Origin of the sequence: Serratia grimesii NBRC 13537 (genome assembly GCF_001590905.1) — a bacterium.
GTDB lineage: Bacteria > Pseudomonadota > Gammaproteobacteria > Enterobacterales > Enterobacteriaceae > Serratia > Serratia grimesii.
In genome coordinates this window covers 1-230686 of record NZ_BCTT01000012.1, presented here as the reverse complement: position 1 = coordinate 230686, position 230686 = coordinate 1, and the positions used below count along the sequence as shown (strand labels likewise).

Here is a 230686-nt window from a genome sequence, read left to right as displayed (position 1 = left end):
TGGAATTTACGACGGGGGCAGTCTATGCCTGTGGGGCGGGTGACTCAAGCGTATTTCGCTAACATTTAGTTAATTAAAAATCAACACAATGGCTGGGGTTTTTTGGTTTTTGTGATGTGGCGCTTGCTGCGACTGGTTTTCACTCATAAGGGCGATTTTTTAGTGTGAAACGCGCTGATTTGGCGGCTTTTTCAGCGCTTGACTGAGGAATTCAATTTAGCCGTTGACAGTGTTTCAGGGGTTTCATATTATGCGCCCCGTTCACAGGATTTTGTGATTGTGGATTGGGGCTATAGCTCAGCTGGGAGAGCGCTTGCATGGCATGCAAGAGGTCGACGGTTCGATCCCGTCTAGCTCCACCAACCTTTATCTCAGAAAGGTTGGGGTATACCGTAACGCCGGTTAAAGCGTACCACTTTTGTGGGGCTATAGCTCAGCTGGGAGAGCGCTTGCATGGCATGCAAGAGGTCGACGGTTCGATCCCGTCTAGCTCCACCACCATTTGAAAAGCCGACCTTAGGGTCGGCTTTTTGCTTTCTGTCCTTCCTGCCTTATGTTGAATTCCAGACAATAAAAAAGGCCGCCGAAGCGACCTTTGTGTCATAGGGGGTTTGGATTAGCCCAGAACCAGGCCTGCGATGGATGCAGACAGGATGCTGACCAGCGTAGAACCATAAACCAGCTTCAGACCGAAGCGAGACACCACGTTGCCCTGATGCTCATTCAGCCCTTTAATCGCACCGGCAACGATACCGATGGAAGAGAAGTTGGCGAAGGAAACCAGGAACACTGACAGAATCCCCATGCTGCGAGGAGAGAGTTCAGCAGAGACTTTCTGCAGTTCCATCATCGCTACGAATTCGTTGGAAACCAGCTTGGTCGCCATGATGCTGCCAACCTGCAACGCTTCGTGCTTAGGAATACCCATAATCCAAGCGAATGGATAGAAGAAGTAGCCCAGGATTTCCTGGAAGCTCAGGCCAAAAATGGCGCTGAACAGGCCGTTGAGCGCGGCGATCAGGGCGATAAAGCCGATCAACATCGCTGCAACGATAATAGCTACCTTGAAACCAGCCAGGATGTATTCACCCAGCATTTCGAAGAAGCTCTGGCCTTCGTGCAGATTGCCCAGATGCAGTTCTTCTTCTTTACTGGTGTCGTACGGGTTGACCAATGACAGCACAATAAAGGTGCTGAACATGTTCAGAACCAGTGCCGCGACCACAAACTTGGCATCCAGCATCGTCATGTAAGCACCAACGATGGACATGGAAACCGTAGACATCGCGGTTGCCGCCATGGTGTACATACGCTTTTCTGACATCTTGCCCAGAATATCTTTATAGGCAATGAAGTTCTCAGATTGGCCCAGGATCAGTGAGCTCACGGCGTTGAACGATTCCAGCTTGCCCATACCGTTTACTTTTGACAGTACGGTACCAATAATCCGGATGATAAACGGCAGTACTTTAATGTATTGCAGAATACCGATCAGCGCGGAGATGAAGACGATTGGGCACAGTACCTTCAGGAAGAAGAAGGCCAGACCTTTATCACCCATGCCGCCGAATACAAACTCAGTCCCTTGCCCAGCAAACCCGAGCAGCTTGTCAAACAGCGCTGCGAATCCTTTTACAAAGCCTAAACCCGCTTCCGAATGCAGGAAAAAATAGGCCAGCAGTACTTCAATAACCAACAGTTGAATAACGTAGCGAATGCGGATGCTTTTACGATCGCGGCACACCAAGAGTGCCAGGATCGCGACCACCACTAACGCTAACGCAAAGTGCGCAATATGGGACATGTTTGCTCCAAACTTGAGGCAGGCTGAATTTCGGATGTCATTTTATGTAACGCCACGTTTAAAAACGAGAGCTCTATTGCAAATATGGAAAATCATAGTGGGAAACGTCTTAAAATAGTACGGTAAAGTATAAAAAATCAATAGGTTAATGAATGCATATGAAATTCCTATTCATGCATAAATTCGATTATAAGCCCTTTTGTGCTCTGAATTCGGCTCGGCAGAGTGCGGAAAATGTTCATCTCTAACCGAAACCTTTCGTTAAACCCGTAGTTTTCCTCTATTACAGAGATAAGTATTACCGCCCTAAATGCACTTGATAATTATTATCATTTACATAAGATAACCACAGGCTTATTAGAAGTAAGGGTTCAGAGTATGCTGAACAGTCGTGTGGCTGAGAGTCCTCAAGGCTCATCCAGAAAAATCAAACTTTCTCTGATGGGGCCCGCATTTATAGCGGCTATCGGCTATATCGATCCTGGCAACTTCGCCACCAATATCCAGTCCGGTGCCTCTTTTGGGTATACCTTGCTCTGGGTGGTGGTGTGGGCCAATGTCATGGCGATGCTGATCCAGCTGTTGTCTGCCAAACTGGGTATTGCCACGGGTAAAAACCTCGCGGAGCATATTCGCGACCGTTTTCCTCGTCCGGCTGTCTGGGCCTATTGGGTACAGGCGGAAATCATTGCGATGGCAACCGATCTGGCCGAGTTTATCGGTGCGGCAATCGGTTTCAAACTGTTGTTGGGCGTTACCCTATTGGAGGGGGCGATCCTGACAGGTATTGCCACCTTTCTGATCCTGATGTTACAAAAACGCGGCGAGAAACCTTTGGAATGGGTGATCGGCAGCCTGCTGTTGTTTGTCGCTTTGGCTTATATGGTGGAACTGGTGTTTTCCCAGCCGCAGTTAGGGCCGCTATTAAAAGGCATGGCGATACCGGACTTGCCGAATGGCGATGCGGTATTTCTGGCTGCTGGTGTGCTGGGTGCGACCATCATGCCGCATGTCATTTATTTGCATTCATCGTTAACTCAAACCGCAGGGGAAAACTCAAAGGCCGATCGTTACGCTGCAACCAAGGTTGACGTTGCTATTGCCATGACTATTGCAGGTTTTGTTAATCTGGCAATGATGGCAACAGCCGCCGCAGCTTTCCACTTTAATGGTCACAGCGGGATTACCGATCTCGATCAGGCCTACGTGACGCTACAACCGTTGCTGGGCCAGGCGGCGGCGACTATCTTTGGGCTGAGCCTGGTGGCTGCCGGGCTGTCTTCCACTGTGGTGGGGACATTGGCGGGGCAGGTGGTGATGCAAGGCTTTGTTCGCTTTTACATCCCGCTGTGGGTGCGCCGTGTCGTCACCATGTTGCCGTCGTTTATTGTGATTATGTTGGGGATGGATGCAACGCGTATTCTGGTGTTGAGCCAGGTGCTGCTGAGTTTCGGTATTGCACTGGCGTTGGTGCCGTTGCTGTCGTTCACCGGTAATCGTGAGTTGATGGGCGAGATGGTGAACAGTCGCGCCATACAGACTGTGGGTAAGTTGATCGTGGTGGTAGTGGTGGGGCTGAACGGTTATCTGCTGATCACTGGCCTGCTGTGAGCACCGATTAAATGAAAGGCCGGCGCAATGCCGGCCTTTTACTGTCAGTCATCGTGGTCGCCATGATCATGGTGGCGATGATCACGATCATCGTGACGTCGATCCTTCCAATCGTGCTTATCATGATGCTTATAGTAGTGCTTATCGTATTTACGGTAGCGCCCTTCATGATAGTAATAATTTTTGCGCCAGTAATCGTTGTCACGCCAGCGATAACCGTCCCAGTAATACCCTCGGCGGCTACGGTCGCCCAGATATCGGCCTTGGTGGCCTTGCCACCAGTCGCGGTCGCGCCAGTCGTAGCCGTCCCAATAACGGCCGCGGTTGTCTTGTTCGCCTATGCGTAATGAAACGCCTGGCATCAAATCGATACTGATACCCTCAGCCTTTGCCTGCTGCATGGCGGGTACAGTTGATACCACCAAGAGGGCGGCCAATAACAGAGGTTTAAACATGAATACTCCTTTCCGCCGCAGCGGTTTGGCCGGTTTTATCGATAATGAAGCGCGTTCATCAGTTTATAAAACAGCCTTATAGTTTTACCTGCAATATTGCCATATTACCCGTTGCGGATAGGGTTGAATCTTAGAGGGATTCTGAAAAGCGGGGCGGGAGGAGTGATTTAAGATTTGTCTGTCGTCGTGGGGTTATCGCCGGTGTCTATTCCGGCGATAACTGTAAGCGATTACATTAATATCTGTTCAATTTGAGCGATTTCACCTTCGCTGAAGGTGCGGTTGCTTAGCATGCCAACGGCGTCTTCAATCTGGCTGGTTTTACTGGCACCAATCAGCACGGAAGTGACACGATCGCCACGCAATACCCAGGCCAATGCCATCTGCGACAGCTTCTGCCCACGCTGCTGCGCCAGCGCATTGAGCTGGCGAACTTTCTCCAGTTTTTCTTCCGTGAGTTGTCCAGGTTGAAGAAACTGGCTGCTGCTGGCGGCGCGTGAGTCTTGTGGGATGCCATGCAGGTAGCGATCGGTTAGCAGGCCACCGGCCAGCGGTGAAAAGGCAATGGAACCCACACCGTGCTCTTCCAACGTACCCAATAATTCGGGTTCAACCCAACGCTCGAATAGCGAGTATTTGGGCTGGTGGATGACACAGGGTGTGCCTAGCCTTTGCAGAATACTGAACGCCTGGCGCGCACGGTCGGCGGGGTAATTCGATAACCCTATGTAGAGCGCCTTGCCCTGTCGTACCAGCAGATCCAGTGCGGTCATGGTTTCTTCCAGTGGCGTATCCGGGTCTGGGCGATGGTGGTAGAAGATGTCGACGTACTCCAGCCCCATGCGCCGTAGGCTTTGATCCAGACTGGCAACCAGGTACTTTTTCGAGCCCCAGTCGCCATAAGGACCGGGCCACATGGTGTAACCGGCCTTTGAGGCGATAATCAGTTCATCACGCCAGGGCTTCAAGTCTGCGTTAAGAATACGACCGAAATTCTCCTCGGCAGAGCCGGGGGGCGGGCCATAATTGTTGGCCAAATCAAAATGTGTGATGCCGTGGTCGAACGCGCAGTGGATCAGTTTACGCGCATTGTCGTACAGCGTCGTGTCACCAAAGTTGTGCCATAGGCCCAGTGAGATTGCCGGGAGTTTTAGACCGCTGCGTCCGCAGCGGCGGTATTCCATACTTTGATACCGTGAAGAATCAGCCTGGTAGAGCATATGAACCCTTTTCAGCAGTGATGAAATGAATTTTAGTGTATGCGCTTTCACTGTTTTTGTCAGAGCTCTTGATCACGCTTGGCTGGCTACGACTAACACAGTTGATGGGGATTTATTATGAGTGTCAGGGATGGGATGTAACGCAGGGTTGCCAATTGCCTTTTAAGCGTAAAGCTCGAAATTCGTGCAACATCTTCGATACTTAATAATAACAATCACAACCATTGGCAGGTGATGATCATGAATAAAAACTATACGGTGGCTGATTACCTACTCGATCGTTTGGCTCAGATCGGCATCCGGCATTTCTTTGGCGTGCCTGGCGACTACAATCTGCAGTTTCTCGATCACGTAATCGCTCACCCGCAGATCACCTGGGTGGGATGCGCTAATGAACTCAATGCTGCTTATGCCGCAGATGGTTATGCGCGTTGTAAACCGGCGGCGGCTTTGCTGACAACTTTTGGTGTCGGTGAACTCAGTGCGGTCAACGGCATAGCGGGCAGCTATGCGGAATATCTGCCGGTGATCCATGTCGTTGGTGCGCCGGCGTTACGTGCGCAGCGGGCTGGGGATTTACTGCACCATTCGCTGGGTGACGGGGATTTTGGTCATTTTGCTCGGATGGCGAAAGAGGTGACTGTCGCGCAAGCCAGTCTCACCGCCGACAACGCAGAGTCGGAGATCGATCGCCTGTTGACCACCGCGTTGTTTGAGCGTCGTCCGGTCTACTTGCTTCTGCCGAGTGAGGTGGCAGAAGCGCCGTTGGCGTCCCGACCAACGCCGCTCATGTTGAGGCAGGCTAATCTTTCACAGGCATCACTGCAGGCATTTATCGCGGCCGCACGTGAAATATTGCTTCCTGCCCGCCGGGTTTCGCTGTTAGCAGATTTTTTGGCAGAACGTTTTGGTGCTGAAAGGGTGTTGGAACAATGGATGGCGGATGTCGACATGCCGCATTCGACGATGCTATTGGGAAAAAGTGTGTTGGATGAAACGCATGCCTGCTTTACCGGCACCTATGCTGGTGCGGCCAGCGATCCACAGGTGAAACAACTGATTGAGAATGCGGACGTTGTCATTACCGTCGGCGTGCGTTTCACAGATACCATTACTGCTGGTTTCACTCATCATTTGCCCGCGGAGAAATGTATTGATATTCAGCCATTTGAAGCACGAGTAGGGCATCAGGTATTCAGCCAGATCCCGATGCATGATGCGGTTATAGCACTACACCAGTTAACGTTGTCGCTGGTAAAACAATGGCAATTACCGACTATCCGGCGCCCAACCTTGCCGGAACCTAACGGTACGGGGTTGGAACAACACGGTTTTTGGCAGCAGATTCAGCATTTTTTACGACCAGACGATATCCTGATCGCCGAACAGGGCACCGCGTGTTTTGGCGCGGCGGCGCTTAACTTGCCTCACGGGTGCAGGTTTATTGTCCAGTCACTGTGGGGATCTATCGGTTATACCCTGCCAGCGGCGTTCGGTGCACAAACAGCGGTGCCGGATCGGCGAGTGGTGTTGTTGATCGGCGACGGTTCGGCGCAGCTCACGGCGCAAGAACTGGGATCGATGCTGCGCGATGGGCTAAAACCGGTGATCTTCCTGCTGAATAATGACGGGTATACCATTGAACGGGCAATCCATGGCCCACAGCAGCGTTATAACGATATCGCTCAGTGGAACTGGACGCAGCTGGCGCAGGCATTGGCGGGTGAACATCCGGTGAAAACGTTACGGGTCACCGAACCGGAACAGTTACGTCAGGCTTTAAAAGAGTTAGCGGACAATCAGCAACTGGCTTTTGTGGAAGTGGTGCTGCCGAAGATGGATATTCCCGAATTGCTGGATACCATCTCGCGCGCGATTCAGTCGCGTAATGCGGCGGCTTGATCTTGATCGCTTTCCAGTAGCCGTTCCAACATCCAATACCCCGCCGGTCCTGGCGGGGTCAGTTTTGACCAAACCGCATCCACCGATATCAGCTTGGGCCAGCCGCGCGGACGTAGCTCGGTAAGTTTGTTATGACCATATTGCTGAACCAGCCAGTGCGGCAGTACCGCCCAACCGAACCCTTGCTCTGCCATTTCCAACAACAGCAGATAGCTGGGCGCGGACCATACCAGACCGCCGGAGCGGGCGGTTTCAGCGCCGGTATAGGTGTTCAAGATAAGTTGACGCGTACTGGAGAGTTGTTCAGGTGTTGGTGTGACAGTCTGTGCCAATGGGTGCGTATGTGCGATGAACAATCCCATTTCTGTCTGTTCCGGCAGCCGTGCAAAACCGATATCCGGCGGATAACTGGCCTGCACTTCAACCATGCCAATATGCGCGCGACCACTTTGTAACAGATCTAGCACGTCGCCGTCTTCGGCGATCATCCACTCCAGTTCGATATCCTGATAGCGCTGTTCGAAACGTTGCATAAGTCGGTCATGATGCTTCGGCTGATAGGTATCTGAGAACACCAGGCTGAGACGTGGCTCGATATTGCCCGCCAACCTAATACTCAGTGCGTCCAACCGCTCGCTGGCGGCGAGGATTTCCTGCACATGGCTCAACACTTTATGACCGGCCGCGGTCAATACCGGTTGGCGCGCCTGGCGATCAAACAGGATTAGCCCAAGATCGGCTTCCAGATTGGCAATAGCAGTACTGATGGTGGACTGGCTTTTGCGTAGCTTGCGTGCGGCGGCAGAGAACGAGCCAAGGGCGGCGGCCTCGACAAATGCCAGCAAGGCTTCAGGGGAATAGCGCATGATGTATCTACTTTATCGATGGAACCTATCTTTAATCTAATCAAAAAGTCGATAATAATCACCTGGTTTTCGTAGGGGGCGAATAAATTCGCTCCTATTAATACGGGCGCGGCTTGCAGCGCCCCTACAAATTCATAAGGTAAAAAACAGGTGATGTATGCAACTGCAAAACAAGTCTTTCATTGAACGTATCGTCCACGCCGTCGGTTTCGAAGCCATCGCAGTGATGATCTGTGCCCCATTGGGCGCGTGGTTGCTAAACCGTTCGATGGTACAGGTCGGTGCGTTGGCGGTGATGTTGTCCACCGTCGCCATGGTATGGAACATGGTTTATAACACTGTTTTTGACCGCCTGTGGCCAGTGGGCCGCGTGGTGCGTAATCTTAAGGTGCGGGTGTTTCATGCCCTGGGCTTTGAGGCCGGGTTTGTGTTGATCGGCGTGCCGATTGCTGCCTGGATGCTGAGCATTTCTTTTGTGCAGGCGTTTATGCTGGAACTTGGTTTCTTCCTGTTCTTTTTGCCGTACACCATGTTCTATAACTGGGCGTACGATACCCTGCGTCAGCGCTGGTTCGACGCGCGTCAGCCGGTCAATTCCTCGGCCAAATAAGACGTCGTCATCACTGCGACTCTCAGGTAATGTTGAATAATTGCAGCAATGACGGAGGAGCAAGCGATGAAAATATTGGGCCTGCTGGGCGGCATGAGTTGGGAATCAACCATACCTTATTACCGCATGATCAATGAACAGGTGAAAGAACGCCTTGGTGGTCTGCATTCGGCCAAAATCGTGCTCTACAGCGTTGACTTTCACGAGGTTGAACGCCTGCAGCATCAGGGCGATTGGGATGGCGCGGGGCGTTTGTTGGCTGCGGCGGCAGCCTCGCTGCGTGCCGCCGGTGCGCAGGCCATCGTCATTTGTACCAACACCATGCACAAGGTGGCGGATGCGGTTGAGCAGGCCAGCGATTTGCCGTTGATTCATATCGCCGACGCCACGGCATTGCAGGTGCGCCAACAGGACATTCGCCGCGTTGGGCTACTCGGCACGCGTTTCACCATGGAGCAAGAGTTTTACCGTGGACGCTTGCAGGAAAAACACGGTATTGAGGTGGTAACTCCAGTCGCGGCGGATCGTGACATCGTACATCGCATTATTTATGAAGAATTATGCCTGGGGAAAATTCGCGAGAGCTCGCGTTCCGAGTATCGCCGTATTATCGGCAGCCTGGAACAGCAGGGCGCACAAGGCATTATTTTCGGTTGTACTGAGATTGGCTTATTGGTTGGCGCGCAGGATGCGTCAGTGCCGGTATTCGACACCACCGCAATCCATGCGCGCGCTGCTGCGGAATACGCGCTTGCCTAATCGTCGTGTGGCGTTTGGCGTCTGCCAACAAGCATCAGTGGTTTGCCCGCCAGCACCAGCCAGGCGGGCAACATCACCACACAGAGTATGGGCAGCAGGTGCAGCTCCGGTACAACGGCAACGGCCATAAACAGGCTGAGCCAGCCGTCACGCGTGACCACCAACACCAACCCCATAATGGCGCAGGAAACGGTAATCGCCGCCGGTACCGCCGGAACATGCTGATGCAGCATCAGGCCCAGCGCCACCCCGACAAACACCGCCGGGAAAATACGCCCACCACGAAAGCCGCTGGCGGCAGCAATCACTAGAGCTGCCAGCTTGGCCAGTGTAATCAGCAGCAGCTCCGTGACCGAGAAATTCTCACCCATCGCCAACTGCTTCATTTCATCAAGCCCTTTAAACAGGGTGATGTCGCCGCCGATTAACGCCAGCAGCCCGAGCACAAAACCGCCTAACCCCAGCATCAGCACCGGATTTTTTATCGAGTGGAACAGACGGTGGGCGTGCGGAAAGCTCCATAGCGCCACCATGCCCAGCGCGATGGCGATCAGGGCGACGATGGAACCACTGAAAATATCCGTCAGCCGGGTGATGGTGTACGGATCAAGCTGCAGGGCAAAGTTTGGCGTGAAAAACAGTTGAGTCGTGACCGCACCGGCCGCCGCCGCCATTAACGGGGCAAATAGCCGATCCCACAGCGGCACGTCATTATTGCCCGCAAGCGTTTGTGAAAAGATCAGCGCAGCGGCAACCGGGGTACCGAACAGTGCGCCGATGGTGCCGGCCGCGGCCAGAATAATCCAGTCCATGCGTGGGACTTTCGGTAGCAGGCGCGAACCGATTGCCACCACCAGCGCAATATTGATGGCGGTGATCGGGTTTTCCGGCCCCAGACTGACACCACCCACCAGGCCAACGATCAATGCCAGCGTAAGACCGGGCAGTGCCGAAAGCGGTAAGGGCATGCCGATCAGCGATTCAGTGGCCGGATCCGGTCCCGCATGGCCAGGCATATAACGGATTATCAGCCCAACGGCGACACCGGTCAGCGTCAGAATACCGATCAGCCACCAGGGCGAATGAGTATCGATATTCATAGCCGCAGGAATATTCACCCACAGCAGCCGCTGCAGCGCATCGGCGAATTTCATCACCAGAATGAGGACCAGGCTTGAGGCCGAACCGATAACAAGAGCGGGCAGAGCGAAAGCCAACATGGCATTGGCGCGCGGGTGCAGCATGCAGGGATCCCTTATCAATGGCCCTGGATGGCAGGCCGAACGGGTGATGGTTATGGCCACAGCGTGCCAGACAATCGGCACGCTGGCACGCAAAGATATTTCTGGCTGGGCGTGGAGGGCACAGCCGGTTAATAGTGCCTTTCTGTCATGTCGGTTAACAGTGATCGCGGCGCGTTTTTTGCCGCAATTTGTTTCAAATGGGTCAGGGAAGGGTTGGCTGAAACGTTTTTTGTGATCAAGATCGCTAATGGATGGCCGCGCAGAGGATGGTGATTGTTGTTTTTGCAACGGGATTTTACAGTGTGGGCAGCTTTCTATTATTCATTTTGCGGAGAAGATACTGATGACTTATGCCCTCGTAGGTGATGTAGGCGGCACGAATGCCCGTCTTGCGTTGTGCACTGTGGCGACGGGTGAAATTACCCAGGCGAAAACCTATTCCGGTCTGGAGTTCGACAGCCTGGAGGCCGTGATTCGCCAATATTTAAAAGAGCAGAATATCCAGGTACAGGACGCCTGTATCGCGATTGCCTGCCCGGTCACCGAAGACTGGGTGGCGATGACCAACCATACCTGGGCATTCTCAATCAAAGAGATGAAGGCCAATCTGGGACTGAGTCATCTGGAAGTGATCAATGACTTTACTGCCGTATCGATGGCGATCCCGATGCTGTCGCAAGACGACGTATTGCAGTTCGGTGGTGGCAGTGCGCAGAAAGACAAGCCGATTGCGGTGTATGGTGCCGGCACCGGTTTGGGGGTGGCACATCTGGTACACGTTAATCGTCGCTGGGTCAGCCTGCCGGGTGAGGGCGGTCACGTCGATTTCGCACCGAACAGCGAAGAGGAAGATATTATTCTGGAAGTGTTACGTGCTGAAGTCGGGCATGTATCTGCCGAACGCGTGCTATCCGGGCCGGGATTGGTCAATCTCTACCGCGCTATCGTCAAGTCAGATAACCGTCTGCCAGAAAAGCTGGAGCCGAAGGACATTACTGAGCGCGCACTGGCCGATAGCTGCATCGACTGTCGCCGTGCCCTGTCGTTGTTCTGCGTTATTTTGGGGCGTTTCGGCGGCAACCTGGCGCTGAACCTCGGCACTTTTGGCGGCGTTTACATTGCCGGTGGCATCGTGCCGCGCTTTATGGAGTTCTTCAAAGCCTCTGGTTTCCGTGCGGCGTTCGAGGATAAAGGGCGTTTCAAGGATTACGTGCACGATATCCCGGTATTTATGATCACCCATGGACAACCCGGTTTACTGGGGGCTGGCGCTCACCTGCGCCAGACGCTGGGTATGCATTTGTAAGCGAAAACAGTGATAAAAAAAGGGGCGCAACCGTTAAGTTGCGCCCCTTTTATCGCTCAAGGGATTAGGCTTTGGCTAGCTCCGCCTGCGAGAAGTGTTCTTCTTCCTGCGCGACGGCTTTCGGTGCCTTGATGAACAGGGTGATAGCCAGTGAAGCAACGGACAGTACACCAATCACCATAAAGGTCGCGTGGAAGCCGCCGAAGTATTTAGCGACAAACGAACCGGCCAGTGCGCCCAGACCGAAGCCCTGATAGATGATGCCGTAGTTTTTGCTGTGGTTTTTCAGGCCGAAGAAGTCTCCGACAATCGCTGGGAATACGGTGATGTTGCCACCGAAGCAGAAGGCGACGGCGCCGACGCAGATGAAGAACAGAGTGTGGTTGAGGGTGAGGAAGCTCAGCGCCACAATCGCCAGCACGGTAACCAGCATGGTGAAGCTGATGACGCGCATACGGCCCACTTTATCTGACAGCGTACCCAGAATGATACGTCCCGCGGTGTTGAAGATAGCAACAGCAGATACGGTATTGGCGGCAGTCGCTAAATCCATCCCCGCGAGTTGAACGCCCATGTCTTTCACGATACCAATCAGGTACAGACCGCTCATGCAGGCAGCGAAGAAGATGATGAACAGCAGGTAGGCTTCTTTGGTCGCCAACATCTGACGTACGCTGAAGTCATTGCCCAAGCCACCTGCGCTTTGCTGTGCAGACTGGCTTACCAGGACCGGCTCTTTCAACAGCAGGGAGCCCAGTACAATCAGCGCCATCACAATGGCACCCCAATAGAAGAAGGCGGACGAGACACCAACGTCGGCAATCAGTGCGGCGTTAACGTATTTGAACAACAGGCTACCGCTACCGAAAGCACCCACTGAGATGCCGGAGATCAGTCCCTTGTTGGCCGGGAACCATTTGATCAGGTTAGACAGGGTAGAGATGTAAGCAATACCGACCGCAAAACCGACCACCACGCCGGCCAGCAGATAAATCATATCCAGTGAGCTGACGTAGGCGCTGGCAATCAGACCCAGGCCAACCAGGATGCCTGAGCACAGTGTCAGGTTGCGGATACCGAAACGCTCTTGCAGTTTACCGGCAAACAGCGTGGCGAAAGCCAGGAAGAAGCTGGTGATGGAGAAAGTGGTCGCGACGTCGCCGAGGCCCCAGTGAAACTTGTCGACCAACGGCTGGTTGAACAGGCTCCAGGTATAGATAGTACCGAGGCCCATCTGACAGATGATGGTACCCAGAACGATTAAGCTGCGATTTGCCGGTTTGGTGTTCATGGCCGGGCTCCTTCCTGTGTGTGCATTGCCGGGCGTTAGCCGTTGGCTGAAATTTGCGGGCGATGTCGTGAACCCCGCGGTATGGGCATATTATATGGCTGGTAGTACCAGCCGGCGGCGGATCGGGAATGAGTTGCACGAAGCAAGGAATGAAATGCATCTGGTGGTGCATGAGTTGCCGTTTTAGGGGGTAAAAGGGGATGAAATGCACCTGATGACACGTGATCTATATCAAGAATGTTAGCGATTTATCGCTAATCTCCTCGTCACGATTGTGTTTGAATTGTGAAGGATGTGTGTGAAAGGCGTAAATGGGCATTGTTCCTATAGAGCGGCGGGTGGCGCAGATCTATGTTATCTGCGAACGGACGGGTTCCGCTCTGTAGGAGTCGTTGAAATGAAGAAAACAGTGTTGTTATTGGCCGCGTTGCTGTCACTGCCGTTGGTGAGTCATGCGGACGTATCTATCGGCGTGAATGTGCCAGGTCTGTCATTGCACATTGGCGATCGTGATAACCGTGGTCATTATTGGGACGGTTACCGCTGGCGCGACCCTCGCTGGTGGTCTGAGCATCGGGTTTATGAACGCCCGCGCGGTTATTATTATGGTCCGCCACCACGGGTGATTTATTACGGCCCGCCACGGCGTGAATGGCATGATCGCCCGCATTACCGCATGCCACCGCCACCCCCTCCGGGCTATTACTATGGTCCTGGACCGCGCTGGTAATCTCTGGCGATCATAACCGCATGAGTTTGCGAAACTCTTTGACTTTACTGCGGCTGACTGGCACTTCGAAATCCAGGTCACTCAGCCGCAGAATATAGGTATTGTTGAACCAAGGCACAATTTCGCGAATTTTCGACAGATTGACACAGTAAGAGCGGTGACAGCGGAAGAAATGCTCTTCAGGCAGGCGGCTGTAAAACTCGGTGAGGTTCATCGGCATCACAAATTCTTCGCGCCGGGTGTAGACCCGCGTCACTTTTTCATCGGCAGCGGCATAGTAGATGTCGTTAATGTCGGTAACGATAATCCGTTCGTCTTTGATCAAATTAATGCTGTTACTGTTGCGGCTTGGTGCACTGGTTTGTTCCGGTAGACTTGCGGGACGGTTATGCAGTGCCTCCAGCTTTTGCAACATGGTGACGATTCGCGCTTCGTGATAGGGCTTGAGGATGTAGTCAAACGCCTCGATTTCGAAGGCTTCTACCGCATGCTCTTTGTAGGCGGTGATAAATACAATCGAAGGGCGGTGGGCAAATTTACTGATGTTTTGCGCCAACAGAACCCCATCCAGCGATGGGATGTTGATGTCGAGGAAAATGGCATCGACCTGATGGTTTTGCAGGTACTTCAACACGTCCAATCCATCCTCGAAGGTGGCTTCGATGACGATATTGCTGTGTTTTTTGATCAGGTAGCTGAGTTCTTCCTGGGCGAGGAACTCGTCTTCAACAATGATGGCTTTCATGATGGCTCCCCGGCGGGCAGTGCGCTATTTTCCACCTGCAGTTTGCCGCCATTTTTGCTGATGTAAAAGGCAATTTCGGTACCGGGTTCGAGACGGCGAATACGCAGCCCTTCACCGTACAGTAACGATACCCGGTGATGCACGTTCAGCAGACCTATATTGTGCCCCGGCATTTCGTTGCGGGCGACGCGTTCGATGACGCTCTGATCGATACCGTGCCCTGTGTCTTTGACCGAAATTTTAACCCTGTCACCCTGGTCTTTCACTGCAATCACCACCACGCCCTTGCCTTTACAAGGTTGGATGCCGTGTACAATGGCATTCTCCACTAATGGCTGGATCAGCAGGCTGGGGATACGCACCGAAATGTCGTCATCGATGTCATAAATCACCGTCAGCTTGGCGCCAAAGCGTGCTTGTTCGATCGCGATATAGTCCTGGATCTGATGCAGTTCCTTACGGATATCGATCAGTTCGTCGTTCAGTTCCAGGTTATAACGCAAGTAGCGTGACAGATTGATAATCAGCTGCCGTGCGGTGTCCGGATTGATGCGGATCGAAGAGGAAATCGCGTTCAACGCATTAAACAGAAAGTGTGGGTTAATCTTGCTCTGCAAGGCGCGCATTTCCGCTTTATCCGCCATCTGGCGTAGATGCTCAATGCGTGACACCTCCATCTGGGTCGAGATAATTTGCGACAGGCCGACAGCCATCACTTTCAACGTATTGGTGATTTGGTGTGCATGGCAGTAGTAAATTTTCAGTGCGCCGGTCACCTCGCCTTTCTCCCACAGCGGGATCACCAATTGCGAGTGGATCTGCGGCGTGGCCGGATTTTCCAGGTTGTTTTTGATGATGATCTTACCGTGCCGGATGCTTTCCCGAGTCACCCGACTCAACCCTTCACGGCCCATCGGATAAGCTTCTTCGCCCACACCGACATAAGCCAACACCTGGTGAGTATCGGTGATTGCTACGGCGTCGGCCTGAATATCATGGCGAATGATGTCGCAGATAGTAGCCAGTGATTCGCTGTTAATATTGCGGAAATAGGGCAGCGTTTTGCGGGCGATGTCCAGTGCCAGCTTGGCCTGACGGGCGGCGATCACTTCTTTTTCGTCTTCAACGCTCTGCACCAGCAGCACGATAAGGCCGATACACACCGTACCAAGGATCATCGGTAGCGCAATCTGGGAAACAATATCCAGCCCCAGCTCGGTCGGCTTAGCCCACAACACAATCAACAACATGGTTAAGCATTCGCACAACATACCGCCGAGGATCCCGGCCCGCCAACGCTGCTCTTTTTTTACCTTCAGATTGATATACCCGGCGCTGATACCGGCAATGATGCTGGTAATCAGGCAAGGGATGGAGGTAATGCCGTCGATATCGATCAGGTAGCGGTGCACCCCGGCGATGATGCCGGTAACGATCCCCACCCAGGGGCCGAACAAAATGCCGCCAGCCATGATGGCGATCACCCTTACGTTGACCAGCGAGCCTTCAACATTGACACCGGAGTAAGTACTGAACAGCGCAAACAGCGAGAAAATAGCGGTGACCATACCCAGTTCAAGCGGCGTATGGTCCTCTTTCTGCAGCAATTGGCGGAACAACCGGGTACGGGTGAGGAAGAACAGGCAAATTAGCATCAACGCGGCGCGGTCAAACACCGCTAGCAGCATTTCAAAAAAAGGGTGCACGACAAGCTCTCGTTGCGGTGGAAATAGGAGAGAAGTATATCACAGCGTAGGGACCCGTGGCGGCCGGACGGCGCACCACGGGGGATGACGTTATTTAATGCCTAACTGTTCTTTGCCGAGCGGTGTCAGTAAGTCGATTGTGGCACGGCCAATGAAATCAACTTCGAAATCATCCGGGGCGAAATCCGGTGGTGTTTTGCCAGAAATAAAGCTGGGCAGTTGGCGTTGCAGGTAAGCATCGTTTTTCTCGCAACCCGGCGCGGCAGCGATGTACATCACGTTGCTGTCGAATTCACCGTGATGTTCGTTTTCTACGGCATGAATGACATCGCAATGCCAGAAAACAGTGTCGCCGGGCTCTAAATCAGGAATAGGGGAAATCCCACTGATCAAAAGGGGATGCCATTTCTCTGATATCGAGAGTGCACGACCGGGGGCGGCATCGCACAGATCGTCATCGGCAACGTCATCTTGTAGTGCACGCAGCAGCACATAGGCCATGGCGTTGGCGACAGGGACCAGGTTCAGTGTGCCCGCATGGGTTCGCTGCGGCGTCAGTGCCGTCCAGCCCTGAAAGGTACGGAACATCGAGCACACTGCCGGTGAAGCTATCTCACGCACTTCAGTACGGCCATCGGCGGCGAACGGGTCATAAGACTGCCAGTTGCCGGAGAACACATGACGATAGACATAGCGGAAGTTTTCATCCAGCCAACGCTCAATAGTGCCGCTGTCTACGTGCGGTGACAGGCCCAGCGATGAAGAGTTCGGTGGGCGGCGGCGAGTGCGATCGGCATAGGTCGTGACACGCGTTGGGTCAAAATGTTGTTTACCGTTACTTTCGGTTTCCCACAGGCTGTTGAGGAATACCTGTACCGCGTGCATGCGGGCGTCTTGACGTGCTTCTACCTGCGGTTTCGACCAGTAAATACCGTAAATTTGTGGCTTGCTGGCAGCCAGTTTGCCGAAATAGTTGTCTTCTGCCGCGCCTTTTAAGCGCTCGACGAAGTTGTTGCGGTCTAGGTAATTGCCGATTTCTCGGTTCCACTCAGTGGCTTTCTCGCGGGGAAATACACCACGGATGGCACAAGCGCCGCGCTGTTTGATCAGCGTTTTTTGCTGCTCGCTGACGCGTTGTTGCAGGATATCTTCGGCATCGATTTGCGGAACCGGGTTCTGACCGGCAGCCAATTCCCGGCGGATTTGTTCGACCTGCTGGCGGATATTGTCCTCCAGCGCCAAAAAGGTTTCACGGTAATTCGGTAATGCTTGTCGCAGTTGCTGTTTGACGCTTTTAATCGCGCTTGGAATATCGTCAATGCGTAAAGAAGCCATGGTGTTCTCCTCGTGCTGCGGGTGGGCAACGACGAACGGTTGTAGGGGACCGGGTAAGGCGTTATGGTTTTGTTGTTTTAACGTTAATTATTATCTGAATTTAATAGAGGAAAATAAAGGGATATCTTTCATTCGTAACTTCCTCATTTTCGTTTTTCGGAGATTTATGTTTTTAGGAGGCAAAAGCAATGAAGTTGGTCACTGAGCGCTTGACCCTGCAGTCGCTGACTGCCGACGACTGGCCGCTATTTTTACGTCTGTATCAGGATCCGCTGGTGATCCACTACATCGCCGATCCATGCAGTGAAGAGGATATCCGCAGTCGTTTCGAGGCCCGTTTACCGACCTGGGATAAGCACCTGGATCAATGGTTGTGTTTGGTGATCCGCGATAAGGCAAGCGGGCAGGCGCTGGGTATGACGGGCTTTCGTTCACAATGGTTACCCTATCAACAGGCCGAAGTCGGTTTTGGCTGTTTGCCTGAGGCACAGGGCAAAGGGTATGGCAAAGAATGGTTGCCGGCAGTGCTGGATTTTGGTTTTAACGCCTGCGGTTACCACAAGGTGACGGCCACTGTGACCGCAGGCAATATCGCTTCGCGTCGACTGCTGGAATCCTGTGGTTTTCTGTTGGAAGGCACGTTGCGTGATAACTACCAGTTGGCAGGTCAATGGCGCGATGACTGGCAGTTCGGGCTGTTGGAGCAGGAATTCAGGGGCGCTAAATAAAAATATTGTGCCGGGTATCGACAAGCCTGCCAAGGCTGAGATATGTTCAATATCCGGTCAATCTTTAGGTTGGCCAGCGTCGCTCGGATGGTCCGGGCGCTAACGTCTCTTCGAGGTATCTATGGCTGATAATAGTCCGCAACGCCGTTTTACGCGTATTGAACGTCTTCCCCCTTATGTATTTAACATCACCGCCGAACTGAAGATGGCTGCACGCCGTCGCGGCGAGGATATTATCGATTTCAGCATGGGTAACCCCGACGGGCCAACACCGCCGCACATTGTGGAAAAACTCTGTACCGTTGCACAACGTGACGATACCCACGGTTATTCCACCTCGCGCGGTATCCCGCGTTTACGCCGTGCTATTTCACGCTGGTACGCTGATCGCTACCAGGTGGAGATCGATCCCGAAAGCGAAGCCATTGTCACCATAGGGTCAAAAGAAGGGCTGGCACACCTGATGTTAGCGACGCTCGATCACGGTGACACCGTGCTGGTGCCGAATCCGAGCTATCCTATCCACATTTACGGTGCGGTGATTGCTGGTGCTCAGGTGCGTTCGGTGCCACTGGTGGACGGTGTGGATTTCTTTGGTGAGCTGGAGCGCGCCATACGTGAAACCATACCGCGCCCGAAAATGATGATCCTCGGCTTCCCGTCGAATCCGACGGCCCAGTGTGTTGAGCTGGACTTCTTTGAGCGCGTAGTCGCACTGGCTAAACAATATGATGTGTTGGTGATCCACGATCTGGCCTATGCCGACATCGTCTATGACGGATGGAAAGCACCCTCGATCATGCAGGTGCCTGGCGCCAAGGACATTGCAGTGGAGTTTTTCACGCTGTCGAAAAGCTACAATATGGCGGGCTGGCGAATTGGTTTCATGGTCGGCAATCCCGAGCTGGTCAACGCGCTGGCGCGCATCAAAAGCTACCACGACTATGGCACCTTCACCCCTCTGCAAGTCGCGGCTATCGCTGCACTGGAAGGCGATCAGCAATGCGTATTGGATATTGCAGAGCAATATCGTCAACGCCGTAATGTGCTGGTAAAAGGGCTGCATGAAGCAGGCTGGATGGTGGAAAACCCGAAAGCCTCTATGTACGTTTGGGCAAAAATTCCAGAGCCTTATGCGCACCTTGGCTCACTGGAGTTTGCCAAACGCCTGCTGGCGGAAGCCAAAGTTTGCGTCTCGCCAGGTATCGGCTTTGGTGACTACGGCGATACCCACGTGCGTTTCGCGCTGATCGAAAACCAGGACCGCATTCGTCAGGCGGTGCGCGGTATCAAAGCCATGTTCCGGGCTGACGGGCTGATCAAGCCAAGCAAAAGCAGTCCGACGGTGACCAAATAATCCTTTTGGGCCGGCGCATTCGCTCCGGCCTTTTTTCTTTCTGCTAAGGTTTTCTTCATCATTTACCCACTATCCTCTAATAAGATTTTCTTTATTTATCAGGAAGAGTGTATGGGTAATCGTTACGCGAAATCACAGATTGTTTTGCACTGGCTGACGTTACTGATGGTGATCCTGACTTACTCAGCAATGCTGCTGAAGGATTCGGTACCGGATGATATGGCGCCACTGGTAAAAAATCTGCATTTTAACTTTGGTTTGATGGTCTTCTTGCTGATGTTCATCCGGCTTGGGCTGCGGCGGCGTTATGCCACACCGCCAACCACGCCACCACTTGAGGAGTGGCAGGAATGGAGTGCCAAAATTTTCCATGTCCTGCTTTATGTGTTGTTCCTGACCTTACCGGTGCTTGGTGTTTTGGCGCTGGCTTATGGCGGGAAAGAGTGGGTATTGTTGGGATGGCAAGTTCCGCAATTTGTTACACCGAATCCGATACTGCGTAGCGTTATTAAAAGCACGCACGAAACGCTCGCCAATACAGGCTATTTTATTATTGGCGCGCATACGTTGGCAGCGCTATACCACCATTATCTGCGCAAGGATGACACCCTACGCCGCATGATGCCGGGAAAATAGCAGAAGTGCAGAAACAACAAAGGGGCGCTTATGCGCCCCTTTATCTATGTTCCTGGTCATGCCTTGGTTATGCAACCATCAGCATAAAGGTGCCAATCCATGTAACCAACATGAATGAAACGCCCATAACAAAATATTTCACTGAACAACTCCCTTTTGGAGTCCCTCGCAAGCCAATGATCCCGATTGTTGTGCTGAGTATTTTGTGGATAGATTGTGGTGATTAGGCGGATCCTTCAACATGAAGAACAACGTCCTTAACCACAGCTTATCCGGTTGTCGTGTTTCAAAGTCCGTGAGGTAAAACATGAACCACGACAGGATCGGGGCTAATGTACTCCCAATATGAGCCTGATTACAATACTGTGTTTTTGATCACATTTTTTGGCGGTTTATTAACCACTGGTTACTGTTTTTAAACGATTTTTATTTACCATTTTTATCAGGTAAAAGAAGGGAATAGCCCGTTGAAACGGGCTTTATAATTGTACTTGCTGTGATGTTATGAAAAGGGATCAGGCGACGGCGTTTGCGCCCGTCAACAAGATGACCCAGAAGACAAGGCACGACAGCAGAATAACGGTCCAAATATTACGGCGACTCCACTCCATTTTTAGCCTTCACTTTTGCTCTTGATGGTTCGGTAATGAACACATCGGCGAAAAATGAAGAATATTTAGCCCCCGAAAAAAATATTTATCTTATTGCTGACGAATCTCTGCTACCGAGGTTTGTACTTCATAGCCTAACAGGTAAAGGGCTTGCTCTAGTGCTTCCACTTTTGAGGCGTAGGCGACGTCCAGCAGGCGATCCATTTGCCCAGCGTTAAACCCGAGTTTACGTGCCAGGGACGCTTTAGAGGTGCAGTTGGTCAACATGATGTTATGCAGCTCGAGTTTGAGTTTGACCAGCACGGGTACGTGGATAGCTAATTCTTCCGGTAAGGCGCGAGAAGGCGAAGGTACCGGTCGGCCTTCTTCCATTTCCAGCTTGATGGCAATCAACAGGCTTTCCTGGGCTTCAAGCTCTATATCTTCACGCTTATAGCAGGCGGCCTGTTGTTCAGGAAAATCACGAAAGTGGATCTGCCAGGCATCGCTATCGTTATCAAAGGTGTAATGGGCGGGGTAGTGGCAAGACATGGTATTTCCTGTTTGGCGCGGAGTGATGCGGCATTGTGACTGCTTGGCTTGCAGATAGCCAGTGGCGATGGTTAGACCCTCATCGGCTTCCGCGTGCGTAATCCCGAGGGCAGTAATAGCGCACATAATATCCCAATCAGGCTAATAACGATTAGCCAGCGTGTCACCGGGCCGGGGTAATAATTATTCACGACGCTGAGCAGATACAGGACTAGCGCCAGAGGCCAGCCAGGTGTACCAATGTCATTAAGGCGAAATGCAGTGCGGGCTACCAGCCAAAAGGTTAAACCGATCCAGCACAGTGACCACAGCATAATGCACAGCAGGTAGACAAATACCGCAAAAAACTCGCCGATATCACTGTTTGCATAGGTGCGAAACAGGTTTTGATCGAGATAAGGTGACAGGTATGACAACAGTGCCAGACCCGCGGCGAACACAATGACGGAGAAAACATACTCCTTACGTGTCATGCGGCGTTTAAAGACATTTTTAGCGATCTGTCCGAGAGAGTCCAAAATAACATTCCGTTGTTTCCGTCATCGCTGACAGGGTTGTAACCAAAAGGAGGGGCAGTGTAGTGGTGTTCAGCGGTGTGTCAATATGATAACTGTTCTCATTGAATCAGGGTTTAGGTTTTTACGGGATAGTTGCTTACCCTAACTAATTCTTTGTTTCTGTGCTTATCGTCACGTTTTTGGTTATTTTGGCGCGCTGCCTTGTGATGAGTGACATAATCCAGTTTGTTCGCATCAGACAATGGATTAACATAATCACCACTTATCACTGGCCTGGCTTATATGGATATCCGATGCGTCATTTAGTTGTTCTTCTCCCTCTGCTTACCTTACTCACTGCCTGTAGCAGCGGGCCGAAGCCGACCTCAGCCACGCCGCAGGACAACACCGTGAAAGGCGGTTTTCTGCTGACACCAGCACATTCAGGTCAGCCGTTGGGGGGCGATTTTGCCAACAACCCGAACACCGCCCGTTTTATCGATAAAATGGTGCAGGAACACGGTTTCGATCGTCAGCAGTTGCATGACGTGCTGGCCCAGGCCAGGCGGTTAGACTCTGTACTGCGCTTGATGGATCGCCAGGCGCCAACGCCATCCACACAAGCACCTTCGGGACCGAACGGTTCCTGGTTGCGCTATCGCAATAAATTTATTACGCCGGATAACGTGCAAAATGGCGTGCAATTCTGGAATCAGTATCAGGATGCGCTACAGCGTGCTTACCAGGTCTACGGCGTGCCGCCGGAAATCATTGTCGGCATTATCGGCGTTGAAACCCGTTGGGGCCGCGTAATGGGTAAAACCCGCATTATCGATGCACTGTCTACCCTGGCGTTCGACTATCCACGCCGCGCCGATTATTTTGCTGGCGAGCTGGAAACTTTCCTGCTGATGTCACGTACTGAAGGGGATGATCCGCTGGAGCTGCGCGGTTCATTTGCTGGCGCTATGGGTTACGGTCAGTTTATGCCGTCCTCATTTAAAAGTTACGCTGTAGATTTCAACGGTGACGGTCACATTAACTTGTGGGATCCGGTGGATGCTATCGGCAGTGTTGCTAACTACTTTAAAGCACATGGCTGGACTAAGGGTGAACCTGTTGCGGTACAGGCTAACGGCCAGGCTCCAGGGTTGGAAAATGGGTTTAAAACGCGTTATTCCGTTGCTAGCCTGGCTGCGGCAGGCCTGAGTCCACAGGGCTCACTGGGTGATAACCAAGAAGCCAGCCTGCTGCGTCTGGATATTGGTACCGGCTATCAATACTGGTACGGTTTACCTAACTTCTATACGATCACCCGCTATAACCACAGCACGCACTATGCGATGGCAGTGTGGCAGTTGGGAGAGGCCGTGGGCCGTTCGGCGCGCGGCGGATTTTAATATTATGCATCGATAAAAAAGGCCGCTGAAGCGGCCTTTTTTACGTCGGTAGTGATTAGAAATCGTAACGCAGACGTACCAGGGTCATATCACCGAGATTATCGGTGCTTGACGTCAGCACGTGTTCCACATCGACGCGGAAACCATAATCAAACTGCACGGTAACGCCCAAGCCGTTATCAATACGCTGATAATCACGGCCGCTCACGTACTGTAGGCGGTCACCCATAAAGTATGGCATCACGGATTTCACCGCATATTGTCCTACAGGTACGGTGTAACCGGCCAGATACTCAATACCCCAGGCGTCACCGGCGAAGTAGTCGTTAACATTGGCTTTTTTATTGGTCAGGAAGTTGTTGTACCAACCGCCACCGAAGGTCAGTGTCCAGTTATCTGGTTTCCAGCTCAGCGCTGTACCCAGGATGTTCTGATCGTAATCTTTTGTGGTGTTGGTGGATGGGTCACGCATCTCCGCGCGGGTATAGTTCCACGCTGTGCCCCAGGTCAGATCCGGCGTCAGGTGGTAATCCACACCCAGTGAACCGCCACCCTCGCGCTTGTAGCGCAGACCGTTGCCCGGCAGATATTCGTTGTCGCTGAATAGATAGGAAGCGTAAACGTCTGCGTCACCGAAGGTGTTTTTGTATTTCAGCATCTTACGTGAACGATAAGAGCCGTCGTAATCGCCGTTGATGCCGTTCCCCGGTGCTTGGGCCAACATGTCGTAATCCCAAATATCGGTTTTGGCGCCGACCACGTCATAGTACACACTGTTTTGCTGACCAAAGGTCAATTGCCCCCAGGTTTTACTTTTCAGACCGGTGTACAACATGCGGCGACTGGTGTTGTTAGCACCATCGGCATAGTGATTATCCCAGTTGAAGAGCGCAGGAATGTTCACACCCAGTTCGTAGTAGCTGATCCAGCTAATATCGTCGAACAGGTAATAATCAGCGGCAAAGCGGAAACGGGTGCCTCCGTCGAAACCGTTACGCTTGTAAGAGCCTTTATCGCTGTCGCCAGTCATATTGTTGAACTGCGGACGGATACTGCCGCCGACCGTAAAGTTAAGACGGCTCAGCGGATCGCCAGCCTGAGGATCCTGCTTCAGCAGAGTAATTTCAGCCTGGGCAGCAAAAGAAGCACTGCCAACGACCAGCCCCAGAGCAACTGCCTGAGTTAATGCGCGCAATTTGTATGTCATTTTATATCCCTGTGTATGCTTGCCACTCTCACTGAACCTTCGTGCATCAGTGATTTGCTCAGGAAATTTCCTGAGCGTTTTCATCGCTTTTCTTGGTTTTGTAAAAGCGGGCGCATATTTAACACGATCTTGATCACAAAAAGTTACTTTTCTTGCTAATTATTTGATTTGTTTCTAACCACTCGCAGGAGGGGAGCACGAGAAACTGACGTTAGGGGGGCATCAACGCATTGACTGACAGGTGGTGACAGCACTCGGATGAATTCAGCTAACACAAAGCATTATATTTTTCACTTGTCAGTGAATGCCATATGCCGTGTAATTTAATTGTGGCCAGAGATATTTTAATGCGTATATTTTTCGTTTTTATTTTTCGGAAAGTTTTACAAGGTTTACTGAGTTAATAAGGGATTTTGAGGTCGCTATGAAATTTTATCTCACATTGTTTTTAGGTTTTTTTTCATTACCACTGATGGCGGCAGAGTCACATGTTTGTCATTCGCAAGCATATGATTATGCAGGCATTGGTGAGTTGAGATTGAGTGATGATACGATTTTTACTTGCCGTGAAATCGGTCAAGTGACTATTCCTGGTTTGGCGAAACGTGGCTGGAAGGTTATTCATGTGGCACAGCAGACTGAATACACCGGTGACGTAGATAGTGACAGTGAGGTGATTAAAATGTACCAAGAAATAGTGGTCTATAAAGAATAAATCTTAGGTTTTTATCAGGTATATATATCGCCATTTTTATTCGTGGTGAGGGCAGGTTGTATTCTGAGATACGTGGTTAGCAGGGGGGATGATGAGTTCCAGAAACAACATAGACGGCAGAGCTGCCGCCGCCATGATGATGATATGCGCTGTATGGGGTTTGCAGCAGGTGGCGATCAAAGCGGCAGAGCCCGACATATCTTCCGTGTTGCAAATCGCTATCAGGTCAGGCATCGCCGCTTTAGCGGTCTATCTCTTGACGCGTTACAGAGGTGAAAAATTTGTCCGTGACCGTTCCACGTTGTTAGCTGGTCTGTGCATTGGGTTGCTGTTTGCGTTGGAGTTCTTTTTTGTCTCTGAAGGCTTACGTTATACCAGCGCGTCACACATGGCGGTCTTTTTGTACACCGCACCTTTATTCTCCGCTATGGGCCTGCATTTTTTTATCAGGCATGAACGTTTATCGATCATACAGTGGGCAGGTATCGCCATCGCCTTTGGCGGTGTCGTACTTGCTATCACAGGTATCGACGGGAGTACCGGCGCAGAAAGTCAGCTGCGTGGGGATATATATGGTTTGTTGGCCGGGCTGGCTTGGGGGGGATCGACAATAGTCATCCGGACCACGAGTCTGGCAAATTGCTCGTCAAAACAAACGCTGCTGTTCCAACTCACAGGGGCCTGCATTCTATTATCTCTGTTGGCGATGACGGCGGAGAGCGTGCATTTTAATCTGAGCCATGTGGCCTGGATCAGCCTGTTATTCCAAACGATTGTTGTCTCTTTTATCAGCTATTTGATCTGGTTTTCTTTACTGCGCGTTTATCAGGCATCCTCGCTGGGGATTCTGACCTTTATGACACCCATTTTTGGCATTTTAGCCGGGGTGGTGATCTTGGGGGAACCGTTACAGATTGAATTTGTGCTGGGCTCTGTACTGATCGTTTTAGGTCTTATTGTCGTAAGTTGCTCTTACTTGTTTTATCTTGACAGAAGGATTGCACCAAAAATATAAATTATGGATGTTGATATACACAGCTACCAAATAATCTGCGAAAGCCAATTCACTATCACGGTGCAAATATCCAAGTACGCCTGGGGTTATCCTTTAATAACATTAAGTGATAACGGCGATTTTTTTGTGATGGAAAGCACCCGGCGAAGACGTTTATCTAATCAGAAGCCGGTGGAAATAATGAAGTTTACTAATAATGACTCTGTGGCATGGGATAACAACCGCAAGCATATTTATTATTCTAAGGCCGGACGTTTGTACAGCTGTGCACTGGGTTTTTCTTATATTCCAAAAAAATGGTAATAGAAACCTGCTAATGCCTCTGGCCATTAGGCCAGAGGTGCTATCTTCATCATCCACTGTTTGAAAGCGATGATCTTCGGCCACTGGCGTTCGGTTGTGGTTGAAATAAAATAACAGTGTTCGCAAGGTAGAGTCATATTGGTAAACGGAATAATCAGCTCACCGCTTTTAATCCAGTCTTGTACCAAATTAAGTCGGCCCATCGCAACGCCAAGATGCTGTGTTGCCGCCAGCACAGCCAGATCTGAGCGATCGAACTCCATGCTTTTGCTGTCGGTATCTAACCCTAAATTAAAATGTTCTGACCAGGTTAGCCATTCGTCTTCACCTGAGTTGTAGCGATCGTGCAGTAGAGTGCAATGTGCCAGGTTTTCAGGAGCGTTGTAGAGATTATGCTTTTGGGCGTATTGCGCAGTGCAGATTGGGACCATGCTCTCTTGCATAAAGGCTTCGTCCAGTTGCTTGCCCGACGGCAGGCGACCGAAATACAGTGCTAAATCGACGCCTCGATTGGCCAGGTTGATATTTTCCTGGCCCGTGAGAATGTTTAAATGAATGGTGGGGTACTGAGCAGTAAAATCGCTGATTCTGGGTATCAGCAAGCATTGTACAATCGAGGGGTGTGAATAAATGGTTAAGGTGCCCGTCAATTCACGGTTTTTAATATCAAGAATTTCTTGGGTCAGGGCATCAAAGGAGTGACTTAACGACCATTGCATACGTTCGCCATCAGGCGTCAGTGTAATTCTGCGATGAAAACGTTGAAATAAAAGAAACCCCAATTCTTTTTCTAACAAGTTAATTCTATGGCTTACCGCACTGGGAGTAATTGACAATTCTTCTGCCGCCAATGAAAAGGATAAATGACGGGCGACACATTCAAAAGTATGCAAGCGAGAAAATTGATAGCTAGTTAGCGGGCTTGCTCTTTGTGAATACTTTTTGTTGGGGAACATGCTATTACTCCATTCGCGTGATTTAACAATGGTAGCATTTTAATGAATGGAACTAAAATATGATTTAACATGTTTTTGGAAGGTGCTGAAGTGTGGGGGAGTAAGTTGTTTGTTGATAATGGGTTTAATCACGCGGTAAATTACAACGAGGCATTAATACTGTTATAACGTGTTCTTCTGTATTCGTTTTTGACTGTGCGGAAAGAATTGAGATAAGGGCAAGGGTTACAGTCCGTTGCCCGTAGGATCCGGTTTACCACATCAAATCATCAGGGACAACAAAGTCGGCATAAGGATCTTCTTCGTCTTTAGCTTCCTGACTGAGTTCAGCACTTAATACTATGTAACTCGCATCCCGTTGTGCAATTTTATTGGCCACGATCGCAGGTATAATCGCATATTCACCCTCACTGTTATTATCAGTAATCAGGCGAGCAATGGCGAGGCGACCACTTATTAACTGAGTCTGAGTAGCTTTATCCACAGAGATATTTTTAATTAAATTATTATCTGTGAAATTATAGCTAATGTCACCCTTTGAGATGACGATCCTGTTCATTTCAATGAGTTGTTTTATCTGCGCTTTATATTCTTTAGATAAGGCTGCTTGCTTTTGTTGATCACTCAGCTGCTTATCACGCTCGATTTGCGTCTTTTTGTTTAATTCTACGGCTTCTCTCGCCTCACGAGCCTGGACGCGTGATTTCTTAGCCGTTCTTTGCACTTTCTCTAGTTTCTTACTGCTGACTAATCCAGCTTTAAGCATCTGCTCTTGTAATGTTAGTTTTGTCATGTTCGTTTCTAAAATCGATTAAATCGTGTGTGGGATTATACCTTTAATATTCAGAGATGTGCCAGACTATGGGATCTTGACTCACATCCTACTGATAATATTAGATATCCCGCGAGGGAATATTTGGGCGATGAAAGTGGTTTAACGTCTTGTGGGGTACCGAGTTTATCGGGTTTTGATAGCGGTGAGTATATTGGCTTATGGTGTCCCCGACTGGAATCGAACCAGTAACTAGCCCTTAGGAGGGGCTTGTTATATCCGTTTAACTACGGGGACGCTGCGACCGGCAACCAAAGCTGCCGGGGCAGTATACCTTTTTTTACCCGCAGAATAAGCGCTTAGCGGTGCGTTTGCTCATTCCATCGCCAATATGCGCTGAATTTTGCCTGTCGCGCTGATCGCGATCACGGTTTTCTTGCCTTGGCCGTTTGTTTTTCTGCCTTTAGACGTTCCGCCTTGCTTTTGTCACTCATATCGTTGCGGATCTGCGCATGGCTGATTAACGCAAAGATAAAGGTGCCGCCGATAATGTTGCCGGCCAGCGTCGGAATGGCGAATGGGTAGATAAAATCTTGCCAGGGGATCACGCCGGTAAACACCAGATAAAGGATCTCTACCGATCCGACCACGATATGGGTGAGATCGCAAATCGCCACCAGATAGGTCATTAGTACGATCACCCAAATCTTGGCTGCGCCAGCAGAAGGAAACATCCACACCATGGTAGCGATGATCCAGCCGGCCAAAATACCGTTGGCAAACATTTCTGACGGTGAATTTTGCATCACCTCTTTCGAAAGGCTAACGAAGGCGTTGCGGGTGTTTTCATCAAAAATCGGCATATGGATAAATGCCAGCGACGCCAGCCCGGTGCCAATCAGGTTACCAAGCAGCACCACACCCCACAGGCGAAACAGGATAACGAAATTTCTCGGTGTAGGCTTATGCATGATCGGCAGCACGGCGGTGACGGTATTTTCGGTAAACAGCTGCTGGCGCGCCATAATCACGATGATAAAACCAAAGGTGTAACCAATATTCTCAATAAAGAAGCGGCTAGGGTCGTCCGGCAAGCGGGCGTGAAAAATGCCTTTCGCCATCAGCGAGGCTCCCATCGATAGCCCGGCTGCTACTGCTGACCACAGCAGCGCCAACCAGTCGCGTTCCAGCTCTTTCTCACCTTCCATACGGATTTGCTCATGCACTGCTGCTGCGCGTGAGGGTAAATTTTCTTCCTTTATCTCGATTTCACTCTTGCCCTGTTCATGCTCCTTGCTTTCGACTTGCACGTCATTATCCGTATCTACCTGTGGGTGAGGGTGTTGATCGTTCATTATTTGCTCTCTCCATTGATGCTGCCAAGGCCACGGATTAAGCGTAGTTGGCGCAGCGCTGCTGGGAAAGCCATGCTGCAAATTGCAGAAAAAAGTAACAAGAGTTTAACGCCGTCGGTTTTTTCTACGCATTCTTGATCTGGTACGCAATATTACCCCTATTGGAGTAGCTGAGCGGCCTGTGGCGGGGTTCGTGCCGCAGATGGCTTATGCTATGATCGCTATCCCAAAGAAAAATATGAGTTCTCCCGATGCTGGAAGCTAAAAATCTGAGTTGCGTCCGTGATGAACGCACCCTGTTTAGCGCGTTAAGCTTTACGGTAAAGCCGGGCGAGATTATTCAGGTTGAAGGGCCTAACGGTGCGGGTAAGACCAGCCTGTTACGCATTTTGGCTGGTTTGGCACGGCCAGATAGCGGAGACGTTTGCTGGCACGGACAAAATACGTTACGCCATCGCGACCGCTACCATCAGGATTTACTGTTTCTCGGCCATCAGCCGGGGATTAAAACCATGTTGACCCCTTTTGAGAACCTGCAGTTTTACCAGGCAGTGCGCATGGCTCCTGATCGTCAGGCGATTTGGCAGGCGTTGGAGCAGGTGGGGTTGGTAGGTTATGAGGATTTACCCGTGGCGCAGCTTTCCGCTGGGCAGCAGCGCCGGGTTGCATTGGCACGTCTGTGGCTCAGCGACAGCCCACTTTGGATCCTGGATGAACCGCTAACGGCAATCGATAAGCAAGGCGTGGCTGAATTGATTAGCCTTTTTGAGCAACATACACGGCAGGGCGGCATGGTATTGTTGACCACGCATCAGGATTTGACTGGCGCGACACAGGCTGTAGGGAAAATCAGCCTGACGGAAAACCGCGTGGAGAATTTTTGATGTTTTTGACTATATTGCGCCGTGAGCTGAAGATTGCCTTTCGCAAAGGGTCGGAAATCGTAAATCCTCTGTGGTTTTTCCTGATTGTTATCACGCTGTTTCCGCTAGGAATTGGCCCGGAACCACAGTTGCTGGCGCGTATTTCGCCGGGGATAATTTGGGTCGCTGCACTGCTGGCGGCGTTGTTGTCGCTGGAGCGTTTGTTCCGCGATGACTTTCTTGATGGCTCGTTAGAGCAACTACTGCTGTTGCCGACACCACTCCCAATGACGGTGCTAGGCAAAGTGTGTGCTCACTGGGTAGTAACAGGCTTACCCTTATTAATCCTGTCGCCGCTGGTGGCATTGTTGCTGTCGTTGGATATGAATACCTGGCAGGCCGTCGCGTTGACGCTGTTGCTGGGGACGCCGACGCTAAGCTTGATTGGTTCTATCGGTGTGGCGTTGACCGTCGGGTTACGCAAAGGCGGCGTGCTGCTGAGTCTGCTGGTATTGCCACTGTATATACCGGTACTGATATTTTCCACTGCTGCCATCGACGCCGCCTCTATGGGCATGCCGATAGACGGTTACCTGGCGATTCTGGGTGCGATGTTGGCGGGGAGTATAACGTTGGTACCTTTCGCCACCGCAGCAGCGCTGCGAGTGAGCGTGCACTAGCTAACGTATTGAATTGCGGGTTAACGCCACAAAGAGCGTGTTCCACCGCACAAGTAATTTTCGTCGCCTCGGTAAACGGGGCGGCCACCGTATAAATTTACCGTGAGCAATGACGACAATGTGGAAATGGTTACATCAATTCGCCCAGCCTGAACGGCTGTATCATGTCTGTGGACGTTTTATCCCCTGGCTGGGGCTGGCCGGTGCAGCCTGTTTGCTGCTGGGTTGGGTATGGGGGTTTGGTTTCGCCCCCAAAGACTATCAGCAGGGTGATAGCTTCCGCATCATGTATATCCATGTGCCGGCCGCCATGTGGTCGATGGGGATCTACGGTTCGATGGCGGTTGCCGCCTTTATCGGCCTGGTGTGGCAGATGAAAATGTCGGATACCGTTGTCGCTGCGATGGCACCCGTCGGCGCGGTATTTACCTTTATTGCCCTGGTCACCGGCTCCGCTTGGGGTAAGCCGATGTGGGGCACCTGGTGGGTATGGGACGCGCGCCTGACCTCTGAATTGGTACTGCTGTTTCTTTATATCGGCATTATTGCGCTGTACAACGCCTTCGAAGACCGGCGTCTCGCGGGCCGCGCCGCGGGTATTTTGGTGCTGGTAGGGGTGGTGAACATCCCAATTATTCATTTCTCAGTCGAATGGTGGAATACGCTGCACCAGGGTTCCACCAATATGCAACAGAGCATAGCGCCAAGTATGCGTACCCCGCTGCGTTGGGCAATCCTCGGTTATCTGCTTTTCTTTATCACCCTCACGTTGATGCGTTTGCGTAATCTGATCCTGTCTCAGGAACGTCAGCGTCCGTGGGTTGCCGGGCTGGTCAATAAGGAGCGCCAATCATGAATGCCGCATTTACTAGCTGGCAGGCGTTTTTCGCTATGGGTGGGTATGCTTTCTACGTCTGGCTGGCGGTGTCTATCACGCTGCTCTCGTTGTTGGGCTTGGTCGTCCATACTTTCTGGCAGCGCCGGCAATTGCTGAGTGAGATCGGTCGTCGTCAGGCGCGCGAACGACGGATTCGTCAGTCGCAGCAGTCGAAACAAAAATCCGCTAACTCGCGGGAGAAATCATTGTGAATCCACGTCGTAAAAGTCGCCTGTATCTGGCGATTGTAGTGCTTATCGGCGTCGCGCTTACTGCAACCCTGATGCTGTATGCGCTGCGTTCCAACATCGATCTGTTTTATACCCCGAGTGAAATTCTGCTGGGCAAGGGCGAAAACCATGAAAAACCGGAAGTGGGGCAACGCCTGCGTATCGGTGGCATGGTGATGCCAGGGTCGGTGAAGCGCGATCAGAAAACGTTGCAGGTCAGCTTCAAAGTCTATGATGCACGTGGCGCGATCGATGTTACTTACACCGGCATTCTGCCGGATCTGTTCCGTGAAGGGCAGGGTGTGGTAGCACAAGGCGTGCTGGGTGAGGGCAACGTGGTCAATGCGCGTGAAGTGCTGGCGAAACACGATGAAAAATACACACCGCCGGAAGTGGCTGACGCAATGAAAGAAAACCATAAGGGACCGGCGTCGACCTATGCGGCTCCGCAGAATGAGGGCGCTAAATCATGATGCCGGAAGCGGGAAGTTTTCTGCTGTGCTTAGCGTTGGCGATCTCATTGCTGCTGAGTATTTACCCACAGTGGGGCGCTGCGCGTCAGGATCGTCGCATGATGGCGGTTGCACGTCCGTTGACCTACGGTATGTTTGCCGCCATTGCACTGGCCTTTATCTGTCTGGTGCATGCTTTTGTCGTCAATGATTTTACCGTGGCCTATGTGGCCGCCAACTCCAACACGCAACTGCCAGTGTATTACCGCATCGCCGCTACCTGGGGCGCCCATGAAGGGTCACTGCTGCTGTGGGTGTTGCTGCTCAGCTGTTGGTCACTGGCGGTGGCGTTGTGCAGCCGTGCGATGCCGCAAGATGCCGTGGCGCGTGTGCTGTCGGTAATGGGCATGATTACCGCAGGTTTCCTGCTGTTCATTATCATGACTTCCAACCCGTTCACCCGCACATTACCTAACTTCCCGATCGACGGCAGTGACCTCAACCCTCTGCTGCAGGATATCGGCCTGATTTTCCATCCGCCGTTGTTGTACATGGGGTATGTCGGTTTCTCGGTGGCTTTCGCGTTTGCCATCGCCTCACTGATGGCCGGTCGACTCGATACCGCGTGGGCACGCTGGTCACGTCCCTGGACCACTGCGGCGTGGGTGTTCCTTACTATGGGCATCGTGCTGGGTTCTGCCTGGGCTTATTACGAACTGGGTTGGGGCGGTTGGTGGTTCTGGGATCCGGTCGAGAACGCTTCATTTATGCCGTGGCTGGCCGGTACGGCGTTAATGCACTCACTTGCGGTGACTGAAAAACGCGGCACCTTCAAGGCCTGGACAGTATTACTGGCTATTACCGCTTTCTCTTTGTGCTTGTTAGGCACCTTCCTGGTGCGCTCCGGCGTGCTGGTGTCGGTGCATTCCTTTGCATCCGATCCGGCGCGCGGCATGTTTATCCTCGCCTATCTGGTGATCGTGATCGGTGGCTCTTTACTGCTCTATGCGGTCAAGGGCGGCCAGGTGCGCAGCAGGGTACAGCATGAAACCTTCTCGCGTGAAACTTTCCTGTTGGGCAACAATGTGTTGTTGATCGCCGCCATGCTGGTGGTGCTGCTGGGTACGCTGTTGCCGCTGGTGCATAAACAGCTTGGCCTGGGTAGTATTTCTATTGGCGAACCGTTCTTTAATACCATGTTCACCTGGCTGATGGCGCCGATGGCGCTGTTGATGGGTATTGGCCCTCTGGTGCGCTGGCGCCGTGATGAGCCGACCAAGCTGTGGCGCCGCCTGAGCGTGGCGCTGGTGATTACGCTGGTGCTGTCGATACTGTTGCCGTGGCTGCTGCAAGACAGCGTCGCCGGGATGACGGTAGTAGGGCTGATCATGGCTGTGTGGGTGATTATCCTGACGCTGATGGAGTTGCACGAACGTGCGACGCATCGTCACGGTTTCTGGCGCGGCCTGAGCCATCTTTCCCGCAGTCACTGGGGTATGGTGCTGGGTCACCTTGGCGTCGCGGTGACGGTCATCGGTATTGCCTTTAGCCAGAACTACAGCGTGGAACGCGACGTCCGCATGAAGGCCGGTGACAGCGTGGATATCCATAACTATCACTTTGTGTTCCGCGATGTGCACGATATCCGTGGGCCAAACTACACTGGCGGTGTCGGCATCATTGATGTCACGCGCAACGGCAAGCCCGAAGCGACGTTGCACGCGGAAAAACGCTTCTACAGCGTGGCGCGCAGCATGATGACTGAAGCGGCTATCGACGGCGGCTTCAGCCGTGACCTGTATGCGGCTCTGGGCGAAGAGCTGGACGACGGTTCTTGGGCCGTGCGGTTGTATTATAAACCCTTCGTACGCTGGATCTGGTTCGGCGGGGTATTTATGGCGATTGGCGGCATCCTGTGTATTCTCGACCCGCGCTATCGGATGAGCAAAAAACTCAAGCGTGAAGGCAAACTGGAGGAGCAGGCATGAACCGTAAACTGCTGTTTATCCCGTTAATCCTGTTTCTGTTGCTGGTGGCGGCATTTATGGTGCAATTGACGCGTAACGCCGGTGGTGAAGACCCGACGATGCTGGAATCGGCGTTGATTGGCAAACCGGTGCCGGCCTTCAAACTGGAGTCCCTCGATCAGCCCGGCAAGACTTTCGATCAGGCGGTGCTGCGCAATGGCAAACCTATGCTGTTGAACGTCTGGGCCACCTGGTGCCCAACCTGCCGCGCAGAGCATCAATACCTCAATACGTTGGCCGCGCGCGGTATCCGCGTAGTAGGGCTGAACTATAAAGACGATCGCAGCAAAGCGGTGACCTGGCTGAACTCGCTGGGCAATCCTTATGCACTTAGCCTGTATGACGGCGATGGCATGTTGGGGCTGGATTTGGGCGTGTATGGCGCACCGGAAACCTTCCTGATCGACGGACAAGGCATTATTCGCTATCGCCACGCTGGGGATATGAACGAACGCGTGTGGCAGCAGGAAGTGTTACCACTGTACAAAAAGTACGGAGGTGAAGCATGAAGCTGATTGTCTTGATATTTGCCGCATTGCTGAGCTGGAGCGCAGCAGCAGCTATCGATACCTACCAGTTCAAATCGGTGGAGCAGGAACAGCAATACCGTGAACTGACCGAGCAGCTGCGCTGCCCGAAATGCCAGAACAACAGCATTGCTGACTCTAACGCCATCATCGCGGCGGACATGCGTACCAAAGTGTACGAATTGATGATGCAGGGTCAGAGCAAGCAGCAGATCATCGATTACATGGTCGCGCGCTACGGTAATTTTGTTACCTATGAGCCCCCTGTGACCCCGGCAACGTTGATCTTGTGGGTTGGTCCGTTGCTGTTTGTGCTGATCGGCGGAGCGGTAGTGATACTGCGCACTCGCCGTCGCCGCGCCGGTGCTGCTAACGCTAACGATGAATTCTCCGAACAGGAGCAACAGCGTCTGGCGGCGCTGCTGAAAGAGACTGACAGGAAGAAACCCTAATGGCTTTTTGGCTGATTATTATTGTGTTGCTGGTGGGCGCTGCGGCGTTGCTGGTGGTGCCGGCGATGCGCCACAGCGGCAAAAGCACGGCCGCGAGTCGGGATGCGTTGAACAAGGCATTTTACCAGGATCGCCTGCACGAACTTGAGCAGGACGAAGAACAGGGCGTAGTTGCTGAGCGTCCGGAGTTGGTGAAGGAACTGCAGCAAAACCTGTTGAATGACATCCCTGGTCAGCAAGAAGCGCAGACCAAGCCGATCAATCGGTGGGCATTAGTGCCTGGCGTTGCACTGTTGGTCGTAGTCACCTTGGGTTTTTATCTGAAAACAGGCGGATTGGCACAGGTGCTGGACTGGCAGCAGGTGGAAGCCCAAATGCCGGAACTGCGCGCGCGCGTTGCCAATGAACGTGCCCAACCGCTGAGCATGGAAGAGATTGCCCGTCTTGGTTTGGGGTTACGTACCGCGTTGCAACAGGACGATCGCAATATTAATGACTGGATGATGTTGGGGCGTGTCGGCATGGCGCTGAATAATGCGACCACAGCCACTCAAGCATTTGCGCATGCCTATCAACTGGATCCGAATAGTCTGGAAGTGCGCCTGGGTTACGCAGAAGTCTTGACGCGATCCAATGATCCGGAGGATAACAAGCAGGCCACACAGATGCTGCGCAAAATGATCGCCGAAGATCATACCAATCTGCGGGTGCTGAGTCTGTTGGCGTTTAATTCATTTGAACAGGGTGATTTCAAGCAGGCGATCGGCGCCTGGCAGGTGATGTTGAAACTGCTGCCAGCTAACGATCAACGTGCCGAGGTGATAAAGCGCAGCATTGAACAAGCAAAAACCCAGGCGGGCGGAGAAACTGTTAAACTTGCTGTTAACGTGACGTTATCGCCGCAGGCGACTAACGCTTTGCCGCAGCAAGGTACACTGGTAATCTCGGTGACCGATGGTACCAATCCGGTGCCGGTTGCAGTAAAACAACTGCCTTTAAGCCGTTTCCCACTGTCGTTTTCGTTGGATGACAGTAACGCCATGATGCCTGAACGGCTGCTTTCGGCCCAGCATCAGGTCAAGGTGCGGGTACGAATTTCTCAGGATGGTCTGGCCACGCCGCAGGCGGGTGACTGGTTCGGTGAAAGCGCGCTGCAGAATTTCAGCGGTAAAGAGCAGATTGACGTTCAGATAAACAAACAGGTCCCCTGAATAAAAAGACCGAACGTGTTTTCATGGAGAAGAATATGAACTTTCGCCTGACTGGGCTGGCTTTCGCAACGGTGTTATTGGTGGGCTGTGCCAGCACGCCACAAGATGAACCACAAGGGCGATCCGATCCTCTGGAAGGATTTAACCGGACGATGTTCAACTTTAACTATAACGTCCTGGATCCGTACTTACTGCGTCCTGTCGCAGTGGCCTGGCGCAACTATTTGCCGATGCCTGCGCGTAATGGTATCAGCAATTTCACCTCCAACCTGGAAGAGCCAGCCAGCATGGTTAACTCCTTCCTGAAAGGTGATCCGTACAAGGGGATGATTCACTTTAACCGTTTCTTCCTCAACACCCTTCTGGGGATGGGCGGTCTGATCGACGTTGCAGGGATGGCTAACCCGAAACTGGCGCGCGAAGAGCCGAACCGTTTCGGCAGCACCTTAGGGCACTACGGTGTGGGTTATGGCCCTTACGTGATGTTACCGGGCTATGGCAGCTTCACCTTGCGTGAAGAGGGCGGTGACTGGGCAGATACTGTTTATCCGGTACTGAGCTACCTGACCTTCTGGATGTCTGCGGGTAAATGGGTGGTTGAGGGGATAGAAACCCGTGCCGAACTGTTGGATTCCGACGGCTTGCTGCATAACTCTTCTGATCCGTACTTGATGGTGCGTGAAGCTTATTTCCAGCGGAACGACTTCCTGGCGAACGGGGGATCATTGAAGCCGGAAATCAACCCGAATGCTCAAGCGATTCAGGGCGATTTGGACGAGATCGACTCGCAATAACCTCGGTTAGCGAATTAAAGAACCCGCCCTTTGGCGGGTTTTTTTATACGCTGCGGATAGCAGACAATAAAAAAGCGCCCCGAAGGACGCTTTTGGCTTCTATATCGACAGGATTAGAAGCGATAGTTGAAGTTAGCACCATACAACCAGGCTTTACCTTCTGACTCGAAGGTATAAGGGCCTTCTTTGATGGTGACTTTCTGGCCGTGCATGTAGGAAATACCGACGTCAACCGATGCGTCTTTGTTGAACGCGTAGCTGGTACCTGCGCTCAACCACAGACGATCCTGATCCGGAATTGAGATAGAACGGTTCTGTGCCGGCACTGGGCTATCATCGAAGGCGATACCGGTACGGAAGGTCCAGTTATCGTCGTAGAAGTAGCTGGTACCCAACGCAATACGGTAAGAATCTCTGAAGCCTTCGTGCTTCTCAAACAGTGTCTGACCGTTGTTGCCGGTGGCTTTCAGCTCCTGGAACTGACTCCAGCTGGTGTAAGCCATGCTGTAGTGGACAGCCCACTGCGGCGCAACTTTGTTATAACCTGAGATTTCCCACATTTCTGGCAAGTTCAGGTCCAAAGAGCCCGGAATGGTGCTGCCGTTGGTGCCCATAGGCAGACCGAGAGCGCCCAGGAGTGGGTTATAGGCGGATGGCAAGCTACTCTTGTAATCGCCGTCAAACTTAATTTTTACTTCAGAACGGTAAGTGAAACCGTAACGGTTGTTTTCATCTACTTCGTACAGGATACCGGCGTTCCAGCCATAACCCCATTTGTCGCCCTTCAGATGAGATATTTGGGTGTCTGCCGGGATTTGTGAAACCGGACCCGCTAACTGAGGTGGCAATTGGCCAGAGCCTGCCAGCAGTTTCGGCAGTTCACCCGCATAACGCTCAAGTTTGGCTTTAGCATAAACTGCATCAAAGCCCAGGCCGAAGCTGAAGTGTTGATTGAGACGATAAGCCCCGCTCAAGTTCAGGTTCACAGTGGTCAGGTCGGTTTTACCACCGTAAGCACCCGCGGTGTAACCATCGTTGAATTCGGTCGCCAAGCCATAGTTGCTCGTTACCGAGCCGCCCACAGCAAACTGATCGTTAATTGGCTGAACGTAGTGCAGGTTTGGCACCCAAGCTGTTGGGGCGATATTTTTTGCGTCCAGACTAGCACCTGAAGGCGACTTGCCTGAAATGTCCACGTCCGGATCGATAAATACCGCACCGATAGACAGCTCTGGGCGGGTGTACATCATCAACAGGGCCGGGTTACGGCTGGCAGAAGCCGCTGTATCTGCCATGGCGCCTTCGCCAGAATACGCACGTCCTAAACCAGCTGCTGAGAACTCGTTCAGCTGGAATCCGGCGGCAGACACGTTTGAAGAAATAATTGCCACTGCAGCTGCGAGAGCTGATTTAGTAAATAGGTTTTTCTGGCTCATGACCAAAACCTCATTTTATGTGTTTATTATTTAAACATGTTACATAAAGTAACAAGGAAGCGCGCGATTGTAGGGTCCGATCCCATTCAGACAAATCAGACCAGTGGCTGAATTATAGGTCCGACCTGTGAGAATGTTGCAACATTGTTTTTTAAATATTTCCAAATTGATATCAAAAGAGAGATCTGGCTAACAAAAAACCAGCTGTATATAACAAAATTCTTACCATTCCTTAGCAGACAACGATTTTCATTTGTGATTTCCATCACTTAAAACACCTATAAAAAGTAAGTGCTAGTGATCGGTTTCGTCGCAGAGTAAAATAAGCACAGAATCTTGTGTCTTTGCGCCAATCGTTAAATGGCAATTTGGACTCGCGTAATGGCGGTCCCTGAGGAGAATCAACCATGTCAAATTCGCTGAATAAATGTAGTGCCCAGGAAACTGCCGCCTGTTGCTGTGTCGATGTGGGGACTGTGATGGACAATACCGACTGCACCGCTTCCTACAGCCAGGTGTTTGCTAATCAGCAGGATGCAGAAAAAATGCTGGCGGTGTTGACCGAAAAAGCCCGCAGCGTGGAATCTGACCCTTGTGACATCAGCAGTAGCATTAAACCGGTTGACGGTGGCGTAGAACTGGCGGCGGATTTCACCTTTGCCTGCCAGGCTGAAACCCTGATTTTCCAGCTCGGCCTGCGTTAATCACTGCTGTAAAACGGTGCGGGGTAAACCCGCGCCGCTGCCTTTCCCTTTATCCCCCCTTAGAAAGTTGCTCCTGCTCTCAGTTTTCACTTCTACCGGTTTGCCAAATGTAAACATTTGGTTAACAATGACCTCATCAGGTCAGACCTCTTTCTGGCCGTTGCGCTGACGTTATTTTTTTCAGGAGCGTTTATGAGTAAGGCACTGCCGTTGGTGACCCGTCACGGTGACCGTATTGCTATTGTAAATGGACTGCGTACCCCCTTTGCCAAACAGGCAACCGCTTATCACGGTATTCCAGCGGTGGATTTGGGTAAAACGGCGGTGAGTGAACTCTTGGCCCGCAGCGGGATTGATCCGGCACTTATCGAACAATTGGTATTCGGCCAGGTCGTACAAATGCCAGAGGCACCGAACATTGCGCGTGAAATCGTGTTGGGCACTGGTATGAATGTGCAAACCGATGCGTACAGCGTGTCGCGCGCGTGCGCCACCAGTTTCCAGGCGATTGCCAACGTGGCGGAAAGTATCATGGCGGGCAGTATCAGTATTGGTATTGCCGGTGGCGCCGATTCATCTTCGGTATTGCCAATCGGCGTCAGCAAAGCGCTGGCGCGTACGCTGGTGGACGTCAATAAAGCGCGCACCCTGTCACAGCGTCTCAAGTTGTTCAGTCGATTGAAATTCCGCGATCTGATGCCCGTGCCGCCGGCAGTGGCAGAATACTCAACCGGCCTGCGTATGGGCGATACTGCCGAGCAAATGGCGAAGAGCCACGGCATCACCCGTGAAGAGCAGGATGCGTTGGCGCACCGTTCTCATCAATTGGCGGCCAAAGCCTGGGAACAGGGCCTGTTGCATGATGAAGTAATGACCGCGTATGTGCCGCCGTATCGCACACAAATCACCGAAGACAATAACGTTCGTAAAGACTCCAGTCTTGCTTCCTACGCGAAGCTAAAACCGGCCTTTGACCGTAAGCATGGCAGCGTCACTGCTGCGAACAGCACGCCGTTGACTGACGGTGCGGCAGCCGTGTTGATGATGAGTGAATCCCGTGCACAAGAGTTGGGCCTGCAACCCTTGGGTTATCTACGCAGCTTTGCTTTCGCCGCTATCGACGTGTGGGAAGACATGCTGCTTGGGCCGTCTTACGCCACGCCGCTGGCGTTGGATCGCGCAGGCATCGGCCTGGCTGACCTGACGCTTATCGACATGCATGAAGCTTTCGCCGCACAAACTTTGGCCAACCTGAAGATGTTTGCCAGTGACGAGTTTGCCCAGCAAAAACTGGGACGCAGCCGGGCAATTGGTGAAGTGGATATGGACAAATTTAACGTATTGGGTGGCTCGATCGCCTACGGCCACCCGTTTGCCGCTACCGGCGCGCGCATGATCACCCAAACACTGCACGAGCTGAAGCGCCGTGGCGGCGGGTTGGGGTTGACTACCGCCTGCGCTGCTGGGGGGTTAGGGGCAGCAATGATCGTAGAGGTGGAATAATGAGTTTTGAAAACGCATTGCACGAACAGAGAGCCAAACCCTCGGCCTTTCAGCTGACGCTACGGCCGGACAACATTGGTGTGATTACTATCGATGTGCCTGACGAGCGGGTGAATACGCTGAAGGCGGAGTTTATCGATCAGGTCAACGATGTATTGATTCGAGCACAGCAACACCCGGCCCTGGAAGGGCTGGTGATTATTTCAGGTAAGCCTGATTCGTTTATTGCCGGTGCGGACATCACCATGATTGCCGCATGCACGACGGCGAAAGAAGCAGAGGCGTTGGCGAAAAAAGGGCAAAGCACCTTGGCGCAGATTGCTGCGTTCCAGGTTCCGGTCGTGGCAGCGATTCATGGTGCCTGCCTTGGGGGCGGACTGGAACTGGCATTGGCCTGCCACAGCCGCGTCTGTTCACTGGATGATAAAACCGCGCTTGGCCTGCCGGAAGTGCAACTGGGGTTACTGCCGGGGTCGGGGGGCACTCAGCGTTTGCCACGCTTAATTGGTGCCAGCAAAGCGCTGGATATGATGTTGACCGGTAAACATATTCGGGCGCGTCAGGCGCTGCGCATGGGGCTGGTTGACGATGCTGTACCCCAATCCATTCTGTTGCAAACCGCCATCGAATTGGCTAAGCAGGGTTGGCGGACCAAGCGCGACTTACCGTGGCAGGAACGTCTGCTCAATGGCCCACTGGGCAAGAGTTTGCTGTTCAGCATCGTGCGTAAGAAGACATTGGCGAAAACTCACGGTAACTATCCGGCGGCTGAGCGGATCATTCAGGTGGTGCGCACGGGTCTGGATCACGGCAACGCCAGTGGTTATGAAGCCGAAGCCCGGGCCTTTGGTGAACTGGCCATGACACCGCAATCGGCGGCATTACGCAGTCTGTTCTTTGCGTCCACTGCATTGAAGAAAGAACGCGGTGGCAATGCGCAGCCTCATGCACTTCATCGGATCGGTATTTTAGGTGGTGGCTTGATGGGGGGCGGAATTGCCTGCGTGACGGCCACGCGTGGTGGCCTGCCGGTACGAATTAAAGACGTTAATGAAACGGGTATTAACCACGCGTTGAAATACAGTTGGGATGTGCTCAGCAAAAGGGTACGTAACAAACGTATGCGTCCGGCAGAGCGGCAAAAACAGATGATGCTGATCTCCGGTTCAACGGATTACACCGGCTTTGAGCAGGTGGACGTGGTGATCGAAGCGGTATTTGAAGATCTTGCACTGAAGCAACAGATGGTGGCAGAAATAGAACAGCACGCTGCCCCACACACCATTTTTGCCTCCAATACGTCATCGCTGCCTATTGGTCAGATCGCTGCCAAGGCGCAACGTCCAGACCAGGTTATCGGTCTGCACTATTTCAGCCCGGTGGATAAAATGCCGTTGGTTGAAGTCATCCCACACGCAACCACCAGCGAAGAAACCATTGCCACCACTGTGGCGCTGGCACACAAGCAGGGCAAGACGGCGATTGTGGTTGCCGATCGTGCAGGTTTCTACGTTAACCGCATTTTGGCACCCTATATAAATGAAGCCGCACGTTGTCTGCTGGAGGGCGAGCCGATTGAGTCGTTGGACAAAGCCTTAGTAGACTTTGGTTTCCCGGTCGGTCCGATAACGCTGCTCGATGAAGTCGGCATTGACGTTGGCACCAAGATCATCCCAGTACTGGTTGAACAGTTGGGACCGCGATTTTCTGCCCCCGCTGCCTTTGATGCCGTGCTGAAAGACGGGCGCAAAGGGCGCAAAAATGCCCGTGGTTTTTATCTGTATCCGAGTGAAGGTCAGCAACGTCAGCGGAACAAACGTGCCGATACGTCAGTGTATATTTTATTGGGTATTACACCGAAATCACATCTACAGCAGGCGGTTATCGCCCAACGTTGCGTGATGATGATGCTGAATGAAGCGGCGCGTTGTTTGGATGAGGGAGTAATCCGCAGTGCGCGTGATGGCGATATTGGTGCCGTCTTCGGTATTGGTTTCCCACCGTTCCTGGGGGGACCATTCCGCTATATGGATCAGCTTGGTGCCGATAAAGTGGTTAAAACGCTGGAGTACCTGCAGCGTCAGTACGGTGAATATTTTGCACCTTGCGAACGCTTGCAGCGCATGGCGCAGCAGGGTGAACGCTTCTATCCGCTGGGGGCGTGAGCGGCACAGTGATGTGATTTGTACTAGAGTAGGATCAAGGATGCATTGTGATCGTTATCACTCCTTGGCATACCGGCAATCCCGGACCCTATACAGGGAGATAGGGACGAGGTAACGTAACCTGATGGCGGTGCGAAACTGGCCGCCATCAATAAAATTCATGATGAGTAGGTTAAAATTTAACCCGTTGAATTGGTTGTTATGTGAGCGTCAAATTCAGAACAAGACGCCATTGATGTAAAAAACAGCGTTTTCTTTACGTGAACTTTCAGGCAAAATGCCCGGCCGCCATAAAGAGACGGCGCGTTATCGTTTCAAAGCTTTTGCTTTAGGGTTGTAAAACTCGGCGATACAGCACGCTCGGCGTTTCTGTATAGCGTTATTTTGTCAACAACAGCGGTGCAATATGCAAGTTTTGATTATGCGTCACGGAGAGGCGGCACTCGATGCGGCCAGCGATTCGGTAAGACCCCTTACTGTTTGTGGCCGTGATGAGTCACGTCAGATGGCGGCCTGGTTAAACACCAAGTCTGTGGATATTGAACGAGTGCTGGTCAGCCCTTATCTGCGGGCAGAACAGACGCTGGCTACGGTACGCGAAGCCTTAACGTTGCCGGCAAGCGAAGAAGTATTGCCTGAACTGACGCCGGGTGGGGATGCTAGTCTGGTAGGCAGTTATTTGCAGGTTCTGGCGCAGCAGGGGATCCACGCTGTGTTGATCGTTTCTCACTTACCGCTGGTGGGTTACCTGGTGGCTGAGCTTTGCCCAGGGGAATGCCCGCCAATGTTCGCAACCTCTGCGATCGCCAACGTTGATCTGGCGACAGATGGCAGCTACGGTAAGTTCGAATGGCAAGTCAGCCCATCGCAGGTGATGGCTAAAGTGTAGGGCGCCGCATGCCGGGTCCAAAACGAAAGGGCGATGTTTACATCGCCCTTTGTCATTTCTGCCGTTTACTCGGCCAGTTCGACCAACAATAAAATCGCGGCGGTACCGCCCCATTCTTTGGGGGCCTGGTGGAACACCAACACGTCGGGGTGCTGCGCCAACCACAGTGGGGTTTGTTGTTTAAGGATGTGCTTGCCGTGGCCGTGCATGACACAGGCACAGTGTACGTGTTCACGCTTGCAAGCGGCGATCAGCGCCCCCAACTCCTGCTTGGCTTGCATCTGGGTCAGCCCATGCAGATCGAGAAACAGCTCTGGCGAATAATCGCCACGGCGCAGTTTCTTCAATTCGAATGCACTGTAGCCTGGGCGCACATAGCGTGTTGGGCCTTCCTCTTCCAACTGTGGTTGGTATTCATCTGAGAAATAATAACTGGCGTCTACCTGTTCCTGTAGTAGGCGCTGCGGGGCAATCTGTTTGGTTTTTGGTTTGGGTTTACGGTGGACAATGGTGTCCTGACGCAGCTTTTTTGCGTCTACTACCGACTCTCTGAAGAGCTGCAATTCATCTTTGCTCAGAGGGTGCTTGTTCTTCATTTTTCATTCACCGGAAATCATTTATCGCGGTAGTTTACCGTGTCGCGGGTATCTGTCGACGCAAAATTCGCGCCAAAATGAAAAGCGCAAGCGGTTAGCGTGATTTGTCGCGGGCTTCATGGCAAACTATGCGGCTAAATCATGAATCACAGTGCCTGCCGGAGGGCAAATTGGACAAAATTTTCGTCGAGGAAGCAGTGAATGAACTGCACACCATTCAAGATATGCTGCGTTGGACGGTGAGCCGTTTTAATGCCGCCGATATCTACTATGGTCACGGAACCGACAATCCGTGGGACGAAGCGGTGCAATTGGTGCTGCCAAGCCTGTTCCTGCCACTGGATATTCCAGAGGACATGCACACCGCACGTTTGACCTCCAGCGAGCGCCACCGCATCGTTGAGCGCGTGATCCGCCGCGTCAACGAGCGTATTCCGGTCGCCTATCTGACCAACAAAGCCTGGTTCTGCGACCTAGAGTTTTATGTCGATGAACGTGTGCTGGTCCCGCGTTCCCCGATTGGCGAACTGATCAACGATCGCTTTAGCGCACTGATCCCACATCCGCCGAGCCATATTCTCGACATGTGTACCGGCAGCGGTTGTATCGCCATTGCCTGCGGTTACGCTTTCCCGGAAGCAGAAGTGGACGCAGTAGACATTTCCGCCGACGTATTGGCAGTGACCGAGCGCAATATTCAGGCGTTGGGTGTTGAACAGCAAGTGACTCCAATCCGTTCCGATCTGTTCCGCGACGTTCCTGCGATCCAGTACGATCTGATTGTCACCAACCCACCGTATGTCGATGCAGAAGACATGTCCGATCTGCCGCAGGAATTCCGCTTTGAACCTGAGCTGGGTCTGGCAGCGGGCAGTGACGGCCTGAAGCTGGTGCGCCGCATTCTGGCCTGTGCGCCGGATTACCTGAGCGACGACGGCGTGCTGATTTGTGAAGTGGGTAACAGCATGGTACATCTGATGGAACAGTATCCGGATATTCCGTTCAACTGGCTGGAATTTGAAAACGGCGGTGACGGTGTGTTCATGCTGACTAAACAACAGTTGGTGGATTGCAAAGATCACTTCAGCCTCTACCGCAGCTAAGCATTCTTCGGGCCTGCTTTGGCGGGCCCCACAAAGATAATAATTAAGGGTAAGGAGCCGCGATGGCAGGAAACAGTATTGGGCAGATTTTCCGCGTCACCACATTTGGTGAATCTCACGGTGTGGCGCTGGGATGTATCGTAGACGGTGTGCCACCAGGCATTCCGCTTACTGAAGCTGATTTGCAGCACGATCTGGACCGCCGCCGTCCGGGCACCTCGCGTTATACCACCCAACGCCGCGAGCCGGATCAGGTGCGTATTCTTTCCGGTGTGTTTGAAGGCGTGACTACCGGCACCAGTATCGGGCTGATGATTGAAAACACCGACCAGCGTTCGCAGGACTACGGTGCTATCAAAGACGTGTTCCGTCCGGGACATGCAGACTACACCTACGAACAAAAATACGGTGTGCGCGACTATCGCGGCGGCGGCCGTTCTTCGGCGCGTGAAACCGCAATGCGCGTTGCAGCGGGGGCGATTGCCAAGAAATACTTACAGCAGAAATTCGGCGTGCAGGTACGCGGTTATTTAGCTCAAATCGGTGACGTAGTTTGTGAGCTGAAAGACTGGGAGCAGGTCGAACAGAACCCGTTCTTCTGTCCGGATCCGGATAAGCTGGAAGCGCTGGACGAACTGATGCGTGCACTGAAGAAAGAGGGCGATTCGATTGGCGCCAAAGTCAGCGTAATTGCCGAAAATGTGCCGGTCGGCCTCGGCGAGCCAGTTTTTGACCGCCTCGATGCAGATCTGGCGCATGCGCTAATGAGCATCAATGCGGTGAAAGGTGTAGAAATTGGTGATGGCTTCGCCGTCGTGACCAAACGTGGTAGCGAAAACCGCGATGAAATTACGCCGGAAGGTTTCCAGAGCAACCATGCGGGCGGCATTCTCGGCGGCATCAGCAGTGGTCAGGCGGTGATTGCACATCTGGCGCTGAAACCGACTTCCAGCATCATGGTGCCGGGTCGAACCATCAATCGCCAGGGCGAAGCCGTGGAAATGGTTACCCGCGGCCGTCACGATCCTTGCGTAGGCATCCGTGCGGTACCCATTGCCGAAGCGATGATGGCGATTGTGCTGATGGATCACCTGTTGCGCCAACGTGCGCAAAACGGTGATGTGGTTTCTAACGTTCCACGCTGGTAATCACCATGAAAAACTGGATGTTGGGCATCGTTGCCCTGATGGCATCGAGCTCCGCCATGGCGTTGACGCCTTGGCAGAAAATTGATCACCCGGTTGCCGGTGCACCGCAGGCCGTGGGTGGTTTTGCCAACGGTTGTATAATCGGTGCGCAGCCGTTGCCGTTGAGTTCGCCGGATTATCAGGTGATGCGACCCGATCAACGTCGTTATTTCGGTCACCCTGATCTGCTGGCGTTTATTCAGCGTCTGAGCAATAAGGCGAACCAAAAAAACCTCGGTACGGTACTGATCGGCGATATGGCAATGCCGGCTGGTGGGCGCTTTAGTAGCGGTCATGCCAGCCATCAATCTGGGCTTGATGTCGACATCTGGTTACAGTTGCCGCGCCAACGTTGGAGTGCACAGCAACTTCTGAAGCCGCAGCCGATCGATTTGGTTTCCAGTGACGGTAAGCAGGTTGTTGCACGCCAGTGGCAGCCGCAGATTGAATCGCTGATCAAAATGGCGGCTCAAGATCAGGAAGTGACGCGTATCTTCGTCAACCCGGCGATCAAGCAGCGCCTGTGTTTAGATGCGGGTGCCGATCGTGACTGGTTGCACAAGGTACGCCCATGGTTCGGTCACCGTGCGCACATGCATGTGCGACTGCGTTGTCCGGCAGGTAGCCTGGAGTGCAAAGAACAGGATACGCCGCCACCGGGTGACGGCTGTGGCGCCGAGCTGGCAAGTTGGTTCGTTCCACATCAGCCTAGCGCCAAACCGGGTAAACCGGTGCCGCCGCCATTGCCGCCTACCTGTCAGGCCTTGCTGAATAACCATTTCGCTGCGGAATAATAGACCCAAAGTAATTGGAGTTGCATCAAGGCGGTAAGGGAATAAAGCCCGATGAGCTTACCTCAGCAAGTGATTCGGGTGAGTAAGTGCAACCAACACAGATGCGGCTTCAAGTCAGAGGGATATAAATGGATTGGTTCGTCGTTGGCCCCGAGATGCTCGGGGTTTTGTTTGTGGTGGCATTGCTGGCGGGCTTTATTGATTCCATTGCCGGCGGTGGCGGGCTGTTGACCGTGCCGGCACTGCTGGCGGTGGGGGTACCCCCGGCGCAGGCGCTGGCAACCAACAAGCTACAGTCGGTGGGCGGTTCCTTATCCGCCAGTCTGTACTTCATCCGCCGACGAGCCGTTGATCTTAACGATCAAAAACTGACTATCCTGTTGGCGCTGATCGGTTCTGTCGCTGGGGCGATCCTGGTGCAACACATGCGCGCCGATTTGCTGCGGCAAATGTTGCCTTTACTGGTGATCGGCATCGGCTTGTACTTTTTGCTGACTCCGCGCCTGGGGGAGAACGATCGGCAGCGCCGTTTGAGCGCCTTGCCGTTTGGCCTGGTGGCCGGTGGCTGCGTGGGTTTTTACGATGGCTTTTTTGGTCCTGGCGCGGGTTCATTTTACGCGCTGGCGTATGTGACGCTGTGTGGTTTTAACCTGGCCAAATCGACCGCCCACGCCAAGGTACTGAACTTCACGTCCAACTTTGGCAGTCTGGTGTTGTTTATCATCGGCGGCAAAGTGGTATGGAGTATCGGTCTGGTGATGTTGGTAGGGCAGGTTCTGGGTGCCCGTCTTGGGGCACATATGGTAATGACCCGTGGGCAAAAGCTGATCCGCCCGATGATCGTCATCGTTTCGCTGGTGATGAGTTGTAAGCTGTTGTACGACAATCACGGTACAGAAATTCAGCAGTGGCTGGCGTTGCATATATAGTATGCCAAAAGCGCGGTTAGGGTATAATTACCACTTTAAATTTGTGGTTATTTGAGTCTTTTATGTCTGATACACACCAATATTCCCAACTGATTGATATCTTTAATCAGTGCTTTAGTGAAGATTACAATACCCGGTTGGTTAAAGGTGACGATGAGCCAATCTATCTGCCGGCCGACGACGAATTGCCGTACAACCGTATCGTCTTTGCTCACGGCTATTACGCCAGCGGTATGCATGAGATCTCACACTGGTGCATTGCCGGTGAACAACGCCGTAAACTGGTCGATTTCGGTTACTGGTATTGCCCGGACGGGCGCGACGCACAGACGCAAAGCGAATTCGAAGCGGTAGAAATTAAACCGCAGTCGCTGGAATGGATGTTCTGCGTAGCGGCCGGTTTTCCGTTCAATGTCAGTTGCGACAACCTGAACGGTGACTGCGAACCGGACCGCATCGCCTTCCAGCGTAAGGTTCGCGAGCGGGTGCGGTTGCTGTTGGAGCAGGGAATACCCACAAGACCTGCGCGCTTTATTCAGGCGTTACAATCGTTTTACAATACGCCACCGCTGACGGCTGAGCTTTTCCCCTATCCGGAAGATCTCAACTGACCGTCAGTTTGTTATTTAATGAGGAAATTTGATGATCGCAGAATTCGAAGCGCGCATTTTGGCGCTGATTGATGACATGGTAGAGCACGCCAGCGATGATGAACTGTTTGCCGGTGGCTACCTGCGCGGTCATCTGACGCTGGCGGTTGCTGAAGTGGAAGAACAGGGTGAGCACACCGCTGAAGCGCTGAAGGCACAGGTGGAAACTAGCCTGCATAAAGCCATCGCTGCCGGTGAGCTGTCACCACCGGACCAGGTGTTGGTGTACGGTATGTGGGAAAACCTGTACCAAACGGCATTGCCGATGGCCTGATCCAGTTTACAGGGCGCGATAACAGCGCCCTGTAAAACTGACATTAAACCGCACGTCCCTTCAGTAGTTTTCTTACCCACATTCGGTTCGGATTCAATGCCGCCAACATTTCTGCGTCGCCCGGCAAGGGTTCGCCGAACAGTTGCGCCGCCAAAATTTCCGCCGCCAGCGGTGCCGAACACAGCCCGCGTGAGCCTAATGCGCCAATAACAAACAGATTTGGATAAACCGGCGCATTGGCGATAGCTTCACCGCGTTGATGTTGACGTTGAAGATCCTGATATTGCGCTAGCGTGGCTTGATAGTCCGGTACTGCGCCGATCATCGGTAAATGATCGCGTGTGGCGCTGCGTACGCCGCAACGGGCCTGGCGACCGCTGACATCGACCTCTCGGGGCCAGGATTGGTCTGGCAGGCAGCGTAGCAGGCGAGCGCGGTTGTCCTGCTGCTCTTCTTCGCGATATTCGATGTCGGTTTCGCCACGCTGATAGCTGGCACCGATACAGTGCTGATGGTTATTAGCATTAACCGGTGTCAGATAGCCGTCGTAACACAGCACCTGTTTCAATTCGCTCAGCGTTGGGGTAGTGGGAATATGGGAGACTTGACCGCGTACCGCATAAACCGGCAGCGCTTCACCTTGTTCCAGTTCGGAAACACGATGGCCGTTGGCCAAAATCACCGTCGCATGCTGTCGGGTTTCATTCTGGCTAAAACTGAGCTGCCAACCGGTGTCAGTGGCGGTCAGCGTACTGAGCGCAGACTCATAATGGCACTCCAGCCCCTGGCATTGTGCCAGCGCAATCGCATTGCGTGTCAGCTCGGCCGGGCACAGCCAGCCTCCCTGTGGGTAGTTAATGCCGCCAAAACCGCTGTCGATGCCGCACAAAGTGCTGAGCGTGGCGCGATCGGCTGGCATTGCCAGTGCCTGAGGCCATTCGACCGCCTGTATTTTTGCTATTTTTCCGGCACTCTTCTCGTCAAAGGCTAACTGACTGACACCACACCACTTATGGTCAAATTCCACACCTTGTTGCACTAACGCATCGTACTGGCGGCGGGCAAAGGGGAAAGCAGCACTGAAAAAGTTTTCCAGAGCGTCACCCCGACCATTCAACAATGGATAAAGCGCGCCCTGTCGGTTGCCGGAAGCTCCCTCGGCGGGCCGAAGATCGGCGCAATACAGCGTAACCTTCGCGCCGCGGCGTAACAACGCAAGGGCGGCTAACGCGCTGGCAATGCCACCGCCGATGATCGCAATATCGTCGGTACTGTCCGCTGCCGGACGGAGTGACCAAGGGGAGGGATGCGTGATAGCGGGTGCATCGTCAGGCAGCTTACCAATCAGCATTTCACGCTTTTGGCCGAAACCTTTGCTCTTTATGACTTCAAATCCGGCCTGTTGCAATCCGCGCCGCACGAAGCCTGCTGCGGTGAAGGTAGCAAGACTGCCGCCAGGTCGGGCGAAACGAGCCATTGCGGCGAACAGCTGTTCCGTCCACATGTCCGGATTTTTAGCCGGTGCAAAGCCGTCGAGGAACCAGGCGTCGATTTGGCGGTTCATGCTGGGGTCGAAGTGCGGCAATAACGTGTTGACGTCACCGAACCACAGGTCGAGTGTAATACGGCCTTCTGCCAACAGCAGGCGGTGACAGCCCGGTAGCGGCAGTGGCCATTGCGCACGCAGCTCATCGGCATAGGTTGCCAGCTCCGGCCAGCGTGCATGTGCAGCGGCGAGGTCGGCCTGTAACAAGGGGAATTTTTCAAAACTGATAAAGTGCAGCCGCTGCAACGTGGCGTTCGGCGCTGCCTCATGGAAGCCGGCAAAAGCCTGCCATAAGGTTAAAAAATTAAGCCCGGTGCCGAAGCCCGTTTCCGCCACAAGAAACAGGGGGCGGGGATGATCGATGAAACGTTGAGGAATGTGGTTGCCCTTAAGAAATACGTAGCGGGTTTCTTCCAGCCCATCCTGATTAGAAAAGTAGACGTCATCAAACTGTTTCGAAACAGGTGTACCCTGTTCATTCCAGGATAACGCTGCGGTTTGGATCGGGGCGTGGCTCACGGTTAGTTGCTCATAACTCAAGGGGTGACGGGATTCTAACGGTGCTGGCGCTATGGCGCAAACTGGATAAGAATAAAGCTGAAAAACGCTGATCGGACTTGTTCGGCGTACATCTGTACGCTAAAGTGCGATGCAAAATCCCGAATGTAAAATTGTGGAAGAGGTATTGAATGAAACGTGCAGTGATTACTGGCCTGGGAATCGTCTCCAGCATTGGTAACAACCAACAGGAGGTCCTGGCGAGCCTGCAGGAAGGTCGTTCTGGGATCACGTTCTCCCAGGAGCTGAAAGATTCCGGCATGCGTAGTCACGTATGGGGCGATGTTAAACTGGACACCACGGGTCTGATTGACCGTAAAGTCATGCGCTTTATGAGTGATGCGTCCGTTTATGCCTATCTTTCCATGGAAGAAGCCATCAAAGACTCTGGTCTGGCTGCTGATCAGGTTTCCAATGATCGCACCGGTCTGGTGGTTGGCTCAGGTGGCGGTTCTCCGCGCAACCAGGTTGCTGGATCTGACGGCATGCGCGCCAAAGGCTTGCGCGGCGTTGGCCCATATATGGTGACCAAGGCCATGGCTTCAGGTGTTTCTGCCTGCCTGGCAACCCCATTTAAAATTCGTGGCGTTAATTATTCCATCAGCTCTGCCTGCGCAACCTCTGCACACTGTATTGGCCACGCGGTTGAACTGATCCAACTGGGCAAGCAAGACGTAGTCTTTGCTGGCGGCGGTGAAGAACTGTGCTGGGAAATGGCCTGTGAGTTTGATGCGATGGGCGCTCTGTCCACCAGCTACAACGACACCCCAGAAAAAGCGTCCCGTACCTATGACGCAGCGCGTGACGGTTTCGTCATTGCAGGCGGCGGCGGTATGGTCGTAGTAGAAGAACTGGAACATGCACTGGCACGTGGCGCGCACATCTATGCTGAAATCATCGGCTACGGTGCAACGTCAGACGGCGCAGACATGGTTGCGCCATCAGGCGAAGGCGCGGTGCGTTGCATGAAGATGGCAATGCAGGGCGTTGACACCCCAATCGACTACATGAACGTGCACGGGACTTCTACGCCGGTTGGCGATGTGAAAGAACTGGGTGCTATCCGTGAAGTGTTTGGCGACAACACCCCGGCAATCTCCTCCACCAAGGCCATGACCGGTCACTCACTGGGCGCCGCTGGCGTGCAGGAAGCGATCTACAGCCTGCTGATGGTTGAGCACGGCTTTATTGCGCCGAGCATCAACATCGAAAACCTGGATGAGAAAGCCGCAGGCATGAACATCGTGACTCAGCCGACTCAACGTGAGCTGACTACCGTGATGTCCAACAGCTTCGGTTTCGGTGGCACTAACGCCACGCTGGTGATGCGTAAACTGCAGAAGTAATTCCGGCTCAAGGTTTTAGAATAAAGCCCGCTTATTCGCGGGCTTTTTGCTGTCTGCAGGCTTGGTGGGTTGGCCGTTCAGAGTTATCCCAAATTACATCTGCTGACGGATCATTAACGCTTTGTTCAGCCTTTTGGGCATACAATGGCTCCATAGCGCGATTATCACTCGGCGTAGCTTTTCAGAGTGGTCGAACATTGAGGCAATAGTATGAAAAAGTTAATTGCAGTTGGGTTACTGTCGGTCATTTTGGCTGGGTGCGCGACTGATTCACCTTGCGTACCGGTCTATGATGATCAGGGCCGTCTGGTGCACACCAACACCTGTATGAAAGGCACGACACAGGATAACTGGGAAACCGCAGGCGCTATCGCCGGTGGTGCGGCGGCGGTTGCCGGTCTGACGCTGGGTATTATCGCGTTAACCAAATAACCTTCCCATCGGTGAATTTATCCGTATAAAGCCCAGCTTCGCTGGGCTTTTTCTTTGGCTGATGTAGGGCGCTGCTATTACTGAACCAATAATTACTTCACCAGAAACGCTTTAAACTGCGGTGTCATTACTGCACTGAAACCGTCATCGGTTTTGCTGATCAAATACACTGCCAGCCCTTTTTCTTCCGCCAGTTTGAGTGCTTTTTCTGTGCCCAGCACCATCAACCCAGTGTCCCAGCCGTCGGCTTCTAACGCGGTTGGTGCGATCACAGTGGCGGATACCAGGCGGTGGGTAATTGGCCGACCTGTCGTGGGGTCGATCACGTGCGAATAGCGCTGGCCATCTTGTTCGAAATAGTTGCGATAGCTGCCGGAGGTACTGATACCGTAGCCTTGCAGATCGACCAGTGCCTGTACGGCATTTTCACGATCGGTTGGTTTTTGTATCGCTACTCGCCAGGCATTGCCCTTGCCGTTAACACCGCGTGAGGAGACTGCACCACCGACGGACACTAAATAATTGGTGATGCCATTACGTGCCATCAGTTTTACCAGTTGGTCGACGCCATAGCCTTCGCCCATTGTTGAGAGATCGACATACATTTCTGGCAGGTCTTTCTGTAGCCATTCGCCGCGATCGTCGCTGATCAATTTGAGGTGTTGCAGGCCAACATTTTTTTGCGCTGCCTCTATTTGTTGTTGGCTCGGTACTTTTACCGCGCGCTTATCCGGGCCAAAGCCCCACAGATTCACCAGGGGGCCAACGGTGATATTCATCGCGCCCTGAGTATCGCGGCCAATACGTTGAGCCATCAGAATAATGTCTGCCATGCCGCGCGGGATGGGTTGTGGATCAGCGCTATGAGTTTGATTAAAGCGCGACAGCACCGAATCCGTACGGTAAGTAGAAATATCGTCATTAGCCCGTTCCAACACGGCATCGACCTGCTGCTGCAACTGTTGTTTATTGATGGCTATATCGCCGCTGACTTTGACGCTGTAGAAGGTACCCATGGTTTTGCCCTCGAGATCAATCTGCGGGCGGGAATCTTGGTCATTACAGGCGCTAAGCAGGCTGAGCGTCATACTCAGCAGAAGCCCTTTGGCAAAAACGTTAGCCATGAAAAAATCCTTCGAAACAGGGGAAGGCGCTACAAATAAAGCAAAGTGGGGCGAATGAAAAGCGGTTAAAGGTAAAAGAGCATTTTACTGGCGTTGCCGTCGCGCTTGGGCTAACGTCTGGTTCTTGATCCCTGGTTGTTTTTTGAAGCGCTCAACATGAGTTCAAACGCCGTTGTGCGGCTGTTCCAGCCGTTCCTGAAAGATCGTTTTTTACATATTTTGCTGGTGGCCGGCGTGCTGATGCTGGTTATTCATCCGCAACCACTGCCTGCGCTCAGCGGTTTTATCGACTGGCGTACCATCATCACGCTGTTGGGATTGATGTTGTTGACCAAGGGGGTTGAGGTCAGCGGCTATTTTGACTTTATTGGCCGTCAGATTGTCAACACACTGCATAGTGAGCGACGGCTGGCGATGTTTCTGGTGTTTTCCGCTGCATTGTTGTCTTCATTCCTGACGAACGACGTAGCGTTGTTTATCGTTATTCCGCTGACTATCACGCTAAAAAAACTGTCTTCGCTGCCGATTAGTCGGTTGATAATCTTCCAGGCGCTGGCGGTTAATGCCGGCTCGTTGCTGACGCCGATTGGCAACCCGCAGAACATTTTGTTGTGGAGCAAGTCCTCGCTGTCTTTCCTGGGTTTTATTGCCCAGATGGCACCTTTTGGTGCAGCGATGCTGGCCAGCTTGCTGTTGCTAACCTGGTTCAGTTTCCCTGCACGGGAGATCGTTAAAGCTCCACATACCGAAGGTTACCCTTACCAGCGACGCCTGTTGCTGAGCTGTGTGGCACTGTACGTGATTTTTCTGCTGTGTCTGGATATTGATCTGCCACTGTATGGCCTGTTGGCCGTGTTCGCCGGTTTTTTACTGGTGGCACGCCGGGTGCTGCTGCAGATTGATTGGAGCCTGATTTTTGTCTTTATTGCCATGTTTATCGACGTAGGTTTGTTCACCCGGCTTGAGGCGTTTCAATCTTGGTTCGCTGGCATTTCCTCGCTGAACAACGGCGGTATCTATGCTCTCGGAATTGGTCTGTCACAGATGATCAGCAATGTGCCGGCAACCATTTTACTGCTCAATTACGTGCCTTCCAGCCAACTGCTGGCTTATGCGGTGAATGCCGGTGGCTTTGGGCTGGCGATCGGCTCCCTGGCGAATCTGATTGCGTTGCGTATGGCGGGTGAGCGTAAAATTTGGCTGAAATTCCATTACTACTCATTGCCATTACTGGCATGGGGTGGGGTACTCGGCTGGTTACTGGCTTAAGCGCGATATCTTTGCATTAAATATCGCGCTTAGGGGTGTTTGCTAACCGCGGGCAGCCAGCAAACAAATGCTGCGGGTCACCTGATATGACTTCACAAAGGCACCGACCGGCAGGAACTCAAAGCGTGAATGGAAATTGTGTGCACCGGTGAAGTAATTGGGTGTTATCAACCCACGACTGGACAGCGCTGCGCCGTCAGTGCCTCCCCGCATGGGGATAACCTTTGGTGGAATACCATGGGCGGCGAGGGCGCCGAAAATCAGTTCTATGGCGCGTTTGTCATCACCGATAGAGTTGCTGATATTGCTGTAGATATCGGTGACCGTGCAACTCACTTTAGCGCGTGGGTAATCTGCTGCCACCTGCTGTACTACTTCTTGTATACGCGCTTTACGGGCATTGAACGCTGTCAGATCAAAATCACGGATCGACACTTTTAAGGTGGCGAGGTTGGCGTTGGCAACCATGTCGTTGAACCAGAAATAGCCTTCGCGCCCTTCGGTATGTTCTGGTGTATCCAGGGTATCAAATTGGTTAATAATGTCATTGGCGATGCGAATCGGGTTGATCAGGATATTCTTCGCCGACATTGGGTGCGCGGTAACGCCCTCAATATGGATCTCCGCCGCAGCGGCGTTAAAGTTTTCATATACCACTTCGCCCAATTCGCAGCAGTCAATGGTATAGGCGAAATCCACGTCAAAGCGCGCCAAATCAAGTGCTTTGGCACCGCGTAAGCCAATCTCTTCGTCCGGCACAAAGGCCACCAGAATATCGCCGTGACGATCTGTAGCACTCAGGTTAGCCAACAAGGTCATCACTACCGTCACTGCCGCTTTGTTGTCAGCGCCGAGTACACTGGTACCGTCGCTGAAAATAATATCTTCATTTGGATAGGCGAGAATTTCCGGGTGCTCGGCGGTGCGCAGCCAGATGTCATGCTCTGCATTCAGACACAGATCCTGGCCGTTAAAGTGCAGGCACTGTGGGTGAATATGCGCTGACAGGCCGACGTCAACGGTATCGATATGGGTGATAAAACCGATGCGTGGTGCCCCCGGTTGGTTACCGGGTTTACGTGCAGTGACGGTCGCATGCTCATCTATCTGTACGTCTTGCATCCCCAATTGGCGCAGTTCGGCCGCCAGTAGCTTGGCCATGTCATGCTGCCCCGGTGTGCTGGGCAGGGTGGTGGCAGCGGCATCGCTCTGGCTGGTCACCGCCAGATAGCGGAAGAAACGTTCGGTGAGCTGTTCGGCTATGGCGCGGGTCATTTGGGTTCCTCTCGGTAAGCGGTCTATCGGTTTTAAAGCTAATTCAGCCTGTTGTCCAATGGTGCAATACTTTCACTATCGGAATGCGAGATGCGGCGCAGAATAAAAAAATAGCGAGATAACTAGGAAATAGTCGCGGGTAACTGCGGCAAAATCATTGTTAGCTGTGGGGTTCGGGTGCCTCAACAAAAATCTGAACGCTTAAAGGAGAATTCATGCGCTCACGTCATACTTTGCTTATTACTCTGTTATCCTTGGGAATATCTCATACTGCCTGGTCCTCTACCGACGGCGGTCATGCCAACAGCAATGCCAATAGTCGTGAAGTGGCCAGCGCACTTGGTGGCTTGAAGAACAAAACCTATAACCTGGAACAGGCACCGAAGATTCGCGTAGCCAGCTTTAATATTGCCGCCGGCAAGGTCAGCGACATGACCGCCATCGCCAAGGCAATCAAGGCGATGAACGTTGATGTGGTGGCATTGCAGGAAGTGGATAAGCTGACGGGCCGCAGCGGTAAAGTGGATCAGGCTGAAGAGCTGGCAAAGCTGACAGGAATGCACGTGGCCTTTGGTCGCGCAATTGACTTTGACGGCGGTGAATATGGCCTGGCGTTCCTGTCAAAATATCCGCTGTATGACAGCAAGATTTACCCACTGCCGTCCGGGCAGCGTGAACAGCGTATTGCTTTTAGCGCCCAGACCGACGTGCCCGAGTTCCCGGCACCAATCACCTTGATCAATACTCATCTTGATACCAAAGAAGATCCGGCTATGCGTTTGGATCAGGTGCGCGAGTTGAACGACCGCACCATCGAAATGCGCGGCATCAAGCTGTTGTTTGGCGACATGAACGATGTTCCGGGCAGCGTTACCTGGACCGAGCTCAGCCGCTACTGGAACGACATCATGCCTGCCGCGCAAGATGGTCGCAGTTGGCCGGCGGAAAATGCCGAAATTAAAGTCGATTATATCTTTAGCGGCAATGCCCAGCGCTGGCATCTGGATAGCCTGACAGTGCCCAATGTCAGTGGTGACTGGAATGGTATTCACTGGCCAGCGGTCAGCGATCACCTACCGGTGGTTGCCGAACTGCGGCTGACCGAGCAGTAATGTAATCTACGGCCCGGCGATTGACAGTCGCCGGACACACTGGTTAATATCTGCCGATACAGCCCGTTATCCGGTCTGCGTAAGCGTTCACGTAATCCAACGCACTCGTTCTTGTTGCTTTGCAACGAGAAAAGAGAGTGTTGGGGTCATCTGGCTCTCTCTTTGTTTTTCCCCTTTTAGAGTGAGCATCTATGTCATCTGTAGTTTCACACGCGGAACCTTCCGCTAATAAAGCGTTGCTTTCGTTGACCGGCGCTATCTTCCTGACCTATCTGACCGTGGCCTTGCCGCTGCCGGTAATCCCACTGTATGTGCATTTTGAACTGGGCATGAGCAACCTGATGGTTGGCATAGCTGTCGGCATTCAGTTTCTGGCGACGGTGCTGACTCGGGGCTATGCCGGGCGATTGGCCGATCGTCTTGGCGGTAAACGTGCGGCGTGGCAGGGGATGATTGCCTGCGCACTCGCGGGAACGGCCTATCTGGGGTCGGCATTGTTACCGGCGGCAGCGGAAATCAGATTTGCCTTGCTGATCCTTGGGCGGCTGATCTTGGGCTATGGTGAAAGTTTGCTACTGACTGGCACTCTGACCTGGGGTTTTGGCCTGATGGGACCCGCCCGATCCGGTAAGGTGATGTCCTGGACCGGTATGGCGATTTACGGCTCTCTTGCGGCCGGTGCACCCATCGGGCTGATGCTGAATCAGCACTGGGGATTTGTGGCTCTCGGCGTTTCTACGTTGCTGCTACCATTGATTGCCATGCTGCTGAATATGCGTGTTGCCGCGGTAGCACCAACGCACGGCGAACGCCCTTCGCTGTGGAAAGTGGTGGGCAGTATTTGGCAACCCGGGTTGGCGTTGGCCTTGCAGGGCGTGGGTTTTGCGGTGATCGGTACCTTTGTTTCACTGTATTTCAGTGCAAACGGCTGGGGGCACGCCGGTCTGGCGTTAACGATGTTCGGCGTAGCTTTTGTCGTGATGCGCCTGCTGTTCGGCCATTATCCTGATAAGTTTGGTGGCGTCCGCGTGGCGCTGGTCTCACTGGTGATCGAAGCCTTTGGGCTGTTGTTGCTGTTTTCAGCCGTTACGCCTTTAGTGGCTTTGATCGGTGCTGCCTTTACCGGTTTTGGCTGTTCGCTGATCTTCCCTGCATTGGGCGTGGAGGTGGTCAAACGAGTACCGCCACAGGCACGCGGCACTGCTGTTGGTGGTTACGCGGCATTTCAGGATGTCTCTTATGCTGCAACCGGTCCGTTGGCCGGGCTGCTGGCTACCTCGTTGGGTTATTCGTCAGTCTTTATGGCTGGCGTGGTATGTGCATTAACCGGGATAGTTTTCACCCTATTGTTTGCGCGCAGCAATGCTAAACGGGAATGACCTGGCTTAGCCGTTCAACAGCCGCACGAATCTCTCCCGGTGTCAGGGCAGAAAAGCCCAATAACCAACCGTCGCGCCGCATGTTTGCTGTTTGATACTGTGCCGCCAGTCCGGGGGTTATCACACCTAAACGTTGTGCCTGAAGGGTGAGGGCGGCTTCTTGACCTGGGGGAAGCCAAACGCTGAGTTGCAATCCGCCATTTGCAGGTTGCGGACGGGCAAAATGCCCGAGCTTCTCTGCTACCTCCAACAATAGTCTGTCACGACGGCTGCGATACAACTGGCGCATATAGCGGATATGCGCGGCAAAATGCCCTTGCAGGATGAATTCGGCGGTCACTGCCTGCATCAGTTGTGCGCTGTGGCCGTCATAAACCGTGCGAGCGGTGGTAAAAGGTTCTACCAATGCAGGCGGGAGCACTAAATATGCCAGCCGCAACGAGGGAAATAGCGCCTTGGAAAACGTACCCAGATAAAGCACATTGCCCCGCCGATCCAGCCCCTGCATCGCTGGCATAGGTTGACCGTCATAGTGAAATTCACTGTCATAATCATCTTCAATAATCCATGCCTGTTGCCGTTGCGCCAATGCCAGCAATTCGAGCCGCCGAGCCAGACTCAGCGCTACACCTGTAGGATATTGGTGTGAGGGTGTCAGATAAATCAGCCGGGGAGCAGGGTGTTTTTCATCTGCCAGCATACCGGCTTCATCGACACTGACCGGTACCAGTTCGCCGCCGGCACTGGTGAAGGCATTCCGGGCACCGCGATAACCGGGTTCTTCCATCCAGACCTTGTCGCCATTATCCAACAGCAAAGTAGCAATCAACTGCAGAGCCTGCTGAGAGCTGGTCAGTACCATGACCTGCTGCGCGTCACAATTAACGCCGCGTGCTTGGCTGACATAGCCGGCAATGGCCTCGCGTAACGGTAGGTAACCCTGCGGATCGCCATAGCGCATCAGGGCTTCTCCTCGTAAGCGTAATTGCTGGGCGGTGAGCTGCTTCCACAGTTTTAGTGGGAAGACGCGCAGATCCGGCGAACCGGCGGCAAAGGGCAGCGGCTGTTGGGGATCGTGGCAACCACCTGTTTGTACGATCTGCCTGCCGCGGAGTGACAAGTGCGGTTCACCTAACGCTTTGGCGACGGGCGGGGATTTAACGATGCTTATAACCACGAAGGTCCCTTGACCTACTCGGCGTTGCAGATAGCCTTCGGCCTCTAGTTGGCTATAGGCTGCCTCCGTCGTCACGCGTGATACGCCCAAATCTTTGGCCAGTATTCGGGATGAGGGCAAGCGTTGGCCATTGATGAGCGCCCCGGCATGAATAGCCCGACGTAATGTACTGCACACGCGCTCACGCAAGGTACCGTTTGTGTGTTCCGGTTGGCGAAAAAGGGTAAGCAGGGCATTCGTCATAATGGGACTTACCAACGACTGAAAATGGGTATCAATTATAAGACCAAAATCAGGCAATATTGTCATCAGTCTTTATCAACAGAGGTAAATTCCATGACGGTATCTTCATTGGTTTTGGCATTCCCACCGGGGACGGCGGCGCAGAGCCTGGATTATTTGGCGGCGAAACTGAGTTATTACGCGGACGCTTGGGACGTGGCAGAAGATCTGCGTAATGGTATCAGTGAGATCCTGGTGATCGACACACGCGCAGAAGCCCAGTACGCAGCCGGGCATATTCCCGGTGCCATCAGTTTGCCCCATCGGCTGATGGACGAGGCGGGTACGGCACATCTGGATCGCAGCAAAGTTTATGTGACCTACTGTGACGGCATTGGTTGCAACGGCTCAACCAAAGGCGCGTACAAACTGGCGCAACAGGGATTCCGGGTGAAAGAGCTGATTGGTGGGTTGGACTTCTGGCTACGCGATGGCCATCCATTGGCCACCGGTGAACAGCCGGGATCGCTGTTGGGAAGTGCTGCCGGAGAAGACTGCGGCTGTGCCTGAGGGGTTAAAACACCAGCGCCAATATTAGAGCCAGCACCAGAATAAACAGGATAAACGCTACGGCCGGTTTGCTCAGCGCTTTTTGCAGCGGTTGGGGCAGGGCGGCAATCAGTGGGTTGAGCAACGGCTGTGGTTCGGCGTGGCTGAAGGACAGCGGCTGTGCCGGACCGGTCTTTTCCAGACGGCGCGCAAACAGTTGGTTGATCACATCGCTCATCTGCGGATGAGTTAGCGGCGCAGTGGCGTTGCAGTGAAAACGCGACTGGCAGTAGTCATTCAGCTGCTGTTGCTCCTGCGGGTCTGCCGGCTGTTTGAGTGCGGCCAACAGGTTATTCAGCGTTGGTGCTGTCTGTGGACTCAACGCTACCTTCACCTGCAAAAACTGATTCAACAGTTGGAAGTGGCGAGCCGGTAGGGGATCGTTGGTTTTTACCCCAGCCAGATCAAACAGAGTCTGCCAGATTTTAGCCGGAGATTCACCGGTAGCGGCGCTGAGCTTGGTCACCTGCTGTTGCAAGCTTTGGTGTTCGGCAGGCAGCAGCGGTCGATCGCTGGTCGTTGTCTGTTGCGGGTGAGGAATGGTCAGGCTACCGGTTTGCAATAGGTTGAGTACCTGTTGCAACTGCGGGTGGCTCAACTGGCTCAATACCGTGTGCCCAAACTGCTGGCGAATAAAATCGCTGACGGCCTGGCGATTATTGCCCTGCGGTAACAGTTCGGTGAGTTGCTGCAACAGCTGGCGGCTGGCGTGGCTCTGTTGTGCCTGCGCCAATCGGTTCTGCAACAGTTGTTCGGCTGGCTGAAAATGGCGAGCCAACAGTTCACTGTTGTTGTCCGTTTGCAGGTCATGACGCAGCGTAACCCAAATCTCGGCGGACTTGGCCGGGCTGAGTGCCATGATCTTGACGACCAGCTTCTCCAGCGTAGTACGTTGAGCTGGGGAGAGCGGACTACAGTCAGTGGTTGTGGTTTTATCCGGGCTTGGGGGACGATCGCTGGCGATCGGGGTACCCGGTCCACTCAAAGGTTGCATATCACCTGTCCTTCGCTGTGTATCCCCAGCTTACTTGGCGTTACTGCTGTATTGGCTGCACAATTTCACTCGAATCACGTACTGTCGTGCGTTCATCGAGACCCACGTGCTTGCCGCCTGGCCGTAACACCCCTTACTTTGGGGAGAGAATAATCGTCGTACCCGGCGAAAAGCACAGGTTTGCGCTTATGATACCTGTAAACGGCCATCATCAATACCGTCCACAGACATTTCTTTACAGGCAAAACATTGCTAAACGCGCCTGCGCCGCTAAGATAAGCGCAGACTTGGAATTGAGGACGGCATGGTTAAACAGCAGCGGATTGCAAAATGGTTTTTATGCTTGGCTTGCCTGGTGGTGCTGATCTGTATGACTCAGCGCATGGCGAGCTTGCATGCGTTGCAACAAGCTCTTGGCCTGCCAGTCGCTAGCGCTGTCGCGTCTACGACCGATGACGCTGCTGATGCCCAACCGACCCCTTGCGAACTGAGTGCCAAATCCTTGTTGGCCTCACCGCCGGTGATATTTGAAACGTTACTGTTCGGTCTTGGCTTATTACTGGTGCTGCTGGCACCTACCGTGGCTGCGCGCCTGCGCATTCCACCTCCCAGAGTGATATCCCCCACCACCCTTAGGGTGCATCTCCGATTATGCGTCTTCCGTGAATGAGTTAATTGCCCGTTTGGTTTGGTGATTGATTTATTTTATGGAGAAAGAACATGTTGAATATCATCAGGTCGGCGTTAGCCTGCCTGTTAATGCTATGGCTGCCTGCTTTACAGGCGGCGGATAGCGGCTGGCTGCAAAGTCCGACGAATGATCACGCGAAGGTACGGTTGCGCGCCGATACTTCGCAAAATGGGGAAACCCGATTACTGCTCGCAATAGAACTGCAAAAAGGCTGGAAAACGTATTGGCGTTCGCCGGGGGAAGGCGGTATCGCACCGGCAATAACCTGGCAGGGTAACCCACCTCCGGCCACCTGGTTCTGGCCGACGCCGCAGCGCTTTGATGTTGCTGGTATTTCTACCCAGGGTTATCACGATCGGGTTGAGCTCCCTATAGTGATTAAGGGCACAACACCGCGCCAGTTGGCAGGGACCTTGACACTGTCAACTTGCAGCAACGTCTGTATCTTGACCGACTATCCATTCAGCCTGGATCTTGGCACGCCGTCTGACGCGCAATTTACCCATGATTTTGCCCAAGCGATGGGGCAGGTACCGATTGCTGATGGGTTAGTGGACAGTATTAAGGCCGGCTACCAGAGTGGCGAACTGCAAATCAGCGCTGAGCGTGACGCCGGTTGGCAGCAGCCTGAACTGTTCTTCGACACCCTGGAAGATGCTGACCTCGGCAAGCCAAAGGTGAGTCGCGACGGTGTGCGCATGTTAGCGCGGGTACCGGTCAGCGATGGTTGGGGGGACAGCGCACCGGATCTACGTGGTAAAACCTTGACGCTGGTGATCAGCGATGGCGGGTTGGCGCAGCAGGTGACCCTGCCGATTGGTGGGCCGCTGGCTTTGCCAACTGCGGCAAGCTTCTCGTTGTGGCAGGCGGTGCTGATGGCGCTGGCGGGTGGGTTGATTCTCAATCTGATGCCCTGCGTACTGCCGGTTTTGGGCATTAAACTGGGTTCAATTCTCCAGGTAGAGCATCGCGATCGTCAGAGCATCCGGTTACAGTTCCTCGCGTCGACCCTTGGTATTGTGGCCTCGTTTATGGCGTTAGCGTTGCTAATGACGCTGCTGCGGTTGAGCAATCAGGCGCTTGGCTGGGGCATTCAGTTCCAAAACCCGTGGTTCATTGGTTTTATGGTTCTGGTTACGCTGCTGTTCAGCGCTAACTTGTTTGGCCTGTTCCACCTGCAACTCTCCTCTTCATTAAATACCAAACTGGCGACCCATAACGGCCGTGGCCTGGGGGGGCATTTCTGGCAAGGTGCTTTTGCTACCTTGTTGGCAACGCCGTGCTCTGCACCTTTCCTGGGTACCGCAGTGGCCTTTGCATTGGCAGCACCTTTGCCGGTGTTGTGGGGGATGTTTGTCGCGCTGGGTATAGGCATGAGCCTGCCATGGCTACTCATTGCAGCCTGGCCGTCACTGGCGCTGCGTTTGCCACGACCGGGCCGTTGGATGAACAGTTTGCGGTTGGTGATGGGTTTGCTGATGCTTGCCTCTTCATTGTGGTTGCTGAGCCTGATGGTCAACCATATTGGCATGTTGTCGACGCTGGTGGTGGGCGGTATCGCGCTGCTGGCTTTGTTGTTGGCCGTTGGTTGGCAACATGGTGCTCGCCTGGCCGCTAAGTTGGCTGCCGGCACGCTGGTGTTGGTTGGGGGCGTGTTGTTGGCCGGTTCACTCACTGCTGGCCTGTGGCGTCAACCGCTACACGACAACGTGGCTTGGCAACCGCTGAGCGAGCAGGCGATCACCCAGGCACTGGCCCAGAAAAAACGGGTATTTGTCGACGTGACAGCTGACTGGTGTGTGACCTGTAAAGCCAATAAATTCAATGTCATGCTGCGTGACGATGTACAAAAGGCGCTAAGCGCCGATGACGTTGTTGCTCTGCGTGGCGATTGGAGCCGTCCATCGGCCGAGATTAGTGCCTTCCTGCAACAGCGCGGCAGCGTTGCCGTGCCTTTTAACCAAATTTATGGCCCCGGCAGCCCCGATGGCGTGGTGTTATCCCCGCTGTTGACCCGCGATGCCGTATTACAAACTCTGTCCGCCGCCAAAGGAAACGTACAATGAAAAAATTAATGATTTTACTGATGCTGATTGTTACCCCTGTTTGGGCTGCTGCGCCATTTACGCCTGAGCAAGAGGTGCGCATTAAAGAGCTGATCCGTGAAACCTTGGTATCTAATCCGGATATTCTGGCACAGGCAGTTGATGCCTGGCAGCAACAGACAACGGGACAGCAAATTAGCCAGGCGATCAAACAAAATGCCAATGTGCTGTACGAAGATCCAGCCAGTCCACGTATGGGGGCTGCCAATGCCAAACTGACCATGGTGACCTTTACCGATTACAACTGCCCGTACTGCAAGCGTTTTGACCCGATGCTGGAGAAGATCGTCAAACAATACCCAGATGTGGCACTGGTAGTTAAATTACTGCCTTTCAAAGGGGAAAGCTCAGTCAGTTCGGCGCGGGTGGCATTAACGACCTGGCAGCAACATCCGGACCAATTCTGGGCGTTGCATCAACGCCTGATGGCGAAAAAAGGCTTCCACGACAATGCCAGCATTGCCGCTGCGCAGCAGAAAACTGGCGTAAAAGAGGTCGCACCGAGTGAACTGAGCATGACCACGTTGCGTACAAATATGGAGTTGGCAGAGAAGCTGGGTGTGCAAGGAACGCCAGCGACGCTGATCGGGGATCAGATGCTGCCGGGCGCAGTCTCTTATGAAGACTTGGAAACAATGGTGAAGCAGCAACTGGCGAAAGTGAAAAATGGCTAGGCTGCGGCGCTGGGCGCGCGAACTGTTGGTCTTGCTGCTGATCGTCTTGGTGGCGGCGTTTGGCATGGACTGGTTACGTGCCCCGCAGGCACCGGCGGCGTTCGATTCGCAAGTGTTGACGACGCTAAATGGTCAGCAGGTGTCACTGGCTCAGCTCAGTCAGGATAAGCCACTGCTGGTCTATTTCTGGGCCAGCTGGTGCGGCGTATGCCGTTTCACCACGCCGTATGTTGCCAAACTGGCTGACGAAGGGAATAACGTGTTGACTGTGGCATTACGCTCTGGCGACGATCGCCAGGTAGCGCAGTGGATGGCAGCTAAACGTTTGACGTTACCCGTGGTTAACGATCCGCAGGGTGCGCTGTCGGCGCAATGGCAAATCGGTGTGACACCAACGTTGGTGATCATTTCCAAAGGCAAAGTGGTGCAGAGTACTACCGGCTGGACCAGCTATTGGGGGATGAAGCTGCGGCTGTGGTGGGCCGGAGTGTAACCCGGCATACATGATATAACGCCCATGATTTAGGATGTAGCGGCCTGTTTTGGCGCCATCACCTGACGAATCGCCCGGCACAGCCGGGCGATTCCTTCTTCGATGAGCGGCGGCGTATTGGCAGCAAAATTTAATCGCATGCCATGAGCGCCACGTTGTTCCTCTGCATAAAAGCATTCTCCTCGCGCAAAGGTCACCCCCTCTTTCCAGGCGACCGGCATCAAGGCTTCGGTACTGACGCTGGTCGGTAGCGTTAACCAGATAAACAGCCCGCCTTCCGGTGTTTCAAACTGACAGCCATGCGGCAGGTGTTGTTGTAATGCCGCCACCATCGTGTCGCGATGCTGACGATAGATGCGCCCGGCGCGTCGCAGCTGTTTGTCATAGCGTCCAATGGTTACGAATGCGTCCAGCGCCCGCTGGATCAGGTTCGAGCTGGTGAAACTGTCAACGTGCTTTAGTCGGGCAATCTGCTGGTATTGTTCTCTGTCTGCCACCAGATAGCCGATGCGCATGCTGGGTAGCAGCATTTTGGAAAACGTACTGACATAAATCACCGTGCCTGGCTGTGCCAGTGCCCGCAGAGACGGAAGTTGTTTGCCGTTGTAGCGCAGATCACCGACAAAATCGTCCTCCAGTATCATCACGCCAGCCTGTTGGGCCAGCGCCAGTAGTTGCCGACGACGGGCTTCACTCAGACAACGTCCGGTAGGGTTATGGAAGTTGGGAATGGTGTAAATCAACTTTGGGCGGTGCTTTTCCAGTAGCGCAGGCAGTTGTTCAACCTGCATTCCGTGCCGATCGCTGGGGATGGTGACGATATTAATGCGATGCAGGCGCAGTAATCCCAGAATTTCGGCGTACGTAGGTTGTTCGACGATCACCGTATCTCCCGGTTCCAGCAGGCTTTGTACAATCAGGCTGATGGCGTGCTGTGAACCGTTGGTAATCAACAACTGTTCAGCATGAGTAGGAATGCCCTGAGCGGTGAGAATGCGCCCCAATGTATCGCGCAGCGGATAATATCCGCAGTACTCGCCATAGCTGAATGCCTCCTCCGCATGGCGACTGAGCACCGACAGCAATATCTTGCGGAATTCTTCCTGAGGGAACACTTTCGGGCTGCCAACACCGGCGGCAAAGTTGATGAAATTGTCCGGCAAAGGCGTATCGGGGTAGCCATCCAGCCGTGAGGTCAGGGTGGTGAAACGTTCTGCCGGGAAAGGCATATCGGGTGTTGGGCGCGGCTGAACGGGTTGTAGCAATGGGTGTAATACATAAGCACCGCTGCCGCGCCGTTGATGCAGAAAACCTTTAGCGGCCAGCTCGGCATAGGCATTCTCTACCGTCAGTCGACTGACAGCCAATTCGCTGGCAAGTGTACGGGTGGAGGGGAGCTTATCACCATCGACAAAAACACCGCTCAGGATCGCCCGCCGCAGTGCCTCTTCAATTTGCAAATACAGCGGAACATCTTGCTGACGGTCTAACGGAATATGCATGCGTAATTGGCTCGGGTAGCGTTGCTGGTTTTTACTATACCCCATAGCCACTGGCCTTCAAGCGGATAAAAGTGGCCTGCATAACATCAGGGGAAAGTGGCTCTGGTGGCAAAGTTGTGTGGCGTTAGAATCTCTGCCTGGGTGTATTACCGCAGTTTTTTGAGGGTGTCATGTCATTACCATCAGGGGTTTCAGCCCGGCCGGTTCTCCCGGGCGCGCGTCTGTTACAAGGCAGCAGTCAGGGGTATGTGATCGCGATTATCAGCGCCATGCTACTGGCTTTTACCGCCATCATTATTCGTGTCCTTACGGAGTATTATCACCTGCCGACCTTTGTGCTGGCCTTTTGGCGAGCAGCGCTGGTTGCACTGGTATTATTGCCGGTGTTGTTGTTATTCAAGCCTGAGTGGGCACGTTTACAGCGTTCACAGGTCCCATTTTATGCCTGTTATGGCCTGTTACTGGCGGTGTTCAACAGCCTGTGGACACTGTCGGTAGCGCTGAACGGCGCGTCGGTGGCAACCATCCTGACGTATTGTTCAGTCGGTTTTACCGTGTTCCTTGGTTGGATGATGTACAGCGAACGCCTGAGCCTGCGCCAATTAGTGGTGATTGTGGTCAGCCTGGGAGGCTGCTTCTTAGTCAGTAACGGCGACAGCATGGGCAACAGCCATTTCAATTTGTTGGGATTGCTGGTGGGCATGTTGTCCGGCATTGGTTATACCCTCTACACGTTGGGTGGGCGGGTGGCGACAGAACGTCATTACCCGGTATGGAATACCATTTTGTATGTGTTCGGTTTTTCAGCGATCTATCAGTGGGTGTTCAATGCTGCGCTGACGTTATATCCGCTGGCCGCATTTCATGGCATGACCGGCTCGTTGTGGTTCTTGTCCCAGGGCGTTCAGGGGATCGAGTGGCGCGGTTGGCTGTTGCTGCTGACTTTAGCGGCTGGCCCGACGTTGTTGGGATTCGGTTTGTACAACATCAGCCTAAAAACCTTGCCGCTGGCGGTGGCTAACCTGATTTTGTCGCTGGAACTGGTATTCACGGCGGTGATCGCCTATTTCCTGCTGGGGGAAAACATGAATCAGTTACAGTTGCTGGGTAGCGCGCTGGTGATGGGCGGAGTATTGATGCTGAAGAGCAAGACGGTCGAGGCGTGATTTGTTACCCTTACGCCGAAATTTGGAGGCATTAATGACTAACAACCCAAGATTAAAACGGGCGTTAATCGCTTAACCGGGCAGTGTTTTATGACCGAAAAACACTGCCACAGACAGTAGGCTGTGGCTCTTGTAACAGATTCAAGAGAAAACGCCATGACTGAAAAACACTGGTCAAAAACAGAATTGCTGCACCAAACGGTAACCAACCCCAACATTATCGTCAAGGGGACCCACAGCTATTACAGTGACTACCTGGATGATGGCTTTGAACGCTCTGTGGTGCGCTATTTGCACGGCGATGCGGTCAGCCAGCAGTGGCAACCGCTCGGGACGATAGACCAATTACTGATTGGCGATTATGTCTGTATTGCCGCTGAAGCCGTAATCCTGATGGGGGGGAACCATACCCACCGCACCGATTGGTTTTGCTTGTACCCGATGATGGAAAGCATCCAGGCTGCCTATCGGCCGAAAGGGGATACCCGGTTGGGAGATGGCTGCTGGATAGGTATGCGGGCGATGTTAATGCCGGGCGTGACCATTGGGGAAGGGGCGGTTGTTGCCGCAGGTAGCATTGTGACGGCGGACGTTGAGCCTTACACCATTGTAGGCGGTAATCCGGCACGACCGATAAAGCAGCGATTTACCCCGCAGATCATTGCCCGATTACTTGCTTTGCGTATTTATGATTTGTCAGCCGAGGATTTTGCTTGTGTGCAACCCTTGCTGGCCAGTGATGATATTACGGGACTTGAGCGGGTGGTAAGAGGTATTGAGCGTTAGTGATCAGATAAATGAAAAGGGCGGGTGATTAACCCGCCCTTTTTACCTATTCGGCTTTAGCCGCTTCCGCCGACATACGGCGTTTACGCAATTTACGCAGCAAAGGTGGCAGCACCAATACAGATACCGCCAATACCAGCAGTGTTTGCGCGATACTGCTGCTCCACAAGATGCCAAACTCTCCGTTGCTGATTGACAGCGCTCGGCGCAGGTTTTGTTCTAACATCTCTCCCAATACGAAACCCAGAATGAGCGGTGACATCGGGAAATGCATTTTCCTCAAGATATAACCAAACACCCCGAGTCCGATCATCAACAGCAGGTCAAAGGTCGTGCTGTGTACGGCGTATACGCCCACCGCGGATACGGCAGCAATCGCCGGTACCAGGAACCACAGTGGAATGGTCAGCATGCGGGTGAACAGACCCACCAACGGCAGGTTCATGATCAACAGAATGACGTTGGCAATCAGCAGTGCGGCGATCAGCCCCCAGACAATATCCGGCTGTTCGGTGAACATTGCCGGGCCGGGGGTGATGTTGTACAGCGTCAGTGCGCCCATCATGACCGCAGTGGTGCCGGAACCAGGAACACCCAGCGTTAACATAGGGATGAATGAGCCACAGGCTGAAGCGTTGTTGGCTGCCTCTGGCGCTGCGACACCACGAATGTCCCCTTTACCGAAGGTTTCGCTGTTGCCGCTGATTTTCTTTTCGGTCATGTATGTGAGTGCGCTGGCAATTGTTGCGCCGGCACCCGGCAGAATGCCGACAAAGAACCCCACCACGGAAGAGCGCAATGTTGGGCCAACGCACTGAGCGGCCTCTTTGCGGTTGAACAATAACCGACCGGTTTTGCGCACCAGTTTTTGTCCGCCGCTGGTGCTTTCCAGCATCAACAGAATTTCACTGACCGAGAACAGACCGATAACGACCACGATGAATTGCACACCATCGGAGAGGTGGATGCTGTCGAAGGTGAAGCGATAAACACCTGTGTTAGCGTCTACCCCGACCGTTGCCAGTCCCAGACCAATCAGCGCCGCCAGCAGCGATTTCAGAGGGTTTTGGCTCATCATGCTACCCAGGCAGGCAATAGCGAACACCATCAGGGCAAAGTATTCGGCTGGGCCGAACGCCAGCGACCAGCGTGCCAGCAGGGGAGCGAACAGGATAATCCCGCCGATAGCAATGAGTGAACCGGTAAAGGAGCTGACCGCCGAGATCGACAGTGCCACACCGGCACGGCCTTGCTGCGCCATCGGGTAGCCGTCCAGTGCGGTCATGATTGCTGCGGCATCACCCGGGACGTTGAGCAGTATTGAGGAGATACGACCGCCGTATTCACAGCCGATGTACACCGTTGCCAGCAGGATCAGTGCAGATTCGGCCGGTAGCTTAAGGGCAAACGCCAGTGGCAACAGGATTGCCACGCCGTTGATTGGCCCTAACCCCGGCAGCAAGCCGACAATTGTGCCAACGAAGCAGCCAATCAGGGCGATAATCAGGTTCTGTGGCACCAGTGCCACTTCGAACCCTTGAGATAAGTACATCCAGGTATCCATCATCGCCCCCGTTAGCTCAGCCAAACGCCGAGTGGCAGTGTTACATCAAGTAAGCGGTCAAAGGCGTAATACAACGCAACGCCCATGACTGCGCCGGACACCGCTGCTGCCAGTAGACTGGCCTGGAACAATAGGCCAATACTGAAGGTCAGCAATGCGGTTGCCAGCGGGAAGCCCAACCATTCGAAGCCCCAGGCATACAGTACCAACGTAATGACCAGCACCAGCAGGCGTTGCATCACCTTGCTATGTGGCCACTCAACGACCTGCGGCTTGTTCAACAGCAGCAGCGCGGCACACAGTGCCATCAAGCTAAGAATGGCCAGAGGGAAGGGGCGTGGCCCCAGGGGTTCATAACTGTATTCGCTCTGGATTCCCCAGCCGATAAACAGACCACCGATGCACAACAGCAGCCAGAAACCAGCGAAAATGCGATCGCTCATGGTATCCCCCGGTTACTTGGCCAGGCCGAAAACTTTGGCTTGTTCGCGGTACTGTTCGACTTGTTTTTTCACGTAGGCATCCAGTTCCTTGCCGGTCAGGTTAAATTCGAACAGGCCACGCAGATCACGTTGCTTTTTGAATTCTTCGGTCTTCATCATTTTCTGGAAGGTATCGAGCCACCACTGGTATTCCTCTTCGCTGACCTTCGGGCCTACGTAGAAGCCGCGGATAATCGGCCAAACCAGATTGAATCCCTGTTCTTTGGCGGTGGGTACATTGGCTAATTGGCCTGGCAGGCGTTGGTCGGCATAGACCGCCAGCACGCGAATTTTATCACCCTGCAGGTAAGGAACCATTTCACTCAGATCGCCTGAGACTGCCTGAATGTGGTTGCCGAGCAGTGCGGTAACGGGCTCGCCGCCGCCTTCGAACGCCACGTAACGCATTTTATGAGGATCGATGCCAACTTCACGCGCCAGCAAGGCGGTTTTCATCCAGTCCTGGCTACCGATAGAGGCACCGGCACCGAACACCACGCTGTTTGGATCTTTTTTGAAGGCATCCATCAGGTCATTCAGCGTTTTGTACGGCGAGTCGGCGCGGACGGCAATCATGCCGTAGTCGGTACCGACAGCAGCCAGCCATTTCACATCATCCACGTTGTAACGGCCGAATTTTCCTTGTGACAGGTTCAACAATGACCCACCGGAAAAAGCGACGACCGTGCCAAACTCTGCCGGACGTTGGGCGACAATGGCGTTATAGGCCACTGCACCGACACCACCGGGCATGTAGGTGACACGCATCGGTTTATCGATGGCGTTGGTTTCCTGCAAGGACACCTGAATCAGCTTACAGGTCAGATCAAATCCACCGCCAGGCTTGGCAGGGGCGATACATTCGGTGCGTTTCGGTGCTTCCACGGCAAAGGCCTGATTGGCTGCCAACAGCAGGGCGGTAGCGGTCAGAGTGCGGGTGATTATTTTTTTCATTGCTTTCCCCAAGGTGTTTTTTCTGTCGTTGCGGATCCCCGCCGATACGGGTTGCTGGATTGTTAAATCAACAACCTTTCATTTACCTTTCAACCGCGGGAAAAGTTTTCGGGATGTGATACGCATCTCCTGTTGGAGGCAAAATACCGGTGCTGAAAGAGCCGATTGTCCAGTGCGCTAACACATGTCAGGGGGCAATAACAGCCCGTAAACCTCGCTTAAAGCCTGTGTAATGTCAGTTTTGCTCTCTTTGCCTTGAGATAAAATGGCTAAAAATAAAATGACGAGGGGTGGATTGCTATGTTTTCGTTAGGGAAATTATTCGGTGGTAGGGACAGTGCCAAAGTTAGTGCAATCAAGATGTTACCAGCGGCCTATGATGAGATGACAGGGGCTACTGGGCATTGTCGGCTGAAACGCCTGCGCCCAGATATCGGCGTTTTTGAACTGCACTTTTCCAAAGAGAATGGCGAGAAATATGCTTGCCAGATGACTGCATGCATTACCGGCATTGATATTGTTTTTGCCAGCAATAACCGCACTGTATTGGTTTCACCCCCGTTCAGCCCGGCCAAATTACAGCCGGTATTGGATATCGCCCTCGCTGATAGCGAAAAGTAATGCCTCGATCACGACATTAACCACCGTCGTCAGTAGATCAGGGTTTATTCAGTGCCGCAATTGTGTTCCAGCTCCCAAAACTGGTCCGGCATAACCCTTCTATCACAGCGGCTTCCATGCCATTCTTCTGTTATAAACATGTTAATTTTCGTTAAGCCGGATCCTGATGCGATAGCGCAGTATTCGGCCTGCGAGCATAGATAAATCAATGGAATGGAAACATGCGTCTGTTATTGGTTGAGGACCATCCTGAGTTATCCCACTGGCTGCAAAAGGCGCTGACCGGCGTCGGTTTTGCCGTCGATGTTGCGCCGGACGGGTTGGCGGCTGACCATTTGTTGTTAAATGAAACCTATGCGTTGGTGGTGTTGGACGTGGCATTGCCGCGTCTGAATGGTCTGGAACTGCTGGCCCGGTTGCGTAAACGTGGGCAGGACTTGCCGGTATTGCTCTTGACGGCCAGAACCGACGTGGCCGATCGGGTTAAGGGTTTGAATCTTGGGGCCGATGACTATCTGACTAAACCCTTCGAACTCGATGAGCTGGAAGCTCGAATTCGGGCGTTGCTACGCCGCAGCGTCGGCGTCACTCAGCAAGCCCTGCAATACGGTGCGCTGACCTATCACGATGAGGGTTATTTCCAACTGGACGACAAGCCGCTGCAACTGACACCGCGTGAACTGGCGGTGCTGACGGCATTGATCCATCGTCGTGGACGTCCCGTTGCTAAACAACAGTTGTTCGAACAGGTTTTTACCTTGGCCGATGAGGCTAACCCTGAGAGCATTGAGCTCTATGTTCATCGGCTGCGGAAAAAGCTGCAGGGCAGCAATGTGGCAATTATCACCTTGCGCGGTCTGGGCTACAGCCTGGAGCTTTGCAATGAGGTGGTTTAACGCACCGCAATCGTTGTTTTATCAGTTGTTACTGTTTTTTGGTTTGCCACTCTTGGTGCTGGGCAGTATCTCGATTTATACCCACTATTTCAGTGCAATGAACGCCGCTACCCTTGCCTATGATCGTACGCTGCTAGCATCGGCGCGTACGGTAGCGGAGCGGCTGGTGGTGCGTAACGGCCGCCTCGAAGCGGATGTCCCTTATGTGGTACTCGACAGTTTTGAGCGCAACATGAACGATCAGCTCTATTACGAGGTGATTTCCCCAGAAGGCCAAAGCATTTCTGGCTATGACGATCTGCCGCCCATGCCACCTTATATTCTGCGATCGAGCTTGTATCCCGCGTTGGTGCATTTCTATGATGCCGAATACCGCGGACGGCCCATTCGTGTGGCTGCATTATTCCAACCGATCAACGAATCCGGCGTGATGGGCATGGCAACCATATTGGTGGCAGAAACGCTGGAATCACGCCGCTATCTGGCGCGGCAAATGATGCTCTCCGCGTTGCTCAGCCAGGGTACAGTGGTGGTGCTGACCATGATCCTGGCCTTTGCACTTCTCAAGCGAGTGCTTAAACCGATGCGCAAGCTTTCAGGCATCATGTTGCGACGGGATCCGGGTGAATTAACGCCATTACCCATGGTACTACCATGGTCGGAAATGCAGCCGCTGCTGCTGGCGTTTAACCGCTATATCGAAAGGTTGCGTGTAATGGTGGCGCGTCAGGAACGTTTCAGCGCTGATGCTTCACATCAGTTGCGGACGCCGTTAACCGTGCTGAAAACGCAGGTGGGGGTGGCGCTGGCCAGCGATAAGCCAGAGCAGTGGCGGGAAAGTCTGGTGGCGATGAGCGCCACATTGGATAACACCGTGGCGTTAACCGATCGTCTGCTTTATCTCTCAAGGCTTAAAGCCCATGAACACGATGCCGATCGCAAGTTGCAGCCAGTGAACCTGGCGCAAGTATTGCGTGATGCGTGTTTTTCTCGTCTGCCACAGGCGCGCAGTAAACGTATCGATCTCGGTTATGAGGGCGAATCGGTATGTTGGGTAGGCGGAGAGGCGCTGCTGCTGACCGAACTGTGTGCAAACCTGTTAGATAATGCGCTGAAGTATACGCCGAATCAGGGCACAGTCACCGCAAGGCTAATCATGGATACTTTGGCGGGGGAAGGGATACTGGAAATTGAAGACAGCGGCCCAGGCATTGCCCAACAGGACACTGCGCAGGCACTGCAGCCGTTCCATCGACTGGATAACGTGGGCGACCAACCCGGTGCAGGGCTGGGGTTGGCGTTGGTGAGTGACATCACTCGTTACCACGGCACCCGCCCAGAGTTGTTAACCTCAGCCACATTGGGTGGCTTGTTGGTGCGGGTGCGTTTTCAACTGTTACCTTAGCTTTTACACTCTGCGGCTTGTTTTGCTTTGCGCGCCAACGGTGTACGCAGGCGCTGCGACAGGAACACGCCCAGCAGGGTAATACCGCCGCCAATCAGATGATAGCCGTGCAGATGTTCATGCAGGAACAGCACTGCAATGATGGCGGTAAATACCGGCGCCAGATTCATAAAGATTGATGCCGTATTGGCCCCCAAACGCATAACCCCGTGGATCCACAAGTAAGGCGCGATAATCGACGCCGGGATGCCGGCGAACAAGACCAGCGGGATATTCTGGCTGGTTAACGCGACGTCTTGTGCCATCAGGAAATTCGGTAACAGCAACACCACGCCGAACAGTATCTGCACATACAACGACTGCCAGTTTGGCAGAGCAATCGCCCAGCGCTTGGTCAGTACGCCGTACAATGCATACGAAGCGGTAGCGGCAAACATCATCAATTCACCCTTACCGATACCGTGGCTCAGTAACTCACCGGGGTTACCGGCGCTCACCAGCCAGATCAAACCGCCCAAAGACAACAGGCTGCCGATCGCAATGCCTACTGTCGGCGCGACACGCAACAGCACAATGCTGATCAGAATGGTCAGTAATGGGATCAACGAAACAATGATACCCATAAACAGTGCGCTAACACTGTGTGCTGCGTAGTACGCCAGACTCTGATACAGCACCATGCCCAGCATGCCGAGAATCATCAATTTCCACCAGTTGGCACGTATTGCCGACCAGTGGCGGATCACGCCAGGCAGGACAAACGGCGTCAGGGTGACGAGCGCCAGCAGCCAGCGATAGAAGGAAATGGCGGCCGGATCGATAGCGGTGGCCGAGAGTTTGCTGACCACGGCATTGATTGACCAAATCAAGACCGCCAGCAAAGGGAAGAGCATATTCATGATAATTATTCTCATTAACGACTGACATGCTGGCTAGTTTACGCGTGTCCGGTTTATTATATATAGTGATATCCAGACAATTTTTCTCCTAAACAAGACAAGTAACGGGGCGAAACCATGCCAGAAATCCGCCATTTCCCTGAAGCGCTGATCCCCGCGCCGCGCCCGGTGCAGTTCCGCTGTGAGGAATTCAATGCGCGTACAGAGTTTCAGCCTCACCGTCATAGCTGGGGGCAGTTGATGTGGGTCAAGGCCGGCGTCATGGTGCTGCGCATCGGCGGCCAGCGTTTTCTGGCACCACCGGAGTTTGTGTTGTGGGCACCGGCGGAAATTGAACATTCCTGTTATAACCAACGTCTGGCGCAGTGCCGTATGGTGGATATTGCATTGCCGCTGTGCGCCGGACTGCCGGAGGCGCCTTGTCTGGTGAGCGTTACCCCGATTTTCCGCGCTATAGCCGAAGATTTTTACGCCCGCAAACAATACATCCCACAAAGCAAACAGGATTTGCGCCTATGCCGGGCGTTGATCGACCAATTGCATGTTTCGCCGGTGCAACAAACTTATTTACCCACATCTGAGGACAAGTTTCTGGCACCGATACTGGAGGCACTGGAGCACTGTCCATCAGACAACACGTCACTTGCCGCCTGGGCCGCCCGTGTCTATACCACCGAGCGCACGCTGTCGCGTCGTTGCCAGCAAGATCTGGGTATGTCTTTCAGTGAATGGCGCCAGCGACTGCGTTTCTTGCACGCCGTTTCGTTATTGGAACAGGGAAAAACCGTGCAGGATGTCGCGCTGGAAGTGGGGTATAGCTCGGCATCGGCGTTTATCGTCATGTTTCAGCAAATCGCCGGCACGACCCCTGAGCGCTTTCGTCGGGCATGATTCAGTGGCACACTATTTCCCAGATAACCTCTTCATACTCGACGTCGCCTCTGTGTTGGCTGCGAGCACTCACCCCAGTCACTTACTTGAGTAAGCTCCTGGACTCCTGCTCTTGCCGCTTTGATGCAACGCCAATTATTTGGGGTATAAATAGCCGTAAACCGTCGGAGCAATAAGTGAAAATCCTGGTTGATGAAAATATGCCGTACGCGACTGAATTGTTCAGTCGTTTGGGGGATGTTCAGGCAGTGCCTGGCCGCCCGATCCCGAGTGATGCGCTGGCCGATGCTGATGCGCTGATGGTGCGTTCGGTCACTAAAGTGAATGAAGCCTTACTAGCCGGTACCCGCATTGGTTTTGTCGGCACCGCGACCGCCGGTACCGATCATGTAGACGACGTTTGGCTGCAACAGCAGGGCATTGGTTTTTCTGCGGCACCGGGCTGCAACGCCATTGCGGTGGTGGAATATGTATTCTCCGCACTGATGCTGTTGGCCGAACGCGACGGTTTTCAATTACGCGATAAAACCGTCGGCATTATCGGCGTTGGCAATGTGGGGTCGCGTCTGGATGCCCGCTTGAAAGCATTGGGCGTGCGTACCTTACTGTGCGATCCACCGCGTGCTGAACGTGGCGATAACGGTGAATTTTGGCCGCTGGAAAAACTGGTGGCCGAAGCCGATGTACTGACCTTCCATACGCCACTGAATAAATCCGGCCCTTACCACTCGCTGCATTTGGTGGACGCGGAGCTATTGGCGGCGTTGCCGGATAACCGCATTTTGATTAATGCTTGCCGTGGTCCGGTGGTGGACAATGCCGCGTTGTTGCAGGCATTGGAGAAAGGTAAAAAGCTGAGTACCGTGCTGGACGTGTGGGAACCGGAGCCGGAGCTGTCGTTGCCGTTGTTGGCGCGGGTGGATATTGGCACCGCGCATATTGCCGGTTATACGCTCGAAGGCAAAGCACGCGGTACAACGCAGGTCTTTGAGGCCTTCAGTCGTCACCTGGGTCAGCCCCAACAGATCGAACTGGCCTCGTTGTTGCCGGTGCCTGAGTTCAGCCAGATTCAGCTCAATGGGCCGCTGGATGAAGGCAAGTTAAAACGATTGATGCACTTGGTGTATGATGTGCGCCGCGACGATGCGCCGCTGCGTAAAGTGGCTGGGCAGCCGGGCGAATTTGACCGTCTGCGCAAGCACTATCAGGAACGCCGCGAATGGTCTTCACTGCGCGTCCAGTGCAATGACAGCGCCAGTGCGGAGCTGTTACACAAGCTGAGTTTCCTGACGGCATAAGGCTTTCTTAAGCCACAGCGACTAATTTTGTTATCAGGGCGGTGCATTAGCCGCCCATTTGCATTTGAATAAATACTCTGGAGAAACCCAATGTCTGACGGCTGGAATATCGCTCTACTTGGTGCCACTGGCGCGGTAGGTGAAGCGTTGCTGGAATTGTTGCAGGAACGCCAGTTCCCGGTGGGCGAACTCTATCCTTTAGCCAGTGAGCGTGGTGCAGGTGCGACCGTGCGCTTCAATGGCAAATCGGTACTGGTGCAAAAAGCGGAAGAGTTTGACTGGTCACAGGCCCAGTTAGCGTTTTTCGTTGCCGGTACTGAGGCCTCGGCCCGCTACGCGGAAGAAGCTGGCAACATGGGGTGTCTGGTGATCGACACCAGCGGCCTGTTTGCGCTGGAACCGGACGTGCCACTGGTGGTGCCTGGGGTTAACCCGCAGGTGCTGGCTGATTACCGTAACCGCAATATTGTCGCCGTGGCGGACAGTATGGTCAGCCAACTGCTGACCGCAATCAAACCGCTGACCGAACAGGCCGGGCTTTCCCGCCTGCACGTGACGACCCTGATGTCGGTATCGGCACGTGGCAAAGTGGCGGTTGACGATCTGGCGGGCCAAAGTGCACGTCTGTTGAATGGTATTCCTGCTGAGCCTGGCGTTTTTGCCAAGCAGTTGGCATTCAACCTGTTGCCGCTGATGACCGACGAGCAGGGCAGCGTGCGTGAAGAACGTTTAATTGTCGATCAGGTGCGTAAAGTTTTGCAGGACGAAGGGTTGCCGATTTCCGTGAGCTGCGTGCAGTCGCCGGTATTCTATGGCCATGCACAGGTCGTTCATCTGGAAGCCCTGCGCCCGATGTCTGCTGAAGAAGCACGCAGCGAACTGGAACAGGTGGATGATATCCAACTGAGCGAAGAAGACGATTACCCGACTCAGGTGACGGAAGCGTCCGGCAGCGACGCGCTGAGCGTAGGCTGCTTGCGCAATGACTACGGTATTCCTGAAATCCTGCAGTTTTGGTCGGTAGCCGATAACGTACGCTTTGGCGGCGCGTTGATGGCGATCGAAACTGCAGAGCGTCTGGTGCAGGAGCAGATGTACTGATGTCTGAAGTTGCCTTGCCCACCCAGCCGACCTTGAAAATCGCGCTGGGGATTGAATATGACGGCAGCCGTTATTACGGCTGGCAACGCCAACAGGAAGTGGCAAGTGTGCAGGCCTGTCTGGAACAGGCGTTGAGTAAAGTGGCCAACGCGCCGATCAACGTGCTGTGTGCCGGGCGCACCGACGCCGGGGTGCACGCTACCGGCCAGGTGGTGCATTTTGAAACCACAGCACAGCGGAAGGACGCCGCGTGGACGATGGGGGTCAATACCCATTTGCCGCCGGATATCGCTGTGCGTTGGGTGACTAACGTAGCTGAAGATTTTCATGCACGTTTCAGCGCCACGGCACGCCGTTACCGCTACATTATTTATAACCACCGCTATCGTCCGGCGGTATTGCAGCAGGGGATGACGCATTTTTATCACCCACTGGATGCCGATCGTATGGAGAGGGCGGCACAGGCGTTGTTGGGCGAAAACGACTTTACGTCGTTCCGCGCTGTGCAATGTCAGTCACGTACCCCATGGCGTAACGTAAAACACGTTAAGGTTACGCGCTATGGTGAGTATATTGTGGTAGATATCAAGGCGAATGCCTTTGTGCATCATATGGTTCGCAATATTGTCGGTAGCCTGATGGAAATTGGCTGCGGCAATCAGGGTGAGAACTGGATGGCCGAATTACTGGCACTGAAAGATCGTAATCTGGCTGCGGCGACGGCGCGGGCAGAAGGGTTATACCTGGTTAGCGTTGATTACCCTGAGCACTTTGCTATACCCCGGCCACCGATGGGGCCACTGTTTTTACCCGACGATTAAACAAATGTACCCTATGAATTTCAAGCTGCAGCCACGCGCCCAGCTCACTCATCCCCAGGCGCTTACTGAGTAAGTCACTGGGGTGAGTGAGTGCAGGTAACAACGCTGTAATTTGAAAGGCGACGGGTATAAACACTGGCGCGCCCGACGCGTTGCTCCCTTGTGTACCTACCGAGTGGGTGAGACACCCGGTAAAAGAGAGAACCTATGGACATCATCAAGTTTGTGATTGATTTTATTCTGCATATTGACGTGCATCTGGCCGAGCTGGTGGCACAATACGGTATGTGGGTATACGGTATTTTGTTCCTGATTTTGTTTTGCGAAACCGGGCTGGTGGTTACGCCATTCCTGCCAGGGGATTCTCTGTTGTTCGTCGCGGGTGCGTTGGCGGCATTGCCGACCAATGATCTGAATGTGCACACTATGGTCGCGCTGATGATAGGTGCGGCGATACTTGGGGATGCGGTGAACTACACTATTGGGCGGCTATTCGGAGAAAAACTTTTCAGCAACCCGAACTCCAAAATTTTCCGTCGTAGTTACCTGGATAAAACGCATCAGTTTTATGAGAAACACGGTGGGAAAACGATTATCTTGGCGCGTTTTGTACCGATCGTGCGTACATTTGCGCCGTTCGTCGCAGGTATGGGGCATATGTCCTATCGCCACTTTGCCGCTTACAACGTGATTGGTGCACTGGTTTGGGTGCTGCTCTTCACTTATGCTGGCTACCTCTTCGGCGATCTGCCGATCGTGCAGGAAAACCTGAAACTGTTGATCGTGGGTATCATCATTGTTTCAATTCTGCCGGGTGTCATTGAAATTTGGCGCCATAAGCGTGCGGCTGCCCGCCAGCAAAAACAGTAAAAACATCGCTTAACCTGTCGGTTCGACCAGTTTTTTGTCCACAGAGTCGGGCCGATATGGTTTAATGAGCGACATTTATGGTCTGTTCCTGTTAACAACCTTGAAACCTGTGCCTTGCTCGCGCGTATGACGCGTTTTGCTCAGGCATTTTTTCATTGGTGTTCTCGGGGGGATTGTTAAAGCATGAACAGCGGACTGGCGTCTGCCAGGTTCAAACAGAAAGGTCATCGATGAGCTGGATTGAACGAATTCTTAACAAGAGCAATATCACCCAAACCCGTAAGGCGAGTATTCCTGAAGGGGTGTGGACCAAATGCGATAGCTGCGGCCAGGTTCTCTACCGCGCCGAGCTGGAGCGTAATCTGGAAGTGTGCCCGAAATGCGACCACCACATGCGCATGACTGCGCGTATGCGTCTGCATACCCTGCTCGATGAAGGCAGTGAAGTGGAGCTGGGCAGCGAACTGGAGCCGAAAGACGTTCTGAAGTTCAAGGATTCCAAGAAATATAAAGATCGTCTGGTTGCGGCACAGAAAGCAACCGGTGAAAAAGATGCGTTGGTCGTGATGAAAGGCACGTTGTATGGCATGCCGATTGTCGCCGCGTCGTTTGAATTTGCCTTTATTGGCGGTTCCATGTCGTCTGTAGTGGGGGCGCGCTTTGTTCGTGCCGTTGAGCAGGCGCTGGAAGATAACTGCCCGCTGGTGTGTTTCTCAGCCAGTGGTGGTGCCCGTATGCAGGAAGCGCTGATGTCGCTGATGCAGATGGCGAAAACCAGCGCAGCGCTGGCAAAACTGCAGGAACGTGGTCTGCCGTACATTTCAGTACTGACTGACCCGACTATGGGCGGCGTTTCCGCCAGTCTGGCGATGCTGGGCGATATCAATATCGCTGAGCCGAAAGCGCTGATCGGTTTTGCCGGTCCACGCGTTATCGAACAGACTGTACGTGAAAAGCTGCCACCGGGCTTCCAGCGCAGTGAGTTCCTGATTGAAAAAGGCGCGATCGACATGATCGTGCGTCGCCCGGAAATGCGCCAGACTTTGGCGAGTATCCTGTCCAAGCTGACCAACCAGCCGCAGCCGCATTTCGATGAAGCCGCGCCGGTGTCTGAGCAGGAAAATCAGGCCGACGCCTGAGGCAAAGAAATTACCCGTGTTGGCACAAGCCAACGCGGGGTTCAGTCGTCATTTTGTGGCTAAGTGACGGCTGGAAATACCCTATGAATATCGAGTGACAGCGAGTAACGCTGCGGCTTGAAAAACATGGGGTATCATGCAGAGCATCGCCTTTACCGCGGTGAGGGTGGTGCCCTGATGGATTAATGAACCCAAGTTCAGTGACGGGACTCATGCAAAACCACCAAATTCCCCAAGCCACGTCGCCATTGAGCTCGTGGCTTTTTTATCTGGAACGTCTGCACAGCCAGGCGATCGAACTCGGCCTGGAACGCGTACAGCGCGTTGCGGCGCATCTTGATTTACTCACTCCTGCACCGACGGTGTTCACCGTTGCCGGCACTAACGGCAAAGGCACCACGTGCCGCACTCTGGAAGCGATTTTGATGGAGGCGGGGTTGCGCGTTGGCGTCTACAGCTCACCACATCTGGTGCGTTATACCGAAAGAGTGCGCATTCAGGGTGATGAGCTGAGCGAGGCAGAACACAGCCGCTCATTCGCAGCCATTGAAGCGGGCCGGGGCGAAACGTCACTGACCTACTTCGAATTTGGCACTCTGTCGGCCTTGCAACTGTTCAAACAAGCTAAGCTTGACGTGGTGATCCTGGAAGTCGGTCTTGGCGGACGTCTGGACGCGACCAACATTGTTGACCCGAGTGTGGCAGTGGTGACCAGCATTGCACTGGATCATACCGACTGGCTGGGCAGCGACCGCGAAAGCATTGGCCGCGAAAAAGCCGGGATTTTCCGTGGTGGTAAGCCGGCTGTCGTGGGTGAACCGGATATGCCGGCAACTATTGGACAAGTAGCGGAAACCCTGGGTGCGCAACTGTATCGTCGTGGCGAGGCTTGGACCTTTAGCGAACAGGGCGAACGCTGGCAGTGGGAGGGTGGCGGCACCTCATTGACGGACTTGCCGATGCCAAACGTACCCTTAGCCAATGCGGCGACCGCGCTGGCCGCGTTACATTATTCTGCGTTGGAAATTGATGAGCGGGCGATTTTCGCTGGTCTGCAGCAGGCGACCCTACCGGGACGTTTCCAGATTGTGCGGCGTGAACCGACATTGATCCTCGACGTGGCACATAACCCACACGCGGCAAGCTATTTGGCTGGTCGCCTGGCGACGTTGCCGCGTAATGGCGGCAAAGTACGTGCTGTGGTGGGTATGCTTTCGGACAAAGATATTGCCGGTACATTGGCTTGTCTGAGTGAGCAGGTCGATGAATGGTACTGTGCACCGCTTGAAGGGCCGCGTGGTGCCGGTGTTGAGCTGTTGGCGCAATATTTAACGGAACCGCGGCAGTTTGCCGATGTCGAAACTGCCTGGCGTCAGGCTATGCAGGACGCTGAAAAACAGGATATTGTGATCGTCTGTGGATCGTTCCACACCGTTGCACACGTGATGGCGGCGTTAGACGAGATGCGGGGAGTGTGAGTGGCAAGTAAATTTCAAAACCGATTGGTGGGTACCGTGATTCTGGTTGCGCTGGGGGTGATTATCCTGCCAGGGCTGCTGGACGGTAAAAAGAAACATTACGAGGACGAATTCGCTGCCATCCCATTGGTGCCGAAGGCCGGTGATGTGGAAGAGAACGACGTGGTGCCACCGGTAAGCCAACCATTGCCGGCACAACCGCCGGAAGGCGCGGGTGCGTTGGTTGAGCAGCAGGCGGCTAATGAGGCGGCGACACAGCAGGCAGTACAACAGCCGGCTCAGATCACGCCGCCACCGGTTGAATCTCGTCCACAACCAACGCCACCGCCGAAACCTAAACCGGTAGAAACCAAACCGGTGGACGTGAAACCAAAACCGGTTCCGCAACCGAAACCGGTGGAAGTGAAGCCGGTGGTGAAACCTGAACCGAAGCCAGAGCCGAAACCTGAACCAGCACCGAAGCCTGAACCTGCACCTGCACCTGTGCAGAAACCGGCGGAAGAGAAAGCACCGGCAGGGCAGGCGTATGTGGTGCAGCTTGGTGCGTTGAAGAATGCAGCCAAAGTGAACGAAGTGGTCGCGTCACTCCGACTGTCCGGCTATCGTGCTTTCACCGTGCCATCCACGCCGGTACAGGGGCAGATTACTCGGATTTACGTCGGTCCAGACGCCTCGAAACAGAAACTGCAGTCTTCATTGCCTGCGCTTAACTCCCTCAGTGGTTTGAGCGGTCAGGTGAAGCCATACAGCGTACGTTAATAAGATGAAGGGGCACAGCATGCTGTGCCCCTAAACCTATGCGTACCAGTATAATCATTAAAAATAATGTGCCTTTCGTAGTTGAAATGGCCTATGTAGGCGCGGCGATTGGGAATTTTGTTATCGCCGTTTTTTATTTGTAGCGGGGCAGGAAAACCCCTACGCAAACGTTTACGTTTTCTGTTAGAATTCGCCGCGAAATGGATGCAGGGGCGATTCATCATTGGAATAGTTCATGGTCTGGATTGATTACGTCATTATAGCGGTGATTGGATTTTCGGCGTTGGTGAGCCTGATCCGAGGGTTTGTTCGCGAAGCATTGTCACTTGTGACATGGGGATGTGCGTTTTTTGTTGCCAGCCATTTCTACTCTTACCTTGCGGTCTACTTCACTCGTTTTGAAGATGAACTGGTGCGAAACGGTATCGCGATTGCAATCTTGTTTATTGCGACCCTGATCGTAGGAGCTATTGTTAACTATGTGATTAGCTCACTGGTAGAGAAAACCGGGTTATCAGGCACCGACCGGGTGCTGGGCGTCTGTTTCGGCGCACTGCGCGGCGTGTTGATCGTTTCGGCGATACTGTTTTTCCTGGATACCTTTACTGGCTTTTCACAGAGTGCCGACTGGAAACAGTCGCAGCTTATTCCCCAGTTCAGTTACATCATCAGGTGGTTCTTTGACTACCTGCAGAGCACGTCGAGTTTCTTACCGACCCATTTACCTGGGCGGTAGCGCTGATGAGGAAAAGACAACATGTGCGGTATTGTCGGTATCGCCGGTTTTATGCCGGTAAACCAGTCGATTTATGATGCGCTGACGGTGCTTCAGCACCGTGGCCAGGATGCCGCAGGCATCGTCACCATTGATGCCCATAACGGGTTCCGCTTGCGTAAAGCAAACGGCCTGGTGAAGGATGTGTTTGAGGCACGCCATATGCAGCGCTTGCAGGGCAACATGGGTATTGGCCATGTGCGTTACCCGACGGCTGGCAGCTCCAGTGCTTCAGAGGCTCAACCTTTCTATGTCAACTCGCCGTTCGGTATTACGCTGGCACATAACGGCAATCTGACCAATGCTCATGAACTGCGCCAGAAGCTGTTCGAAAGCGGTCGCCGCCATATCAATACCACGTCCGATTCTGAGATTCTGCTGAACGTGCTGGCCAGTGAGCTGGACCGTTTCCAACACTATCCGCTGGAATCCGACAATATTTTCACTGCCGTTGCCGCCATGCACCAGCAACTGCGTGGTGCTTACGCCTGTGTCGCGATGATCATCGGCCATGGCCTGTTGGCATTCCGTGACCCGCACGGCATTCGTCCGTTAGTGATCGGTAAACGTCAGCTTGAAGATGGCCGCAATGAGTATATGGTGGCGTCCGAGAGCGTGGCGTTGGATACGCTGGGCTTTGAGTTCCTGCGCGACGTAGCGCCGGGCGAAGCGGTGTATATCACCAATAAGGGCCAATTGTTCACTCGTCAGTGTGCAGAGAATCCGAAAACCAACCCTTGCTTGTTCGAGTATGTTTACTTCGCTCGTCCAGACTCCTTTATGGACAAGATTTCGGTCTACAGCGCTCGTGTGCGTATGGGGCAGAAGCTGGGTGAGAAGATTGCTCGCGAATGGGAAGATCTGGATATTGATGTAGTGATTCCGATCCCGGAAACCTCCTGCGATATCGCATTGGAGATCGCACGCATTCTGGATAAGCCGTACCGCCAGGGTTTCGTGAAGAATCGCTATGTCGGCCGCACCTTCATCATGCCTGGCCAACAGGCGCGTCGTCAGTCAGTACGCCGTAAGCTAAACGCCAACCGTGCTGAATTCCGCGACAAGAATGTGCTGCTGGTGGATGACTCCATTGTGCGCGGCACGACCTCGGAGCAGATCGTCGAGATGGCGCGCGACGCTGGTGCCAAGCGGGTTTATCTGGCTTCTGCTGCACCAGAGGTTCGTTTCCCTAACGTTTATGGCATCGATATGCCGAGTGCCAATGAGCTGATTGCTCATGGTCGTGAAGTGGATGAAATCCGTCAGATCATCGGTGCTGATGGCCTGATCTTCCAAGACCTGGACGATCTGATCGAAGCAGTGCGCGAAGAGAACCCAGATATCGCGCAGTTCGAATGCTCGGTATTCAACGGTATCTACGTCACTAAAGATGTTGATCAAAGTTATCTCGAGTATCTGGAATCGCTGCGTAACGACGACGCCAAAGAACTGCGTGGTCAAACCGAGGCGGAAAATCTGGAAATGCATAACGAAGGTTAAACTCCTGCGTTGTGCAACCAAGGTGCACTGCGGCGTCTGTCGCAGTGCATTATCCCTCCCTGACTTGCTTATCCCTCGCCATTGCGGCAAAGTCTGCCTGATCCTATCTTTTTCGTGGCAGAGGCCAGTTTTATGAAACGACTCATCATCGGTATTTCCGGCGCCAGCGGCGCAATCTACGGCGTGCGCTTGCTACAGGTATTACGCGATGTCGCAGAGGTAGAAACCCATTTGGTGATGAGTAATGCCGCGCGGCAAACGCTGTCTCTGGAAACTACGCTCAGCTTGCGTGAAGTGCAGGCACTGGCCGATGTGGTGCATGATTCTCGCGATATTGGTGCCAGCATTTCTTCCGGCTCGTTCAAAACGGCAGGTATGGTGATTTTACCTTGTTCGATCAAAACGTTATCCGGTATCGCCAATAGCTATAGCGATGGTTTACTGACGCGTGCTGCGGATGTCGTTTTGAAAGAACGCCGCCGGTTAGTGTTGTGCGTGCGTGAAACCCCATTGCATATTGGCCATCTGCGGCTGATGACCCAGGCGGCGGAAATGGGCGCGGTAATTATGCCGCCAGTGCCGGCGTTTTATCACCGTCCTGAGAGTGTCGAAGACATCATCGATCAAACCGTAAACCGAGTGGTTGACCAATTTGACATTGAATTACCGAAGGATTTATTTACCCGCTGGCAAGGTGCCAATTAACAAATTTCTCCCCAATTTGGCACATTTGTGCAACACCGCACTGAATTAGGGCGGCGCATGCACCATAATGATCCCACTTCATCACGCTCACTGTTTCAAGGCTTTGGTATTTACCCACTGCCCGTGGCGCGGCCAAGACTGGCCGATTTAATTTTGCGGTTATCGTCCCAGGAAACAGTTTTGTGAAGGCCGGAGCCGTTCCCTCCGCCTACAGCAACAAATGTGGCACGATTACTGCAAATTGATTTGGTGGAAAAGTAATGCCCGCAGTGGCATCAAAAAATCAATTTGAGGGTAATTTATGAAAAAGCTGGTTAAGGTTCTTCCTTTAGTCTTGGCTTTGAGCGCGGTAAGCAGCGCATTTGCCGCTGTACCATCGACGCTGAAGATAGGTACCGATCCGACCTATGCCCCCTTTGAGTCAAAAAATGCCAAAGGTGAGCTGGTCGGCTTTGATATCGATTTGGCCAAAGAGCTGTGCAAACGCATAAATACCCAATGTACCTTTGTGGAAAGCGATTTTGATGCGCTGATCCCTTCCCTGAAGGCGAAGAAAATTGACGCCATTATCTCTTCTTTGTCGATCACTGAAAAACGCCAGCAAGAAATTGCCTTTACCGACAAGCTGTATGCCGCTAACGCCCGTCTGATCGCCCCGAAAGGCTCGAAGCTATTGCCTACCGTGGACGCGCTGAAAGGCAAAAGCATCGGTGTGCTGCAAGGTACTACTCAAGAAGCCTATGCTAACGCCATGTGGCAGCCTAAGGGCATCACCGTTGTACCTTATCAGAACCAGGATCTGGTGTACGCCGACCTGGCATCAGGCCGTATTGATGCCGCCTTCCAGGACGAAGTGGCTGGCAGCGATGGCTTCCTGAAACAGCCTCCAGGTAAAAATTACGCGTTTGCCGGTGAGTCGGTGAAGGATGACAAGTTCTTTGGTGTCGGTACCGGTATGGGTTTGCGTAAGACCGATACCGAACTGAAGGCAGCATTAGATAAAGCCTTTGCCGAGATGCGCAAAGACGGTAGTTACGACAAGTTTGCGAAGAAATACTTCGACTTTGACGTCTACGGCGGATAATTCCGCGCACCGTTCCATGTTGTGACTTCGGGGCCGACCCACCGGCCCCGATGGTTCGGGATCCAATGACGACAGGGTGAAGTAAATGCTGCAAGGCTATTCCCAATTGATATTTGAGGGCGCTTTGGTGACGCTGGAGCTGGCCCTCAGTTCCGTAGTGCTGGCGGTGGTGATTGGTCTGATCGGCGCTGGCGGTAAACTTTCACATAACCCACTGGTCTCGATGATTTTCGGTGCTTACACGACGCTGATCCGCGGTGTACCCGATCTGGTGCTGATGCTGCTGATTTTTTACGGTCTGCAAATTGCGCTCAATAACCTCACTGAACTGCTTGGCTTCTCGCAAATTGATATCGATCCGCTCAGTGCGGGGATCATTACCCTCGGGTTTATCTACGGTGCCTACTTCACTGAAACTTTCCGCGGTGCTTATATGGCCGTACCGAAAGGGCAGATAGAAGCAGCAACCGCCTATGGTTTTTCCGGTCCGCAGATTTTCCGCCGCATTCTGTTCCCTGCGATGATGCGCTTTGCCCTGCCGGGCATTGGCAACAACTGGCAAGTGATCCTGAAAGCAACGGCACTGGTGTCTATTCTTGGCCTTAATGACGTGGTGAAAGCCACTCAGTTGGCCGGGAAAGGTACCTACCAACCGTTCTTCTTCGCGATCGTGGCTGGTGTGGTTTATCTGGTTTTCACCACGGTTTCCAACGGGGTGTTGCTGTGGCTTGAACGGCGTTATTCATTGGGCGTCAAGAGGGCCGAGCTATGATCGATATTTTGCACCAATACTGGGAATCGTTACTCTGGAGCGACGGTTATCGTTTCACCGGCGTGGCGGTCACGCTGTGGCTGCTTATTGCGTCGGTGGTGATGGGCGGCCTGCTGGCAATCCCGATGGCGGTGGCGCGTGTCTCTTCCATAAGATGGGTACGCTTCCCGGTATGGCTTTATACCTACGTGTTTCGTGGTACACCGTTGTATGTGCAGTTGCTGGTGTTCTACTCCGGTATGTACAGTCTGGAGATCGTGCGTGGCAGCGAGTTCCTCAATGCGTTCTTCCGCAGCGGGTTGAACTGCACCATTTTGGCGCTGACGCTTAACACCTGCGCCTACACCACCGAGATCTTCGCCGGGGCTATTCGTTCGGTGCCGCACGGTGAGATCGAGGCGGCCAACGCCTATGGTTTTTCCCGCTTTAAGATGTATCGCTGCATTATTTTGCCTTCGGCGTTGCGGACCGCACTGCCGGCCTACAGCAACGAAGTGATCTTGATGTTGCACTCCACCGCGCTGGCGTTTACCGCTACCGTACCGGACCTGCTGAAAATCGCACGCGATATTAATGCGGCGACCTATCAGCCGTTCTACGCCTTCGGGATTGCGGCGGTGCTGTATCTGATCATCTCTTATGTGTTAATCAGCTTGTTCCGCAAAGCTGAAAGGCGCTGGATGGCGCATGTTAGCCACTGATAAATGACGGGAAGAAACTATGTCTGAAAATAAATTAGCCGTCACTGAACTGCACAAGCGCTACGGTGACCATGAAGTGTTGAAAGGCGTATCGTTGGCGGCCAATGCCGGGGATGTGATTAGCATCATCGGTTCTTCCGGCTCCGGTAAAAGTACCTTTTTACGTTGCATTAACTTTCTGGAGAAGCCGAGTGAAGGTTCTATCAGCCTGAACAACGAAGATATTCGTATGGTGCGTGACAAGGATGGTCAGTTGAAGGTGTTTGACAAAAAACAGCTGCAACTGCTGCGTACCCGCCTGACGATGGTGTTTCAGCACTTCAACCTGTGGAGTCACATGACGGTGCTGGAGAACGTGATGGAAGCACCTGTGCAGGTGTTGGGTTTGAGCAAGACGGAAGCGCGTGAGCGTGCGGTCCGCTATCTGGATAAAGTGGGTATCGATGAGCGTGCTCGTGGCAAATATCCGGTGCACTTGTCTGGTGGTCAACAGCAACGTGTGTCCATCGCACGGGCATTGGCGATGGAACCTGAAGTCTTGCTGTTTGATGAACCGACGTCAGCGCTGGATCCTGAATTGGTTGGCGAAGTACTGCGAATCATGCAGAAGCTGGCCGAAGAGGGCAAAACCATGGTGGTAGTGACGCATGAAATGGAGTTTGCACGCCATGTGTCCAGCCACGTGATTTTCCTGCATAAGGGACTGATTGAAGAACAAGGGCCACCGGCCGAGTTGTTTGGTAATCCGAAAAGCCCCCGATTGCAGCAGTTTCTTTCCGGCGCATTAAAATAGCAGTTGTAGGGGCCGGATCTCTCCGGCCCCTACAAGATCCTCAGCGATCGTCTAGCCGCTGATTGATAACATCATCCAATGCCTGTTCCAGCTCCAAAAAACGGAAACTAAAACCGGCTTCTTCCAGACGTTTCGGCACTGCGCGTTGTCCCCCCAATACCAATACCGCCGCTTCTCCCATTAATAAACGCAGGGCGAATGCCGGTACACGCAAAAATGCCGGTCGATCGAGTACGTTAGCGAGTTGAGCGGCAAACTGCTCGTTATGAACGGGATAAGGGGCGACCATATTGAACGGCCCTTGCAGGGTCTGATGATCCAGTAAATAAATAATGCCGTTTATCATGTCATCCAGATGGATCCACGGCAGATATTGGCGACCCGTGCCCATTGGCCCACCGAGCCCGATACGGAAGGGGGGAAGCATTTTCGCCAGTGCACCGCCTTTGGCTGCCAGGACGACACCAGTGCGCAGCAGACATACCCGGGTGGTATTGCTTTGTGCCTGGAGTGCCAATGACTCCCAGCGTTGACACAGCATATGGGTGAATTCGTCATGCGGGACTTCGTCTTCGGTGACGACCGCCTGGTCCTGATCGCCATAGTAGCCGGTTGCGGAGCCTGAAATCAGCACGCTGGGCGGCGTGCTGCTAGCATTAATCAGCTTTGCTAACTGCTCGGTCAGATCCCAACGGCTGTGACACAGGCGTTCTTTCTGTGCCTTGCTCCAGCGCTTGTCGGCGATCGGCTCACCGGCCAGGTTAATTACGGCGTCAAAACCCTCCAGTGAGGGTTTATCTTGCAGCGTTGACCAGTAATCGACTTGTTCGCCAAACCGTTCACGTGCGTGCTGCACGTTGCGGCTCAACACCGTAATTTGGTGAGAAAGGCCCAGCAGCCGCTGTGTCAGGCTGCTCCCTATCAATCCTGTGGCGCCGGTGATCAGGATCCGCATGGTCGATTCTCCCTGAAGCTGTAGTTTCAGGCCCGGCGATAGCTCATGGTCATCGAAACCGAGTCGGCGTAGCGCAGGGCCAATAGTTTATCTATCTCCACTTCAGCATAGGTTACCCAGGCGTGTTGTTTCACGATATCGAGCACATCCTGAGTTAATTTTTCCAGCAGGGCAAAGCGGTTATCTTCCACATGGCGGATGATGGCTTTAGTTATGGTTCGGTAGTTGAGCGCATCGTCAATGTTTTCGCTGTCGCGCGCTTTATCTGCCGGATAATGGATCATGACGTTAATCAGGATGTCCTGACGGTTGTTGATTTCTTCTTCCTTGATACCGATGAAAGTACGCAACCGCAGATTTTTTATACGAATAATGGCGTCGGGTTGACTAAATGACATCAGAGAATCTCCACAGGTCTGATTATTTGCGCCCAGAATACACGGAAAGTAAGGAAAAGATAACGAGCCGAGGGAAACTCCCCGGAGCCCGGGGAGTCGGAAATTTAACCCTGTTCAGCCAGTTTGTAAGCACGCTCGGTTGCCGGGCGGTTACTGATACGTTCGAACCAGTTGCGCACTGCCGGGTAATCCGCCAGATCGATGCGCTGACGGGGGTGTGACACTACCCATGGATAAGTCGCAATATCGGCGATGCTGTAGTTATCACCACCCAGGTATGGATGCTTTTGCAGCTCGGCGTCCAGTACGGCATACAGGCGCTTGGTTTCCAGATGGTAACGTTCAATGGCGTAAGGGACGGGTTGTGGCGCGTAATGATTGAAATGGTGATTCTGTCCCAGCATCGGCCCAAATCCTGCCACCTGCCAGAACAGCCACTGCAGCGTAGCTGCGCGCTCGCGTAGCCCTTTGCTCAGTAGTTTGCCGGTTTTCTCTGCCAAATACAGCAGAATTTCACCGGATTCGAACAGGCTGATAGGGGCTCCGCCATCAACCGGTTGCTGGTCGACGATCGCCGGGATTTTGTTGTTGGGTGAAATGCTCAGAAATTCCGGCTTGAACTGATCGCCGGCGCTGATATTTACGCGGTGGATACGGTAGGGTAAGCCAACCTCCTCCAGAAACAGGGTAATCTTGTGACCATTTGGAGTAGGCGCGTAATACAGGTCAATCATGTTGCCTCCTGCGGTAAGGTGATCTGTAAGTCATTACACGGTGTTGCGGTCTTCGCCGCGCACAAAGGTATATCAGAGATCTTTCTATAGGATTACCTACAATAGCAGCTAAGAATAGCAGGCTATGTGAGATTCGTCTGATGCTATCTCCACAAGATGCCTCACAATTCTCTGTAGGTAAATCTGCGGTTTGCCGTGCAGTGACAGCGCGCTAAAATAGGGCTTATTTCCTTATCAAGGACAAGGTTATGAAGCTGATATTTGCCTCGGATATACATGGTTCACTCCCTGCCACCGAAAGTGTGCTGGATCACTTTGAACAAAGCGGTGCCGATTGGCTGATCTTACTGGGCGATTTGCTGAATCATGGGCCACGAAACGCGTTACCCGCGGGATATCAGCCAGCGCAGGTTGCTGAGCATTTGAATCGCTATAGCGACAAGATCATCGCCGTTCGCGGCAACTGTGATAGTGAAGTTGATCAGATGTTACTGTCATTTCCTATCACGGCGTCTTGGCAGCAGGTGCTATTGCAAAAAAGACGATTGTTTTTAACCCACGGTCACCTTTATCATCCTTCCGCACTGCCGCCGTTATCTGCCGGAGATGTGCTGGTTTATGGACACACTCATTTACCGCAGGCGGAGCGGCAGGGGGATATTTACTGCTTTAATCCAGGGTCGGTCAGCATTCCGAAAGGGGGCTTTCCCGCCAGCTATGGCATACTGGAGGACGGCATTTTAAGTGTGGTCACGTTGCACAGCGGCAAGGCTGTTGCAGAGGTGGCATTAACGCACTAATTTATACACACACAATAAAAATCTTTGAAAAACACTCATTGATTAACCAGTGCGCGGGATGCATCGCGCCAAAATAGAAGGTTTTAGAGGATGGCGGAACAGGGTCAGGCTGCAGATACCGAGTGGGTTGATATCGTCGACGAGCAAAACGAAGTGATTGCTCAATCCAGTCGCCAACAGATGCGTGCTCAACGGCTGCGTCATCGTGCTACCTATATTGTGGTGCATGATGGAATGGGTAAAATTCTGGTGCAGCGTCGCACCGACATTAAAGATTTCTATCCGGGCTGGCTGGACGCCACTGCGGGTGGCGTAGTGCAAAGCGGGGAGAATGTGCTGGATTCTGCGCGCCGCGAGGCGGAAGAAGAGCTGGGTATTGCTGGCGTTCCTTTCGCCGAGCATGGGCTGTTCTACTTCGAAGAAGAACAGTGCCGGGTTTGGGGCGCGCTGTTCAGCTGTGTCTCCCATGGTCCGTTTGCTCTGCAGGAAGAAGAAGTGGTTGAGGTGAGCTGGCTGACGCCGGAAGAAATCACTGCACGCTGCGACGAATTCACACCGGATTCACTCAAAGCACTGTCGCTGTGGCTGACACGCAACAATGAACAGGCCTACGGTAAACCACTGCGTGATACCGACGAAAACGCCTGACGTGTTCTCGCAATAAAAAAAACCGGTCAATTGACCGGTTTTTTTATCTGATAACTCAGGAATTATCAGGCTTTGATTGCTGCGGCATCAGCCTGAGAAGACTGAATGGCGGTCAGCGCGACGGTGTAAACAATGTCGTCTACCAGTGCGCCACGCGACAGGTCGTTCACTGGTTTGCGCATGCCTTGCAGCATTGGCCCGATGGACACCAGATCTGCAGAGCGTTGTACTGCTTTGTAGGTGGTGTTACCGGTGTTCAGGTCAGGGAAGATGAACACGGTGGCCTGGCCTGCAACTGGCGAGTTAGGCGCCTTGGACTTCGCAACGTCAGCCATGATGGCGGCGTCGTATTGCAGCGGGCCATCGATGATCAGGTCAGGACGTTTTTCCTGTGCCAGACGAGTCGCTTCACGCACTTTCTCAACGTCGCTACCCGCACCGGAGTTACCGGTAGAGTAGGAGATCATTGCTACGCGTGGTTCGATACCGAAGGCGGCAGCGGAGTCTGCTGACTGAATAGCAATCTCAGACAGTTGCTCTGCGGTTGGATCCGGGTTGATCGCACAGTCGCCGTAAACCAGAACCTGGTCAGGCAGCAGCATGAAGAACACGGACGACACCAATGAACTGCCCGGTGCGGTTTTGATCAACTGCAACGGTGGACGGATGGTGTTGGCAGTGGTGTGAACCGCACCAGAAACCAGACCGTCGACTTCGCCTTTCTCCAGCATCAGAGTACCGAGAACCACATTGTCTTCCAGTTGCTCGCGCGCAACCACTTCGGTCATGCCCTTGCTCTTGCGCAGCTCAACCAGACGCGGCACATACTGTTCACGGACAGCGACCGGATCAACAATCTCGATGCCTTTACCCAGCTCAACGCCCTGAGCGGCGGCAACGCGTTGGATCTCTTCCGGGTTACCCAACAGCACACATTCTGCGATACCACGTTCGGCACAGATAGCTGCCGCTTTCACGGTACGCGGTTCATCGCCTTCAGGCAGCACGATGCGTTTGCCGGCTTTACGTGCCAGTTCGGTCAGCTCGTAACGGAACGCTGGTGGAGACAGACGACGTGAACGCTCAGAGGTGGCGGTCAGAGACTCGATCCACTCGGCGTTGATGTGGCTGGCCACGTAGTTCTGCACTTTCTCGATGCGCTGGTGGTCGTCCGCTGGCACTTCGAGGTTGAAGCTTTGCAGGCTGAGTGAGGTCTGCCAGGTGTTGGTGTCGACCATAAATACCGGCAGGCCGGTTTGGAAGGCACGTTCACACAGTTTTCTGATCGGTTCGTCGATGGCATAGCCACCGGTCAGCAGAATGGCACCGATTTCCACGCCGTTCATGGCTGCCAGACAGGCGGACACCAACACGTCAGGGCGGTCTGCCGAAGTGACCAGCAGTGAGCCCGGACGGAAGTGTTCCAGCATGTGCGGGATGCTGCGCGCACAGAAGGTCACAGACTTCACGCGACGGGTCATGATGTCGCCTTCATTGACCACAGTGGCCTTCAGGTGACGGGCCATGTCGATAGCACGGGTTGCAATCAGATCGAAGCTCCACGGCACACAGCCCAATACTGGCAGCGGGCTGTTGGCGAACAGTTGCGCCGGGTCAACGTTGGTTACGCTGGCCTTGGTGGAATCGTCGAAGATCTCGGACAGGTCAGGGCGGGTACGGCCCTGCTCATCAACTGGTGCATTAAGCTTATTGATGATCACGCCGGTGATATTTTTGTTTTTGCTGCCGCCGAAGCTGCTGCGGGCCAACTCAATGCGCTCTTTCAGCTGTGCTGGGGAATCGTTGCCCAGCGCCAGTACGAAGACGATTTCTGCATTCAGCGTTTTGGCGATTTCATAGTTCAGCGCATTGGCGAACTGGTGCTTACGGGTCGGTACCAGACCTTCGATCAACACCACTTCCGCATCTTTGGTGTTCTCGTGGTAGCGAGCCACGATTTCTTCCATCAGCACGTCTTGCTGGTTGGAGCTCAGCAAGCCTTCAACGTAGCTCATACGCAGCGGTTCAGCGGCTGTAATCGTGGAGTTGCTGCTACGGATGATGGTGGTGGTTTGGTCGAGCGAGTCGCCGCCAGTGCGTGGCTGAGCGATAGGTTTGAACACGCTCAGGCTAACGCCTTTTTGTTCCATGGAGCGGATGACACCCAGGCTGACGCTGGTCAGGCCGACGCTGGTGCCAGTGGGGATCAACATAATTGTACGTGACACAGAATAGTCCTCTTCACGATTTAACATGAGGCTATAGCCAAAATAGTTGAAGTTGCAGCCAGGCAGTAAACACGTGCGGCCCTGAGCGTTTAGATAACTAAATGACCCGGGTGAACGCGTTCAGTCAACGTGGCTGCGGCTTCAAGTATGAAGGCTAAAACAGCACCGCCAGCCTGGGCTGACGGTGTCGGAAAGCGTTACGCGGTCAGACGGGATGCGTCTTGCGCGATGACCAATTCTTCGTTGGTCGGGATAACCAGCGCCAGGCGGCTGCCGTCTTTGGTGATGGCACCGGATTTACCGAAACGAGCAGCCATGTTGCGCTCGTGGTCAATCTCGAAGCCCAGCAGACCCAGTTTATCCAGGGTCAGCTCACGCACCATGCCCGCGTTTTCACCGATACCGCCGGTGAAGATTACCGCGTCCAGACGGCCATCCATCAGTGCACTGTATGCGCCGATGTATTTGGCCAGACGGTGGCAGAATACGTCCATTGCACGTTTGGCATCGGCTTTGGTTTCGTAGTTGTCTTCGACATAACGGCAGTCGCTGGTGACTTCAGTCAGGCCCAGCAGGCCGGATTCTTTGGTCAGCATTTTGTTGATTTGATCAACGCTCATGCCCAGTGCGTCATGCAGGTGGAAGATGATGGCTGGATCGATGTCACCGCTGCGGGTACCCATCACCAGGCCTTCCAGTGGAGTCAGACCCATGGAGGTATCAACACATTTACCGTTGCGCACTGCAGTTACAGAACCGCCGTTGCCCAGGTGGCAAGTGATCAGGTTAACTTCTTCAACAGGCTTGTTCAGCGCTTTCGCTGCTTCTTGAGTCACGTAGAAGTGGCTGGTGCCGTGTGCGCCATAGCGACGAACGCTGTGGTCACGGTACAGGCTGTACGGCAGGGCGTACAGGTAGGATTCTTCCGGCATGGTCTGGTGGAACGCGGTGTCGAACACAGCAACGTTTTTATCAGCCAGTTTAGGGAAGGATTTCAATGCTTCAGCGATACCGATCAGGTGCGCTGGGTTATGCAGTGGTGCAAATGGTACGGCATCTTTGATACCCTGCAGAACATCATCATTGATTACAGCAGAAGCGGTAAACTTCTCGCCGCCGTGCACAATACGGTGACCGATAGCGGTCAGCTGTGCAGAAAGCTCCGGTTTTTGTGCCAGAATAGTATTAACAATGTAGTTCAGTGCTTCGCTGTGCGCAGCGCCGGCACCCAGAGCAGCTTCATGTTTGGCGCCGTCCATCTTCCACTTGAGGCGAGCCTCAGGCAGGTGGAAACATTCGGCTAAGCCGGAGAGGTGTTCTTCACCGTTGACAGCATCGATGATAGCGAATTTCAGGGAAGAACTGCCGCAGTTAAGGACCAGTACTAGCTTACTCGACATGGAAGTACCTACTTAAATAGTTCGTGTTGTTAAAGGAAAGACCAAAACACGTGGTGAATTAATCGTCAATCAGACAACAAGCGTAGCGCATAATGCCGTTGACATTTATGATTAACATCATGTGAATTGCACAAACCACATGATGATGAAAAAACCGATGATTTCTCTGCGGTTTAAGTAATCTTGATTTTTATAGGGCTAAAAGTTGACAGAATTCTTGTCATCTTCTACCGGCCAAAAGGCCGGCTTAGGATACCGATAGCCTGAGGCAAACACAAAATAAATTTAAAGCTTCAAATTTTTTAGTATTGTGTTTGCCGTGCCCTTATTTTTCTTTGTGACGTTGAGGTACGTGATGACGAGCAAACCGTCCGGTTCCGTAAGCTGGTTTCAGGTATTCCAGCGCGGGCAGCATTATATGAAAACCTGGCCGTCAGACAAACGTCTGGCTCCGGTCTTTCCGGAGAATCGCGTTGCGAGTGCCACCCGTTTTGCCGTCCGCTTTATGCCGCCGCTGGCGGTGTTTACCCTGACCTGGCAGATTGCCCTTGGTGGTCAGTTAGGTCCGGCCATTGCCACGGCATTGTTCGCCTGTAGCATGCCAATGCAAGGTTTGTGGTGGTTAGGTCGTCGTTCGATCACACCATTGCCGCCAACGCTGTTGCAATGGTTCCACGAAGTGCGTAACAAGCTGACGGAAGCCGGACAGGCGGTTGCGCCGGTAGAAGGCACGCCGACCTATCAGGCATTGGCGGATCTGCTGAAACGCGCCTTCAAGCAGTTGGATAAAACCTTCCTGGATGATCTGTAACATCAAAAATGGCCGCATTCTTCAGCGGCCTTTTTACTGTTGTGACCAATAACCCCGGTTTAAATCAAAGAACCGGTGAGTTGTGATTTCCTGCGATATTGCGCTGTGCGATGCTTCCGCCATAAGCAATTTATCGAGGAAATTATGATGGAAATGACCCACGCTCAACGGCTAATCCTGTCAAACCAATACAAGATGATGACCCTGCTTGATCCGGATAACGCTGAACGTTACCGTCGCCTGCAGACCATTATCGAACGCGGTTTCGGCCTACAGATGCGCGAACTGGACCGCGATTTTGGTGAAATGAGCGAAGACGTGTGCCGCACCATTATCAATGTGATGGAAATGCACCATGCATTGCAGGTTTCCTGGGATAACCTGAAGGAAAAACAGGGGATTGAGGCACGTCGACTGGCGTTTCTCGGTTTTGACGCTGCCACCGAAGCACGTCATTTGAGCTACGTGCGTTTCCTGGTTAATACCGAGGGGCGTTATACTCATTTCGATTCCGGCAGCCACGGCTTTAACGCCCAAACCAAAATGTGGGAAAAGTACCAGCGTATGCTGGCGATCTGGCTGTCATGCCCACGCCAATATCATTTGAGCGCCGTTGAGATAGCGCAAATTATCAATGCCTGAATAAAAGAGGTTTCCTGTGGAGTGTAAGGGTTTTCTGTTCGATCTTGATGGGACGTTGGTGGATTCGTTGCCGGCGGTAGAGCGCGCCTGGATCAATTGGGCCACACGCCGCGGCATTAATCCGCAGGACGTACTGGATTTTATTCACGGTAAACAGGCCATTACCTCGTTGCGTCACTTTATGCCGGGTGAAAGTGAGGACGCTATTCAGCAAGAGTTCTTGCTGTTGGAGCAAGTAGAAGCACAGGACACCGATGGCGTGACTGCGCTGCCTGGGGCCGCGGCGTTGCTGGCGCGGTTGGACCAACTCGATATTCCGTGGGCGATCGTTACCTCCGGCTCTATCCCGGTCGCTACCGCTCGCCGTCGCGCAGGGGGTTTGCCAGAGCCAGAAGTTTTCATTACTGCTGAACAGGTAAAACATGGCAAACCGCAGCCGGATGCGTATCTGTTGGGCGCTGAACGTCTCGGCTTGGCGCCGCAGGATTGCGTTGTGGTTGAAGATGCTGCTGCCGGTATTCTTTCTGGCTTGGCTGCGGGTTGCCAGGTGATTGCAGTCAATGCACCTGCCGATGCACCAAAACGGGATCAGGTCGATTTGCTGCTGACATCGCTTGAGCAGATCGCCGTGCACAAAACGGAACAGGGCGCAGAGATTCGTCTGGTGGCGTAACGCCAGGATCTCTATCTTCACCCTAATTGATTAGACCCCGCATCGGCGGGGTTTTTTTATGCTATTTTTTAAGCCCTTGGATATCTCTGCCGGATGAGGCCGTTTTGAACAGCGAATTACTGTGGGTGCTGAGTTTACTGTTGATTGCCATTGTGCTGTTTACCACGAATAAGCTGCGTATGGACGTCGTAGCGTTGCTGGTGATCATCGCCTTTGTGCTAAGTGGCACACTGACCTTGTCTGAGGCTACGGTGGGCTTTAGTGACCCCAATGTAATTCTGATTGCTGCGCTGTTCGTGATCGGTGAGGGGTTGGTACGCACCGGTGTGGCTTATCAGGTGGGTGACTGGTTGGTGAAAGTTGCCGGTAGTAGTGAAACCAAGATGTTGATGTTGCTGATGGTCACCGTGGCCGGGCTGGGCGCGTTCATGAGCTCGACAGGCGTGGTGGCAATCTTTATTCCGGTGGTGCTTAGCGTGGCGGCGCGTATGAAAATTGCCCCGGGCAGGTTGATGATGCCGCTGAGCTTTGCCGGTCTGATTAGCGGCATGATGACGCTGGTGGCGACGCCGCCAAACATGGTAGTGAACAGCGAATTGGTGCGAGAGGGCATTAGCGGCTTTGGTTTTTTCGGCGTGACGCCAGTCGGGTTAGCGGTACTGGTGTTGGGCGTGGGCTACATGTTGGTGGCTCGCCGCTGGTTGAGCAATGACGACGGTGACAAAACGCGCGAAACCTGGCAGCGTCGCACTTTCCGTGATCTGATCCGCGACTATAAGCTGACGGGCAGGGCGCGCCGGCTGGCTATCCGTAACGGGTCTCCGCTGGTGGGGCGCTCGCTCGACGAAGTGCATCTGCGCGCCCGCTACGGCGCAAACGTGGTGGGGATTGAACGTTGGAAACGCTTTCGGCGTGTGATGGTAAGCGCATCCGGCAGCACCGAGCTGCGTGAAGGGGACGTACTTTTGCTCGATATGTCGGACAGCCAGGTGGATCTCCGCGAGTTTTGCAGTGATCAGCAACTGGAGCCGATGGTATTACGCGGCGATTACTTCTCCGAACAATCACGCAACGTGGGTATGGCGGAAGTGTCGTTAATCCCCGATTCAACGCTGTTGGGCAAAAGCCTGCGTGAATCTACCTTTCGCAGTCGCTACGATCTGAACGTGGTCGGCATACGTCGCAATGGTAAAACGCTGCCGGGTAAATTGGTGGATGAACCGCTAGCGTTGGGCGATATCCTGCTGGTGATCGGTGACTGGAAGGCCATTCGTCAATTGCAGGTAAAAACCCATGATTTCATCGTGCTCAACTTGCCGGCAGAGGTCGACGAGGTAGCACCGGCGATCACCCAGGCACCGCATGCGTTGTTCTGTTTGGCGCTGATGGTGGCCATGATGTTGACTGATGAGATCCCCAATCCCATCGCCGCATTGATTGCCTGTTTATTGATGGGAAAGTTCCGCTGTATCGACATGGAAAGTGCCTATAAGTCGATTCATTGGCCGAGCATTATCTTGATTGTCGGCATGATGCCGTTCGCCCAGGCACTGCAAAAAACAGGCGGGGTGGACTTGATCGTCCGCGGGTTAATGGATGTTGCCGGTGGTGCTGGACCACGGGTCATGCTGGTGTGTCTGTTCGCACTGTGTGCCACTATCGGGCTGTTTATCTCCAACACGGCGACGGCTGTACTGATGGCACCAATTGCTATTGCCGCTGCGCGTGAAATGGGTGTCTCGCCGTACCCGTTTGCGATGATTATCGCTATCGCCGCGTCAGCTGCGTTTATGACGCCAGTTTCTTCGCCGGTGAATACCTTGGTGCTGGGGCCGGGGAACTATAAGTTTGGTGATTTTGTCCGTATGGGCGTGCCATTCACACTACTGGTGATGTTGGTCAGCGTGATTATTGTGCCGTGGCTGTATGCTTTTTAATTAACGGCGCAGCGTGCTGCGCCATGAAGGTTACAGGGAGGAGTCCAGGCTGATTTCGTCCAGGGACAGGCTGAAACTGGGAATAAACACATTCATGAAGTAATCCATCTCCGGGCTGCTGCGCTGCTGCAGGGTCTTTTCCAACCGGGCTTTCGCCAGCTTGAATTCGTTATTACCGGCAGACAACTCCTCCAGACATTTCAGGTAGGCACAGAGCGCATCTGCCTGCTTAACCACCAATTTTTCGTCTTCAGTGTAATAGTGCTCGTCAAGAATGGAGCGGAAATCGTTGCGTAACTCGGCGGGAATCATATCCAGCAACTTCTGCTGGGCGATCTTTTCGATCTTCTTATATTCGTGGGCGATCTGTGGATTGTAATACTTGATCGGCGTCGGCATGTCACCAGTGATCACTTCACTGGCATCATGATACATCGCCAGCAGGGCGACGCGATCGGCGCTCAGGTTGCCATTGAACTTTCGGTTTTTGATCACGGCCAACGCATGAGCGACAAACGCTACCTGCAGACTGTGTTCGGAAACATTCTCGGTACGGACATTGCGCATCAGCGGCCAGCGATTAATCAGTTTCAAGCGTGACAGATGGGCAAAAAAGTGGCTCTGGCTCATGGTGCTCTCTTTTACAACGGCAAGTGAGGTCTCCATTGTGAGCAGTGATTGCGGCTTATGCAAATATCCTTCTTGCTACGAGCAGCCTATTTTTAGGCTGCCTGCGGCTACCCCGGTTACACAATATTTTAGGATACCGGGGATAGCGTTCCCGCTCAGTAACTGTCAGGAGGTTACCTGAGCGGGGTCTACTCATTTACTGACGGTAGCTTTCGAGGAAGCGTCCCAGTTTGCCTACTGCCATTTCCAGCTCGTCCACACGTGGTAAGGTCACGATGCGCACGTGATCCGGATATGGCCAGTTGAAGGCGCTCCCCTGTACCAGCAGCACTTTTTCCTGTAACAGCAGGTCCAGTACCAATTTCTGGTCGTCGTGGATATTGAATCGTTTAGCGTCGATACGAGGGAACATGTACAGTGCACCCTGAGGCTTCACGCAGGAAACGCCAGGGATCTCGTTCAACAGTTCCCAGGTGCGGTTGCGCTGTTCATACAGACGGCCACCGGGTTGAATGAATTCGCTGATGCTCTGATAGCCGCCCAAAGCCGTTTGGATCGCATGCTGCATCGGCACGTTGGCACACAGGCGCATTGACGCCAGCATTTCCAGGCCTTCAATGTAACCCTTGGCGTGTTTCTTCGGCCCGTTCAGTACCATCCAACCCTGGCGGAAACCGGCTACGCGGTAGGTTTTAGACAGCCCGTTGAAAGTCACCGTCAGCAAATCCGGTGCCAGTGCGGCGATAGAATGGTGTTCGGCTTCGTCATACAGGATTTTGTCGTAAATCTCGTCGGCGAAGATGATCAGGTTGTGTTCACGGGCGATCTCAACAATCTGTTCCAACAGTTCTTTGCTGTATACCGCGCCGGTCGGGTTATTCGGGTTGATGATCACAATACCGCGAGTGCGGGGGGTAATTTTGCTGATGATGTCATCCAGATCTGGGAACCAACCGGCTTCTTCATCACACAGATAATGCACAGCCTTGCCGCCAGACAGCGAGACAGCGGCGGTCCATAACGGATAATCCGGTGCCGGCACCAGCATTTCGTCACCGCTGTTCAGCAACGCCTGCATGGATTGCACGATCAGTTCAGAAACCCCATTGCCGATGTAGATATCCTCAACGGTCATGTCACGTATGTTACGCGCCTGGTAGTGCTGCATGATCGCTTTACGTGCCGAGAAGAGCCCTTTGGAATCAGAGTAGCCTTGCGCCGTGGGCAAATTGCGAATCACGTCGACCAGGATTTCATCAGGGGCGTCAAAACCAAACGGGGCTGGGTTGCCGATGTTCAGTTTCAGGACTTTATTGCCTTCTTCTTCAAGACGTTTAGCTTCTTTGAGCACCGGGCCGCGAATGTCATAGCAGACGTTGTCCAGTTTGTTGGATTTCTCAATGGGGGACATAAAAAGTTGAGCCTTTTGCTGGGATGGGGGCGTTCCTACCGTGGAACACCGCAACCTGCACAATGTACTCCTGGCGATAGCGCTTTTGAAGGGTTATGCACGCCTTTGGTGCAAACGAAGGGGGAGGGGGGCAATTTCAGGGGGTATAAACAACGCTAAAGTAATTTAATGGGTTTTAACTCCGGATTTTAATTGTTTTCTGGTTTTTTACTCTGTTATGGTGAGCGCGTGCAGGCATAATTGCCCAGAAGCATCAAGACCGCAGCGATAAAACGTCCACGACTGTTAAGCTGGACCGAGGATTAAAACAGATAAAATGTAAAGAAATGATAATGCCAGAGTAGTCTGATGGCGAGTTGCTAATCGGCGATCCACACTAAATGATAAGGCCAAATTACATTAGCAATATTACAGTTTGTATCTTAAGCCACATTTAAGTGGTTATTCCGGAGTTATTCATGGAATAAATGTTACTAGTTGAATTTATTAAATTCGTTACAAAACGAACCGAAAGATACAGGAAAAAAAATTTATGTTTTATCGTGTCGATTGACGCTGAGGCCAGTCAGGGTGCGGAAGTTGTGCAGCACAATTGGAGTGGAAATCAGGCGCGGTGAATGAGTAAAATATTTATGCAGGTTAAAATTAAACACTTTAACCACTAATAAAGTACGGCGTTCTATAAGCATCTGCGATAGATCACATTTTAAAAGGCGATAGAGGTAACGAAATAAAAGTAATTTTTTTGCCCTCCACTAATGAGTGGGGTACTGTCATGTCTGGCATCGTCCCTTTTAAACGATGTCTTAGAAATACACCAAGGTAGTTTGTAAATTAGAATTCAAAAAGTGAAGAAAACACTATGACAACTGCAAATCGTCCGATACTCAATCTCGACCTCGATCTGCTTAGAACCTTTGTTGCTGTTGCTGATTTGAATACTTTTGCGGCGGCGGCAGTTGCCGTTTGTCGTACCCAATCAGCCGTCAGTCAACAAATGCAGCGGTTAGAGCAACTGGTTGGCAAAGAGTTGTTTGCCCGTCATGGGCGCAATAAATTACTGACCGAACACGGTATACAGCTTCTCGGCTACGCCAGGAAAATCCTGCGCTTCAACGACGAAGCCTGTACTTCGCTGATGTACAACAATATAAAGGGTGTTCTGACTATCGGTGCTTCTGACGATACCGCCGATACCATTTTGCCTTTCCTCCTCAACCGCGTCACGTCAGTGTATCCAAAGCTGGCAATTGATGTTCGGGTGAAACCTAGTTCGTTTATGACCGACATGCTGGAAAACGGTGAAGTCGATCTGGCGATTACCACAATGGCTACCGAAGACCGCCCGCACATTGTGTTGCGGACTTCGCCAACCCTGTGGTATTGCTCGGCGGATTACTATTTTCAGGCTGGAGAACCGATCCCGTTGGTGGTGATGGACGAACCGAGTCCGTTCCGCGCAATGGCGATCAAACACCTGGATGATGCCGGGATTCCATGGCGAATCGCCTATGTTGCGTCAACACTCTCTGCCGTTCGTGCTGCGTGCAAGGCAGGGCTGGGGATCACTGTTCGGCCAATCGAAATGATGAGCCCGGACTTGCGGGTATTAGGCGCGGTAGAAGGCTTGCCACCGTTGCCGGATACCCAATATGCCTTGTGCAAGGATCCAAAGTGCGCAAACGAGCTGGCAATGGCAATTTTCAGCGCAATGCAGAACGGCAATAGCAACTACAGCTTCAGTGGGCCAGGTGCTTCGCTGCAAGATGATGCTTGTCTGGTTGATGATGAGGAATAACGCCAAAACGCGTTAATCCGGATGAAAAACCTCCACCTCGGTGGAGGTTTTTTTTGGCCTAAAATCACGGAAAGTTATCTTTATAAGCGATTAACCTGATTTAAAGCCTGAAAAGGTTATTTCTGTTGTTTTATTTTGCAGGTGAGAACTGTTATCAGTCGAAAAAAAAGACTTTCGATGATTTTTTGAACGAATAATTGCGGAGCTAAAGGCCTGGAATCAATATGGTTATTTTGGTAGTTTGTCACGGCCGTGTTTGACCGCCGAAATTGACAAAATTTATTAAAGGGCCACACTTTTTTTGAGGATTTATGCTGGAAACGTGTCCTGGATCAAAAAAATACCCCTAGGTAGTGAGTGGAAGAACAGGAGATTCCTGAGACAATGGTATAGTAAAACTGAAATGTGCATGTTGGTTTATATCTATCTGTTTCTACACAGCAATTAACTGACACGATTTAGCCTAAGCCAGGCGCATGAAATGTTAATTAAATGATATGTATGTAAACTAGTGTGTAGATACTTTTGTCAAAGTTGACAAAAGGTTATAGAAAGGAGTAAAAAGCCCACAGTAAAACGCTGCCTAACTCGCTGTAAAAGCAGTTTGTTTGTGTGGTTAATTTATCCTTCCCTTAAATCGATGTGGTGCACTAACTGCCAGATACAAGAGCAGAGCGATCGACGCCACTTTTGATGAGTAAGCATAGAGTATGTCAACAACCACTGAAGTTATCGCTCATCACTGGGCGTTCGCCGTATTTCTTGTCGTGGCTATCGGGCTTTGCGGCTTAATGCTGCTGGGTGCGTTCTTCTTGGGCGGGAGAGCCCGCGCGCGCGCCAAACACACCCCATTTGAATCAGGCATCGACTCAGTCGGCACGGCGCGTATGCGTCTGTCTGCCAAGTTCTACCTGGTCGCCATGTTCTTCGTTATTTTCGATGTTGAAGCCTTGTACCTGTACGCCTGGTCGGTCTCCATTCGTGAGAGCGGTTGGGTTGGCTTTATCGAAGCCGCCATTTTCATTTTGGTGCTATTGGCCGGTCTGTTTTATCTGGTGCGTATTGGCGCATTGGACTGGACACCGTCGCGTTCCAAACGTCTGAGTAAACCAGGCACGATCACTAACACCAACAGTCATCCGCAGTAGTCGGTTAAAAACGAGGCATTAAGATGGACTATACGCTCACCCGCATAGACCCGAACGGTGAGAACGACCGTTACCCCCTGCAAAAACAGGAGATCGTCGCAGATCCTCTGGACCAACAGGTTCACCGCACGGTTTACATGGGTAAACTCGAACATGCATTGCATGACATGGTGAACTGGGGGCGTAAAAACTCTATTTGGCCATATAACTTCGGCCTTTCGTGCTGTTATGTGGAGATGGTGACGTCGTTTACCGCCGTTCACGATGTGGCCCGTTTTGGTGCTGAAGTATTGCGTGCTTCACCGCGTCAGGCTGACCTGATGGTCGTTGCCGGCACTTGCTTCACCAAGATGGCCCCGGTCATTCAGCGCCTGTATGAACAGATGCTGGAGCCAAAATGGGTGATCTCCATGGGCGCCTGCGCCAACTCCGGCGGCATGTACGACATCTATTCCGTTGTACAGGGCGTGGACAAGTTCCTTCCGGTCGACGTGTATATTCCTGGCTGCCCACCGCGTCCAGAAGCGTACATGCAAGCGCTGATGCTGCTACAGGAATCTATTGGCAAAGAACGCCGCCCTCTGTCTTGGGTTGTCGGCGATCAGGGCGTTTATCGCGCCAATATGCAGTCTGAAAGAGAGCGTAAACACGGCGAGCGTATCGCGGTGACCAACCTTCGGACGCCTGACGAGATTTAAGACGTTCATTTAACGTCCATCTTAGTGCGCTATTGGTTAACACAGCGAAAAGTGAACTTGCGGCGAAATAACCCTTTAGTGTGGTGAAAAAAAATTATGACAGATTTAACGACGCACGACGCCTTGCCTTCTTGGCAAACCCGGGATCACCTTGACGATCCGGTTATTGGCGAACTGCGCAACCGTTTTGGGCCGGAAGCCTTTACTGTTCAGCCCTCCCGTACCGGAATGCCCGTGGTATGGGTCAAACCTGACCAGCTACTGGAAGTAATGACGTTTTTAAGAAAACAGCCGAAGCCTTACGTTATGCTGTTCGATTTGCATGGCGTGGACGAGCGTCTGCGAACCCACCGCGATGGCCTGCCTGCTGCGGATTTCTCTGTTTTCTATCATCTGATTTCTATCGAACGTAACCGCGATATCATGCTGAAAGTGGCACTGTCTGAAAAAGACTTGCACGTGCCCACAGCAACCAAGGTCTTCCCGAATGCCAACTGGTATGAGCGTGAAACCTGGGAAATGTTCGGTATTACCTTCGACGGCCACCCACACCTGACGCGCATCATGATGCCGCAAACCTGGGAAGGCCACCCGCTGCGTAAAGACTACCCGGCCCGCGCCACCGAATTCGATCCTTTTGTGTTGACCAAACAGAAAGAAGATTTGGAAATGGAAGCGCTGACCTTCAAGCCAGAAGATTGGGGCATGAAGCGCGGCACCGAGAACGAGGACTTCATGTTCCTTAACCTCGGTCCGAACCACCCGTCTGCGCACGGTGCATTCCGTATCATTCTGCAGTTGGATGGCGAAGAGATCGTCGATTGCGTTCCAGATATTGGTTACCACCACCGTGGCGCCGAGAAAATGGGCGAACGTCAGTCCTGGCACAGCTACATTCCGTACACCGACCGTATCGAGTATCTCGGCGGTTGTGTGAACGAAATGCCTTATGTGCTGGCGGTTGAGAAACTGGCCGGTATCAAAGTGCCGGATCGCGTAGACACCATTCGCGTGATGCTGTCAGAACTGTTCCGCATCAACAGTCACTTGCTGTACATCAGTACCTTTATTCAGGACGTCGGCGCAATGACCCCGGTGTTCTTCGCCTTTACCGACCGTCAGAAAATCTACGATTTGGTTGAAGCGATTACCGGTTTCCGTATGCACCCGGCCTGGTTCCGTATTGGCGGTGTTGCACACGACCTGCCACGCGGCTGGGATCGTCTGCTGCGCGAGTTCCTTGAGTGGATGCCAAAACGTCTGGATTCTTACGTCAAGGCTGCACTGAAGAACAGCATCCTAAAAGGCCGTTCTGTCGGTGTTGCATCCTACAATGCTAAAGAAGCCTTGGAGTGGGGCGTCACTGGCGCGGGTCTGCGCGCTACCGGTATCGAGTTCGACGTGCGTAAATGGCGTCCATATTCTGGCTACGAGAATTTCGATTTTGAAATTCCGGTGGGCGACGGCAACAGCGACTGCTATACCCGTGTGATGTTAAAAGTGGAAGAGCTGCGTCAGAGTCTGCGCATCCTCGAACAGTGCCTGAACAACATGCCGGAAGGCCCGTTCAAGGCCGATCACCCGCTGACCACACCGCCGCCGAAAGAGCGCACGTTGCAGCACATTGAAACGCTGATCACCCACTTCCTGCAGGTTTCCTGGGGCCCGGTGATGCCAGCCAACGAATCATTCCAGATGATTGAAGCCACTAAAGGGATCAACAGCTACTACCTGACCAGCGACGGCAGCACCATGAGCTACCGCACCCGGGTACGTACGCCAAGCTTTGCGCATTTGCAGCAAATCCCAGCGGTAATCCGTGGCAGCCTGGTCTCCGACCTGATCGTCTATCTGGGTAGTATCGATTTTGTAATGTCAGATGTGGACCGCTAACTATGCATGATCAAAAAGACAATCACGCGAATAACGAAGCGCTTGAACCCATCAATGCGGCCGCTCCTCAGAGCGGCGTTGATGCATTTGAGCTGAGCGCGGAAGAACGTGATGCGATCGAGCACGAAAAGCACCATTACGAGGATCCACGCGCCGCCTCCATTGAAGCACTGAAAATTGTGCAGAAGCAGCGTGGTTGGGTTCCGGACGGTGCGATTTATGCCATCGCGGAAGTGCTGGGCATTCCTGCCAGCGACGTAGAAGGCGTGGCCACGTTCTACAGCCAGATTTTCCGTCAGCCAGTAGGACGTCACGTGATCCGTTATTGTGACAGCGTTGTTTGTCACATCACCGGTTATCAGGGCATTCAGGCCGCCATTGAGAAGAAGCTAAGCATCAAACCCGGTCAAACTACCTTTGATGGGCGCTTCACTCTGCTGCCAACCTGCTGCCTGGGCAACTGCGATAAAGGGCCAACCATGATGATTGATGAGGACACTCACAGTCAGCTGAAGCCTGAAGATATCGAGACGTTACTGGAGCAGTATCAATGATTAAAGACATTGTACGCACTCCCGAAATGCACCCGCTGACCTGGCGACTGCGCGACGACAAACAGCCTGTGTGGCTGGATGAATACCGCAGCAAAAATGGTTACGCCGGCGCTGAAAAAGCCATTAAGGGCCTGGCCCCGGATGAGATCGTCACCCTGGTAAAAGACGCCGGGTTGAAAGGTCGTGGCGGCGCAGGTTTCTCTACCGGCCTGAAGTGGAGCCTGATGCCGAAAGACGAATCCATGAACATCCGTTACCTGCTGTGTAACGCCGATGAAATGGAGCCGGGCACCTATAAAGACCGTTTGCTGATGGAACAACTGCCGCACCTGTTGGTGGAAGGCATGCTGATCTCTGCATTCGCGCTGAAGGCTTACCGTGGCTATATCTTCCTGCGCGGTGAGTACATTGAAGCTGCGGTGCATTTGCGCCGTGCGATTGCCGAAGCCACCGAAGCCGGTTATTTGGGCAAGAACATCATGGGCAGCGGCTTTGACTTCGAGCTGATTGTTCATACTGGCGCTGGTCGTTACATCTGCGGCGAAGAAACCGCATTGATCAACTCGCTGGAAGGCCGCCGAGCCAACCCACGCTCCAAGCCACCATTCCCGGCGTCTTCCGGTGTTTGGGGCAAACCGACTTGCGTGAATAACGTGGAAACCCTGTGTAACGTTCCGGCGATCCTGGCGAACGGTATTGACTGGTACAAGGGAATTTCCGCCGGTAAGAGTAACGACGCGGGTACCAAACTGATGGGCTTCTCCGGCCGGGTGAAAAACCCAGGCGTTTGGGAGCTGCCGTTTGGCACCACCGCGCGTGAAATTCTGGAAGATTACGCCGGTGGTATGCGTGACGGATTGCGTTTTAAAGCCTGGCAGCCAGGCGGTGCAGGTACAGACTTCCTGACTGCTGATCACCTTGATCTGCCGATGGACTTCGAGAACATCGGTAAAGCCGGCAGCCGTCTCGGCACCGCGTTGGCGATGGCGGTGGACCACGAAATCGGTATGGTTCCGTTGGTGCGTAACCTTGAAGAGTTCTTCGCACGTGAGTCCTGTGGCTGGTGTACGCCATGCCGTGACGGCTTACCGTGGAGTGTGAAGATCCTGCGTGCATTGGAAAATGGTGAAGGGCAACCGGGGGATATCGAAACCCTCGAGCAGCTGTGCCGTTCCCTTGGCCCAGGAAAAACCTTCTGCGCACATGCGCCAGGTGCCGTAGAGCCACTGCAAAGCGCAATTAAATATTTCCGTGAAGAGTTCGAAGCGGGCATCAAAGTGAAGCACTTCAGCAACGCGCATGCGATTGGTGGTATTCAGGCCAATAATCTGCTGAAGCAACGCTGGTAAGCCCGCTTTTAGCCCAAAGTATTTCGCCGGACAGCCAGGCGGCAAGTGGGGAAATCCCCTGGAGCTTACCGCGGTAAGTCACTGGGGTGAGCACACGCAGCCAACAACGCTGTAGGGTGAAATACGCAGGGATACAGAATTTTTGATTAACGCCTGCCGCGAGGCAGGCCACTTGGAAGCATGCTGACTATGGCTACGATTCATGTAGACGGCAAAGAATACGACGTAGATGGTGCTGACAACCTGCTGCAGGCTTGTCTCTCCCTCGGCCTCGATATTCCTTACTTTTGCTGGCATCCGGCGCTGGGAAGCGTCGGCGCTTGCCGCCAATGTGCGGTAAAGCAATACCAAAACGCGGAAGATACGCGTGGCCGTTTGGTGATGTCTTGTATGACACCGGCATCCGATGGGACCTTTATTTCCATCGACGATGGCGAAGCCAAACAGTTCCGTGAAAGCGTGGTTGAGTGGTTGATGACCAACCACCCACACGACTGTCCGGTATGTGAAGAAGGCGGTAACTGTCATTTGCAGGATATGACAGTAATGACCGGCCACAGCTTCCGTAAATACCGTTTCAGTAAGCGTACCCATAACAACCAGGAGTTAGGGCCGTTTATCTCGCACGAGATGAACCGCTGTATCGCCTGTTACCGTTGTGTGCGCTATTACAAGGATTATGCGGACGGCACTGACTTCGGTGTGTACGGCGCACACGACAATGTCTACTTTGGTCGTGTCGAGAGCGGTACGCTGGAAAGCGAGTTCTCCGGTAACCTGGTAGAAGTGTGCCCGACCGGTGTGTTCACCGACAAAACGCATTCCGAACGCTACAACCGTAAATGGGACATGCAGTTTGCGCCAAGCATCTGCCAGCAGTGCAGCATCGGCTGTAACACCAGCCCGGGTGAGCGTTATGGCGAACTGCGTCGTATCGAAAACCGTTATAACGGCAGCGTGAACCATTACTTCCTGTGTGACCGCGGCCGCTTCGGTTATGGCTACGTGAACCAGAAAGATCGTCCGCGTCAGCCACAGCAACTGCGTGGTGACGACTGGATCACCCTGAATGCCGAGCAGGCAATGCAAGGCGCGGCGGATATTCTGCGTCAGGCGAAGAAAACCATCGGTATCGGCTCTCCGCGCGCCAGCCTGGAAAGTAACTTTGCACTGCGCGAACTGGTCGGTGCCGAGAACTTCTACACCGGGATTTCGCAGGCAGAGCAGGGTCGTTTGAACCTGATGCTGAACGTGCTGCAAAACAGCGGCGTTTACACGCCTGCACTGCGTGAAATCGAAGGCTACGATGCGGTATTGGTGTTAGGTGAAGATCTCACCCAAACCGGTGCGCGTATAGCCCTGTCGGTACGTCAGGCGGTGAAAGGCAAGGCTCGTGCTATGGCGGCAGCCCAGCGTGTTGCCGACTGGCAGATCGCGGCGATCCAAAACATTGGTCAACACGCGAAATATCCGCTGTTTGTGACCAACGTGGATGACACGCGTTTGGACGACATCGCGGCATGGAACTACCGTGCACCGGTGGATGAGCAGGCGCGTTTAGGTTTCGCTATTGCCCATGCGCTGGACAATGCGGCACCGGCGGTCAGCGACTTGGCTGGCGGCCTGGACAAGAAAGTCGACATCATCGTGCAGGCGCTGACTGATGCGCGTAAACCGTTGATCATCACCGGCAGCAACGCCGGTAGCGAAGCCATCATCGAAGCGGCGGCTAACATCGCCAAAGCGCTGAAGGATCGCGGTTCTGACGTGGGTATCACCTTCGTAGCCAGTGCTGCAAATAGCCTCGGTTTGTCGATGATCGGCGGCGGTTCACTTGATCAGGCTTTGACGCAGTTGGAAAACGGCGACGCCGATACTGCTATCGTCATGGAAAACGATCTCTACCGGCATGCGCCTGCGGGGAAAGTGGACGCGGCGCTGGCCAAGGTCAGCAACCTGATTGTAGCGGACCATCAACGCACTGCCGTGATGGAAAAGGCTAACCTGATCCTGTCTGCGGCAAGTTTTGCCGAGAGTGACGGTACGTTGGTCAACCAGGAAGGCCGCGCACAGCGCTTCTTCCAGGTCTACGATCCTGCCTACTACGACGATGCTAAAAAGAATCAGTTTACCGTGATGCTGGAAAGCTGGCGCTGGATGCACTCGCTGCATTCTACCTACACCAGTCGCCACGTGGATTGGACGCAGCTCGACGACGTGATCGCCGCCTGTGTCAATGCATTGCCGCTACTGCAGGGCATCGTCGACGCAGCACCAGACGCGAGCTTCCGTATTCGTGGTCAGAAACTGGCGCGTTCTCCGATTCGCTCCAGCGGCCGTACGGCCATGCGCGCTAATATCAGCGTACATGAACCGCGTCAGCCACAGGATAAAGACACCATGTTCGCCTTCTCCATGGAAGGCAACAACAGTCCGCTGGCCGACCGTCAGCAGATCCCATTCGCATGGGCACCAGGTTGGAACTCACCGCAAGCATGGAACAAGTTCCAGGCCGAAGTGGGTGGCAAGTTGCGTCATGGCGATCCGGGTGTGCGTCTGATTGAAGCAGGGGAGGGCAAGCTGGATTACTTTACCAACGTGCCTGCCGCCTTTGGTCATGAGCAAGGCTGGCGTGTTGCGCCGTATTACCATTTATTCGGCAGTGATGAAATGTCACAGCGTTCTGGTGTGATCCAGCAACGTATGCCGGATGCTTATGTCATGGTGAACCCGGCGGATGCTGCTGCGCTTGGCGTTAATGCCGGTGCGCTGGTGGAATTCAGCTGTGCAGGCCAGACGCTGCGTCTGCCAGTACGCCTGAGTGAAACCCTGACCCAGGGACAGGTGGGTTTACCGCTTGGTTTGCCTGGGATCCCGCCAGTATTGGTGGGTGCGACGGTTGAAAATCTGCGGGAGGCGACACGATGAGCTGGTTTACCCCTGAGGTGATCGACATTCTGATTGCCATTCTTAAAGCGGTAGTGATCCTGCTGGTCGTAGTGAGCTGTGGGGCATTCATGAGCTTCGGCGAACGCCGTTTGCTCGGTTTGTTCCAGAACCGTTATGGACCAAACCGTGTCGGCTGGGGTGGCTCGCTGCAGCTGGTCGCCGACATGATCAAAATGTTCTTCAAGGAAGACTGGGTACCGAAATTCTCCGACCGGGTGATCTTTACCCTGGCGCCGATGATCGCCTTTACTTCCCTGTTGCTGGCATTTGCCATTGTTCCGGTCAGTCCGACCTGGGCAGTGTCCGACCTCAATATCGGTATTTTGTTCTTCCTGATGATGGCTGGCCTGGCGGTATACGCCGTGCTGTTCGCCGGCTGGTCGAGCAACAACAAATACTCGCTGTTGGGGGCGATGCGTGCTTCCGCGCAAACCCTGAGCTATGAAGTGTTCATCGGCCTGTCGCTGATGGGCGTGGTGGCGCAGGCAGACTCCTTCAACATGCAAACCATCGTTGAATCTCAGGCGCATCTGTGGAACGTTATCCCGCAATTCTTTGGTTTTGTTACCTTTGCGATTGCCGGTGTTGCGGTGTGCCACCGCCATCCGTTTGACCAACCAGAAGCCGAGCAGGAACTGGCTGACGGTTACCACATTGAATATTCCGGTATGAAATTCGGTCTGTTCTTTGTGGGTGAGTACATCGGTATCGTCACCGTTTCTGCCCTGATTGTGACGTTGTTCTTCGGTGGCTGGCAGGGTCCATTCCTGCCGCCATTCATCTGGTTCGCGCTGAAAACGGCTTTCTTCATGATGATGTTTATTCTGATTCGTGCTGCTCTGCCACGTCCGCGCTATGACCAGGTGATGGCCTTCGGCTGGAAAGTGTGTCTGCCGCTGACGCTGCTGAACCTGCTGGCGACTGCCGCAGTCATTTTGTACAACGCTCAATAAGGGGTGAATAAACCATGACATTGAAAGAGTTATTGGTTGGTTTCGGCACCCAGGTGCGCAGCATTTGGATGATAGGCTTGCATGCCTTCGCCAAGCGCGAAACCCAGATGTATCCGGAAGAACCGGTTTACCTGCCGCCGCGTTACCGTGGTCGTATTGTGCTGACGCGCGATCCTGACGGTGAAGAACGCTGTGTGGCTTGTAACCTGTGTGCGGTTGCTTGCCCGGTGGGCTGTATCTCGCTGCAAAAAGCAGAACAGAAAGACGGCCGCTGGTACCCGGAGTTCTTCCGCATCAACTTCTCGCGCTGCATTTTCTGCGGCCTGTGCGAAGAGGCTTGCCCGACTACCGCGATCCAGCTGACGCCGGATTTCGAAATGGGTGAGTTCAAGCGCCAGGATCTGGTGTACGAAAAAGAAGATCTGTTGATCTCGGGGCCGGGTAAATATCCGGAATATAACTTCTACCGGATGGCCGGTATGGCGATTGACGGCAAAGCCAAGGGCGAAGCCGAAAACGAAGCCAAACCGATCGACGTCAAAGGTCTGTTGCCTTAAGGAGCCAGCAAGCATGGAAATTGCCTTTTATCTGGCAGGTTTGATTGCGGTGGTCGCGACAATTCGCGTGATCTCGCATACCAACCCTGTGCATGCGTTGCTGTATCTGATCGTCTCGTTATTGGCGATCTCTGCAGTCTTTTTCTCACTCGGCGCGTACTTCGCCGCGGCACTGGAAATCATCGTTTACGCAGGCGCCATCATGGTGTTGTTCGTGTTCGTGGTGATGATGCTGAACCTCGGCAACGCGGTGCAGCAGCAAGAGCGTGATTGGCTGAAGCCGTCGGTGTGGATTGGCCCGGGTCTGTTGTCGCTGGCGCTATTAGCGGTACTGATTGTCGCTATCCGCAGCGTGTCCGATCAGGGCATCAGCGGTGATATGGTTGACGCTAAAGCGGTAGGGATCAGCCTGTTTGGCCCTTACGTTCTGGCGGTCGAGCTGGCTTCAATGCTGCTGTTGGCTGGTCTGGTTGTTGCCTTCCACATTGGTCGTGAGCACAAACCGGGTGAGGTGTTGAGCAACGCCCCGGCCAGTAGCGAAATGGCGAGAAGAAAATCGGAGGAGCAAGCATGATCCCTCTTCAACATGGCCTGATTCTGGCGGCGATTCTGTTCGTCCTGGGTCTGACCGGGTTACTGGTTCGTCGCAACCTGCTGTTTATGCTGATCAGTCTGGAAGTGATGATCAATGCTGCGGCATTGGCGTTTATCGTCGCGGGTAGTTACTGGGGCCAACCAGACGGGCAGGTGATGTATATCCTGGCGATCAGCCTGGCGGCAGCCGAGGCCAGTATCGGTCTGGCGTTGCTGCTACAGCTCTACCGTCGTCGTCATACCCTGAATATTGATACTGTCAGTGAGATGCGCGGATGAACCTATTATATTTAACTATTCTGCTACCGCTGATCGGGTTCCTGCTGTTGGCATTTTCCCGCGGTCGTTGGTCTGAGAACACCTCGGCAACCGTCGGCGTAGGCTCTATTGGCCTGGCGGCACTGGTCACGGTGTATGTGGCGATGGATTTCTTCGCCCAGAAAGCCACTGGCGTGCAGCTGTTTGAACAAAGCCTGTGGAACTGGATGACCGTCGGTAACTTCAATATCGGTGTGACGCTGACGTTGGACGGCCTGTCGTTGACCATGCTGTCAGTGGTTACCGGTGTGGGCTTCTTCATCCACATGTTCGCGTCCTGGTACATGCGCGGTGAAGAGGGCTACTCACGCTTCTTCGCTTACACCAACCTGTTTATCGCCAGCATGGTGGTATTGGTCTTGGCAGACAACCTGTTGCTGCTGTACCTGGGTTGGGAAGGCGTGGGCCTGTGCAGCTACCTGTTGATCGGTTTCTACTATAAAGATCCGGCCAACGGTGCGGCAGCGATGAAAGCCTTTATCGTGACTCGCGTCGGTGACGTGTTCCTGGCATTTGCGCTGTTCATTCTCTACAACGAGTTGGGCACGCTGAACATCCGTGAACTGATGATCCTGGCACCGCAAAAACTGGCGATCGGCGATACGGCGATCACCTGGGCTACCCTGATGTTGCTGGGCGGCGCGGTCGGTAAATCGGCGCAGCTGCCGTTGCAGACCTGGTTGGCGGACGCGATGGCGGGTCCAACACCAGTTTCAGCATTGATCCACGCTGCAACCATGGTGACCGCGGGCGTTTACCTGATTGCACGTACTCACGGCCTGTTCCTGATGGCACCGGAAGTACTGCATTTGGTGGGGATTATCGGGGCAGTAACTTTGGTACTGGCGGGCTTTGCCGCGCTGGTGCAAACCGATATCAAGCGCGTGCTTGCCTACTCCACCATGAGCCAGATTGGTTACATGTTCCTGGCGTTGGGCGTACAGGCGTGGGATGCGGCTATCTTCCACCTGATGACCCATGCGTTCTTCAAGGCGTTGCTGTTCCTGTCCTCCGGTTCGGTTATCCTGGCCTGTCATCACGAGCAGAACATCTTCAAGATGGGTGGCCTGCGCAAGAGCATTCCGCTGGTGTACGTCTGCTTCCTGGTGGGTGGCGCTGCGCTGTCGGCACTGCCGCTGATCACCGCTGGCTTCTTCAGTAAGGATGAGATCTTGGCCGGTGCAATGGCTAACGGTCACATCAACCTGATGATTGCTGGTTTGGTCGGTGCGTTCATGACCTCACTGTATACCTTCCGTATGATTTTCATCGTGTTCCATGGCGAAGAGAAAATCAAAGCGCATGCCGGTAAAGGCATCACTCACCACCTGCCACTGTTGGTTCTGCTGGTGCTGTCCACCTTCGTTGGCGCGATGATTGTTCCGCCATTGCAGGGTGTACTGCCAGATACCACCGAGTTGGCACACGGTAGCGTGCTGCAACTGGAGATTACCTCCGGCGTAGTGGCTATTGTCGGCATTCTGCTGGCGGCGGCACTGTGGTTGGGCAAACGTAGCCTGGTTACACGTATCGCCAAGAGCGCGCCAGGGCGTTTCTTCTCGACCTGGTGGTTCCATGCCTGGGGCTTCGACTGGCTGTACGACAAAGTGTTCGTCAAGCCGTACCTGGGTATTGCGAAGTTGCTGCAACGTGATCCTCTGAACTCGATGATGAACCTGCCGGCCATCTTCTCCCGCTGGGGGAACCGAGGTCTGACAGTGAGTGAGAACGGTCAGGTGCGTTGGTATATAGCGTCTATGGGTGTGGGTGCAGTGGTCGTATTGGCTCTGTTGATTCTGGTTTAATTGAATAATTTAAACAGACGCATTTTTCGGGCGTAGCGCCTGCAGGGCAGGCGCTACGTACAAAGTTTGAAATTATTCGTATAAGGGACACAAAACGCCATGCTATTACCTTGGCTAATTCTTATCCCCTTTATTGGCGGTCTGCTGTGCTGGCAGTTTGAGCGCTTCGGTACTAAGGTGCCGCGCTGGATTGCATTAATCGCAATGGGGCTGACATTGGCGCTTTCTCTGTATCTGTGGATGCAGGGTGGCTACACATTGACTACGCCGAAAGGCATACCGCAGTGGCAGTCTGAATTCCTGCTGCCGTGGATCCCACGCTTTGGTATTTCCATCCACCTGGCGCTGGACGGCCTGTCACTGCTGATGGTGGTGCTGACCGGCCTGCTGGGCGTGCTGGCAATTCTTTGTTCCTGGCGTGAAATCCAGAAATACCAGGGCTTCTTCCACCTGAACCTGCTGTGGATTCTGGGTGGGGTAATCGGCGTGTTCCTCGCCATCGACATGTTCCTGTTCTTCTTCTTCTGGGAAATGATGTTGGTGCCGATGTACTTCCTGATTGCACTCTGGGGTCACAAGGCGTCGGACGGGAAGACCCGTATTACTGCGGCTACCAAGTTCTTCATCTATACCCAGGCCAGTGGTCTGGTGATGTTGATTGCCATTATGGGCCTGGTGTTCGTGCACTATAACGCGACCGGCGTGTGGACCTTCGATTACGAAGACCTGCTGCAAACGCCAATGTCACATAACGTGCAATACCTGCTGATGCTGGGTTTCTTCATCGCATTCGCAGTGAAAATGCCGGTGGTGCCATTGCACGGTTGGTTGCCAGATGCGCATAGCCAGGCACCAACCGCAGGTTCTGTGGACCTGGCGGGGATCTTGCTGAAAACCGCGGCCTACGGTCTGTTGCGTTTCAGCCTGCCGTTGTTCCCTGAAGCGTCACATGAGTTTGCGCCAATCGCGATGTGGTTGGGTGTGGTCGGTATCTTCTACGGTGCCTGGATGGCGTTTGCACAGACCGATATCAAGCGTTTGATTGCTTACACTTCAGTTTCCCATATGGGCTTCGTACTGATTGCCATCTACACGGGTAGCCAATTGGCTTACCAAGGCGCGGTGATTCAGATGATTGCACACGGTCTGTCTGCGGCCGGTATGTTCATCATCTGTGGTCAGCTGTACGAACGTCTGCATACTCGTGACATGCGTGAGATGGGTGGCTTGTGGGGACGTATTAAATACATTCCTGCTTTGTCACTGTTCTTCGCGGTGGCGACCCTGGGCATGCCGGGTACCGGTAACTTCGTCGGTGAATTCATGATCCTGTTCGGCAGCTATCAGGTTGTGCCGGTGATCACCGTGATTTCTACCTTCGGTCTGGTGTTTGCTTCGGTCTATTCGTTGATCATGATGCAGCGTGCCTACTACGGCAAAGCCAAGTCTGACCAACCCTTGCCGGGCATGACCGCGCGTGAGCTGTTCATCATCCTGTTACTGGTGGTGTTGCTGGTTCTGCTGGGGGTTTACCCGCAGCCGATTCTGGACACTTCTCATGCGGCGATGAGCAACGTGCAACACTGGTTTGGTTCGTCAGTTTCAGCAATTTCAACAACAAGGCCGTAATTCGCCATGACAATAACTCCTCAACAACTGATCGCATTGCTACCACTGTTGATCGTCGGATTGACGGTGGTGGTTGTGATGCTAGGCATTGCGTGGCGACGCGACCACTTTATCAACGCCACCCTAACCGTGATCGGTCTAAACCTGGCGCTGCTTTCGCTGTACTTTGTCGGCCAGGCTGGCCCAATGGACGTCACCCCGCTGCTGCGGGTTGACGGCTACTCGATGTTCTATACCGGGCTGGTGATACTGGCGAGTCTGGCGACCTGTACCTTTGCCTATCCTTGGCTGGTGGGTTACCCAGATAACCGTGAAGAATTCTACCTGCTGGTGCTGATTGCTACCCTGGGTGGTATTCTGCTGGCGAGCGCCAACCATTTGGCATCGCTGTTCCTCGGTATTGAACTGATCTCGTTGCCGCTGTTTGGTCTGGTGGGTTATGCCTACCGCCAGAAGCGTCCTCTGGAAGCGGCTATCAAGTACATGCTGTTGTCTGCTGCGGCATCATCATTCCTGCTGTTTGGTATGGCGCTGCTGTATGCCGAGTCTGGCGATCTGTCACTGGCCGGCCTGGGCAAAAGCCTGCAAGAAAATATGATGCACCAGCCGCTGATCCTGGCGGGTATGGGCATGATGATTGTTGGCTTGGGCTTCAAGCTGTCACTGGTGCCGTTCCAACTGTGGACACCGGATGTGTATCAGGGTGCACCTGCGCCGGTTTCAACCTTCCTGGCGACCGCCAGCAAGATTGCGATCTTTGCCGTAGTGATGCGTTTGTTCCTGTATGCACCAGCCGCCGATAACGAAGCGTTGCGTATGGTGCTGGCAATCATTGCAGTCTGTTCGATTCTGTTCGGCAACCTGATGGCCATCAGCCAAACCAACATCAAGCGTCTGCTGGGTTACTCGTCGATCGCCCATCTGGGTTATCTGCTGGTGGCGTTGATTGCGGTGCAAACCCATCAACTGTCGCTGGAAACCGCCGGTGTTTACCTGGCAGGTTACCTGTTCAGCAGCCTGGGTGCGTTCGGTGTGGTCAGCCTGATGTCTAGCCCATATCGTGGTCCAGACGCCGATTCACTGTTCTCTTACCGTGGTCTGTTCTGGCATAAGCCAATCCTGTCTGCGGTCATGACAGTGATGATGTTGTCACTGGCCGGTATTCCGATGACGCTGGGCTTTATCGGTAAGTTCTTTGTTATCGCGATGGGTGTCAGTGCTCACCTGTGGTGGTTGACCGGTGCAGTGGTACTGGGCAGTGCCATTGGTTTGTACTACTACCTGCGTGTGACCGTCAGCCTGTTCCTCAGTGCACCGGAAGCATTGCAGCGTGATACCCCAAATAACTGGGCGTTGACCGCGGGTGGTGTTGTTGTGCTGATTTCCGCCGCGTTGGTGCTGCTGTTGGGTGTTTATCCACAGCCGCTGATTACGCTGGTGCAGATGGCACAGCCGATGTTCTGATAGGCATCAAGGCAGTAAAAAAGGTCGCTTCGGCGACCTTTTTTTATGGGGCGGGGGGCATAAGGTGAGGGATCAGCCGGGGTTGTTTTTAAACGACTCTTCCAGAACCTGTACCACAGCACGCACGCGCGCCGCACGTTGCAGATCAGGGTGCAGCACCAACCAAATATCTACCCAGTCTTTATTCTCTGGGAAGATGCGCACCAGGTCCGGATCTTTATCCGCCAGGAAGGAAGATAGCAGGCCGATCCCCAAACCGTTACGCGTTGCCGAACGCAGAAGCAGCTGTGAATTGCACTGAAGCACCACGTTAGGGTCGATCAGCGCTTCGCCACAGAAGTCGTTCCAGTGTCGTGGTACCAGTTCGCGTGGGAACATCAGCAGATCGTGACCGCGCAGATGGTCGCCTTTGGTCGGCATGCCGTGTTTGTCGAGGTAATCCTGCGTTGCATACAGCCCCATTTCGATAGTGGCCATGCGCTTGATAATGAGTTCGTCGGATTCTGGCCGCGCACCCCGGATTGCTAAATCGGCACCGCGATAAGAAATGTCAGAGATATTCACCGCTGTCAGCATCGTAACCGTAATTAACGGGTGTTGCTCCCGCAGCGCTTTCAACGCCGGGATGACAAAGGCTTCAGCCATGGTATCCGTCGTGGCGATGCGCACATTGCCGCACAGGCTGTCGTCACCACTGGTGGCTTTGCGGCCAATCGCTTGTACTGCGTTTTCCATATTCATCACGTCGGCCAGCATTTCTTCACCCAATGGACTGAGGGAAAAGGATTTTGGCGTGCGGATAAACAGCTTGGAGCCCAAGCTCTCTTCAAACGCGGTAATGCGCCGCCCGACGGTGGCCTGATCGACGTGTAGTTCATTGGCGGCTTTTCGTAAAGTGCCGCAGCGCGCGACCGCCAGGAAGAAGCGTGCGTCATCCCAATTCATCATGCCATTTCCTTTGTACAGGCTTATCGGTCTTGTCAGTGTTCATTCTTGCGCAACCGTACAGGCTCTGGTTCAGGCTGCAAATGAGGCCCACGTATCATAATTATTTATTATGTTTCAGGATATGAATAAATGCATCAACGTGAAGCACTTTTGCATCTTTATTTTTACCCGACAATCTTTATGCTTATCAACGTTTATGCTGTGATCTGGCGCACATTTTGTGCCAATGTTACCTTAAACGCGTAAGCAGATACGCATGAGAGCCTGTCTCTGTGGCTAATCGCCTGGTGGGATCGACTCTATATCAGGTTGACCCACCACGACTGGACATTAAAAATGGAGTCTCACGCAGAGAAGTTATACACCCCTGTTGCCCTGGCGACTGCGGATGGTGTTAGGGTTATTGCGACACCCGGCGCGAAAGCGGCAACACAAAGTAATGCTGATGTGATTATCCAGGGTATTGAAGCCCGCGGCATTCAGCACATATTCCTGGTACCCGGCAAGCTGGTGTACCCACTGATTAAATCCATTGAACATTCAGGCATCACCGGCATCGTCGGTGCCCATGAAACCGCCTGTGGTTTTATGGCGGACGGTTACGCCCGTGCTAACCGCAAATTTGGCGTTTGCCTGGGTATCTCCGGCCCCGGCACCATGAATTTTTTGCCGGCGATGGCTGCCGCACAGGCTGATAAAATCCCGGTGCTGTATCTGGCCGGCGGTATCGCCACGTATCATGAAGCGCAAGGTGCTTTCCAGGATGGCAGCAATAGCGGCATCGATGAGCTGACTATCGTCAAGCCATTGCTTTCCGCCGCCATAGAAGTGAAAAACAACCTTACGTTGCAACATGAGCTGCGGCGCAGTTTGTCGTGTCTGAACACCCAACGCAAAGGCCGCGCTTATTTGAGCGTGCCGGTCGATATGCAAAAGAAAGTGGTTGCCGGTAATCATGATGCCAGCCCGCCACGCACAACACCGCAGTGCCGTGAAGCGGCAATCGATCAGCAGGGGCTGGATCAGGTGCTGGATGATTATCTGTTGCGTGGGCTAAAAGTTGCTTGTCTGGTCGGTAACCGCATGAACAACCCGCAGGATGCAGCCTTGTTGCTGCGTCTGGCGGAGAAGTACCGCTTGCCGGTCGCCACGACGCTATCCGGAAAGGGGGCTTTCCCTGAGGGACATGCGCTGGCACTGGGTCTGTATGGCTTCGCCGGCCACACCCGGGCAGTAGAGACCATCAATGGTGATGACGTTGATGTGCTGCTGGTATTGGGTTGCGATCTCAGCCAGCGCGATAGCCTGAACTGGAACTCACGGTTACATGGCACGAAAACGCTGGTGGTGATCGATGAAGATTTTGACAAGGTCAGTTCGCACTACCAGCCGGATATGCAGATTTTCTCTAGCCTGACGGGGGCATTACAACACCTGTTGGATGCGGTCAATGACGAAGATACGCATCTGGCCGATATCAAAGTGCTGCGCGATGTCTGGCTTGAGCAGGTGTGTCAGTTACCGTTGGAGCAACAGCGCCCTGATTTGCAAGCGCGTCTTGCGGTGGGTGAGGCAAACATGTACCCCGGTGATGCCATCAAACGCATTCGTCGCCATATGGATCAAGACACGAACGTCGTGGTCGACTCTGGCGCACACCGTATCTTTATGGCGCACCACTGGCTGGCGAGTGGGCGTGGCGATTACCATACCTCAAGCTCGTTGGCACCGATGGGGTGGGCGATTTGTGCGGGTATTGGCATCAAGCTGGCGGCTCCGCACCGTAATTGCGTGGTGGTCACGGGGGATGGCTGTATGCTGATGCACGGTATGGAAATTCAGACGGCCGCTCGTTATCAGGTCAAAATGACCTTTGTGGTGATGAACAACTGTGCCCACGGTGCAATGCATATCGACACGTTGCAAAACCGTGGTGTATCGGCGGATTACACTGCGCTGCCCAATCACGACTGGAAAGCCTTCGCCAACAGTCTGGGCGTCTCCTCAGCCAAAGCGGCAACGCTGGAGGAATTGGATGACGCGCTGGTTGCAGCGGCCGAACACGACGGCCCGTTTCTGATAGAAGTGTTGGTGGGAAATCATGTGGCGCCTAATCGATACTATGCCGAGAGCATCGTAGAATACGAGCAGCGTATCAAAGGCGTGTAAGGGCGTAGCCCTGTTAATCCGGGAGCCGTCTTTATTGTCCTTTGTATCACGCCATTCTATTTTACTTACAGTAGTCATGGAGCGATAACGATGTATAAACTGACACTTCTGGCATTAATGATGGCATTTCACGGCTATGCACAGGCCGCGGACGATCACGGTGAAGGCATTACCAAAGAAACTCTTCTGAAAACAGAGACGTCGTGGGAGGGTTCGCCGTACCAGCATTATCCTACCGGCGCTCCGCAGATCACCATGTTGAAGGTGACCGTTGAGCCGAACAAGGTGCTCGCCTGGCATACTCATCCGTGCATCAGCGCAGTCTATATGACGGGCGGCAGCGTCTCGCTGACAGTAAAGAAAACGGGTGTGAAGCACACTTTTAAGCAGGGTGACTCCTTTACCGACACGGTAGATATTGTGCATCAGGGCGTCTCCGGTGATAAGGGGGCCGAAATGCTGGTGTTCTTCGCCTGTGCCGATAACAAGCCCTTGACGGTGAAAGCTGCCGAATAATAGCCAGTCGTCTTTCACACAGCGGTGCTGTTGCCGTAGGGGGCGAAGAGATTCGCCCCGTTTTATTTTTGTCGCCCGTTGGGGCAGCATTCTGAGGAAATCATGGTTGCTTTGTGGATGGTTGTCGCCAGCGGGTTCTTTGCGCTGATGGGGGCCAGCATCAAACTGGCTTCGGCCAAAGTTGGCTTTTTCGACATCATTTTTTACCGCTCCGTCATTAATGTCCTGATCGTGGCCGCGCTGATTCAGGTTAAAAATCTGGGTTTTCGTACCCAGCATCTGGGCCTGCATATGAAACGCGCGGCTATCGGTAATGCGGCGATGTACTGCGGCTTCTATTCACTGATCCACCTGCCGATCGCCACCGCCACTACGTTGGGTTACACCAACCCGATTTTTCAATCGGCGATTGCCTTTGTCACTTCCAAGGGTCAGTTAACCGGAAAGCTGCTGTTCTCAGTACTGCTGGGGTTTATCGGTATTCTGGTGTTATTGCGCCCTGACGCACCAAACGGTGAGTATGCGGCGACCCTGATCGGCCTGCTTTCTGGCTTGCTTACGGCATTGGCCTATTTTAACGTCGGCAAGTTGGTGCGCAGTGGGGAACCCGAGCTGCGAGTGGTATTTTACTTCTCTCTGGTGGGGACATTGGTCGGTGGCGTAATGACGTCAGTGGTGGGGTTCACCGCCTTGGATAGCGCGATGATATTGTGTGTCTGTGCCATCGGCGTATTTGGCAGCCTGGGGCAAATCACCATGACTCGTGCCTATGGCAGCGGTAATGCTGTGATTGTCAGCATTCTTTCCTATAGCACCATCATCTTTTCCACGCTACTTGGCTATCTGCTGTTTGGCGAGAAGCTGTCTTACATTGCTGCCGGGGGCATGGCGTTGATTATTCTTTCCGGTGCGCTGGCTATTTTGAAACGCGCTCCAGCGAAGGCCCAGAAAGTGGAGGCTGTGTAACCACTGCCAGCCTGTTTCTTTCATAAAGAACAGTGAGTATTGCCAACGCGAATGCATTAATGAATCACTATGATGCATTCTTGGCTATTTTTACGGTTATACCCGAACGGTATGATAAACGCGTTTCCTGATGAGTTTGGTTTTCAGGGCTATGTGTTTATCCAGATTGTTTCGGGAGAGAAAAATGTCTGAAGGTGTGGCTGTTGATGAAGCAGCTAAAGCGAATTCGGGCGCGTCACATTTTGCCATCCTGCTGTTTCTAGCCTTGGCATTAATGTCCGCATTGCTCAACAGCAGTGCGCCGACACCGCTTTATCCGCTTTATCAACATGAGTTGGCATTAAGCTCGGTCAGTCTGACCGTCATTTATGGCGCTTATGCTGCTGGTGTGCTGATTTCATTGTTCGGTGTGGGCAACATGGCCGGCAAGGTGAAAGACCTGCGCAGCATGATTGTTCCTGCGCTGCTGGTGGTGCTGGCCGGGGCCTTATTATTTTCGATGGCCGATTCGTTCCTGATGATGTTTATGGCTCGTCTGCTGGCCGGGATAGGCACCGGAGCACTGACCGGGGCAGCCAATATTGCGCTGGTGCGTTTTGGGCCGAAAGACGGCGGTAAAAATGCGGCATTGATTGCGACATTGTCATTTACCACCGGTCTGGCATTAGGGCCGATTTTCAGCGGTATTGCCTTGCAAACAGGGTTCCATACCACGTCATTGCCGTTCATTATCATCATGGCGGTAGCGGCCATCGCCGCGCTCGGTGTGATGCTGAAATGGCCCGTTACTGCTTCTGTCGCGCCAGTTAGTGGCACCGCAGAAACCGGAGCTACAATAGAAAAAAGTTCGCTGGCAGATGGCTTGCGTGCTACAGGTGGTAAGTTCTTTCTGTGTGCGGGTGCGCTATTTATCTGTTGGGCTGTGGCCGCCAGCATTCTGGCGATTGGCCCGAGCGTGTCAGAAAAACTGCTGGGTATGCACAGCCGGGGTGTTTACGGGTATGTGATTGCGGTTTATCTGGTGATTGCCGGTATTAGCCAGATCCTGAGCCGCCGCGTTAATGCTCGTCACTCGCTGATGTTTGGCTGCCTGGCGCAAGCGCTGTCAGTTGTGGTGTTCGCCGAAGCGATACAGATTCATTCGTTGGGTCTGGCCAGTGCCGGTATGGTGATTGCGGGTTATGCTTACGGGGCTATCTTTGTCGGCAGCGCCACGTTGGTGAATCTGATTTCACCGAAGGCAAGCCATGCAAGATTGATTTCACTGTTTTATGTTATTGCTTATATTGCCAACTGGATCCCTATCCTGTTGGGGGTAGTTATCGACCATGCCAGTCTGCACTTGGCGGTCAACCTGTTATTCCTGGTCAGCGCCGTGGTGTGCTTAATTTTGAGCCTCATGGTGACCCGCGCGGGCTTCCCGCGCTGAGATTTCAGCGCCTGTTCTCATCTGGGCGTGAGTGAATCTTGGTAAACGATTTCCCTGGTGTTGTTGTGTGTCATTTCCAGCGTGCTTGTCACGCTGGTTTTTTTTTGTGACAAATTCCTCAATTCTGTAATTACCATTTTTCTCATTACATATTTTATGTGATTACCGTCATATATTTTTGCCGGTTTTCGCGTAAACTGCGCGCTTTCTTTTCAGCGGGTCGGTTTATGAACGTTATTTTTGCCATTGCTTTGACTACTGGGATCCTCTCTGGTGTTTGGGGATGGGTTGCGGTCAGCTTAGGGTTGATCAGCTGGGCCGGTTTTCTCGGCTGTACGGCCTATTTCGCGTGCCCACAAGGGGGATTGAAAGGGCTGTTGATCAGCACACTGACCAGTTGCAGTGGGGTATTTTGGGCTATGACGATCATTCACGGCAGTGAACTGGCTCCAGGCTGGAGTATGCTCGGTTATCTGCTGACCGGTGTGGTGGCTTTTTTGATGTGTATCCAGGCAAAGCAACAGTGGCTGGGGTTTGTACCTGGCACTTTTATTGGCGCTTGTGCGACCTTTGCCGGCGGCGGTGATTGGCCGTTGGTGACGTTGTCTTTACTGGTCGGGCTGGTGTTCGGTTACGCGATGAAAAACAGCGGCCTGTGGTTAGCAGCGCGCAATGAGAAAACCAAAACGGCCGCTATTGTTACCGAGAATGTTAACCGCTAATTCAAATGGTACCGCCGAGTGAAATGCGGTAGTGAAGGTCTACGCGCTCAATACAGGGCAGCCCTTTTATGCGCTTGAGCAAGATCTCAGTAGCGACCTTACCCATATCAAACCTTGGTGTAATCACGCTGGCAATGCCCGGCGTAGTGGCTTTGCCGATATCTAAACCGTGAAAACCTGACAGGGCGATGTCATGTGGAACCTTTAACCCGAGCCGCAGACACGCCTGCAACACGCCAACCGCCAGATCGTCATTGGTGCACAAGATGCCGTCCAAATCAGGGTAAAGTTGACGGGCCATTGCCAGCATATCGGAACCCACACTGACCGACGACACCCGATGCGGTGTGATTTGACGCGGCGTTAACCCTTGGTTCTCCATCGCCCGGCAATAGCCTTGAAAACGTTTGTTATCGCGTGCATCAGACATGGCGCCAAAATAAACTACCTGACGTTTGCCGCTGGCAAGCAGCGCTTCGGTCATGTCATAACCTGCCTGATAGTTATCAAACCCCACGGCAATTCGTCCCTCCGGTGCATCCAGATCCATCACCTGCGCTACCGGGATTTTTGCTGCCGCCAAGTATTTCTCTGCCCGCAGTGTGTGCTCTGAATCAGTGAGAATCAGCCCTGTGATTGGGTAGGCCAGCAGTTGGACAATATGTTCTTCCTCACGTTGGCGACTGTAGTCATAGTTCACCACCAGGGTCTGATAGCCGTGCTCCAGCGTGATGGATTCGATACCGGCTAACAGGTCGGCAAAAATTTGATTGTTGAACGAAGGGATCAGGACGCCAATTCGCGGTTTTTGAGTTGAGCGGGCTTCATCGCTGTCGGTGAAATTAACCTCTTTCATCACTTGGGCAATTTTCGCGGCGGTCTCTGCTGCCACTTTTTCTGGTGTGCGCAGATAGCGGCTGACGGTCATTTTTGTCACACCGGCGAGCAGTGCAATATCCTGCAGCGTGACGCGTTGGTTCTTCATTCTGAGGCCTTAGCTGGGGGCGGAAATAGCCCGTATGATGTCATGTTAACAAATCGATCTGGTGATAACAATCAACGCCGAAAAGTATAAAAACTATATTTTTCAATGAATTATATTAATGTGTTTTCGCAGCGCAATGCGTGGCTTCACGTTAAAGGTAACAGGTTTTAGTAACACCATTTTAAGTGATATCCATCACGTTTTTGCTAGCGGCAATCCGTTGTGATAGGCGCCTGTTCTCTCTGAATGACATGGCCGGGGTACGTTATGAACAACTTGTTTTCACTGGATAATAAAAAAATACTGATTACCGGCGCTTCTCGAGGCATTGGCTTTCTGCTGGCTCGCGGGCTGGCACAGTATGGTGCCCATATTTTGGTCAATGCGACCACTCAGGAAAATGCGCAGCGTGCCGTTGAAGCGTTGCGACGTGAAGGTTTCCGTGCCGATGCAGCGGCCTTTGACGTGACCGACTCTCAGGCTATTCATGCCTCTATTGAACGGATTGAGGCGGAAAGTGGCGGCATTGATGTGCTGATCAACAATGCCGGTATCCAGCGCCGTCATCCGTTTACCGAGTTCCCGGAAAAAGACTGGGACGACATTATTGCCGTCAATCAAAAGGCGGTCTTTATGGTCTCACAAGCCGTGGCGCGCCACATGGTACAGCGCCAAAGCGGAAAAATTATCAATATCGGCTCAATGCAGAGCGAACTGGGCCGTGACACCATCACGCCGTATGCCGCCTCAAAGGGGGCGGTAAAAATGTTGACGCGCGGCATGTGCGTAGAGCTGGCGCGCTATAACATTCAGGTTAATGGTATCGCTCCGGGCTACTTCAAAACGGAAATGACCCAGGCCCTGGCGGACAATGCGGAGTTTACCGCGTGGCTGACCAAACGCACTCCGGCTGCCCGCTGGGGTGATCCACAGGAGCTGATTGGTGCTGCGGTGTTCTTGTCATCAAAGGCATCGGATTTTGTTAATGGTCATCTGTTGTTTGTTGATGGCGGAATGTCCGCTGCGGTATAGCCGCCTGCTTAATGGAAAATCATGATGAAAATTCAAACTCAATCCTGCGTGGTTAAAGGCAAATATGACGTCGCAGTGGTCCAGCAGGAGGTGGAATACCAAGGGACGGGCACGTTGGTGAAAATCACGCGTGGCGGGATCTGCGGTTCCGACTTGCATTACTACCAGGAAGGCAAAGTCGGCAGTTTCCAGGTGCGTCAGCCGATGGTGCTGGGCCATGAGGTGATTGGTGAGGTTGTGGCCAGTGACACCGCGCGGTTGGCTGTAGGCCAAAAAGTGGCGTTGAACCCCAGTAAACCCTGCGGACAGTGCAAATATTGCCTCGCGAACCAGCAAAACCAATGCCTCCATATGCGCTTCTTCGGCAGCGCCATGTATTTTCCCCATGTTGATGGCGCTTTTACCCAGTACAAAGTGGTCGATAGTGCGCAGTGCATCGCCTTTGATGCCGATCGTGATGAGAAGGTGATGGTGTTTGCCGAACCTTTGGCCGTCGCGATTCATGCCGCAAAACAGCCGGGAGAGGTAAACGGCAAAAGGGTGTTTGTTTCCGGTGTAGGTCCTATCGGGTGCTTACTGGTGGCTGCACTAAAGGCTCTGGGTGCCAGTGAAATTGTTTGTGCTGATCTTAGCCCGCGCTGTCTGGATATCGCCCACGAAATGGGGGCGACCACCTGCCTGCATGCCAGCCATGACGATTTTAGCCGTTACCAACAGGAAAAGGGGTATTTTGATATCGCTTTTGAAGTTTCCGGTCATCCGTCATCCCTGTTGCGCTGCCTGGAAGTCACCCGTGCCAAGGGGACGGTCGTGCAAGTGGGCATGGGCGGTAGTTTTCCTGATTTCCCGCTGATGCTGCTGATCGCCAAGGAGTTGAATTTGCTGGGGTCATTCCGTTTTGTTGAGGAGTTTGATAGAGCGGTTGCCTGGCTGTCCGATGGGACGATCAATCCGTTACCGCTGCTCTCCGCTGAGTTTAACAATCAGCAACTCGAGCAAGCTCTGGCATTCGCCGGCGATAAAAGCCAAGCCGCCAAGGTACAGTTGGTGTTCTAATTTTAGCCAAGAGTCTGATGGCGGGGAGCGGTGATCCTTGTCTATAGTTAAGGGCCGTTTCATTTTTTAAACACGGAGAACTTAACATGGCGAGAAATACGGATGCGGATCAAACCACGCTCGACGACGATCTGAGAATGCTGAGCGACACGCTGGAAGAAGTGTTGAAGTACTCCGGCGATCGCGCCGATCAGGCCTATATCGACATTAAGGCCCATGCCGAAGAGGCGTTGAGCGAGGTTAAGTCTCGATTGACTGACTCTACCGAGTCCTACTATGCGCGCGCCAAGGACGCCGTCTGCCGGACTGATGGCTATGTGCGTGAAAACCCATGGCACAGTGTCGGTATTGGTGCGACGGTTGGACTGGTGCTGGGGTTATTACTGGCACGCAAATAACGACATAGCGATATTGGGCGCGGTCATTCACCGCGCCCTTAGGTTTACTGCCCCAACGTGACATCTACGTGATGGATTTTTCCATCGTCTACCAGCGTTATTACGGCCTCCGGCTGTTCTTCATCATCAACGGTGATCCGTGTCGTTCCCTGACCCTGCCGTATGACCAACTGATACTCACTGCTACCTTCCCGGTAATTCAGTGTCACCTGTGGCCAGTCCGCAGGCAGTCGGGTGTTGATGGATAACTGATTACCTCGACGTTTCAACCCCAGTAGCGATTCGACAATCAGCCGGTACATCCACCCGGCAGAACCGGTATACCAGCTCCAGCCACCACGCCCGACGTGGGGGGCCACCGCGTAGATATCAGCGGTAGCCACGTAAGGCTCGACCTTGTAGCGCTCGGCGGCGGTGCTGTCCAGGCTGTGGTTGATCGGGTTGATCAAGGCCATCAGTTCCCAGGCCCGTTCGATATTACCCATCTCGGCGAAGGCCATGACTGCCCATACCGCCCCGTGGGTATATTGGCCGCCATTTTCCCGTACGCCAGGCAGATAACCGCGAATATAGCCAGGATTAGGACCGTTACCATCAAATGGCGGTGTCAGCAGTTTTATCAGACCGGCTTGGTTGTCCACCAAGTGTTTATCCAATGACTGCATCGCCTGTAGGCTACGGGGTTTGTCCGCAGCACCTGACAGTACTGACCAGCTCTGGGCGATGGCGTCGATGCGGCACTCTGTCGATTGTTGAGATCCTAGCGGCTCTCCACTGTCAAAATAGCCCCGACGATACCACTCGCCATCCCAGGCATGGTCTCGCAGGTTATCGCGCAAGGTATCAGCCTGTTGGCGACAAAGTGTCGCCAGTTCGTTGTCATTGCGCGCGGCAGCCACTTTGCCGTAACGCTGCAGGATATGGAACAGGAAGAAACCGAGCCACACGCTTTCACCTCGTCCCTCGAGGCCGACCATATTCATGCCATCGTTCCAATCACCCGCCCCCATCAGCGGCAGACCGTGCTCACCAAAGGTCAACCCGTGTTTTAACGCTCGTACGCCGTGCTGATACAGCGTTTCTTGGGTTGCACTCAACGCCGGTTGCTCGTAGGAGGATTCTTCACCCTGTGCCAGTTTTCGCGCCTCCAGATAGCCAACGGGTTCATCGAGAATGGTCTGATCGTCAGTGGCATCCAGGTAATGACAAATGGCCAGTGGCAGCCACAAATAGTCATCAGAACAGCGCGTACGAACCCCGTTGCCCTGCGGAGGATGCCACCAGTGTTGGACGTCGCCTTCGATAAATTGGCGCGAGGCGCACAGCAGGATCTGTTCGCGCAGGCGTTCAGGGGCTGCGTGCGTCAGTGCCAGCGTATCTTGCAGTTGATCGCGAAAACCAAAGGCACCGCCGGATTGATAGTAACCGCTGCGTGCCTGAATACGGCAGGAGAGGGTTTGGTACAGTAGCCAACCATTGGCCAGTAGGTTGACGGCAGGATGTGGCGTCTCGATTTGTACTTTGTTGAGAATGCCGTCCCAATGCGCCGCAACCTGTTGTAGTTCATCTTGCAGGTTGTCTTCCCGCAGGTATTTTTGCAACAGGGCTTCGGCCTCATCGGTGTTTTGCCCCAACCCGAGAGCAAACACCAGGCTGCGCTGATCCCCATCGATCAGGCTGAGCGCTGACTGTACGGCCCCACAGGGATCCATACCTGCGCCCACTTTGCCCGACAGTCGCCGCAGTTTCAGCACCACCGGGTTGGCCAGCGAACCGTTGCGACCGATGAATTCACGCCGATCGCCACTGATAGAACAATGCACACCGGTAACACCAAAGAAAGCGGTGCGCTCTGAACCGCTGCTGCCGTAGTGGTTGGTGGCCAGGATGCCACAGCCGCTTTCAGGCGATGCTGCCTGTGTGACAATGTGCATGGCCGATTTTTGCCGCAAATCGCCCAGAATAAATTCCATATAGCCGGTTGCCGACAACTTGCGTGTGCGCCCTGAAGTATTGGTCAGGGTTAGCAAGAACAGTTTCACCGGTGCATCTTTGGCCACCAGCACGGTGAACTGACTGTCTATACCGTTTTCACGGTGGTCAAAGACGCTGTAGCCGAAACCGTGACGGGTCAGATAGTGCCCACGGCCCCGGGCAGGCAGCGGTGTGGGGGACCAGAAGTGCCCGTTTTCTTCGTCACGCAGATAGAAAGCTTCCCCGCTGCGGTCGCAGATAGGGTCGTTATCCCAAGGTGTCAGACGGTATTCATGGGCGTTTTCGTACCAGGTGTACGCCTGACCACTTTCCGAGATCACGGTGCCGAACATCGGATTAGCGATCACGTTCGACCAAGGGGCGGGGGTGATTTTACTTTCGTTCATCGCGATCACATATTCGCGACCATTCTCTGAGAAGCCGCCGAGACCATTGTAAAACTGTAACGCGTCTATGGCAGGCAGTTGTGGTGAGTGCAGATTACGCGGCAGATTGTCCACCGTTGCCAGTTTCGATGACGCGGTGACCGGCGACAGAGGTTGTTGCAGGACTTGCGGCAGTTGCAGGCGTTGGTTGAGCTGTTCTGTCAGTCCACCACGACGATCGTCGAGATAAATACGCGCTACGCTGAGCAATAGCCGGTGATCTTCCGGTGCCATATGTTCGCTGGTACGCACAAAGATGCCACCGGGCTTATCGGTTTGGGTGGATTCCATACCGGCAGCGATCAGGCCCATGATCTGGTTTTGTAGATCCTGACGGTAGCCGCCAACATCTTCATTGAGGATCACCAAATCTACCTGTAACCCTTTCAAGCGCCAGTAGTTGTGTGCCTGGATCAGTTGCCGTACCAGTTCGATGTTTTCGCTGTCGGTCACCGTCAGCAGGACTATCGGCAGATCGCCGGAGATAGAGTGCCCCCATAGCCCAGATTGTCCGCGGCGGTTGTTAATGATTTCACTGCTGGCGGCTCGCATTTCTTGCGCCGGGAATACCACTGCGCCAGCCAGGCGATTAAACAGATTAGCATCTTCTTCATTGGCGTTCAGTTGGCGCAGAACCACCTGGCTGTGCGACCACGCCAGTTCAAACACACGATCTGCCAGATGGCGATCGCGGTATTTTTCCAGCATGGCCAGTCCGCTGGCACGGTCTTCACTGACGCCATAGAAGATGTCCAGCGTGAGCGGTACGTTCGGCTCCAGCACCACGCGCTGGCGGATAGCGATGATCGGGTCAATGACCGGTCCGGCACTGTTACTGAGTGGCGCGTTCTGATACAACGCTTGCGGATTGGTTGGCGTGCGGCCGCGGCCGATAAATTTAGCGCGGTCGGTTTCAAACGACGTTTGGCTGGTACGACCCTGTACCGTCATCATATGCAGCAACCACGGGCATTTTTCTTTCGGTTCGCGCGGGCGACGGTGGCACAAAATAGCGTCCTGATCCGGCAGTAGTTCGGTCTGCACGAACAGGTTGCTGAACGCCGGATGAGCCAGGTCGTTGCTTGCTGGTGCCAGCACCACTTCTGCGTAGCTGGTGATTTCGATGGTGCGCGGTTGTTTGCCGCGATTTAACAGCGTCACACGGCGCAGTTCAATATCATCTTCCGGCGATACCACAACTTGTGTTTTGACCGACAGCGTCCCCTGTTGACGCTGAAATTCGGCACCGGCGTCGTTGAACACGGCGCTATAACCCTTGGCGGCACCTCCGATGGGTTGCCAGGTATTGCTCCAGACTTCGCCGGTTTGCGGATCACGCAGGTAGCAGAAGGCGCCCCAGTTATCGCAGGTCGCATCTTCGCGCCAGCGGGTGAGCGCCAGGTTCTGCCAGCGACTGTAACTGCCACCAGCCTGGGTGAGCATCAGGTGGTAGTTGGCGTTGGACAGCAACTGCACTTCCGGGATCGGTGAGTCTACCCGATTAAATTCACGCGCAACGAAGCTGGCTGGGGTAATGGTGCCCTCATGGGTTTCGAAGTGGCGGCGAGTGCTGTACAACTCGACGGCATCCGGCACCCGTTCTTGCAGTAACAAGCGTGCTGATTGGAAGGCCGGATGGTCGGCGAAACGTGTCACCATCGGCGCATCCAGTAACAGATGTGACAGGGCCAGGAAACTCATACCCTGATGGTGCGCCATATAAGAACGGATAATCACGTACAGTTGACCGCGGCTGAGACGTGCCGTGGTGTAATCCAGCGCTTCGTAAAAACCGTAGCGGCCTTTGGCGCCATTTTTTTCCAGTGTGACCAGGTTGTTGCAGGCCGCATCCGGATCGACAATCAATGCCATCACTGTTGCATAAGGAGCAACCACCATGTCGTCGCCTAGCCCACGTCTCAGGCCCAGACCGGGTACGCCAAACGCATGATACTGGTAGTTTTGATCGGCATCGAAGCCAAAGTAGCCAGACTCGGAAATACCCCAAGGCACGCCGCGTTCTTTGCCCCAGGCAATTTGCCTATCCACGGCAGCATGGCACATTTGCACCAGCAGTGAATCGGGGTACGCGGGCATCACCAATTGCGGCATCAAGTACTCAAACATCGAACCGCTCCATGACATCAGCGCCGGTTCATTTTCGATCATGGTAAACAGCCGGCCAAGTGCAAACCAACTGCGTTGGGGGACTTGGTTGGTGGCGATGGCGACGTAGTTGGTCAACCGGATTTCCGATGCCAGCAGATCGTATTTACTGCTGTCCATCCGGTTTTGATCGCAGTTAAAGCCGACGGTCAGCAAATGGGTCGATTCGTCATACAGGAAGTGAAAGTCCATCTGCGCCATTTTTTCCAACCGCTGTTGCAGGCTGTACAATTGCGTCAGTTTTTCCTGTGCCTGAATGCTGAGCGCATCAAGCTGACTCCGTTGCTCCGCCGACAGTGTCAATGACTCGGGTGGGTTAGCCAGCCAATGCAGGCTAGGGACTTTTTCCAGTTCAGATACGTTGTCGCTCAGCCAGCCGAACCATTGCCCCCACTCGGCGCAGAGCTCATTAAGTTGCTGGTGCAGTGCTCCGGCCCAACGCCGAGTTTCCTCTCCGTGATTCAGCGCCGGTTCTTGCAGACCGTTACTGTAATTGCGCATCGCATTCAGTTCGGCTAACAGAGCAGCAGGGTGGCTGTGATGAGCCTGTTCCCAGTGGTTACGCAGTTTTGACAGGTTCTTTGGTGCGGCATCGCCCCAGTGTTGTTCCAGCAGTTGCAGGCTGTCGCCGAGCCCGTCCAGTACCCGTTGTGGAGCGATAAATGGCTGGTGGGCCAGTGCGGGTAGACCGGCGCTGAGCGTTAGTAGATGGCCTGCCAGGTTGCCGCTATCGACGCTGGAGATATAGCGTGGATTCAGCGGTTCCAACGTACGGGTGTCATACCAGTTGTACAGGTGTCCGCGGTGGTGTTCCATGCGGTCCAGGGTATTGAGCGTGAGCTCGATACGCCGCAGCGCTTCACTGAGTGTCAGATAACCAAAGTCGTAGGCAGTGATATTGGCCAGCAATGATAGCCCGATATTGGTCGGTGACGTGCGGTGCGCCACCACCGGCTCCGGTATCTCTTGATAGTTATCCGGCGGTAGCCAGTTCTCTTGCTGATTGACGAAGGTATTGAAGAAGTCCCAGGTCTGTCGACTGGTGTGGCGCAGGAATCGCCGTTGTTCATCGTTAATTGCGGTTTTACTGCGTTGAGGTTCTTGGCTGAGGTAATAAAGCAGGAATGGCGCCAGGATCCACAAGGTGGCGAAGGGCAGTGTAATTAACAGTGCCATTGGGTTATGCATGACGGTAAAAATCAGCAGCGCCAGGCCGGCTAGCGGGTTGATCCACATGGCGCGATAGAAGTTTTCCCATGTGATCTGCTGACGGGCTTTGGATTGATCGTAGCTGGTCCACTCCTGTAGGTTGCGTTTAGTGACCAGCAACCGCCACAAGGTAATGACGATTGCTTTCAGGCTGTACAGGGATTCATGCGGCAGCGTTGCCAATCGTAGTCCGACCTGCGACAGGCGGTGGAGTGAGCCATTCAGAGCCAGCAGTATATGCTGTAGCAGTGGCCTGCGTGGGGGCTTGCGTACGATATCTTGCACCAGTGCCAGCAGGGTCGGCAGCAGCAAAATAATGGCGAAAACAGCCAACCAGTAACGGGTGTTGGGCAACCAAACGAAACCACAAAATAGCAGTAATAGCAGGCTGGGAGCTGTCAGACTGCGGCGCAGGTTATCAAACAGCTTCCAGCGTGACAGGGTACTCAGTGGGTTGGCGGTACGCGTGCCGTCTTCTGTTTTCACCCGTGGCAGTAGCCAGTTGAGTAATTGCCAGTCACCGCGGATCCAGCGCGTGCGACGTGCAACGTCCACCAAATAATTGCTGGGATACTGTTCATACAGCAGCACGTCGCTCAGTAGGCCGGAACGGGCATAACAACCTTCTAACAGGTCGTGGCTAAGCACCAAATTTGCCGGACAGGTCCCTTTCATGCTGTGCGAGAACACATCGACGTCATAGATGCCCTTGCCGATAAATGAACCCTCACCAAACAGATCCTGATAGATATCCGAAGCCATCAGCGTGTAGGGGTCATTGCCTGGCGTGCTGCTGCACAGTGCGGCATAGCGTCCCTGGCCGTAGCTCGGGATTTCTTCGGCCATACGGGGTTGCAGGATGGCGTAACCTTCCACCACCCGTTGCTGGTGCATATCGTACTGGGGCTGATTGAGTGGGTGTGCCATGGCGGCGATCAATTGATGGGCGCTTTCGCGTGGCAGAACCGTATCGCTGTCTAACGTAATAACGTATTTAACGTTTTTCAGAACCTCACGCCCGTCACCAACCTGGGTGCTGAAGGCGTTACCGCGGTTACGCAGCCAGTTATTCAGAGCATTCAGTTTGCCGCGTTTACGTTCAAGCCCCATCCATACGCCTTGTTTTTCATTCCATTCGCGATCACGGTGGAACAGGAAAAAGTGACTCGGGCCTTCACAAGGGTAACGCCCGTTCAGCGCTTTCATCTGTTGGCAGGCATACTCCAGTAAGGCAACATCGTCAGTATGTTGCTGGTGGGGGGCATCGTTGAAGTCGGTGAGCAGGGCAAAGTGCAGATGCTTCATCGCGTTGCCCAGATAACAAACCTCAAGTGCGTTAATCAGCTTATCAACGTCTTTTTTACTGCCGATCAGCGTCGGTATCGCCACCAGGGTTCGGAACTCGGCGGGAATGCCACAGGAGAAATCGAGTCTTGGTAGTGGTTGTGGTGTACGACTACGGGTAGTGACCTCACTGAGAAGATTGAGTACAAATTGACTGACAACGATGGCCATTGGGAAAAACAGTAGGGCCAACCCCCAACTGATGCCGGTGCTATAGGCTTGGTGCAGCAGTTCCGCACAACACGCGGTGGTGATTAGGCTTAGGCTACCGAGCCAGGACAGCAGTGGGGCCTGATTCAACGTATGGCGCAGTTGAGTAATACGCCCGATGTGTACATCAAGCTGTTGCTCCAATTCCGGGCGGCCATCATCAATCAGGTAGTAGCCTATGTGGTTACGGCGTGGATCGCCGGAGGGATCTTCGGCCGCGACACGCGCCATGTTGAGCACGTGCTGGGCAACCTGAACCTCATTGTGTGGACAGTGGCGCGCCAGCATTTCAATCACGTGGCGATAATTATCGCGTGTGTTGAAGTGCATCAATGGATAAACCCCTGCGGGATCTTCACGCAGGGTTTGCTCGACCTGGCTCATGGTTTCGACAAACTCTGCCCAGTCCATTTCGCTGAGCTGACGCAGGCCGGAAATACTGTTGCTGACCGACAACTGGCTAACCGCCAACTGCTGGTTAAAACGGTGGATGAGTTCATCGGAGGTCAAACTGACTTCCGCCAGACGCTGTTCCACCCAGGTGAGCGGCAATGCCAGCATGGTGCCATGGCCTTGCAGGCGACGTACCAGCTCGGCAACAAAGGCGCTGGTGCGTGGGGGATTAGAGCGCGCCATGTCGGCGATCACGATGATCAGGTTGGCTGGATCGTTCTCTGCTGACTCCAGCATTTTAGTGACCCAGGTATCGGCCAAATTACGCTCGCGCTGGGCTTGTGCAACTTCCACGCTGACGCGCCGCAGGTTTTCGATTAACGCCAAACGCAACATACCGGGCAGTGCCCAGAGTTCGCCCAATGTCAGGTTAACTTCTTTTTGGTAGGCGGCGATATACCGGGTGAGGCTCTCCGCATCCCAACGGCCATCACCGTGCGCAATCGCCTCGGCAGCCACGTCATAAATACGCGGACAGTTATGCGGTGGACCCAATTGCGGCAGGCCGCGGCCGAAGGTTTTTGGCAAATGATGACGTACCACACGGATTTGTTCTTCAATCAGATAGTAGTTATCCAGTAACCATTCACCCGCGGGGGTCATACTGGCTTTTTTGCCATTGCTGAGTTGGTGGCAGCTCTCTGCCAGAATTCGCTCGTTATCGTCCAACCGCTTCAGTAAATAGTAGGGCGTTTTACGCGTCGCCAGCTTGTGCGATCGCGCCAGACGTTGACCGTAGCGCTCCATTTGATCGACAGAAAACAGTTCGGCCTTGATCGTTCCACCGGTCGGTTCAGGTTCACCTTTACTGCGGCGTGTGGGCAAAGGTTTTACTTTTGTTATTCTGCGTTGTTTTTTTAACCAATTGATTAGTATTTCTTTCACAAAAAAGCTCCTTACATCTGACCCAAAAGGCAGCCGGAAAAAACCGCTTGGAGATTGTGAACATCCTGTTAAAGCCGATTTTTAGATTTGGCGAGGGTTCACAACAGGCAGGAACGTACTTTCTCAGTATAGACGGTTAATATCTTGCTGGGCATTTTTCGAGCTAATTGTTTAATTTTAATAAACAATAAGCTGTTGTTGCCGGTGATCCAACGACACTATTTTTCCGCCGCTCTGTGTTGATTTACCGTATAATTCCCTACATTAGGTTTGGTTATTGAGGTGGCTGTGGAACAATTCTCGGCATTGTTAGGGCGCTTACGCCAGCAGCTCGAACACGATGTGCCTGCTAATGGCGGTTTCCGGCGACTTTCACTTCCTGTCCCAGTGTCATTGGCCAACCACTTGCTGGAGTGGCTGGCGGCGCAGCCGGTCTTCCCGCAGTTTTATTGGCGTCATCGTGATGGACATGAAGAGGCCGCAGTTTGCGGTGCATTGCTGCAGTTCACCCAGCCGCAGCAGGCACAAACGTTTCTCAGAACCCATCAGAACGCACGTGTATGGGGGCTGAACGCTTTTGATGGCGCTGCGTATTTATTCCTGCCGCGGCTGGAAATAGTGAACCGTGACGATGATGCACACTTAACGCTTAATCTGTTTTCTGAAAACGCGTTGTCTGACGATGCGGTATTGGCCAGCCATTGGCTGGATCAACTGTTAACAGCCATGCCCATTCCTCCCTTAAAGGTGCGGGTGGATCAGGTTCGGCATCAGCCGGAACGCGCCGGGTGGGAAGCGATGTTGCATGAAGCGCTACAGGCAATCGACCACCAACAGATGGAAAAAGTGGTGTTAGCGCGCAGCACGTTATTAACGCTGGATAGCCCGTTGTCTGCTCCGGCAATGATGAATGCCAGCCGACAGGTGAATCACCGCTGCTATCACTACATGTTGCGATTTGATGCGCGCCGCGCATTCCTTGGCTCTAGTCCGGAAAGGTTGTATCTGCGTGAGGGGCGCCTTTTGCTGACCGAAGCGCTGGCGGGCACGGTGGCCAATCACCCCGATCGGCAACAGGCGCAGGCATTGGCACAGTGGTTGTTGCAGGACGGTAAGAATCAGCATGAAAATTTGCTGGTGGTAGATGATATTTGCCAGCGTCTGCAAGGCGGTGCCGACGCGGTGGATGTCTTGCCACCTGAAGTCGTGCGTTTACGTAAGGTACAACATCTGCGGCGGCGTATTGAAGGCCAGCTCAACCACAGTAGCGATGCTGATTGCCTGCAACGCTTGCAGCCAACTGCCGCTGTGGCTGGCTTACCACGCCAGGCTGCACGCGATTTTATCCTGCAACATGAACCTTTTCCCCGTGGCTGGTATGCCGGTTCTGCCGGCTATCTGTCCTCTCCCCGCAGTGAGTTTTGCGTGGCACTACGCTGTGCACAAATCGATGAGCAAGGATTACGTCTGTATGCCGGTGCCGGCATTGTGGCGGGTTCCGACCCCGCAGAAGAGTGGCAAGAAATCGAAAATAAGGCCGCTGGACTGCTGACGTTACTGCAACCTGACGCGTTGAGCTGAATTTCCCTGCTTATGATCCGGATTTATTGAGTGGATGCTACTGGGAGTGTAAACTGCTTGTGATTTTCATGTTTATTTTTTGTTCTAAATCAATTAATTGTCTACCATAAAGTCACCGGGATATACGGCGTTTTTGCGCTGGCGCAAAAGTCGTAAAGATAACTACTCATATAATGCAGAACATCATTTTTGGCATGCTGCCGTTCGGCGAGCGCCAAAGGCAGATTCTGTTAACCGACTTGTGAGCGAATTATGTCGACAAGTGTTTTTAATCGCCGGTGGGCGGCGTTGTTGTTGGAAGCGCTGGCTCGCCATGGGGTGCGGCATGTCTGTATCGCTCCGGGATCGCGCTCTACACCGCTGACATTGGCAGCGGCGGCTAACAAGTCTTTTATCTGCCATACCCATTTTGATGAACGCGGGCTGGGCCATTTGGCGCTTGGCTTGGCCAAGGCATCACGGGAGCCGGTAGCGGTGATTGTTACCTCCGGTACCGCAGCCGCCAACCTTTATCCTTCACTGATCGAAGCCGGGTTGACTGGTGAGCGGCTGGTGTTTCTTACCGCAGACCGGCCACCCGAATTGATCAACTGCGGCGCCAATCAGGCGATCCGCCAAAACGGCCTGTATGCCAGCCACCCGTCGTTGAATATTGATCTGCCACGTCCAACACAGGACATTCCCGCCCGTTGGTTGGTGTCCACTGTCGACAGTGCAATGGCACGTTTGCAGCACGGTGCGTTGCATATTAACTGCCCGTTTGCCGAACCTCTGTATGGCGGTGATGAGCAACAGTACGCGGATTGGTCCGCGGCACTCGGTGACTGGTGGCAAGACAGCCAACCTTGGCTGAGAGAGGTAGATCCACACGTAGTGCTCAAGCAGCCGGACTGGTTTTTCTGGCGGCAAAAACGTGGCGTGGTAATAGCAGGGCGTATGAGTGCGGAAGAGGGTGAGCAGTTGGCGCAATGGGCGGACATGCTTGGTTGGCCGCTGATCGGCGACGTGCTGTCGCAAACCGGACAACCGCTGCCCTGCGCCGATTTATGGCTGGCTCAGCCACAAGCACAGAAAGTGTTAGCCGAAGCGCAGCTGGTGGTGCAGTTCGGCAGCAGCCTGACTGGCAAACGTCTGCTGCACTGGCAGGAACAATGTCGCCCGACGGAGTATTGGTTGATCGACGATTTACCGGGACGGCTCGATCCGGCACATCACCGTGGGCGCAGGATCCGTTCTGGTGTGGCGCAGTGGCTTGAACTGCATCCGGCACAACCGCGCTCCCCATGGGCCGACGAGCTGACGGCACTGGCGGACAATGCATTAGATGCCGTCTCCGGTCATTTGGTCAACCGTTTTGGCGAGGCGCAGTTGGCCCACCGTTTACCGGAGTTGTTACCGGAAAACGGCCAACTGTTTCTCGGCAACAGCCTGATCGTCCGGCTGATTGATGCGTTGACCCGATTACCAGCCGGTTACCCGGTATTTAGCAACCGCGGTGCCAGTGGCATTGACGGGCTGATTTCCACCGCCGCAGGGGTACAACGAGCGACGGCAAAACCCACGCTGGCGGTGGTAGGTGATCTGTCCGCGCTATACGACCTGAATGCGTTGGCGCTGCTGCGTCAATGTTCTGCGCCGACGGTGTTGATCGTGGTCAACAACAATGGCGGCCAAATTTTCTCACTGCTGCCTACGCCGGAAGAAGATCGAGAACGGTTTTACTGTATGCCGCAGGATGTCGAGTTCAGTCATGCGGCGGCAATGTTCCACCTCGCTTACGCCCGTCCTGAAAATTGGGGACAGTTGCTGCAAGCGGTGGAGCAGGGCTGGCGCCACAGTGGCGCTACGCTGATTGAGCTGCAGGTGCCACCGAGCGATGGTGCGCAAACACTTCAGCATTTGGTGCAATTGATGGCGGAGCAATAATGCTGGCAACAAAAGTATTGCAACAGGGCGAGGCCGATCGCCCATGGTTGGTTTGGCTGCACGGCATGCTGGGCAACAATAATGAATGGCGGGTAATCGCCTCCCGCTGCCCTGAATGGCCATCACTCGCGATCGATTTACCCGGCCACGGAGATTCCGTCGCGGTGGCCTGTAACAGCTTTGACGATATCAGTGCGCAGATTAGCGCCACCTTGCAGATGCATGGCATCGAGCGCTATTGGTTGGTGGGCTATTCACTCGGTGGCCGCATTGCCATGTATCACGCGTGCTACGGTGATACGACCGGCCTGCAGGGTGTGGTTATTGAAGGCGGCAATCCAGGGCTGGCTGACACTGCGCTGCGAGCTCAACGCTTGGCACATGATGCTGCCTGGGCCGAGCGTTTTCGTCGCGAACCTATCGCACAGGTTCTGGCTGACTGGTATCAACAGCCCGTCTTCGCCAATTTGAGTGCCGTGCACCGTACTGCACTGATAGGCGCCCGGTCTGATAATTCAGGCCCGGCGGTAGCGGACATGTTGGAGGCTACGTCGCTGGGCAAACAACCTTATTTGGTGCCGCAATTGCAGCAACTGGCGGTGCCGCTGGTAGTGCTGTGCGGCGCGGATGATCACAAATTTCAACAGCTCGCGCGCGACGCTGGGTTGCCGTTACGCATCGTGCCACAGGCCGGGCATAACTCGCATCTGGCCAATCCGCAGGATTTCGTCGCTGAGTTGCACGACTTTCTCGTTAACCCTGGTTAAAGGAACAGAACATGCTCTATCCGAACGAAGAACAACTGTATGCCGCCATCGACTGGCAGGATTGCTCCGGTGATTTCGAAGACATCCTGTATCACAAGTCCAGCGACGGCATTGCTAAAATCACCATCAACCGGCCACAGGTGCGCAATGCGTTCCGACCGCACACGGTAAAAGAGATGATTGAGGCGCTATCCAATGCCCGTTATGACGACGGCATCGGTACCATCATCCTGACCGGTGCCGGCGACAAAGCCTTCTGCTCAGGTGGCGATCAGAAAGTACGTGGGGACTACGGCGGCTACCAAGACGACAGCGGTGTGCATCACCTGAACGTGCTCGATTTCCAGCGCCAGATCCGTACTTGCCCAAAACCGGTCGTGGCGATGGTGGCCGGCTATTCGATCGGTGGCGGCCATGTACTGCATATGATGTGTGATCTGACCATTGCCGCGGACAATGCTATTTTCGGCCAGACTGGCCCGAAAGTCGGTTCGTTCGATGGCGGTTGGGGGGCTTCTTACATGGCACGCATTGTTGGCCAGAAGAAAGCGCGTGAGATCTGGTTCTTGTGCCGCCAGTATGATGCCGCAGCAGCCTTGGACATGGGACTGGTTAATACCGTAGTGCCTTTGGCAGACCTGGAAAAAGAAACCGTACGCTGGTGTCGTGAAATGCTGCAAAACAGCCCGATGGCGCTGCGTTGTCTGAAAGCGGCCCTGAATGCCGACTGTGATGGCCAGGCTGGTCTGCAAGAGCTGGCGGGTAATGCCACCATGCTGTTCTACATGACTGATGAAGGCCAGGAAGGTCGCAACGCATTTAACGAAAAGCGTCAGCCGGACTTCAGCAAATTTAAGCGCAATCCGTAATGATTTCCCCTATCCGTAACGCCGCCGTTTACCGTTACAGCCTGCCGATGGACGCTGGCGTGGTACTGCGCAACCAACGGTTGAAAACCCGTGATGGTGTGCTGATCCATCTGCAACAAGGTGAGCAGGAAGGCTGGGGTGAGATCGTACCCTTGCCGGAGTTCAGCCAGGAAACGCTGGCGCAAGCCGAGCAAGATACGTTGAGCTGGGTACAGTCATGGCAGGCGGGAGTATTGCCGCCAGACAGTCTGTTACCGTCGGTGGCATTTGGCACAAGCTGTGCGTTGGCGGAACTGGAACAACGGTTGCCGTTGCAGGCTGACTACCGCAAAGCGCCATTGTGTACGGGCGATCCCGATGAATTGTTTGCAGTGCTAACCGCTTTACCGGGGGAGAAGGTTGCGAAGGTAAAGGTCGGGTTATATGAGGCAGTACGTGACGGCATGATCGTTAACGTGCTGTTGGAGGCATTGCCGGATCTCAGACTGCGGCTGGACGCCAACCGCAGTTGGACGCGGGCCAAAGCGGATGGGTTCGCTAAATATGTGGATCCGGCACTGCGTGAGCGTATTGCTTTCCTCGAGGAACCTTGCAAAACCCGTAATGAATCGCGGGATTTCGCTCAGGCGACTGGCATTGCCATCGCCTGGGATGAAAGTGTGCGTGAGCCGGACTTTGTGGTGGAGGCCGAGCCGGGCGTGGCGGCGATCGTGATTAAACCGACGTTGGTCGGTAGCCTGGATCGTTGCCATGCCTTAGTAGAACAGGCGCATGCGGCAGGGTTAACAGCAGTGATCAGCTCCAGTATTGAATCGAGTCTGGGGTTGACGCAGTTGGCGCGCATTGCACACTGGCTGACCCCGGCTACCATCCCTGGGCTCGACACGCTTAATCTGATGCAGGCTCAATTGCTGCGGGGCTGGCCAGACAGCACGCTGCCGCTGCTGGATCTGCAGGCACTGGAGTGTGTATGGCACAGTTAAACGACTGGCCATGGCGACATTGGGCGCAGCGGCGTCCGCAGGCGATGGCGGTGATGGTTGCTCACCAGCCGGTTAGTTGGTTGGTGTTGCGGCGTCAGGTGGACAAACTGGCGGCTGATTTTCAGCATCAGGGCGTTGAACCCGGCTGTGGCGTTGCGTTGTGTGGAAAGAATAGCTATCCACTGTTGTTAGCCTATCTGGCGCTGTTGCAGTGCGGTGCGCGGCTGTTACCGCTTAATCCGGCGCTGCCTGTTTCCCTGCTCGCAACGCTGTTGCCCGATCTGGATATCGATTTTGCCTTCAGCCCAGACCTGTTGCCGACCTTACCGGCAACGGTCATCCGTTTAAACCCGCCTTCAACTGAACACCGTTGGCTGAATCCACCGCGTTGGGACGCTCAGCGATTGGCGACATTGACGTTGACTTCAGGTTCCAGCGGTACGCCAAAAGCGGCGGCGCACAGTTATGCCGCGCATCTTGCCAGTGCCGAAGGTGTATTACAGCTGATGGATTTTCAATCTCAGGACCGTTGGTTGCTGTCATTGCCGTTGTTTCACGTCTCCGGGCAGGGCATTGTTTGGCGCTGGTTGACGGCAGGAGGTGGGCTGGTTGTCCGCGATATGCATCTGCTGGCAGACGCGCTAGCGGGCTGTACACATGCCTCTTTGGTGCCGACCCAACTTTGGCGTCTGCTGGCGCAACCGCTAGCGACACTGACCTTGAAAAAAGTGCTGCTCGGGGGCGCGATGATCCCGGTGGAACTGACTGAGCAGGCGGAAGCGCTGGGCATTAGCTGCTGGTGTGGCTATGGTTTGACTGAGCTTGCATCCACAGTCTGTGCCAAACGTGCTGATGCACGGCCTGGTGTTGGGTTGCCACTGGCAGGCCGGGAAATTAAGCTGGTCAATGAAGAGGTATGGATCCGAGCCCAAAGCCTGGCGCGGGGATATTGGCAGCGCGGTGCATTGCAGCCCCTTGCCGATGATCAAGGCTGGTTTCATACGCGCGATCGCGGCGTGATGGAACAGGGAGAATTGCGGATTCTTGGGCGGTTGGACAATCTGTTTTTCAGCGGTGGGGAAGGCGTTCAGCCAGAGGATATTGAGCGCGTGTTGGCCGCTCACCCGAGGATTTCCCAGGTGGTGGTGGTGCCGGTAAATGACGTTGAGTTTGGTCAACGACCGGTGGCGGTGATCGACAGTGAAGAGCCCCTATCGCTGGAAGAACTGCTGGCTTGGTCGCAGGAGCGACTGGTGAATTTCCAGCGGCCGATGGCGCTGTTGGCGATGCCAGCCGAACTGAAAAGCAGTGGTATTAAAGTCTCGCGCCGTCAGTTGCAGCAATGGGTAGCGCAGCAGATAGCGAGTCGATAAGAAAGGCCGCCCGAGGGCGGCCTCAACGATAACGGTGCGGGGTTATTTCAGGCCAAGTGCTTTGGCTACACCAGCACCGTAGTTCGGATGCACTTTGGTAAACAAATCAACCTGACGACGTTGGATCTGTTCCGGTACCTGCGACAGCTCACCGGCGATGCGGGTGAACATGCGCTGATGCTCTTCGGCGCTCAGCAGGTTGAAGAGTGCACGCGGTTGGCTGTAGTAATCATCGTCTTCACGATGGTTCCAGTGGTCGGCTGCGCCTTCAATACTCAATGGCGGTTCGCTAAAGTCGGGTTGTTCCTGGAACAAACCGAAGCTGTTCGGCTCGTAGGTTGCGCCGTTGCCGCTGTTGCCATCCACACGCATTGCACCATCACGATGATAATTGTGGAATGGGCATTTCGGGCTGTTAACCGGGATCTGGTGATGGTTCACGCCCAGACGATAACGGTGTGCATCCCCGTAAGAGAACAGACGCCCTTGCAGCATTTTGTCTGGCGAGAAGCTGATGCCAGGCACCACGTTGGCCGGGTTCACCGCTACCTGTTCAACTTCTGAGAAGTAGTTTTCTGGGTTGCGATGCAGTTCGAAGAAACCAACGTCGATTAACGGGTAGTCGCCGTGCGGCCATACCTTGGTCAGATCGAACGGGTTGTATGGGGTCTGTGAGGCTTCGTGTTCAGGCATGATCTGGATTTGCAGTTTCCAGCGTGGGTAATCACCCCGTTCGATGGCTTCAAACAGATCACGTTGCGAACTTTCACGGTCTTTGGCGATGATGGCTTCCGCTTCATCATCCATCAGGTTTTCAATGCCTTGTTCGCAACGGAAATGGAACTTCACCCAAAAACGCTCATTGTTGGCATTGATAAAGCTGAAAGTATGGCTGCCGAAGCCGTGCATATGACGATAGGATTTCGGGATGCCGCGGTCGCTGAAATCGATGGTCAACTGGTGCAGGCTTTCCGGTGACAGCGAGAAGAAATCCCACTTGTAGGTTGGATTGCGCAGATTAGTGCGAGGATCGCGTTTGACCACGTGGTTGAGATCGGGGAATTTCAGTGGATCGCGCAGATAGAAGACCGGTGTGTCATTACCCACCAGATCCCAATTGCCTTCCTCGGTATAAAACTTCATGGCAAAACCACGAATGTCACGTTCGGCGTCAGCGGCACCACGCTCACCGGCAACGGTGGAGAAGCGGATAAACATGTCAGTTTGCTTGCCGATTTCAGAGAAGATTTTTGCGCGGGTGTACTGGGTAATATCGTGGGTGACGGTGAACGTGCCGTAGGCGCCGGATCCCTTGGCGTGCATGCGGCGTTCAGGGATAACTTCACGGTCGAAATGGGCCAGCTTTTCCAGGAACCAAACGTCCTGAAGCAGCATTGGACCGCGTTTACCTGCGGTAATCACGTTATTATTATCGACAACCGGTGCGCCGGCTGCGGTAGTCAGTCCTTTCTTGCTCATTACTTGCTCCTTATCGTATTGCAATCGAGTGAAAACTCGGGCGGCTTAAGCGTTCATCATATAATCCTGCAAGGGGGCTTACCCTGACCTGGGGTAATGCCACTACTAGTTGTAGACCTATTGAACGCTCGCGGCAAATAGGTCTGAGTTATCGTTGTCATTGCCTTCAGGGATAAGGCTTTTACTTGCACAACTTTACATTCATTTGATTAATTAAGGATTTTTTCGCTTTTATCCCTTAAAGACTGGTTGTGCTTTGGTATAGACTCGTGACGGTATTATTACGGGTTAACTCATATCGTCCGTAATGGATGAAGTAGCAAGAGGGATAGATGATGAAAAAGACTTTGGTCGCCTGCGCAGCAAGCATGCTGTTTGTTACGGGTGCCGCGAGCGCGCTGAGCCTGTCGGGCGAGGCGGGGCAGCATTACACCAACCTTGGCTTTGGCCAGAATACCGGTACTTCCGGGTTGGGATTAACAGGCAACTGGGCGCGCAGCGATCATGACGGCAACGTTGGCAGCCTGGGGTTGAATTTTGGTCTGCCACTTGGGCCGTTGACCGCGACGGTAGGCGGTAAGGCACTGTATCTGAGCCCGAAAGACGGTAAAAGCGGTGGTGCATTAGCATTGGGTGGTGGCCTGGACTGGGCTATCAACCGTTACTTCAGCCTGCATGGCGAAGGCTATTTTGCCCCAGATTCGCTGACCAGCGGTGTGAAGGCGTATAACGAGGCCAGCGGTGGCCTGCGCTGGAATATCTTCCGTCCACTCAGCGTGGATGTGGGTTACCGCTATATGAAGATGGAAGGGAAGGATGGACGTCGTGACAACACTTTGGCCGATGGCCCATATGTGGGTGTCGGTCTGAGCTTCTGATCCAAACAATAAGGGGCCCAGTGGGCCCCTTGTTTTACCGATAATCGATTAGCCTACCGCGGGTAGTATGCCGCTGGCGATGCCCAGTTGAATGGCAATCACCGTTATCCCGCAGACAAATACCAACGCCAATGCAGGTGTCCCGCCCCAAACACGGTATTTTGCTTGATGCTGTTGACGTGTTTTCCATACCAGCAATGACGGCAGTAACAACGCCAGTATCGCCAACGCAATGGCGGCAAAGCCCAGTGCCAACACAAAGCCACGCGGATAGAACAGGGCGAAAGCCAACGGTGGCAGGAAAGTGATGGCACCCGTTTGCAGACGGCCTCGCACGTTATCCTGTCGTTTGAACAAATCGGCGAGGAAATCAAATAACCCAAGTGCTACGCCAAGGAATGAGGTTGCCAACGCGAGATCGGCAAACAAATGCACGGCGAGCTCTACGTGTGGAGATGCCACTACGTCACGTACTGCCTGCAATAAACCGTTCAGACCGGCTTGTTGCGCTAAAATACCGACGAAGGTGGTAGAGCTGATACTGCCTAGCGTAGCTAACTGCCAGAAAATGTAGGCCACCAGCGGAATGGCGCTGCCGATAATGAATACCCAGCGCAACTTGCGGATGTTGCCGCCCATGTAGTTAACGATGCTGGGAACGCTACCGTGGAAACCAAACGAAGTGAAGATCACCGGGATGGCAGACAGCGCCAGTCCTTGTTCCAGCGGTAACGTCATCAGGTTAGTTTGGTGAATATTTGGCAGCATCAAGCCCAGCATGACAATCAAAAATACCACTTTGGCGCTGAACAGGATGCGGTTAAACAGATCGACCGAGTGGGTGCCAATGCAAACGACGCCACCAGCAACCAGAGTAAACAGCAGCACACCTAACGTGGTGGGGAAATCTTGTGAGGTCCATTGGCTGATACTGGCCGCCAGTAATTCGCCGGCTCCGCTAATGTAGGCGGCAGTCAGGGCATACATCAGAAACATCATGCTGAAACTGGTTAGCCATTGGCCTCCACCGCCAAGGTAGCGCTTTGCCAGGGTTCCCAGGCCGGTATCTGCTTGCTCGTGCTGATAAACTTCAACCAGCAGCAGGGCGGTATAGCACATCAAGAGCCACAGTCCGACCAGCAGACCCAGAGTGACACCGAAGCCTACGCCAGCCGCCGCCAGTGGCATTGCCAACATCCCGGCGCCAATGGTGGTTCCTGCGACGATAAAAACACTGCCAAGCGTGCGATTTTTCACGTTTTTCTCTATCAGCCAAAGATTTTGGAAAATTATAGGTAACTCATTCTAAGTGCGGCAGGATAGTTGATGGATTATTTTGTGTCAAACAGGCGTTACGGGTGGTGTTAATTTATGTTTACACTGTGATGGGCCACGTGATGTCGCAAAAAAATGCCTTCGACAGAAATTAACCGGCAATGCGTAGTGAAAACTTATTTACAGGCTTCTATAGTGGAATGATCAGAAAATGTGGGAGAGATCAATGTTAAGGGTGGAGATGCTCAGCACCGGTGATGAGGTGCTACACGGGCAAATTATAGATACCAACGCTGCTTGGTTGGCTGATTATTTGTTCCAGCAGGGTATGCCGATGAGCGGCCGTGAAACCGTGGGGGATAACCTCTCCTCTCTGATCGAGACTTTGCAGGAACGTAGCCATATCGCCGATGTGTTGATCGTTAACGGTGGTCTGGGGCCGACCAGTGACGATCTCAGCGCACAGGCGGCGGCTAGCGCTTGTGGTGTTGAGTTGGTGGAACATGCCCAATGGTTGGCGCGTATGGAGGCTTATTTTGCCGAACGTGGTCGGCCGATGGCGGCTTCAAACCGTAAACAGGCGCAGATCCCGGCAAACGCCGAGTTGCTCGATAACCCGGTGGGTACCGCCTGTGGTTTTGCGTTAAAGCTGAACCGTTGCATTCTGTTTTTCACCCCCGGTGTCCCTTCTGAATTCAAAGTGATGGTCGAGCAACAAATCGTCCCGCGCCTGCGTGAGCGCTTTACCTTGCCTTCACCCCCGCTGTGTTTGCGTTTAACCACCTTTGGTACCTCCGAAAGCGATCTGGCCGCCGAACTCGATGGTATGCCGCTGCCACCTGACGTGGTGCTCGGTTACCGCTCTTCCAGCCCGATCATTGAGCTGAAGCTGACTGGCCCTGTGACCCAACGTGCGGCGATGGAACAGGCTTGGGAGCGAGTGCGCCAAGTGGCGGGTGACAACACCCTCTTTGAGGGCACTATCGGCTTGTCGGCAGCACTGACGCAACGCTTGAACCAGCAAGGGTTGAAGCTGGCGCTGAGCGAACAGTTCAGCGCCGGATTGATCAATCTGCAGCTGCAGACCGAAGGCGCACCGCTGGCTGGTGGCGAGCTGCTGCCGTCGCACTGTGTGGAAACGTTGGAAACCACGCTGGCCCGTGCGCGTTCACTGGCGGAACTGACCGGCGCGCAACTGGCATTGGCGGTCAGTGCCATGAATGGCAACCAGGTGAGCGTGGCGCTGCACACGCCAAAAGGTGGTATTGGGCAGACAGTTCGTTACCAGGCTGCACGTCACGGCTTACGGCTGCGGCAAGAGTCGGTAGCGATGCTGGCTTTGGACATGCTGCGGCGTTGGCTGAACGGTGGGCCAGTGTGTGGGAAAAACGGCTGGTTGGAGATCGTCGAGATTATCGAGTAGTGAATGCTTGATGGTAGTGATATACCCCTTATTAATCATAATATTATAAGGGGTTATCGCGTTGAGGATAGGCTATTACAATCGCTGCGGGTGCTTGAGACTATTCGTCTTGGGCATTGTGTGGCAAGGCGGATAGATGAAAGCCCCAATATATCGAGATTATTGAAGAACACTCTTGGAAATCACAGTTCCAGTTCGATATCGGTCAGTGGCATGCAGCAGCAAGGCAGGATTTCACCGTCGTTGATAAACGCCAGCGGTTGTTGGTGATAAACCACCTCACCTTTCACCAACTTCAGACGGCAGGCACCGCAATAGCCTGAGCGACACTGGTATTCCACTTCAACGTCGTGCAATTCCAGCACATCGAGCAGACAACGTTCATTCTTGGGGCAGGGTAGCTGCGTACCTGCGGTACGCAGCGTCACGATGGATGATGACATCGCTTAGAGTTCGAAGTCGCTCAGGTCGTCGGCATGTACTTCCGAGTCGATCTGGCCTACCAGGTAGGAACTGACCTCCACTTCCTGCGGCGCAACCTGTACGTTGTCGGAGACTAACCAGGCGTTGATCCACGGGATCGGGTTAGAACGGGTTGCGAACGGCAGACCGAGGCCAACAGCCTGCATGCGGATATTGGTAATGTATTCCACATACTGACACAGGATGTCTTTGTTCAGACCAATCATAGAACCGTCACGGAACAGGTATTCTGCCCACTCTTTTTCCTGCTCTGCCGCCAGCACAAACAGGTCGTAGCATTGCTGTTGACACTCAACGGCGATTTCTGCCATTTCTGGGTCATCTGCACCAGAACGCATCAGGTTCAGCATGTGCTGGGTGCCGGTCAGGTGTAATGCTTCGTCACGGGCGATCAGCTTGATGATTTTGGCGTTGCCTTCCATCAGTTCGCGTTCCGCAAAGGCGAATGAACAGGCGAAGCTGACATAGAAGCGGATCGCTTCCAATGCGTTGACACTCATCAGGCACAGATAAAGCTGCTTTTTCAGCGCACGCAGGCTGATGGTCACGGTTTTACCGTTGACCTGGTGTGTGCCTTCACCCAGCAGGTGGTAGTAGCTTGTCATCTCGATCAGATCGTCGTAGTAGCCGGAAATGTCTTTCGCGCGCTTGAGGATCTCTTCGTTGGTGACGATATCATCAAATACGATCGCCGGATCGTTGACGATATTACGGATAATATGGGTATAAGAACGGGAGTGGATGGTCTCGGAGAATGACCAGGTTTCCACCCAGGTTTCCAGTTCCGGGATTGAGATCAGCGGCAACAAGGCCACGTTCGGGCTGCGGCCCTGAATCGAATCCAACAGCGTCTGGTATTTCAGATTGCTGATGAAAATGTGTTTCTCATGATCCGGCAGTGCCTGATAGTCAATACGGTCGCGGGAGACGTCAACTTCTTCAGGACGCCAGAAGAAAGACAGCTGTTTCTCAATCAGTTTTTCGAAAATTTCATGTTTTTGCTGATCGAAACGCGCAACGTTAACCGACTGACCGAAAAACATCGGTTCCAGTAACTGGTTGTTTTTGTTCTGAGAAAATGTGGTGTAAGCCATAAGCCTGAATCCATTAGTGCCGTGCTGAATTAGAAGGGGCCGGAAGAGTTCCGGCCCGCTGTGTCAAACTTTAGATCTTGCAGGCGCCGCTTTCGCAGTCATCATCGCCTTCTTTAGCTGGCAACAAATCTTCCTGGACATCTTCTGCACCGTCGCGGGTGTTCTGATAATACAGCGTCTTGACACCAAACTTGTAGGTGGTGAGCAGGTCTTTCAACAGCTGCTTCATCGGCACCTTGCCGCCCGGGAAACGGGTCGGATCATAGTTGGTGTTGGCAGAGATCGACTGGTCGATAAACTTCTGCATCAGACCGACCAGTTGCAGGTAACCGTCGTTGTTCGGCATTTCCCACAGCAGTTCGTAGTCGTTTTTCAGACGCTCATATTCTGGCACGACCTGGCGCAAAATACCGTCTTTCGACGCTTTGATACTGATGTGACCACGTGGTGGCTCGATGCCGTTGGTGGCGTTGGAAATCTGCGAAGAGGTTTCCGAAGGCATCAGCGCTGACAGGGTGGAGTTGCGCAGACCGGTTTCCACGATCTCTTTACGCAAGGTTTCCCAGTCGTAGTGCAGTGGCTCCTGGCAGATGACATCCAAATCTTTCTTGTAGGTGTCGATCGGCAAGATACCCTGCGAATAGGTGGTTTCATTGAACCACGGGCACGCGCCTTGTTCCTGAGCCAGACGGTTCGATGCCTTCAGCAGGTAATACTGGATAGCTTCGAATGTCTTGTGGGTCAGGGCGTTAGCGCTGCCGTCAGAGTAACGCACGCCGTTCTTCGCCAGGTAGTAAGCGTAGTTGATCACGCCAATACCCAGGGTGCGACGACCCATCGCGCCACGGTGAGCGGCTTTGATTGGGTAGTCCTGGTAGTCCAGCAGGGCATCCAGTGCACGTACCGCCAGGGTAGCCAACTCTTCCAGATCGTCAAGGCTTTCGATAGCGCCCAGGTTAAAGGCCGACAGCGTACACAGGGCGATTTCGCCATTTTCGTCGTTGACGTCGTCCAGCGGCTTGGTCGGCAGAGCGATTTCCAGGCACAGGTTAGACTGGCGCACCGGTGCGATCTGCGGATCAAACGGGCTGTGGGTGTTGCAGTGATCGACGTTCTGGATGTAGATACGGCCAGTTGAGGCACGTTCCTGCATCATCAGTGAGAACAGTTCAACCGCTTTCACACGTTTCTGACGAATGCTGTCGTCTTGTTCGTACTGGGTGTACAGACGTTCGAATTCGTCTTGATTGGCGAAGAACGCATCATACAAACCAGGAACGTCAGACGGGCTGAACAGGGTGATGTCCTGGCCTTTGATCAGGCGCTGGTACATCAGGCGGTTCAACTGCACGCCATAGTCCATGTGACGAACGCGGTTGCCTTCAACGCCACGGTTGTTCTTCAGAACCAACAGGCTTTCAACTTCCAGATGCCACATTGGGTAGAACAGGGTGGCCGCACCACCGCGAACACCGCCTTGAGAGCAGGATTTTACCGCAGTCTGGAAATGTTTGTAGAACGGGATACAGCCGGTATGGAAGGCTTCACCACCACGGATCGGGCTACCCAGCGCGCGGATGCGGCCGGCGTTGATGCCGATACCGGCGCGTTGCGAAACATACTTCACAATGGCGCTGGAGGTGGCGTTGATGGAATCCAGGCTGTCACCACACTCGATCAGCACGCAAGAGCTGAACTGGCGGGTTGGGGTGCGCACGCCGGACATGATTGGCGTAGGCAGTGAAATCTTGAAGGTGGAAATCGCGTCGTAGAAACGTTTAATGTAATCCAGACGGGTTTCACGCGGATAGTTGGAGAACAGGCAAGCCGCCACCAGGATATACAAGAACTGCGCGCTCTCGTAGATCTCACCGCTGACGCGGTTCTGCACCAGATATTTCCCTTCCAGCTGCTTAACAGCCGCGTAGGAGAAATTCATATCACGCCAGTGATCGATAAAGGAGTCCATCTGCTCGAACTCTTCAGAGCTGTAGTCTTCCAGCAGATGCTTATCGTACTTGCCCATTTCTACCATGCGCGCCACGTGATCGAGCAGCTTTGGCGGTTCAAATTGACCGTAAGCTTTTTTGCGCAAGTGGAAGATAGCCAGGCGTGCTGCCAAATACTGATAGTCCGGCGCGTCGCGCGAGATCAGATCGGCTGCAGCTTTGATAATGGTTTCATGAATATCAGCGGTTTTGATGCCGTCATAAAACTGAATGTGAGAACGCAACTCTACTTGAGAAACCGAGACGTTGTTTAACCCTTCCGCGGCCCAGTCGATGACACGGTGGATTTTGTCGAGGTTGATGCGCTCTTTACGGCCATCGCGTTTAGTTACAAGCAGACTTTGGTTCATGTGGTGTTTTACCTGTCCGTATGGTGCCCCTAAGCAGAAGTGTAGTAGCTCTGCTCAGTATGTAAACACTATATATAGGGGTTGTATGTCGGTGAGGTAACAAGATAGTGAGAAAACAGGGCGTTTGCAAGTGAACAAAAGTGGCCTAATTTGTGGATAACTTGGGGGTGAAATGTGACTTGTCTTTGGAAGTGCGCGCTGTGACTGGCGCGACAAGCTTGTCAATAAGTGGGATAAGAATTTCCCTATAATCAGAAAAACGTGATCGTTTGCCGCTTTATTAAACGTTAGAAAAAAACGGCATATTGATCTGATTTAATATTCTTAAAAACTGTTTACAACGGTGATTTTGATCGAAACCGGATAAATTAGGTATTTATCTTAATGTTAGCTACGCACCGGAGCTGGCAAGCCAGTCCCGGCGCGGGATGGAAGACTCAGCCTTCGTGCTGCGTATGTACCATGTAGTTCACATCAACGTTACGGCCCAGTTTGAAATGGTCGGTAATCGGATTGTAATGCAGACCAATCATGTGTCTTTCGCGTAGCGGTGTACCGTCAACCCAGCCGATCAGTTCAGAAGGGCGAATGAACTTCTTATGATCATGTGTACCCTGTGGCACCATTTTCAGGATGTATTCTGCACCCACTACCGCCATCAACCAGGCTTTGGTGTTGCGGTTGATGGTGGAGAAGAACACGTGACCACCTGGTTTCACCAAGTGAGCACAGGCGCGTACCACAGAGGCTGGATCGGGGACGTGTTCCAGCATTTCCATGCAAGTGACGACATCATACTGTTGCGGATTGGCCTGTGCATGGCTCTCTACTGTTTCCTGTATGTAATTCACCGCCATGCCGCTTTCCAGCGCATGCAGTCGAGCGACCTGTAGCGGTTCTGCCCCCATGTCCAATCCGGTGACCTGAGCGCCTTCACGCGCCATGCTTTCCGCTAAAATGCCGCCGCCGCAGCCCACATCGAGCACTTTCTTGTCAAAAATGCCACCGGCACGCTGCAGGATGTAGTTCAGGCGCAACGGATTGATACGGTGCAGCGGTTTGAATTCACCTTCCAAATCCCACCAGCGTGAGGCAACGGCCTCGAACTTGGCGATTTCATGATGGTCTACGTTTTGCGCTTGGCTGGATGATTCTGCATTCATGGGCGTATTTAGCTCCTGGTTCTCGTTGCGCGGATTATACATGTTCCAGCGCAGCACCGTCTGCGCCGATGCATTTTTACTGCACATATATGCACAATTTCAGTTAAAGAGCGGCGGTTATTTTCCCGTAAAGCGTGCTTTGTGATATAGTTTTACACCTTTGCCACTATGGCAGCGGGCAGATGAATCATTAGTAGAGGGATAGCAGCTCCATGAGCGACCTTGCCAGAGAAATCACACCGGTAAACATCGAAGACGAGTTGAAAAACTCGTATCTGGACTACGCGATGTCCGTAATTGTCGGACGTGCGCTGCCAGATGTTCGTGATGGACTGAAGCCGGTGCATCGCCGCGTACTGTACGCGATGAATGTACTGGGTAACGACTGGAATAAACCATACAAGAAATCGGCCCGTGTCGTCGGGGACGTGATCGGTAAATATCACCCTCACGGTGACAGCGCGGTTTACGACACCATCGTGCGTTTGGCCCAACCGTTCTCGCTGCGCTATATGCTGGTGGACGGTCAGGGTAACTTCGGTTCCGTCGACGGCGACTCCGCTGCGGCAATGCGTTATACCGAAGTGCGCATGTCCAAAATTGCTCACGAACTGCTGGCGGATCTGGAAAAAGAAACCGTCGACTTCGTGCCTAACTATGATGGCACCGAGCAGATCCCAGCCGTCATGCCAACCAAGATCCCGAACCTGCTGGTAAACGGCTCGTCAGGTATCGCCGTGGGCATGGCGACCAATATTCCGCCACATAACCTGTCAGAGGTTATCAACGGTTGTTTGGCGTATATCGATGATGAAAACATCAGCATCGAAGGCCTGATGGAGCACATCCCGGGGCCAGACTTCCCGACGGCGGCAATCATCAATGGCCGTCGCGGTATCGAAGAGGCGTATCGCACTGGGCGTGGTAAAGTTTATGTCCGCGCGCGTGCCGAAGTAGAAGCCGACGCCAAAACTGGCCGCGAAACCATCATTGTTCACGAGATCCCGTATCAGGTGAACAAGGCGCGTCTGATCGAAAAGATCGCCGAGCTGGTCAAAGAAAAACGTGTGGAAGGCATCAGCGCGCTGCGTGACGAGTCTGACAAAGACGGTATGCGTATCGTCATTGAAGTCAAACGTGATGCGGTCGGTGAAGTGGTGCTGAACAACCTGTACTCGCTGACTCAGCTGCAGGTGACCTTCGGTATCAACATGGTGGCATTGCATCAGGGACAGCCGAAACTGCTGAACCTGAAGGATATTTTGCAGGCGTTTGTTCGCCACCGCCGTGAAGTGGTTACACGTCGTACCATCTTCGAATTGCGTAAGGCCCGTGATCGCGCCCATATCTTGGAAGCGTTGGCCATTGCACTGGCAAATATCGATCCGATTATTGAAATGATCCGTCGTGCGCCAACCCCTGCGGAAGCCAAAGTCGCGCTGGTTGCTCAAGCGTGGGAACTGGGCAACGTGAGCGCCATGCTGGAACGCGCCGGTGACAATGCTGCTCGTCCTGAGTGGCTGGAGCCGGAGTTCGGTATCCGTGACGGTAAGTACTACCTGACCGAGCAGCAAGCTCAGGCGATTTTGGATCTGCGTCTGCAGAAACTGACCGGCCTGGAGCATGAAAAGCTGTTGGACGAATATAAAGAGCTGCTGACAGCGATTGCTGAGCTGATCTTTATTCTGGAAAACCCAGACCGTCTGATGGAAGTGATCCGCGAAGAGCTGATTGCAATCAAAGAGCTGTATAACGACGCTCGCCGTACTGAAATTACCGCCAACACTTCAGATATCAATATTGAAGACCTGATCAACCAGGAAGACGTGGTAGTTACGCTGTCGCACCAAGGCTATGTGAAGTATCAGCCGTTGAGTGACTATGAAGCGCAACGACGTGGCGGTAAGGGCAAGTCAGCTGCACGTATTAAAGAAGAAGACTTTATCGATCGCCTGTTGGTGGCCAACACCCACGATACGATCCTGTGCTTCTCCAGCCGTGGTCGTTTGTACTGGATGAAGGTGTACCAATTGCCTGAAGCCAGCCGTGGTGCGCGTGGGCGTCCAATCGTCAACTTGTTGCCGCTGGAAGCCAATGAGCGTATCACCGCCATTCTGCCTGTACGCGAGTACGAAGAAGGGCGTCACGTGTTTATGGCGACTGCCAGCGGCACCGTGAAGAAAACTGCCTTGACCGAGTTTAGCCGCCCACGCAGTGCCGGCATCATCGCCGTTAACCTCAACGAGGGTGACGAGCTGATTGGTGTTGACCTGACCGATGGCAGCAACGAAGTCATGCTGTTCTCTGCCAATGGTAAAGTGGTTCGCTTCCCAGAAACGCAGGTGCGTTCAATGGGCCGTACTGCTACCGGTGTTCGCGGTATCAATCTGGGCGAAGGCGACAGCGTTATCTCCCTGATTGTGCCACGTGGTGAAGGCGATATCCTGACCGTCACCCAGAACGGCTACGGGAAACGTACCGCTGTGACCGAATACCCGACCAAGTCACGTGCCACCCAAGGGGTTATCTCCATTAAGGTGAGCGAGCGTAATGGTCAGGTTGTTGGTGCGGTACAGGTCGAAACGACCGATCAGATCATGATGATCACCGATGCCGGTACGCTGGTGCGTACTCGCGTATCTGAAGTCAGCGTGGTTGGTCGTAATACCCAAGGTGTTACGCTGATCCGTACTGCTGAAGACGAGAACGTCGTCGGCCTGCAGCGTGTTGCCGAACCGGTGGAAGACGAAGAGCTGGACAGCTTGGAGCCGGGTGCGGAAGGCGTAGAAGAAGATGCAGCGCCGCTGGACGAGGGCGATGATGATTCTGACGCGGTAGACAATGCGGATGATGATAACGCCTAAGCTGTAGGGGCAGCGTGTCTCCCCTATTGCATTGGTATAAAGGGCCTGGCAGCGATGCTAGGCCCTTTTTCAGTTATATGGTTTAATTACCAGACCCAAACCAGAGATCCAGTCTCTGATATGAATTCGCTGGTCGCCACTTACTTTTGTATGGTATCCGATTGAAATATTTAGCCTCTTTTCGTACCACGTTAAAAATATCCCGCTATCTGTTTCGGGTACTGGCGATTATGTTGTGGTCGTTGGGAGCGTTGCTCACCACGTTCTATATCCTGAATATCCTGCACCAGAAAGAATCTGATATCCGGCAGGACTACAATTTGAATTTTGATCAGGCCCAGGGTTATATCCGCCATTCTGCCGACATTATTCGTGATATTAAGTACATGGCAGAAAACCGTCTCAATGGTTCTGTCAACAGCCTGGACATGTTCAACGGTATCTTCCCTGGCAAGAGCAGTTCACCGGAGTTCTTCCCGTTGTATCCGGAGTCCAACTGTTCACTCAACATCACATACCGCAGCTCGCTTAATTCGCTAAGCGGGTTGATTCAATACTGGAAAGAGAATTTTGTCGCGGCCTATGATCTCAATAGGGTGTTTTTCATCGGCGGCGACAGCTTGTGCATGGCGGAGTTTGGTGGCAGCAGTGGTGTCACCAACCGTGCAGATGCGCTGAAGACCCTGCACGAGCGCATCCTTAAATATCGCAATGCCAAAAACCAGGACAAAGACAATAACCTGTACTGGATCAGCCCAAGCCAGCAGCGGCCGGATGTCGGCTATTTGTATGTGCTGACACCCATTTATATAGGCAACAAGCTCGAGGCATTGCTGGGCATTGAGCAGACGATACGTTTAGAAGATTTCGTCACCGCGGGCAATTTGCCGATTGCAGTGACTCTGCTGGATGAGAATAACGATCCGATATTGCGGTTGGCGGATGGCGAGCGCGATGCGCAAGTGTCTGGCAGCTACCCAGACGAGCAAGCCTATTTTGGCTATGTGGATAATTACCGCGACCTGATCATGAAAAAGGCGCTGCCACCGTCATCGCTCAGTATTGTGTATTCTGTGCCAGTGAAGACCGTGGTTGAGCGTTTCAAGATGCTGATACTCAATGCGGTTTTGCTCAATTTGCTGTCCGCCATTGTGCTGTTCACGTTGGCCTGGTTGTTTGAGCGGAAAATGTTTTTACCCGCGGAAGACAATGCGTTCCGGTTGGAAGAACATGAGCAGTTCAACCGCAAAATTGTTGCTTCGGCACCGGTGGGGATTTGTATTTTACGCATCAGCGATGGCACTAACATTCTGAGTAACGAGCTGGCGCATAACTACATCAATTTACTGACTCACGAAGACCGTGATCGCATCACACGCATCATTTGCGAACAGCAGGCAAATTTTGTCGATGTGATGACCAGTAATAACAATAATCTGCAAATCAGCTTTGTGCATTCCCGTTACCGCAACGAGGATGTGGCGATCTGTGTGTTGGTAGACGTCAGTGCTCGCGTGAAAATGGAAGAATCGCTGCAGGAGATGGCGGCGGCGGCAGAGCAGGCCAGTCAGTCGAAGTCGATGTTCCTGGCGACGGTGAGTCACGAATTACGCACCCCCTTGTACGGCATCATCGGCAACCTCGATTTATTGCAAACCAAGGCACTGCCGCAGGGTGTTGATCGGCTGGTCAATGCGATGAACAACTCCTCGGGACTGCTGCTGAAGATCATCAGCGATATCCTCGATTTCTCCAAAATCGAGTCCGAACAGTTGAAAATTGAGCCGCGTGAGTTTTCCTGTCTGGAAGTGATTACCCATATTGCCGGCAACTATTTGCCGTTGGTGGTGAAGAAACGCCTGGGGTTGTACTGCTTTATCGAACAAAACGTACCGGAACGTATTTCAGGCGATCCAGTGCGGTTACAACAGGTGTTATCTAACTTGTTGAACAACGCCATTAAGTTTACCGATACCGGTTGTATCATTTTGCAGGTGTGCACGCGTGGAAGCTATCTGGAGTTCAGCGTTCGCGATACCGGCGTCGGCATTCCCGAGAAAGAAATTACTCGCTTGTTCGACCCATTCTTCCAGGTGGGGAGTGGCGTTCAGCGTCATTTCCAGGGGACTGGGCTGGGGCTGGCGATTTGTGAAAAGCTGATCAACATGATGGATGGCGACATTGCTGTTGAGTCTGAGCCGGGATTGGGCAGTTTGTTTACTATCCGTATCCCTCTGTTTAATGCACAGTTCCCGATCCCGCAGGCCAGTGATACCTGGCAAGGTAGAACCTTGTGGCTGGATATCCGCAATCAACGGCTAGAAAGCTATCTGATGGAAATCCTGGGCGGTTATGGCGCTAGGGTGTTGCGCCATCAGGGAGAGGAGACTGCCGCCAGTGATGTGATGCTCAGTGACCATCCATTGATGGTCAGTACGCCTTTGCTGGCGCAGATCCAATTCTCTATTGAGCATATTGGCCCGTCGCAGGAAACCCGGCCGGGTTACTGGATGCACAGTACGTCGACGCCGCGTGAAACCCTCACGTTGCTCAACCGGCTATTTGGTACCCTTGATGAAAGTGGCAATACCCTGATGCAATTGCCGTTGCCGGTTAAGGCCAGCAAAGTAGATAACGGCGATATACATTTGCTGGTGGTGGACGACCATCCGATTAACCGCCGGTTGTTGTCCGATCAGTTGAGCTCGTTGGGGTACCAGGTAGTGACGGCCAATGATGGTGTCGATGCATTAGATGTACTCAACCACAACAGGGTCGATATTGTGCTGACCGACGTTAACATGCCGAACATGGACGGGTATCTCCTGACTCAGCGTTTGCGTCAATTGCACTTTACCTCACCGGTAATCGGCGTGACGGCGAATGCGTTGGCGGAAGAGAAACAGCGCTGTATCGAGGCGGGGATGGACAATTGTCTGTCCAAACCGGTGACGTTAGAAACGTTAGATCAAACGCTGGCATATTACAGTCAACAGGTACGCCGCCTGCGTGTCGAGCAGGAGAACGCTTAAAAGCAAAAGGGCGCGGCATAATGCCGCGCCCTCTGTGAAAAACCGGACGACTTTAGTCTTTGTCCAGCGGTGCCATGCTGACAGAAGAGAGGTAGTTGAGCAGTGCGATATCGTTCTCAACACCCAGCTTCATCATGGCCGATTTCTTCTGGCTACTGATGGTTTTGATGCTGCGATTGAGTTTCTTGGCGATCTCAGTCACCAGGAAACCTTCGGCAAACAGGCGCAGTACTTCGCTCTCTTTCGGTGACAGACGCTTATCACCGTAACCACTGGCGCTGATTCTCTCCAACAGTTTGGAGACGCTTTCCGGCGTGAACTTTTTGCCTTTCTGCAATGCGGCCAGCGCTTTCGGCAGGTCAGTTGGTGCACCTTGCTTCAACACGATGCCTTCAATATCCAGATCCAACACGGCACTAAGAATTGCCGGGTTGTTGTTCATGGTCAGAACGATGATCGACAATTGCGGATAATGGCGTTTGATGTATTTGATCAGCGTAATGCCGTCGCCATACTTATCACCAGGCATCGAAAGATCGGTGATCAGGACGTTAGCGTCCAGTTTGGACAGATTGTTGATCAGTGCTGTTGAGTCTTCAAACTCCCCAACGACATTCACCCATTCAATTTGCTCAAGTGACTTCCGGATGCCAAACAGTACGATAGGATGGTCATCAGCAATAATTACGTTCAGGTTATTCATGTTGTTGGCTACCTTGCTGCAGCAGTCTACTGACGAAAAAATCAATCTGACTGATGTTATTCTCGATCTTGAGCGCATCACCGTCTGCGATGTGCTGTTCTAACGATTCACACAGTTGCTTACCGGGAAGCAGATTTAACATGGCAAACACGCCTTTTAGGCGATGTGCGGTCTGTGACAGAGCATTGAAATCACTGCTGCCCGCCTCAGTATACAGTTTTTTGACATCGTCGGGTACTGTATCGACAAACAGGCCATAGTAATCACTTGATTTCAATTGTTTTTCATAGAGTTGGATGTCATTTGTGGTCAGTGAAAGCGCACTTTCCTGCTGTTCCAGAGCGGCCATTTGCTGTTCAATCAGCATTAATACGGCGTCGATCATTGCACCACTCAGGTTATAGTTTACTCGAATGTACCGTTTTTCAAGCTGTTGCCATCCGGCCTCATCGCTAGTCAGCAGCAAGGTATAATCGTCGGCTCGTTGTGGGTTATCCGTCAGTAGCACGTCGTAATCGCGGTTGATCTGACGTTCATCGGCAATGATGCAGCTTGCGCCATAGGCATGCAGCAAGTGCGTAACAATGCCGCGGACTTCCTCAGAGGTGATGTCCAGCAGCGCCGTTACGCCATCGAGCAGTTTTTCCTGTGCTTCCGCATCCTTTTTTTCCATCTCCATCGGCACGCGAATGGTATAGCGGGTACCGATATCCACCTTGCTGCGGATATCCAACTGTCCGTTAAGCTTTTTGCACAGTTGGTTGCATAGGAAGAAAGTGAGGCCGGAACCATGATTAAAGCGATCCACCAATGTCTGACTGAGGAACGGGTAGTTCAGATTGCTGATTTCCTCATTGGAAATACCGGAGCCGGTATCATTAATATGGAACACCAGACGGTCGGGGTGTTCCGGTTCATGATCGATCACCAGTGAAATCTTGCCACAGGACGTCGTAATAATGGCGTAATGCACCAACAGTGAAAGCACTTTGCGTAACGCGTTGGCGTCCCCCACGTAGTGCTGTTCAACATCAAGCTGGAAATGGTTAAACAGCGTCAGCCCTTTCTGATTGATGGACGGCAAGGATTCACGCAGTAACTCATCAATCAAGACCGACGGACTGAAGGGATGGCGCGAAGGTTGCCAGTCCTGGGTTTCCAGACGGGTGAGCAGGGTGATATTTTCAATCAGCCCCAGCACCGATGAGGATTGTGCCGTCAGTTGTTTCAGAAGTGCTTGCTGCTGTTCTTCATCCGGCTGGGTACGTAGGCGGTCGGCCAGGTCATGCATTTGACGCACTGGCTGGTTCAGCTCAATACCCAGGTTATGCAGCATCAGCTTACGTGCCTGTACGTTCTTGTCGTATTCGCGTTGTGCTTGCTGTAGGCGCTTGTTCACCATCACTTCCTTGTCCTGATCATTGAGCAGGAACAGATAGGTTTCCGGTGACAGTTGGCTACGGAAGATACGAATCTCATACACCTCATTGTTGACTGTCGCCTGGATAACGCCGTGGTGCTGTTCGGCCATGTGGGCGATTTTTTGCAGGCTGAGGTGAGGTAGCAGGTGTTGGGCAATCTTATTGCTGGCGATCACTGTGTTACTGGTGAAGTTATACACCAGCAGGCCGGAGGGTAAACTGGCGATGATTTCCTGATTCAGTGCGCGCTCGGTTTCCAGCTCAACCGCCATATTTTCGCTCGGGCGAATGTATTGGCGACGGATAAAGTAAATGCCCACCATCGACAGCGCCAACAGCAACAGATTAATGACGATCAGCCAGATATTGTTACGTAGTAGGTCAATGGCCAGGTTGATTGCAGAAACGCGATAAACCACTTTCAGCGGCGCATTGGGCAGTGGGGCGCTGAACTCGACCCAGTTGCCGGTCATTGAGACACCGGCATTGGTAGCCGTATCTACCGAAACGGCGCTGTCATCCAGGTTCATATCGTCAGGCAGCAGCATAAAGTTGGCGCGGGCCATATTGATCGGGATGATGTCATTAATCGGTAGATCAAAGGCGATCACCGTGGCCAGATGCCCCGGTTGGTTAAAGGTGGTGCGGATTGAAAATGAATAAGCATTTTGGAAGCGCTGCTTACGCAGGGCAGAGAAGCTTTCACGTTCATCGAGCATGTTAGCCTGCTGCAGCATCTCTGCCCGGCGATCCTCTGCCGACGTCGTCAGGTAACTTTCTTTGAAGCGTGAGGCCAGTTCTTTCAGCGGTTGAGTGGTGATTAAACTCAGGCTGTTATCCTGACCATTGAGGTAATACATGGCGTAATTTTCAGTTTTGGCTCCCCAGCGGGTATCCAGATAGTCTGAAATATTGGCGATCATCGCCAGGGTGCCTTCTTCATGGCTGCCAAAAATAATCGCATCCGTTTTTTTATGCGGTTTTTCCAGGTAATAAACGTCCGGGCGCAGCCGGGTTTCCTGCAAGCTGGGATCCACGTTCAAAGATGATGCATTGCCGAACTTGTCGTAGATCTGATAGGTGACGTAACGGTAGCTATCAATGCGTTTTTGCAAGGCATTGGCGATGCTATTCAGTGCATACTTTTTTTCTGCCAGCCAGGCATTGGTATAGTTGTAGCCATACAGGCCGATAGCAATCGTCAGCAGTACAGAAAATAACAGGAAGCAGCGGGTAATGTTGCTTGAGCTAATCGTCAGTTGTTTATTTTGCATAGTTGACTGCGCATTCCTGAATCAACGGGTTACGGCTCTGGCGCTGGCGGTAACCGCCAGAAGTAATACTGCAACGCAGGCAAAAGCCGCTGTCAGACTGGAGAATTGTGCGATAAACCCGATCAGCGCGGGCCCAGCGAGAATACCTGCATAACCCACTGTGGTGACGGAGGCGATGGCCAGGTTTGCGGGCATATCATGCTGATTGCCTGCTGCACTGAACAAAATCGGTACCACATTAGAGGCCCCAAGGCCGACCAGCATAAACCCTACCAACGAAATTATGGCGTTATTGAAGACAATAGCCAGACTGAGGCCGATCGCCGCGCATAGACTGCCGAGCAGCAATACCTTATATCGACCCAGCGTGTTCACCACCCGATCGCCGTTCAGCCTGCCGATGGTCATGGTGATAGAGAATAATGCATAGCCCAGCCCTGCCTGACTGTGATCGACTCCCCTCAATGTGGTGAGGAACAGCGCACTCCAGTCGAGCATCGAACCTTCGGCGAGAAACATAATAAAGCACAGAATACCGATAAACATGACCCAACCGCGTGGCAGCACGAACATTGGGCCACCTTCTTCGCCGCCGCTTTCACGCAGTAAATTACGGCTGGCTAGCATCAATAGTGCGGCAATGGTTAATACGGTGATCCACGTTGCCAGCAAGGGCGATAATCCCAACCATAACATCACGCTGACTCCGCCGGCACCGGCAATGCCACCAACGCTGAAGAAACCGTGGAAACCCGACATCATTGCTTTGCCACTGGCGCGTTCGACCACCACTGCTTGTACGTTCATCGCCACATCAATCATGCCGATCGCCGCTCCAAACAGCAGCAGGGCAAGCGCCATACCTGTCGTGGTATTCATCAGCACCAGCAGGGGTAAATCAATACACAATGCCAGACCGGCCAGCAAAATAACCGGGCGACAGCCTAACTTACCGGTCAGATAACCGGTTAATGGCATTGCCAACATCGAACCGGCACCAATGCACAACAACAGCAAACCCAGGGAGCCGTCATCTATACCAATACGTGCTTTGGCAAATGGCACGAGTGGTGCCCAAGCGGCCATGCCGAAACCGGCAACAAAAAAGGCCAATCGCGTGGCTATCTGCGCCGGGACGCCAGGTTTTTGCTGTTCACTGCACAAGGTGGATGTCATGTGGGCATCAGGATCTATTGTGGGAGTACGGGCTAAAAGTTATGGAGTGTTTTTATCACAATCCGCGATCCGGGTCGAAAGGATTTGCGCTGTCATCGGCCTTTACACTGGCTCTGTGTTCCAACCACAGGGCAATGACATCCACAATATACAGCTTGTGTTGTTCGTCCAGTGCTTGGCCTTGTGGAATATTATGCCATTTGGCCAGGCAGCCGCGGCAACAGGTGGCTGTGGCGTGCTGGGCGACAAATACCGGATGTCCTCGCATGGGCGTTTGTTTGCCGTCATTTTTTGGAAAGGGTGCGGCAAGTCGTTGTTCGATAAAGTCTCGTGCGTGACTGAGGATCAGCGGCAGGCCTTTGGTTTCAAAATAAAGTTGGTCTTTGACGTTAAGACGGAACTTGGCGCGGAAAGGGGAACTCTGTAGCCGACGCCATAGCGCTTCGGGTTGAAGTAGCATAGGTCATTTTCATTTGGGTATTTATTGCAGACTATCAAAATAGACACTGTGCGGCCAATGTTGCCGTCTTAAACAGTTTTACAGCCCAAGTGGTAGGTATTTAAGCAATAGAACGCTTTCCAAATTAATGCGCTTAATATGTAGACTATAATAGAAGAAAAGATTAGCGATTAGTGCGGAAGTTAATTAGCGGGATGATCTCTATAGGTGATTATTTTTTAGCGAAAAGTGCGGTAAAAGCAGAATATGAGAAAAATGTGAGGCAATAAAAAACCGGCCAGAAGCCGGTCGAAGTGTTCAGAAATTATCTTACAGATAATGAAGGTAATAATGAAAATAATGATGATAGCGGGATTATTATAACGGCAGTGTTAAGCGGTGTTTTTGGCACAATGTGCTTATTGGAAATGACTTTTGTATGGCAGTCTGTTTTTTCTTAAAGTTTTGTATAACTACATGATTTTATATCTATAAGTGTATTTTTTGGCATTATGTGCCTTATTTTGTTTGTCTGTAATGTTTTGTGGAAGTTCGCTCAAGTTTACATTTGGAAACCTTTATTAATCACAATGAAACACTATCGGATACTTGGTATCATTTTCTTTCTGGATTAATATTACCCTTGTTACCAGAATGGTAATGCACAGTCGTGCTAATAATGCTCAAAAGGGCAGTGGCCATAGCTCGACATAATTAACGAGGATAATAACAATGAAACTTCGAGTACTCTCTCTGATAGTACCCGCTCTGCTGGTTGCAGGCACAGCAGGCGCGGCGGAAATCTACAACAAAGACGGTAATAAACTGGATTTGTACGGTAAAATCGATGGTCTTCACTATTTCTCCGATAACAGTGGCTCAGATGGTGACATGTCTTATATGCGTTTCGGCCTGCGCGGCGAAACACAAATCAGCGATCAACTGACCGGTTATGGCCAGTGGGAATATCAGGCCAACCTCAATCACGCGGAAAGCCAGGACAACAAAAACTTTACCCGTTACGGTTTTGCCGGTCTGAAGTTTGGTGACTACGGTTCATTCGACTACGGTCGTAATACTGGCGTGCTGTATGACGTAGCCGCTTATACCGACTTGCAGCCTGAGTTTGATGGTTCCACATATGGCGCTGACCAGTTCATGTTCCAGCGTTCTAGCGGTTTGGCGACTTACCGTAATACCGACTTCTTCGGTCTGGTAGACGGCCTGAACTTTGCCCTGCAGTACCAAGGTAAAAACGGCAGCGGTGAAGAGTCTAACAATGGCCGTGATGTACTGGGTCAAAACGGCGACGGCTACGGCATGTCGGTGAACTACGATCTGGGCTATGGCATCAGCGCTGCAGGTGCATTCTTCAACTCTAAACGTACCACCCAGCAGAACGGCGGTGACGGTTACAGCGGCATCATGGGCCGTGGTGATCGCGCAGAAGGTTATTCAGGTGGTCTGAAATATGACGCCAACGACACTTACCTGGCCGTGATGTTCACTCAATCCTACAATGCTGCACGTTTCGGGTCTTCAAGCAGTGATGCATATGGCTATGCCAACAAGGCACAAAGCTTCGAAGCCTATGCACATTACCAGTTTGACTTCGGTCTGCGTCCATTTGTTGGTTATAACCAAACTAAAGGTAAAAACCTGGGTCTGGCAGCTAACGGCAAGGATTATGGCGACGAAGATCTGGTCAAATTTGTGGACTTGGGTACCAGCTACTTCTTCAACAAAAACATGTCCACCTACGTTGACTACAAAATCAACCTGTTGGATGAGAATGACTTCACCAAAGCTGCCGGTATCAACACCGACAACGTGGTTGCCGTGGGCCTGGTTTACCAGTTCTAAGCAACAGAGTGTGAATGTGACCACGCGGCCTTCGGGCCGCGTTTTTTTTGCCTGTGATTTGGCACGAATTGATATTAATGCGGCACGGATTGCCATTTTGATGCTCTGTCGTTTACCTAAACTTCCTCTATACAAATAAATCAGGAGGTTAGTATGGAACTCAATATTGAGCGGGTGATTGAAACCGTGTTGTATGTCAAAGATATCGAGCGTGCCGCTGCTTTCTATCAGGAAGTGTTAAAGCTGCCGGTTATGGTGGCTAACGCGCGTTTCCGTGCCTACAACGTGGGTCAGCAAAGTGTGTTGTTGTTGTTTATTGAGGGTGATTCTGTAAAGGGGGCACATTATCCCGAAGGATATATTCCTTCACATGATGGCAATGGACCGCTGCATATTGGACTTGCGGTGACGAAAGAACAGTTGCCGCATTGGGAGCAACACCTTACGGTGCATGGCATTGAGATCGAAGGGCGCATGAGTTGGGATCACGGTGGTGAAAGTATCTACTTCCGGGACCCCGACAATCATCTGTTGGAGTTAGTGACGCCGGGGATCTGGGCCAATTACTGAGTGTTCCAGACTGTAGCCAGCGTCTTCAACATCTCTCCGAGCAGCAGCAGTGCATGCTGTGCTTGCTGCTCAATTTGTACTTTGACGATCGCTCCGTCGATCAGCATCGCCAGTATCTCTGCCCGTTGTTCCTGCTGCGGGCCCGCGGGAAGGTGGCGGGCTATCTCTTCAGCCATCTGTTTTTTGTGTTGGTGCGCGATGTTCAGGCTTTCCGGCAGCATCTCTGCTAGTTCGACTGCCGTATTGATAAAAGCACAACCGCGATATTGTGGATCGTTAAACCACTCTTCAAAACAAGGTACCAAAGCGAGCAGCACATCCCCACGCTGGGCCACATGTTTCTCCAGCGATGCGCTGAACCAACTCAACCATTGTTCATGGCGGTAAGCCAGGAACGCTGCAATCAACTCGTTTTTGCTAGGAAAGTGGCGATAAAACGTGACCTTAGCCACACCTGACTCGCTAATAATGCGATCGATCCCGGTAGCACGTATCCCTTCACGGTAAAACAAATCGTGGGCTGTCAGCAGAATACGCTGGCGCGGCGGTAGAGTGTTGCTGGCGACAGGCATCAAACATCTCCAGAAATATTGATTACAGTGATTGTAGACAAGTCTGTCTACATACGCTAGCTTAATTGCGTAGACAGACTTGTCTACATGATTAAAACCTGAGAGGTGAGTGATGAGCATTAAACCCCCGTTACCCCCGTTTACCCGTGAGTCGGCTATTGAGAAAGTCCGGTTGGCTGAAGATGCCTGGAACAGTCGCGATCCTGAACGGGTGTCGCAGGTCTATTCTGTGGATACCCACTGGCGTAATCGGGCTGAATTCGTTGATGGCAGGGATGCTGTGTGTGCATTCTTACAGCGCAAATGGGCGAAAGAATTGGAGTATCGGCTGATTAAAGAGCTTTGGGCATTTGATGGGGCGCGTATTGCGGTTCGTTTTGCTTACGAATGGCGTGATGATTCCGGCAACTGGTACCGCAGTTTTGGCAACGAGAACTGGGAGTTTAATCCGGACGGTCAGATGATTAACCGACATGCTTGCATCAACGATATGCCTATCCGCGAACAGGATCGCCAATTCCACTGGCCGCTTGGCCGTCGTCCGGATGATATTGCGGCGCTGAGTGAGTTTGGCTTCTGATTGTTGTTACTGATAATAGGGCCGCAGTTCTGCATGAAGAGTGGATATAAGCCTTTTTTTCCACTCTATTTCACCCTGACGATAATGTGAAAACAGATGGCCAACCGCCAGATTGTCCTGAATGGGGAGTGCGCGTAGCCCTTGTTTATCGGGTTGGGCGCTGAACCAGGGCAGCGGAACGACAGCCATCAAAGGGGCCGTCCGCAGCACTGGGGGTAATTGAGCGTAATCGGCACAACTGAGCTGAATTCTACGCTGCAACCCCTGTCGTTTTAATTGGCGGTCCAGCTCATTTTCTTCCTGCGGCCACGGATGGCAGTAATAGTGTGCGTAGTCCGCCAATTCGCTGAATCGCAGTCCACTCTTATGCTGTAACGCCTGATGCAAGGGCTGCCCGAATACTGCTACCAGACGCGTACTGCCAATGAGTTCATAACGCAGTGCACTGGTTCGCTGTTGGTGATCGCCGACGGCGATCACCATATCGATACTGCCTTCAAGGAGTTCATTTCGCCATGAACGCCGCTCAAAATTCTGACAGCGAATATCTGCATTGGCGAGCGTGCTTTTCTGCGCCAAAAGCGGCAGTAGAATCGGATGCAGTGCAGGAGGGGCGACTAAGGTGAAGTGTCGTGGCGTGTCCTGCATATGGCCGAACAGTTCATTGTCCAGCGAAGAGAACAGCGGCGTCAGCTTCTCTTTCAGCGATAGAGCAAACAGGGTTGGGACTTGGGTATGCCCCTCTCTGCGGAATAGCGGCTCATCCAGTACCTCACGCAGGCGGGCTAACGCATGGCTGACTGCTGAAGTGCTGATGCTCAGCTTGTCCGCTGTTTTCTGACTGGAGCCCGTGATGGTCAAGAGATAGAGCACTTTCAGCAGGTTCATGTCCATTTGCAGGATGTTCATTAATGGCCTTATAAATTGAATACGCCTCAATATTGCTCTGAGTATACTTCAGCCCCGTTTACCTCCATAGAATTGGAATATGAAAAAGAACATTGGTTTTTTGGCTGCCATGACTATCACTTTGTGTTTCAACGCACAGGCACAGCTCAATCCCGCACAGCCGCTTTCCAGTGCGCCTCCGTATACATTGTTTGAACAATGGGCGCAGCCGGTCGCGCCATTCCAGATGTTCCCGCATGTTTATTATGTCGGTACCAGCAACCTTTCATCTGTATTGTTGAGCACCCCGGAAGGGTTGATTCTGATCGACGCTGCATTAGATGCCAGCGCACCAACGATAAAAGCGCACATTGAGGCGTTGGGCTTCGACATTAAGGACTTGCGTTATATCCTCAATAGCCATGCACGCCTTGATCAGGCTGGTGGTATTGCGCGGTTGAAGGCGTGGAGCGGTGCGAAAGTTGTTGCCAGCGCCGCGAATGCCGAGCAGCTAGCGCTGGGAGGAAAGCAGGATTTTGCTCTCGGTGATGCGCTGAGCTTCCCACCAGTGAAGGCCGATATTATTGTTGGTGAAGGCGACAGCATTACATTGGGCGGTTTGACGTTAACAGCGCTGATGACGCCAGGTCATCTGCCGGGGGCAACCTCGTGGCTAACCACGTTACATCAGGGGGAGCAAAACTACCGACTGGTCTATGCCGACAGTCTGGCAACGCCGGATTATTATCTGATCGACAATAAAAACTACCCCGATTTGGTGCAGGATATTCGCGGTAGCTTTGCTCGACTTGCGGAGCAGCAGGCAGATATCTTCATCGCCAATAAGGGAACACGCTTCGATCTGGAAAATAAAATGGTGCGGCTGCGAGCAGGGGATTTGGATGCTTTTGTCGATCGTCAGGGGTTGCAGCACTATGTGAAAGAATCACAAAAAGTATTTGAGGCGCAGTTAGCAAAACAGCAGAAGGATATTTAAACCCCGCAGCCGGGGGGGCAGATCCGGCCAAGAAGGAAATAGTGGTCGATCGCCGTAGGCAAATGCTGGTGTTTTGGGCGTGACCTGTTGCGTTATCTGCTGACAAAATGAAAAAGCGCACCGAGAGACAAAGCGGCATTTGTCGAAAAGCCTTTCTTCTTCTAGAGTTAGGGGACAATAAACGCACTCTAAGAGGACAAGCTATGACGAAGAAGCTGGTTTTAGCCGTTTGCACAGCGGCGGCATTTTCCATCCTGGCTGGCTGTACTGCGTATGACCGTGCCGCCAGTTATGTTGATGAGCCGGTGGTCAGCGACGTAAAAGTAGGGATGACCAAGCAGCAAGTTCGGGCCATTGCGGGCCCACCGTCAACCACAGCTACCCTGGTTCATGCACAAGGCACATGTGATACTTATGCGGTGGCACCGCGTGACGGTAAAGTGCAGACCTATTTTGTCAGCTACAACGATACCGGTCATGTAATGAATAAAGGATATCAGACCTGTTCAGACTATGACTCCCAACCTAAATAATCTGTCTGTTGCTGAATAATTGAGCCCCGCTTATGCGGGGTTTTTCATTTTTTAACCACTGACGGCACGAAGTTTAACCAAACGCACTTTTTCCTGCATTTTTTCGAATGAAACGATAGACATTTCATAACGGTAGCGCTAATATCTGCGCCCATTGGAAGGATGGCCGAGTGGTTTAAGGCAACGGTCTTGAAAACCGTCGAGTGTAACAGCTCCCAGAGTTCGAATCTCTGTCCTTCCGCCAAATTTAGCCGGCTTAGCTCAGTAGGTAGAGCAACTGACTTGTAATCAGTAGGTCACCAGTTCGACTCCGGTAGCCGGCACCATATAAGTTGTACTGACGTTTCACAACGTCTACGAACCCCAGTAATCTTTAAGATTGCTGGGGTTTTTCGTTTTCCGGTAATCAATTGAAAGTCAGTGAGTTATTTTGGTCGTCGGGGAAGTGGAATAACGATTTTACTAAGGGAGCCAGGCGCCCAACACTACTCCAAGGATATCGTACTCATTACCATTCAACGGGGGGAGCCCAGGCATAATCCCCTTAAGCCATTTATTTTCTGCGTCTTCGACATAAATTTTAAAGACAAGATCGTCAGAGTCTTGTTTTTTGGCAATGACTTTGTCACCGGAAACTAATTCCGTCACTCCATATGTTATTGGTTCTACAAGTATTAATGATCCTTTAGGGTAATTTACACCCACAGAACCACTCATCGTGTTGTCCCGCACCGTCAGCCAGTAAGCACTGGAGCTGCAATTAACGACGGCAGGGTATTTTACGATGCTGTTCTTTCGATTTTTGCCATACAACAAAGGCAATTCCCACTCCAATAATGGCAGAGTTCTAATATGGGCATCTTGGTTTTGCTGTAGGGTGCTGGGGCTACGGCGTTTTTCAGGTTGTTCCAAGCCATCAAGCCAGCCGATTTGGATAGAGAAAAATTGCTCGATCCTTCTGGCCATATCTCCGCTGATACCTTTCTTGCCTTTTTTACCAGCTGGATAGAGCATTCTGGAAACGTAATCAGCAGCGATGCCAAGGGCTTCTGCCAGACGCTTCTGTCCCCCAACGCCAAGGCTACTGATCAGGGAGGAAAGACGCGCCCGTCGTGTTTCCTGTAGTTGATTTTTCTGCTCGTTTTTCATAGGGCCATCGTACCCAAATTTACCGTTAGGTAAATGACTTTCTGGTGTTGATAAAAAAATACCTTTGGGTATACTTAGTACTGTTTATTTATACAGTAATTGGTTGGGGTGAGAGTTTCTCAACATTTGGTGACACGGAGTCATTGGCGGTTTGGCAACCCCCGGAGAGGTCAGTATGAGAGATATGCACAAAATTTTGGAACGGTGGGGAGTGTGGGCCCGTGATAGCAGCGGGATTGACTATTCTCCAATTGCCGCTGGGTTTAAGGGATTATTGCCGCATACTTCATGTGGTGAACTATCCTGCTGCGATGATGATGGGTTGGTTATCGACGGCTGCGTCATTCGCTTGAAGAAGTACAAACCTGAAGAGTTCGATTTGTTGATTGCACATCATGTCTATGGGGTATCGCTTCGCAAAATAGCGAGAAAGAGAAAATGCTCAGATGGCACGATACGAAAAGAGATGCAAACTGCTGAAGGTTTCGTGGGGGGATGTCTGGCGATGCTGGATGTGAAGTTGAGTATGGATTACTGAAATTCTCTAGGTACTTTTTATTCCCCTCGTTGTGTTGGCATTATTTTAAAGAGAACAAAATTATCAATTGAAAGCTGATTTTTATTCTGAATAAGTGGGTAAAATTTTAATAATAAAAAGCTAACGCGTACGCAAAAATTCTTGTAGTCTGATATTAGTGATGAGTCAGTACGCAATTACCCAATCATAAACCTCGCCAAGGCGGGGTTTTGTTTTTTTATCTCATCTTTTAAATGCATGATTGATAAAAATAATTACAATTCAGCGTGTTACATTTTTATCGTGAAGCATCAGTAATGTCATGTTGTTATGTTTTTACATAAAAACTAACGCGTACGCAAAAACACTGATAATCTGATATAAATGGCAGTTGCTTGCACGGTAGTGGAAATTTTGTTACGTCGCTGGTGTTTCTTTTTAGGGCTAAAATAGTTTAAAAAAAACTAACGCGTACGCAAAAATGGCTGTAATCTGATAAAAGTAGTTAATTGTTTGACGCAATAACAAAATTTAAAATATCGCTTTAGCGTAATTTTATTTTTTTAGCCTGTGGGTTGAAGTTGCAGTATGAGGTCGCCAGCTATTGGTGATTTTTACGATATTTAAAAAATGTAGTATGCCGATATGATGTGAATATTGTATCAGTCAAAATGAGGCCACCTTCGGGTGGCTTTTTTATTTCAATTTCCCGATGTTCGGGCAATGCCCCGGTAGTGGGAGGGAGGTTATGAAAATGCCCTGGAAAAGTGAGCCTAACATCCTCTCTATGCTGATCGCCGTTGGCATGACTTTGTTGGGCGCCATAGCCAGTTACTCATTCAAGGTATTGAACGGTGAGGCGTTCAGTTGGCGAACGCTATTTCTACAGCTCTTTGTCTCTATTTTCGCCGGCCTGACCATGGTGATGATTGCGTTGCATTACGACTGGCCATCGGAGGTGATGGGCGGCGTTTGCGGCATGGCTGGTTGGTCAGGCGCGTCGCTGATTAAATCGTTGGAACGCCGATTTCTCAACAAAGTGTCAGGGGGAAGCCAATGAAACTCAGTAAAAACGGAATGGCGCTGATTAAGCATGCGGAAGGGTTGCGCTTGAAGGCATATCAGGACTCGGTGGGTGTCTGGACCATCGGTTATGGCTGGACGCATCCGGTAGAGGGCAAGAAAATCGGCCCAGGCATGCAGATTAATCAGACGATGGCTGAACGTCTACTGAGGTGTGGCCTTATTCAGTTTGAACAAGGCGTCAATCAATTGGTGAATGTATCCATCACCCAAGGGCAATTTGATGCTCTGGTGAGCTTTGCTTATAACCTCGGCTTACGTTCGCTAGCGTCCTCGACTTTGCTTCGCAGAGTGAATGCTGGTGATAAGCAAGGTGCAGCTAACGAGTTTGGTCGGTGGGTAAATGCCGGTGGTATAAGACTCGATGGTTTGGTGGCAAGGCGCGCAGCGGAGTCTGCATTGTTTTTATCCTAAATTCCCGCTCCTTCTTCCCCAAGCTTTCTATTGCTTGCTGAATGCTTATGCCGCAGTGCTTCTTATCGTAAAAAACCATGAATACCGATAGACCACGATGTGCAGCTCGTCTGCACCTCAAGCTACTCGACTTCATATGACAACGGAGGCTGATGCTCATAATGATTGAATTTGAAATTAAAACTGCGCTGGAGGAATTAACTCATATGCCGGTATATCCACTGGTGCTGTCGGATCCCGGACTAGAAGGCGTGACTTATCAGAAAATCAGCGATTTGAAGCTTAATACCGGTTTGGTTAATACCTCGCTGGTGCAGAGTCGCTTTCAAATCGTGCTGTACGTTATTGATGACTACGCCCGGTTAATCGCGCTGGATAAGATCATTCTTACCGCCTGGGAAGGGATTCAGCATGGTCATATTGGGCATTGGCCGGTGCAGGCCGTGACACGCAGCACTATCTTGCAAGGTGCCACAACGTTGGCGGATAACCGCATTCAATACCGCATGGTGCGCGATTACATCATTTGTCATTCGGAGAATGCAGCGTGATCGGTGCCAACGTTTCCGGCATGGCTGAGCTGGCACGTAGGTTGGAGACCGTGAAGCGTGATGTCGCCTCAAGAATTCTGCATGACGCCGGATGTTCCGCTTTGGCTCCGGTACTCAGGGATATGCCGCAGTATATCGGCGATAGCGCAATGGAAAACAGATCATATTTGCGCGACAGCATCGCCATCATTTCTGGTGTTGCCGGTTGGGGAGTACTGACCCTGCGTGTCGGCCCCAGTAAACAGCATTACCAAAAAGCATTGGCACAGGAATACGGCACGGCATCTCAAGCTGCCGCTCCATTTATCCGGCCAGCACTGGATCACAACAAAACTCAAGTGTTACGCATCCTGGCGGCCAACATCCGCTATGGCATAGAAAACCGGTAGCGACTGCTACCACCATCCTTCATCAAAAAAGAGAGAGAAAAATTATGGCTGATAAAACTTCGCCAGAGTACGCCATGCTGCCTGCTGGAACTATCGTTAAGTGGGGCACAGTAGGCGCCACGCCGGCGACGATGAAAGCACTGACGAACTGTAAAGCAGTAGGTGAAATGGGGCAAACGGGCAGTTTTGTTGACTGCACGACGCTGCTTGATACCACGAAACAGTTTATTTCCGACCTGCCTGAGGGGGCTGAGAAATCCCTTGGCTTTATCGACGATCCTGCCAATACCGATTTTGCTGCGTTCCTGAATGCCGCAGATAAGCGTGAAACCGTGCAGTTTTATGTTGAGCTGCCGAATGGTCGCACTTCCACTTCTATCCTGTCTTTGTCCGGTTGGAAAATGAATGAGATCACCGCCCCAGCGAGTGAAGTTATTCAAATTACCGTACAGGGCAAACAGAACAGCAACACCTGGGGAGCGGTAACAGCGAAGGTGTGACAAACCGAAAAGTCGCGTTGAGTGAACTATCGTATCCAGGCGTTTGGCGCGATGTTTTGCGCCGCAGGCAAGTATGACCTGCGGCGATCATTTGCATAAATCACGCATTATGAACAAGGAATAATCATGACTGAGAAATATGATCTTAAGGCCCTGAAAGCGGCGCTGTTGAAATCCGACGACCATGTGATTGAAACGCAAATTTTTGGCACCAAGACCTTCATCCGTCGGTTGAAAGCCGCGGAACTGCAGGAAAACGAAGATGGCATGAAAGCCGCCATCGACAGCGGCGATATGAGCCAGGCGGCAAAGCTCAACGTTCAACTCCTGCTGTCTTGCTTTATGACTCCGGACGGCAAACGCATTCCGGCCAGCGCGTTGCCCAGCGTGGATGAGCTGCTGGTGGCGCACGACAACCCGACGCTGGTCGAAGCCATCGGTGCCGTCAAACGCCATGCGGTCGGCAGCCTGGAGGAAGCGGAAAAAAACTGACTGACTCGCCCTGGCTGATGCTGGTGTTCCAACTGGCCGATCGCTGGGGTGAGTCGGATCCGCGCAAGATCGCCGCATTGCCGGCGCAAATCCTGAATCACTGGCGGGCATATTTTAAACTGCAAGGCATGACGGCCGATGCGGTGGAGAGTGCCCCTATTCACCAATCCGTTCAGCCCGCGCAAAGCAGTATTGATATGCAGTGTGCTGACGTTATGCGAGTGCTGGGAAATGGCTGAGGTAGCATCGTTGGCGGTCGGGTTGTACCTGAATGACGCCAACTTTAAAAACAAACTGACGGCGGCTTACCGTACCGCCGGCGATCAATCCACAAAGTTCAATCGTCAGGCTCAACAGGACGCGAAAAAGACCGACGAAACCTATCAACGTATCGGCAGTACTCTTGGCGGCCTGGCGGGAAAATTGGCAGGTTTGGCTGGGGTTGACTTGTCGCTGAGGGAGCTCGTTGCCACCGCCCGGCAGTATGGACAGGTGCTTACCGAACTTTCTTCCGTCACTACGGCTGCGACGGCGCAGATGAAACAACTGGACGAAGCGGCTCGGCAGGCGAGCAATGGTTCTGGGGATGGGGGAGGTAGCCGAACCGAGGAGGTGCTGAAACTGGCCTCAGGTCTGAATGACAGCGCGGCGGCTTGGCGCGATCAGGCAGCGGCTGCGCGCGGCGCAGCGCAGGCGACGAGTGGGGCGGGTGCCGCATCCCGCGTTGCCAATGTTGCGTTGGGTGCGCTTGGCGGCCCGGTTGGTGTTGCCATCCAGGCGGGCTTGGGGATGTTGTATTTTCATGAGCAGAACCAATTGGCGCGCCAATCGGCTTTGGCATTGAAAGATGCGGTAGTTGAAACTGCCGACGATCTTCATAAGCTCTCCAACGTGAAATTAGCCATTAAAATTGATAGTTTTGACGATCAGTTAAAAAATCTTCGTGAGGAGAAAACGAAGATTGAAGGCCAGTTGTCGCATTTGAGTGATACCCGCCTTGCGGGTCTGGAACGTCGCCGCAAGGGGACTTTGGGGTTCCTCTATTCAGATCCAGAAGAGTTGAGGAAAGAACGGAACGTCTTGCGAGGGCAGTTGGAAGATGCCATTGAGAGCGAGAAAGCGATCAGAACCCGTCGAAACAACGCCGTCAATGCACTAAATGGCAACGGCAGCCATGTTGAGACTAAGCCTGACAAGCCTAAAAACCATCAAGAAAGCGCTATTTTTGTCGATCGTACCTTCAGTGATAATAGCAAGCAGCAGGCTCTTGAGCAGTATCAGCAGTTACGTCAGGAGATGGAGCGGGCGCATCTGAGCAGCCTCGACAAGATCGCTTTGGATGAGCAAAGCGCACAGGCAAAGCTGGTATTAACTGCCAAAGCCGCTGGCGCCGGGCAAGCGGATGTACAGCGCATGATGGCGTTGAATACCGAGAAGTATCAGCAGCAGCGGCAACAGCTGGCCAAACAGTACACTCCGGGGCAGGCGGCGGTGCGCAAGGATCAGGAAGTCAGCAAGGAGCTGAAAGCGCTGTATGACGGGCGACTGTTGACCGAACGCGAATACCAGACCGCCAGCCGGATCCAGCAGCAAGAAACTCAGCGCCAGCGGTTGAAGGCCGAAACTGACACGCTCGCCGCGCCGCGCTTGAACATCGTGGGCGATGTAGATCCCGTCGCTCGCCTGAATAATCAACTTGTGCAGCAACAGGCTCAATACCAGGCCTACTATCAGCAGGGCTTTCTGGATAAACAGCGCTATGAGCAACTGATGCAGGCGGCGACACAGGAATCGTCGGACGCTCAGTATCAGCAAGCGCTAAGCCTGTACGGTGGTCAGAGCCGCGTGCACAAGATGGCGTTGGGGCTGGTGGATATGACGCGGGAGCGCACCTCCGGCATGATGTTTGATCTGCTGACCGGCACGCAGAGTTTTAAACAAAATATGCTTGGGTTGTTTTCTTCCATTACCCAGTCTGTCGTTCAGCAACTTATCGATATGGCGATGCAAGCGTTATTGACGAAAACTATTCTCTCTACCTTTATGAGCATCGGCGGCGGCTTAATGGGTGGTGCAGCCAGTGCTGGCGCTGGTGCGGCAGGTTCCGGTGCGATGGGTATGTCTACGGGATGGCAAGGTTACGTTCCCAACGCTAAAGGTGGGGTTTATGCATCCCCTTCGCTGAGTGCTTACAGCGGGCAGGTGGTGAACAATCCGACTCTGTTCGCCTTTGCCAAAGGCGCAGGGGTAATGGGCGAGGCTGGGCCTGAAGCCATCATGCCACTCAAGCGTGGCGCCGATGGTTCTCTGGGGGTGAGGGCGATGGGCGGTGGCCAACAGGTTGCGGCGGCGCCGAATGTGTACATTACGATCGAGAGTGGTGGCAACGTCGGTACACAGGCCGATCCTGGCTGGGGAGAGTTTGGCAAGCAGATGGGGAGTATCGCCGCGCAGGAGAGCCAGAAGGTGATCAACAGAAACCTGATGCCGGGCCAGCCGATTTGGAAAGCAATCAAGGGGATGTAATGGGTATTCAAACATTTGAATTTCCGGCGCGCGTCAATGCTGCCGGCGATATGCGTTTTCGCGTCAGAAAGGCGCAGTTCGGCGACGGATATGCTCAGGTCTCCGGCGACGGCATTAATCCGATCGTGCGTTCCTGGGATCTGACCTTTGTCGGTAAGTATGACTACATCACGCCGATCATCGTCTTCTTGGAAAATCATTACGGGGTGAGATCTTTTCAATGGACACCACCGACCAATGTTCCCGGCCTCTACCGCTGCGAAGGCTATAAGCCTGTTGCCATGGGCGGCGATAACTATTCACTGACGGCCACGTTTACCGAGGCGTTTCACGTTTAACCGAGATTAATCATGCTGAATACAGACCTGCAGAAGTTGGAGCCGGGCAATCGCGTTCGCCTTGTTGAAGTGGACGGGACAAAGTTCGGTGCTGATATTCTACGCTTTCATAGTGACACACTGCCCTATACGCCGGAAGAACTGGCTGCAGCAGGCGGAGATGAAACGAAACTACCTGCAAAAACGATCTGGTGGCAGGGCAAGGAGTACGGGCCGTGGCCGTTTAGTGTCGAAGGGCTTGAAATCTCTTCTGACAGTCAGAGCAGCGCGCCTAAATTGACGGTGGCCAATATAAACGGCCTGATTACGGCGCTCTGCCTGCAGTTCGAGGATATGGCACAGGCCAAAGTGCTGATCCACGATACATTGATGCACTATCTCGATGCCCATAATTTTCCTGAGGGCAATCCTACAGCTGATCCGCTGCAGGAAAAGCTGCAGGTGTTCTATATCGACCGCAAGGCGACGGAAAGCGACGAAGCGGTGGAGTTCGAGCTCTCCAGCCCGACAGACCTACGGGGATTGCGCATTCCGACCCGGCAAATTCATAGCCTGTGTACCTGGTGCTCGCGCGGCGGTTATCGCACCGGCAAGGGCTGCGATTATGCCGGTATCCGATACTTTGACGACAAGGGCAATCCGGTGGATGACCCGAGCAAGGATCGCTGCGGCGGGCTACTGAGCGATTGCCAAAAACGTTTTGGCGAGAACGAACCGTTGCCGTTCGGTGGGTTCCCCGGTGCCTCATTAATCCGGCAGTAGGGGGAGAGATGAAAGAGAAAACCATAGCGGCCATTATGGCGCACGCGATGGCCGAGTATCCGCGCGAATGCTGCGGCGTGGTTGCGCAAAAGTCCCGCGTGGAGCGTTATTTCCCGTGCCGTAACTTGGCGGAGGATCCCACCGAACAGTTTTATCTGGCGCCTGAAGACTATGTGGCCGCTACCGGGTGGGGCACGATCACCATGATTGTGCACAGCCACCCTGACGCCACCACGCAGCCGAGCGAGCTGGATAAGGCACAATGTGACGCGTTAGAGTTGCCTTGGGTGATCGCCAGTTGGCCGGAGGGCGATCTACGCACGATTATGCCGCGTGGAGATTTGCCGTTAGTCGGGCGCCAGTTTGTGCTGGGGCATACTGACTGCTGGGGGCTTATCATGAGCTATTTCCGGCAGCAGCATGGCATTGAATTACGAGATTATCGCGTTGATTATCCGTGGTGGGAGCGGGAGGAAAATCTTTATCTGGATAACTGGCACAAATGTGGTTTTCGTGAGTTCGGCGGCCCACCGCTGCCGGGGGATATGGCGATCATGCAGGTCACGGCGCCGGTGGCCAATCACGCCGGCATTCTGCTGGAAGATGGCATGCTGCTGCACCATATGTACGGTATGTTAAGCCAGCGGGTGCCCTATGGCGGCTACTGGAAAGAACGCACGGTGAAGGTGCTGCGGCATAGAGAAATGATGTAGTCCTTTGTTACGATGTTGAAAACAACAAGGGGAATATTAATAAAAAAACTACTATTACCCATTACCTTACTGATGCTGGCAAGCTGTGCAAACCCAGAGCTAACAAAAGGGTTAGGGCAGAGTTTACGTCTAAAAATGATGTAAATTATCTGGCTGCCTGCATTATAGAAGAAATCAGATAAGCATATATTTAATGGTATGCGTATAGAAATAGTAAGTAAGCCTAATTAGAGAGTGGTATTGCACTGGTGCTAATTAACGGTAGTGGCTATATAGATATATTAGAGAAAGAAGCTCAGTGGCAAGTTGTGTATAGAGGTGAAGCCGCAAACACCAATTGGGGGAAATAACCAATAGAAATGGTGAGGTTATATCTGACATTAAGTCATGTCTGTAAACATACATTTTCAATAAAACCCACCATCGGTGGGTTTTTTATAAGGGAAAATACATGTCGTTAATTGAAACTCCACTCAGAACGGTAAGGTTTCATGGACCGTTGATCAAAGCTTTTGGGAGAGAATTCAAGTATCGGGCTACGACGGTACCCAAAGCCATTGATGCAATGAAGAACTTGTTACCAGGTTTCGAACGCTACATGCTTGAAGCTCACAAACGCGGCCTGACATTTTCTATTTTTGTCGGTAAGCGTAATGTCCGGCAGGACGAGCTGGAGCTAACCATAGGGACGGAAGATATTCACCTTGTTCCCGTCGTGATTGGGAGCAAGCGCGCAGGCTTATTCCAGACCGTGCTGGGCGTGGCGCTGGTTGCCGTTGCTATGTATATTTCTGCGGGCGCAGGGGCGGGGGCTATGGGGGCATTTACGGCGGGTGGCGCCACCGGCATGGCAGCGATGGCCGGCGCTTCCCTCGCCCTCGGCGGCATCCTCCAAATGCTCTCCCCGCAAATGGGGGGGTTGCGCATGCGGCAAGGCCCGGAAAATAAACCAAGCTATGCCTTTGGTGGCCCGGTCAACACAACGGCGCAGGGCAACCCCGTCGGCGTGTTGTATGGCACGCGTGAGATTGGCGGGGCGATTATCTCCGCAGGCATTTATACCGAAGACCAGCAATAACGACATCCGTTTGAACAGACAGCCGCAATAGCGGCTTTTTTTATGGGCGAAATATGGCACAGAACATTATCCGTGGGCGAAAAGGCGGCGGCGGTGGCGGCCACACGCCGGTAGAATCGCCGGACAGCATTCAGTCGATCGCCAGAGCGAAGATGCTATTCGCATTGGGCGAAGGGGAGTTTGCCGGCGGGCTGGATGGCACGAACATTTTTGTTGATGGCACGCCGGTATTGAGCAGCGACGGAACGGAGAACTTTCCCGGTTTCCGCTGGGAATTCCGTCCTGGTTCGCAGGTGCAGGAGTATATCCAGGGCATTCCCGCCGTCGAAAATGAGATCGTGATAGGCAGCGAATTGAAAAGCGGTACACCGTGGGTGCGTTCGGTCTCGAATCTGCAACTTTCCGCCGTTCGCCTTCGGCTTGGCTGGCCCATGCTGCAAAAGCAGGAAGACAACGGGGACGTCAACGGTTATCGCATCGAATACGCCATCGACGTGGCGACTGACGGCGGCAGCTACCAAGAGGTGTTAACGGCAGCGATCGACGATAAAACTACCTCGTTGTATGAACGTTCACACCGCATCAATTTGCCGAAGGCCACTACGGGATGGCAGTTGCGCGTACGCCGGCTGACGCCCAATGCTAACAGCGCCAGAATCGTCGATCGCATGAACCTCGGGGCGCTAACCGAAATCATCGACGCCAAACTGCGCTACCCGAACACGGCGCTGCTGTATGTCGAGTTCGATTCCAAACAGTTCCCGAACATTCCGAAGATCAGCTGCAAACCGCGCGGCCGCCTGATCCGTGTGCCTGACAACTATGACCCAGAAACACGAAGCTATAACGGTGTTTGGACCGGTGGCTTCAAGTGGGCCTACAGCGATAACCCAGCGTGGGTGTTTTACGACATTATGCTGGCTGAGCGTTTTGGCCTTGGCGATCGCATCGACGCCTCCCAGGTATCCGAGTCTGAGCTATACCGTATTTCGCAGTATTGCGATCAACTTGTTCCTGACGGGCTGGGCGGCGACGGTACCGAACCGCGCTTCACCTGTAACGTTTACATTCAATCGCGCGAGGATGCCTGGACAGTTTTGAGCGATTTGGCGGGTATCTTTCGGGGTATGACCTATTGGGGGCGAAACCAAATGGTCGCCTTGGCGGATATGCCGCGCGATATGGACTTCACCTATACCCGCGCTAACGTTATTGACGGCAAGTTTACCTATTCATCTGCCAGCGAGCGCACCCGCTATAGCACGGCGATGGTTAGTTGGTCCGATCCCGCCAACCATTATGCTGACGCGATTGAGGCTGTTTTTGATAATGATTTGGTCCGTCGCTATGACGTTAACCAGACAGAGCTAACAGCTATCGGCTGTACCCGTCAAAGTGAGGCTAATCGCCGGGGGCGCTGGGCGTTACTGACCAACAGCAAAGACCGCACGGTGAGCTTCTCCGTCGGTCTGGATGGCATGATCCCTATGCCGGGGCATATTGTCGGCGTGGCGGACCAGATGCTGGCAGGCCGGGCAATTGGCGGACGCATCAGCTGCGTGGATGGCCGTAAACTGACATTGGACAGAAAGCCGGGCGCTAAAGCTGGCGATCGCCTGCTCGTCAACCTACCTTCCGGCAAGGCACAGGCGCGCACGGTACAGGCGGTGAATGAGCGCGTCGTGACGGTCACCACTGCATACAGCGAGATACCGACACCTGAGTCTGCTTGGTCGATCGACGCGGATGATCTGGCCGTTCAGCTCTATCGCGTGGCGGGCATCGCCGATAATGGCGATAACACCTTCACGATCAACGCGATGGAACATGATCCGTATAAATATGGCCGTATCGATACCGGCGCGCGTATCGATGAACGTCCAATCTCGATTATTCCACCCGGTGTTCAGGCGCCGCCGAAAAACATTGTCATAGACAGTTATTCCTCCGTGAGCCAAGGTATTGCTGTCACCACGATGCGCGCTGCCTGGGGCGCGGTTGAGAGTGCGATCGCCTATGAGGCGGAGTGGCGCAAGGATAACGGTAACTGGGTGTCGGTACCGCGTACGTCCGCGCTCGGTTTCGAAGTGCCGGGTATTTATGCTGGGCGTTACCTTGTACGGGCTCGAGCCATCAACGCCAGCAACGTTTCGTCTGTTTGGGCGGCATCGATGGAAACTCACCTCAAGGGCAAAGAGGGTAAGCCGCCGACGCCGGTCGGCTTCAAGGCATCCCCGCTGCTGTGGGGAATCCAGCTTGATTGGCGTTTCCCCGCTGGCGCTGAAGATACGCTGAAAACTGAAATCCAATACGCGGATAACGCTGCTGGTGGCAACGCCCTGCTGCTGGCCGATATTCCATATCCGCTCCATACCCATAGCATGACTGGCTTGAAGGCAGGGCAGGCTTTTTGGTTCCGTGCGCGGCTGCAGGATCGCACCGGCAATCAGGGCGATTGGACCGGTTGGATCGACGGGCAGGCGAATGCGGACGCCGGTGATTATCTCGAGAGCATCGGCGACGATCTGCTGACCACAAAAGACGGTGAACGTCTGGTGGGCGATATCGACACCAACATCGGCGCCATCTTGCAGAATGCGCTGGCCAACAACGCGACGGCAGAGCATCAGTGGGCGCAGTATGGCACGGTGCGTGCCGATATCCTCATTGTAAAAACTACCATAGCGGAAGTTGATCGCGGCCTGGCGGAGTTGAGAACGCAGGTTCAGGTCCAGATTGACGATGTGACGGCGGTACTTGAGGACAAGCTGACCGCAACGATAGATGCTGATGGAGCTACGGCTATTCATACGTTGAAAGCTGGAATTCGCATTAACGACGTTTTCTACAATGCCGGTATGTCTATCGCGGTGCTCGCAGAAACCGGTAAACCGGTGATTACCCGGATTGGCTTCAACGCTAATCAGTTCGTGCTGATGAGCGGCAGCGGGGACAAGCAGTATTCGCCCTTTGCTGTCATCAATGGTCAAGTGTTTATCAGCGATGCATTCATTCAGAACGCCTCTATCACGTCGGCAAAAATCGCGGATGCCGCTATTACAAACGCCAAAATTAGCGGATTTATCCAGTCTGATAATTTCAGCGCTACCAGCGGCTGGAGACTGGATAAAAGCGGTTCTGGCGCAGGGCAGATTCAGATTAACGGCGGTGATGGTAACGGCCGCATGGAGATACGCGGCGATCAAATTAACGTTTATGACGCTGGCGGCAATCTGCGCGTAAGGATGGGGAGGCTTTAATATGGCCTATGGTATTGTTGTTAATGGCAGGAGTCTAGGGGGGTTAAACTCCCCATCTCTTCTGGCAACTTTAGTAGAACCTAAAACAAATGGAAATTATGAACACTGGATTGCCCCGTCAAACTTTCGACCTGGTAATGCAGTGTTTTGCGCAGGCACAACCGGATGGGTTTTTGGTAGTTCAACAAACCCAGCTGTCTATGGCGGCCTGACCGGTTGGAGGACAGAGGGTGCAAATATTATTTTGAGGTTTACTACTAAAGGTGGCCAAGCGAACTTTACCAATTTCAACGTTTATCAAGTTCAGCGCCCAGAAAATATCAGTGGTACTTACGGTATTATGATCCAAGATTCTGTTAACTGGATGAGTATTAACAGCGATCAACAATTAGGTTTTGTTGTTTGGAAAGGTGACGTGTCAATTAACGACTCTTGGGAAGTCCCTGTGGTTCAAAATGATAGTACGAAAATAGTATTTGTTCGTTGTGATGACGAAGGTGTTTGCGTAAGCCACAGACCAGAACAAAATCGTATATATGTAAGCCGCGATAACGGGGAGGGGGAGCCAGTAGCAACTACCGCCATGATTAGAGTTTTAATCATGAATAGTGGATATTATCCACCAACACCTAACGGTTATGGATTAGTGATTAAAAATGCACTTGGACAAAATACATTTACGAGTGATGTTACCCCATTGGTGTGGGATGGTCGGCAAGGTGTCGTTGATAGAATTCCAGATAATGTAACCTGGACTGGATTGGAACGACCAATGATTCCTATACCAATATGTGGCTATCAACGGGGCAACCGGGAGATGAATGGTGGATATTATAACTATCACACCAATGGTTTCCGCTTTGTCAATGGCGGTGGATTTAGATATTGGCGTGGACGAGGTGGTTCGCGGGTGCAAACGAAATGGAGTTCCACCGACTTTTATGCCGCTAATATTCCACTCATGGTCATTAATGCAGACCACTATTTCTAACTAACCGGCACTGAGCCGGTTTTTTATTGCCAGAATTCAGGAGAACATTATGCCAGCAGGCACTTTAACCCTAACGAACAACTCCGCTGTAGTGAAGGGGGCGGGAACAGCATTTAACACCGAGTTGAAAGCTAGCGACATGATTGTGAGCGTTGTTGGTGGAGTAACCTATACGCTGCCGGTGAAGATTGTAGATAGCGCCACACAGGCCACACTGATTAAAGCCTATGACGGACCGACGCAAGCGGGAGCTGCATGGTCTGCTGTACCACGCGAGACACTGAACGCTATTACTGCCCAGTTGGCAGCTGAGACGGCCAAAGCTCTGCGAGGCCTGAACTACGACAAAGACAACTGGCAGCAGGTATTCAGCGGGACAGGAGACGTTACGGTCACACTCCCTGACAACCGCAGCTTTACTGGACCAGCATGGAACGGAATAACGAAAAGCTTAGAAGATAAACTAAGCAAAAGTAGCAATCTTTCTGATTTACAAAACCAAAAAACGGCTAGAGGTAATCTGGGGCTCGGTACAGCAGCAACTGCAAATATTGGTGCCAACCAAAATGAAGTAATGATAGGTGGGGGGTGGGGACTTGGAGGCAGTTGGAGAGGATATAAATTAATGAGCACCAACAATATCAATCCTATTCTTAATGAGATTGGTGAACGTGGGCTTATAGCTTTTAGAAATAATCAGGAAATAAGTGATAATGGTCCAGGTTGGTATACCCCAGCCTGGGGTCCGTCACTATGGTGCAGAACGGAAGATGTTTATGCTGCTTTTAATATGGCATCGACGACAACTCATTTGTCCGTATCATGCGGAAGTATTCGTACTGGTTGGACAATGCATAAGGTTATTTGGCACAGTCTAAATACAGTTGTTGATGGTAATGGATTCATTAAAAAAGCATCACCTGTTACTAACATTTTTGGTGATGGCAGTTGTGAAAATACTACGGAGGCGGAAGGGGTTATCTGTAAGCGTCTTGGTGTTGGTCTATATCATGTGGACGGCTGTTTAGGTTTCTATATCGATAATGGATGGAAATTTGAGGTTCCTAAAGACGAGAACGGTAACGCCTTGCTGTGGGTTGATTACAAGGTTGAGAAAGATGGCTCAATTGTCTTTAAGACTTATCATCGAACTAACGAATGTCCAATACCTGAATTACAAAATAATGTTGAGGGTTACAAAAATGGTGACCCTATCGACATTCCTGACGGTAAATTTTTAATGGTTCGCTTAAACGTTCCTAATAGTCAATTCGCTGAATATGTTCCCGCTAATTCAATCCCCCAGCCATTTAACGATTCTGATGTTGAGTGAGTTAATTACATTATCTACACATAGACCATGTTGAGTGACTTTTTATTATTGGAGTAAAAATATGACGGTTATTAGTGGTGTATTAAAGGGGCCTTATGGCGACGCACGGACAGGCGTAACAATTACAATGCGTTCTCTGAAAACCTCGTCAACGGTGCTTAACCTGGCAAAATCGCAATCTGTGACGAATGATAGCGGCCAGTATTCGTTAACTGTGGAGCCAGGTGCCTATGAGGTGATTATTTCTGTCTATGGTGCTCAACCTGAAAGAGTCGGTACGATAGAGGTTTATACGGACTCCCTTTCTGGTACTCTCAATGATTTCCTGCGCCGCCCCGGTGAAAGTGATATCACGCCCGAAATTGTTCAAACTGTTGACCGTATGCGTGCCGAAGCCGCAGCGTCAGCCGATAAATCAGCGGCATCTGCAGCTTCTGCAAAGGTTAGTGAGAACAATGCGGCAGCTACACTGGCTACCGCTGTAAAAGAAAGCTCGCGCGCTGTTGTGATTCCTGCAATTGTTAATACAATCGGCGGCGCCCAAGGGTATCTAAAATTGGCCACGCTTGCAGCGACAACGACTGGAATTTCCGGTGTGCATTTGCTCATAACTGCTGGCAGGACATATGGAAACCCTGGGTTGGATATAAAACTGGTCCAATTCTCGGCGCGTAATGCTACATCATCTGCACTTGATGCCCGTGGCCTGATGGTTGCTGGTATTGGCCCAGGTGGCTCGGACGTAAGATTTGGAGCGATATACAATTCAGCTATAGCGCGTTGGGAATTGTGGATGGTTGGACCTGCTTACAGCATGCCATCGATAACGGTCCTTGCTAGCAGTTCACCAACTGCAATGTTTGGCATTGATATTGTGAAAGATACGACATGGCAGAAAACAGGCCCCAGTGGACTCACTACAGTTAAAGAAAGCCGGGTCTTTACTGACTATAACGTAACGGTCGATGCAAACGGGTTCCTGAAAGCAGCATCACCGATCGCCAGGCTGTCTGGTACACCTGAAAAAATGGCCGATGATTATCTGGACGGATTTACCTTAGCGGGCAACGTGGCCGTGAACGGTGAAGCTAATGGGGTAAGCGCTGAGCGGGTGTCTGTCGGAGTCTACAAGGTCACTGGCTCTTTAGGGTTTGCTGAGGAAGGTTGGAACATCGAGGTACCCCAGGACGTTAACGGTAACCGCCTATGCTTTGTTGAAACCAGCACCGGCAAAGACGGCACAATCTATGTGAAGGTCAGTAAACGCCGCTTTGATGTTGATACAGCGGCGATAGTGGCCGGTGAGCCAATGGATATTCCGGATTGTCGCTGGATAGATCTGCGCCTTAAAATGCCAGCCCTTTCAGTTTCTGATGGCATATTGCTGGATGGTTGAACTTGCAAATGAGTTTTAGCGTTAACGGCGGTGCATACGTTGACAATGTTCTGGACGTTGATTAGTTGAAATTTGGCAACGTATCGACTGCTTTGCTTTACTACTAATTCCTATCTGAAAATGCTGCTGGCACTGTTTGTGTCTGATAGACAGTGCTGGCGCATAATCATCTTTCCCAATCTCATTTTTAGTGAACAGCTAGCTACCAACTCAGCTTATTCGAGGTGTTTATGGTACAAGTGACTCTTAATTTCCTCGAAAACGGTCTGTCTCTATCAAATATCAGTAACCAGCCACTGATCCGATTCATCAAACATCTCTTCTAACATCCGGTTCAGCTTCTCACGATCGCTTTTGCTGGCATCTGAATTTAACCCGTTGGCCTGCATTGGTTTTACCCGGACTTCTGCATCTGGAAACAGCGTATGAACTCGTTTTTCCAGTTCGAGGCGGATAATTTCTGCCGCATTCGGCAGTCCATCAACGTTGCGCTTATCAAACACCAATTCTACAAACATAACTTACCTACAATACTGATTTAATATACAGTATATTGGCTTGGCGATGCGGTCTTGGCAAGGGAAAATAGATAATTTTATCCTGTGCACGAAGAGCGATTTGCAGGCATAAAAAAACCTGCTTTTTAGCAGGTTTTTCAATTTGGTCGGCATGAGAGGATTACGCGCATCTTCGATGCTTGCCCTACGGGCTGTTGCTAAAGCAACGTGATCTCGCTGCGCTCGGTTCAAACCTCCTTCGGAGGTTCTCATCCTTTCAACGCAGGTGTTCAAATTTGGTCGGCATGAGAGGATTCGAACCTCCGACCCCCGACACCCCATGACGGTGCGCTACCAGGCTGCGCTACATGCCGATACTCTGGAAAATTATACTACCCTTTCCGAACGCCAAAGCAAGAGTACTCTCGCCTGACTGATTGTATTTTAAGCAGTTAGTTGGCGATAAAACGCTTCACGTCGGTCAACACCTGCAACAGCAGGGCGAGTTGTGGTTTCTCGTCTTTTATCTCTTTGTCGTTCTTATCGTATGCACGGTAGGTGCCATTGTTGTCCAACACCAGGGTTTGTGTTGGTGTGGTGATAACTAACAGATTGTTATCGCCCGTGGCAATCCAGTTGTTCCTGCGCTGTGCGGTAAACAGGTCTTCCCCTTGAGAATAGTCATTAGGGGCTGTTTTCACGTGCAGCAAGCGTTGCATCAGTGTGCGCATCACGTCGTTATGACCGGTCAGTTTATTGATGGTCTGCGCCGGGGTACCTGGCCAATGGATTATCAACGGCACTTGCAATTGCTGCTGGTTGAAACTGCTACCAGCCCCCCAGTTGCCCTTACCGGTATCATTAAATTCAACGCCGTGTTCTGCCGTAATCACGACAACGGTTTTATCCAGCATGCCGCGTTCTTTCAGCGTACTGATTACCTGTGCAATTTGTGCATCCACATCTTGCGCGCCAGTGCGGTAACGCTGAATAAAATCAGCGGGGGCAGGGGTTTTCTCATCGGCTGCGGGTTCAGCACCGCGGAAATTGATGTAAGAGAACCATGGGCCATTACCGCTCTGGTCGGCCAGCCAATTTTGCCATTGCTGTGTTGTGACCGAATCGTTTTGTTTGGTCGGTGCTGGCAGTGAGAAGTCTGTCAGCAGTGCCTGCCGGTAAAGGCTGGCATTGAAGCCATCAGATGAGAACAAACCAAACTGATAGCCCTGGGCGCTGAGTGCACTAACCAGCGCTGATGGTTTGCGTGAAGCGAGAATGCTGTCCAGATAGGTCGGTGAAATGCCGTAGAACAGGCCAAACAGACCGGTATCAGCATGATTACCTGAACTGTAATGATCACTGAAACGGACATTTTCCTGCGCGAAACGCGTAAGGGCAGGCATATCCTGCTTCATATCCTGTTCCCGTACACCATCAACCACGATCATCAGCAGGTTATAACCACTGCCTTTGTCGCTATAGCTCAGGTCACTAAGTGGATATTCAACCGCAACGGCCTCTGGATTCCCTTGTTGTACCAACCGGCGCTCATATTCTTGCGAATCGAGCAGCCCGTGTTTCTCAAGGAATTTACGCGCAGTCATTGGGTATGACAGCGGCAGATTAGCTCGTTGCATGGTGATCGGGCGATAGAAATTGGCGTCAGCCCAGATATAAATCAGGTGCGATGCAAAAAAGGCGCTGATGAACAGCACGGCCAGCGGCTTGCCGAAACGTTGACGGTTTAGGCTGCGCAGCTTTTGCCAGCTCCAGGTACCAAACAACATCTCCACCAGGAATATAACGGGCACGCAGATAAACATCAGCTGCCAGTCACGCGCCAACTCACTCTGATCAGGGTTGATCACCAGTTCCCATACGACGGGATTAAGGTGAAGGTGGAAGTGCGTAAACACTTCACTATCTACCAGCAGTAATGTGAGCCCGGTAGTGGCCAGCGCGGCGGAAATAAACCGCAGCAACCGTTGCGACATCACCACAAAGGTGAGCGGGAATATCACCAACAGGTAGCCGGCGAAAACGATAAAGCTGAAATGCCCCAGTAAGCTGACCAGGGCATAAACCCGACCCAGCAGGGAAGAGGGCCAGTCGGTGACAAACAGGTAGCGGCTGCCCAACCCGAGGGCGAGCAGAATATTGAATAAGGCGAACCAGTGCCCCCAGCTAATCATCTGGGAGACTTTTTCACGATAACGCTGACGGTTTGTCACCATAAGTATTTATTAATGCGCTTTATCTTCACGAATAGAAGCCTGCAGAGCTTCTGCAAACGATCTTGCCAATGTTTTCCGCTGCGCGGGAGCAACACTGGTGTTGATCAGATTAGTTACCATGTTGCCCAGCACCATCAGAGATAGATCGGTGGGAGTATGGTGTTTTTCCAGAACATTAACCAGCTCAGAGAGCAGCTGTTCAACGTGTTCGTCACTGTAACGGGATGATTGTGGCATAAAATTGCGCTTCGTAGCCTGACAAAGTCCCATATCTTACCGTATAGGGCAGTGATTTTCCGCTCTTTTATCGATCCCCTTCATACTTGATGCAACAGCAACGCTGGCTGTTCTGGATTCATCGCACTCTCTGAGAGAGCTTGCCCTGCAAGCCGCGCTCAAATCTGCGCCTTTCAGGCTCATTCTCACATCAACGAACCGGCATTCGTACATCAGGACTCCCACATTTCCCGTTCTATGGTCGCGCCAACAACCTTGGGAATTGCTCTCTGAATTTCACTTTTTCGCTGGTCTTTAAAGTTGCAGGGCGCGGACTTCAGTGTTTGAATACGCGGCTAAAGAACAGGAGGATTTACCATGAGTCTGGATATCGACCAGATCGCTCTGCACCAGTTGGTCAAACGCGACGAACAAACGCTGGACGTGGTGCTACGCGATTCTCTGCTTCCCACCAATGCGGCGGTGGAAGAGATGATGGAAGAGCTGCACCGTGTCTACAGTGCCAAGAGCAAGGCCTATGGCCTGTTCAATGAGGGCAGTGAGCTGGCGGATGCGCTGCGTACCTGCCGTAAGGAAGATAAGGATTTTCTGGCGTTCAGCCGAGCAGCGACGGGGCGCCTGCGCGATGAATTGGCCAAGTATCCGTTTGCTGAAGGTGGCGTAGTGCTGTTCGGTCAGTACCGTTACCTGGCGGTGGAATACTTGCTGATCGCGGTGCTGAACAGTCGCAACAGTTCGCGTGTTAATGAAGAGCTGGATATCAACACCACGCATTATCTCGATATCAACCATGCCGATATCGTGGCGCGCATCGATCTGACCGAATGGGAAACCAATCCAGAGTCGACCCGCTATCTGACCTTCCTGAAAGGGCGCGTGGGGCGTAAGGTATCCGATTTCTTCATGGATTTCCTGGCGGCGTCTGAAGGGTTGGACACCAAGGCTCAAAACCGGGGCTTACTGCAGGCCGTTGATGATTATTGTGCCGACGCGCAGTTGGATAAGAACGAACGCCAGTCGGTTCGCCAGCAGGTTTACAGCTATTGCAATGAACAGTTGCAGGCGGGTGAAGAGATTGAACTGCAAGAACTGTCAAAAGAGATCGCGCCGGTAGGCGAAAAGGATTTTCTGCAGTTCTCCAGCGAGCAGGGCTATCAGTTGGAAGACAGCTTCCCTGCCGATCGCGGTACGCTGCGCCAGTTGACCAAATTTGCTGGCAGCGGTGGTGGTATCAGCATGAACTTTGACGCCATGCTGTTGGGTGAGCGCGTTTTCTGGGATGCAGCGACTGACACATTGACGATTAAAGGCACTCCGCCGAACCTGCGCGATCAGTTGCAACGTCGATTTAACAGCGGCAACAAGTAACTACACCAGATCGCAGACAATAAAAAACGCCGCAATTGCGGCGTTTTCTACTTCGGCGTCCCGAAAGGTTCGATTTCGTTGCGATTAAACGCGACGGAAGTCGATGTGAGCCAGTTTCGGCTTGAACGGGTGACGCTGTACAGCCTGAACTTTCACTTTGGTTTCTTTACCGTCGATAACCAGAGTTACTGCTTCGCTGTAGAATTCTGGTTTGGATTCCATGTTCTTAACAGAATCATGGTCCAGTTCGATGGAAACTGGAGCTTCTTCGCCACCGTAAACGATAGCTGGGAATTTGTTGGCAACACGCAGGCGGCGGCTCGCACCCTTACCCTGGTCTTTACGTACTTCTACTTTAATAGTGAACATTGTTTTTTCTCTTAAAAGAAAATTTACCCTGCTACAGGCGACCCAGTAGCAAGTTCGATTTACCCGCTGCCTTCCAGACCCTAGCCTGTAATGCATAAGGTATAACCTGCTTTAGCGCCGGGCGAACCCAGGCAAAGCGGGCGGCATTTTAACGGAAAGCCAGCCACAGGGCAATGGAAACCTACCCAATGTGCCCGCCGCCAACATCAGTACAGTTCATTGGCACGGCGGAAGCGGCCTTGATAATCGAACACTTTTTCCCTCACCTGCCAGAATTGCCCGCGCTTGCGTGCCACAACGAAATCCGGATGGCGTAGTAGCGCTTGCTGAGTCAGTACGTCGGCAGCCGTTTGCCAACTGAACGGCACCCCCGGTGCGCGCTGGTGAGGGCGTAAAAACAGCATCTCGAAGGCTTTACGCTGCGCCGGTGTCTGTAACCGGAAGCGTTCACTGGTGCTGGTACCTTCTTCGTCGTAATAGGTGGCCTTCAACCACTCGCCTTTTTCATCGCGACCACTTTGTAATTCCATACCACCACAACGCAGTACCAGGGCATCTTTTAATTTCAATGCTGCCTTTAGCATATCGTCGGGATCGACTAACACTTCCTGGCACTGATGGCAGCGGCGGGCCGCAATGTCGTTTTCTGCGCCGCAATGCGGGCAAATTTTGAAGCGGAAACGATAATCGCATTGTTCGCGATGACCTTCATCGTCTTCCAGCCAGCCTTGGCAACGGCGTCCGTAGTGTTCGATGATATCGCCACTCTCGGTACATTTACCCCAAAATAGGTTGGCGAAACCGCAACCGGGACAAAACACCTGTACCGGTTGGCTGTCACTGTGTGGCTTACTGACACCGACTTCCGGCGTGAACAGGTCGTGCGGATTACCCGCGTAATCGAGGATCAGACAATCTTCTTTGCCGGGCGACAACCGCAGCCCACGACCGACAATTTGCTGATACAGGCTGACTGATTCAGTCGGGCGAAGAATGGCAATCAGATCGACGTGCGGCGCATCAAAGCCAGTGGTTAACACCGCGACATTGACCAGGTAGCATAATTGCTGCTGTTTGAACGCCTCAATCAGTGCATCACGCTCAACGGCAGGGGTTTCGGCGCTGACCAGTGCTGCTTCGCCAGGTGGCAGTAAGCCGTAGATTTCACGTGCATGTTCAACGGTGGAAGCAAAAATCATCACTCCCTTGCGGGTTTCAGCATATTCAACGATCTGGCTGATGATGTGTGGCGTGATACGATTTTGCTGTTTGAGCTCACGGTTCAGGTCAACCTCACTGAACAATCCGTTGCTTCTGGCCTCCAGACGGCTGAAATCATACTGTACAATAGGCATATCCAGGCGTTCCGGCGGGACCAAATAGCCATTTTTGATCATATAACGCAGCGGCAACTCATAAATGCAGTCGCGAAACAGGCTGCTGGCATCGCCGCGGGTAAAGCCATGATAGTGGTACTGATAAATCCAGCCTTTCCCCAGTCGGTAAGGGGTCGCTGTCAGGCCCAGCAGGCGTAACTGCGGATTGGTTTTTTGCAGATGCTGGATAATCTGTTGGTATTGGCTGTCGTCATCGTCGCTGATGCGGTGACATTCGTCGATAATCAGCAGGGAAAAGGCGCCGTCGAACAGCGGCAAGTTACGCGCCACCGACTGCACGCTGCCGAATACCACCTTACCGGCACTGTCTTTTTGCTGTAATCCGGCAGCAAAGATATCTGCGTCCAGCCCATAGGCGCAGTATTTAGCGTGGTTTTGTGCCACAAGCTCCTTTACATGGGCCAGCACCAATACGCGGCCGCGAGCGCGTTTTGCCAGCTCGGCTATCACCAGGCTTTTGCCCGCGCCGGTGGGCAGCACGATCAGTGCGGGCTGCGGATGTTGGCGGAAATGTTTGATGGTGGCTTCGACGGCTTCCAACTGGTAAGGGCGTAAAGTAAAGGCCATAAATTAACGCCTTGAATTGATGGGTGCCGTCAGGAACAGGTTTTGTAACATCTGAACCCAAAAAAACAGTGACATTTTACTCCCCTGACGGCTAAATAATTTCTATATTATGCCTTCTGAGCGCTTGTGGTGCGAGACATGTGGAAATTAGCTCTGTCAGGGTGCCGTTTCCGCCGCTATACTCGTGTGACAGTAATCGCTGTTTCCCCCCCTTCGATCCTGCCCTGTTGCACTTGGTGCAACTGCGGGTGTCATATTTTAGCAATACGATCAATGCGATCATAACAACGACAGGCAAAGCAGATTCAATGCGACTGGACAAGTTTTTATCTCAGCAGTTAGGTGTTAGCCGCGCGCTGGTAGCGCGTGAACTTCGGGCAAAACGCGTCACCGTGGACGGTGAAGTGGTGAAGAGCGGCGCACTTAAGCTAACGCCGGAGCAGGAAGTGGCGTTTGACGGTAATCCACTGCAGCGTCAGAACGGGCCACGTTACTTTATGCTGAACAAACCACAGGGTTACGTCTGTTCTACTGACGATCCCGATCACCCGACGGTGCTGTATTTTCTCGATGAGCCGGTTGCCTACAAGCTTCATGCTGCTGGCCGCCTGGATATTGATACCACGGGTTTGGTGCTGATGACCGACGACGGTCAATGGTCACACCGTATTACCTCACCGAAACATCATTGTGAGAAAACCTATTTGGTGACGCTGGAACATCCATTGGCGGAAGATACTGCGCAACTATTTGCCGACGGTGTGCAACTGCATAACGAAAAAGATCTGACACGACCTGCGCAACTGGAAAAAATTGAAGACAAACTGGTGCGTTTGACCATCAGCGAAGGGCGTTATCACCAGGTGAAACGTATGTTTGCAGCGGTCGGTAACCGAGTTCTCGAACTGCATCGTGAACGTATCGGTGCCATCGTGATGGATGAAGATCTGGCAGAGGGCGAATACCGTCCACTGACCGAAGAAGAAATTGCCAGCGTTGGTGCACCGCACCTGCAAGATTAATTTATACCCATCATCGTTCACGCTGCATTTTTGTTGGTTGCCTGCGCTTTCCCCAGTCACGTACGACGTATATGTGACCGGGGATGTTCCTGGTGGTCGCCTCAATGCAACGGGAATGATTGAAGGGATAACCACACACTACGGCTGATGAAGGAGTCGTCGAACGTGCTACAGAACCGGTCATCTCACCTCGGTTTGATTTTTATTCTGGGCCTGCTGTCCATGTTGATGCCGTTGGCTATCGACATGTACCTGCCCAGTATGCCGGTGATTGCTAAACAGTTCGGCGTCGAGTCGGGCAGCGTGCAGATGACGCTCAGCGCCTATATGCTCGGCTTTGCTTTGGGGCAACTGTTCTATGGGCCGATGTCGGACAGCATTGGCCGCAAGCCGGTGATCCTGTGGGGAACGTTGATCTTCGCCATTGCCGGTGGTGCTTGTGCAATGGCGCAGTCGATTGATCAACTGATCAACCTGCGTTTCCTGCATGGGCTGTCAGCCGCAGCGGCCAGCGTAGTGATTAATGCCCTGATGCGCGATATGTTCACCAAAGATGAGTTCTCGCGCATGATGTCGTTTGTCATTCTGGTGATGACCATTGCCCCACTTCTTGCACCGATGATCGGTGGTGCGTTGTTGTTGTGGTTCAGCTGGCATGCGATTTTCTGGACGATGGGCGCGGCAGCGCTGATCGGCTCGCTGTTGGTCGCGTTCTTTATCAAGGAAACATTGCCCAAAGAGCGGCGACAGAAATTCCACCTGCGTACCACGTTAGGCAACTTCGGCTCCTTGTTCCGCCACAAGCGTGTGTTGAGCTATATGCTTGCCAGTGCCTTCTCATTCGCTGGTATGTTTTCGTTTCTCAGTGCCGGGCCATTTGTGTATATCGAACTGAATAACGTTTCACCGCAGCACTTTGGCTACTATTTTGCGCTGAACATTGTATTTTTGTTCCTGACAACGCTGGTCAACAGCCGCAATGTAAGGCGACTGGGGGCGGTCAAGATGTTCCGCTTAGGGTTGTTTGTTCAGTTGGCAATGGGGTTATGGTTGTTGGCGGTGAGCGCTGTGGGCTTGGGCTTCTGGGCGCTGGTCATTGGCGTTGCGGTTTATCTGGGCTGTATCGCTATGATCTCATCAAACGCCATGGCGGTGATCCTGGATGATTTTCCGCATATGGCGGGTACGGCCTCTTCATTGGCTGGGACGTTACGTTTCAGTATCGGTGCGTTAGTGGGGGCGGTACTGGCTATGGCACCAGGCAAGAGCGCATGGCCGATGGTTTCTTCCATGGCGTTGTGCAGTATCGTTGCTGTCCTGTTCTATCTGTATGCCAGCCGACCACGGCATAAAGCCTCGCCTGCTACCCCGTAGTGTGATTATGCCCCACTCAGGGTCCCCGCAAATGGGGTCTTGATTGGGGTAAACTTTCCGTTCTCTCCCCTCAGATATCCAATGATAGAAAAATCATGGCTGCTAAGCATTAGCGTGCCAACTAAATGTGCGCCGAGAATGCTGTGTTTTTTTTGTTAAAAATAAGGCTTGTTCTACACCGGATAACCACGGGGTGTAACGCGGTATGTTTTACCTGGGAATAGCGCTTAATTTGTTTTAACGATAATGATAATCAATGAGTTATGTCGTTGTGACTTTCTGCGGCTCGAGGTTAAATGTTTCCGCAATGTAAAATTATGAAGGGCAAAAAGTAGCCGTATTGCAAGAAAAAAGAGTTGTGATTGCGGCAGGAAAGGGTTACATATAACGCAAAAATGCGAGCTGAGTCGCAAAATGCCGTGAAACGACACCGCACGGCGCATGAAAACAGTATGACATCAGCACGCGCAGGGCTAAGTTAACTAGCTGTGACGAATTTACATTTAAATAACATTTGTACGCAGCAGAGTCGGTAGTCAACGGCTATAACTTAGTAACCCTGTCAGGTAAAAAGTGTTTCACCTTTTCAAACTAGGGATTTCATGTGGAAAGTATCCAACTTTCGGTAGTGCATCGTTTGCCGCAAAGTTATCGTTGGCTATCAGGTTTTACCGGCGTCAAGGTTGAACCAATTCCGCTCAGCGGAATAGACGAAGATAACAACCTGATTGGCCTGAAATTACTCAGCCATGAAGGCGCTGACGCTTGGCATGTTATGCAACAGCTTAATGTGTCGTTGCAAGAGATTCAGGTGGACTGCGCCGTTGTGGAGTGGGAAGGGGAGCCTTGCCTGTTCGTGCAGCGCTGTGACGAAAGCGCCACCATGTGTCGCTTAAAAAATGTAGGCGCTGCGATTGCTGAACCTATGAGCGCCCAATACCCTTTCTGATCCCGTCGCTAGTCCGCCAACTGTAGCAGTTGTTGCGTATACGCGGCGGCGGGCGAATTAAAGATCGTCTGACAGTCACCTTGTTCGACCACTTCTCCCTGCCGCAGCACAATCACTTGATGGCACAGCGAACGCACCACCTGCAAATCATGACTGATAAACAGATAAGCCAGTTGGTGGCGTTGCTGCAGTGATTTCAGCAGCGTCAGGATTTGTGCCTGTACTGATTTGTCCAGCGACGAGGTCGGTTCATCCAGGATCAGTAACTGTGGCTGTAAAATCAGTGCACGTGCGATGGCGATGCGTTGGCGCTGACCACCAGAAAACTCAGTTGGGTAAGGGTGACGTAGGGCAGGATCCAGCCCGACCTCCTGCAACACGTCGATCACCCTTTGCTCTCGCTGTTCGGCGTTTAATTTCTGGTGTACCTCTAACCCTTCGGCAATGATTTGCAGCACATTCAGCCGTGGATTGAGTGCGGAATAAGGATCCTGGAACACAATCTGCATTTGGCTGCGGTACGGCAGCATTTGCTTCATGCTGAACTGGTGCAATGGCTGACCGTTAAACCACATCATACCGCCAGCGTTTAGTAGACGCAGTAACGCCAACCCTGTGGTGCTTTTCCCTGAACCAGATTCGCCCACCAGTCCGATACTTTCCCCTTTCTTTAATTCAAAACTCAGCCCTTTCAGCGCGTAATTGTGGCCAACCGTACGGCGTAACAGTCCGCGCTTGATCGGGAAGCTGACTTGCAGATTTTCTACCTTCAACAGCGGCGCGGCATCTGCCGGCAGCGGTAATGGCATGCCGACATCTTCTGCCGCCAACAACTGCTGGGTATAAGGGTGTTGTGGGTTGCTGAACAGCCTGGACCGACTGTTCTGCTCGACGCAACGGCCATGGCGCATCACGGCCACATTGTCCGCCAGGCGGCGCACAATATTCAGGTTGTGGGTGATAAACAGTAGCCCCATGCCCATCTCTTGCTTGAGCTCTTTCAGCAGCGACAGGATCTGTGCCTGAATGGTCACATCGAGCGCGGTAGTGGGTTCATCGGCAATCAGCAGTTTGGGTTGGGTTAACACCGCCATGGCAATCATCACTCGTTGGCGTTCACCGCCGGAAAGTTGATGCGGGTAATCTTTTAACCGGCCTTTGGCGTTGCGGATACCTACGCGATCCAGGCACTGGATAATCTCGCCACGCGCAACGTCGCGTCGCATACCGCGATGCAGTGCCAACACTTCCGTCAGTTGTTTCTCAATAGTGTGCAATGGATTGAGCGACACCATCGGTTCCTGGAAAACCATCGAAATCTGGTTACCGCGAACTTTGCGTAGTTCGGCCTCTGGCGCGTGCAGTAACGAAGTGCCATTAAACTGGATATCACCGCCGGTATAAACCACAGGAGGTGACGGCAACAGGCGCAGTACTGATAGTGCAGTGACGCTTTTACCCGAGCCGGACTCACCCACCAGCGCCAGCGTTTCTGCTTTTTCTATCTGCAACGAAATGCCGTTGACCACCGGATTCAGTTGGTCTCCCTGACGGAAAGCAACACTGAGATCCTGAATTGAAAGCAGAGGAGGGCTAGCCATATCAATGCGCCTTGCTGGGGTCAAAGGCGTCGCGAACCGCTTCGCCGATAAAAATGAGGAGAGACAGCAGTACTGCCAGCACCAGGAATGCGGTGATGCCGAGCCACGGTGCCTGAAGATTGTTCTTTCCTTGCAGCAACAGCTCACCCAATGAGGGTGATCCGATTGGCAGACCGAAGCCGAGGAAATCGAGTGAGGTTAGGGTAGTGATAGAACCGCACAGGATAAAGGGTAAAAAGGTCAGCATAGCCACCATTGCATTAGGCAGCATATGGCGATACATAATGACTCTGTCCTGTACCCCCATGGCACGAGCGGCACGGATGTAATCGTAATTACGGGTGCGCAGGAATTCGGCGCGCACCACACCCACCAGGCTCATCCAGCCAAACAAAATGGTAATACCGAGCAGCCACCAGAAATTGGGCTGTACGATACTCGACAGCAGGATGATCAAAAACAGCGTCGGCATGCCCGACCACACCTCAATAAAGCGTTGGCCCCATAGATCAACGCGGCCGCCGTAATAGCCTTGCATCGCGCCCACACAGACGCCAATCACGCTTGAGAATAGCGTTAGCGCCAGCCCGAACAGCATTGAGATACGAAAGCCATACAGTACGCGGGCCAGCACGTCACTGCCGTTGCTGTCGGTACCTAACAGATTATGGCGTGAAGGGGCTGAAGGGAAGGGCACATCGGTGGCGAAGTTAATGGTGTCGTAACTGAAGCGAATCGGTGGCCAAACGGCCCATCCGTGCTTTTCGATCTGTTGCTTTACGAACGGATCCTGGTAATCGGTTGTGGTATGCAGCTCTCCGCCGAAAGTGGTCTCGCTGTAGTCAATGATGAACGGCAGGTACAAACGGCCTTCGTAACGGGCGAGCAGTGGCCTGTCGTTGGCGATCAGGTTAGCGCCTAAGCTGAGAGTAAACAGCACTAAAAAAATCCACAGTGACCAGTAGCCACGACGATTGCTGCGAAAACGTGCCCAACGGGCCTGATTGATCGGGCTTAAGCGGCTCATTGGCGGGCCTCGAAATCAATGCGCGGATCGACCAGGGTATAGGTGATGTCGCTAAGGATATTCAAGAGCAAGCCAATCAGGGTGAAGATATACAACGTGCCGAACATCACGGGATAATCCCGTTGCAGGGTAGCGTCGTAACCCAGCAGCCCCAGTCCATTGAGCGAGAACATCACCTCGATCAACAGTGAACCGGTGAAGAACATGCTGACAAAGGTCGCTGGGAAGCCAGCGATAACCAGCAGCATCGCGTTACGGAACACATGGCGGTAAAGGATTTTTTTCTCGTCGAGCCCCTTGGCGCGAGCGGTCACCACGTATTGTTTGCGGATTTCATCGAGAAATGAATTCTTGGTAAGCATAGTGAGGGTGGCGAAACCGCCAATCACTGTCGCCAGCACCGGCAGCGTAATATGCCACAGGTAATCGGTTATTTTGCTGTACCACGGCAGGGCATCGAAGTTGCTCGAGACCAGACCACGTAGTGGGAACCAATCGAGGTAGCTGCCGCCAGCGAACAGCACAATCATCAGAATGGCGAACAGGAAAGCAGGAATAGCATAACCGATGATAATCAGGGTGCTACTCCAGGTATCAAAGGCACTGCCGTTATTGACGGCCTTGCGGATACCCAGCGGTATCGACACCAAATAGATAATCAGCGTGCTCCATAACCCCAGGGTAATGGAGACGGGTAAGCTATGGCCAATCAGTTGCATTACCGATGCGCCGCGAAACAGGCTGTCGCCAAAGTCGAAACGCATGTAGTTCCATAGCATGGTGAAATAGCGCTCGTGCAGTGGTTTGTCGAAGCCATAACGTTTGGTGATCTCGGCGATCACTTCCGGATCAAGGCCACGTGAACCGCGGTACTGGCTATCTGTCGCACTACCGACACCGATGCGTGAATGACCCAACCCTTCACCCACGCGACCACCACCGAAGCCACTGCTTTGACCCATTTCAATAGTGGCAATGGCTTGATCGACGGGCCCGCCGGGGGCGATCTGCACGATGAAGAAGTTGATAGTGATGATCGCCCATAACGTGGGGATAATCAGCAACAGTCTGCGAATCAGATAAGCCGCCATCGCAGACTCCTTATTGTTGTTGGGCCGGTAAACGGGCCGCCTTGTTAACGTCAAACCACCAGTTGTCGAACCCAATCACGTAGGCCGGGCGGATTGGCGGTGTGGAGAACTTATCCCAGTAAGCATAGCGATCATGATTGGAATACCACATTGGCAACATATACCTATTCCAGGTCAACACCCGATCCAGTGCGCGACCAAGCGGCAGCAGGGCTTTTTCATCCCCCTGATGTGCAGCGATCTGTCTGACCAGGTTGTCGACTGCCGGATCGGTGACGCCGGCAGTATTCCAACTGGAATCAATGTATTTGGAGTCCCAAAGTGGTTTAAGGCTGGTACTGGGGAACGGCATCGCCAGATAGACCGTTGGCATCATGTCGAAATCACCGTCGCGCATGCGTTTGGTGAATTGTGAAATGTCGATCTCACGGATCTGCATATCAATGCCCAACCTTTTCAGATTGTGCTGAAACGGTAATACGTACTGGAAGTTGCTACCGCTCAGTAACATCAATTCAAAGGTAAACGGCTGGCCGGTTTTGCTGTTCACCAATTGTTGGTTTTTCACTTCCCAACCGGCCTGTTTCAAGAGTTGAGTGGCTTTCAGTAGATTTTGGCGATCATTGCCGCTGCCGTCAGAGGACGGCGGCTGGTAAATACTGGTGAACACCTCCGCCGGTACTTTTCCCTTCAGCGGTGCCAGTAGGGCCAGTTCGGCCGCGTCCGGATAGCCACTGGCAGCATATGGGGTGTTTTGGAAATAGCTGTTAGTACGCTGATAGGCGTTGTAATACAGTGCCTTATTCATCCAGTCGAAGTCGAAGGCCAGCGTGAGAGCTTCCCGCACCCGAGGGTCGGCGAACAGCGGTCGCCTCATATTGAAGGCCAACCAACGGGTGTTTTGCGCCGACTGGTTGATCTCGTCTTGTTTTATTATGTAGTTACGGGCGAAATTGCCGCCCTGATACTGCGTCGCCCAGCTTTTTGGCGAGCCTTCGATACGGAAGTCATAGGCACCGGCTTTGAAGGCTTCCAGTGCGACTTTGTCGTCGAGGTAGTAGTCGTAACGAATGCTGTCGAAGTTAAAGCGGCCGCGGTTGACCGGCAGGTTGGCGGCCCAGTAATCGCGCACGCGTTGGTAGGTAATGTATTGGCCGAGCCGATAGCTGGCAATCTTGTAAGGACCGCTGCTGAGTGGTGGCGCGTTCAGCGGTTCATTCAGTTTATGATCTTTCCAAAAACTTTGCGGCAAAATAGGGAGGCTGAACAGCCCGAGCAGTTTGTCTTTATCGGGTTGGGGGAATTCTATACGTACTGTCAGACGTGAGATAGCCTTGACCGTAATGCCCTTATACAGCACGCGAAATTGCGGTACGCCTTCGGTCATAAATTTATTAAACGTGAAAGCTACGTCGGCGGCGGTAATAGGTGTGCCGTCGTGAAAACGGGCGCGGGCATTAATATCCAGCTCCACCCAGCGCATATCCGCGGGGAAGCGGGCCGATTCGGCAATCAACGGATAGTAACTGCCGATTTCGTCGTCTGAGGTGGTGAACAGCGTGTCATACAGGGCGTCGGTTCGTTCGCCAGGCACGCCGCGTGGGGCATAGCGGTTAAAATTATCATAGGTACCTATGGCTGCAAGGCGCACGTCGCCACCCTTCGGTGCTGCCGGGTTGACGTAGTCATAATGGCTGAAGTCAGTGGCATATTTCGGCTCACCGAGTTGGGCGAAAGCGTAGCTTTCATTGAGGGTTTCGGCCTGCAAGCCAAAACTCAGTGCTGAGAGCACCAGGGCAGCAAAAACGCGCACGGACATCTTAACGGTAAGCTCCTGCTGTAAAGTCAGTTAAACCTGCGGCCGGTAGACTCTTTTTTGCCACGCCGCAGGGTAAAGAAATAATGAAGCTCAAGCCTTGAGTGCCTGATAATCAAATACGGTATGGGCATTGCAATACGCCACGAAATTATCGATGCTCAAGGGTTTGCTGTAATAATATCCCTGCATAAAGTTAACGTCATGTTCTTGCAGGAAGTGTAGCTGTTCAGCCGTTTCAACCCCTTCCGCTACGGTTTGCATCTTCAGCTTTTTGGCCAGTGAAATAACTGCATCGAGAACGGGCGCGGTGACTGTATCCCGGCCGATCGAGTTAACGAAGCCGCGATCGATTTTCAAGTAATCCATGCTAAATCGCTCCAGATAAATCAGTGCGCTGTGCCCGGTTCCAAAATCATCGATGGCGATTTCGATACCCTGCTGGTGCAGCCAGTCGAATTCTGTCAGTGCACTGTCTTCTTCCACCATACCGCGCTCGGTAATTTCAAATACCAGCGTAAAATAGTCTCCCGGTAATTGGGCCAGCAGTTCATACACATCATGATGGAACGACGGCGCACTGAGGTGTGAAGGGGAGATGTTCAAACCGAGCTTCGAGCCTTGCGGCAGCGCTATTGCCAACTTAGGAGCGTCTTCGGCAATCAGGCTGAACAGGTGACGTGTAAGCGGTACAATCAGCCCTTCGCTTTCGGCATAGGGGATAAACAGGTCTGGCGGGATGCGTCCTTCGATTGGGTGCTGCCAGCGGATCAGCGCTTCCAGCCCTCCAATGGTACCGGTTTTGGTATGAAATACCGGCTGATACTCGATAAAGAACTCGTTGTGTTTGATGCCGCGCATCAGGGCGCGTTCCGGGCTTTGGCGTAACAACAGCATGTAGTAGCACAGTACGCCGATCATCAAAGACAACACCAGGCTACCCAGTAGGGTCAGGCGGATATCGTTGGGCGTCAGTTTTTGGTTATAAAACAAAATAGTCATCGGCGTGCCGGCGATGGAAATACTGTCGGCCTGCTCGTTGGGCAGTTGGTTAATCGGCATCAGGTTAGGACTAAAACTGGTGAGTGCGCGATCGCCGAGAATAATGGCAATACCTGTCGCTCGATCGGCGCTGGGACTGAACATTTGTTGGGGCATTAGCCCTATATCCAGCGTGGCCAGTATACCGGTATCTTCCTGGCCCGGTTGGCGCAACCAAACGGCGACGGCGGGTTTTCCCGGAACTAACGGTGTTCCTTGCTGCAGTTTGAGATCCAGTCGTTGTTGTTGGTTAATTTCTGGATAGATGTTTTTCAGCGCCAGCGTCATGTCGCCAGTAGCGGAAGAACAATAGGCAACGCCGTTTTTTACCAACATAAAAGTACGTACGCCGGAATGGAAAGCTGCCTGATAGGTAATATCCGGCTGGCTGGCTGCGCAGGAGCGTTCGGTTAACGGCAACAATTGCTGCATGATTTCCGTTAACTCATTAAAGGTTTCAAGAGTAAATTTTTGCGTGCGTTGCTCCACCACGCGTTGATATTGCGTACGCTGGTGGCTAATCAAAGAAAGCGTAATAGCCATAAACAGGATAAAGAACACCAGAGCTACAATGCCGCTTTTAGCCAGGCTACGTCGTCTGTGCGAGACATGGCGTGCAAATGCCCTTTTCAAGCCCATAAACCTGCCCCCTGAGCACGGCGTATCAATCTGTTTTTGTTATAGAGTGACTGCGTAATATATCCCAATGGTGGTCTTACAGTCATTATTCATCGCACATCTCGCGAATGACAATCGGCCAATATAGCCCACTAACGCATTACTGGCGTTATCTCCATTTGAGGATAATAGGTGAGTTTTTCATCTGAGGTGCAGTTTCCCGAAAATAATATCGCGAAATAAATAAGGGGAGGGTGGAAGAAAGCCAATCGAACCGATCGCTGATAGCGCAATTATGTCTGGATGTCACGAAAGGCAAAAAAAAACGCTGCCCGAAGGCAGCGTTCTATCGCTCGTTTGGTATTCAGGACAATCAGGTTCGTACCGTCAACTGCGGGTAAGCACTCGGCGGCCTTCACGATAACGTTTATCCCAGTAGTTATCGCTCAGTTTTGAAATCATCACGCCGTTACTGGTAGAGGCATGAACGAATTGATCGTTACCTAAATAGATGCCGACATGGCGTCCGGTAGAGCCGGCGCGGAACAGCACCAGATCGCCAGGACGCAGTTTAGTACGCAAGATTTTCTTGCCGACGTCTTCCTGTTCATAGGTTGAACGCGGTAAATCCATACCAAACTGTTCACGGAAGGTGCGTTGTACAAACGCTGAGCAATCGATGCCGCGCTTGGTTTCACCACCTAAACGGTAGCGAACGCCTTTCCAGTCTGCATACTGGTCCATAATTTTTGACTTAACGTCAACGTTACGGACCATTGCTTCGAATTCATCCTGAGAGGCTTGCAGTAAAAGACCATCTTTGTCATTAACTGCACGCATCTCAGTTTGTGCGTTATTCAAGTTCGAAGTGTGAGTCGTGCTACACGCGGAGAGCATTACCGCTGCGGCAATTGCAGGTACTACCCGCAAAAAATATCTCAGAAACGGTTGAGATTTGACCATTGTTGTTGTTTTCCCTTGAAGTCCTTAACGACAAAAGTCGCTACCTGAAAAATGCCAAACGGAACGAGACTAATCTGCGGCTGTTTTCTCGACAATCGCTTACCGTTAAAAACGTGCTGGAACGCACATTTTTAATCGATTTGATGCTGAGTTGAGTTAAACCAGGCACAAACGCATCCGAGATTACCGTAACGAATTGGGGATTGCGAGCCTTTTTCAGCCCTTTTTTATATGAATTTGTGATGTAACATAATGTAAATCTTCATATTAAAAACGCTAATTGTTCGTTGTGCTGGTTCTGCGTGAAATCAGGCGGCGAAAGCGTTAACACGATGATGTGCAAATAAGCAGAAAACGGTGAGGAAATCATCAGGAGGCCGACAGGCCTCCTGCGAGGTATCACGATTTATTATGGCTGTAACGGACGGTGCTTGCCGGGCAGCATATTGTTCAGGCGCTGAATCAGTACATCACTGAACGGGGTCATCAGACACCAGCTGGCGCCAACCAACACGACAGACAGTGAACCGACGGCGATATCTGTAAACCAGTGGGCGCCAATCATCACGCGTGGCAATGAAAATACCACGGTGATCAGCAACGCGACGACAAATGCCCGGCAGTTAAAGTAGCGCAGCATGAAGCATGAAAAAATCATCAACATCATACCGTGGTCGCCAGGGAAGCTGTCACTGGAGGCGTCTTTGGTAGGAATCCCGGTCAGTTCACTGACGCGGTTGATATTCTCGAAGCTGAGCGACGGGCTAGGGTGTTTGACCGGCAGTAAATGCCCAAGCTGGTTCAGCACTACGGCAGTCAGCAGCATAACAACGCCGGTGATCAATAAACGGCGACGCCCAGCGGCATTCTGTTGCAGGTAAAAACCCAGATACAGCAAACCCATGGCGAGCAGTGACATCACGTCAAATGCACGGTTATTGGTAATGGCCACCAAATGCAAAAAGCCGGAGTCAGTGGCTAAATGGCGATTGAAAAAGAAGAAGATGGATGAGTCCACAGTAAACCAAAAACCGTGATTAGCCGGCAGGTACCAGGACAGAAACAGCGCAATGCCCAGTAAATTGAAAAAGATGATGAAGGGTAAATTGCGGCGAGTCATGGCATAACCTGTTGTAAGTCTAAAAATAAAAGGGTGCTAACGGTAAAGATCTCAACTTAAACGAATAGTAAACAGCTTGGCTTGTAACGTGTTCCAGTCGGCATTCTCGTTGTGAATCAGTTCAATTCGGCTGTCCAGTGGTGCCACTGGGCGTGTTTCGATACTGAGATCTTGTCCCTGACGGTTGATCAATAATGTGCCTTCAGCAATGCGTACCACAGCTTTGGCACGTTCAACGGGGGCAAGGCGTATCCACTCCATGATGCCAACGGTATCGAATACGGTGTCTGCATCAAAGATCCAGCCGCAGCTGGTAAAACCCTGACCTTGGTTGAGCGCTCTGCGCCAGCGTGACGTTTCCGGCAACCGCAATGCGGCCAAGCCCTGCGTTTTGGCATGGCTATGATGATGCTGTGCATCCGGTAATTCTGTGCGATTTGTGCGAGGCTGGTCGAGCAAGGCGACATCTGCCTTGCCCTGTGTGATCTGATAAAGCGGACGTTGTCGGGGATCCTGCGTGGTCCATTGCTGCAGGGCCAGCAGATCTTGTGGTTGATAAGTATCACTTTTGCTTGCCAGAATAATGTCTGCGGCTGCCAGTTGATCGCGGAAGTTTTCATTTTCGCGGTAGCGAGGCTCACTGAGTTGGCGTGCATCCAACAGACACAGGGTGGCTTGTAGATCAATCCAGCCGGCATAACTGTCTTGCGTGAGCAATGACAGAATCTGTTTCGGATGACCGAGGCCGGTTGGTTCAATAAGTAGCCGGTCGGGTTTGCTCTGTTGCAGGAGCATGTTGAGTCCAACCTGCATTGGCAGCCCGTTGACACAACACATGCAGCCCCCCGGGATCTCCTTCAACACCGCGCCGCTGTCTGCCAGTAGTGCGCCGTCGATGCCAATTTCACCGAATTCATTCACCAGCACGGCCCAGCGTTCATCTTCCGGTTTGTTTGCCAGTAAATGACGAATAGTGGTGGTTTTGCCACTGCCGAGGAAACCGGTGATCAGGTTAGTTTTGGTCATGTATTATTCCTGATGTTAATAATTTCTGTTGTTCAATAAATAAGTAGCACTGCTTGGCTTGAGCGTATGGGGCTGTCCAGCTTGCGTCATGTCACAAATTTAGCAGGTTACGATGCGATATTTAACTGGCTAAATCCACGATAACTTGTCAGAAAATTCTTAGCGAAAACCATGAATTAGCTATGGATACTGATTGTTAGTAGCTTGTTTTTTCTTTGTTAATTGCCCGATTACCCGCCAAATAATTACCCTGACCTTGCGATTATTCTTAAGAAGATCCTCTATGTTTAAATTGGCTTAACAAAAAATGAGGTTGCCATGAATGTCTTTCGGTTATTTTTGATCGTAGGAATATTGTTTTCATGGACGGCAGCAAGTCATGCAGGAACCACTGGCGGGGTTATTCGTTTTGTCGGCTCTATTGTGGAAAGTCCCTGCGCGGTGAGTGTCACCGATTCAACGGCCAATACGCAATGTTACCGCAATGGGCAGCACTATCAAGATCAGCAGGCCCTGTCAAAATTTGATGCTACACGCAAAGAGCTTCCACTGAATTTAGGCACAACCGAAATGCAGTGGGTGGATCAACAGAAAAAACTTGCAGTAATGACGGTAGTTTATCGTTAAGTCGTTCGGCCATGCCGGATGAACCGTCCGGCATGGTCATTTTCCCCATATGTTGAAAGTATATTCTATCCTCTTACTCACCATCATTAGGGGAGTGATATTACGCCAGCTGTGTCGACACCCAGTTTCTCACCGTTTTCCGTGCGCCATGATCGCGCAGAGACAGATAAGCGCGAGTAACCGTCGCCACAAAACCCTCATTACCAGGCAATTGTTCCCCAAAAATGTTTTTTAGCCCCAACAGCGCTGTTACGCGTTGTTCATCGTCCGGCGTTGCGGCGACCACCTGCTGGAGTGTTACCAACAGCGGATCGCGGATATCGATCGGCTGGCCGGCATCATCCACACCACCGACATAGCGCATCCAGGCTGCCACGCCTAACGCCAGACCTGCGTAGTTGCTGCCATGCTGCAGATGCCAGCGCACGGAGTCCAACATACGTTGCGGTAGTTTTTGCGTGCCATCCATGGCGATTTGCCAGGTACGGTGTTGCAATGCCGGGTTACTGTAACGTTCAATCAACTGTGTCGCGTAGGCAGCCAGATCGATACCGTTGACGCTGAGTGTCGGGGCTTGCTCGGCTAGCATCAGGTGGTGTGCGGCTTGACGATAAGCATCATCGCCCATGCAGTCGTTTATATATTGATAACCGCCCAGATAACCGAGATAGGCCAAAAAGGAGTGGCTGCCATTGAGCATACGCAGCTTCATTTTTTCGAACGGCAACACGTCGTTCACCAACTGTGCGCCAGCCAGTTCCCACGCCGGGCGCCCCGCGACAAAATTGTCTTCTACCACCCATTGAATAAAGGGCTCACAGGCGATGGCGCATTCATCGCGTACCCCGCCAAGCGCATCAGCCACTTCATCCAGCGTTTCTGGCGTAGCGGCAGGAACAATACGATCGACCATGGTGCTGGGGAAGCTGACATGCTGAGTAATCCAGTCGGCCAGAACGCTGTCGCGCGCCTGTGCTAATCCGACTATTGCATTGCGCAGCACGTGGCCGTTTTCTGGAATATTGTCACAAGAAAGCAGAGTAAAGGCGGGCAGGCCACGTTCAAGGCGCAGGCGTAACGCCTCCACCAGAATGCCAGGCACCGTTGTTGGCTGCTCGGGATTGGCGAGATCGGTGTGAATTGCGTGATGCTGGAGATCCAGTTGCCCACTGCCCGGTTCAATGCAGTAGCCTTTCTCGGTAATCGTCATTGAGACAATCGCCACTTGAGGCTCCGCCAGTTTTTCCAGCACAGCGCCGATCCCTTCCAGTTTGCGGTGAACGCTTTCATGCACAGCGCCGATCACGATGGCCTGATTACCCGCCGCACCTTTCTCCAGCACGCTATACAGATGATCTTGCTGACGTAGCGTCTGAAATAGCTTATCGCCGCCAAACAAACTGATCTCGCAGATCCCCCAATCGCCTCCCTGATGATTCAATACCCGATCGGTCAGCAGTGCTTGGTGCGCACGGTGAAAGGCACCAAACCCAATATGCACGATGCGGCTTTGTAATGTGCTGCGTTCGTAGTGCGGTTGCTGGACGGTATCGGGAAGCGGTGAGTTGGCGATAGTCTTCATGCAAAGCTCCAAAGCTGAGTAAAAGATGCTGGCAGGTAACTTTTTAAAAGTTATTAGACCAGTTTTTTTTGCGCTAAGGGGCATCATTTTCACCCTTCTGCACACGGGGTCTCTGTCGTAGTGTAAGGCTGTAAGCACGTCAATAACATTGCTCAGCTCAGAATAAGCCAGATTCGTGAAGTGGATCAACCAATCATGGTTTCGTTTTTGACAGACAGATACGAAGGAGTAAGGTGAAAGATAACCGATATCTGTCTCAATTTGGTATAACAAGATCATCAAAACTGTGAGATCTTTACCCCTCCGTAATACTGGGCGATTTTTATAAGGATAAATAATGGAACAAACATGGCGTTGGTATGGGCCGAACGATCCTGTCTCTCTTGATGATGTGCGTCAGGCGGGCGCCACTGGCGTCGTCACTGCATTGCACCATATTCCGAATGGCGAGGTATGGCCGATCGAGGAGATCAAAGCTCGTCAGGCACTGCTGGCAGAGAAGGGGCTAGTGTGGTCAGTGGTAGAAAGTATCCCGGTGCATGAAGAGATCAAAACTCACAGCGGCAATTACCAGAAACATATCGCCCATTATCAACAATCGTTGCGTAACCTCGCGGCTTGCGGCATCGATACCGTTTGCTACAACTTTATGCCGATCCTCGACTGGACACGCACCGATCTGGAATATGTGTTGCCTGACGGCTCGAAAGCACTGCGTTTCGATCAAATCGCCTTCGCGGCTTTTGATTTGCACATCCTGCAACGCACAGGTGCAGAGCAGGATTATACGCCGGGAGAGCAGACGCAGGCCGCCGAGCGCTTTGCGGCCATGAGCACTGCGGAGATTGCCACGTTGACCGGCAATATCATTGCCGGGCTGCCGGGAGCTGAAGAAGGCTATACGCTGGATCAGTTCCGTGCTCGGCTGGCGGAGTACGATGCGATCGACAAGGCGCAGCTGCGCGAGAATATGGCGGTATTCCTGCGTGCAATCGTTCCGGTGGCGGAGGAGGTGGGTGTACGGTTAGCGGTGCATCCAGACGATCCGCCGCGGCCAATCCTTGGTCTGCCGCGCATTGTCTCGACCATTGATGATATGCAATGGTTCAAACAGACGGTAGACAGCCTTTATAACGGTTTTACTATGTGTACCGGTTCTTATGGTGTGCGTGCGGACAATGATTTGGTGCGGATGATTGAGACCTTCGGCGATCGTATCCATTTCACTCACCTGCGTGCCACTTGTCGTGAAGAAAACCCGAAAAGCTTCCATGAAGGCGCGCATCTGCAAGGTGACGTCGACATGGTGGCGGTGATCGAGGCGATTCTCAATGAAGAACAGAGGCGTTACAAGGCAGGCGATCGACGGCCAATTCCGATGCGTCCCGATCATGGGCACCAGATGCTGGACGATCTGAAGAAAAAAACCAACCCGGGTTACTCGGCGATTGGGCGTTTGAAGGGGCTGGCGGAACTGCGTGGAGTCGAGCTGGCGCTCAAACGCCGTTTCTTCCCTGAATTACCGTAGCGTTAAAATCAACAGGGGCCATAATCGGCCCCTGTGCTTGATGACAAAGTGGTTTATTAATTTCAGATACCCGGGCCTGGTGTGCAGAGGGGCCATTATGGGACACGTCCATGTGGGTCGGCAGCTAAAGCTGCTACGACCCCTTCGGCACGCTCTCCCTAATAACGAGCTTTGTCAGCAGTCTGTTGTGTTAGGACTAGTCGGCGCGGCTCATGTAGCGGCGCTCGGCAATATGAATGCGGATTTTGTCACCGGCGCTGAGGTATTCCGGCACCTGAATGGTAAGACCGGTCGCCATAGTGGCCGGCTTGTTGCGGGCACTGGCAGAGGCGCCTTTGATGCCTGGTGCGGTGTCGACAATTTCCATATCCACGGTTTGCGGCAGTTCCAACGCAAGCACTTGGCCGTCCAGCGTCAGTACCTGCATGCCTGGCAGACCGGCCTCAGGAATAAACAGCAGTTCGTCTTCGATCTGGTCTTTCTTGAAGATGTAAGGGGTGTAATCCTCGTCATCCATGAAGACGTACTCTTCGCCATCGATATAAGAGAAGTTCACCTTGCGACGGGACAGGCTAATGGTATCTAGGATATCGTCGCCCTTGAAACGTTCTTCTACCTTCAACCCGGTACGGACATCAGAGAAGCGCATTTTGTATAAAGTGCTGGCACCGCGTGCGCTTGGGCTTTGTACATCAATGTCTTTTACCAGCAGCAATTTGCCGTTGTAATTGATCGCCATACCGCGCTTAATTTCGTTAGCCTTTGCCATATAAAATAACCTGCAATGAAGAGTATTTGGGAAGTTGCGACACGTTACTCGCGCCGTGGATTTCAGGCAAGTAGATCAAGCAAAAACAGTGGCGGAAAAGGGGGGGCGGCGCCATCCCCTCAGATTGCTGACAAAGTTCTTTGCGGTTAAAAGTCTTGTTCTGGGGCTAATAAAACAAAGGATGATGTCTTCTGATTTACCCCACACATCCGAAAACCACGTTTTTCGGGTGTGTGTCACCAGACCAGGGGACGGCGAGTGCCATCCCCCAAGGTGTTACTTGAATACGGGTAGCAGACCCAGTAATGCCAACACATGTGCGACGGCATTGACCACCCCGAACAAAATGATGAACAGGATCATGCCGTAACCACCGGGAGCACGATATTGTGCATCGGCAAAGCGGCGGCGGCTAGCGCGTGCCATCATTGCCGGTACGATGACCGCCCAGACGGTGGCTGCCAGTCCGGCGAAGCCTATGGCATACAAGAAGCCATTGGGGAACAACAGCGCGGCAATTGTTGGTGGTGCGAAGGTGACCAACGCGGTTTTAGTGCGTCCTGCCGTGTCATCGCTGAATTTGAAGAAGTCCGCCAGATAATCGAACAGGCCCAGTGACACTCCGAGGAATGAACTGGCCAGTGCCATATAAGAGAAGGCACTCAGAAGCTGGCCGACGGTCTGGCTGCTGGACACATTACCCATTTGCTTCAGCAGACTGCCGATATTGCCGCCTTCGGCAATCACCTGTCGGAAAGCGTCGCGGGCAATGTTGCCCTGAATCACATACTGCCACAGGATATAGATCGCCAGCGCCAGCAGCGTGCCGTACACCAGACTGCGTACTACTGCGCTGCTGTCTTTATGATAATACTTCACCAGCCCCGGCACATTGCCGTGATAGCCGAACGAAGTCAGCAGATAAGGCAGCGCCGCCAGGGCGTAAGGCAGATAGCTGGCTTGGTCGTCACCACGGTTGAACAGGACTGCCGGTTGTACATGAGTGAACATGTCGCCCACGGACATTACAAAAGTGATCACCATACCGCCGATCAAGATGGTGCTCAGACGATCTACCGCCCGCGTGGAAAGCCAAACGATAAATGCCACTACGATGGCAAATACCAGCCCGGCAGCAGTTTGCCCGACGCCAATGATACCTTCCAGGGTGTGAGCGATGATTGAACCGCCCGCGGAAATATAGGCGTAGGTCAGGATGTACAGTACAAAGGCAATGGAAATGCCGTTAATGGCGTTCCAACTCTTGCCCAGCAGATCTTTAACGATGGTATTGAAGCTGGCACCGCTTGGGTAATGTAGCGCGGCTTCAAGGATCATCAGGCCGGAAATCAGCATACATGCCCAAGTATAAATCAGCAGCGCGACAGAGCCGCTAAACCACACGCCAGAAGTTACAATAGGGATGGAGAACATGCCGGCGCCGACGGCGGTGCCTGCAATGATCATCGCGCCGCCAAGGACTGAAGGGCGCGAAAGCTTCTGGATGGTGTCCGCAGACATGATTAATTGCTCCTGAATGACCGTATCGGTCTTGAGTTCTTTTGTACTAGCTCAATGGTACGTGAGTGGTTGATGCATGTAAAGCCGTGAGTTCGCTTGTTTCATGCATTAATCTGCGGGAATAGGGCTATTTGTGACGTTTTTTTGTTCTGCATGAGCGCCGTCAATTAGCGGCTAAAAAAGTGGGATGTAAAGATTCATAGGCAAACCCGGATTATGCTGGCGGCCAATGAGCGCTACTGATATTGTCGCGCTTCAATTCCGCCAGCCCACCGGGAGACTCGCTGATGGACTGCCGTGCCGACTGTGGCGCCTGTTGTATTGCGCCTTCAATATCCAGCCCGATCCCCGGCATGCCCAACGGCAAGCCCGCAAATACCCGCTGTATTCATCTGAGCGAGCAACTGCGTTGCGGCTTGTTTCATTCGCCATTGCGGCCCAAAGTTTGTGGCAGCCTGCAAGCAAGCCGTGAAATGTGTCACGACCACCGTGACCAGGCGCTAATCTATTTGGCTAAGCTGGAAGCGGATACGGCACCCTAAACCTGTTTACGCGTCTTTAAGCTTCCACAAACACAACACTGCACCGATCACCATCGCCAGCGCGGAATAAAACACCGCGTGGTAGTTCCAGATTTCTGCCACTGCACCGGCGATTGAACCGGCAAAGATCCAACCTACACGGGTCGTGTTGGTAAATAAGGTGGTAGCTGCTCCGGCCTGTCCGGGCATCAAATCCTGAAAATAGAGCATACCAATCCCTGCCAGCACGCCGATAAAGGCCGCGTTAAGCAGTTGCAGGGCGATCAGTTGCCAGGTACCCGTGATAAACAGGAGGCCGACGTAAAACAGCAGGCCAGCCACCACAGCACATCGCATCAGGAAGCGCTTGCCGAAGCGTTTCGCCACCATACCGGCGACCAGCATGGTGGGTATCTCCAGCCCGGCTGCCGTGCCCATTAATACACCTGCCAGCTTTTCCGGCAGGTGCAGTTCATGCACCATATACAGCGGCATTGTGATCAGATACATGCTGTTGGCGGTCCACATAAAGGTGCAGGCCATAAACAACAGCAGCGTATCACGACGGTTCTGGCGCGGAGCTTCCAGCGTGGTGTTGGCTGGCACGGGCGTTTTACGCATTGACGGCAACATTTTCCACACCAACGCGCCACACAGAATGAATGCAGCCGCGGCAGCCAGATACATCACCTTAAAACCGAACCCCAATGCCAGCGCAAAGGCGATAGGGGGCCCGATGACCCAAGCCAGGGAAACCTGTGCACGCAGGATCGAACTGAACATCACGGCTTCGCGACCGGTACGATCGGCGTGTTCGCGTGCCAGGGCAAACATTTGGGGGTTAGCGGTGGAACCGAAGCTGGTCAGCATTACGCCGACGGCCAGCAACAGATAGTAATTACGATTCCATGCGAACAGCACACAGCCTAATGCACCCAACATGCAGCACAGGAAAATCAGCGTTTTACGATCGCCTTTTTGATCCGAACGCCGGGCAAGAAACTGACTGACCAGGATGCCGATGACGGCGCTGCCGGTAAAAAACAACCCGACCATTGAAGGGCGTACCTTCACTTCTGTCGCCAGAAATAGGCTTAACGTGGGGGTCTGTAGCGCACCGGCAATCCCTGTGAGAAAGGCCACCACTAAAAAAGCCAGTGAAGTGAGATCGGGCGAGCGTCGCGTTACCGCAGTTGAACTAGGCATAGAGGTCAGAAAATAGCCGTGAATGAGGGGGTCGCGCGCATAATACGCCTATACCCGTCATACTTGAAGCTGCATCTGTGTTGGCTGCGCCCCTCGCGCCCCGGTCACATAGTTATCTATGCTTCCGGGGACTTACGGGCTTGCCGCCTTGATGCAACTCCAATTATTTAGGGTATATTCCTGCCATACTTGAAGCTGCATCTGTGTTGACCAGGGATTTGCCGTTACGCGCCGATTGGCACGTCGTGTGCAGTGTTTTTCAGCACCTCGCCCTGATATTTCTCTATCTGCAATTGTGCCATTTGCCCACAGTTCCCCTGCGCCAGGCTGGAGGAACCGACGTCGAAGGTCAGGCAGTTGACGTTGCCGTTCTTACACAGAGACCCCGGCTGTGACGGATCAGCCGGATCGAACCAGGCCCCTTCGCTGATACGCACCACACCAGGGCGCACGTCTTCACTCACCACCGCACCTACAAGGATCTGGCCGCGATCGTTAAAGGCGCGCACCAGATCACCGTTAGCGATGCCGCGGGACTGGGCGTCCTGCGGGTGGATCACAATCGCTTCTCGGTCTGCTACCGCATATTTTTTACGCAGTGGCGTATTGTCGAGCTGTGAGTGCAGGCGGTTGATCGGGTGTGCGGTGTTCAGCGACAGTGGATATTTAACCGCCTCCGGTCCGCGATACCATTCATGCGGCGGCATCCAGGTTGGAATACCTGGGCAATCCTGGTATTTCATTTTGGCAATGGCGTCGGAGTAAATTTCGATTTTACCGGACGGCGTACCCAACGGATTGAGCAACGGGTTTTCGCGATAGTCAGCGAAACGTACCCACTGTGTATTGGCCTCAGGCACCGGGAAGCGTACATAGTTATTAGATTCCCAGAACATGTCGAACGGTGGCAGGGCCACCCGGGCGGCGCGCGCCTGAGTCTTCATGTCGTCGTACATGCCTTTCAACCACTGGGTTTCATCTTTGCCTTCGGTAAAGGCATCTTGCACACCCAGCTTGGCTGCCATGGCAGCGAAGATATCGAAATCGCTGCGCGACTCATGCTGCGGCGGTACGCATTGGTGCATCGGGAACACATAGAGTTGCGAGTAGTCGCCGCCCATTTCCAGATCGTTACGCTCATAGCTGGTGGTGGCCGGCAGCACGATATCGGCGTGTTTGGCGGTGGCGGTCCAGTAGGGTTCGTTCACCACGATGGTGTCCGGCCGTTGCCAGGCCTTGACCAGATTGTTGGTGTCCTGATGCTGATGGAAGGTATTCCCGCCAGCCACATACACCATTTTCACCTCGGGGTAGGTGACTTGTGCGCCGTTGAAGTTAATCGTCTTGCCAGGGTTGGTCAGACATTCGGCGATGCGCGCCACCGGGATAGGTGCCGGTGAGTTCTTCGGCGCATTACCGGCAGAAATACCGGAAATGATGCCGCCTTTCGCTGTCGGGCTGCCGCCGGAAGAGTAATGGTAACTGAAACCAAAGCCGCCGCCCGGTAAACCGATTTGGCCGAGCATCGCCGCCACGGTAACCAAAAGCCAGTGCTGTTGTTCACCATGATGCTGGCGTTGAATACCCCAACCGCCCATGATCATCGTGCGATTTTTTGCCATGTCGCGAGCCAGTTGGCGCAATACGTCGGCATCGACGCCGCACACATCGGCGGCCCACTCGGCGGTTTTTGGCGTGCCATCGGTTTCGCCCAGCAAATAAGCCTGGAATTTGTCGAAGCCGGCAGTGTAGGTTTTCAGGAAGTCCGGGTTATGCAGGTTCTCGGTCAGCAGCGTGTGAGCGATGCCGATCAGCATAGCGCCGTCTGTATAAGGTCGAGGGGCGATCCACTGTGCGTCGACAAATTTGGCGCTGTCGTTATGTACGGGATCAATACTGATCACGCGGGTGCCTTTTTTCTTCAGCGCCTCAAAGCCCGTCTGCCCGTAGTGGTCTGGCACGTTCCAACTGTTTTTCAGCGTGATCATCGGGTTACAACCCCACAGAACCACCAGTTGGCTGTTTTCAATCACGTTAGGCCAGGCAGTCTGCTGTTCGTAAACCTCCATAGACCCTACCACGTGTGACATGATCACCTGGGCTGCACCGGTGGAGTAGTCGCCGGCATAACCGAGGAAACCACCGGTCAGGTTCATCAGACGTTGCAGCAGCGTACGGCTGTTATGCAGCATACCGACGCTCTTCCAGCCATAAGACCCGGCATAGATTGATTGTGGGCCGTGGTCTTTCTGTAGACGGGTAATTTCACCGCACACCAGTTCAATGGCTTTGTCCCAACTGACGCGTACCCATTCGTCGCGACCGCGCAATTCGGTATGGCTTCCAGGGCCGCCTTCCAACCAGCTTTTGCGCACCATCGGGTATTTGATACGGTTTTCAGCATGGACTTGATAAGGCGCCATGGTGATCAGTTCGTTCGGATAAGGATCGTCTTTGACCGGTTGCACACCGACCATTTTGCCGTCCTGCACTATGGCTTCAAAAGCGCCCCAGTGTGCCCCTGTCAGAATGCCTTTTTGTGCCTGGCGCAGTACCACAAACTGTGGCAGCGCCTGGCTGATAGCCTGTGCTAATGCGGACTTGGGCCACAAGCCTGCCAGCAAAGGTGCTGCGGCCAGCGCAGTGGCACCGGTCAGGAAGCGGCGGCGGCTCATTTTTAACGCTTGTTGTTGATATTTGCTCATTTCGCTTCTCCCTTAAAGCTTGGCTGGTGCGGCTGGTTGCATGTCACTGGCGTGTTTCTGCACATATTGTGTCAGAACGCGCAGTTGTTCCTGCGTCAGTGAGGTGCGTGGAGCCATACCTTTAATTACGCCGATCCACTGGTTGGCGTTGAAGCGATCGAGAGCGGTCAGGCCGTGGCAACCGGTACAGTTGGCAGACATCATATCCGCTGTGTAGCGCCAGATTTTTTGCTGATCGTCGATCAGTTGCTTACGCGGTAGCCATACCTGGAGAGAAACTTGATGCCACACCAGGCCCGTTTCGCTATCAGTCATGGTGGTGCCTGTTTTTAACAGTTTGCGTGCGTCTTCACCCAGCAGCACGCTGAGAATACGCTTGCCTTGTGCGGCGTAGAACACTTCGTTGACGCCGTCTTGCTGCCAGCCGGTGACGTTGGCCAGCACTTTGTCGCCTTCCTGTTTCACCACCTGAACTTCGGTGGATGGCATCAGGTTACCGGCGTTGTGGCTGTCATCAGGCTTCAGGAAGAAGGGCTCAGTGGCAATGGTGTACAGCGTGGTCGCGGTTGGTGAGGTTTCGGCGGCAGCTTTTGCCAGTTCGGCGGCGCCGGCCTGGGCTGCGCCACTCATATCCGGCAGGATATGTGCCACGCCTTTATGACAATCGATACAGGTTTCACCTTGCTTGATGGCCACCGGATGCTGAATGCGTGCTTCAGGTCGCTGAGCGGTGATGTCCATGGCGTCAAAGCTGTGGCACGAGCGGCAGGTGGCGGAGTCGCTTTCTTTGAGCGTTTTCCATACCGACTGGGCCATGGCCAGTTTATGCGCCTCGTATTTTTCCGGTGTATTAATGGTACCGACCATCTCGCCATAAATGTCTTTTACTGCGCGGATTTTGGTCCATAGGTAGTCAAGCGGCTCATGCGGAACGTGGCAGTCGGCGCATTCTGCACGGATGCCCTTGGTATTCTGGAAGTGGACGCTACCCTGATATTCAGCCAGCGGCTGTTGCATGGTGTGACAGGAAACGCAGAAGGCCGTGTCGCTGGTTTTGTGGAATACCGTCGCGGTGCCCGCTAATAGTGCTGCCCCGAGGATAATTCCGAGCAGTAAAATCCACAGCCATCCCCAGCGGTGCTTTTTTATCAAGCCAGTGAGTTTATTGGTCATATTGAACCCGCTTATAATTATGAAATACCAAGGAAAACCTTGCCAAAAAAGTGCCGGCCGAGCGCCGACATACTTCGAGAAGTATAGGTACTATTAGCAAAGACATCTAATACTATAGGGTTATTTTTAGAGGAAAAACGGCCATTCGAGGGATTTTACAGCGTTATATTCTGAGTTATATAACGAATTTTTTCTGTGGTTTTATCAGTCCATGAGAAAGATCACGGACAGAGGAAAAAAACTCTGAATGAAAACGACTAGGTCGTCGGTAGGTAGGCCTCGCCCGTGAGCCACAGATGAATAGCATTGCGGCTGGCTTCAAAATGCGGCTCCGGTAATGCATTCGGAGAACACCAACGCCATTCGGCACATTTCTCCGGCTCTTTGAGTTCGGGCGTGCCGCCGGGATGCAGTGTCAGCAAGCACACGGATACCGTATGTTTTCCTTCGGCACGCCAGGTTTGCAGGTTATTGCTGATACCGATAAAGCGAGGTGGGGCGATCATCAGTCCGGTTTCTTCGGCAATCTCACGCTGTGCGCACTGTTCAAAGGTTTCACCGGCATCCAGATGCCCGCCGGGAATAGACCAGAAAGGAGCATGCTGGCCGCAGCGTTTTCCCAGCAGTATTTCCCCTTGTGCGTTTACGATGATCACACCGACTCCTGCAACTACAGACATGTATTTCTCCGTCAGCAAAGTTTCAGCACAGTATGTCATTTTAGCGCTGCGACAGGTAACCCTTCGGGAAAAGTGTGCGTAATGTCAAAAATCTATCACATCAAAATGGAGAAAACTTGCTTTCATCCAAAGCTACTTACACACTCCTTGAAACGTTTCAGCGTTATTGTCACGATGATTCGGTGTCGATAACGCTCCTTTTTCCCAATGAAGCTGAAACGATTCAATTCAGCAGGAGAGGAGAATCATGTTCCAGTTGTCACAGCAAGATATTCACCTGGGCGCAACCGCCGGCAGCAAGCAGGAAGCCATCCAGCACGTGGCTTCAGCACTGACTGCGGCGGGGTGTGTCAGCGCCGCCTATGTGGACGGTATGTTGCAGCGCGAGCTGCAAACTTCCACTTACCTGGGGAACGGCATTGCCATCCCGCATGGCACCACTGATACCCGCGATCTGGTGCTGAACACCGGCGTGCAGGTATTTCAGTTCCCACAGGGCATTGAATGGGGCGAAGGCCAAACTGCCTTTGTGGTGATCGGCATTGCTGCCCGTTCTGATGAGCACCTGGCGCTGTTACGCCAACTGACGCATGTCCTGAGCGACGATAGCGTAGCCGAACAACTGGCCAAAACCACATCAGCGGAAGAGCTGCGCAGTTTGCTGATGGGCGAAAAGCTGACAGCAGAGTTCAGGTTTGACGCATCTTTGATTGCGCTTGATGTGGCCGCCGACAGCCTGATGACGTTGCAGGCGCTGAATGCGGGTCGCCTACAGAAAATCGGTGCGGTTAACGCTCAGTTCGTCAGCGACGTCATTACCCGCAAGCCGTTGAATTTGGGGCAAGGCATTTGGTTGAGCGACAGCACCGAAGGCAATCTGACCAGCGCAGCGACCCTCAGCCGACCGGCGCATGCATTTGACGAGGATGGTGAAAAAGTGGCGCTGCTACTGACGCTGTCCGTGGCTGATCAGCAGCCCTTGGCCGTACTGAACTACCTGAGCGATCTGCTGTTGGCAAACAAAGCTGAACGCTTGCTGAACGCTGATGCTGTCACCGTGCTGGCCTTGTTGACCAGTGAGGTAGAAGAAGAAAGCACTACGCTGAGTGCCGAGTATGTGATCCGTAACGAACACGGTTTACATGCACGTCCGGGCACCGCGCTGGTTAACGTGATCAAGCAATTTGGCAGTGAAATTACCGTCACAAATTTGGATGGCAGTGGTAAACCGGCCAACGGACGCAGCCTGATGAAGGTTGTGGCGTTGGGTGTGAAAAAAGGACATCACCTGCGCTTTACCGCCAAGGGTGAAGATGCTGAAGCGGCGCTGAAGGCGATCGGAGAAGCGATTAACGAAGGACTGGGCGAGGGCGCAGCATGAGCAGAAGAGTAGCAACAATTACCCTGAATCCGGCTTACGATCTGGTGGGTTTCTGCCCAGAGATTGAGTGCGGTGAAGTTAACTTGGTCAAAACCGCAGGTCTTCACGCCGCAGGGAAGGGGATCAATGTTGCCAAGGTACTGAAGGACCTGGGTATTGATGTAACCGTGGGCGGTTTCCTGGGGAAAGATAATCAGGACGGTTTCCAATTACTGTTCAGCGATTTGGGTATTGCCAATCGCTTCCAGGTGGTACCGGGGCGCACTCGTATTAACGTCAAACTGACGGAAAAAGACGGTGAAGTGACGGATTTCAACTTCTCTGGTTTTGAAGTGACAGGGCAGGATTGGGAACGTTTCGTGACCGACTCCCTGAGCTGGCTGGGCCAGTTTGACATGGTGGCGGTGAGTGGCAGTTTGCCTGCCGGTGTTGATCCCGACGCCTTTACCGACTGGATGATCCGCCTGCGCGCGCAGTGCCCATGCATTATTTTCGATAGCAGCCGTGAAGCACTGGTTGCTGGATTGAAAGCGGCACCCTGGTTGGTGAAACCGAACCGTCGTGAACTGGAAATCTGGGCTGGTCGACCTTTGCCGCAATTGGCCGATGTGGTTGAGGCCGCACATGCATTGCGCGATCAAGGTATTGCCCACGTAGTGATTTCTCTCGGTGCTGAAGGTGCGCTGTGGGTTAACGCGTCTGGCGCCTGGATTGCCAAGCCACCCGCTTGCGAAGTGGTCAGCACCGTGGGGGCTGGCGACTCGATGGTTGGCGGCCTGATCTACGGCCTGCTGATGCGTGAGTCCAGTGAACATACTTTGCGCTTGGCCACCGCTGTAGCTGCGCTGGCAGTCAGCCAGAGCAACGTTGGCGTGACCGATCGTCCACAGTTGGCCGCAATGATGGCGCGTGTCGATCTGAAACCTTTTAATCAATAGCTGGAGGCAGAATGAAAACACTGCTGATGATAGACAGTTCGCTGGGACAGGCGCGTGGTCACCTGGCGAAACGTATGCTCGGTGCGGCGGCGGCGAAAACCGGTCTGACACTGGTTGAGTCGTTGGCCGAGGCTGAGCTGGTGGTGGTGGCAGGGCAAACTGCGCCTGCTGATACCGCACTGAACGGCAAACAGGTTTATGTGGGTGATGTTGAACACGCAGTGCGTGAGCCGGAAGCTTTTCTGGCGCAGGCTATCGCTGAAGCGAAAGCCTATCAGGCCCCTGTCACAGCGCCAGTTGAGCCCGTAAAAGGGGCTGGACCAAAACGTATCGTGGCGATTACCGCGTGTCCAACCGGGGTAGCCCACACGTTTATGGCCGCTGAAGCCATTGAGAGTGAAGCTAAAAAACGTGGTTGGTGGGTAAAGGTGGAAACCCGCGGCTCAGTGGGTGCCGGTAATGCCATTACACCAGAAGAAGTCGCTGCGGCCGATCTGGTCATTGTAGCGGCAGACATCGAGGTGGATCTGGATAAGTTTGCCGGTAAGCCGATGTACCGTACTTCTACCGGCCTGGCACTGAAAAAAACGGCACAGGAACTGGACAAGGCATTCACTGAAGCCGAGGTTTTCCAGCCGCAGAAAAGTGGTGCGCAAGCTTCCGCGGGCAAGAAAAAAGAGAGCGCCGGGCCATATCGTCACCTGTTGACCGGTGTGTCCTACATGTTGCCAATGGTGGTCGCTGGTGGCTTGTGTATCGCGCTGTCTTTTGTATTCGGTATCAAGGCGTTCGAAGTCAAAGGCACGCTGGCGGCTGCGTTGATGCAGATTGGTGGCGGTTCAGCCTTTGCATTGATGGTGCCGGTACTGGCGGGTTTTATCGCGTTCTCTATTGCTGACCGTCCGGGCCTGACGCCGGGGTTGATTGGCGGTATGTTGGCGGTGAGCACGGGTGCCGGTTTCCTCGGCGGTATTATTGCCGGTTTCCTGGCGGGCTATGTTGCCAAATTTATCAGTACCAAACTGCGTCTGCCGCAGAGTATGGAAGCGCTGAAGCCGATATTGATCATTCCGCTGGTTGCCAGCTTGATCGTCGGTTTGATTATGATTTTCGTCGTCGGTACGCCGGTCGCGAAAATCATGGAAGGCCTTACCCATTGGTTGCAGTCGTTGGGTACCGCTAACGCGGTGCTGCTGGGCGCGATCCTCGGTGCCATGATGTGTACCGATATGGGTGGCCCGGTCAATAAAGCGGCCTACGCGTTCGGAGTGGCACTGCTGAGTTCTTCAGTGTATGCCCCAATGGCGGCGATTATGGCTGCCGGTATGGTGCCACCGCTGGCGATGGGGTTGGCGACATTGCTGGCACGTCGTAAGTTTGAGAAGTCCGAACAGGAAGGCGGGAAAGCGGCGCTGGTGTTGGGCCTGTGCTTTATCTCTGAAGGCGCAATTCCGTTTGCCGCCCGTGACCCGATGCGCGTTCTGCCTTGCTGTATCGCTGGTGGTGCACTGACTGGGGCATTGTCCATGGCGTTCGGTGCCAAGTTGATGGCGCCACACGGTGGTCTGTTTGTGCTGTTGATTCCTGGGGCTATCACACCGGTACTGTTGTATCTGGTGGCGATTATTGCCGGTACGCTGTTGGCGGGAGTGTCTTACGCGGTGCTGAAACGTGCCGACGTCCCGGCGGCTACTGTCGCTTAACATTGCCAATAGAAAGCCGAAGCTGGCTCAATGCTATTCGGCTAAGCCTGACAGACTCTTCTGTTTGTCTCTGTTAGTTGCGTGTAAAGGGAATTGCCACAAACGTAGGGCAATTT

Annotated in this window: 203 protein-coding genes, 6 tRNA genes and 1 other RNA gene; 136 read left to right on the top strand and 74 right to left on the bottom strand. The window is 52.9% G+C overall.

All coding sequences use genetic code 11. The annotated features are described in order from the left end of the window. Positions 1-286 precede the first annotated feature (286 nt). Positions 287-362 (top strand) — tRNA-Ala (locus SGR01S_RS17015). Between the two features lie 60 nt (positions 363-422). Continuing rightward, positions 423-498 (top strand) — tRNA-Ala (locus tag SGR01S_RS17010). A 118-nt stretch (positions 499-616) separates the two neighbouring features. On the opposite strand, the gene SGR01S_RS17005 is transcribed toward SGR01S_RS17010, so the two are convergent. Then, positions 617-1804, bottom strand: coding sequence for a NupC/NupG family nucleoside CNT transporter (locus SGR01S_RS17005; RefSeq protein ID WP_037423734.1), 1188 nt, complete (start codon positions 1802-1804; stop codon positions 617-619). Positions 1805-2182: 378 nt separating this feature from the next. Here SGR01S_RS17005 and SGR01S_RS17000 point away from each other — a divergent pair, with 378 nt between their 5' ends. Continuing rightward, positions 2183-3415, top strand: coding sequence for an Nramp family divalent metal transporter (locus SGR01S_RS17000; RefSeq protein WP_037423730.1), 1233 nt, complete (start codon positions 2183-2185; stop codon positions 3413-3415). Positions 3416-3459: 44 nt separating this feature from the next. Here SGR01S_RS17000 and SGR01S_RS16995 read toward each other — a convergent pair whose 3' ends face one another. Further along, the gene (locus SGR01S_RS16995; protein ID WP_073963471.1) at positions 3460-3870 is read right to left on the bottom strand and encodes a DUF2502 domain-containing protein; all 411 of its coding nucleotides are present in this window, start codon (positions 3868-3870) and stop codon (positions 3460-3462) included. A 230-nt stretch (positions 3871-4100) separates the two neighbouring features. Further along, entirely contained in the window at positions 4101-5090 is a 990-nt protein-coding gene (gene mgrA / locus SGR01S_RS16990; RefSeq protein ID WP_061808076.1) for an L-glyceraldehyde 3-phosphate reductase, read from the bottom strand. Between the two features lie 240 nt (positions 5091-5330). On the opposite strand from mgrA, the gene SGR01S_RS16985 reads away from it, so the two are divergent. Then, complete coding sequence (locus tag SGR01S_RS16985; RefSeq protein WP_061808075.1) at positions 5331-6992, top strand: alpha-keto acid decarboxylase family protein; 1662 nt, start codon at positions 5331-5333, stop codon at positions 6990-6992. On the opposite strand, the gene SGR01S_RS16980 is transcribed toward SGR01S_RS16985, so the two are convergent. Next, positions 6968-7858, bottom strand: a complete 891-nt coding sequence (locus tag SGR01S_RS16980; protein ID WP_037423721.1) for a LysR family transcriptional regulator — start codon at positions 7856-7858, stop codon at positions 6968-6970. The genes SGR01S_RS16985 and SGR01S_RS16980 overlap by 25 nt on opposite strands. Positions 7859-8015: 157 nt before the next feature. Between SGR01S_RS16980 and SGR01S_RS16975 the strand changes: the two genes are divergently transcribed. Both SGR01S_RS16975 and SGR01S_RS16970 read left to right on the top strand, forming a co-directional pair. After that, positions 8016-8468 carry a multidrug/biocide efflux PACE transporter gene (locus SGR01S_RS16975; RefSeq protein WP_037423717.1) on the top strand — a complete coding sequence of 151 codons (453 nt, stop codon included), beginning with the start codon at positions 8016-8018 and terminating at the stop codon, positions 8466-8468. Between the two features lie 66 nt (positions 8469-8534). Then, positions 8535-9227, top strand: a complete 693-nt coding sequence (locus tag SGR01S_RS16970) for an aspartate/glutamate racemase family protein (RefSeq protein WP_037423714.1) — start codon at positions 8535-8537, stop codon at positions 9225-9227. On the opposite strand, the gene SGR01S_RS16965 is transcribed toward SGR01S_RS16970, so the two are convergent. Further along, positions 9224-10471, bottom strand: a complete 1248-nt coding sequence (locus SGR01S_RS16965; protein WP_061808074.1) for an ion channel protein — start codon at positions 10469-10471, stop codon at positions 9224-9226. The genes SGR01S_RS16970 and SGR01S_RS16965 overlap by 4 nt on opposite strands. A 340-nt stretch (positions 10472-10811) precedes the next feature. Here SGR01S_RS16965 and glk point away from each other — a divergent pair, with 340 nt between their 5' ends. Next, on the top strand, positions 10812-11777 hold the full coding sequence (gene glk / locus SGR01S_RS16955; RefSeq protein WP_115185219.1) for a glucokinase: 966 nt from the start codon (positions 10812-10814) through the stop codon (positions 11775-11777). A gap of 64 nt (positions 11778-11841) precedes the next feature. On the opposite strand, the gene SGR01S_RS16950 is transcribed toward glk, so the two are convergent. Beyond that, positions 11842-13068: an L-lactate MFS transporter gene (locus tag SGR01S_RS16950; RefSeq protein WP_061808072.1), complete on the bottom strand. Its 1227-nt coding sequence runs from the start codon at positions 13066-13068 to the stop codon at positions 11842-11844. A gap of 397 nt (positions 13069-13465) precedes the next feature. On the opposite strand from SGR01S_RS16950, the gene SGR01S_RS16940 reads away from it, so the two are divergent. Continuing rightward, positions 13466-13798 (top strand): DUF2502 domain-containing protein, encoded by a 333-nt coding sequence (locus SGR01S_RS16940; protein ID WP_061808070.1) that lies wholly within the window; start codon positions 13466-13468, stop codon positions 13796-13798. A 10-nt stretch (positions 13799-13808) separates the two neighbouring features. On the opposite strand, the gene SGR01S_RS16935 is transcribed toward SGR01S_RS16940, so the two are convergent. The 3 genes from SGR01S_RS16935 to SGR01S_RS16925 all read right to left on the bottom strand — a co-directional run bounded on the left by SGR01S_RS16935 (position 13809) and on the right by SGR01S_RS16925 (position 17584). Beyond that, entirely contained in the window at positions 13809-14543 is a 735-nt protein-coding gene (locus SGR01S_RS16935; RefSeq protein ID WP_061808069.1) for a LytR/AlgR family response regulator transcription factor, read from the bottom strand. Continuing rightward, on the bottom strand, positions 14540-16231 hold the full coding sequence (locus SGR01S_RS16930; protein WP_037423770.1) for a sensor histidine kinase: 1692 nt from the start codon (positions 16229-16231) through the stop codon (positions 14540-14542). Before SGR01S_RS16930 ends, SGR01S_RS16935 begins: the two co-directional genes overlap by 4 nt. Before the next feature lie 108 nt (positions 16232-16339). Further along, a complete protein-coding gene (locus SGR01S_RS16925; RefSeq protein WP_061808068.1) occupies positions 16340-17584 on the bottom strand; it encodes a DUF1479 domain-containing protein in 1245 nt (414 codons plus the stop codon). A 188-nt stretch (positions 17585-17772) separates the two neighbouring features. Between SGR01S_RS16925 and SGR01S_RS16920 the strand changes: the two genes are divergently transcribed. From SGR01S_RS16920 to SGR01S_RS16910, 3 genes are all read left to right on the top strand, one after another. Then, the gene (locus tag SGR01S_RS16920) at positions 17773-18312 is read left to right on the top strand and encodes a GNAT family N-acetyltransferase (protein ID WP_037423693.1); all 540 of its coding nucleotides are present in this window, start codon (positions 17773-17775) and stop codon (positions 18310-18312) included. A gap of 121 nt (positions 18313-18433) precedes the next feature. Continuing rightward, positions 18434-19669, top strand: coding sequence for an alanine transaminase (alaC, locus tag SGR01S_RS16915; protein ID WP_061808067.1), 1236 nt, complete (start codon positions 18434-18436; stop codon positions 19667-19669). 111 nt (positions 19670-19780) lie between these two features. Further along, positions 19781-20305, top strand: coding sequence for a cytochrome b (locus tag SGR01S_RS16910; RefSeq protein WP_061808066.1), 525 nt, complete (start codon positions 19781-19783; stop codon positions 20303-20305). Positions 20306-20372: 67 nt separating this feature from the next. Here SGR01S_RS16910 and ypdK read toward each other — a convergent pair whose 3' ends face one another. From ypdK to SGR01S_RS16900, 3 genes are all read right to left on the bottom strand, one after another. Further along, positions 20373-20447 carry a membrane protein YpdK gene (ypdK, locus tag SGR01S_RS24245; RefSeq protein WP_104410986.1) on the bottom strand — a complete coding sequence of 25 codons (75 nt, stop codon included), beginning with the start codon at positions 20445-20447 and terminating at the stop codon, positions 20373-20375. Positions 20448-21006: 559 nt separating this feature from the next. After that, entirely contained in the window at positions 21007-21447 is a 441-nt protein-coding gene (locus SGR01S_RS16905; protein ID WP_061808065.1) for a type II toxin-antitoxin system HicB family antitoxin, read from the bottom strand. Positions 21448-21518: 71 nt separating this feature from the next. Then, a complete protein-coding gene (locus SGR01S_RS16900; protein ID WP_037423679.1) occupies positions 21519-21965 on the bottom strand; it encodes a DUF805 domain-containing protein in 447 nt (148 codons plus the stop codon). A gap of 293 nt (positions 21966-22258) precedes the next feature. Here SGR01S_RS16900 and mltB point away from each other — a divergent pair, with 293 nt between their 5' ends. Continuing rightward, positions 22259-23344, top strand: a complete 1086-nt coding sequence (mltB, locus tag SGR01S_RS16895; RefSeq protein ID WP_037423676.1) for a lytic murein transglycosylase B — start codon at positions 22259-22261, stop codon at positions 23342-23344. Between the two features lie 55 nt (positions 23345-23399). On the opposite strand, the gene SGR01S_RS16890 is transcribed toward mltB, so the two are convergent. Beyond that, positions 23400-24551 carry a porin gene (locus tag SGR01S_RS16890; protein ID WP_037423673.1) on the bottom strand — a complete coding sequence of 384 codons (1152 nt, stop codon included), beginning with the start codon at positions 24549-24551 and terminating at the stop codon, positions 23400-23402. 424 nt (positions 24552-24975) lie between these two features. On the opposite strand from SGR01S_RS16890, the gene SGR01S_RS16885 reads away from it, so the two are divergent. Beyond that, positions 24976-25266 carry a hypothetical protein gene (locus SGR01S_RS16885; RefSeq protein ID WP_061808064.1) on the top strand — a complete coding sequence of 97 codons (291 nt, stop codon included), beginning with the start codon at positions 24976-24978 and terminating at the stop codon, positions 25264-25266. Positions 25267-25357: 91 nt separating this feature from the next. Beyond that, entirely contained in the window at positions 25358-26281 is a 924-nt protein-coding gene (locus tag SGR01S_RS16880; RefSeq protein ID WP_061808063.1) for a DMT family transporter, read from the top strand. Positions 26282-26610: 329 nt separating this feature from the next. Here SGR01S_RS16880 and dsdC read toward each other — a convergent pair whose 3' ends face one another. The 4 genes from dsdC to SGR01S_RS16855 all read right to left on the bottom strand — a co-directional run bounded on the left by dsdC (position 26611) and on the right by SGR01S_RS16855 (position 29667). Further along, complete coding sequence (gene dsdC, locus SGR01S_RS16870; protein ID WP_037423665.1) at positions 26611-27540, bottom strand: DNA-binding transcriptional regulator DsdC; 930 nt, start codon at positions 27538-27540, stop codon at positions 26611-26613. Between the two features lie 253 nt (positions 27541-27793). Next, a complete protein-coding gene (locus SGR01S_RS16865) occupies positions 27794-28333 on the bottom strand; it encodes a DUF2058 domain-containing protein (RefSeq protein WP_037423664.1) in 540 nt (179 codons plus the stop codon). 201 nt (positions 28334-28534) lie between these two features. After that, positions 28535-28609, bottom strand: a tRNA-Arg gene (locus tag SGR01S_RS16860). A 128-nt stretch (positions 28610-28737) separates the two neighbouring features. Then, a complete protein-coding gene (locus SGR01S_RS16855) occupies positions 28738-29667 on the bottom strand; it encodes a formate/nitrite transporter family protein (RefSeq protein WP_061808061.1) in 930 nt (309 codons plus the stop codon). A 251-nt stretch (positions 29668-29918) separates the two neighbouring features. On the opposite strand from SGR01S_RS16855, the gene ccmA reads away from it, so the two are divergent. The 10 genes from ccmA to mlaA all read left to right on the top strand — a co-directional run bounded on the left by ccmA (position 29919) and on the right by mlaA (position 37780). Next, positions 29919-30551, top strand: coding sequence for a cytochrome c biogenesis heme-transporting ATPase CcmA (gene ccmA, locus SGR01S_RS16850; RefSeq protein ID WP_061808060.1), 633 nt, complete (start codon positions 29919-29921; stop codon positions 30549-30551). Further along, on the top strand, positions 30551-31210 hold the full coding sequence (gene ccmB / locus SGR01S_RS16845) for a heme exporter protein CcmB (RefSeq protein WP_037423659.1): 660 nt from the start codon (positions 30551-30553) through the stop codon (positions 31208-31210). The genes ccmA and ccmB overlap by 1 nt, the downstream gene beginning before the upstream one ends. A gap of 118 nt (positions 31211-31328) precedes the next feature. Then, positions 31329-32066: a heme ABC transporter permease gene (locus SGR01S_RS16840; RefSeq protein WP_037423656.1), complete on the top strand. Its 738-nt coding sequence runs from the start codon at positions 31329-31331 to the stop codon at positions 32064-32066. Then, positions 32063-32299 carry a heme exporter protein CcmD gene (ccmD, locus tag SGR01S_RS16835; protein WP_061808059.1) on the top strand — a complete coding sequence of 79 codons (237 nt, stop codon included), beginning with the start codon at positions 32063-32065 and terminating at the stop codon, positions 32297-32299. Before SGR01S_RS16840 ends, ccmD begins: the two co-directional genes overlap by 4 nt. Beyond that, the gene (ccmE, locus tag SGR01S_RS16830; protein ID WP_037423650.1) at positions 32296-32790 is read left to right on the top strand and encodes a cytochrome c maturation protein CcmE; all 495 of its coding nucleotides are present in this window, start codon (positions 32296-32298) and stop codon (positions 32788-32790) included. Before ccmD ends, ccmE begins: the two co-directional genes overlap by 4 nt. Further along, positions 32787-34757, top strand: a complete 1971-nt coding sequence (locus SGR01S_RS16825; RefSeq protein WP_061808058.1) for a heme lyase CcmF/NrfE family subunit — start codon at positions 32787-32789, stop codon at positions 34755-34757. The genes ccmE and SGR01S_RS16825 overlap by 4 nt, the downstream gene beginning before the upstream one ends. Continuing rightward, complete coding sequence (locus SGR01S_RS16820; RefSeq protein WP_061808057.1) at positions 34754-35305, top strand: DsbE family thiol:disulfide interchange protein; 552 nt, start codon at positions 34754-34756, stop codon at positions 35303-35305. Before SGR01S_RS16825 ends, SGR01S_RS16820 begins: the two co-directional genes overlap by 4 nt. Further along, complete coding sequence (locus SGR01S_RS16815) at positions 35302-35775, top strand: cytochrome c-type biogenesis protein (protein WP_037423645.1); 474 nt, start codon at positions 35302-35304, stop codon at positions 35773-35775. The genes SGR01S_RS16820 and SGR01S_RS16815 overlap by 4 nt, the downstream gene beginning before the upstream one ends. Further along, on the top strand, positions 35775-36986 hold the full coding sequence (gene ccmI, locus SGR01S_RS16810; RefSeq protein WP_037423642.1) for a c-type cytochrome biogenesis protein CcmI: 1212 nt from the start codon (positions 35775-35777) through the stop codon (positions 36984-36986). The genes SGR01S_RS16815 and ccmI overlap by 1 nt, the downstream gene beginning before the upstream one ends. A gap of 35 nt (positions 36987-37021) precedes the next feature. Beyond that, positions 37022-37780 (top strand): phospholipid-binding lipoprotein MlaA, encoded by a 759-nt coding sequence (mlaA, locus tag SGR01S_RS16805; RefSeq protein WP_037423640.1) that lies wholly within the window; start codon positions 37022-37024, stop codon positions 37778-37780. Positions 37781-37893: 113 nt separating this feature from the next. Here mlaA and fadL read toward each other — a convergent pair whose 3' ends face one another. After that, a complete protein-coding gene (gene fadL / locus SGR01S_RS16800) occupies positions 37894-39216 on the bottom strand; it encodes a long-chain fatty acid transporter FadL (RefSeq protein WP_061808056.1) in 1323 nt (440 codons plus the stop codon). Positions 39217-39623: 407 nt separating this feature from the next. On the opposite strand from fadL, the gene SGR01S_RS16795 reads away from it, so the two are divergent. The 4 genes from SGR01S_RS16795 to sixA all read left to right on the top strand — a co-directional run bounded on the left by SGR01S_RS16795 (position 39624) and on the right by sixA (position 44477). Further along, positions 39624-39920: a YfcZ/YiiS family protein gene (locus SGR01S_RS16795; protein WP_073963470.1), complete on the top strand. Its 297-nt coding sequence runs from the start codon at positions 39624-39626 to the stop codon at positions 39918-39920. A 192-nt stretch (positions 39921-40112) separates the two neighbouring features. Beyond that, positions 40113-41423: an acetyl-CoA C-acyltransferase FadI gene (gene fadI, locus SGR01S_RS16790; protein WP_037423635.1), complete on the top strand. Its 1311-nt coding sequence runs from the start codon at positions 40113-40115 to the stop codon at positions 41421-41423. Beyond that, entirely contained in the window at positions 41423-43588 is a 2166-nt protein-coding gene (gene fadJ, locus SGR01S_RS16785; RefSeq protein WP_061808055.1) for a fatty acid oxidation complex subunit alpha FadJ, read from the top strand. The genes fadI and fadJ overlap by 1 nt, the downstream gene beginning before the upstream one ends. Positions 43589-43994: 406 nt before the next feature. Continuing rightward, complete coding sequence (gene sixA, locus SGR01S_RS16780; RefSeq protein WP_061808054.1) at positions 43995-44477, top strand: phosphohistidine phosphatase SixA; 483 nt, start codon at positions 43995-43997, stop codon at positions 44475-44477. A gap of 65 nt (positions 44478-44542) precedes the next feature. Here the strand turns inward: sixA and smrB are convergent, their stop codons facing one another. Beyond that, positions 44543-45073: an endonuclease SmrB gene (smrB, locus tag SGR01S_RS16775; RefSeq protein ID WP_037423626.1), complete on the bottom strand. Its 531-nt coding sequence runs from the start codon at positions 45071-45073 to the stop codon at positions 44543-44545. Between the two features lie 170 nt (positions 45074-45243). Here smrB and prmB point away from each other — a divergent pair, with 170 nt between their 5' ends. From prmB to SGR01S_RS16745, 6 genes are all read left to right on the top strand, one after another. Next, on the top strand, positions 45244-46176 hold the full coding sequence (gene prmB / locus SGR01S_RS16770) for a 50S ribosomal protein L3 N(5)-glutamine methyltransferase (protein WP_037423765.1): 933 nt from the start codon (positions 45244-45246) through the stop codon (positions 46174-46176). Between the two features lie 62 nt (positions 46177-46238). Next, the gene (gene aroC / locus SGR01S_RS16765; RefSeq protein WP_037423623.1) at positions 46239-47324 is read left to right on the top strand and encodes a chorismate synthase; all 1086 of its coding nucleotides are present in this window, start codon (positions 46239-46241) and stop codon (positions 47322-47324) included. A 5-nt stretch (positions 47325-47329) separates the two neighbouring features. Then, a complete protein-coding gene (gene mepA / locus SGR01S_RS16760; protein ID WP_061808053.1) occupies positions 47330-48157 on the top strand; it encodes a penicillin-insensitive murein endopeptidase in 828 nt (275 codons plus the stop codon). 128 nt (positions 48158-48285) lie between these two features. After that, on the top strand, positions 48286-49086 hold the full coding sequence (locus SGR01S_RS16755) for a sulfite exporter TauE/SafE family protein (protein ID WP_061808052.1): 801 nt from the start codon (positions 48286-48288) through the stop codon (positions 49084-49086). Between the two features lie 62 nt (positions 49087-49148). Further along, on the top strand, positions 49149-49697 hold the full coding sequence (locus tag SGR01S_RS16750) for an elongation factor P hydroxylase (protein ID WP_061808051.1): 549 nt from the start codon (positions 49149-49151) through the stop codon (positions 49695-49697). A gap of 31 nt (positions 49698-49728) precedes the next feature. Further along, the gene (locus tag SGR01S_RS16745) at positions 49729-50010 is read left to right on the top strand and encodes a YfcL family protein (protein ID WP_061808050.1); all 282 of its coding nucleotides are present in this window, start codon (positions 49729-49731) and stop codon (positions 50008-50010) included. 43 nt (positions 50011-50053) lie between these two features. On the opposite strand, the gene mnmC is transcribed toward SGR01S_RS16745, so the two are convergent. Then, positions 50054-52075, bottom strand: coding sequence for a bifunctional tRNA (5-methylaminomethyl-2-thiouridine)(34)-methyltransferase MnmC2/FAD-dependent 5-carboxymethylaminomethyl-2-thiouridine(34) oxidoreductase MnmC1 (mnmC, locus tag SGR01S_RS16740; RefSeq protein WP_061808049.1), 2022 nt, complete (start codon positions 52073-52075; stop codon positions 50054-50056). Between the two features lie 170 nt (positions 52076-52245). On the opposite strand from mnmC, the gene fabB reads away from it, so the two are divergent. Next, the gene (gene fabB / locus SGR01S_RS16735; RefSeq protein ID WP_012146081.1) at positions 52246-53460 is read left to right on the top strand and encodes a beta-ketoacyl-ACP synthase I; all 1215 of its coding nucleotides are present in this window, start codon (positions 52246-52248) and stop codon (positions 53458-53460) included. Positions 53461-53670: 210 nt separating this feature from the next. Then, positions 53671-53892 (top strand): putative periplasmic lipoprotein, encoded by a 222-nt coding sequence (locus SGR01S_RS16730; protein WP_020827903.1) that lies wholly within the window; start codon positions 53671-53673, stop codon positions 53890-53892. Positions 53893-53984: 92 nt separating this feature from the next. Here the strand turns inward: SGR01S_RS16730 and apbE are convergent, their stop codons facing one another. After that, positions 53985-55016: an FAD:protein FMN transferase ApbE gene (apbE, locus tag SGR01S_RS16725; protein WP_061808048.1), complete on the bottom strand. Its 1032-nt coding sequence runs from the start codon at positions 55014-55016 to the stop codon at positions 53985-53987. A 156-nt stretch (positions 55017-55172) separates the two neighbouring features. Here apbE and SGR01S_RS16720 point away from each other — a divergent pair, with 156 nt between their 5' ends. Then, positions 55173-56285: an SLC13 family permease gene (locus SGR01S_RS16720; protein WP_061808047.1), complete on the top strand. Its 1113-nt coding sequence runs from the start codon at positions 55173-55175 to the stop codon at positions 56283-56285. A gap of 42 nt (positions 56286-56327) precedes the next feature. On the opposite strand, the gene pepT is transcribed toward SGR01S_RS16720, so the two are convergent. Then, complete coding sequence (gene pepT / locus SGR01S_RS16715) at positions 56328-57560, bottom strand: peptidase T (RefSeq protein ID WP_061808046.1); 1233 nt, start codon at positions 57558-57560, stop codon at positions 56328-56330. A 215-nt stretch (positions 57561-57775) separates the two neighbouring features. On the opposite strand from pepT, the gene SGR01S_RS16710 reads away from it, so the two are divergent. Then, a complete protein-coding gene (locus SGR01S_RS16710; protein WP_061808045.1) occupies positions 57776-58672 on the top strand; it encodes an endonuclease/exonuclease/phosphatase family protein in 897 nt (298 codons plus the stop codon). Between the two features lie 191 nt (positions 58673-58863). Continuing rightward, positions 58864-60051, top strand: a complete 1188-nt coding sequence (locus tag SGR01S_RS16705) for an MFS transporter (RefSeq protein WP_061808044.1) — start codon at positions 58864-58866, stop codon at positions 60049-60051. Here the strand turns inward: SGR01S_RS16705 and pdxR (SGR01S_RS16700) are convergent. Beyond that, complete coding sequence (gene pdxR, locus SGR01S_RS16700) at positions 60038-61471, bottom strand: MocR-like pyridoxine biosynthesis transcription factor PdxR (protein ID WP_370452794.1); 1434 nt, start codon at positions 61469-61471, stop codon at positions 60038-60040. The two genes, SGR01S_RS16705 and pdxR (SGR01S_RS16700), sit on opposite strands and share 14 nt — an antisense overlap. A 93-nt stretch (positions 61472-61564) precedes the next feature. On the opposite strand from pdxR (SGR01S_RS16700), the gene SGR01S_RS16695 reads away from it, so the two are divergent. Continuing rightward, on the top strand, positions 61565-62020 hold the full coding sequence (locus tag SGR01S_RS16695; protein ID WP_037425454.1) for a rhodanese-like domain-containing protein: 456 nt from the start codon (positions 61565-61567) through the stop codon (positions 62018-62020). A gap of 4 nt (positions 62021-62024) precedes the next feature. Here SGR01S_RS16695 and flk read toward each other — a convergent pair whose 3' ends face one another. Further along, positions 62025-63053, bottom strand: a complete 1029-nt coding sequence (flk, locus tag SGR01S_RS16690) for a flagella biosynthesis regulator Flk (protein ID WP_061808042.1) — start codon at positions 63051-63053, stop codon at positions 62025-62027. 304 nt (positions 63054-63357) lie between these two features. On the opposite strand from flk, the gene SGR01S_RS16685 reads away from it, so the two are divergent. From SGR01S_RS16685 to SGR01S_RS16670, 4 genes are read left to right on the top strand one after another with little or no spacing between them, the layout of a single operon-like run. Continuing rightward, a complete protein-coding gene (locus SGR01S_RS16685) occupies positions 63358-63723 on the top strand; it encodes a hypothetical protein (protein WP_061808041.1) in 366 nt (121 codons plus the stop codon). A gap of 50 nt (positions 63724-63773) precedes the next feature. Next, positions 63774-65810 (top strand): protein-disulfide reductase DsbD family protein, encoded by a 2037-nt coding sequence (locus SGR01S_RS16680; RefSeq protein ID WP_061808040.1) that lies wholly within the window; start codon positions 63774-63776, stop codon positions 65808-65810. Then, a complete protein-coding gene (locus tag SGR01S_RS16675) occupies positions 65807-66523 on the top strand; it encodes a DsbA family protein (RefSeq protein WP_061808039.1) in 717 nt (238 codons plus the stop codon). Before SGR01S_RS16680 ends, SGR01S_RS16675 begins: the two co-directional genes overlap by 4 nt. After that, complete coding sequence (locus SGR01S_RS16670; protein ID WP_037425440.1) at positions 66516-67016, top strand: protein disulfide oxidoreductase; 501 nt, start codon at positions 66516-66518, stop codon at positions 67014-67016. The genes SGR01S_RS16675 and SGR01S_RS16670 overlap by 8 nt, the downstream gene beginning before the upstream one ends. A 29-nt stretch (positions 67017-67045) precedes the next feature. On the opposite strand, the gene pdxR (SGR01S_RS16665) is transcribed toward SGR01S_RS16670, so the two are convergent. Further along, positions 67046-68518: a MocR-like pyridoxine biosynthesis transcription factor PdxR gene (gene pdxR, locus SGR01S_RS16665; protein WP_061808083.1), complete on the bottom strand. Its 1473-nt coding sequence runs from the start codon at positions 68516-68518 to the stop codon at positions 67046-67048. A gap of 170 nt (positions 68519-68688) precedes the next feature. Here pdxR (SGR01S_RS16665) and SGR01S_RS16660 point away from each other — a divergent pair, with 170 nt between their 5' ends. Both SGR01S_RS16660 and SGR01S_RS16655 read left to right on the top strand, forming a co-directional pair. After that, positions 68689-69684, top strand: a complete 996-nt coding sequence (locus SGR01S_RS16660) for a DMT family transporter (protein ID WP_037425437.1) — start codon at positions 68689-68691, stop codon at positions 69682-69684. A gap of 156 nt (positions 69685-69840) precedes the next feature. Then, positions 69841-70470, top strand: a complete 630-nt coding sequence (locus SGR01S_RS16655; protein ID WP_061808038.1) for a CatB-related O-acetyltransferase — start codon at positions 69841-69843, stop codon at positions 70468-70470. A 46-nt stretch (positions 70471-70516) separates the two neighbouring features. Here the strand turns inward: SGR01S_RS16655 and SGR01S_RS16650 are convergent, their stop codons facing one another. From SGR01S_RS16650 to SGR01S_RS16640, 3 genes are read right to left on the bottom strand one after another with little or no spacing between them, the layout of a single operon-like run. Next, on the bottom strand, positions 70517-72034 hold the full coding sequence (locus SGR01S_RS16650) for a tripartite tricarboxylate transporter permease (RefSeq protein WP_037425430.1): 1518 nt from the start codon (positions 72032-72034) through the stop codon (positions 70517-70519). An 11-nt stretch (positions 72035-72045) separates the two neighbouring features. Next, a complete protein-coding gene (locus SGR01S_RS16645) occupies positions 72046-72477 on the bottom strand; it encodes a tripartite tricarboxylate transporter TctB family protein (protein ID WP_037425428.1) in 432 nt (143 codons plus the stop codon). A gap of 12 nt (positions 72478-72489) precedes the next feature. Next, a complete protein-coding gene (locus SGR01S_RS16640; RefSeq protein WP_061808037.1) occupies positions 72490-73470 on the bottom strand; it encodes a Bug family tripartite tricarboxylate transporter substrate binding protein in 981 nt (326 codons plus the stop codon). 300 nt (positions 73471-73770) lie between these two features. Between SGR01S_RS16640 and SGR01S_RS16635 the strand changes: the two genes are divergently transcribed. The 3 genes from SGR01S_RS16635 to SGR01S_RS16625 all read left to right on the top strand — a co-directional run bounded on the left by SGR01S_RS16635 (position 73771) and on the right by SGR01S_RS16625 (position 76392). Beyond that, positions 73771-74091 (top strand): hypothetical protein, encoded by a 321-nt coding sequence (locus SGR01S_RS16635; protein WP_061808036.1) that lies wholly within the window; start codon positions 73771-73773, stop codon positions 74089-74091. Between the two features lie 221 nt (positions 74092-74312). Next, positions 74313-74987, top strand: a complete 675-nt coding sequence (gene tctD, locus SGR01S_RS16630) for a transcriptional regulator TctD (RefSeq protein ID WP_037425423.1) — start codon at positions 74313-74315, stop codon at positions 74985-74987. Next, positions 74974-76392 (top strand): sensor histidine kinase, encoded by a 1419-nt coding sequence (locus SGR01S_RS16625; protein WP_037425421.1) that lies wholly within the window; start codon positions 74974-74976, stop codon positions 76390-76392. Before tctD ends, SGR01S_RS16625 begins: the two co-directional genes overlap by 14 nt. Here the strand turns inward: SGR01S_RS16625 and SGR01S_RS16620 are convergent. Beyond that, complete coding sequence (locus SGR01S_RS16620) at positions 76389-77291, bottom strand: DMT family transporter (RefSeq protein ID WP_037425418.1); 903 nt, start codon at positions 77289-77291, stop codon at positions 76389-76391. The two genes, SGR01S_RS16625 and SGR01S_RS16620, sit on opposite strands and share 4 nt — an antisense overlap. Positions 77292-77408: 117 nt before the next feature. Here SGR01S_RS16620 and SGR01S_RS16615 point away from each other — a divergent pair, with 117 nt between their 5' ends. The 15 genes from SGR01S_RS16615 (at position 77409) to hisP (ending at position 91978) form a co-directional block, all read left to right on the top strand. Beyond that, positions 77409-78182, top strand: coding sequence for an AraC family transcriptional regulator (locus SGR01S_RS16615; RefSeq protein ID WP_061808035.1), 774 nt, complete (start codon positions 77409-77411; stop codon positions 78180-78182). A gap of 176 nt (positions 78183-78358) precedes the next feature. Continuing rightward, on the top strand, positions 78359-79480 hold the full coding sequence (pdxB, locus tag SGR01S_RS16610; RefSeq protein WP_061808034.1) for a 4-phosphoerythronate dehydrogenase PdxB: 1122 nt from the start codon (positions 78359-78361) through the stop codon (positions 79478-79480). Positions 79481-79570: 90 nt separating this feature from the next. Then, entirely contained in the window at positions 79571-80581 is a 1011-nt protein-coding gene (locus SGR01S_RS16605) for an aspartate-semialdehyde dehydrogenase (protein ID WP_061808033.1), read from the top strand. After that, positions 80581-81402, top strand: a complete 822-nt coding sequence (gene truA, locus SGR01S_RS16600; protein ID WP_037425412.1) for a tRNA pseudouridine(38-40) synthase TruA — start codon at positions 80581-80583, stop codon at positions 81400-81402. Before SGR01S_RS16605 ends, truA begins: the two co-directional genes overlap by 1 nt. A 207-nt stretch (positions 81403-81609) precedes the next feature. After that, positions 81610-82272, top strand: a complete 663-nt coding sequence (locus SGR01S_RS16595) for a DedA family protein (protein WP_037425410.1) — start codon at positions 81610-81612, stop codon at positions 82270-82272. 230 nt (positions 82273-82502) lie between these two features. Then, positions 82503-83411 carry an acetyl-CoA carboxylase, carboxyltransferase subunit beta gene (accD, locus tag SGR01S_RS16590; protein WP_012146046.1) on the top strand — a complete coding sequence of 303 codons (909 nt, stop codon included), beginning with the start codon at positions 82503-82505 and terminating at the stop codon, positions 83409-83411. Positions 83412-83623: 212 nt separating this feature from the next. After that, complete coding sequence (folC, locus tag SGR01S_RS16585) at positions 83624-84889, top strand: bifunctional tetrahydrofolate synthase/dihydrofolate synthase (RefSeq protein ID WP_061808032.1); 1266 nt, start codon at positions 83624-83626, stop codon at positions 84887-84889. Further along, complete coding sequence (dedD, locus tag SGR01S_RS16580) at positions 84890-85648, top strand: cell division protein DedD (RefSeq protein ID WP_061808031.1); 759 nt, start codon at positions 84890-84892, stop codon at positions 85646-85648. Between the two features lie 235 nt (positions 85649-85883). Beyond that, positions 85884-86384, top strand: coding sequence for a colicin V production protein (gene cvpA / locus SGR01S_RS16575; RefSeq protein ID WP_020827869.1), 501 nt, complete (start codon positions 85884-85886; stop codon positions 86382-86384). A gap of 21 nt (positions 86385-86405) precedes the next feature. Next, entirely contained in the window at positions 86406-87923 is a 1518-nt protein-coding gene (purF, locus tag SGR01S_RS16570; protein ID WP_061808030.1) for an amidophosphoribosyltransferase, read from the top strand. A gap of 132 nt (positions 87924-88055) precedes the next feature. Next, on the top strand, positions 88056-88628 hold the full coding sequence (locus tag SGR01S_RS16565; RefSeq protein WP_037421045.1) for a UbiX family flavin prenyltransferase: 573 nt from the start codon (positions 88056-88058) through the stop codon (positions 88626-88628). A gap of 301 nt (positions 88629-88929) precedes the next feature. Next, entirely contained in the window at positions 88930-89712 is a 783-nt protein-coding gene (gene hisJ / locus SGR01S_RS16560; RefSeq protein ID WP_061808029.1) for a histidine ABC transporter substrate-binding protein HisJ, read from the top strand. Between the two features lie 85 nt (positions 89713-89797). Further along, positions 89798-90484 (top strand): histidine ABC transporter permease HisQ, encoded by a 687-nt coding sequence (locus SGR01S_RS16555; protein WP_037421039.1) that lies wholly within the window; start codon positions 89798-89800, stop codon positions 90482-90484. Then, entirely contained in the window at positions 90481-91185 is a 705-nt protein-coding gene (locus SGR01S_RS16550) for an ABC transporter permease (protein WP_061808028.1), read from the top strand. The genes SGR01S_RS16555 and SGR01S_RS16550 overlap by 4 nt, the downstream gene beginning before the upstream one ends. Before the next feature lie 19 nt (positions 91186-91204). Beyond that, the gene (gene hisP / locus SGR01S_RS16545; RefSeq protein WP_037421033.1) at positions 91205-91978 is read left to right on the top strand and encodes a histidine ABC transporter ATP-binding protein HisP; all 774 of its coding nucleotides are present in this window, start codon (positions 91205-91207) and stop codon (positions 91976-91978) included. A gap of 40 nt (positions 91979-92018) precedes the next feature. On the opposite strand, the gene SGR01S_RS16540 is transcribed toward hisP, so the two are convergent. The 3 genes from SGR01S_RS16540 to yfcG all read right to left on the bottom strand — a co-directional run bounded on the left by SGR01S_RS16540 (position 92019) and on the right by yfcG (position 94065). Continuing rightward, positions 92019-92933, bottom strand: coding sequence for a TIGR01777 family oxidoreductase (locus SGR01S_RS16540; protein ID WP_037421030.1), 915 nt, complete (start codon positions 92931-92933; stop codon positions 92019-92021). A gap of 26 nt (positions 92934-92959) precedes the next feature. After that, positions 92960-93331: a dihydroneopterin triphosphate 2'-epimerase gene (folX, locus tag SGR01S_RS16535; RefSeq protein WP_037421028.1), complete on the bottom strand. Its 372-nt coding sequence runs from the start codon at positions 93329-93331 to the stop codon at positions 92960-92962. 104 nt (positions 93332-93435) lie between these two features. Then, positions 93436-94065: a GSH-dependent disulfide bond oxidoreductase gene (gene yfcG / locus SGR01S_RS16530; protein ID WP_037421025.1), complete on the bottom strand. Its 630-nt coding sequence runs from the start codon at positions 94063-94065 to the stop codon at positions 93436-93438. Positions 94066-94313: 248 nt separating this feature from the next. Here yfcG and yfcE point away from each other — a divergent pair, with 248 nt between their 5' ends. Both yfcE and yfcD read left to right on the top strand, forming a co-directional pair. Continuing rightward, positions 94314-94865, top strand: coding sequence for a phosphodiesterase (yfcE, locus tag SGR01S_RS16525; RefSeq protein WP_061808027.1), 552 nt, complete (start codon positions 94314-94316; stop codon positions 94863-94865). 90 nt (positions 94866-94955) lie between these two features. Then, positions 94956-95513, top strand: a complete 558-nt coding sequence (gene yfcD, locus SGR01S_RS16520) for an NUDIX hydrolase YfcD (RefSeq protein ID WP_037421019.1) — start codon at positions 94956-94958, stop codon at positions 95511-95513. A 65-nt stretch (positions 95514-95578) separates the two neighbouring features. Here yfcD and pta read toward each other — a convergent pair whose 3' ends face one another. Next, positions 95579-97741 carry a phosphate acetyltransferase gene (gene pta, locus SGR01S_RS16515; protein ID WP_037421075.1) on the bottom strand — a complete coding sequence of 721 codons (2163 nt, stop codon included), beginning with the start codon at positions 97739-97741 and terminating at the stop codon, positions 95579-95581. A 197-nt stretch (positions 97742-97938) separates the two neighbouring features. Then, positions 97939-99141 carry an acetate kinase gene (ackA, locus tag SGR01S_RS16510; RefSeq protein ID WP_037421017.1) on the bottom strand — a complete coding sequence of 401 codons (1203 nt, stop codon included), beginning with the start codon at positions 99139-99141 and terminating at the stop codon, positions 97939-97941. A 355-nt stretch (positions 99142-99496) separates the two neighbouring features. Between ackA and yfbV the strand changes: the two genes are divergently transcribed. The 4 genes from yfbV to SGR01S_RS16490 all read left to right on the top strand — a co-directional run bounded on the left by yfbV (position 99497) and on the right by SGR01S_RS16490 (position 103204). Then, on the top strand, positions 99497-99952 hold the full coding sequence (yfbV, locus tag SGR01S_RS16505; RefSeq protein WP_037421013.1) for a terminus macrodomain insulation protein YfbV: 456 nt from the start codon (positions 99497-99499) through the stop codon (positions 99950-99952). 147 nt (positions 99953-100099) lie between these two features. Then, a complete protein-coding gene (locus SGR01S_RS16500; protein ID WP_037421009.1) occupies positions 100100-100594 on the top strand; it encodes a YfbU family protein in 495 nt (164 codons plus the stop codon). A gap of 16 nt (positions 100595-100610) precedes the next feature. Next, positions 100611-101267, top strand: coding sequence for a sugar phosphatase (locus SGR01S_RS16495; RefSeq protein ID WP_061808026.1), 657 nt, complete (start codon positions 100611-100613; stop codon positions 101265-101267). A gap of 104 nt (positions 101268-101371) precedes the next feature. Then, on the top strand, positions 101372-103204 hold the full coding sequence (locus SGR01S_RS16490; protein ID WP_061808025.1) for an SLC13 family permease: 1833 nt from the start codon (positions 101372-101374) through the stop codon (positions 103202-103204). A 30-nt stretch (positions 103205-103234) separates the two neighbouring features. On the opposite strand, the gene yfbR is transcribed toward SGR01S_RS16490, so the two are convergent. Further along, positions 103235-103834 (bottom strand): 5'-deoxynucleotidase, encoded by a 600-nt coding sequence (gene yfbR / locus SGR01S_RS16485; protein ID WP_037421003.1) that lies wholly within the window; start codon positions 103832-103834, stop codon positions 103235-103237. Between the two features lie 196 nt (positions 103835-104030). Beyond that, a complete protein-coding gene (locus SGR01S_RS16480; RefSeq protein ID WP_061808024.1) occupies positions 104031-105245 on the bottom strand; it encodes a pyridoxal phosphate-dependent aminotransferase in 1215 nt (404 codons plus the stop codon). A gap of 862 nt (positions 105246-106107) precedes the next feature. Here SGR01S_RS16480 and lrhA point away from each other — a divergent pair. The 14 genes from lrhA (at position 106108) to nuoN (ending at position 122954) form a co-directional block, all read left to right on the top strand. Next, complete coding sequence (gene lrhA, locus SGR01S_RS16475; RefSeq protein WP_037420997.1) at positions 106108-107043, top strand: transcriptional regulator LrhA; 936 nt, start codon at positions 106108-106110, stop codon at positions 107041-107043. Between the two features lie 710 nt (positions 107044-107753). Further along, complete coding sequence (locus tag SGR01S_RS16470) at positions 107754-108191, top strand: NADH-quinone oxidoreductase subunit A (RefSeq protein ID WP_037420994.1); 438 nt, start codon at positions 107754-107756, stop codon at positions 108189-108191. A gap of 23 nt (positions 108192-108214) precedes the next feature. Beyond that, on the top strand, positions 108215-108889 hold the full coding sequence (locus SGR01S_RS16465) for a NuoB/complex I 20 kDa subunit family protein (protein WP_004947278.1): 675 nt from the start codon (positions 108215-108217) through the stop codon (positions 108887-108889). Between the two features lie 96 nt (positions 108890-108985). After that, on the top strand, positions 108986-110782 hold the full coding sequence (gene nuoC / locus SGR01S_RS16460; protein WP_037420988.1) for an NADH-quinone oxidoreductase subunit C/D: 1797 nt from the start codon (positions 108986-108988) through the stop codon (positions 110780-110782). 2 nt (positions 110783-110784) lie between these two features. Beyond that, positions 110785-111336, top strand: a complete 552-nt coding sequence (gene nuoE / locus SGR01S_RS16455; protein WP_104410952.1) for an NADH-quinone oxidoreductase subunit NuoE — start codon at positions 110785-110787, stop codon at positions 111334-111336. Continuing rightward, the gene (gene nuoF / locus SGR01S_RS16450) at positions 111333-112685 is read left to right on the top strand and encodes an NADH-quinone oxidoreductase subunit NuoF (protein ID WP_037420986.1); all 1353 of its coding nucleotides are present in this window, start codon (positions 111333-111335) and stop codon (positions 112683-112685) included. The genes nuoE and nuoF overlap by 4 nt, the downstream gene beginning before the upstream one ends. 189 nt (positions 112686-112874) lie before the next feature. Then, complete coding sequence (nuoG, locus tag SGR01S_RS16445; RefSeq protein ID WP_061808082.1) at positions 112875-115613, top strand: NADH-quinone oxidoreductase subunit NuoG; 2739 nt, start codon at positions 112875-112877, stop codon at positions 115611-115613. Next, a complete protein-coding gene (gene nuoH / locus SGR01S_RS16440) occupies positions 115610-116587 on the top strand; it encodes an NADH-quinone oxidoreductase subunit NuoH (RefSeq protein WP_037420984.1) in 978 nt (325 codons plus the stop codon). Before nuoG ends, nuoH begins: the two co-directional genes overlap by 4 nt. A 14-nt stretch (positions 116588-116601) precedes the next feature. Continuing rightward, entirely contained in the window at positions 116602-117144 is a 543-nt protein-coding gene (gene nuoI / locus SGR01S_RS16435; RefSeq protein ID WP_004947256.1) for an NADH-quinone oxidoreductase subunit NuoI, read from the top strand. Between the two features lie 13 nt (positions 117145-117157). Beyond that, positions 117158-117718: an NADH-quinone oxidoreductase subunit J gene (nuoJ, locus tag SGR01S_RS16430; RefSeq protein ID WP_037420982.1), complete on the top strand. Its 561-nt coding sequence runs from the start codon at positions 117158-117160 to the stop codon at positions 117716-117718. Beyond that, positions 117715-118017, top strand: a complete 303-nt coding sequence (nuoK, locus tag SGR01S_RS16425) for an NADH-quinone oxidoreductase subunit NuoK (RefSeq protein ID WP_012146014.1) — start codon at positions 117715-117717, stop codon at positions 118015-118017. Before nuoJ ends, nuoK begins: the two co-directional genes overlap by 4 nt. Next, on the top strand, positions 118014-119861 hold the full coding sequence (gene nuoL / locus SGR01S_RS16420; RefSeq protein ID WP_037420978.1) for an NADH-quinone oxidoreductase subunit L: 1848 nt from the start codon (positions 118014-118016) through the stop codon (positions 119859-119861). The genes nuoK and nuoL overlap by 4 nt, the downstream gene beginning before the upstream one ends. Positions 119862-119960: 99 nt before the next feature. After that, entirely contained in the window at positions 119961-121490 is a 1530-nt protein-coding gene (gene nuoM / locus SGR01S_RS16415; protein WP_037420975.1) for an NADH-quinone oxidoreductase subunit M, read from the top strand. Positions 121491-121496: 6 nt separating this feature from the next. After that, entirely contained in the window at positions 121497-122954 is a 1458-nt protein-coding gene (gene nuoN / locus SGR01S_RS16410; RefSeq protein ID WP_037420972.1) for an NADH-quinone oxidoreductase subunit NuoN, read from the top strand. A 72-nt stretch (positions 122955-123026) separates the two neighbouring features. Here nuoN and SGR01S_RS16405 read toward each other — a convergent pair whose 3' ends face one another. Then, positions 123027-123902, bottom strand: a complete 876-nt coding sequence (locus SGR01S_RS16405) for a LysR family transcriptional regulator (protein WP_037420969.1) — start codon at positions 123900-123902, stop codon at positions 123027-123029. Positions 123903-124238: 336 nt separating this feature from the next. Here SGR01S_RS16405 and SGR01S_RS16400 point away from each other — a divergent pair, with 336 nt between their 5' ends. The 5 genes from SGR01S_RS16400 (at position 124239) to SGR01S_RS16380 (ending at position 129704) form a co-directional block, all read left to right on the top strand. After that, positions 124239-126071: a thiamine pyrophosphate-binding protein gene (locus tag SGR01S_RS16400; protein WP_061808023.1), complete on the top strand. Its 1833-nt coding sequence runs from the start codon at positions 124239-124241 to the stop codon at positions 126069-126071. Positions 126072-126161: 90 nt separating this feature from the next. Then, complete coding sequence (locus SGR01S_RS16395; protein ID WP_061808022.1) at positions 126162-126587, top strand: cupin domain-containing protein; 426 nt, start codon at positions 126162-126164, stop codon at positions 126585-126587. 102 nt (positions 126588-126689) lie between these two features. After that, positions 126690-127553 carry a DMT family transporter gene (locus SGR01S_RS16390; RefSeq protein WP_061808021.1) on the top strand — a complete coding sequence of 288 codons (864 nt, stop codon included), beginning with the start codon at positions 126690-126692 and terminating at the stop codon, positions 127551-127553. Between the two features lie 184 nt (positions 127554-127737). Then, a complete protein-coding gene (locus tag SGR01S_RS16385) occupies positions 127738-128982 on the top strand; it encodes an MFS transporter (RefSeq protein ID WP_037420962.1) in 1245 nt (414 codons plus the stop codon). A gap of 227 nt (positions 128983-129209) precedes the next feature. Continuing rightward, positions 129210-129704, top strand: coding sequence for a DUF1097 domain-containing protein (locus SGR01S_RS16380; protein WP_037420959.1), 495 nt, complete (start codon positions 129210-129212; stop codon positions 129702-129704). Position 129705: 1 nt separating this feature from the next. Here SGR01S_RS16380 and SGR01S_RS16375 read toward each other — a convergent pair whose 3' ends face one another. Continuing rightward, positions 129706-130689, bottom strand: a complete 984-nt coding sequence (locus SGR01S_RS16375; protein WP_061808020.1) for a substrate-binding domain-containing protein — start codon at positions 130687-130689, stop codon at positions 129706-129708. A gap of 267 nt (positions 130690-130956) precedes the next feature. On the opposite strand from SGR01S_RS16375, the gene idnO reads away from it, so the two are divergent. The 3 genes from idnO (at position 130957) to elaB (ending at position 133175) form a co-directional block, all read left to right on the top strand. Further along, positions 130957-131721: a gluconate 5-dehydrogenase gene (gene idnO, locus SGR01S_RS16370; protein ID WP_061808019.1), complete on the top strand. Its 765-nt coding sequence runs from the start codon at positions 130957-130959 to the stop codon at positions 131719-131721. Positions 131722-131745: 24 nt separating this feature from the next. Further along, entirely contained in the window at positions 131746-132777 is a 1032-nt protein-coding gene (gene idnD, locus SGR01S_RS16365; RefSeq protein WP_061808018.1) for an L-idonate 5-dehydrogenase, read from the top strand. Positions 132778-132863: 86 nt separating this feature from the next. Continuing rightward, positions 132864-133175, top strand: coding sequence for a stress response protein ElaB (elaB, locus tag SGR01S_RS16360; RefSeq protein WP_037420951.1), 312 nt, complete (start codon positions 132864-132866; stop codon positions 133173-133175). A 44-nt stretch (positions 133176-133219) separates the two neighbouring features. Here the strand turns inward: elaB and SGR01S_RS16355 are convergent, their stop codons facing one another. Next, the gene (locus SGR01S_RS16355) at positions 133220-141862 is read right to left on the bottom strand and encodes a glycoside hydrolase family 94 protein (RefSeq protein WP_061808017.1); all 8643 of its coding nucleotides are present in this window, start codon (positions 141860-141862) and stop codon (positions 133220-133222) included. 288 nt (positions 141863-142150) lie between these two features. Between SGR01S_RS16355 and menF the strand changes: the two genes are divergently transcribed. The 6 genes from menF (at position 142151) to menE (ending at position 149361) form a co-directional block, all read left to right on the top strand. Then, a complete protein-coding gene (menF, locus tag SGR01S_RS16350; RefSeq protein ID WP_061808016.1) occupies positions 142151-143443 on the top strand; it encodes an isochorismate synthase MenF in 1293 nt (430 codons plus the stop codon). A gap of 252 nt (positions 143444-143695) precedes the next feature. Continuing rightward, the gene (menD, locus tag SGR01S_RS16345) at positions 143696-145369 is read left to right on the top strand and encodes a 2-succinyl-5-enolpyruvyl-6-hydroxy-3-cyclohexene-1-carboxylic-acid synthase (protein ID WP_061808015.1); all 1674 of its coding nucleotides are present in this window, start codon (positions 143696-143698) and stop codon (positions 145367-145369) included. Continuing rightward, positions 145369-146136 (top strand): 2-succinyl-6-hydroxy-2,4-cyclohexadiene-1-carboxylate synthase, encoded by a 768-nt coding sequence (gene menH / locus SGR01S_RS16340; protein ID WP_061808014.1) that lies wholly within the window; start codon positions 145369-145371, stop codon positions 146134-146136. The genes menD and menH overlap by 1 nt, the downstream gene beginning before the upstream one ends. 11 nt (positions 146137-146147) lie before the next feature. Continuing rightward, on the top strand, positions 146148-147005 hold the full coding sequence (menB, locus tag SGR01S_RS16335; RefSeq protein ID WP_037420936.1) for a 1,4-dihydroxy-2-naphthoyl-CoA synthase: 858 nt from the start codon (positions 146148-146150) through the stop codon (positions 147003-147005). An 11-nt stretch (positions 147006-147016) separates the two neighbouring features. Beyond that, on the top strand, positions 147017-147988 hold the full coding sequence (menC, locus tag SGR01S_RS16330; protein ID WP_115185218.1) for an o-succinylbenzoate synthase: 972 nt from the start codon (positions 147017-147019) through the stop codon (positions 147986-147988). Next, entirely contained in the window at positions 147976-149361 is a 1386-nt protein-coding gene (gene menE, locus SGR01S_RS16325; RefSeq protein WP_061808012.1) for an o-succinylbenzoate--CoA ligase, read from the top strand. Before menC ends, menE begins: the two co-directional genes overlap by 13 nt. A 42-nt stretch (positions 149362-149403) precedes the next feature. On the opposite strand, the gene katA is transcribed toward menE, so the two are convergent. Further along, positions 149404-150840 carry a catalase KatA gene (katA, locus tag SGR01S_RS16320; protein WP_037420928.1) on the bottom strand — a complete coding sequence of 479 codons (1437 nt, stop codon included), beginning with the start codon at positions 150838-150840 and terminating at the stop codon, positions 149404-149406. Positions 150841-151175: 335 nt separating this feature from the next. On the opposite strand from katA, the gene SGR01S_RS16315 reads away from it, so the two are divergent. Continuing rightward, positions 151176-151718, top strand: a complete 543-nt coding sequence (locus SGR01S_RS16315) for a YfaZ family outer membrane protein (protein WP_061808081.1) — start codon at positions 151176-151178, stop codon at positions 151716-151718. 48 nt (positions 151719-151766) lie between these two features. On the opposite strand, the gene tyrP is transcribed toward SGR01S_RS16315, so the two are convergent. After that, positions 151767-152975, bottom strand: a complete 1209-nt coding sequence (gene tyrP / locus SGR01S_RS16310) for a tyrosine transporter TyrP (RefSeq protein ID WP_037420925.1) — start codon at positions 152973-152975, stop codon at positions 151767-151769. 244 nt (positions 152976-153219) lie between these two features. On the opposite strand from tyrP, the gene SGR01S_RS16305 reads away from it, so the two are divergent. Beyond that, positions 153220-154416, top strand: coding sequence for a nicotinamide mononucleotide deamidase-related protein YfaY (locus SGR01S_RS16305; RefSeq protein ID WP_061808011.1), 1197 nt, complete (start codon positions 153220-153222; stop codon positions 154414-154416). Positions 154417-154598: 182 nt separating this feature from the next. Here SGR01S_RS16305 and yfaE read toward each other — a convergent pair whose 3' ends face one another. From yfaE to ubiG, 4 genes are all read right to left on the bottom strand, one after another. Next, a complete protein-coding gene (gene yfaE / locus SGR01S_RS16300) occupies positions 154599-154859 on the bottom strand; it encodes a class I ribonucleotide reductase maintenance protein YfaE (RefSeq protein WP_037420919.1) in 261 nt (86 codons plus the stop codon). A gap of 3 nt (positions 154860-154862) precedes the next feature. Beyond that, positions 154863-155993 (bottom strand): class Ia ribonucleoside-diphosphate reductase subunit beta, encoded by a 1131-nt coding sequence (gene nrdB, locus SGR01S_RS16295; RefSeq protein ID WP_061808010.1) that lies wholly within the window; start codon positions 155991-155993, stop codon positions 154863-154865. Positions 155994-156063: 70 nt separating this feature from the next. After that, complete coding sequence (nrdA, locus tag SGR01S_RS16290; RefSeq protein ID WP_061808009.1) at positions 156064-158352, bottom strand: class 1a ribonucleoside-diphosphate reductase subunit alpha; 2289 nt, start codon at positions 158350-158352, stop codon at positions 156064-156066. Between the two features lie 437 nt (positions 158353-158789). After that, positions 158790-159515, bottom strand: coding sequence for a bifunctional 2-polyprenyl-6-hydroxyphenol methylase/3-demethylubiquinol 3-O-methyltransferase UbiG (gene ubiG / locus SGR01S_RS16285; RefSeq protein WP_037421060.1), 726 nt, complete (start codon positions 159513-159515; stop codon positions 158790-158792). 212 nt (positions 159516-159727) lie between these two features. Here ubiG and gyrA point away from each other — a divergent pair, with 212 nt between their 5' ends. Together gyrA and rcsC are read left to right on the top strand one after the other, a co-directional pair. Then, positions 159728-162379: a DNA topoisomerase (ATP-hydrolyzing) subunit A gene (gene gyrA, locus SGR01S_RS16280; protein WP_037420909.1), complete on the top strand. Its 2652-nt coding sequence runs from the start codon at positions 159728-159730 to the stop codon at positions 162377-162379. A 161-nt stretch (positions 162380-162540) separates the two neighbouring features. Beyond that, complete coding sequence (gene rcsC / locus SGR01S_RS16275) at positions 162541-165411, top strand: two-component system sensor histidine kinase RcsC (RefSeq protein ID WP_061808008.1); 2871 nt, start codon at positions 162541-162543, stop codon at positions 165409-165411. A gap of 52 nt (positions 165412-165463) precedes the next feature. Here the strand turns inward: rcsC and rcsB are convergent, their stop codons facing one another. Genes rcsB through SGR01S_RS23860 form a run of 4 tightly spaced genes read right to left on the bottom strand, consistent with a single transcriptional unit; the run spans position 165464 to position 170445 of the window. Beyond that, complete coding sequence (gene rcsB, locus SGR01S_RS16270) at positions 165464-166114, bottom strand: response regulator transcription factor RcsB (RefSeq protein ID WP_037420903.1); 651 nt, start codon at positions 166112-166114, stop codon at positions 165464-165466. Further along, positions 166107-168809 (bottom strand): phosphotransferase RcsD, encoded by a 2703-nt coding sequence (gene rcsD / locus SGR01S_RS16265; protein WP_061808007.1) that lies wholly within the window; start codon positions 168807-168809, stop codon positions 166107-166109. The genes rcsB and rcsD overlap by 8 nt, the downstream gene beginning before the upstream one ends. 21 nt (positions 168810-168830) lie before the next feature. Next, positions 168831-169985: an MFS transporter gene (locus tag SGR01S_RS16260; protein ID WP_037420900.1), complete on the bottom strand. Its 1155-nt coding sequence runs from the start codon at positions 169983-169985 to the stop codon at positions 168831-168833. 55 nt (positions 169986-170040) lie between these two features. Next, on the bottom strand, positions 170041-170445 hold the full coding sequence (locus SGR01S_RS23860) for a DUF4186 domain-containing protein (RefSeq protein WP_073963469.1): 405 nt from the start codon (positions 170443-170445) through the stop codon (positions 170041-170043). A gap of 711 nt (positions 170446-171156) precedes the next feature. Between SGR01S_RS23860 and ompC the strand changes: the two genes are divergently transcribed. Together ompC and SGR01S_RS16245 are read left to right on the top strand one after the other, a co-directional pair. Then, positions 171157-172287 (top strand): porin OmpC, encoded by a 1131-nt coding sequence (ompC, locus tag SGR01S_RS16250; RefSeq protein ID WP_037420895.1) that lies wholly within the window; start codon positions 171157-171159, stop codon positions 172285-172287. Positions 172288-172440: 153 nt separating this feature from the next. Beyond that, a complete protein-coding gene (locus tag SGR01S_RS16245) occupies positions 172441-172857 on the top strand; it encodes a VOC family protein (RefSeq protein ID WP_061808005.1) in 417 nt (138 codons plus the stop codon). Here SGR01S_RS16245 and SGR01S_RS16240 read toward each other — a convergent pair. Next, a complete protein-coding gene (locus SGR01S_RS16240) occupies positions 172851-173429 on the bottom strand; it encodes a TetR/AcrR family transcriptional regulator (RefSeq protein ID WP_061808004.1) in 579 nt (192 codons plus the stop codon). The genes SGR01S_RS16245 and SGR01S_RS16240 overlap by 7 nt on opposite strands. 112 nt (positions 173430-173541) lie before the next feature. On the opposite strand from SGR01S_RS16240, the gene SGR01S_RS16235 reads away from it, so the two are divergent. Then, the gene (locus SGR01S_RS16235; protein ID WP_061808003.1) at positions 173542-174009 is read left to right on the top strand and encodes a nuclear transport factor 2 family protein; all 468 of its coding nucleotides are present in this window, start codon (positions 173542-173544) and stop codon (positions 174007-174009) included. Between the two features lie 6 nt (positions 174010-174015). Here SGR01S_RS16235 and SGR01S_RS16230 read toward each other — a convergent pair whose 3' ends face one another. Next, positions 174016-174918, bottom strand: coding sequence for a LysR substrate-binding domain-containing protein (locus tag SGR01S_RS16230; protein WP_061808002.1), 903 nt, complete (start codon positions 174916-174918; stop codon positions 174016-174018). Positions 174919-174997: 79 nt separating this feature from the next. Here SGR01S_RS16230 and blaSPR point away from each other — a divergent pair, with 79 nt between their 5' ends. The 4 genes from blaSPR to SGR01S_RS16210 all read left to right on the top strand — a co-directional run bounded on the left by blaSPR (position 174998) and on the right by SGR01S_RS16210 (position 176753). Next, positions 174998-175894, top strand: coding sequence for an SPR family subclass B3 metallo-beta-lactamase (blaSPR, locus tag SGR01S_RS16225; protein ID WP_061808001.1), 897 nt, complete (start codon positions 174998-175000; stop codon positions 175892-175894). 203 nt (positions 175895-176097) lie between these two features. Further along, positions 176098-176427 (top strand): osmotically-inducible lipoprotein OsmE, encoded by a 330-nt coding sequence (osmE, locus tag SGR01S_RS16220; protein WP_037420878.1) that lies wholly within the window; start codon positions 176098-176100, stop codon positions 176425-176427. Positions 176428-176583: 156 nt separating this feature from the next. Next, a tRNA-Ser gene (locus tag SGR01S_RS16215) sits at positions 176584-176671 on the top strand. A 6-nt stretch (positions 176672-176677) separates the two neighbouring features. After that, positions 176678-176753, top strand: a tRNA-Thr gene (locus SGR01S_RS16210). Between the two features lie 136 nt (positions 176754-176889). Here the strand turns inward: SGR01S_RS16210 and SGR01S_RS16205 are convergent. Next, a complete protein-coding gene (locus tag SGR01S_RS16205) occupies positions 176890-177576 on the bottom strand; it encodes a S24 family peptidase (RefSeq protein ID WP_061808000.1) in 687 nt (228 codons plus the stop codon). Between the two features lie 175 nt (positions 177577-177751). Between SGR01S_RS16205 and SGR01S_RS16200 the strand changes: the two genes are divergently transcribed. The 17 genes from SGR01S_RS16200 to SGR01S_RS24565 all read left to right on the top strand — a co-directional run bounded on the left by SGR01S_RS16200 (position 177752) and on the right by SGR01S_RS24565 (position 193919). Continuing rightward, on the top strand, positions 177752-178114 hold the full coding sequence (locus tag SGR01S_RS16200; protein WP_061807999.1) for an antiterminator Q family protein: 363 nt from the start codon (positions 177752-177754) through the stop codon (positions 178112-178114). Between the two features lie 727 nt (positions 178115-178841). Next, a complete protein-coding gene (locus tag SGR01S_RS16195) occupies positions 178842-179153 on the top strand; it encodes a phage holin family protein (RefSeq protein ID WP_061807998.1) in 312 nt (103 codons plus the stop codon). Beyond that, complete coding sequence (locus tag SGR01S_RS16190; RefSeq protein ID WP_061807997.1) at positions 179150-179590, top strand: lysozyme; 441 nt, start codon at positions 179150-179152, stop codon at positions 179588-179590. Before SGR01S_RS16195 ends, SGR01S_RS16190 begins: the two co-directional genes overlap by 4 nt. A gap of 161 nt (positions 179591-179751) precedes the next feature. Further along, complete coding sequence (locus SGR01S_RS16185; protein WP_061807996.1) at positions 179752-180141, top strand: hypothetical protein; 390 nt, start codon at positions 179752-179754, stop codon at positions 180139-180141. Then, positions 180138-180530: an HK97-gp10 family putative phage morphogenesis protein gene (locus SGR01S_RS16180; protein ID WP_061807995.1), complete on the top strand. Its 393-nt coding sequence runs from the start codon at positions 180138-180140 to the stop codon at positions 180528-180530. The genes SGR01S_RS16185 and SGR01S_RS16180 overlap by 4 nt, the downstream gene beginning before the upstream one ends. Before the next feature lie 44 nt (positions 180531-180574). Next, on the top strand, positions 180575-181030 hold the full coding sequence (locus tag SGR01S_RS16175) for a hypothetical protein (protein WP_061807994.1): 456 nt from the start codon (positions 180575-180577) through the stop codon (positions 181028-181030). Positions 181031-181156: 126 nt separating this feature from the next. Beyond that, positions 181157-181522: a phage tail protein gene (locus SGR01S_RS16170; protein ID WP_061807993.1), complete on the top strand. Its 366-nt coding sequence runs from the start codon at positions 181157-181159 to the stop codon at positions 181520-181522. Between the two features lie 17 nt (positions 181523-181539). Beyond that, positions 181540-181761: a hypothetical protein gene (locus SGR01S_RS16165; RefSeq protein WP_082797636.1), complete on the top strand. Its 222-nt coding sequence runs from the start codon at positions 181540-181542 to the stop codon at positions 181759-181761. After that, a complete protein-coding gene (locus SGR01S_RS16160) occupies positions 181754-184048 on the top strand; it encodes a phage tail tape measure protein (protein WP_061807992.1) in 2295 nt (764 codons plus the stop codon). The genes SGR01S_RS16165 and SGR01S_RS16160 overlap by 8 nt, the downstream gene beginning before the upstream one ends. Continuing rightward, positions 184048-184386, top strand: a complete 339-nt coding sequence (locus tag SGR01S_RS16155; protein WP_061807991.1) for a phage tail protein — start codon at positions 184048-184050, stop codon at positions 184384-184386. Before SGR01S_RS16160 ends, SGR01S_RS16155 begins: the two co-directional genes overlap by 1 nt. A gap of 9 nt (positions 184387-184395) precedes the next feature. Beyond that, positions 184396-185148 carry a phage minor tail protein L gene (locus SGR01S_RS16150; RefSeq protein ID WP_172479817.1) on the top strand — a complete coding sequence of 251 codons (753 nt, stop codon included), beginning with the start codon at positions 184396-184398 and terminating at the stop codon, positions 185146-185148. 8 nt (positions 185149-185156) lie between these two features. Continuing rightward, positions 185157-185861 carry a C40 family peptidase gene (locus SGR01S_RS16145; protein WP_061807989.1) on the top strand — a complete coding sequence of 235 codons (705 nt, stop codon included), beginning with the start codon at positions 185157-185159 and terminating at the stop codon, positions 185859-185861. A gap of 451 nt (positions 185862-186312) precedes the next feature. Further along, positions 186313-186939 (top strand): tail assembly protein, encoded by a 627-nt coding sequence (locus tag SGR01S_RS16140; protein ID WP_061807988.1) that lies wholly within the window; start codon positions 186313-186315, stop codon positions 186937-186939. A gap of 53 nt (positions 186940-186992) precedes the next feature. Further along, on the top strand, positions 186993-190199 hold the full coding sequence (locus SGR01S_RS16135; RefSeq protein ID WP_061807987.1) for a TipJ family phage tail tip protein: 3207 nt from the start codon (positions 186993-186995) through the stop codon (positions 190197-190199). Between the two features lies 1 nt (position 190200). Continuing rightward, positions 190201-191190, top strand: coding sequence for a DUF6453 family protein (locus SGR01S_RS24240; protein WP_147284275.1), 990 nt, complete (start codon positions 190201-190203; stop codon positions 191188-191190). Between the two features lie 49 nt (positions 191191-191239). Beyond that, a complete protein-coding gene (locus SGR01S_RS24430) occupies positions 191240-192523 on the top strand; it encodes a phage tail fiber protein (protein ID WP_061807986.1) in 1284 nt (427 codons plus the stop codon). 61 nt (positions 192524-192584) lie between these two features. Next, positions 192585-193919: a phage tail fiber protein gene (locus tag SGR01S_RS24565; protein WP_061807985.1), complete on the top strand. Its 1335-nt coding sequence runs from the start codon at positions 192585-192587 to the stop codon at positions 193917-193919. A gap of 275 nt (positions 193920-194194) precedes the next feature. Here the strand turns inward: SGR01S_RS24565 and SGR01S_RS16120 are convergent, their stop codons facing one another. The 5 genes from SGR01S_RS16120 to SGR01S_RS16100 form a co-directional block, all read right to left on the bottom strand. Beyond that, entirely contained in the window at positions 194195-194437 is a 243-nt protein-coding gene (locus tag SGR01S_RS16120) for a DinI family protein (protein ID WP_037420871.1), read from the bottom strand. Positions 194438-194580: 143 nt separating this feature from the next. Continuing rightward, positions 194581-194710, bottom strand: a non-coding RNA gene (locus SGR01S_RS16115) — RtT sRNA. A gap of 3 nt (positions 194711-194713) precedes the next feature. After that, positions 194714-194790: transfer RNA gene (locus SGR01S_RS16110), tRNA-Pro, on the bottom strand. A 78-nt stretch (positions 194791-194868) separates the two neighbouring features. Continuing rightward, complete coding sequence (gene yejM / locus SGR01S_RS16105) at positions 194869-196650, bottom strand: LPS biosynthesis-modulating metalloenzyme YejM (RefSeq protein ID WP_037420869.1); 1782 nt, start codon at positions 196648-196650, stop codon at positions 194869-194871. A 9-nt stretch (positions 196651-196659) separates the two neighbouring features. Beyond that, positions 196660-196887, bottom strand: coding sequence for a YejL family protein (locus SGR01S_RS16100; protein WP_006317912.1), 228 nt, complete (start codon positions 196885-196887; stop codon positions 196660-196662). A gap of 357 nt (positions 196888-197244) precedes the next feature. On the opposite strand from SGR01S_RS16100, the gene yejK reads away from it, so the two are divergent. Further along, the gene (yejK, locus tag SGR01S_RS16095) at positions 197245-198255 is read left to right on the top strand and encodes a nucleoid-associated protein YejK (RefSeq protein WP_037420866.1); all 1011 of its coding nucleotides are present in this window, start codon (positions 197245-197247) and stop codon (positions 198253-198255) included. Positions 198256-198339: 84 nt separating this feature from the next. Here the strand turns inward: yejK and rplY are convergent, their stop codons facing one another. Together rplY and radD are read right to left on the bottom strand one after the other, a co-directional pair. Then, a complete protein-coding gene (gene rplY, locus SGR01S_RS16090; protein WP_037420864.1) occupies positions 198340-198624 on the bottom strand; it encodes a 50S ribosomal protein L25 in 285 nt (94 codons plus the stop codon). Positions 198625-198830: 206 nt separating this feature from the next. Continuing rightward, positions 198831-200588, bottom strand: coding sequence for a DNA repair helicase RadD (gene radD, locus SGR01S_RS16085; protein ID WP_061807984.1), 1758 nt, complete (start codon positions 200586-200588; stop codon positions 198831-198833). Between the two features lie 308 nt (positions 200589-200896). Here radD and rsuA point away from each other — a divergent pair, with 308 nt between their 5' ends. From rsuA to SGR01S_RS16070, 3 genes are all read left to right on the top strand, one after another. After that, a complete protein-coding gene (rsuA, locus tag SGR01S_RS16080) occupies positions 200897-201610 on the top strand; it encodes a 16S rRNA pseudouridine(516) synthase RsuA (protein ID WP_061807983.1) in 714 nt (237 codons plus the stop codon). 165 nt (positions 201611-201775) lie between these two features. Beyond that, positions 201776-202984, top strand: a complete 1209-nt coding sequence (locus tag SGR01S_RS16075; protein WP_037420858.1) for a Bcr/CflA family multidrug efflux MFS transporter — start codon at positions 201776-201778, stop codon at positions 202982-202984. 604 nt (positions 202985-203588) lie between these two features. Beyond that, a complete protein-coding gene (locus SGR01S_RS16070) occupies positions 203589-203933 on the top strand; it encodes a YejG family protein (protein WP_037420856.1) in 345 nt (114 codons plus the stop codon). Positions 203934-203941: 8 nt separating this feature from the next. On the opposite strand, the gene yejF is transcribed toward SGR01S_RS16070, so the two are convergent. From yejF to SGR01S_RS16030, 8 genes are all read right to left on the bottom strand, one after another. Continuing rightward, positions 203942-205534 (bottom strand): microcin C ABC transporter ATP-binding protein YejF, encoded by a 1593-nt coding sequence (gene yejF / locus SGR01S_RS16065; protein WP_061807982.1) that lies wholly within the window; start codon positions 205532-205534, stop codon positions 203942-203944. A gap of 1 nt (position 205535) precedes the next feature. Beyond that, positions 205536-206561 carry an ABC transporter permease gene (locus tag SGR01S_RS16060; protein ID WP_061807981.1) on the bottom strand — a complete coding sequence of 342 codons (1026 nt, stop codon included), beginning with the start codon at positions 206559-206561 and terminating at the stop codon, positions 205536-205538. Further along, positions 206558-207652, bottom strand: a complete 1095-nt coding sequence (locus tag SGR01S_RS16055; RefSeq protein WP_061807980.1) for a microcin C ABC transporter permease YejB — start codon at positions 207650-207652, stop codon at positions 206558-206560. The genes SGR01S_RS16060 and SGR01S_RS16055 overlap by 4 nt, the downstream gene beginning before the upstream one ends. Positions 207653-207662: 10 nt before the next feature. Next, positions 207663-209471, bottom strand: coding sequence for an extracellular solute-binding protein (locus SGR01S_RS16050; protein ID WP_061807979.1), 1809 nt, complete (start codon positions 209469-209471; stop codon positions 207663-207665). Positions 209472-209561: 90 nt separating this feature from the next. Next, positions 209562-211148 carry a cyclic di-3',5'-guanosine monophosphate phosphodiesterase PdeN gene (pdeN, locus tag SGR01S_RS16045; protein ID WP_061807978.1) on the bottom strand — a complete coding sequence of 529 codons (1587 nt, stop codon included), beginning with the start codon at positions 211146-211148 and terminating at the stop codon, positions 209562-209564. Positions 211149-211514: 366 nt separating this feature from the next. Then, positions 211515-212090 carry a bifunctional murein DD-endopeptidase/murein LD-carboxypeptidase gene (gene mepS, locus SGR01S_RS16040; RefSeq protein ID WP_037426774.1) on the bottom strand — a complete coding sequence of 192 codons (576 nt, stop codon included), beginning with the start codon at positions 212088-212090 and terminating at the stop codon, positions 211515-211517. Between the two features lie 409 nt (positions 212091-212499). Further along, on the bottom strand, positions 212500-213210 hold the full coding sequence (locus SGR01S_RS16035; protein ID WP_061807977.1) for a phosphatase PAP2 family protein: 711 nt from the start codon (positions 213208-213210) through the stop codon (positions 212500-212502). A gap of 51 nt (positions 213211-213261) precedes the next feature. Continuing rightward, positions 213262-214236 (bottom strand): CobW family GTP-binding protein, encoded by a 975-nt coding sequence (locus tag SGR01S_RS16030; RefSeq protein ID WP_061807976.1) that lies wholly within the window; start codon positions 214234-214236, stop codon positions 213262-213264. A gap of 318 nt (positions 214237-214554) precedes the next feature. On the opposite strand from SGR01S_RS16030, the gene SGR01S_RS16025 reads away from it, so the two are divergent. After that, positions 214555-214863: a YmdA family protein gene (locus SGR01S_RS16025; RefSeq protein WP_037426766.1), complete on the top strand. Its 309-nt coding sequence runs from the start codon at positions 214555-214557 to the stop codon at positions 214861-214863. 100 nt (positions 214864-214963) lie between these two features. Here the strand turns inward: SGR01S_RS16025 and SGR01S_RS16020 are convergent, their stop codons facing one another. Then, entirely contained in the window at positions 214964-216445 is a 1482-nt protein-coding gene (locus tag SGR01S_RS16020; protein WP_061807975.1) for a mannitol dehydrogenase family protein, read from the bottom strand. Between the two features lie 337 nt (positions 216446-216782). On the opposite strand from SGR01S_RS16020, the gene uxuA reads away from it, so the two are divergent. After that, positions 216783-217973 carry a mannonate dehydratase gene (gene uxuA, locus SGR01S_RS16015; protein WP_061807974.1) on the top strand — a complete coding sequence of 397 codons (1191 nt, stop codon included), beginning with the start codon at positions 216783-216785 and terminating at the stop codon, positions 217971-217973. Positions 217974-218169: 196 nt separating this feature from the next. Here uxuA and yeiP read toward each other — a convergent pair whose 3' ends face one another. Then, the gene (gene yeiP, locus SGR01S_RS16010) at positions 218170-218742 is read right to left on the bottom strand and encodes an elongation factor P-like protein YeiP (protein WP_037426760.1); all 573 of its coding nucleotides are present in this window, start codon (positions 218740-218742) and stop codon (positions 218170-218172) included. A gap of 276 nt (positions 218743-219018) precedes the next feature. Further along, the gene (gene mtr / locus SGR01S_RS16005; protein WP_037426757.1) at positions 219019-220263 is read right to left on the bottom strand and encodes a tryptophan permease; all 1245 of its coding nucleotides are present in this window, start codon (positions 220261-220263) and stop codon (positions 219019-219021) included. A gap of 287 nt (positions 220264-220550) precedes the next feature. Here mtr and SGR01S_RS16000 point away from each other — a divergent pair, with 287 nt between their 5' ends. Further along, positions 220551-220805, top strand: coding sequence for a YkgJ family cysteine cluster protein (locus SGR01S_RS16000; protein ID WP_012145951.1), 255 nt, complete (start codon positions 220551-220553; stop codon positions 220803-220805). 6 nt (positions 220806-220811) lie between these two features. Here SGR01S_RS16000 and SGR01S_RS15995 read toward each other — a convergent pair whose 3' ends face one another. From SGR01S_RS15995 to SGR01S_RS15980, 4 genes are all read right to left on the bottom strand, one after another. After that, the gene (locus tag SGR01S_RS15995; RefSeq protein ID WP_061807973.1) at positions 220812-221990 is read right to left on the bottom strand and encodes a sugar efflux transporter; all 1179 of its coding nucleotides are present in this window, start codon (positions 221988-221990) and stop codon (positions 220812-220814) included. A gap of 224 nt (positions 221991-222214) precedes the next feature. Beyond that, positions 222215-224695, bottom strand: coding sequence for a trimethylamine-N-oxide reductase TorA (torA, locus tag SGR01S_RS15990; RefSeq protein WP_061807972.1), 2481 nt, complete (start codon positions 224693-224695; stop codon positions 222215-222217). A gap of 12 nt (positions 224696-224707) precedes the next feature. Further along, positions 224708-225868 (bottom strand): NapC/NirT family cytochrome c, encoded by a 1161-nt coding sequence (locus tag SGR01S_RS15985; protein WP_037426900.1) that lies wholly within the window; start codon positions 225866-225868, stop codon positions 224708-224710. Positions 225869-226125: 257 nt separating this feature from the next. Then, positions 226126-226548 (bottom strand): nucleotide triphosphate diphosphatase NUDT15, encoded by a 423-nt coding sequence (locus tag SGR01S_RS15980; RefSeq protein ID WP_061807971.1) that lies wholly within the window; start codon positions 226546-226548, stop codon positions 226126-226128. Between the two features lie 247 nt (positions 226549-226795). On the opposite strand from SGR01S_RS15980, the gene fruB reads away from it, so the two are divergent. Genes fruB through fruA form a run of 3 tightly spaced genes read left to right on the top strand, consistent with a single transcriptional unit; the run spans position 226796 to position 230570 of the window. Then, complete coding sequence (gene fruB, locus SGR01S_RS15975; RefSeq protein WP_061807970.1) at positions 226796-227929, top strand: fused PTS fructose transporter subunit IIA/HPr protein; 1134 nt, start codon at positions 226796-226798, stop codon at positions 227927-227929. Then, on the top strand, positions 227926-228867 hold the full coding sequence (fruK, locus tag SGR01S_RS15970) for a 1-phosphofructokinase (protein ID WP_061807969.1): 942 nt from the start codon (positions 227926-227928) through the stop codon (positions 228865-228867). Before fruB ends, fruK begins: the two co-directional genes overlap by 4 nt. A gap of 11 nt (positions 228868-228878) precedes the next feature. Beyond that, the gene (gene fruA / locus SGR01S_RS15965; protein ID WP_061807968.1) at positions 228879-230570 is read left to right on the top strand and encodes a PTS fructose transporter subunit IIBC; all 1692 of its coding nucleotides are present in this window, start codon (positions 228879-228881) and stop codon (positions 230568-230570) included. Positions 230571-230686: the final 116 nt, after the last annotated feature.

What these genes read in the sequence shown, in the direction of transcription:
- SGR01S_RS16680 (WP_061808040.1), top strand. Translation starts at nt 63,774, where the DNA reads ATGTTGAATATCATCAGGTCGGCGTTAGCCTGCCTGTTAATGCTATGG.
- sixA (WP_061808054.1), top strand. Translation starts at nt 43,995, where the DNA reads ATGCAAGTTTTGATTATGCGTCACGGAGAGGCGGCACTCGATGCGGCC.
- SGR01S_RS16170 (WP_061807993.1), top strand. Translation starts at nt 181,157, where the DNA reads ATGACTGAGAAATATGATCTTAAGGCCCTGAAAGCGGCGCTGTTGAAA.
- SGR01S_RS16880 (WP_061808063.1), top strand. Translation starts at nt 25,358, where the DNA reads ATGAGTTCCAGAAACAACATAGACGGCAGAGCTGCCGCCGCCATGATG.
- folC (WP_061808032.1), top strand. Translation starts at nt 83,624, where the DNA reads ATGCAAAACCACCAAATTCCCCAAGCCACGTCGCCATTGAGCTCGTGG.
- SGR01S_RS23860 (WP_073963469.1), bottom strand. Translation starts at nt 170,445, where the DNA reads ATGCTACTTCAACCCGAAGCGCTATGGCGTCGGCTACAGAGTTCCCCT.
- mgrA (WP_061808076.1), bottom strand. Translation starts at nt 5,090, where the DNA reads ATGCTCTACCAGGCTGATTCTTCACGGTATCAAAGTATGGAATACCGC.
- mltB (WP_037423676.1), top strand. Translation starts at nt 22,259, where the DNA reads ATGCGTCATTTAGTTGTTCTTCTCCCTCTGCTTACCTTACTCACTGCC.
- SGR01S_RS16555 (WP_037421039.1), top strand. Translation starts at nt 89,798, where the DNA reads ATGCTGCAAGGCTATTCCCAATTGATATTTGAGGGCGCTTTGGTGACG.
- hisJ (WP_061808029.1), top strand. Translation starts at nt 88,930, where the DNA reads ATGAAAAAGCTGGTTAAGGTTCTTCCTTTAGTCTTGGCTTTGAGCGCG.
- SGR01S_RS16855 (WP_061808061.1), bottom strand. Translation starts at nt 29,667, where the DNA reads ATGAACGATCAACACCCTCACCCACAGGTAGATACGGATAATGACGTG.
- SGR01S_RS15985 (WP_037426900.1), bottom strand. Translation starts at nt 225,868, where the DNA reads ATGACCAATAAACTCACTGGCTTGATAAAAAAGCACCGCTGGGGATGG.
- SGR01S_RS16750 (WP_061808051.1), top strand. Translation starts at nt 49,149, where the DNA reads ATGTCTGATACACACCAATATTCCCAACTGATTGATATCTTTAATCAG.
- ccmD (WP_061808059.1), top strand. Translation starts at nt 32,063, where the DNA reads ATGAATGCCGCATTTACTAGCTGGCAGGCGTTTTTCGCTATGGGTGGG.
- mtr (WP_037426757.1), bottom strand. Translation starts at nt 220,263, where the DNA reads ATGTCTGCGGACACCATCCAGAAGCTTTCGCGCCCTTCAGTCCTTGGC.
- ompC (WP_037420895.1), top strand. Translation starts at nt 171,157, where the DNA reads ATGAAACTTCGAGTACTCTCTCTGATAGTACCCGCTCTGCTGGTTGCA.
- SGR01S_RS16890 (WP_037423673.1), bottom strand. Translation starts at nt 24,551, where the DNA reads ATGACATACAAATTGCGCGCATTAACTCAGGCAGTTGCTCTGGGGCTG.
- nuoC (WP_037420988.1), top strand. Translation starts at nt 108,986, where the DNA reads ATGACAGATTTAACGACGCACGACGCCTTGCCTTCTTGGCAAACCCGG.
- menB (WP_037420936.1), top strand. Translation starts at nt 146,148, where the DNA reads ATGCTCTATCCGAACGAAGAACAACTGTATGCCGCCATCGACTGGCAG.
- SGR01S_RS16540 (WP_037421030.1), bottom strand. Translation starts at nt 92,933, where the DNA reads ATGCGGATCCTGATCACCGGCGCCACAGGATTGATAGGGAGCAGCCTG.
- SGR01S_RS16000 (WP_012145951.1), top strand. Translation starts at nt 220,551, where the DNA reads ATGGACTGCCGTGCCGACTGTGGCGCCTGTTGTATTGCGCCTTCAATA.
- SGR01S_RS16135 (WP_061807987.1), top strand. Translation starts at nt 186,993, where the DNA reads ATGGCACAGAACATTATCCGTGGGCGAAAAGGCGGCGGCGGTGGCGGC.
- SGR01S_RS16970 (WP_037423714.1), top strand. Translation starts at nt 8,535, where the DNA reads ATGAAAATATTGGGCCTGCTGGGCGGCATGAGTTGGGAATCAACCATA.
- SGR01S_RS16195 (WP_061807998.1), top strand. Translation starts at nt 178,842, where the DNA reads ATGAAAATGCCCTGGAAAAGTGAGCCTAACATCCTCTCTATGCTGATC.
- SGR01S_RS16730 (WP_020827903.1), top strand. Translation starts at nt 53,671, where the DNA reads ATGAAAAAGTTAATTGCAGTTGGGTTACTGTCGGTCATTTTGGCTGGG.
- SGR01S_RS16885 (WP_061808064.1), top strand. Translation starts at nt 24,976, where the DNA reads ATGAAATTTTATCTCACATTGTTTTTAGGTTTTTTTTCATTACCACTG.
- gyrA (WP_037420909.1), top strand. Translation starts at nt 159,728, where the DNA reads ATGAGCGACCTTGCCAGAGAAATCACACCGGTAAACATCGAAGACGAG.
- SGR01S_RS24565 (WP_061807985.1), top strand. Translation starts at nt 192,585, where the DNA reads ATGACGGTTATTAGTGGTGTATTAAAGGGGCCTTATGGCGACGCACGG.
- SGR01S_RS16400 (WP_061808023.1), top strand. Translation starts at nt 124,239, where the DNA reads ATGGAGTCTCACGCAGAGAAGTTATACACCCCTGTTGCCCTGGCGACT.
- menD (WP_061808015.1), top strand. Translation starts at nt 143,696, where the DNA reads ATGTCGACAAGTGTTTTTAATCGCCGGTGGGCGGCGTTGTTGTTGGAA.
- SGR01S_RS16975 (WP_037423717.1), top strand. Translation starts at nt 8,016, where the DNA reads ATGCAACTGCAAAACAAGTCTTTCATTGAACGTATCGTCCACGCCGTC.
- SGR01S_RS16660 (WP_037425437.1), top strand. Translation starts at nt 68,689, where the DNA reads ATGTCATTACCATCAGGGGTTTCAGCCCGGCCGGTTCTCCCGGGCGCG.
- SGR01S_RS16985 (WP_061808075.1), top strand. Translation starts at nt 5,331, where the DNA reads ATGAATAAAAACTATACGGTGGCTGATTACCTACTCGATCGTTTGGCT.
- fadI (WP_037423635.1), top strand. Translation starts at nt 40,113, where the DNA reads ATGAGTAAGGCACTGCCGTTGGTGACCCGTCACGGTGACCGTATTGCT.
- katA (WP_037420928.1), bottom strand. Translation starts at nt 150,840, where the DNA reads ATGAGCAAGAAAGGACTGACTACCGCAGCCGGCGCACCGGTTGTCGAT.
- fruK (WP_061807969.1), top strand. Translation starts at nt 227,926, where the DNA reads ATGAGCAGAAGAGTAGCAACAATTACCCTGAATCCGGCTTACGATCTG.
- nuoK (WP_012146014.1), top strand. Translation starts at nt 117,715, where the DNA reads ATGATCCCTCTTCAACATGGCCTGATTCTGGCGGCGATTCTGTTCGTC.
- SGR01S_RS16395 (WP_061808022.1), top strand. Translation starts at nt 126,162, where the DNA reads ATGTATAAACTGACACTTCTGGCATTAATGATGGCATTTCACGGCTAT.
- SGR01S_RS16645 (WP_037425428.1), bottom strand. Translation starts at nt 72,477, where the DNA reads ATGAGCGATCGCATTTTCGCTGGTTTCTGGCTGCTGTTGTGCATCGGT.
- SGR01S_RS16375 (WP_061808020.1), bottom strand. Translation starts at nt 130,689, where the DNA reads ATGAAGAACCAACGCGTCACGCTGCAGGATATTGCACTGCTCGCCGGT.
- radD (WP_061807984.1), bottom strand. Translation starts at nt 200,588, where the DNA reads ATGGCCTTTACTTTACGCCCTTACCAGTTGGAAGCCGTCGAAGCCACC.
- nuoE (WP_104410952.1), top strand. Translation starts at nt 110,785, where the DNA reads ATGCATGATCAAAAAGACAATCACGCGAATAACGAAGCGCTTGAACCC.
- SGR01S_RS16670 (WP_037425440.1), top strand. Translation starts at nt 66,516, where the DNA reads ATGGCTAGGCTGCGGCGCTGGGCGCGCGAACTGTTGGTCTTGCTGCTG.
- SGR01S_RS24240 (WP_147284275.1), top strand. Translation starts at nt 190,201, where the DNA reads ATGGCCTATGGTATTGTTGTTAATGGCAGGAGTCTAGGGGGGTTAAAC.
- pepT (WP_061808046.1), bottom strand. Translation starts at nt 57,560, where the DNA reads ATGACCCGCGCCATAGCCGAACAGCTCACCGAACGTTTCTTCCGCTAT.
- SGR01S_RS16245 (WP_061808005.1), top strand. Translation starts at nt 172,441, where the DNA reads ATGGAACTCAATATTGAGCGGGTGATTGAAACCGTGTTGTATGTCAAA.
- apbE (WP_061808048.1), bottom strand. Translation starts at nt 55,016, where the DNA reads ATGGCTAACGTTTTTGCCAAAGGGCTTCTGCTGAGTATGACGCTCAGC.
- SGR01S_RS16720 (WP_061808047.1), top strand. Translation starts at nt 55,173, where the DNA reads ATGAGTTCAAACGCCGTTGTGCGGCTGTTCCAGCCGTTCCTGAAAGAT.
- SGR01S_RS16145 (WP_061807989.1), top strand. Translation starts at nt 185,157, where the DNA reads ATGAAAGAGAAAACCATAGCGGCCATTATGGCGCACGCGATGGCCGAG.
- osmE (WP_037420878.1), top strand. Translation starts at nt 176,098, where the DNA reads ATGACGAAGAAGCTGGTTTTAGCCGTTTGCACAGCGGCGGCATTTTCC.
- SGR01S_RS16260 (WP_037420900.1), bottom strand. Translation starts at nt 169,985, where the DNA reads ATGACATCCACCTTGTGCAGTGAACAGCAAAAACCTGGCGTCCCGGCG.
- SGR01S_RS16685 (WP_061808041.1), top strand. Translation starts at nt 63,358, where the DNA reads ATGGTTAAACAGCAGCGGATTGCAAAATGGTTTTTATGCTTGGCTTGC.
- menE (WP_061808012.1), top strand. Translation starts at nt 147,976, where the DNA reads ATGGCACAGTTAAACGACTGGCCATGGCGACATTGGGCGCAGCGGCGT.
- yfcD (WP_037421019.1), top strand. Translation starts at nt 94,956, where the DNA reads ATGGCGGAACAGGGTCAGGCTGCAGATACCGAGTGGGTTGATATCGTC.
- idnD (WP_061808018.1), top strand. Translation starts at nt 131,746, where the DNA reads ATGAAAATTCAAACTCAATCCTGCGTGGTTAAAGGCAAATATGACGTC.
- SGR01S_RS16240 (WP_061808004.1), bottom strand. Translation starts at nt 173,429, where the DNA reads ATGCCTGTCGCCAGCAACACTCTACCGCCGCGCCAGCGTATTCTGCTG.
- yfcG (WP_037421025.1), bottom strand. Translation starts at nt 94,065, where the DNA reads ATGATTGACCTGTATTACGCGCCTACTCCAAATGGTCACAAGATTACC.
- SGR01S_RS16235 (WP_061808003.1), top strand. Translation starts at nt 173,542, where the DNA reads ATGAGCATTAAACCCCCGTTACCCCCGTTTACCCGTGAGTCGGCTATT.
- SGR01S_RS16155 (WP_061807991.1), top strand. Translation starts at nt 184,048, where the DNA reads ATGGGTATTCAAACATTTGAATTTCCGGCGCGCGTCAATGCTGCCGGC.
- SGR01S_RS17000 (WP_037423730.1), top strand. Translation starts at nt 2,183, where the DNA reads ATGCTGAACAGTCGTGTGGCTGAGAGTCCTCAAGGCTCATCCAGAAAA.
- SGR01S_RS16100 (WP_006317912.1), bottom strand. Translation starts at nt 196,887, where the DNA reads ATGCCACAATCATCCCGTTACAGTGACGAACACGTTGAACAGCTGCTC.
- pdeN (WP_061807978.1), bottom strand. Translation starts at nt 211,148, where the DNA reads ATGGGCTTGAAAAGGGCATTTGCACGCCATGTCTCGCACAGACGACGT.
- rplY (WP_037420864.1), bottom strand. Translation starts at nt 198,624, where the DNA reads ATGTTCACTATTAAAGTAGAAGTACGTAAAGACCAGGGTAAGGGTGCG.
- SGR01S_RS16305 (WP_061808011.1), top strand. Translation starts at nt 153,220, where the DNA reads ATGTTAAGGGTGGAGATGCTCAGCACCGGTGATGAGGTGCTACACGGG.
- ccmA (WP_061808060.1), top strand. Translation starts at nt 29,919, where the DNA reads ATGCTGGAAGCTAAAAATCTGAGTTGCGTCCGTGATGAACGCACCCTG.
- SGR01S_RS16030 (WP_061807976.1), bottom strand. Translation starts at nt 214,236, where the DNA reads ATGACCAAAACTAACCTGATCACCGGTTTCCTCGGCAGTGGCAAAACC.
- SGR01S_RS16160 (WP_061807992.1), top strand. Translation starts at nt 181,754, where the DNA reads ATGGCTGAGGTAGCATCGTTGGCGGTCGGGTTGTACCTGAATGACGCC.
- SGR01S_RS17005 (WP_037423734.1), bottom strand. Translation starts at nt 1,804, where the DNA reads ATGTCCCATATTGCGCACTTTGCGTTAGCGTTAGTGGTGGTCGCGATC.
- SGR01S_RS16695 (WP_037425454.1), top strand. Translation starts at nt 61,565, where the DNA reads ATGACGGTATCTTCATTGGTTTTGGCATTCCCACCGGGGACGGCGGCG.
- SGR01S_RS16910 (WP_061808066.1), top strand. Translation starts at nt 19,781, where the DNA reads ATGGGTAATCGTTACGCGAAATCACAGATTGTTTTGCACTGGCTGACG.
- SGR01S_RS16165 (WP_082797636.1), top strand. Translation starts at nt 181,540, where the DNA reads ATGCTGGTGTTCCAACTGGCCGATCGCTGGGGTGAGTCGGATCCGCGC.
- idnO (WP_061808019.1), top strand. Translation starts at nt 130,957, where the DNA reads ATGAACAACTTGTTTTCACTGGATAATAAAAAAATACTGATTACCGGC.
- SGR01S_RS16710 (WP_061808045.1), top strand. Translation starts at nt 57,776, where the DNA reads ATGCGCTCACGTCATACTTTGCTTATTACTCTGTTATCCTTGGGAATA.
- SGR01S_RS15980 (WP_061807971.1), bottom strand. Translation starts at nt 226,548, where the DNA reads ATGTCTGTAGTTGCAGGAGTCGGTGTGATCATCGTAAACGCACAAGGG.
- fabB (WP_012146081.1), top strand. Translation starts at nt 52,246, where the DNA reads ATGAAACGTGCAGTGATTACTGGCCTGGGAATCGTCTCCAGCATTGGT.
- SGR01S_RS16025 (WP_037426766.1), top strand. Translation starts at nt 214,555, where the DNA reads ATGAATGTCTTTCGGTTATTTTTGATCGTAGGAATATTGTTTTCATGG.
- fadJ (WP_061808055.1), top strand. Translation starts at nt 41,423, where the DNA reads ATGAGTTTTGAAAACGCATTGCACGAACAGAGAGCCAAACCCTCGGCC.
- nuoF (WP_037420986.1), top strand. Translation starts at nt 111,333, where the DNA reads ATGATTAAAGACATTGTACGCACTCCCGAAATGCACCCGCTGACCTGG.
- mepS (WP_037426774.1), bottom strand. Translation starts at nt 212,090, where the DNA reads ATGGTCAAATCTCAACCGTTTCTGAGATATTTTTTGCGGGTAGTACCT.
- SGR01S_RS16200 (WP_061807999.1), top strand. Translation starts at nt 177,752, where the DNA reads ATGAGAGATATGCACAAAATTTTGGAACGGTGGGGAGTGTGGGCCCGT.
- SGR01S_RS16655 (WP_061808038.1), top strand. Translation starts at nt 69,841, where the DNA reads ATGACTGAAAAACACTGGTCAAAAACAGAATTGCTGCACCAAACGGTA.
- nrdA (WP_061808009.1), bottom strand. Translation starts at nt 158,352, where the DNA reads ATGAACCAAAGTCTGCTTGTAACTAAACGCGATGGCCGTAAAGAGCGC.
- fruB (WP_061807970.1), top strand. Translation starts at nt 226,796, where the DNA reads ATGTTCCAGTTGTCACAGCAAGATATTCACCTGGGCGCAACCGCCGGC.
- SGR01S_RS16185 (WP_061807996.1), top strand. Translation starts at nt 179,752, where the DNA reads ATGATTGAATTTGAAATTAAAACTGCGCTGGAGGAATTAACTCATATG.
- SGR01S_RS16595 (WP_037425410.1), top strand. Translation starts at nt 81,610, where the DNA reads ATGGACATCATCAAGTTTGTGATTGATTTTATTCTGCATATTGACGTG.
- SGR01S_RS16935 (WP_061808069.1), bottom strand. Translation starts at nt 14,543, where the DNA reads ATGAAAGCCATCATTGTTGAAGACGAGTTCCTCGCCCAGGAAGAACTC.
- SGR01S_RS16470 (WP_037420994.1), top strand. Translation starts at nt 107,754, where the DNA reads ATGTCAACAACCACTGAAGTTATCGCTCATCACTGGGCGTTCGCCGTA.
- SGR01S_RS16865 (WP_037423664.1), bottom strand. Translation starts at nt 28,333, where the DNA reads ATGACAAAACTAACATTACAAGAGCAGATGCTTAAAGCTGGATTAGTC.
- fadL (WP_061808056.1), bottom strand. Translation starts at nt 39,216, where the DNA reads ATGAGCCAGAAAAACCTATTTACTAAATCAGCTCTCGCAGCTGCAGTG.
- SGR01S_RS16550 (WP_061808028.1), top strand. Translation starts at nt 90,481, where the DNA reads ATGATCGATATTTTGCACCAATACTGGGAATCGTTACTCTGGAGCGAC.
- SGR01S_RS16675 (WP_061808039.1), top strand. Translation starts at nt 65,807, where the DNA reads ATGAAAAAATTAATGATTTTACTGATGCTGATTGTTACCCCTGTTTGG.
- dsdC (WP_037423665.1), bottom strand. Translation starts at nt 27,540, where the DNA reads ATGTTCCCCAACAAAAAGTATTCACAAAGAGCAAGCCCGCTAACTAGC.
- elaB (WP_037420951.1), top strand. Translation starts at nt 132,864, where the DNA reads ATGGCGAGAAATACGGATGCGGATCAAACCACGCTCGACGACGATCTG.
- nrdB (WP_061808010.1), bottom strand. Translation starts at nt 155,993, where the DNA reads ATGGCTTACACCACATTTTCTCAGAACAAAAACAACCAGTTACTGGAA.
- yejM (WP_037420869.1), bottom strand. Translation starts at nt 196,650, where the DNA reads ATGGTGACAAACCGTCAGCGTTATCGTGAAAAAGTCTCCCAGATGATT.
- SGR01S_RS16020 (WP_061807975.1), bottom strand. Translation starts at nt 216,445, where the DNA reads ATGAAGACTATCGCCAACTCACCGCTTCCCGATACCGTCCAGCAACCG.
- SGR01S_RS16625 (WP_037425421.1), top strand. Translation starts at nt 74,974, where the DNA reads ATGAGGTGGTTTAACGCACCGCAATCGTTGTTTTATCAGTTGTTACTG.
- SGR01S_RS16390 (WP_061808021.1), top strand. Translation starts at nt 126,690, where the DNA reads ATGGTTGCTTTGTGGATGGTTGTCGCCAGCGGGTTCTTTGCGCTGATG.
- mlaA (WP_037423640.1), top strand. Translation starts at nt 37,022, where the DNA reads ATGAACTTTCGCCTGACTGGGCTGGCTTTCGCAACGGTGTTATTGGTG.
- SGR01S_RS16925 (WP_061808068.1), bottom strand. Translation starts at nt 17,584, where the DNA reads ATGGCTTCTTTACGCATTGACGATATTCCAAGCGCGATTAAAAGCGTC.
- mepA (WP_061808053.1), top strand. Translation starts at nt 47,330, where the DNA reads ATGAAAAACTGGATGTTGGGCATCGTTGCCCTGATGGCATCGAGCTCC.
- yfbV (WP_037421013.1), top strand. Translation starts at nt 99,497, where the DNA reads ATGACGAGCAAACCGTCCGGTTCCGTAAGCTGGTTTCAGGTATTCCAG.
- SGR01S_RS16465 (WP_004947278.1), top strand. Translation starts at nt 108,215, where the DNA reads ATGGACTATACGCTCACCCGCATAGACCCGAACGGTGAGAACGACCGT.
- ccmI (WP_037423642.1), top strand. Translation starts at nt 35,775, where the DNA reads ATGGCTTTTTGGCTGATTATTATTGTGTTGCTGGTGGGCGCTGCGGCG.
- SGR01S_RS16825 (WP_061808058.1), top strand. Translation starts at nt 32,787, where the DNA reads ATGATGCCGGAAGCGGGAAGTTTTCTGCTGTGCTTAGCGTTGGCGATC.
- cvpA (WP_020827869.1), top strand. Translation starts at nt 85,884, where the DNA reads ATGGTCTGGATTGATTACGTCATTATAGCGGTGATTGGATTTTCGGCG.
- truA (WP_037425412.1), top strand. Translation starts at nt 80,581, where the DNA reads ATGTCTGAAGTTGCCTTGCCCACCCAGCCGACCTTGAAAATCGCGCTG.
- SGR01S_RS16405 (WP_037420969.1), bottom strand. Translation starts at nt 123,902, where the DNA reads ATGATGAATTGGGATGACGCACGCTTCTTCCTGGCGGTCGCGCGCTGC.
- fruA (WP_061807968.1), top strand. Translation starts at nt 228,879, where the DNA reads ATGAAAACACTGCTGATGATAGACAGTTCGCTGGGACAGGCGCGTGGT.
- hisP (WP_037421033.1), top strand. Translation starts at nt 91,205, where the DNA reads ATGTCTGAAAATAAATTAGCCGTCACTGAACTGCACAAGCGCTACGGT.
- SGR01S_RS16480 (WP_061808024.1), bottom strand. Translation starts at nt 105,245, where the DNA reads ATGTCCCCCATTGAGAAATCCAACAAACTGGACAACGTCTGCTATGAC.
- rsuA (WP_061807983.1), top strand. Translation starts at nt 200,897, where the DNA reads ATGCGACTGGACAAGTTTTTATCTCAGCAGTTAGGTGTTAGCCGCGCG.
- SGR01S_RS16980 (WP_037423721.1), bottom strand. Translation starts at nt 7,858, where the DNA reads ATGCGCTATTCCCCTGAAGCCTTGCTGGCATTTGTCGAGGCCGCCGCC.
- ubiG (WP_037421060.1), bottom strand. Translation starts at nt 159,515, where the DNA reads ATGAATGCAGAATCATCCAGCCAAGCGCAAAACGTAGACCATCATGAA.
- SGR01S_RS16905 (WP_061808065.1), bottom strand. Translation starts at nt 21,447, where the DNA reads ATGTCTTGCCACTACCCCGCCCATTACACCTTTGATAACGATAGCGAT.
- ccmB (WP_037423659.1), top strand. Translation starts at nt 30,551, where the DNA reads ATGTTTTTGACTATATTGCGCCGTGAGCTGAAGATTGCCTTTCGCAAA.
- SGR01S_RS16605 (WP_061808033.1), top strand. Translation starts at nt 79,571, where the DNA reads ATGTCTGACGGCTGGAATATCGCTCTACTTGGTGCCACTGGCGCGGTA.
- SGR01S_RS16050 (WP_061807979.1), bottom strand. Translation starts at nt 209,471, where the DNA reads ATGTCCGTGCGCGTTTTTGCTGCCCTGGTGCTCTCAGCACTGAGTTTT.
- yejK (WP_037420866.1), top strand. Translation starts at nt 197,245, where the DNA reads ATGAGTCTGGATATCGACCAGATCGCTCTGCACCAGTTGGTCAAACGC.
- SGR01S_RS16650 (WP_037425430.1), bottom strand. Translation starts at nt 72,034, where the DNA reads ATGGATACCTGGATGTACTTATCTCAAGGGTTCGAAGTGGCACTGGTG.
- SGR01S_RS16995 (WP_073963471.1), bottom strand. Translation starts at nt 3,870, where the DNA reads ATGTTTAAACCTCTGTTATTGGCCGCCCTCTTGGTGGTATCAACTGTA.
- aroC (WP_037423623.1), top strand. Translation starts at nt 46,239, where the DNA reads ATGGCAGGAAACAGTATTGGGCAGATTTTCCGCGTCACCACATTTGGT.
- SGR01S_RS16635 (WP_061808036.1), top strand. Translation starts at nt 73,771, where the DNA reads ATGTTTTCGTTAGGGAAATTATTCGGTGGTAGGGACAGTGCCAAAGTT.
- SGR01S_RS16745 (WP_061808050.1), top strand. Translation starts at nt 49,729, where the DNA reads ATGATCGCAGAATTCGAAGCGCGCATTTTGGCGCTGATTGATGACATG.
- pdxR (WP_061808083.1), bottom strand. Translation starts at nt 68,518, where the DNA reads ATGCATATTCCGTTAGACCGTCAGCAAGATGTTCCGCTGTATTTGCAA.
- pdxR (WP_370452794.1), bottom strand. Translation starts at nt 61,471, where the DNA reads ATGACGAATGCCCTGCTTACCCTTTTTCGCCAACCGGAACACACAAAC.
- alaC (WP_061808067.1), top strand. Translation starts at nt 18,434, where the DNA reads ATGGCTGATAATAGTCCGCAACGCCGTTTTACGCGTATTGAACGTCTT.
- SGR01S_RS16755 (WP_061808052.1), top strand. Translation starts at nt 48,286, where the DNA reads ATGGATTGGTTCGTCGTTGGCCCCGAGATGCTCGGGGTTTTGTTTGTG.
- rcsD (WP_061808007.1), bottom strand. Translation starts at nt 168,809, where the DNA reads ATGCAAAATAAACAACTGACGATTAGCTCAAGCAACATTACCCGCTGC.
- smrB (WP_037423626.1), bottom strand. Translation starts at nt 45,073, where the DNA reads ATGAAGAACAAGCACCCTCTGAGCAAAGATGAATTGCAGCTCTTCAGA.
- SGR01S_RS24430 (WP_061807986.1), top strand. Translation starts at nt 191,240, where the DNA reads ATGCCAGCAGGCACTTTAACCCTAACGAACAACTCCGCTGTAGTGAAG.
- SGR01S_RS16815 (WP_037423645.1), top strand. Translation starts at nt 35,302, where the DNA reads ATGAAGCTGATTGTCTTGATATTTGCCGCATTGCTGAGCTGGAGCGCA.
- yfcE (WP_061808027.1), top strand. Translation starts at nt 94,314, where the DNA reads ATGAAGCTGATATTTGCCTCGGATATACATGGTTCACTCCCTGCCACC.
- purF (WP_061808030.1), top strand. Translation starts at nt 86,406, where the DNA reads ATGTGCGGTATTGTCGGTATCGCCGGTTTTATGCCGGTAAACCAGTCG.
- SGR01S_RS16035 (WP_061807977.1), bottom strand. Translation starts at nt 213,210, where the DNA reads ATGACTCGCCGCAATTTACCCTTCATCATCTTTTTCAATTTACTGGGC.
- SGR01S_RS16120 (WP_037420871.1), bottom strand. Translation starts at nt 194,437, where the DNA reads ATGTTTGTAGAATTGGTGTTTGATAAGCGCAACGTTGATGGACTGCCG.
- SGR01S_RS16965 (WP_061808074.1), bottom strand. Translation starts at nt 10,471, where the DNA reads ATGCTGCACCCGCGCGCCAATGCCATGTTGGCTTTCGCTCTGCCCGCT.
- torA (WP_061807972.1), bottom strand. Translation starts at nt 224,695, where the DNA reads ATGAGCAAATATCAACAACAAGCGTTAAAAATGAGCCGCCGCCGCTTC.
- nuoI (WP_004947256.1), top strand. Translation starts at nt 116,602, where the DNA reads ATGACATTGAAAGAGTTATTGGTTGGTTTCGGCACCCAGGTGCGCAGC.
- SGR01S_RS16140 (WP_061807988.1), top strand. Translation starts at nt 186,313, where the DNA reads ATGTCGTTAATTGAAACTCCACTCAGAACGGTAAGGTTTCATGGACCG.
- SGR01S_RS16205 (WP_061808000.1), bottom strand. Translation starts at nt 177,576, where the DNA reads ATGAAAAACGAGCAGAAAAATCAACTACAGGAAACACGACGGGCGCGT.
- lrhA (WP_037420997.1), top strand. Translation starts at nt 106,108, where the DNA reads ATGACAACTGCAAATCGTCCGATACTCAATCTCGACCTCGATCTGCTT.
- rcsB (WP_037420903.1), bottom strand. Translation starts at nt 166,114, where the DNA reads ATGAATAACCTGAACGTAATTATTGCTGATGACCATCCTATCGTACTG.
- uxuA (WP_061807974.1), top strand. Translation starts at nt 216,783, where the DNA reads ATGGAACAAACATGGCGTTGGTATGGGCCGAACGATCCTGTCTCTCTT.
- SGR01S_RS16620 (WP_037425418.1), bottom strand. Translation starts at nt 77,291, where the DNA reads ATGAATATGCTCTTCCCTTTGCTGGCGGTCTTGATTTGGTCAATCAAT.
- nuoJ (WP_037420982.1), top strand. Translation starts at nt 117,158, where the DNA reads ATGGAAATTGCCTTTTATCTGGCAGGTTTGATTGCGGTGGTCGCGACA.
- SGR01S_RS16500 (WP_037421009.1), top strand. Translation starts at nt 100,100, where the DNA reads ATGGAAATGACCCACGCTCAACGGCTAATCCTGTCAAACCAATACAAG.
- SGR01S_RS16795 (WP_073963470.1), top strand. Translation starts at nt 39,624, where the DNA reads ATGTCAAATTCGCTGAATAAATGTAGTGCCCAGGAAACTGCCGCCTGT.
- nuoH (WP_037420984.1), top strand. Translation starts at nt 115,610, where the DNA reads ATGAGCTGGTTTACCCCTGAGGTGATCGACATTCTGATTGCCATTCTT.
- SGR01S_RS16640 (WP_061808037.1), bottom strand. Translation starts at nt 73,470, where the DNA reads ATGAAAAAAATAATCACCCGCACTCTGACCGCTACCGCCCTGCTGTTG.
- accD (WP_012146046.1), top strand. Translation starts at nt 82,503, where the DNA reads ATGAGCTGGATTGAACGAATTCTTAACAAGAGCAATATCACCCAAACC.
- SGR01S_RS16565 (WP_037421045.1), top strand. Translation starts at nt 88,056, where the DNA reads ATGAAACGACTCATCATCGGTATTTCCGGCGCCAGCGGCGCAATCTAC.
- SGR01S_RS16950 (WP_061808072.1), bottom strand. Translation starts at nt 13,068, where the DNA reads ATGAACACCAAACCGGCAAATCGCAGCTTAATCGTTCTGGGTACCATC.
- SGR01S_RS15995 (WP_061807973.1), bottom strand. Translation starts at nt 221,990, where the DNA reads ATGCCTAGTTCAACTGCGGTAACGCGACGCTCGCCCGATCTCACTTCA.
- yeiP (WP_037426760.1), bottom strand. Translation starts at nt 218,742, where the DNA reads ATGGCAAAGGCTAACGAAATTAAGCGCGGTATGGCGATCAATTACAAC.
- nuoM (WP_037420975.1), top strand. Translation starts at nt 119,961, where the DNA reads ATGCTATTACCTTGGCTAATTCTTATCCCCTTTATTGGCGGTCTGCTG.
- SGR01S_RS16230 (WP_061808002.1), bottom strand. Translation starts at nt 174,918, where the DNA reads ATGAACATCCTGCAAATGGACATGAACCTGCTGAAAGTGCTCTATCTC.
- ackA (WP_037421017.1), bottom strand. Translation starts at nt 99,141, where the DNA reads ATGTCGAGTAAGCTAGTACTGGTCCTTAACTGCGGCAGTTCTTCCCTG.
- SGR01S_RS16920 (WP_037423693.1), top strand. Translation starts at nt 17,773, where the DNA reads ATGAAGTTGGTCACTGAGCGCTTGACCCTGCAGTCGCTGACTGCCGAC.
- SGR01S_RS16820 (WP_061808057.1), top strand. Translation starts at nt 34,754, where the DNA reads ATGAACCGTAAACTGCTGTTTATCCCGTTAATCCTGTTTCTGTTGCTG.
- blaSPR (WP_061808001.1), top strand. Translation starts at nt 174,998, where the DNA reads ATGAAAAAGAACATTGGTTTTTTGGCTGCCATGACTATCACTTTGTGT.
- nuoL (WP_037420978.1), top strand. Translation starts at nt 118,014, where the DNA reads ATGAACCTATTATATTTAACTATTCTGCTACCGCTGATCGGGTTCCTG.
- SGR01S_RS16940 (WP_061808070.1), top strand. Translation starts at nt 13,466, where the DNA reads ATGAAGAAAACAGTGTTGTTATTGGCCGCGTTGCTGTCACTGCCGTTG.
- yfbR (WP_037421003.1), bottom strand. Translation starts at nt 103,834, where the DNA reads ATGAGCCAGAGCCACTTTTTTGCCCATCTGTCACGCTTGAAACTGATT.
- nuoG (WP_061808082.1), top strand. Translation starts at nt 112,875, where the DNA reads ATGGCTACGATTCATGTAGACGGCAAAGAATACGACGTAGATGGTGCT.
- yejF (WP_061807982.1), bottom strand. Translation starts at nt 205,534, where the DNA reads ATGGCTAGCCCTCCTCTGCTTTCAATTCAGGATCTCAGTGTTGCTTTC.
- SGR01S_RS16705 (WP_061808044.1), top strand. Translation starts at nt 58,864, where the DNA reads ATGTCATCTGTAGTTTCACACGCGGAACCTTCCGCTAATAAAGCGTTG.
- tctD (WP_037425423.1), top strand. Translation starts at nt 74,313, where the DNA reads ATGCGTCTGTTATTGGTTGAGGACCATCCTGAGTTATCCCACTGGCTG.
- SGR01S_RS16380 (WP_037420959.1), top strand. Translation starts at nt 129,210, where the DNA reads ATGAACGTTATTTTTGCCATTGCTTTGACTACTGGGATCCTCTCTGGT.
- SGR01S_RS16055 (WP_061807980.1), bottom strand. Translation starts at nt 207,652, where the DNA reads ATGGCGGCTTATCTGATTCGCAGACTGTTGCTGATTATCCCCACGTTA.
- yfaE (WP_037420919.1), bottom strand. Translation starts at nt 154,859, where the DNA reads ATGTCATCATCCATCGTGACGCTGCGTACCGCAGGTACGCAGCTACCC.
- SGR01S_RS16060 (WP_061807981.1), bottom strand. Translation starts at nt 206,561, where the DNA reads ATGAGCCGCTTAAGCCCGATCAATCAGGCCCGTTGGGCACGTTTTCGC.
- SGR01S_RS16930 (WP_037423770.1), bottom strand. Translation starts at nt 16,231, where the DNA reads ATGCTGCTAGCGGTGTTTGACCGCGCCGCGTTGATGCTAATTTGCCTG.
- folX (WP_037421028.1), bottom strand. Translation starts at nt 93,331, where the DNA reads ATGTCATTTAGTCAACCCGACGCCATTATTCGTATAAAAAATCTGCGG.
- SGR01S_RS16190 (WP_061807997.1), top strand. Translation starts at nt 179,150, where the DNA reads ATGAAACTCAGTAAAAACGGAATGGCGCTGATTAAGCATGCGGAAGGG.
- SGR01S_RS16615 (WP_061808035.1), top strand. Translation starts at nt 77,409, where the DNA reads ATGCCAGAAATCCGCCATTTCCCTGAAGCGCTGATCCCCGCGCCGCGC.
- SGR01S_RS16175 (WP_061807994.1), top strand. Translation starts at nt 180,575, where the DNA reads ATGGCTGATAAAACTTCGCCAGAGTACGCCATGCTGCCTGCTGGAACT.
- nuoN (WP_037420972.1), top strand. Translation starts at nt 121,497, where the DNA reads ATGACAATAACTCCTCAACAACTGATCGCATTGCTACCACTGTTGATC.
- SGR01S_RS16840 (WP_037423656.1), top strand. Translation starts at nt 31,329, where the DNA reads ATGTGGAAATGGTTACATCAATTCGCCCAGCCTGAACGGCTGTATCAT.
- flk (WP_061808042.1), bottom strand. Translation starts at nt 63,053, where the DNA reads ATGCAACCTTTGAGTGGACCGGGTACCCCGATCGCCAGCGATCGTCCC.
- SGR01S_RS16315 (WP_061808081.1), top strand. Translation starts at nt 151,176, where the DNA reads ATGAAAAAGACTTTGGTCGCCTGCGCAGCAAGCATGCTGTTTGTTACG.
- menH (WP_061808014.1), top strand. Translation starts at nt 145,369, where the DNA reads ATGCTGGCAACAAAAGTATTGCAACAGGGCGAGGCCGATCGCCCATGG.
- SGR01S_RS16385 (WP_037420962.1), top strand. Translation starts at nt 127,738, where the DNA reads ATGTCTGAAGGTGTGGCTGTTGATGAAGCAGCTAAAGCGAATTCGGGC.